Source organism: Synechococcus sp. BIOS-E4-1, assembly GCF_014279995.1.
In the GTDB taxonomy this organism is placed as follows: Bacteria; Cyanobacteriota; Cyanobacteriia; order PCC-6307; family Cyanobiaceae; genus Synechococcus_C.
This window is the reverse complement of sequence record NZ_CP047935.1, coordinates 1,595,774-1,814,287: the sequence shown is the minus strand read 5'-3', so window position 1 is coordinate 1,814,287 and position 218,514 is coordinate 1,595,774. Positions and strand designations below refer to the sequence as shown.

Sequence of the window (218,514 nt, the reverse complement as noted above, 5' to 3'; positions counted from 1 at the left end):
TGTAGCTTGTACGGCTGCTTGGCCATTAGGTGATGTTGTTGCCCACTGATAGGCAGGTTTACGGTCGGGATCTTCATTGACATATTGACCAGCCCAACCGTCTACTGTTTCTTGCGTAGCCATTCCGGTATTGACAATGCACTGTCCGGCTGCAAGAAAACCAATCATCTCTTGCTTGCGAGCAAGCTCTGATTCTGTTGCTTGTGCTGATAAACCAGTGCAGACGATCGTTGCTACTGCAGTAATGATTGAGAGCTTTGTCTTTATCAATGTTTTGAAAATTGTAGGGAAGTGATCAAGATAAATTGCTGAAGTCATCATGGCGTTAAGTAGTGGAAGTGTGGGGGTGCCGCCCTCTTGACTCCTTCAAGATCACAGCTCTACTGGTGAACCCCACTACACAGCTATGGTGCAGCACCCAAGAAGTTATGGTGAGCTTCTGGTGAATAGCTCAGACCCATTGCTTGACTAGGTTTAGCACTACAAACTAGCCACCGCAACGATGCGCAGCAGCGTATTTGGTTAATACTTAGTGTGCTCACTCGTGTTAGGTATTGAAGACTGATTCTTGAGTTTAGTCAGGCTATTCAACTAATAAAAACCACCTGTGATGGTAGGGGTTTTGATGAGATAACTTCAATCAAATACCTCATCCCAGAGTCTCAACACCTCTTACATGCGTCACATGACATTGTTGTTGGAAAGTTCCAGCCGCCTCCAGCCGTGGCTTCCAGTTCCTCATCTGAAAGTTCTGATTGAGCTTTCTTCAAGAAGTCAACAGAAATCATAAAACCTGCATGTTTCGCAATCGCAATAAAAGCATCAATATCATCAGCTGCTTTGATCTTCTCCTGAAGGCTTTGAGTCATTCATCTGACATGGGTAACGGGAGTCTTGAGCGGTTATAGCAATGGTTTGTATCACCACCTAGGCGGGTAACGCTTCCAGCCTTTCAGCGACGGGAACTTACCCTTAACTTACAATTACTGCGCTCAATCGTGCCAGGTATTGGAGGCAGGTTTACGCGAATGGACCGGCTATTAAAGAAATTAACCCCCTACCATTGCAAACAGTTTTTGTGCGTATGCTGTTCAAGCATTACCTACAACCGTGGCAATTCGTTGAACCTTACCATCGTGGTAATTAACCTTGGCAATTCTTATGCTGCGGTGACATCGAAAGGCGAACCCGTCATGGCCCCCAACCTGCTCTCCAGGAGCCCTCGCCACCACTCGTGCCTTCCAGTTCTTCATCAGTAATCTTCGATTGAGCGCTTTTCAAGTTATCATCAGAGATACTAAAACCTGCTTCTTTTGCAATGGCAGCTACAGCATTGGTATCAGCCGCTGCTTTGAGCTGCTCCTGAAGGTTTGTGTTGGCTTTGGCGTTAGCCAGAAAAGCTGTAAGTTGTTCTTGAGTCATGGTTCTAAGGAATGAATGTTTGGTGGCTTTGCCCCCTCGACTCCTTCAAGATCACAGCCCTTCTGGTGAACCCCACTACACAGCTCTGGTGTAGACCCTGCGAGTTTCTGGTGAGCCTCTGGTGAATAGCTCAGAACCAAGTCAACACATAGTTGGGCAACGGTTTACCTGCCTGATTACTGCTCAACTGAGCTCAACAGTAAAAAAAATTGGATCAATTACCGGCTCTGCTATCGCGCTGATATCTGCACTGTTTACGTGGATTTTGGTGCATCTGATATGGCAGGTGCCCTCAAATCGCCTGAGCGTTCTAGGCATGAAGCTTGCGCTTTTGCCCTGCGCCTACATGGTCTTGGGCGGCTCTCTGATGCGAAAACCCGGTTAAGAAAGATTCGCAGATGTCTCGATCTCGTCCACTCAGATTGCGATTAACTTGCGATCCGCTTTCTGTCGTGAGGGTGGTCTCTCACCGGCGTGGGAGACCATCCGCTCCGTGTTCCTGTGGGTCAGCATCAGTTCGAATGTGGAAGTTCCGGGAGTTCGATGCATAACTGCTCAACCTCATGTCGCAGTGCATTGATGCGGTCCAGGGGTGTGAGTACGCTACGACCTGGGGGCCAGAGTTGATCGCTGTCGAGGTCAGAGGCCAATGCCTCTTCCTCCATGGCTTCGATCAGTTCAGCGAGCTGGGCACGCGCTTCCAGCCATTTGGTGATGCTCAAGATGTTGAGGAGCCTGAGGCGATCGATGGAATTGAAACCTAGCCAGCTTCATGACGCTGGTCAGGTTTGAAACAAAGTGATGGAACAGATCGAATGAGGCTCATGTGCGCTTCTGCCTGAGTTGCTGTGCTCCTATGAGTTAAAGGTGAGAGGTCGACTCCAGGTGAACTCCCTGAACTTCATTTGTGTTCGTTCTCCAGTCGTATTTTCGTTCTATTATAGTTTGACTAGTCGTTTGTCGACTAAATAAGTAATAACAATTTGGAACAGATTGCTGAAACGGAGGGTTAAATGCAAAAAACGTGATTGAAAAGACTCGCTTGTTTGCTTTGTGTGCTGTCGACGTGGATTAACAGTGGTTGAATTGTGTTGCCTTTGAGGTGCTTGCCACTGTCTTCGGATCGATGGATTGGAAGGGTCCTTGCATCAGTTGTGCGCTGATGATCAGCTGCGTCTACCCGGCAAACTGTGAGTCTTCAACTGGTGTGTCTGGACCTTCAAGTGGATGTGCCAGGCAGCCGTGAAGCCATTGCTATGAACTGGTGGTGTACAGCTCCGTTGCCAAGGAGCGCTTGAGAGCCTGCGGTGTCTGATACTCCTCAACCGGATCTCTGGGCCGAAAAACCCTGGTGGTGTCAGCCGTGGACGATCATCCTTACCGGCGTTCTCGCCATCTCAGGTAGTTGGTTGGTGCTGCATCGGTTGTGGGTCACCATCCCAGTTTCGGCCATCATTCTGATCTGGTGGATCCTGTTTCTGGTGATCGCTCCTGCTGCCTACAACAATCAGTCGCGTTGAGCGCTTCTGAATCGTTGTTTCTCTTCCATCAGCTCAGCTTCGAGCTGTTCAATCAGTTTGGTCACCAGGGCCTGAAATTCAGGCTGGCAGCCGCGAAAGGCCGCCTTGTGCCGGATCGGCTCGTTGCGCATGCGCAGATCGGTCAGCATCAACTGAAGGGCGTCGATTCTGGCGTTGCTGTTCAAGGCTTCAGCCTGCAGGCGAGGCGAGGTTATGACATCGCCTCCCTCATCAACTAGAAGCGCAGAGTGGTTTTTACAAGAGCCCCTAGCTGGCTCAGTTGCTGGCCTTCGGGAGTGTCAGCCCCCAGAGGTCTGCTTAGAAAAAACACAGCCGGTGTGACCGTGATGGCATCAGTCACAGGCAGCATCGTCCACCACTCCATCGCATAGCCAGCATCGTCAGGGCTTGTTCCACCAACCAGGGCTGTGGCAATGATCGGCTGACCGACCGCTGCTCCCATCGCTGCCCCGGTGTCGAACAGATCGCTCCACTGAACCGCCACTGTCCATGACTGGGAAATGGCGACGAGACCATTGTGTTCAACTCCTTTGCGGTAGCGCGTGCTGTTCCATCCCCAGCCGAGACTCACAGAGGGAAACCAGCCATCGACAGGTGGTTGCCAATAACCGCTGAGCGCGGTGCTTGTGGTCATTCCAGGTTGTTCGTAGCTGCGAAGGGTGTATGGACTGGCGTAATCAATGATTCCGAAACCATTTTCGATCGCCACCAATGCCGCAGCGATACCCCAGTTCTGTTGTGCGTATCCGAGCTGTAATGTGCTGCTGCTCCCGGATTCCTCTCCAATCAGCCCGGAACCATCGGCGCCTTCGTGCCCCTTTGAGGCGATGTAATTCGCACTGATGCTGAGCGGACCTCTCTGCCAGATCACGCCGCCACCAGCTCCGAGATTGCTGCTGTACGCCCCAGAGGCACCGGACTGTGTGAACAGGTCCAGCACAGTGTCCTCGGGATAAACGCTTGGTCGTATCCCCAGCATGACGGTCTGATTCACCCTGCTGCCCAGCGTGAAGGTCCAGTCCTGGCTTAGTGGAAACTGGTACCAGGCACGGTTGATCCCGATCAGATCGGGAGTGCGACTCTGTTGAAAGGCCACTTCCAGTTCGGAGAGTTTGCTGGGTCCACCCCCTCCGAAACTGTCGCTGGTTGTATCGAGATTTCCACCCCGCAACCGGATATTGAGCAGGTCTTTTCCGGTAAAGCTGGTGCGCAGAGTCAATTTCTGGTCGTATCCGGATTCCAGAGCTCCATAGCCGCTGCGGGCAGAGTTCAGGAGATCTCCCTCTGTTCCAGAAAAGACGTTGCCTCCGAGGATGAAAGTGCTCACTCCACGCAAGTGCGTGGTTGGAGCAAAAGAGAGGTTCTCCAGCTCATTGGTTCGTTGCTCAACCCCCTCGAGCTGCAAGTTGAGCGTGGTTAGTTCAGCTTCAAGCTCGCTTAGAAGACGTCTCAGCGGATCGGAGATGCTGTTTGCCTTCTCCAGGCAATGCTGAAGAACAGCTGCGGCCTGGTAGCGATCTCGCAGAAGCTGCGCCGATTGGCAATCGGCTTTTCGAAACAGCTCCTGCAGCAGTGGGGTGACCGGTTTTGATGATTGCTCGATTTGTTGAGGCTGGGCAATACCTGAGAGAGCCTGAGTCGCAACCATCACCGCAAATGTTGCAGTGCGGATCCAGTGTTGTGATTTGAGACAGCTCACAGCTCAGGAGGTGACTGAGTCCAGCAGCCAAATGCAAAGCAGACCAATGAAAAAAGCCACATTGACGGGACCCGAATCATCCTCTCCGCCTGCATGGGCTTCCTTCATCACCTCTTCCACCACCAGGTAGATCAGAGCAGCGGTACCGAAAGCGAGTGTGCCGGTCAGGGCAGGTCCCTGCAACCCATTGGTGATCACCAGGCTGATGCTGAGACCCATCACATAGGTGAGAGCCATCAGGACACCTGAGACTCCGCTTCGCCAGCGACCTGCGCCACGTCCAAGCAGAGTCCCGAGTCCGAGAGTCGCCAATCCCATTTCGAGGGCAACGGCTACGGGAATCACCCACTGCTGCTCTGCCGCATTGCTGCTGATACCCACCACAAGCCCGTCGATCAGGCTGTCAACGAGAAAGGGCAACATCAGCAGCAGCATCGGCCGTGGTCGACTTTGTTCAGCGCTTTCATCGGGGTCCTCCAGGACCGCATTAATCACCAGCAACAGTGAGAAGCCGAGGCAGAAACCTATGGCCAGAGCCAATGGGTGACCGCTATCGCTGGCAGCCGGCATCAGATCCGCAGCTGCGATGCCAAGGACCAGACCGCCCACAAGATGGGCAACAACACCTCGAAAGCGTTTGCCAGGTCTGATGCGACTGCCGAGCAGACCGCCGAAGGCCATGCTGATGGCCGGGAGGATCAGAAGCACATCAGCCTCGAGAGCACAACATCGGACAGTGTCATCCTGGCAAGACCTGTCTGTACCCACCGGCCTGCACAACAGTCAATGGAGTGTCGAACAGTTTGGAAAGTCTGGGTCCGGTGAGTATGTCTTCGGCTGAGCCATCAAGGTTAACGAGACAGTCCTGCAGGCCCACAACTCTCTGAATCTCGGGAATGATGGCATCCACCTGGTGCGTCACCAGCACCAGAGTGGTTCCTTGCTGACACAAACCCCGCATGATTCTCAACAACTTGTGTCTTGCGCGCAGATCCAGAGCATTGGTTGGTTCATCCAGCACAAGCACTTCCGGTTCATGCACCAGTGCTCTGGCAATCAAAAGACGTCTCCTCTGGCCTTCAGACAGCTGCCCATAGTTCTCGTCAGCCAGACCGTCAAGATCCATGCTCTTGAGCAATGTTTCAGTGCGCGACCTCTGTTCAGCTGTGGGTGTTCTGTCCCTGCCAAGACCGATGGCACCGAAGAAAGCTGCCAGCAACAGCTCCCGGCCCGTGAGCGAAGCGGGGATGCGTTGTTCCACTTCGTTGCTGACGACCCCAAGTCGTTGGCGCAGTGTCCAGAGATTGACCGTCTCAGATCCGAACAAGCGCAGATGCGATCCCGGTTTGACCACCGGGTAAAGACTGCGGCTGATCAACTTCACCAGTGTGGTCTTGCCAGCACCGTTGGGACCGAGCACAGCCGTTGACTCTCCACTTCGGAGACGAAGCGTGAGGTCTTTGACAACCTGATGACCATTGATCCAGGCCTCAATGGCCTGACAATCCAGCCAGGCTGAACCTGTATCTTTTGCCTGATCAAGCTCCATCGGTTGATTCTTCCAGTGTCTATGGTTGGATAGGATTGAGACTCATTGCAGTGCAGGTGATTACAGTTTCAGTGAGCAAGTGGTCACTACGACGTAGCACCCAGGAAGTGACCGGTTGACGAGCGCCTAGACGCGGCCATAGTATTTTTGTACTACCGCCAAGTAGGCATGCAAGAGGGTTGGCTCATTGATAACAACAGCTACTGGAGCGTGCGCTTTCATCGCGACCAGAAGAGCTGGATTAGAGACCCATATGTCTTCGTCGATCACGGACGGAGGATGCCCAATGGAGAGCCAGCACTCCTGAAAAGCCGTAGATATTTGCGGCTTGATGAGGCCACATTGCTGTGGAAGGACCTTCGCTCCTACGGATGGCAAGTGACAGCACCTGTCTGGGGTGAAGACGTAGATGTTTAGGGAAAAATCCCACGACTCATTCTTTTGTAGAAAACTTCTGCCTAACAAGCAGGAAGACGGCACGTATCCGTTACTAATCCGTGTCTTATCCGAGTGCCTAGTTTCACTACCGTTTATTTGCAGTGCACTCAACAGCTGTACCCCAATGAGTCGCGCTTACTTGTTGGTGCTGACTGCTGCTTCCCTTATTGCTCAACGCTAGTTGCCTCTTTGGTTAATCCTTGTGAGGCACAAGTATTATCGATTGTTATTAGCGTCGACACACCGCTAATTGTTTGTCAATTGATATTAGTTTTCATTATCAATTATTACACAGCCACGGTATATTCGTTAAGAACGCAGTGGAATACACGAATGTAATACCTTGGCTCTTTAAGAACCTCAAATTATTTGAAGAATAATCTTTGAGTTCTTTTCATATATAGCTGACTGTATGTCTCCTTCGCTTATTGGTAGTACAAACTAACCATTAAGTCCAGAACTTGCTGGTATCAACCTTGTGTTTGCGACCTTGCGGTGCTGGCTGCCTCAGTCGTTTGCCGACGTGACCTAGTTGTTTCTTTGCTTCAGCTCGCTCTTCACAAGCACGGTCCATTAGTTTCTTCTCAAGCTCTGCTTCCATCGCTGCGTGGTCGATTGGCTCGGGCTTCTCGTCTGTTAATCCATAAGCATCAAACTTATTCTGCTTGATATCTCTGATTGACTTGGGCAGTCGTGCGTTCTTTCGCTTCGGCTTTAAGAATGCGTGTGCTTCTATCCAGTCCTTTCGGCTCATCTGTCCGTCAATGGACGGTGTGTCTAGGAACTCTTCATCCGACAGCTGCTCAGTCACAGGCTTGTATCTCTCCGTTTCATACTCTTCTGTGTAGCCCAGTAGTTCCCAAAGCTTTGTTGCTTCTTCTCTTAATGCAAGTACTTCATCTTGAGTGAGATTTTGAACCTTGCTGCTATCGCTCATCAGGCTTACGACCTTCTCAGCTTCTACGTAATTGATTGCGCCTTGCCTTCTCTGCTGACTTATCTTCATGAATTCCGTGCTTCTAGCCTGTAGTTCAGCGGCACTGAACACTTTCTGTTTCGGTGGTCTTCCTCTTTTTCTCTTGCTTGTATTGCTAGCAGTCATAAGTATTTGCCTTGCTATTACTAGTGTACTCTGTTTGTTAACTAATCAGTAATAGCAAAGCGTTAGAATAGGTAAATGATTAGCAGTTAGTTGTGATGTTTGATCTCTTTGATATCGGTAACATTGGCTTTGATGATGCAGCGCTGTTGATGGCTGCTCAAGAAGGTGTGCATCCCATGTATGACACGGGCTTGTATGCCGGTGACCCACTTGCTGCTGATGCTGTTGTTGATGTCGAATCTATTAACGAAACCATCAGCAAGGAGAACGCCAAGCGCAAGGAAGCTAAGGGCGGTGCCCTTGTCAGACAGGAAGGTAATTACAAGCGTATGGGTGGTGAAGCACGGCGTATGCGTAACGATGAACGTGTAGCTCATCAGCTCATTCAAGAGAAGCTGGGTCATATGGACCTGGGACGTTTCGGCAGGCGTGCTGCTATTGGTGCTGCTCTTGCTGGTACTGGTGGATTGGCTGTCAATTATCTACAGAGTGATGACCAAGGAGGATTAACTGATAATCCTTATTCTCAAGCAGCTCTCGGCACTGCAATGGGATTAGGTGCTGGCGGTTTGACAGGTTTCTACACAACACCTGCGCAGCAAACACTTTCGATTGGCAATCAACCTCAAGCAGTACGCGTACGACCTCTCGACCAGGTCGAACAGCTTGGTGCTGCCAGACGTAGGGGTTTAAGAGGTGCGGCTATTGGTGCAACTGGTGGTGCGTTGCTTGCTCTTGCAAACCAACTGCGTAACAACGACCCTGGGCAACAGAACACCTACGTCTGATTCTTAATCACTATGTAGTGTGATTTCTGTAGACGTTCTCAATAAGCACCGGTCTTCTCGGTGTTATCTGGGATCTGTTGGAGTCAACTTCCACAGAGCATCATTTAGGTGGTAGATGGAATTGGTAGTCGTCTCTAGCCTGTGAATATGAAATATCCCCTACTCCTTGGTGTTCTACTCCTCTCAGCAGCACCTGCCGTTGCTGACGACTTTATTTATTTGAAGTGTAATGTCGAAATGACTCGCACTTATGAGTTTCCATTTAGGGATCAAGTCGATGTGGAGGAGAATTCACTAGTTGAATACTATAAAGTTGATACAGCCAATAGCAGGATGATGATGGCAAATACGGCTGAATGGGCGGAAGCAAATATTGTCGATGGTGTTGTTATTCATAATTTCGATATTGTCGAAGATGGTTTTACTCTCAAAGGCTACTCATCCATGCAGATCTCTCCTCCTGGAGTAGTGGATATGGATACCACAACTTCCAATGATGAAGTATCAATGAGAGTGGTTGTAAAAGGTTCCTGCCAAAGCTCAGCTGCTTCAGCCTTTCAGAAGGCATTGGAAAACCCAAAGCCTTCAGTGTTTGAACAGCATTCAAGCGATGAATGATCCAACCCTCGTTGATTAGTCATCTTTTGCTTCGGCTAAGGCTCTAAACCATTCTCTGAGTTCTTTTGGGGTTCTGACTCCTATCCGTGTAAGACCTTTGACCAGTTGCTTGCATTCACGCGGAGAGAGGTAGATCTCGGTCTCTATCTGGACCAGTTCCTCATACAAGCTTCTTTGCTCGTCAGTGAGGTCTTTATACCAATGCCAGTCGGTAAGCACACCGATACCTCATATCGCTAACAGCATCGGATCTGGATTCAAATCTGTGATCCCCCATTCGGGCCATTTTGGGGATGCTCTAGTGACTTTTCTCACCGTTTCTCTTCACTCTTCTGATATTTCTATAGGTCATCAGGCGATAAGAGCTGGGTGTCAGTCGGTCACTTGAGTCCAATGGTGGAATGACCAAACCATTCAGTACCAATCCAAGATTGGCGGGCTGGGTTCCTTCTCCCCAACAGATCAAGACCATTGAGGAGGCACGGCACCTCCTCGGCCTGGTGCCTGAAGAAGATGGTGATGCCACTAACCGCCTGCGGGTCAACACCCTGAATGTTTATTCACGGCTCCATCCAGAGCTGACTGACTCCCAGCAATTGATCGAAGACGCTTTTGAATTTCTGGCGAAGCAAGTCGATCAGCGGCGCCGAAGTAAGACCAAAAGAAACCCCCGCCAAAGGCAGGGGTTTTGAAAACTCTGCGGGAGTGTGTCCTTGTTTCCACCCCGTGAGCTTTTCTCCTCACCTTTGGATTTCATTGACTAGCTACCGGTATGCAACCAGTTGTAACCAGTGAGGTGAACGGCACAAGCTTGGGCTATACCTGAGTCAGTTGGTTTTCTCCTCACCGAGATACCCAACTCCTCACACCCCCGAGACCCGACAGACGTCCGGGTCTTTTTTATGCGGCATTTGCATTGCCTTTGCAAAAGATAGTGGCAATTTTTATATTTTCGGAGTCACCTAAAGCGTGACACTGATGAGGTGCTGAGGAAGGGCGGAGCCTTCCTCTTTTTTATTGGGCTGACTTCTTCACTAACAACAAAGCCCCAGCACACGTATGTGTCGGGGCTCAGTCTGTATTTGAGAGCTGCATCTACTCTCTGCTTTCGAGATTACTTATTCTGCCCGTAGGCTATGTCAGTGGAAAGCTCATACAGCTGACAGGTTTATTCTACTAGATAGTCATCGGGACTTGCATTAATCAATAACGTCTGCAAGCCCCTTCGGCTGTGGTTACAAACTTTGGAAACACCGTGCTCTGCGTTCTCATAAAACCAAACTTCCCCCCTTCATTTCTGAATATCGTGAACTCTGTTTTTGTGTTCATTATATGCTCCCAAAGTTCAAGTCCCTCCCAACGTCCGGATGCATCCCGGTCAAAGATGGCAGGACGCCAAGGACCCCAAGGACCCCAATCATCTCCTTCGATAGGCTCGCGAAACTTCACATTCCCGTTTGGTTCATCGACTTCGACCATCAACCGGATCTCGGCCTTCTCTCGCGGGGGTTGATTGCCTGCCGCATAAGTAAATGTGGTGAAGCCTTTCGCTTCGCACCAGAAGAACTCACCCCCAGCCCTCTGAGCATTTGCATTTAATAGAGGATTCGCAAGAGCTATTGCCAGGAGAGAGACGCTAGATGTAATCGCTGAACGAAGCATTGTCTTTGCTCTCGCAGACAGGAGCTACAGTAGATTACTCCATCAGGTAATCATCATGATTTGTGTAATCAACGATCTGCTCATCTGGATTACAGTGAACTAGCTTTGCTGAACCTAGTGTTGATGCGTTGGTTAGTGCAGTTATGAAGACAGCACAAGCCATATCAATACTGGATCTGTCGGCATTCGTGTGTTGAGTAAGTAGAGCATCGAGTGCTCGCATTGAATCAACTGTTGCAGCAATCGCAAAGCTTGGATCTTTATTCAAGACATCAGACAGGTGTGTGACTAGTTCTTGAACTGCTTGTGAGCCAGTGCGCAGCTGTAGCTCTTTATAGAGGTGCTTGTCATTCATTTTTAATACTCCAGGTTCTCATTTACTTGTGGTTGATTCTGTGGTCTCTTAAACACTCGTGCTGACTTACTTCTTCCTGTCTCGTCTTTGATGCTGGTGACGGACTTGCTCCATCCCCTGGCACGCATCAGTTCAGAGACACGCCTGCTGTGGGTCAGCTCCTGCATATGTGGTGGGACCTGCAGCACACACCGAATGACCTCTCCAATCGAGACCTTGTTCCGTGTTGCCAAGAACTCATCAAGCAGGACTTCGATTGGGTCTTCAATCCGGTACTGCATTGTGTGCTCATGGACTTGCTCGTACTCAGCGCGGGTCCAGGTGCAGCTTGTGCCTTGCTCAATCTCTTCAAGAGCCTTGGCCCATAGACCATCACGGTTCGCTTGTACCCACAGGAAGTCGATGGTCTCTCCTTCAGGTACGGAGATCATGAAGGTGCGTCGGCTTTCAACATCAGTAATGAACTCAGTGCGGTTGGTGTTGCCGTAGAACACAAAGGCACGAGGCACACGCTCAGGGTGAGGTGCGTATGGCAGACGAGTGACGTCCTCCCTGATGCTGATCAGGTTCTTCATCTTCTCTCTGTCGCTCTTACGTCCGCAGGTCATCGAGTCCACCTCGGCTAGTTCATTGAGCCAGCTCATCTGCATGCGGCTGGGCTCTTTCACCAGAAGGTCAACGTCGCTGCTGAGTTCGCCGTACCAATCAGAGCTAGGGATGAGTGACCGACCGAACGCGCTCTTGCCAATCCCTTGAGCACCGCAGATGATCATCAGCCAATCCATCACGCACCCTGGTTGAAGAGGGCGTTTGGCAGCACCGACCATCCATTTGCGGAAGATCTCGACAGCGAGTGGTCCGTCAGTCTTGAAGACACGCTTGGTGATTTCTTTCCAGCTCATCGACAAGGCACGACCACGGCAGCTCTCCAGATACTCGACAACAGGATCGACTTGGTTGGCTGCGAGTAGGTACTCAACAGCAGAGCGAGCGTGCTCTCCCCGCATGCTTTCGCCAAGGACTTCACCAATTAAGTGATGAACGTTCTTGATCTGGGATGCAGACAGCACCTTCACTCCAAGCTTCTTCTTGTCTCTATAGATGCTTGCTTGCCTACGGATATCAAACCCAAGGCCAGGCAAAGCACGGAGAACCATTTCCCTGTGCTCCTTCTGCTGCTTGGCAATGATTGACGCATCATTCGTTGACCCAACAGGACGCCCTCTCTTGGCTTGCTTCCTTGTTTGCGTCTCTGCTTTCAAGTGTTCTTGAAACTCAAGCAAATCAAGATCATCATCCTCTGACTGATTGCTATATCCCATAACAGTTATCTTTCTGTGTGGTGTAAGTGTCATACTTTTCTCCTTCGTTATTCCAATCTAAACAACTTTGAGAAGCTGTTTAGTTCACCATCCCTGGTTGTCGTTTACTGGGATTGAAGCAATCCAATCCTGGATAAGCACCGTATTCGACCTCAAACAAATCCCTCCAATCAGGAACCTGCTTATCTACGGCACGTATGAACCAACCAACTGATGCGTTATCAAAGCTCTCTCCCTTGTAGAGAAAGTCGAGTGGGTCGTTGTTGACCTTTTCCATCCGGTACTCAGACAGAGACATCCAGTCGCAGAACTCCTGATCAAGCTGTGGTGACACCAGTCGTGCCAATGCTTTCGCTGGAGTAACCAAGCTGTTGTATGCCTCAGCATCAGGAGGCGGAAGGATGGTTCGAAAGATCCAACGCAGTATCCATACGGTTGCTGGAGAGACTGAGCCCTCAGCTACGGCTTCAGAGTTATCTCGTGGCTGGTACTGGTAGGGGTTCTTCTGGACTACCTCAACCTGTGCTCGCTCAATCAGCTCAGGGGTTTCGTAAGACACCAGCTCAGGTCTGACAAAGAGCAAATGCTCTGGTGACTTCAACCCGCCCCACCAACGAACCTTGTCGCATCCACACCGATCAGTGATGACGCAGCCTGTTGCTGTCTCGACGTCTTGGTGAAATAGCTCGGCAGCTGCTTTGAATTCGTAAGGGTCAGTGATTGGCTGGCTGATGGTCGCAATGATCCGCCCAACAAACACGTCCTTGCTGGGGTCGCAGCTTTGTGAGAGATAGGCAGCAGCAATGAAGGGGATCTTCTCGATGTCTTCAATGCGTGGGTTGCTGGCAATGGTTCTCTCCCAATCAATTGCATCTGAATCGGGATACTTGACGGTATCGAACTCACATACCAGCAGGCCACTAGCGAACCAGTGCTTGCCGTCTCTCTTTCCGTCTTGGAACACTGCACCAGACCAGCCATGCATTTGCTGGGCGTGCTCCATCACACCTGTCAGCGACTCAACGCTGTGTATCCAGCCCTCCCCATATGACCTTGTATTGAATGGCTTCTTCGGTGAGCCGTTCTTTCCAAAGCCTTCGTTGTAGGAGAACTGATACAGAGGCAGTTCAATAGTCATCGACCGCGACCTCTTGGGCCTTAGGCATCCGATTACGGAGTGCTGCAACAGCTGGATTGATTGATGCTTGTCCTACTTGAGGACGCTGCATCGTCTCCCGCTGCACACCACCTGAGTTGCTGAACGTTTTGGCATAGAAGAAACGGCTGACTGAGAAGCGGATTTTTAGCGTCCCGTCTTGACCGATGTATCCACCAAGGTTCCCAGCAAATGCACCTTGCACAGTGGTGTCTACCTGGAAGATCTCGAACTGACGCGCAATAGCTTTGGTGCAGGACACATTGAACCGTGGGTTCGTGGTGCCCTCTTCTCCAACAGAAGGGCCACGCGACTGCAGCTTGTACCAGTTGGTGTCTCCACCTTTGGACTCTTCGACAATGAGATAGCCGCAGTCAGTTGAGAAGTAGGACTGCAAGCTATCGGTAGTGGTGACCTCAAGCGTGTCTCCAAACAGCACGATGTCTGGGAACACAGCATCACCTGCATCACCAAGGGCTTCAGCAGGAATCATCGAGAACTCCATCGCTTCTTGGTAGGCCTCGTACTTGTCGTTGCCTTTGTTGTTCAGGCGATAGTGATCAGACACCCATCCAAGGCCACCGACATTCAGCACAGTGGTCTCTTGATCTACAGCTGGGAGTTCTTGATATGCCTTAAATACTTCATTGATGATCCGTGATTGATTGCTCTCAATAGGGCTGAGAACTGCTGCCATCAGAGGAACATCCTTATCTGCCAAAGGAACCGTTGCTGCTACAGCAACTTGATATGTATTCCCTTTGTAAAAAGCAGGTGCTTCAAGCACGGCAATAGGCCGCACGGAAGTAGTGATATTGAACATTGTTAATTCTCCTTATGAGGTAATTGTTCGTGTACGAGGAAAGGCTTACGCCATATAAACGTTAATTCGTTTATACACCTACATTAACAGGTTGAATTTAACTACGTGGGGTAATATCAAAAACTAGTGCAGATATTCTGACGCATTAAAAAAGACGCATAAGCAATTGCTCGTGCGTCCTTTCAGTGGGGCCAGCCACTGCCTAGATTACTTTTAACGCGTACAGAAGGTAAGTCGGAAAAACTTTTGACTTACTACCATTTTAGCAATGACCTCAGCTGCTCGTGGAGATTTTAAAGCAGCGAGTAAGTAGCGTGACATTGTCCTGCAACTCAATCTCTCGAAGGGCTTTGGCATCTTCATACCTAGCTTTACCTGCCTCAATATCAGCAGTCCTCTTGCCTGTGCACTTAATACACGCAGCCAAGAAACCATTGTCCAATGTGAGCAGTTCTACGATTCCTTTCTCTGCCATCTTGTGCAGTGCTTCCTCTGCAAACTCAATGAAGTCACGGCGAGGATGCTCAGCACCTTTGTACCTGACTGCCTTCTGCAGAAGTGAGGCAAACGTATAGACAGAGAACACGCGTTCTTCAGGCTCAAGCCCTGGCTTTAGATAATCAGAGAAGAAAAGCCAGCGATGAATCAGTCCAACAGTTTTATATGACTTATCCATCAGCCACAGCTGTCGGTTCTGCGCTGGGTACACCTTGATTTGACAGAGGTTTCCCTCCATTGCTTCGTCTAGCAACCTTTCCTGTGCATACAGATACTCTTCTTTGGTCATTGTATTTTTCGAGGACACAGAGTTACTCCTATCCGTCATCTCTATTTTATTGGATTTAGTCTAGCCAATGCAGATGTATAAAGAGGCGTCTCCACTTTTATTTATTTAGGCCGTTAGTATGGATATGCAGCATCAAATATTCGCAAAGTTTATACACCTGTATGGCTATCGTATTCATTGTTGCAACCTAGATCGTGCTCGCCAAGCACAACTTTTATTCAATACGCATGAACAGAAACTATGTCCATACAAAACAGCGACGACCATGAGGTCGATTTTGACTTTATAGATTTTCAAAACTCAGTAAGTGAAACGGCTTATGAAGAGCCACTTCCTAATCTTGAGCCACAGACAAGCAATCCCTTCAAAGGTAGGAAGACCTCGAAGTCAAGGCGTTCTCCTGAGCCCACAGTCGAAGGCTACAAAGCAGTACTGCTTGAACTTCAATCGAAGATCACTGAGATCTGCAGTGATGACCTACTGACGTCTGAGCAGAAGACTGACCTAATCAAGTTTGCTTCCAGGCAGTCAGGGCATCAGCTCACTGACAACCGTATTGTTCAGGTCTTGCTTGAGCATCACAGCCGAAACAAGTACGGCTCAGACCTAATCCTCATCAACTCTGAGCAAGGCTCCCAGTGGTTTGAGCACGGTGAGAGCCACATCATTGAAGACCTCATCACCAAGGGCGAACTCAACATCATTGGTGGCTTGTCTGGAGCAGCCAAGACGAACTTCACTGCGATGCTTCTCAGTGCTCTACTCAACCCAGAGCGAGAGCCCAGGTTCCTTGGCTACAGAGTGAACCGTGATCAAGTGAACCAAGTGTTCTTCATTGGCCTTGATGGAGGACGCAATGTCTATACCCCCATCTTCCGCAACACAGGACTGATCAACGAGAAGGGAGCTGTGCCCAATTTCAACTTCATCCCTAACGAGAGTGGGTGGAGCATCAGCAGTAGCAACCTCGACAAGCTGGAGACTCGACTGAAGGAGCATCCCAACTCAATAGTTGTTGTGGACTCACTGCTCGCTGCTATCTCCAGCAGCGGTGTGGATGAGAACTCACCGATGATGGCCGCCCGCATCATGGATCTAAAGCTGGTTTGCGAGAGGCATAACGCAACGCCGATTGTCCTGGCTCACCAAAAGAAAGAGAGCACACAAGAGTTCACTGGTGCTGACAGCCTCCGTGGTCACGGGTCTATCCCTGCCTTTGCTGGTCAGATCATCACGCTCAACTTCCTGGACCAGAAGTCCAAGGTCAACGGCAAGGCCATCCCTGATCGCAAGTCAGCCAAGCGCAGGATGGTAGCCGGTCACCGGGGCACTCCAATCGATCTGCTTGTGGAGCTGGACTTTGAGAATGGTTCAGTGAAGAGTCACGGAGACTTCTATGACGCACTCTTCGCTATCGAAGCTCAAGCAGATATAGACGATGTCTTCGATACGACGACCATTCACGCTGTTGTGGGCTGCTTAAGCGCAGGTAAGCGGGCCGTCTTTGATGCTCTCTACTCATATGAGGCACCAGTGTCACAAGCAACGTTGGTTGCAGACCACAGCCTCAACAAAGGAACTGTCAGCAAGAGCCTCAGTGCATTGAAGGAAGAGCGATTCCAAGGCACACCTTTGATTGCTGAGATTGAAGCGGACGGGAGCAAACACTATGAAGTCACCTACTTCATCAAGCAGAAGTTCAGCGAGGACTACTGACCCCCCACCCTTCTGAGATGATGGAAACTATGGAAACTTGGAAACTCCACTGGTATGACTAGGGTTTCAGAGTTTCCATTTGGAAACTACTTGGAAACTATGGAAACTAGATGTTGCCTAAGTACACAAAAGAGTGAGTAATTGCTTTTATCGCCGTCGTGAATTGAGAACAAATTCAGCAATCAAGGCGTCAACATCTTCGTAGTCTTCATCTATCTCTAGGCAAAGTACATGCGCTCTGAACCACTGCAGCGTATCGATATCAATATCTTTGTTGAATATATGCTCAGGGATGCTCTCAAGCATTCGTGTTCTCTTTGGTTTTGCAATCTAGATATTGAGCTTAAAGATGCAAGCAGGCTTCACATAGCTTTTTAATAGACTTGCTTTCTATATTCATAAATACTACTACTCCCCCTACTCTCTACTATATAAGATTTAAGTGTGACTTGGGGGCTCTAAGTGTAAACAGTCTAATTGCAATTGTGTAGGTTTCCATGGTTTCCAACGAGTTTCCATTAACCATTCTTTAAATCCCTTGCGGCGCAGGGGAGTTTCCAAGTTTCCATAGTTTCCACTCTCTCGGAAACCATACCCCTCCACCTCTATTCCCCACACATTCTTGTCAGCCTTTATACAATTAAATTAATAAGAGCTATAGTTATGTATGTTAGTGATGCCACAAAGATTATTGAACATATACTTCTCAAGGGTGGGACAGTAGCTAGTGCCTCAAGGGAGCTAGAGATTAAACTCACGCCTAAGATACGAGAGTATATCCTGCGCTTTCAGCCTGATATAGAGCGCTATCGATATGCGTTCAAGCGACACGGTAGTTGGTTTGTCTTGCCCTCTGACAAGGCTGAGTCAAGAGATGATCAAAAGGTAGATGCAGTCTGCCTTCTGTGTAATGAAATCTCTAAAGTCAGCCTAATAAATATTGAGGCTGGTCGTTCAACCCAATGTCTGAGCTGCGGCATGAGAAACCGATCTCAGCGGAAGATCATTTGTAAGGAGACTGGAGATAACTTCCCGTCTATACGGCAGCTTGCAGATCAGTTAGGTGAATTCAATAGCTATCAAAGCATTCGCCATAGCCTTAGGAAGACAGGCAGCTACCTACACGATGGCAAAGAATATACCTTTGCTTGACCCCACGTTTATACAGCTTTCGCGTTAGATTTAATAGGCACCAAGTATTGGTAGCAAGATGCTTTAACAAGCGTCAATTATATAAACGTCAAATTACAATCACACTAAATGACACTACAAATTATTCCCCCTGGACTTACAACTGATGAGTCCTCAAAGCCTGCTGCATCAGCTAAGAAGTTTGATCGGCAAGAGTTCTTCCCGTCCTCGCTGACCGATGGACAGTCGGAACAGTTCCGTCTGCTCGGTGCTTATGGCACTGGACATGCAGGCGTCCTCTGGCGTTATCCAATCGAACAAATGAAAGACGGAGAACTGAAGTTCGCTGGCTTCCGCTACACAACTGACTATCCAGGCGCTCAGCCTGAAGGCATTGCCCGTGCTGTGGATTGGTCCAACCCTGCTCGTCCCAAGCTCGACAACGAATTTGTCAAACCCAAGAAAGCACTCGTCTGGATTGCCTGGTCTGTTGAGCGCAAGCGTCCTGAGCTTCTGATCCTTGAGCAACGCGGTCTGCGTGAAGGCATCACCGAAGCACTGCAAGACGGCGACTACGGCTTCAACGATGACGCAGTAGCCGAGTTCGTTTTGAAGATCTCCCGTCGTGGCACTGGTCTCGACACCAGCTATTCAGTTCTGCCCAAGCCAATCAAGGTCACTAAGACAGAGACAGAAGCAATGGCAGAGGTTCGTGAGATGAACGTGGCCTCGCTAACTGAAGGCTCCCATCCGTTCATCAAACCTGCTGCTGAGTTCACCACTGACACTGCTGACTCAGAGTTCTGATCACTGGGCATTCATCGGCATAACATCAACACTTCTGCCGTCACTGATGTAAGTCCCAATACAGATATCGATTCACTACCCGCCCTTAGACACTGCGGGTTTTTTTATTGTCTTGAAGTTTGGGGTACACCTAGGTCGACAGCTGCTATGACTGCTGAACAGGCCTGAAACCCATGTCAGAAGAGCAACTCAAAGCCTTCCTAGAAAAGGTCAAAGGCGACACCACGCTTCAGGAGAAGCTCAAAGCTGCTTCGGATGCTGATGCAGTAGTTGCGATTGCAAAAGAAGCTGGATTTAGTATCTTCGCTGATGACTTGAAGAACGCTCGACGACTTGAAGAACAATCGCCAGAGATTTCAGACGAAGGACTGGAAGGCGTGGCGGGTGGTTTGTTAGTAAATACGGGTGGTAGATTTTGGACTTGTAGGTTTAGTGGGTGTCCGTGAGGCGGGAGGTAAGACCGTAACCGTTTCTAAGGTTGGCGACTCATCAATGTGAGCATACTCATCAAAGCCCCTGCAACCGCAGGGGCTTTTTACTTCTTCAACCTCGCCAATAAGCTCATAAATCAGCCTTCAATACCTGGCACGATTGAGCGCAGTAAATATTATCCAAAGTCTCTTCAGAAGACCGTTGCTATAACCGGTAAAGACCCCCGATACCTATGTCAGAAGATCAGCTCAAAGCCTTCCTGGAGAAGGTCGAAGCAGACACCAGCCTTCAGGAGAAGCTCAAGGCAGCAGCTGATGCCAATGCTGTTGCAGCGATTGCCAAGGAAGCAGGTTTCAGTATCTCTGCTGATGACCTAACTAAGGCTCAATCCGAACTTTCAGACCAAGAGCTAGAGGGCGCGGCTGGTGGCCTTTCCTTTCAGAACAGCTGTACGTGGAGGTGCCGCCTGTGGGACTGTTAACTCCGTCTACTACTAGCGTGGCGGTGTCACTTTCTACTGGTATCTTGGGCTATGCTTTCTATTTTGAATGGATTTAAGTTTACACACTCAAACCCCCTGCCGCCGTAGGGGTTTTTTATTGCTTCAATCACACCAAAAACCCCACAAATCAAGCCTTCAATAGGTGACGACTTCGTCGCCATACCTGGCACGATTGAGCCCAGGAGTATTAGCCAAAGACGCTGCAGCAGACCGTCGCTATGATTACTCAACAGACTTGACACCCATGTCGCTAGAACAACTCAAGGCATTCCTCGCCAAGGTCAAAGGTGATTCCAATCTTCAAGTGAAACTAAAAGCAGCTAAGTCACCTGACGATGTCGTAGGAATTGCAAAAGAACATGGTCATGAATTCACTGCTGATAAGATCGAAGAGCTCAGTCAAGAGGAGCTGGAAGGCGTTAGCGGAGGTGGAATATCACACGTAGGTGGTGATAATATGTGTACAGGATAAAACATTAGAAGCTTCACGCAAATAGAAGCTTCACGCCAACCCACAGGCTACACACACTCACAGCCCCTGCACCCACAGGGGCTTTTTACTTCTTCAACCTCGCCAATAAGCTCATAAATCAGCCTTCAATGCCTGGCACGATTGAGCGCAGTTGAGCAGTTATCAGGCAGATGAAAACATTTTTCAAAAGGTGGTGACTGAGTTCTGAGCGATTCACCAGAAGCGCACCAGAACCTCATGGGGTCTACACCAGAGCTGTGCAGTGGGGTTCACCAGTAGGGCTGTGATCTTGAAGGAGTCGAGGGGGCAACACCCCACACATCACTCACTCAACTCACTTCAAAACCATGACTAACAACAATCAATCTGCAGAACTGACCAACGACCAGCTCGAAGCAATCCAAGGCGGCAAAACTGTTGGCACTTGGGTCGATGTCGGAATGAACTTCATCCCTGTAATTGGTCAGATGAACACAATTGCTTCACTTTGGGGCGGAAGCACTGGCCAAAACATCGACAACATCAATAGCTACAAGTCCTAATCCCCACTTCCAGCTTCTTTCGCATTAAGACAATGACTCAAAATCAACTCAAGTCTCTCATTGAACAGGTCGCATCTGACCCGCATCTTCAGGAACAGCTCCGTACAGTCAAGACGACTGAAGCCATGGAGCAGCTGCTTTTGTCCAAAGAGGTTGCGAGCGGAAGTGTCTCAATGCAGGCACCCGACGAACGCGTTAAGTATCTCTTAGACGATGATCTTGAGCAGGCTGCTGGTGGTGCCTGGTGCAGCTATGGAGGATGTATTTTTACCGCCTTCATTACCACAGGTGTTCCCCTAAAATAACCTCCTGCTTTATGGTCAATCTTTTCTGTTTTGGCAATAAAAAGCCCCGCCACAAGCGGGGTTTTTTATTGTCTGCCTGCAGGAGGAGTGGACCCATAAACAAGGTTTTGCTTGGGTTCTGAGCTGATCACCAGAGCACCACCAGAACTTGCCTACATCCACACCACATCCATGTACTGGGGTTCACCAGAAAGGCTGTGATCTTGAAGGAGTCGAGGGGGCAGCGCCTCTAAGACACACTCAACTCACTCACTTCAAAACCATGACTACATTCAACACTCAAGATCAAATCATTGAACTGACTGACGATCAACTCGAAGCAGCCCAAGGAGGCAATTTCGGTCGGGATCTCGTTCGGGGCATGTATGAACATGTCCGGAATGGCTCCCCCACTCTTCGGATCTTTGAATGGTTAAACGGTGGACGTGGCCCCCTGGCATGACTCCTGAGTACCCAATCGCCTCATTCACAATCTGATCACCAGCCCCGTCAAGTGCGGGGTTTTTTATTGCCCTGGCTCCTTCGGAACGATGTGCGTCACCAGATCAGCGTTCACCCAGCGGACCACTCCTGAGTCCACATCGGCGATCTGGAACAGGTTGTGCATGGAGGGATCACGGGCAGCACCGCCGCAGTGGATGACCTGCCCCATCCACCAATCCTTGTCGGCTTTCTCTCCAGTCATGGGGTCATGCCGCACCACAACCGTCATCCCTGGAGCGACATCCAGGAAGACCGGCTGCTCTGAGGGGTCCTGTTGGTTGTAGATCCCGTGATCGACTGTCATTCTTATAAAACTGGGACACCAGTACTAGCCACCAATGAATACTGTTTTTCCATCTGCACTAATGCTGTGTGCTCCTTCAGTTGGCTGATACAGCTGAACAATTTTCTTTGCGTTAGGTCCCGACATTCTTCCCCTTCAAATACTCACTAATTGTAAGTAATTAGAGATTCCATTGCTTGACGATTGGGGTATATACAAAAGCCCTATGCGACCCTAAATAGTCAATAAAAAATTAGATGGCTATATACGTTTTGACTATTGGCAAGAACGGTCTATAGGAGGCTAAAAGTGATACAGAATTTTAGACACCTTAAATACCTTACGTACCGTGGATGGGTGTCAAACAAAAAATAAACTAGATATAGCAACGCTCGTCGTCAGTCATCAACAACAGCAAGAGACAACAGTAAGCACTTGAGTTGAGCAGTAGAAATAATTCTATGTGAGCTTGCGTTGTTCATCTGTTGTTGTCTTGTGTTGCTTAACTTGTGTGTGACTAGCAGGGAGCAGCATGCCTTGATGTAATTACTTTCTTTGATGTAGATGCCAGCCATCCCTACCACCTATCCCTCCCTATCTCTGTGTCTATGTACATGTTACTAAACTGTGACTGAGGACATAACCGTTTGTACTTACGGTGTTGACGTGTGGCTTTGTCCTGTGTCATTCTGACTTCAGATGAAACCGATGACGCAGAGGCAGGGGTGCCAACGCTAAGGTTACTGAGGCCGTGGGGTAGCGAGTGTCGCACTCGTCCTAAGCAAACAACCTGTAGCCAGCGGACCAAGTCTCAGGTCCTATGAGCACCTGGCTTTAGCGAAGAAGACATATACACACAGCTAACTATTCCAATGTCTGTACGTACTCGTACTTCTTGCCAGTCCTTTGGTGGTCGTTCTTCTATTGAACGTCGCTACACCGTTGGCTCATTGATGACAGCAACTGCTACAGCTGAAGTCCAACACTATGTCCGCAAGCGACGCAGCTCTTCCATCGGTGGAGCAGCCTGATGTTGTCCACCACTATTAGCTACGAACAATTCCGTGAGTTAACAGGCACGTTTGAAGACACCGTCGCTTACCTCTGTGATGACCACCTGCTGTCTGGAGAGGTTGCCTGGACTGTGCTTCTGTGCCTGGCTCAGGCCAAGGTTAATGAGTTCAACTAACGAGTAACAAACAGGGCTACCTTCTTCTTTGAAGGTGGCTTTATTATCTCGCTCCGTTCGTCGCCCGTGGTTTTATTGCGGTCACAATTAGTCTTACTTTGCTTCACTCTTGCTCTCTTTATAGGTACAATTAACCTCACATAGTTGATAATTTATGCTCTTATATAAGTATCGATAAAGAGCAGGCAAGGGTTCTGCTAAACATCCGGAACACCACCGAGAAACACTATGACTTTAAACGAAAAACTCTTTGACCTAGCCGAGATTGATGCTCTACCTAACTGTGAAGAGTTCGCTCTATACCTAGTAGATGATGCTGACGTCTGCTTTCAAGCAATCACACAGTATCTTCAGTTCAACCCTCACAAGTGGGAAGCGCTTGCTAATGCTAACGCTGACTTCTGATGAACCTGCTTGGTGACCTCGGCGGTGACTTCACCGAACTGGGTGGAACCATTACTCGTGATGACGACAGCAGGTTCCAGTTCAAAGGCACAGTCACTCGCGAACTGTGTAACTACGTCAGTTAATAACAGCCTTAATCCGCGACCTAACGGTCGCTTTGTTCCTTCGTGGTTCAAGGAGATAACAGCTGGAGCGTCACAGCGTACGAGGACGGCAACTCTTTGAACCCCATAAATACTTTCACTACTTAAACCTATGTCTATCCAAAGAAACTCCGATGGTAGTTACACCATCACTCCACGAAAGCCTGGTGTTGAGGCTGCGGCTTTCGGCGCTGGCTTTGCTCCTGACTTGGGAGACCCTGGCTCACTTAGCGGTATTGAAACCGCAGGTGAGGTCGCCACTGGTGGCTTCCTTTCCTACGCCATCTACTCCGCAGTAATGGCGGCACTTGAGACAACGCCCGCGAGACGAGCAGGTGAAATCACCGCAGCCGAACAGCGTGAGGTGATTATGAACCGTGCTTGGGAAGCAACCAAGACAAGCGTTCCCACCGTCCTCATACTTGCTGCCGTGCTGGGTATCTGTCCTTGGCTTGCTCCAGTGGCAGGTATCGGCGGCCTTGTAGGCGGAGGCGTAATGGCTGTGCGCTTAGTGCGTACTGGTTGGTCGGCTCTCTCCGAAGACCAGCGACAAGCCATCACCGTCAAAGCAACAGAGGTAGGCGTTGATTTGCCCGAAGAGTTCGGCGGTGCTCCTGCTCCTGCTGGTGCTTGATATCTACTGCCCGTCGTTATTGGCGGGCTACTAATTCCCTTTGCTTATTACTCCAATGACTAATTCACTTCTAACCGTGATGGCCTATGCCTTAGCTATCACCACGGTCTTCTTTGAGCGTGTCGTTCAGCCTGCTGCCTTGTTAATCATCGGCTACCTGGAGCAGACGCTTGCTCCTGCTGACGCTCAGCCTCAGCTCGTTCTTGTACCAGCCACACCAGTCACCGTGACTGAAGCGGTAACGCCTGTAAAACCCCGCGCCGCACGCCGTAGGCGGGCTACGAAAACCAAGCTTGCTGCTGAAGACTGATGCCTCTACAGATAATGCCGCCAGAGCTGAAGCCATATGACCGCAAGAGATACGTCAGAGACCTTGAATATCGCTTGATGATTGACTTGGAGAACGCAGCAGAACGCCATGAGCGCCTGCGTTTACTACTCACCAATAGCTAATAAGCTGGGCATCAGCCTTGTACCTACGTGGTAGTCAGTGCACTGCTGTGTAAGCCCCCTCTTTTCAAACTAAAAACCCCACCTCTTAAGAGGCAGGGCAGTAGGTGAGATCGATGTTGTCTCAGGGTCTCACTCTTCTGTTTCTTCCTCTGCTCCAACTGGAATCAAACGAACGCTCTTCTTGCTCAGCTTGATTTCGAACTCATCGCCTGGCTGTAGATCAAGCATCGCTGTGTAGGCCTTGCCGACCAGCAGATTGCCGTTGCCTTGCACTGTCGCTTTGTAGCTGAGCGTGCGTCCACCTTTGCCCATACTCGCAGAGCCGCCCAAGTCAATGCCTTTTGCATTGAGCAAGGCTTCGTAGAAAGCTGTGAAATTCACACGGTCACTGCCGTCTTTCTTTTTAGAGACGTAACCACAAGCTGTTGCAAGATCAGTCTTTGAGACATCACCAAGGTCTTTGACTTTGGTAAGCAGTTCAGATCCAGTGAGCACAATTTTTTCTCTGTTGCTTCATTTATGACTCAGAAATCGGGCGTCGTCAACTACTCAAACCGCCGCTTAACAGCGGCTTTGTTCTTGAGTGTTCTTCTTATGAACCCTCATGACCACAACCTCAACCCCAAGCAAGTTGCTAAAGCTTGGACGCTTCGTACTGACCCGAAGCGTTGCTGACTTCATCGATACAGGGGTTATGCCTTATGACGATGAGCCTCTACCCGGCACGCTCGGTTTGGATTGGAGACGTCACTGGCTCACTGTCTGTGTTGTCTCTCACGCCGAAGGCTCATGGGGAGACACCTGTCCTGAGGATGCAGCACTAAACGATGAGGTCTTCAACAACCCCGGTTGCGGCGGACGTCTGATGAGTGTGTGGCACAGGTCAGGCTTCCCCAAACTATGGATCATCACTGAAGATTTCGGCGGCCCTCACTGCAACACCTGTTGCTTGTGGCCTGACGAATACTGAAGACCCTCGCCTCCTAACGGAGGCTTTTTTCTTTCGTGTCCATTGTGATATTCAAATGACTGACACAACTCAGTTCCACACCGTTGATGTTGATGCCGATGGTTTCGACCAGCTGGCTCAGAACCTCACGGGCTTCAGTGATGAAGCGCAGGACCTGCTGAGAAAGCAGATGATGACAACGATCTTTATCTCTGGTGCTTCTGCTCAGAGTGAAGGACGTTGCAGCTACATGCTTGGTGAAGATGGCAGCCGCCTGTGGCTACCCAACACCTTGCGCTGCTGGATCACGGACTTGGCTGTGGTGACGCAGACATACGAAAGCTTTGACCCAGTGGAGAAGCTGCTTGTGTCTGTGACTGCAAGCGATGGATGTAACTACGTCTACCGCTGCGGGTTGAACAGCTGGACGGCTAGCTCGTTCTTGACTTGCCTCAAGGCAATGACCAGGGAGCAGCACGCTGAACAAGTACAAGTCACCTTGACCGGTAAGGGCAGGGCAACCTTCGTCAATCTCAGCACGATCCAGCCTGATCTCTCCACGTTTGAGCGTGTCTCCATTCCCAAGGCTGACCTCGGTCGCAAACTTGGGTATGACGAATGCCTCGACGTGATTACCTATGTCAACAGAACAGCTCAGGAAAATCCTGAGTCAGAGACTGTTGCTGAACAGGTAGACACTGAAGAGCTTCCCTTTGAAGTACCTGCTGAGGAGCTGGATAATTTGCTTGCAGAAATCCAGCAACCAAAGAAGCGCATCACCAAGAAGCGTTCGTCTTCAAAGGAGATTGCCTCCAAGTAACACCCCTTGCCCTCGCCTAACGGCGGGGGATTTCTATTTGCTCTCGTAAGCATTACCACCTACTTAAATCACCTGACCATCCGTAAAGCCAGTAGGTGACAGGCATTCTTCTATACCACGCACTGCCCGTTACATTCGTTAATATTGTTTTATCGCTTTCCGTCCTATGTCCGAAGCAACTAACAAGTTCACGCCTGACCCATACAAGTCTTTCAGTGAAAAGCTGAACGGACGAGCTGCAATGCTTGGCCTCGGTATTGGTTTGGCTGTCGAAGCCCTGACCGGCAAGGGCATTATCGAGCAAGTCAGCATCTTCAATCAAGCATCTACGATTGATTTATCTGGTGTTAACAAATTGCTGGGTGTGATGTTCAGCTGTGTTGGAATCTTCAGTTGATTCACTTGGCTCCATCAATTCAGCCAACTAACACCTCTTGCCCTTGCTAACGCGGGGGCTTTTTTATTTCCTCAAGGTTCGAGTGTGTCATTCGGTTTCTTCGCCTTGTGCCAATCACCCATCCGTCCTTTAATGGGTGCAGAAGGACCCGGAGGTAAGCGGATGGCTAATGTCAATTGGGCTGGTGTATGTGGACTGCTCTCGATAATCACATTGATAACGGTGATTGGATATCGAGAAGGTCATTCAATCCTGTAGCTCTTTGCCCTCGCTTAGTAGCGAGGGTTCTTTTTCTATCCTTCTAACCGCAACGTCTTGCGAAAGCGCTCTTCATCTGAGAACGGTTCACTGTTGCCATCAACATCTAGGTAGTGCACATTCCGTTGACGTCCGCAAAGCACAGCGTTGTAAGCACAATGCAGTGCAATCAATTCTTGTGTTGCCCCTTGAATTTCATTCGCCACATCGGAGATTGATTCAGCAATACGTGAGCCATACTGTGAGGCTTCACGCATCGTCTGCATCTCTGCACGTGCCATTGAATCAGCGCTTTGCTTCGTCATTGCTGCTGCTGCCATCAGGAAACCAAGCACTGGCTTTGTATCAGCAGTACCTGTTTCGTAGTTGTTGATGCCTATCTCGTGATCGAAGTAGTTGATACCTGCGAGTGACCATTCTTTGATCCTCTCGAACGTCTCAGCATTAACGAGTTCCCAGAGGATCTTGTCTTTATCTGCCTTGCTCATGCCTGCAATCTGTTGAGCCAGATCACGGACTTGCTCTTCATTGTCAGCGCTTTGTACGACGTCACTCATTAGTAGATCACCACGTTGCCACGGTCATCCACGGTTTGAGTACGTGGTTCTTCAACACGAGAATTGGGATTACTCATTGGCACCACTGGCACGTTCAGGTTCTGATAGAACCCAGGCACCCGTTGCTGTCCGTTGGTGTACGTCTGCTCTCCACGAGGTGAGCTTGCGTAAAAGTCCTGAAGCTTGCTGTAGGCAGACTCATAAGCAGCGGGTGCTTCTGGTTCGTTGCGCTGCATCGTTACGCCATCACGCTGAGTCATCTCAGGCTCACCACCCGTCAGTTGTTTGACGAGTGATTTGATCTGCTCAGCACTGGCCCCCTGCTGTTGCAGGTCTTGGATCAGTGTGACCAACTGGTCTTGTGTAAATGAATTGTTCATCGGTATTCCTCTAGTTAGTAGTGATTAGATAATTCCTTGTGCTCTCAGGTCGTTGTAGACCTGCTCTTGTGCGAAACGAATAGCACTGTCGTAACCCATAGGTGCGACTGAACCATCCGACTTCTGAATGGGTACTTGTTGCAGTTGCTGTGCTCGTGCGTCAACCATCTGCATGAACTGACCTTCGCTCAAGCCAGCTGGTCCAGTGCCAACTCCCTCTGCTTCCAGTGCTTGTGTTGCCTCATCCATTGCCAGCAATTCATCTGCGGCTACGGCTTCAAGCAGATTGGGTGAGCCAAGCACTGTGCCTGCTTCACGTACGTTGTTCCTTGCTTCAGCCAAGGGATCAAGCCCTACTCCACCGGCCAGTCCAGCCAGGGCGTTGTTCACTGCTCTGCCCGCCACGTTGTACCCATCATTCGGCAGACCTTCAGCGTTCTGCTGGTAGTAGGCATTCAGTCCAGCGATACCTGCTGCTGCACCACCGGCACCGAGTGCAATGGCTGCAGGTGTATTGATGTTGCGGACTGCTCCCCTTGCATCAACAACAGCATCACCAATGTCACGAGTGAATCCGTTGTTCATTCCTTGAGGCAATCCCGCCATCATGCGACGTCGCTCAGCAACCTTTTCGTTGAACGCTTCACGTTCGTTGCGCTTGAAAACTTTCTCTTGATATTGACTCACCTCCTCAGGATCGGGGCCACGGAACCATCCCCTGTTTTCTGGTGGCGATGGGTGTTGTCCTAAGTGCTTACGTGATCTTGCCATTTGTTTAATACTCCTATTGTTTGATTCTAAGGTTGATTGATTGTCAGTGTTGATTAATGATTAGAAGGGAATAGTCATAGGCTGCTCCTCTTCCTGCTTGCGGGCACGCCGCCGACCAATCTCTTCGTCGATAGCTTGTGACTTGCCAAGTGCCCACTGCTGTGTGCTCATTGCTTTGTCTGCTTGTTGCCTCAAGTCTTGGTCAACAATTTGATCAACCAACGTCTGCTGTTGTAGTGCCTTGGTGTTCAATGCTTGCTGCTGACTACGCTTTGAGAAACCTGTGCGTGACTTCTCTCTTTCCTCTGCAGCACTGGGATTAGCTTTCATCAGGTCGTACTTATCTTTCAGCAACTGCTTTGCATTTGCTCTGTATGTTTCATAGTCAATGCCAGGGTTGCGCTCTTCAAAGTTACGGCGACGTCGCTCGTCTTCGATTGCGTTGCCTGTGACTTCACCTGCAGTTAAGCCAAGCATTCCTCCACCAAACACCGTGCCCAACACACGTGCGTTGTGCTGCCAGCCATCGTCCTTATCGAACTCAGCTTGCATGTTGTTGATGAACTTGTTGTTGGGATGGGCTTGAATTCTGGTGCCATCACTTTGACGGGGCATCACCTCAGGAACAAAGGCACCCAACTTTCCGAGACCCTTGCGCCCTCGCATCCCACCTCTAAATCGAATTGATCCAAGGTTGGTAAGGGCTGCACCACCTGCAGCGCCAAGAATTGCGCCACCAGTTCCTAGCAGTGTGTCGTTGACAGGCAGCGTCTTGCCCATGAATGAGACCTCTGCACCTCTGATGCCATCTGGATTTGTCTTAAGGATTCCGCCTAGGTTGATCCTGCCGTCATCAAATGGATTCAAATCCACATCACGGTCTCTTAGATAGCCTTTGTACTTCTGGTATTCACCGTAAGAAACGTCGGGTCTTTCTAATAAGAAATCTTCAGCCTCAAGCAATCGACCCTCACGGCCTGTGAGGTAACGAGCTGCCACCTCAGCTACGACATTGTCAGTGCTGAACGGATCGTCCTCCTGTGGCACTGTCACTGCATAGCCTTCTTGTCTGCCGAGCAATCCAATCCCACTATTGATTGCAACCCCCGCTGGAATCAAGGTGGCAGCTGTCACCAGGTTTGGATTGAACCTCCGTTTGTAGATGCGGTTGCTTCTGATCTTTACGCCAGGACGTGTCCGCTTGTAATTGACAGGCTCTTTCTTGGCTTCTTCTAGTAGTTCCCTTCTTGCCTCTGTTTCTACGCCTTGATCAAAAGCATCTAATGCTTCTTCAATGTTGTCCATATCCAACTGGCTGTCTGCCATTGCGTTGAATACTTCTCCTGAGCGGGCATCTCGAATCTTTTTGACTCGCGCTTGGAATACTTCGGGATCAAGCTGAGGTTCAACATAAGCAACCCACCCTTTCTTCTGTGCTTCTTCAAGGGGTACAACCCTGTTAGCGAATAAGTCTGGATTGAGTGTTGCTCCAAGCTGTTCGTTGATGACGTTAGTCGTAGCTTGAGGTGCATTAAGCAACCACCAAATAGACCTGGCACCATCATTAACTATGTCCGATGCGACAGTACCTCCAAGGTATGCGGCCTTACGAGCAAAGCCTTGATTGTGCAGAGCCTCCTTGTATCGGGGGAGGTTTGTTTCAGTAACTTGCTCACCAATTAAATCCATTGGTGATGGCCCGAAGTTCAATCCAGCGTTCGCTCTTCTGATGAACGACTCATTATTGATTGCATCAACAGGCAGCCAGCCAAACTGCTGTGGGTCAACGGTCTTTGCTTGACGTGCAGCATCGAAGAGAGGCTGTGTGCCAAAGACCTGTGTTCCCCGTGGAGGTTCAGACTTTCCTTCAGCATCACGGATTTCCCACAGAAGATCACGCCGATCCTCTGGTGTCACCCTGAATCCTTCGGATAGTCCTCTCTTGATTTGACCCAAGATGCCTTGTTCTTTCGCTGCTCTCTGCTGTGGGTCCATCACTTCACACCTAATTCATTTGCTTTCTCTGCCAACAACTGACGCACCAATGCACCGTGTGAACTGAGGTTTAGACGTGACATCAATTGATCAGCACGCAGCCTGTCTTCGGTCGATGCTCTTGCTGCAATAAGTTGATCACGCTTGGTCAGTGGATTGACAACTTTCATCCCTATTCTTTCCCTATTAATATCTCTATTCTAGCTGAGATTTTTGTTAACTAATTAGAGTTAGCAATGCATCACGGCAGCCAACTTAGGTCTACTGTTTTTAGCTCTTCGAACAAAACATCAGGCATATTCTTCACGCCCTCACCATAGACTCTGTCTTGTACATCTTTTGCTGCGTGAGCAACCAAAGCTCTGCGCACCTCTGCTGATACGCCTTCTTCTCTCCACATATCTATTGCTGTGTTCCTCAATGAGTGCAGACCAGTGATGTGCTTCTCCCATATGCCCAACTTTTCTAGTACTCGCTCCTTGAACCACTTGCTCCATGCTGTTGTGTCCTTACTTAATTCAATTACGTATCCTTCGGGCTTTCGTTTTAGATAAGTCAGGTATCCCTGCTGAATTAGGAATGTATGGAGGGGTGTGCGTCGTTCGCTCGCCTGTGCTCCCTTCAGTGATGTCGGATACTGGGCTTGAGGCTCGTGCTTAAAGTCAAAGAACCAGACACTGCTGTCACTCTGTTTGATGTCGTCTGTTCTTAGCTTGACAATCTCATTAGCACGAGCACCAGTACAGATTAGGGCATCTATCACCCAGTTTCTGTCTGGATTCTCCTGTGATCGCACCTCTTTCCTGATGGCTTTCAGCTCATCTCTTGTAAAGCTGCGATAGGTATTTGTTTCTGCCCCTCTCGGTTTCATAATCTTGAATCCAAGGAAGGGATTCTCATCAACCAACGCTGATTGGATGCCAACATTGAATAAGTTTCTTAGTGAGTCCAGTCGTTTTAGTTGAGTGCTAATTGCTCTGTCGCTCGTTTGCAACTCATTGACAAACTTGCGGACATCGTCTCTTGTAATTTCAAGTGGAAAGAATTTTCCAGATGACAGACATATCTCTCGAATCGCTAGCTCGTATTGAGCGACACGAGTTTTGCTTACGCCAACACCGTCCTCTTCTGTAATTCCACCCGTTGATATCTTGTATTGCTCCATCATTTCGTCCCATGTCAGCTGTTTCGTGGGCAGTGGTGGAGCCTTCGCTGCCAATGACGGTGGACTGAAGTCTCCCTCTTGTAGTTTTGTTATGTCGGCTCTGGCATCTGGTGCATAGCGCAACATCTGTCTAACGATTGCCCGCATATCTGCAGCACTAGGAGATATGTCCAGTGATTTGAGGATTGGTTCGAGCGTCAGGGTTTCTATTGCAGTCACACGATCCAGTAACTGATCCATATCGATGACTTCCCCTCGCTTTATCTTCTCAAGCACCGATCTCAGCTCAAGGACTCTTTGAGCCAAGGTCTCAGGGATTTTTTCCACCATTGCTGCCTGGATATCCGTGCTGATCTGCCCAGATTCCATGGCGTTACGGATCTGAAGCCAAGGTTCAGCTGCAATTGCTGCCACATCTCGCGGGCGTAAGGCCGTCTCCTGCCCCTCTGAGGTCGATGCATGCTGTTGTGCGGCTCTTGCCTTGGCTAACTGCTCTTCCACCTCCGCATGTACCCCAGACCAGGCGCTGATGAGGTTTGGATCTTTGCAATCGGTGGCCCTAATGCCCAGCGATCGGCGTATCCACCGCTGCCCGTCCATGAATTCCTGCAATTCAGCGGGTATTCGCCTGACGTAGGTGACGTTTCGGCCAGCACTAGCCTGGAGGTACGGCAAAAGCTGCGTCTTGCGTGGCATTTCCGGGGTTGTAGTGACCGGTTAGTGACCACTCTAGCCATTCTCTGTTGCTGAAATCCACTGATACAGCTGAGATTTGTACTATGACTGCTGATTCAACGGTCACTACAGGCTGTATTCATCGGATGATTCTGGCCCTGTCGCGAGTTCCTGTTGATGTTTGATCGTCGTTGTGCCCGTTGTGGTTCCACCAGCTTCCGCGCTGATCGATCGCTTGGTGGCCGCCTGGTTTGTTCCCACTGTGGAGTTCCGGCGGATCAACAGGTGCGACGATCAAGCGGTGGAGGACGACCAATCCGAACGTCCGGAATCAGATCCGGTGGTTTCTGGTTCTGGATTCTGCTGGCTTTGGTCGCTTTGGGTCTCGTGCTGTTGTTTCAGTCCGCCTGAGTGATTTCATCGAGTTTGTTGACCAGCATGGACAGTGCTGATGCCAGAGGACGCTCCTGATTCAATTTTCTGCTCCAGAGCCGACCACAGCGAATCTGTTCGGGGCTGGCCAAAGTCATGTCCTGGCCTTCAAGCAGTTGAAGCTGTTGAAGTGGCACGTTGAGCTTGCCTGTGAACACGTGGACGATGCGCTGCTCATCCTGATGCCTGAACCAGAAGTTCAGTTGATCCGGACACCAACCGATCTCTTCGTCGAGTTCTCGTCGTATAGCGATGAGCGCGCTTTCTCCGGGCTCGAGATGTCCACCAAACAACCCCCAGCATCCAGGCGCAACGATCTTTGGGTCTTCATCACGCAATTGCAGTAGCCATCGGTCTTCCTTCTGAAGCATTGCCAGTGCGACTTCAACGGTCATCGCTTTCTTCAGTTGAGACCGAGACATTCGTTCTAGGTCTGGAGAGTGATGTGAAGGTGTCGAGATTCATCAGAGGTATAACAGCTTTCTTAAAAATGTCTGTCGGAGTCAAACCTACTGCGTTCCGTGCTGAATGCCAGCTCTGATCTGGCTTGGGATGACAAGTCATTTCAGCCATAGCATTGCGACAATCGGTTGGGTCCAGCCAATGACAAGTGACCACGGCTCAGCCACCATTCACAGCATGGAATTCGAACAATTCGTCGCCAAAATCAGGAGCCTCGCCTCGGACTCCAAAGAGCGCATCGCACTGGCTGAAAGATGTCCGGACCATGAAGCGCGAATTCAGGTCGGCTTGGGTCACGCCAAGAACATCCCTCTCAAGGGAAATCTGCTTGAGGCTGATTTTGCTGGCGATGGCAAGCAGTTCTCGCAGGATGAGTTGAGTTACATGAGCGATGACCAGGCATCGATGTTGGCCGGAATGGTGTTCATGAAGCTGTTTCCCAAGGCTGCTCGTATCTCTGAAGACGATATTCTTGAAGTCGAAGATGAAGATGAATCATGGTCTGGAACCGTTTACACGGGTGAAGGAAACGGTTGGGTGTTCGCATGGGTGATTGAAAAGAACGACAATGATGAATATCTGATCTCATTTAGTGATTATGAGGATGATGATGATGCGTAATGCTTGTTGCAAAAGCTCTTTTCTCTGGATACTGATTTTTGGCCAACAGTTGTTTTGATTTAAAGCTTTATCCTGGTCTGATCATGAAAGCATATCGGGCATTGATTGGGTCATGTAAAATCGAAATTGATTTTTGGCTTGGCAAAACCAAAAGAGAAGCAAACTGTATATGTCTTTTGTAAGGCCAGCGATGCTAACTCATGTGCTCATGAGCAAGCTGCCTGAAGTCGGTCAACGCAATGTTGAGCGACATTTTGAATCATGTTTGCTGAGAAAAATACCACTCTGGTTATGACCAGTGCATCTCAATCCGTTTTTTATTGGAATGATGAGCAGCTTTTTGGGTTTTGATGGGTGCCTCGCCATCCCCCGTGTCAAGGCATACCCACAAGAAAAGCCGCCCTCCGTGAGAGGAAGACGGCTTTTCTGAATGATGCTCAAACCCATTACTCAGACGGCTGAGTAGGGCGGGTCGAAGCGTCTGGCTGTATGGCTTGTCGGGCCAGTCAGGCAGCTTCTAATTGGTGCTCAGTTGGACCGTCGTTACTCATTGAACTCCTCCAAATCCCGTTGATCTGATCACTATCCAACAGCGATGGGGGCTTTGGCATCAGTCGAATCGCTCATTGCTTTTTTTGCGCATGAAGTCCCAATGTGGTGATGACCGTTTGCTTTCAGCCATAAGACGCGGTCGAATCACTGTTCATCACCAACGCCATCGAGTGCGTGCAGAACGTGGGTTACTGCAATCGCGTTGACCCAGTGCAAGGAGACACCGTCAACATTTGCCACTTGCAAGAGAGACTTGGCTCTGGGTTTAAGGGCTTCGCTCTCACATCAGATGATTGGTCCCATTCACCAGTCATCGTTGAAGAGCCCAGCACTGTGCTGAGAAGTTCCGACTACCACGAAGTTTCCTGGTCTGATCTGACTGCCAGCAAGTCAGGCGCGGGCCGTTGCAAGCCCTGAGAGTGTGTAGGTGTCACTTGTCTGCCACCCATGGCTTCACCCTCGGTACAAACGTTCTGGCAGTCGGCGGGTCGGCGGGCAAGTGAACCCACTGGAAAGCAACAGATTTGACCGCCGTCAGCCGCCTATCTTTCGTGCTTATGGGGAACTCCACGTGGTAGCCAAGCAATCCACCACACAGCCCAACTGTCGTTGTTGGGTCTGGTTTAGGGGAGGCTTAGGAGTTGAATCCGAGTGGATCAGTGGTTTTTATGGAGCTCCATCGACCCTTGGAGGCATCCGCATCGAGAGAGGTGACTACGTCGCCTCCCGTGTAGCTGATTGGCGGGTGGTGTTTGAAGAGCCCGCAGACATCAATGTTGGCCCCGAGATTCCTGAAGGGGCTGAATGGAAGCTTGTACCGACTGACCCAAGATGATGACGATGACCAGGAAAGAAACAGAGCATCATGTCTGAACAACGTAGTAAACTTCACTCCAAAATCCCAACTTATTTAGTGGCTGTTTGTTCAGCATTTCTTGTTGCTTTATTTCACTTGGAATATACTGGCCATTTTTTGGTCGGTTATTCTTTTTTGGTTGGCCTTATCGCAGGTGGATTTGGTTGGCTATTGGCATGGGGACTGTGGCGATTTTGGATTGTTTTTCCATACAAGCGAGTTTTTAAGCTTAGGGTGAAAGTATATTTAGAGGATTAATCTCGTTGGGCTGATGATGTTATGCCAATTCATTGGTCAGCAATAATCAAAGCTGGCTGATTATGTACCGATCAATATTAGTGAGTTACTACTGCCGGTATTCGTTGCTAGCCAGAGACATTCAACGCAAATCGGGTTAATACTGTTTTCGCTTGTACTTCGCGCTAAGACTGATCCATTACGTTTCTGCTAATGCTTCCTGAACAACTTACAGGCCTTATGAAGGCTGAACCTATTGTAGTTGCCCTAACGGCTTCAATTTTCACCACGTCAGTAGCAACTGCACAGGTTGTCCCCCCACTATCAAAAAGCTTTGTTGAAGATAGCGCTGACAGAATCAGCAGTTTTTCTTTGGGATATGGTGCGGGAGTGGCAAACTATATGTGTTATGAAGCGCTGAAAGGCAATCTCTCTAAAATTGATGGAGACGAAATCTTAGCCAAATATCAACTTTGGTTTGAAAATCAGAATCTATATCAATTTGATCAATTCATAAAAGGCTATAGATTGGAAATGGAAAATTTTAATAAGATTTTTTCAGGTAATCATTGCAAATTTACATTTTAAACGCTGGTTACTCCATGAAGAGAGTCTCGCAGCAAGGTTTTTTTGGAAGTTGGATGCGATGATAATTTGATAGTTGATTGAGAGCTGAATCACATGCTGAAATGGCATTGATATCAAATTCAGATGCTCAATACAGGCATTCGTGTGGATGAGTGGCCGCAGTCATAATTTAGTGACCTCTTCCGTACAGGCACCACCATTGCCTACACCAGCAACGATTTTCAGTTCCTCAGCGCCGAGTTCAGTGATTCCATCCACTGAAAGCTCATAGCTACTCATTCTGGCGCTATCTAAAAAAGGTTGTGCATTCCTCTCGCTGTTCAGTTCTTTTTGAAGATTTTTGTTGCCTTTGATATGGGCTAGGAATTTTTTAGTTGTTCTTCTTGCATTGGAACTCACCAGTCCGAAAATGAATGCTCCTGGCGAAGCAAATGACACGACCAATCGTTTGTGCCCAGGGGCCTCGTTGCCAACGCCGCTTCGATTTGATCTGAGGTTGCCCAGAGCTAACGATGAGGCCTTGTTGTCGACCCCAGTTGTTCGTACCGGTGGCGGGTCTGAGAATATGGTCTGCAGAGAAGCAAAAGTTCGCTGTTGGTCAAGTGAGCGCGCGCTTATTTACTTCATATGTTGATTGATTCTGCCCCAGCTGTCGCATTCGTTGCGGAGTTTCAACTTTGTCGATCCGCGTATGCCAAATGCAAACCATTGGGGCCATCTCTTTATTTTAATTTGATGCTGGTACCATTTGAGCTAGAGTTCTATTAGTCATATCAGCATTCATGAGAATGCTTAATCCAATCATTACTGTTATTTGATGGGAAACTAGATGTTTCCTGTCTTTGCTTTGATAAATATCAAAGTCGATGCGTATATTCTTCTATGATTAAAGCCAGCCTGGTTGAAAGCATGTCAACCTCATTCAGAAAGAATTCTTGAATGGCTCTGAGACTCTACAGACGTGGTATCAAGCAGGCAGAGGAAAAATCAGGTGGAACTCAATAAAATCCCTTATTTACATATGGGACTTAGAGAAATTCTTATATTATTTCCCACCTCAGATCAATCGATTGCGAACTTAGATTGCTTGCTCGAGCCACCGTCTCTTTCACTTTTAGTCAATACGAGGTAGGGACGGCTGGACCTGGTCCTGGCATGAACCGAAAGTCAAAACTTATACGACTCTGATTTGTAGTGTTGATCTTTGATCCATGGCCACGATTCACACCATCAAAGATTAAAGCCTGCCCCGGGCTCAATGTTAGTGGCTTGAAATCCTTGACATCAACGTCGCTTTCAACCCAGAGACTATTGCTTCCCCATACCTTTGTCAGAGGAACCCAAACGTTCATTCTTCCGTCTTCAACCCCAAAGTCTCGATCTTTATGAAAAACACTACTTCCTCTGCCGCAGTAGTGAAAGCGAAAGGATGGTGGACTCTGGTATGAGTCAATACTTCCTAGCTGCCCTATAATAATATCGGATACAAATAAACGATAATTCTCAACGATTTCATTGAAAGAATCAGTCAATTGATTTGATGTGGGGCTTTTGTTTAACAGTTTAACTCTGTTTGATGCATGTACATCTTCCAGGTTTGAAACGCCTAGAACTTTACATGCCCATTCCTGAAACTGGTATTTGCTCGTGTCGTAATTCAGAATTTGTTGTTCCATGAAATCAACTTTATGCACCAATTATCAATTGCTTGAGCGGAGTTTTTAGTTCTTAATAATGGTTTTAACAATGCAACAATTTTTATCGATGAATCCTACTGCGCTGGGTTTGTGCATATGCGCAAATTTAATTCTGTTGTTGCAAAGATATCTATTCAATGTTTCGGCTGCAATCATGCTTTTCACCTTGTTTCGTGATCTAGGGGAAATTGCTTGTTTGTCGGTATAAGTCGCTTAGTTACGAGCGGTTTCCAGCTGGAGAGAAGGACCTAGGTCATTATCCGATTTGCTGGAATATTTATCGGACTTGAGGATTCACTGATTAGCTGATGAACTGTGATCGATGATGGTGAAAGTTCAGACTGTCTCAAGATATTCCAGGATTATGGACTCAGTGACAAGTATTTTGATCCTTTTAATCGCAATCTGATGCTAATTCGTTCAATTTCCTTCGTTATTAGACCGAAGTACTCGAATGAGTCTGTAGAATCCGACTGTGCCTTTATGATTGATGGGCAGTCGAATACTCAGGCAGTAAAATAGAGTTCAATGCCGATACAGAAATTGGCGCAGTACCTCTATCAATTAGCGTATTTGATGTCGATCCAGCAGTATCCATCAGTGAAAAGTCTCTTATGGGTGATTGATTAGATGCAGCTTTGGTTGACGGGCTGACGAGGACTTTTGTTGCGTGAGCACCCCATTGTGGTCTCTATCAGAGGCTTGAGAACCAATTAGGTTAATGTTTGCTGAAGAGTCACATCAATCCCTCACTAGGCTGCGATTTTTGTTGCCATCAACTTGGCGTACACCTTGATCAGTTCGTTGCTAAGACTGTTGTAACGACTATCCCCTCATGTCTCTAGAACAACTCAAAGCTTTTTTAGCAAAAGTCAGTGTTGACAAGGGTCTTCAGGAGAAGCTTAAAGCGGCAGCTGATAGAAATGCGGTTGTTGCTCTTGCTGCACAAGCAGGTTTCAGCATTACTGCTGGTAATCTCGAAGAAGCAGAGTTAACGGAGCAAGAGCTGGAAGGCTTAGCTGGTGGTTTAGATCACACCAATACCATTGGCAAGCACTGTTGTTTAGAGACAGCTGGCCAACACTGCCCCAAAAAATAGTACATATAAATCCATTGATTGAGGCTCTACTAATCAATCTCGATTGATTCTTCTGGTTCTCAATTGATTATATAAACCTTGTCAGCCTGAAGATGGTTTGGCATTGTTTCATGCATTTTACTTTTGAATTAAGTTGGAGATTGACCGGAGGTGTGGAATCAAGTAAGTTGCTATATTTGCCTCAGAATATAGCTATAAATTTGTACATTTTATAGGTATGTCTCGGATTGTTCTCACTTTTCATCGTGATGGTTTCAGTGGCTCTTAAATTAGAGTGATTCAGAGCGCACTAGATAAGACTGTTTCATGATTCTTCGATTTATGATTTGTCAATTGACGGTTTAAATCTGAAACGCAGGATTCACAGGGGCATCCTTCAGACATGTCTTAAAGTTTTTTTGCCAGCTCTGTTATCGGCTTCCTGAGGTCATTCACTAAAGATGTAGGGTTTAATTTTTGGATTATTCTAGAAATTAACTGGTATCGATAGCGGCTCTGAGCTTTCATTGAAGGCTACTGTTATCTCAGGCGTTCCCAAGAAAGCTTTTAGTTGGTCCTTTGATTGGATATTGATTTTTATAGCAGTTTTAGCAGCGCCCCTCTTCCTGTTTGTCAGTGCTAATACATAGCTTGCGAAATTCCGTCCGAAATTGCATGTTGAAGAGGATGTAGCGGCTGAATTATGTACAATAAGACACTTGTCGTGGATTTATAATTATGTGCCTGTGACTTTTAAGGCTTATGTTTAACGATCTGATATTCATGCTTGATTTATATCTTTGATAGTCTGAACGCTGCATAGTCTGATAGTTTTTATCAGCCAATTATTCTGTGCACGCGAGTGTATTAGGTCCAATTGCGCAAGTTCCACCTGATCCGGAAAGACTTTCCAGCTGTTGTCCGCTGAGCATTTCGACTTGGTCATTTCCGATCTCGTGACCATATTCCCTTGCAATCGCTTTTATTTCATCAGAGGATTCAGCTGCTTTTAGCCTCTCCAGAAGACTTTTGTTTTCTTTGATCTTCTCTAGGAACGTTTTAAGTTGCTCTTCTGGCATGGAAAGTACATTTCTATATTATTTATAGCAATAGTCTTTTGCGATGTCTAGACCGGATGAGTTTTGCGCATAATTCTGATAGTGATTGATTCTAGATTTATGGTTGACTGGATGGTTTGTCGAGTTGACTTTTATATCTGCAGGTTGTGTTGATGATTATCGGCAAAAGTTTCTCACGAGTTCTTAGATTAAACAGCATCGATCTTAGTTGTTCATCTGCACCACCTCATCACAACACTCATATATACCACCCCTTCAACATTATTTTTCCATTCCAGGTTCTGTCATCTATGACTTCAGCAGTTCCCTCAAGCTCTTCGTCTGATGATTTTGATTGAGTAATTCTCAGATCGTTATCAGCCATTGTCAATCCACTTTCTTTCGCAATGGCCCTTACTGCATCAGCATCAGCTGCTGATTTGATCTTGTCTTGAAGATCCTTGTTTCGTTTCACTTTTTTCAATCAATGCATTTAGTTGTCAGTTTGGTAGGTTTGCCGCTTTTGTTATCTCTTCATAGTAACCGTTGTCTACTTTAGCTTTGAGAATGTTATTAACCTCTAATGCCCCAGGAATAACAAAATTTTATACTAGCTTTTGATCGCCAGTGATTCCACAATAAAAGGTTATTTGAGTCAATTTTCCCTTAGATTACTCTGTTGGGCTTTATCGTTATCGACTAAACCAAATCTCGGTTTTCTTGAAACATGCACATCCACCAGCCGCTCCTTCCAGTTCTTTATCTGAAACCTCCGATTGAATTTTCTTTAAATCATCCGCAGAAATTATAAATCCCTCTTCCTTGGCAATTGAGACAACGGTTTCGCTATTTTCAGCATCCTCGATCTGCTTTTGAAGAATTGCATTGTCTTTGACTTTTTCAAGGAAAGCTTTGAGTTGTTCTGCTGACATGAGTGGCAGGATTTTTCACTGTTATAGCAAAGGTTTGCTGAAATGTCTTTGGTTAACAATTAATGTGCTCATATATGCCAGGTCTTGGAGGCTGATTGACGGACTTATGGGTGTAACTGATGCAAGTAAAAATCCTCAAATAACAGTTTTTGCCGATAATGAGAGACTGACTCAACCTTGTCTACTCATCGTGTAAATCTCCCTGTCCCTCTAGGATTGTGCACAATATATTGCTACCAACTTATGCATAATGAGAATCGTAGACCACTGCTGATAATAGACAACACTGCTTGCCTCCAGCCAATCCTTCCAGCTCCTCTTCTGACATCTCGGTCTGAATGTCATCAGCAGAAATCATAAACCCAGCCTCTCTTGCAATCTCAAGAGCTGCATCAGAATCAGCAGCTGCTTTGAGCTTCTCCTGAAGGCTGGTGTCGCCTTTGACCTTATCTAGGAAAGCTTTGAGCTGTTCCTCGGACATAGCTACTAGATCATTTAGTCTTTATAGCAATGATGCTTTGAAGTGTCTTCAACTGAAGGCTATTGGACCAGTCGAGTCAATTGTTGAGGGAAAATTCATCGATCATCGAGAGTGTATTTAAAGCATGAAGAATGTTACTGTTTCATGGTTATGTCTTCTGATTTTTGATTAGATTATTTTATTGCACGTAAAAGTATGCCCAAATAGGATTTGTTTCAGATGTCTTGTCAAGGTATCGATGTGCATCCTGTTTGGTTGTAATCACTTGCAATTGTCAAGAAGAATACTCGTACAGGTCTTTTGTTGTGTAAACCCACTGCCAGCCACTTTTTCAAGTTCACCGTCTGAAAGTTCTGATTGAGTTTCGAAATCATCAGTAGAAATACTGAATCCCGCCTCTTTCGCAATCGCAACTACTGCATCAGCATCAGCAGCTGCTTTGAGCTTTTCCTGAAGGCTGGTGTCAGCTTTGACCTTTTCTAGAAAGGCTTTGAGTTGCTCTTCTGACATGGGTGGCAGGTCTGTTCAGCAGTCATAGCAGCGGTCGGCTGTTGGCAATTAAAAAACCCGCACTTGGCGGCGCGTACTTGGTCTCACTCAATGAGAGGCCTGCGTTCAGTTTTTACAACCATCTTTCCAGAGGTGAGAGACAGCGATCGAGCGGTCGATCCAGATTGCCGAGGTACCTTCCCCCAGCAGTAGCTTCCAACTCTTGATCAACGAGCGGTTGAGACTCGGCCGGGGTGTATGTTGGAACAGCTTCCTTGATGTGCAACGAAGCATTGAAGATTGAAGTAGTCATTGTTTTAAAACTGATAAGTGTTTGAATTGTTTTGGTGAGTTGCCCCTCGACTCCTTCATGATCACATCTCTTCTGGTGAAGCCCACTGTCCAGCTCTGGTTCAGAACCCAAGAGGTCGTGGTGAGCTTCTGGTGAATTGTTCAGATCTTTTCACTACATAGGTAAGTAGGGTGTCTATTCGCTTGATCTCTCTCCACCTGTGATCAATCGTGCCATGTATCGGGGGCTGATTTATGAGCTTATTGGCGAGATTGAAGAAGTAAAAACCTCAGCTGCGGCAGGGGCTCTTATGAGTAAACTTCTCTATAAAACAAGTCCCCTTCGTTCAGTTGAATGAGTTACTAGTCGTCCAACTCGATTGGTAAATGGGAAACACATATGTTCCCAGAATGAGTTACTCCACACCCCAACAGCCGCGCCATGTACATAAGTATGTGCTGTTACCTCCAGCCGCCCTTTCCAGCTCATCATCTAAAAGTGAATTCCGAACGTCATCAGCAGAAATTAAAAAACCAGACTCTTTCGCAATTGCAAGAGCTGCTTCAACATCAGCAGCTGCCTTGAGCTTCTCCTGAAGGGTGATGTCAGCTTTCACTTTTTCTAGGAAAGCTTTGAGTTGCTCTTCTGACATGTGTATGAGGTTGGTTCTGCATTCATAGCAAAGCTATTTCGCATTGTCTTCAGCTAATACGTACAGCGCTCAATCGTGTCAGGGATTAAAGGCCTATTTATGTGGTTAGTCAGGCTATTGAAGAAATCAAAAATCCCTATCGATGCAGGATCTTTGGGGGATAATGAGTACAACTCTTCTTACTGTGTCAAGCAGCAGCCCTTCTCAGTACAATCTATATACCCGCCTGCAGTATATCCGCCCCCAGCCATACCTTCCAGTTCCCCTTCTGTCATCGATTGAGTGCTCTTCAAATCGTCGGCAGAAATACTAAACCCAGCCTCTTTCGCAATTGCAAGAACTGCATCTGAATCAACGGCGGCTTTGAGCCTTTCCTGAAGACTGGTGTCGCCTTTGACTTTTTCAAGGAAGGCTTTGAGTTGCTCTTCTGACATGGCTGCTGGGAGTCTTTAATAGTTATAGCAAATATCTCGCAGTGTGTTTAACCAATAATTACTGCGATCAATGGTGCTAGTTATTGAGGTTAATTTGCGGGATTAGTCAGGATATTCAAGCAATGATCACCCGTGTTAATGCACGGGCTTTGCTGGATTGAAAGTACAACTATATCAGCATCCATAGCCAGATGTATCACAGCCAGGCTCCCGCGTATAACAGACAGTAGCAGCTTCCACCGTACAGTAATCCCCTCCAGCCGCACCTTCCAGTTCAGCGTCCGTCATGTCTCCATATGTCTGAATATCCTCTGCAGAAATAGAAAATCCTACATCTTTAGCAATGGTGATCGCCTCTTCTGGAGTGGTGGCAGCATTGAGTTTCTCCTGAAGCCTGGTATCTTCTTTGAGTTTTTCGAGAAACGCTTTGAGTTGTTCTTCTGACATGGGTAGCAGGTCTGTTCAGTAGTCATAGCAACGGTCTGCTGAAGAGGCTTTTGATAATATATACTGCACTTAATCGTGCCAGGTATCGGGGGCTGATTGTTGGTCTTTTTGGAGTGATTGAAGCATTAAAAAGCCCCTGCGTTTGCAGGGACTTTGATGAGTAGGCTTCAGGGCAGTAGAGGTAATCTTAGTCTCCAGGACTAATCCAGCCAGCCGAAACCAGTCCCACAATCTTTTAATACCGTGTTTGTATTTTTCCAGAAACTGTCTGCGCTACCACCAGAAACGCCTTTAAGCTTTTCTTCTTAAATCTCCGATTTAGTGTTATCCAAGTCGACGGCAGAAATCATAAATCCCGCCTCTTTGCAATCGCAAGAGCTGCTTAAACATCAGCAGCTGCTTTGAGCTTTTCCTGAAGGCTGGTGTCAGCTTTGACCTTTTCTAGAAAAGCTTTGAGTTGCTCTTCTGACTTGGGTGGCTGGCCAGTACAGAAGGCTTAGCCATGGCCAGCTGCAGCGTCACCCGAACTCCGGGCACCATCCGGCCTGGTCTTGCCAGGTGGGAGTCCAGTGGCGGCAACGCTTGATCAGGTGATCGCCCTGCTGGAGCTGCTGTTGCCTGAGATTGCAGGCCACCATCGTTCGGCAGTGGCCATCCACTCCATAGGCGAAGTGCTGGCAAGTCAGGCAAATCCGGGCTCCTTTCCAGTTCTGCAGCTCTTTCTCGTCCACAAAGTCCCACTCCTCCATCGCTCCTCTCTGCTGTAGTGCAGACGTACTAAGACAGGGTGAGAGGTGTGGTCAAGCGAGTTCAGAAAGGCTTTCGGAATCACCCGATCAGGTGATGTGGTCAAGGGGCTTTTGGGGGATCTTGAGGGAGCCCACCTCTAACAGGCAGCGCATGTTGCAGCGGTTCCTCACCACCGCTCCATGCACAACCTGTTCCAGATCGCTGATGTGGATTCTGGCGTGATCCGCTGGGTCAACGCTGATCTGGTGACTCACATCCTTCCTGCGATCTAAGGGCGGTGTGACCAACCTCACATCCCTCCTGGAGGCAGTTCTGTGAGGTTGGTCACGGGGCACTGAAGCCTCACCATATGGAACATGCCCCGTTCTCCAGTCCGTTCAATAGAGAACTCCAGGAGCTTCGTTGCTGAACTCCAGGCATGCAGAGATGAATTGACGGTTTCAGCGCTTTCGCCAGCATCCTCGTCGTCACGAACCATTCCTGATCAGCGACTTCTTGCAGCTTTCGGTGTGTCGTCAGGTGCATGTTGCCTGTCGTGTGTATAGCGGATGACAGTGCCGACAACAAATGAGCCAACTCCAGTCTTGGAGCTGGCTCAACTGTCGACCGTCTGATGGGTGTGATGCTATTCGCTCGGTGTAACAACTTTCATGTTTACACCTTTGTGTCTTTCATGGATTCCTTGCTTTTTTTTAGTGATAGATCAATATCTTTACTAGTTTAGTTATGAGAAAACGTCACCACTACGCGCAGCTTATGAAGACATAGTTGATGTTTAATTATTCCACAAGATACACTCCTTAAATTGACCTCAGTTATCTCTTGTTTTGCGCTGATCCTTTTCATTGGCTTTCTTCTTGTCTTGCTCTTCGGTCACCAACCTCTCCAGCATCTACCCAGTAGGAGAAGCTTCTCGTGTCAGTAGGTATCAGCTTCCACAGTGAAACGTCTTGCACCTTGGGTCCCGGAAGACATCCGGATCTTTTGTTGGGTACACATCACCTTCGGTCATTTTTTTAGTGGCACCGCATCGTCAAGATGCTCCTGCCTTAACCGTTCCAGTTGTCCTTTGCTTTCGGCTGGTCGATCGCTGTTTGGCTGTCTGCCTTGATCGACTCCCAACACAACAACAGTCACCAGGGCAAGCACTGCAAGCGTTCCTATTTGCAGAATCTTCACCATCCCGTCCATCCTTTTTTCGTGCCAGCAGGGACTAGTTTTGCCTATTTGGCATCGTCTGGCATGACTGGACTGATATCCATGTCTGCTGCAGCGGAGAAGACCACCTGGCACTCAGTAAGTCGGTCTGAAACCCAATTGCCTTCCTCAATCTGTCCCCTTCAAGCGTTGATGGAGTTTCATACCTTCCGCTCATCCAGCAAGGATCCTGGTTTCCCCTAGTCCTGCACTAATCCTAACAGTGACACTTCGGCTGGCTGATGGATTGCTTGGCTTCCACGCGAGTTCTCTATGGGCACTGACAGAAGAGTTGATCTGCATACACCTCTTAAAAAGTTTGATCAAAACCGAGCGTCCTTGCTGCATTTTCGGTTGCATGATCATCTGACATAAACACTCTGATGTTCTAGATGTTCTGGTCAGGCGATCTGTCGGTGACAACTGGTTGTTTGAGCTTGATTATAGAAATTTGTGGAACGTACTTCTGGAACATTCCATACAAAAAATCTCTCACTGCTGGTTTGTGGATGGATGAAAGAAGTCAGAGACTGACATGTCATGCCGTTTGAGAAGGGCGAATGTCGTTCCAGCATTGCCTCGGCAGATTCTTAGATCATTTGAAAGTGTCGTGATATCAAGCCATGCAGGAAACGATTGGTTTACGCTCTTGAGCAATTCGAGTCGTCGTCCACCTGGCAACCCAGGGCCTCTCCACCCACCTTTGCGAAATCTCACGCCGATTCGATTTGTTTTATCAGTAGTGAGCTCTGCTTCGACGGTTACTGCAGCTACCGCTCCCAACGGTCCGGCAAGACGCAGCAGATTCATGCCTCGAGCATTTGCTGGATCTAGAACCTGGATATTCTCAAGCCAGTTTGCTTGTTTCAGCCATGGTTGTTTTGCGCTGCTCCATCGAAGTTCCCAGACACCCATCAGCAGATTCTCAGTCTGGCTTAGATCAACGTTGGACCGTTTCTCTGCTGTCATAACGAGCTCGGGAATCCTGTCATTCCTCGGCTGTTCTCTTAACAGGCGAATCAATGTATCCATGCTTGAAAAGGGGTGTGTTGACCAGCAATTCTATCTATGCCAGGAATTGTTTGCTTTGTAACGTCGTTAAAACTGATAAACTTGAAGGCATTAATGGATTTGATTTTGCAATAAATTAGAGGTTTATTTGATCTCTATCTACAGCTTTAAGATTTGTCAGGAGTTTCTACTTCCTGCATATAGCTATTGATTTAAATATCTTCAGAGCTATAGACTTGAATTCACTTTCATTGGGTATCCATTGTTCAGAGTAATTATTCCCACACAAGAGTACAGCGATATTTATTGTCGCCACCTGAAGGTACGCCGACTGTTTCACAGTTTGTTTCTGTGATCTCCGAGCCTTGTGGCACATTCGTTTTGAGGTCATCAATGATTGCTGATTTGTCGAATCCTGTTCCTGTTACTGATCCGGCATTGCTGGAAGTGGCGATGCCAATAAGAACAAGACTCGCTAGTACTCCAAACACAATTTTCATGTTTAAAAAATATATCTTTTTTTAATATAGCAACGATTCAAGGGAGCGGCAGTTCTTTAATTTTTTCAGCTATTTTGACTTCCATGATTTTGCTGTCTAGCCTCTTTCCTTCAAGCACAAGAATTGCTTTTGCCCCCACTGATCTGTATTGACGATAAGACACATCTCCATAACTCAATTGAGCACTTGGCTCCATCCTTGACTTCTTAGAATATGGGATTAGTTCGCTCGATATGGGAATTCCTTCTATTGTTAATTGGCTTGGCGACGTTATTGATGAAGGCGATGCTCATGCAGCGTTATATGTTGCTGAAATCAACCAGCATCCTGAACTAATTACTATTAGTTATTGCCCTCTTGTTCAGGTTGAGCAGCTTCAATCGATTTCATATCTTGGCAGACTTAGGTATATTACTTGTGCTGATCCTGAAATTTGTGAAAAGCGCACCAGCCTTTCTTTAAAGGATTGTTGGCTCGGTGAGCAGTTTCTTCTCTACCAACTTTCTGATTATCGAGAAATCCTTCCTTACTTGCAGGAAGTGGAAACACAAAAGTACACTGAAATTTTTAAACTACCCGAATCTGGTGCATCGAGATTTATTGAGTGGATTGCTGAAACCTCGCAAAAAATTTTCTGTAACCCAAAATCCGGATATAAGCTTTGTCTTGACAGCTTGGTGACGACTTCCAGGCAACGGCTTTTGTACGAGCAATTAAAAATGCAATGGTCGAATGATTTATGAGATCTTTACTACAGGTGCCTTCCCGTGATCAATTCTGCTTAACTAATTAATTCTGTTGACTAGATCAGTTCTGGATGGCTAGGGTCTCCCTTGAATGGACCTTCAACTGCTGAGCTGATCCAGCCTCCGTAAAAACCTCCTGGTTGAGCAGTGACTTCTTCCCCATTCAGCCAACACCCATCCATTAATCCTGGATAAAGAGCAAACCAACCAGCAATTGCTTGAAAGGATTCTGTGGGAGATGGGTAGCGCCATACTGCGCGGTGTATGCGATGACCTCCAGCTATGACATCGAAATATTCAGCAACTCCCTTCCATTCGCAGAAGCTGCGACCAGCTGCGGGAATCAACAGATTCACGTTTGTGCTTGTTGGGGGAAGGTAGTAAGTGGGTGGATGAAAGGTTTCTAGCACACGCTGACAACCGCTGCCATCGAAGAGTATTTCTCCTCCTACCTTCACTAGTACATGGTCGGAACTAAGCTCAAGCTTTGGAGGTCGCGGATAGTCAGCAACTCTTTCTTTTGTCATGGCCATGTTCTCGATTACAGAGATGATGGCGTTGTTTGGGCCCGATCGGAGTTATGGATCCTGTTGACCCACTTCAGCCTGTTGTGATTCTCGGTGGTTTCCTGATCACTGAAGAGGCTTATAAGCCTATGGCCGAATGGCTGCGGCAACAGGGAGTGATCGACGTTCAGATTGTCCCAGTTAGCCGCTATGACTGGCTTCTCACGAGTTGGGGGTTTGGATGGCGCCGAGTTCTGGATCGTGTTGATGAGATGGTGAAGCGCCTCCAAGCCAAGTCATCGTCAGCTCATGTCACTTTGATCGGCCATAGCTCTGGGGGGGTGATGCTCCGGCCTTATCTCAGTCGTCAACTCTTTCAAGGACGCTCCTATGCAGGAGCTACCCGATGTGATCGGCTGATCACCTTGGGCAGTCCACACCAGGCTGTTCGTGCTACACCGCTTCGGGCCATGGTTGATCGATGTTTCCCTGGATGTCATGAGCCTAACGTTGATTATGTGGCCATTGCCGGCGATCTCGATTTGCAGAGTGAAATCGCCTCTCCTTTCAGTCGGCGCAGCGCCAAAGGCAGCTATCGCGGTATTGCTGGAGCCGTGGATGTTACGGGTGATGGTCTGGTGCCAGTGGATTCAGCCTTGCTTCGAGATGCTCGCCATCACATCCTTCATGACACAGCCCATGGGGGATTGTTTGGCTCCAAATGTTATTTCACTCCAGAAAGACTTGAAGTTTGGTGGCATTTTGTTATTACATGACTCTAGCAAATCACTTCTTTGTAGTTTGTATTGATTCCTGTCAGTTATCTAATTGCAACAAAAATATTTGAGAACTATTTAGATCATGCAATTGGTGCAATTGTGTTTTGTTGAATGGTCTCTTATTTATTCTGTTCGATGGGAGTGCTGGCTTTAAGCATTGAAATGATTCAATTCTAGATATTGGACAATGAGGCGACAGATTTTCGATTGGTCAAGTTATTGGGTGAGGCGTTTGAGCCTGATAATCAAGCAAGTTTAACGCCCTTAGACCAGAGACTCGTAGCTACAGATAGGGCTGAGCGGGAATCAGCTAGTGCATGATCGTATCCGGTGCAGTGTCTAGAATTTGAGCACTTGCAACTGTCATCGTGTCATCTCAAAAGGATAGGTGGTCTTTTGTTTCGTGGTTAGTGTTTCTTGTGTTGGCATTCATTTCCATGGTGAAGGAGGGCGTCATTGTGCCTAGTGCATACGGGGCGATCATCTTTGCCTTCTTCGTCGGTTGGGACGGTTCAAAATTATGGAAGAATAATAAATAAATTTTTAGTGAAAACTCACAATATTTCAATTCATCCAGATAGTTTGGCAACCCTTTTTATAATGTTTCTCTTGCATCTGCGTCTATATATGTTAATGGTTGCATATATGGTGAACGTGCGAATGGATTGAATTGATTCCTTACTCTACTTATTCTTCTTATCCTGGGATTAATATTTTGTCCAAACGAAACTTGATCGAGCGGTTTAAATTATTTCTTTACCATCTTCACGCATGAGGCAATATGAATTGGTTATTCAATTCTGCTCAACCTAACTTTGAACTTGCATTGCAGGCATGATGATCCTGCCGAACTGATTTAAACTATTTTGGTACTTCAGCGCTAACAATTAGCGGCGTGTTTTGCTAATGGTACTACTGTATTTATCTGATTGAATTCATGTTGATCACAATGGTTTAAGTCCAGGTCTGTGTTGCCAGGACATGAAAGGCTAATAAGTCGACTGAACATTACTTGACCAGGCTTGTTCATTTTACGGTACCAGCGTGATGTTTCATGGGGTTCTCCATTTTTCGGAATTTCGCGTTGCAAATAAGTGTATTGGTCATTTTCATTTTGCATAAGATTAACGAGAATGTTGTACACGATTGTTTTCCAATTTTTTGGAAATGCAGGTTTGATTTGGGTGAGAATGGCTTTAATGGCGTTTTTGATCTCCTGAGTCCAATTTTAAAAGTTCTCCAATATTACTGCTCTCTTTCTTCTACACTATTGGTTAAAAATGCGGGTGTGATTTTTATTGTCACAATTTTGTAGTTTCTGCTACTGACTTTCTACAAGTATGCCTCTATAAATAATGTCTCATCTAATATTAGTTCTCGTTCACTTGCTTTTCATGGATTTTCCTTCTCATGTCTTTATTAAACGACATGCAGGTCCCATTAGGGCTTGGTGGAAGAGTCGTATTTCTTTGTTGATTGATACCAGCAATAAAGAAGGTGCTCGAGCTTTGATTCAAGAGCTTTATTTGGGAGAATTTCCTCGTCTTCCCGAGCGTATTAATTGCTTTTCTGTTTTTTAGCATATATTTCTACAGATTTAATTTAGCTGTCAATTACTCGGAAGTTTGTTGTTTCTCATAGTGCTGCTAGGCTCTTTGCTGTTGGGCTGTTTTTTTGTAGATATTTTCCGAATTGAATTTTCATTCTTCTGCTGATTTTATTTGACTCTAAATTCTATTTTTTGCCTTGTTTTGTCTATATTATTTCGTACTATTGTTAACGTTCCTTCTCTACTCTGGAAAGCTATTCGTTTGCACTTAGTCCGTTTCCCTCACCCCTATCATCAGGACACTTGTTCGTTGAGATCATGGCCAGGACAAATGAACAGTTCTTAAAGCGATGATCTACTGAAGATCTATGTTCAGGTTAAATATGACTGAAATCACTCCGAGCCATGCTCTGATTTAGGTGAGCCAACTCCTTAGTTTCACTTGACTTTACATCTGCTCTTGATCATTGACTGATCAAAACCTCCGTTACTCAGGCCGGGGTTTCGGCACTCTTCCATCGATTCGCCAATATCCAAACCAATCTGGCTTTAGCTCCGTTTCAGGTATTCCTGGCTCAGCTTTTAGCAGGATTTGCCATCCTTCAAGCTGGAAGATGGGTAAACAGTCATCGACTGCACCCAGATTGTTGATGCTGTGTAAGTCATCCTTATGGACCTGCAAGGCTGTGTTTAGCCAACGCTGACGTGCCCGTGCCTTTGCAGCTTGTTTACTGGGAGCCACGACCAGGCCGAATTGATGCAATTCCTGTAACGAGTTTCTGTCGTAGCCTCCTAGGTTGATGAACCAAAGCTTTTCGTTCTTTGCGGTTAACGACGTCGTTTGTTTCGAGTTTTCTTCCTCGTGTCTCTCGAATAGCTCAATGGTGTAGCCATCAACATGCTGGATTACCTTGTAACTGTCGATATGCAGTCCGGTGGTTAATCCAAACCATTCTTGTCTCAGCTTCGGAATTGTCTCCTCAATGTTTGCTCCCACAACCCAACGAACATCGTGCAGTTCAATGTGACAATCGGCGCTTCTCCCTCCTAGAACAACCAGAAATAGCCTCGGATTTTTGTTCATTGCTCAAATTTTAGATTTGTAATGCAGCACAACGCTTCTGCATTCAGTCATTCGATCCTGATCCGTCATGCTGAGCGGGAACAACTGTTCGTGAGCGTTGCTCTGCCGCTTCTGCTCGAGTTGGTCAGTCCCTTGAACCAACCTTCACGGTCCACCGTTGACCTCAGGTTCAGGAACTACAGCATGACATGGTTTTGATAGGTGGTGTCCTTTCAAGCGTTGTCACGTTTCAGAGCTGGCCATCGTGTTGCTGGTCTCTTGCCTGGAATTGTTTTGCCTGTGACTGTTTTCAATGATCGCACTGCCCCTCCAGCAAAAACCGTTTGGTCCGTTTCATGTTTTTTGAATCACGCGGTGGGGGGCGATGCGCTCAATTTTTAGCTCATGGCTTTAGAGTCCATCGACTCATAAAGCGTTGATGGCCTGGGAATACACACAGCTGCGCTTCGTTCCCCGTGGCAAGAGCTGGACTGGCGAGATTGAGGAGCTCTGGCTGGACGACAAGCCCTTGATCTCAAGAAACCATCCGCAGCAGGTCAGCCTTGTTCAGCTGATGAATGAACTCGGTGCTCAAGGCTGGGAACTGGTCACCTACGCCCAGCCCTTCACCGGCTACCACGGAGGTTGCTATACCTTCAAGCGTCAGACCTGAATCCAGAAATTAGATTCATCTGAATTGAGAGTGCTTAGTGGTGCTTTTTATGCTGCATGATGGTCTTACCATTAGCTCCTGTTTGTAATGAATCTGATAGAATCTTCTCCTGAATTCATAGATTCCTTCATTGATGTTGTCTTCATCATGATGAAAATCGTCGTGGTCTTATCTCATTTTATCTCCGCTTAGAACAATTTAAGCATTATGGCTAACCCTTTAAGGGCATACTTTTTTTGCTGTGTCTCTCAGCGGCGCACATTTTATTACCAAAACTCGCTTGATTAAAACTACCCCTTTCAAAGCTTGTATTTTTTTATGTTCAATGCAAGGCATTAGATGGACGTAAGGATTTCGATCATGATTGCTTTGTCTTGGCTGGGAGTCTTTAGAATGGACTGTGGCTCCACAATGATTCGTCTGGCTTCATTTACGTTGATTTTGCTCATCATAAAAGTTTTTCGCATTTGTTCTCCATTGCATTCGCATTGATTCGATTGACGTCTGAAAAGTCTTCAGAGTATCTGTGAATCTTTGGATTAAATGAGCTCTTTCTCTAATTGTGATTGTGCTCTTGAGCATGTTCACATTCGACAGGTTATGATTTATGATCCATTCTTTTACATCAGCCGTCGTTTTAATTGAATATGACTTTATATCCAAACAATTCTGGTAATTCACACTTTCATGAGTTATAAGTTGTAAATTCGCCATCAGATCATCTCCTATTATGCCTCTCCGAGACTTCAATAAACAAGTTGCTCTTTTTGTCACAGAAAAAGTAGGTACAATGACTTGCGCCTATCTTTTTGCCTTCATAGCGCTGATCTCGTTGCCCGAAGCATTGTCATCAGAAGATCCTTTAGAAATTGTTTCCTGGATTGCTGAAACATTTCTCCAGCTGGTTTTGTTGTCAATCATTATTGTTGGTCAGAATATACAAAGTGAAATCGCTGAACAACAGGCCCAGACTGATCGAGAAACGCTAGCGGCTATCAAAAAACTGGCGGAGGAAATACATGTCGTTGCCACCCAATCGCAATCAAGCTGACTGTGCTTTTTGATTGTTAGATCAGTTTCATGTGAGTCCCATTCAGTTCTTTTGATGGTCAACTGCTAAATGTAATGTTCGACTGTTACTCCTATGTCTAGTGTACGAGAGAGATACTATTCGGACTAATGGCTACTGAATCATCAGCTTCTAACTCCAATACATCAGAGCACTGTGGCTCAAAACCTAAGAAAATTGCATTTGGCATTGCACCACTCGGAGTTGTAGCTATCGGTATTGTTCCTATGGGCGTAGTTTGTATTGGCATTGTGCCAATGGGTGTTGTTGGCATTGGACTTGTTTCCATGGGAGCTATTACTGCGTCTGTTGTCGGTATGGGATTACTTTCTGTTGGTTTAAACACTATGGCGGTCTGGACCGCTGGTCCGTTGAGCATGGGTTTCGTTAATTTAAGCGGATCTAAGCAACAAATGCCTCATATTCATCATTCACATCCCCATGCATTAAAGAAATCTCATCTTGAAAGTCAACTGATGTATTCAAACGAAAAACTCGCACGTCTTGCTGCTCAAAGAATGGGTTGTAATACTGTTTTCAAAGTTGGTAATTATTGGAAGCCATGTGATGAAAATAAAGTATCCGGGACCCATTAGGATATTATTTGCAATTGGTTATTTGTGCTAATTTCTTTTGCTCATTATTTACTGTTGACATTTTAATGTTTTAATACTTTAAACTATTGTTGGTTGATTTGGACGTCGTATCTCTTTAAATGTCTTGTTCTCGCAATGAGTCTAAAATTTTGCGTTCTAAGGCTATCGATTATTTCACTCGCACGATAGTTCAGCAGGTATATTTGTCGAGCATTTGTAATTGTCAGAAGTCTTCAGTCTAATTGGCATCTTTTGTCTAGCCGTCTATTCTTAGATCAATTCAATCACCTGTCGTCATCATTCTGAATCATTGAAAGTTAGGTTTTATCGAACATTTCCCATGTAGGTTATTTTATGCTTATGAATACTTCTCCCATCAGTCCTCCATAGTCCCTACTTTGTTAACTTTTCAGCATCAAATTGTTTTACTATGTTGTCTGTTTGATCCAGAACGCGCACTGATCGTTTGATCTGAGTGCATAGGTCTTGTGCCCAGTTAATTGCTTCCTGTTGGTCTACTGTTGATCCATGAAAATGCCATTCGTGGAAGGGGTTTAACTCTTCGATCCGGTATATATTTTTCATTATAACCATGGGATCTTTGTCTACTGTAGAGTTTGTATTTTACTTATATCTATTCTCTTTATATGCTCTGGTCAGTATCTAACCGTTTATTAATCTAACAAGCCGCTAGATGTTAATAGATGGACCTCCAGTGACCACCCAAACAAAAAAGATAGAATTACAGAAAAGACCAGGTAGAAATATTGGTTGCTTAGAGGAAAATAAGGTGCTTTGCGTTGACTCATACTGGTTTCACAAGATGCTTCAGGCTACGAACAATAGGCTTGAGATGTGTGCTTTGGTCTGTCTAAACTGCGCTATTGATGATTCTCATTTGTGACAAGTTGCTCAATTTTTATTGGCCTCTTAGGCTTACCGTGTCTTAAGTGTTTTTATTGATGGTTAAATTCACGTCAAGACAATTTTTTATTGCTAGGTAAGGCTCCTAGTCCTAGGCTATTAAAAGCAAATCTATTTTTGAATCGCATTGTACAAACAATCCATATAAATAATTTACAACGGATGATCGAACGGGTGTGGATGGTCCGGTAAGCTCACCTGATAAAGAGTGTCCACAGTTGGTTTCCACTGCACGAGGTGAAGAGGATTAATTTGATGCTTGTCTAGGCAATCCCAAATATCTTTTCCCGATAATGATGCTGTTGACCAGTGATCTCCCTGGCTGATCATTTGCTCTCTCACATAGTCTTTCCAATTTTTCCATTTTATTTCTGGATAGCTTTTGATGAACTCATCAAGAATTACAATATCAAAATTCATTGTTTCTAGTGGGGTCTTAGTCCATTATACGACTCATGGTGGTTTTATTCACAATTCGTGCGAATTATAAAATTATATTGGTTTACATTCCTTGCTGATTTATTGTATTATTATGATTCTTCTATTTTTGATGTCTAGGATTTATTTAATTAATCCAACTGATTTCTGTTTAGCATGTACTTAAATGCCGCTTTCTTCTACTAACATATATGCTTTTAAGTTATGACTCGCACACTAGTTGTTGCGAATCTTGCTGAATGAGTGAAGCTATCCTTGATTTAATTCAACAATAAAGTTGTTTATTATTCTGTTAAACTTTCTTTGGCTATGGTTGAGATTCAGTCTTATAACACGCTCTGATGTTGATATTAATTCTCTGAATAGGCAGTTATCACTGTACTTTCAATGATATGACCAGCTCCTCTAATCATCTCTTTGTTATCTTCGAACAGTTTTTGTGCTACACCAACTGGGGCTTGTTGAACGGCACAGACTTTAGATTCATCGTTTTTGCTGACTCCACGAAACAGCGTTTTGATCCCCACTGAAGAGTGCATCTTGGAGACATCTTCGCTGTCATATATTTTGACCCATTCTGTGAATGGAACGCTTAAGTTGAAAGTCCAGACAGTGGTTTCCATGGCTTGAATTGATGCCTCTTTATATTCTTACATCTGACCTCGCTTGATCAACTCGCTTTGTGACAGTCTTTTTTCATTGCTCAGTTTGATTGGGTGAATGCCATACCTCTTAAATCTGTTTTTTGCTACACCCAAGTAATAGTATTTATTTGATTATTATTAGAAAGGTCATGAGCCGCTTTCTGATATAGCAGAGGTACTAATGAATCAGCTTTAGCAATAGATCTGTTATTGTTTTATTTTTGATGTATTTTTTGTTTGTCTTACGAGTCAGCATCATCAGCAACCTCTAACCCTGACTGCTGTTTCTTGTGTGTCGTTGTTTCTGAGTTGATAGCTCATTGGCCTGATTTTATGTGCTGGTGATTGCTCCAACGCCAATAGTGATGGAGAGGGCGATGATTAAGATTGACCTAAAAGGCATAGTTGAGCATTGTTATTTCTGGGTAATACCCCCTTGTTCTTTCAGGATTGCAGCACTTTTGGTTAAACCCACTGCATAGCCTCGGCGCTAACGTTGAGAAGTTCTGGTTTGTTTCTGGTGATTGGTATAAAACCGCTTATCTAGTTTGGCTTATACGGATGCTTATAGCGCTGTATCTTTCAGCTCGTCAATGCATACCTCACCAAACCCTTTTTATTGTTTGTTGATTTTCTTATACTATCTTTTGCTTGGCTATGCTTCGTTGAGTAATTTATTTGATGTCTATTAAGGCTATCAGTTCTTATCTAGCTAATTAGCTCACTTACCATTCTTGGAGTGATTTTAGGTGTCATAGTTATTAGTCTGCATAGTGCCTTTTGCTTTTGCCATGTCTTTTAATTCTTGCTGCTTAATTTTTTTGCACCTTGTAAGCTAGAATAAATTGCATCAAATTTCTCGTTTTTGGTAACTGATCCTGTTTTAGGCATCTGATTTTTGGGCTTAAGTGTATTGTTGACGGAAATTGTCCGGGTTTTGGCCTTCAATCTTCGGCTTTATTCAACCATACTCCTAATCGCTTTTTTATGTAGTTATGCATCACTAGCGCCAGAACGATGTGGTCGTTGATCAACCAGTACTCCAGTGCACCACCAGCCAGTATGTAGCGGGCACCCAGTATTCAGGGGGCACTGTTCTCCACCAGCCACCTTTTCTAGTTCTTCATTTGCAAGTTCTGACTGGCCTTTCTTCAAGTCATCAGCAAAAATAGTTAAACCCACGTTTTTAGCTATTGCTACTACTGCATCAGCATCAGCAGCTTTCTTGAGCTTCTCCTGAAGGCTGGTGTCAGCTTTGACCTTTTTTAGGAAGGTTTCGAGTTGTCCTTGAGTCATCGGTGTCTCCGAAGGATGACCTTTTTGTTCTAGGCGGTTCGTACGGCAGGAAATAGAGGGACAGCCGACCTCAAAGGTACGGTTTCTGGACCTTTCCAGGCGGTTTGTACGGAAGCAGAATTCAGACTTTACGGGCTTACCGACAATTAACAGCTCCTCTCCATTCGAGGTTTTTGTGGGGGCGGCTTAATTAGATTATCTCAGTATGTCAGCACTCTCTGAAGCCAACTTCCTATATCCAAACTACATATTCGTACGCCCAGCACTTACCAATTGGTACCGAGTTATTACCACAACATTATGCGTTTTCCAGCTCTTCCTCCGAAGGGTTTGGATTGGCTTTCTTCAAATCCTCAGTAGAAACCCAAATCCAGTTTTCTGTCATCTCAACAACTTCACTAGGATTAGCTGGGGCTTTCTGCCTCACCTGAGGACAGGCGTCAGCTCAGACCTTCTCCTATGTCTTTGAGTTGTTTTCATGATACGAGTATCCTTACTGCGCAGAAGTCATTGCGACGGTCATCGTTGTTCTCCGTATCCGTAGAGCCTTCCATTAAATAACCTGATTTCGCGTCCGTCATGTTGTTCATTGTTTGACCTTGATTCACATGTCGTCATCGCTTGAGCATGCACAATGGTATCTATCGATCACGCCGATTCAGGAAGTCCTAGGTATGTACCCATGTCGACTCACCTCAATCATTAAAGCGAATGCCAGTATCATTAGCGTATGTTGTTTCCATTCCTCTAACTGCTCTAATTTACTCTCTATTTGTTTTAACAGTAAATACAGTAGGTATGTGATAGTTATTAGGAGAAGAAGGCTCATCATTGACTTGAGTATCCGAGGAGCAGAACCGAAGCTGTTCAGCTAATGAACTTATGATCTCTCTGATCTCCAGATCATTTGATGATGCGTGTCACATCCCTTAGTGATATCTGTCACAGGTGATGGCCGGCCATAAAAAAGGCCTGCATTTGGCGTGGTGTAATTGGTGTGACCTTGTTTTGTCGGGAGATCGATAGAGACACTACTTCCTTGCCATATTGCCAATGACAGTCTCATATTTTACTGTTACTTTTACTGTATGGAGGTTGGCTGAACTTGAATGAGACAAAACCTATTTTTGACGCCAATTTACGCGCTAGCTTTAATGGCTTGAGCTTTATGCCAAAGCTCTTTGCTTTGGGTAATAATTCTATAGCCCCAGCTCTGAGGCTATACGAAAATCATATCGAGTATCGTGGTGCTTTTGGTTTGAGTAGCTGTAACTATGAGGACATAAAAATGATTGACATCTTTTCGATGCTCTTCACTCAATCAGTTGTCTTATACTTTGAGCACACTTCAATTACTTTTTCGGCTAATTTTCGCGATGATCAAAGTAGAATAGCGTGCCTTAGGTCTTTTTTAAATAAGGGGTGTCTATTAACAGAAGCAGCGCTAACGGTTGCTGGCGTATTAAAGCAATAGAAAGATGCTGTTTGCTTGAGAATGTTCAGTCGGGAGATCGATAGCGTCACTCAACGCCCCCTGCTTTTCCCTTTTAGGTCTTGTATAGCTCTCAGCCTTGCTTCCATGGCTTCAGGCTTCCCGACTCAAAACATCAAATTTTAATGAGCGTTAGTAGTAAAACTAATGTTGTTTTCTGTAGTGTTTGTTGTGTAATGGTGGTGGTGAATATGCGTCACTTGTTGAGTATTCACTGTGTTGTCTTGACCGCTGACGGTAGTTCCGTTTCCTCCAGATGCACCGCTGAGACCGTTAGCGCGTGATCCATTAGTGCTGGATTGTTGCGGGGCCGCTACTGGCTGTGCGACTGAGGCTCCGACAGCCGCATTAATTAATTTTCCTAAGCCAAATGCCCTTGCCGGACTTACATTCAATGTTGCTCCGACAACAGTAATGGCAGCGATTGCAGGAAAGAGTCTCATTGTTTTGGGAGTGAAAGGAGGTCATCCCTCCTGGACCTCTTCACCATCTCTTGAATCAATCGGACTCACATCACCCGGAAGGGTGATCTTCCATGCGCCTAGCTCCCCCGTTTGGTGCATATTTCTGCAGTCGCCAGACTTGAAAAGCCCTAAATAACTTGTTGATGCAGCCCTTCTCAGAGGACACACGACGGTCATTTCCTCAACTGCTGTTAGTTACTGCAGGCCCTGCCTTGGTGTCGCTCGACGAGGAACTTCCCGTTGAGCACCAAATTGACCCTTGTATTGAAATCACAAAGGCTGAAGCCTCTGAAGGTGCTGCCTTGGTTGATGCTTGTGCCCCACATGTGAGAGCGATGCTGACCCAGGCGCAGAAACGTCTTGAGAACCTTCAGGCGTTGAAGGTTTTGCATGCAGTTTCGAGAGAGAGTTTCGGGTCGCTCTAGCGATTGGTCAGTGCGGCTTGAGCTGGAGTTTCCCTATCGCTGCTGTAAACAGCTGCTGGAGTGTATTAGTGCAGCAGTTAACTGTCGTTAGTCACCCCATTGCAGGTCTTCGTGGGCTTGATCCATTGCCTCACGGGCAATGGTCAAGGCTTGATTAAGTTTTTGATTCGAGTGCTGATTTCTGTCGAAGAGGTAGGCCGCTTCTTTGATGAAATCCATCACTTCATCTTTGAAGTCCTTGAGAATCGTAGCCTTGCGTTTGCGGCGTTGCTCGTTGGCTGCCAGAGCACCATCAGGATCAACACCGAGGACATATTGGTTATGGCGTGCAGGCGCTTTATGCTTGGCTCTTGAAATCGTTAGAATGTCATTGTGATCTGCAGTGGCTGCTTCATTGCTTCAGCAGCCTGATTAACGCCGTATTTCGTTAAGTCGGCTCCGAGCATGAACGGCCGCCACTGCTTGTTTATCTCTTAGATTGCTGTATCGAATAGCATCCCGTCTACCCAGCGTTTTTCGTGGGATCTTTTTTGGCGTTAATCCTTCTTCTCCTCCGCCTTGTTATGGGTGAATGGTTTACTGTCTAACTTTTGCTTGCGAACTCATTATACAGTTTTTTGCATCCTTCATCATCCTTGGATAAAGGATTTGCACGTCCTTACTTCTACAGGTGCATACGCTCTTACCTTTCATGTACTTCTTCGGTCAATTTTATTCGGCCTTAGCGTTGATTACGCAAATTTGAACTCTTAATTCCAGTCCTTCTGAGTAGCAAGTGATGCCCATTATATTGTTTCCATCAATTATAAAACAATTCTTTTGTTTGATCGCCATTTTGTACTTTTCACGTAAACTAAAAAAAGTATTGTTTTTTAACATGTCAGCCCAAGAAGATCTTTTGAATTTGCTTTCGACGAATTCCGAATTTAGGCAGTCAATTACCGCCGCCACTACCGCTGAAGAAGCCGTTAAGCTTGCTGCAGATTATGGTATTGAAATCAGTGCTGAGGATCTACGAACGGCATTCAAATCAAAAATGTCAGAGCTTTCAGAGGAGGAAATGGAGGCTGTTGCCGGTGGCAAGGGAGACGGCTGTAAACAGGGTCCAGGAAATACAGGCACTATAGTAATGACGGTTCTTGATGCATTGTAAGATTCACTTTTCGTGCTGCTCTTTTGAGACTATTTCGAATGTACATTCTATAAGTAGTGGATTTATTTTTAGTTCTTAAGATGAGCACTCTTTCAACGATAAACCTCTTCTAATTTTTTTGTTTTGTTATAATTGATCCTGTTTAATATATTTATATTAGCCTGTTGCGCTCCTCTGATTTAGTTTAAACCTTCCTTTGCCGTCTGTTTTGTATTTTGAATCGCGTTAATCGCTGATACGCAGTTTGCGACAAGCGATTTGACTCTTGGCTGTAATCGTTGTAACAGTTAATTGGCTTTGCTTATTGTTCATTTCGCAGTGCTTCATATTGCATGCGTTTGATGCGTTCCAGGACGGACTCGTTGCTCATACGGTTGTTGAGCCTTTCCACCAGTAATGGAAAAGCCAGTGGCGTTGGGCGTGGCGTAGGGCAGTGCAGTGTTTCTCCGCGTTGCATTCTTTTCAGTGCACTGCGTAGCCGCGGTAGTTCAAGCTGCTCTTGCAGCACTTCGTGTCGCGCTTGGCGAACAAGAAGATTGTTGGGTTCATGTTTGTTGAACACCTCCCACAGCAGTGAGCCGCTGATCTGCAACTGTCCAGCGCTTTTGCTCTTTCCAGGGAAGCCCTGAACAAGTAAACCTGCCACCTGGGCGATACCACGGAACCGGCGTCGACACAGCTCCGAAAGATTCAGTGCCTGTTCCAGATCTGTTTCCAGATCATTGTCGTCGAGCAGCTCCTCCAGATGCTCGTCCAGCAGGTCATCCATGGGATATCCCCTGGGCGCCAGCAGTTCGAAACCGTAGTCATTCACTGACACCGTGATCGTGCCGCGATGGCGTCTTGTCAGTCGTGTGGCCCATAAAAAACCAAGGCCCTCGTGCACAAATCGGCCTTCAAACGGATAGGCGTAAAGATGCATGCCTTCGCGTGTGCGGCAGGTTTCAATCAGCAACTGTTCACTCGATGGCAGGGCTGACAGATCCATCTGGCGTTCAAACAGTGGTTCAAGCGCATTGAGCTCCGGTGTATCCAGTTCGCCACGCCCGGCTCTTGCAACCTCTTCTCGCAGATGGTGGGTCAGCAGATCTGAGAGCGACATCTGCCCGCCGGCCCAGGCTGGAACAGCTGTGCTTTTTTTCGATGTGGTCTTCACGTAGGCCGTCATGTCGCGAAGTCTCACGAATTCCAGCTGACGTCCTGCGAAAAAGAACACATCCCTCGGCTTCAGCTGGCTTATGAATGTTTCCTCAACATGTCCCAATACTGATCCTCGCACGAACCGAACCCGGATTGCGGGTGCCGATGTGATTGTGCCGATGTTGAAGCGATGCAGTCTTGCGATGGCGTTATCGCGAATGACGAAACGGCCGTCATCCGTGCTGTGCAGTTTTTGGTAACGGGGGTAGGCACCGAGGCAATCACCTCCGTGTTCAAGAAAGCGCAGACACCACTCCCAGTCACTCTGCTCCAGTTTTTTGTAGGAGCTTGTGCTGCGAATGGCAGTAAGCGTTTCGTCAGGCCTGAAACCAGGTCCACATGCCAGCGTCGTCAGATGTTGCAGCAGAACATCCAGCGGTTGGTTGGGTGGGCGTCGCTCTTCCACCATGCCGTTGTCAAGCCCGCGGCGAACGGCACTCAGCTCCAGAAGTTCCAGGGCGTTGGTCGGCATGAACAACACCTTTGAGGTTCCACCCGGCAAGTGCGCTGAGCGTCCTGCACGCTGCAGCAGGCGTGCCAGATTTTTTGGTGATCCGATCTGAACAACTCGCTCCACGGGTTGAAAGTCCACTCCCAGATCGAGGGAGCTGGTGCAGACCACCCAGAGCATCGAACCCGCTTTGACAGCAGCTTCAATGGCCTCTCTTTCACTGCGATCCAGGGCGCTGTGATGGAGGGCCAGCAGTCCTTCCATTTCAGGACAGGCATAGCGCAGACACTGGAACCAGCGCTCAGCCTGGTTGCGGGTGTTGGTGAACAGCAGAGTGCTGGTGCAGGGTTCCATTTGCCCGATCAGATCTTCGTATCGCCTCAGTCCGAGGTGACCGCCCCAGGGAAATCCATCGATGCTGTCGGGAAGGATGCTTGTGACATCCAGCCCACGCTTGGGGGCTCCAGTGATCAGGCATGGCTCGCCATTCACGCCCAGGGCATGCCGGGCTGATTCCTCGAGATTTCCGATCGTTGCGCTGATGGCCCAGGTCTGCAGCCGAGGGCGTTGTTGTCGCAACCAGCTGAGAGCCAGTTCCGTTTGCACGCCACGCTTGCTTCCAATCAGCTCATGCCATTCGTCAAGGATCACGGTCTCAAGCGTGCTGAACAACGCCTCGCAATGGCGACCCGCCAGCAGTACGCAAAGTGATTCCGGGGTGGTGATCAGGATTTCAGGTGGGGTTCTGGTTTGGCGGTTCCTTTCAGCGGTAGCGGTATCTCCATTTCTGATCCCCACTCGCAAGGGCCAGCCCATGGTCTCGATCGGTTGCTTCAGTGCCACCGCAAGGTCACGGCTCAGTGCTCTCAGTGGCGTGAGGTAGAGCAATCGGACACCCGATTGTTCAGCCGGTGTCTCGAGCATGTGCGCGATTTGGCCCATCACGGCGGCATACGTTTTCCCTGAACCTGTTGGCACCTGGATCAGCCCGCTGAACCCCAGCAGGTGTGCTTCCCATGTGCGGGTCTGGAAGGGAAGTGGTTCCCACCCCTGATGTTCAAACCAGTCCAGGATCGGCGCGAGCATCCGCTGTTGATCAGGGTCGCGCTGCTTGCGATCGCACTGTTCTGGAGACGTCTGATTCACGTTGATCGCGTTCGCTGAACTAATTGATCGCAGAGTGTTTGAGCATCTTCGATGGTGTTGGCGCTGTCGGCCGTGCGGTCACTCCGCCATCGCAGGATCCTGGGAAAACGAACTGCCAGGCCACACTTGTGGCGCTTTGAGGCCTGAATGCCTTCAAATCCGATTTCGAACACCAGTTCAGGGTCCACCGAGCGGGTTGGACCGAAGCGTTCGCGCGTGTGACGGCGGATCCATCGATCCAGTTCGAGGATCTCGGCGTCGTTCAATCCGGAATAGGCCTTGGCGAACGTCACCAACTGACGGTTGCTGGTTAGCTCCGACTGTTGGTCCCAGAGTGCGAAGGTGTAATCCGTGAACAGGTTGGCGCGACGTCCGCGCCCTGCCTGTGCGTAGATCAGCACCGCATCCAGGGTCATTGGATCGCGTTTGTGTTTCCACCAGTGTCCGCGTTTGCGCCCACTCAGATAGGGCGATTGCAAGTGTTTGAGCATCACTCCTTCGGCACCCTGCTCCACGGCCTCTTGGCGCAGTCGATCGAGCTGATTCCAACGTTGCAGTCGTTGTCCACTGCTGAGTCGGCAACGCCACCCCTCCGAGCTGGTGTCCATGCGTTGTTGAAGATCGCCGAGTTGTTCCAGCCGCTCCTGCAGAGATGTCGAGCGCAGATCGTCTCCATTGCTTTCCAGCAGGTCATAGGCCACGAAACTCACAGGACACTCCAGCCTCAGTTTGCGGCCGACGTTTTTGCGGCCGAGCCGCCGCTGCAGATCACTGAAGGGTCTGGGTTGCTTCTCAAGCTCTGCCCAGCAGATGACTTCGCCATCAAGCACCGTGTCGGCGGGAATCGCTTCCGCCATGTCAATCAGTTCCGGGAACTGCTCGTTGATCAGTTCTTCGCCACGACTCCAGAGGTAGGTTCCGTTTTCGCGCTGAATCAGCTGTCCGCGGATGCCATCCCACTTGTGCTCCACCCACCACTCCGATGCCGAGGTGGCCTCGAGCGTGTCCTGTTTCAGCGGACTGGCCAGAAAAAACGGATAGGGCACCGGTCCTCTGTTGGAGCGTTCTCCGTCGGCGATCGCAGTCAGAGAGCGAAACCATTGCTCTGACGCCACTCCCGGTGTCATCAGTCGCTCCAGAACCAGAGCTTCCTCGAGCTGAAATCCAGTGGCGATCGCTTTCACGACCAATCCTCGGGCGACGCCGATGCGGAAGCCGCCTGTCAGCAGCTTGTTGAACAGAAACAGACGATCACAAGGCAGTGACTCCCAGATCGCCAGCACGATGTTGCTTTGTTGATCAGGTTCCATCGCTGCGACGGCAGGCAGCAGTTCCTCCATCCACCAGTACAGCGGTGGTGAGCTGCTGAGCTGATCAACCCAGGTCGTCACGGCAGGGTTGTGAATACGAGCCGGGATGTCGTTGCTCAGTTGTGGCCAGAGCAGCGAAAGGGTTTCCGCAGAATCGCCGACATGGCTCTGACAGTCATCGAACAACCAGTCAGGCATTGCGCTCGCCTGCTGAAGAATGTCGCGCAGCCGTCGACCGGTGATCAAACGTTTGCGCCGCTCACCCATCAGCAGCAACACCGACCAGGCTGCGTCATGAGCATCTGATCGCTGCAGATGTCCAGCGATCAGATCAATCTTGCGTTTCGTTCCAGTGATCTGATCCAGCTCCTCGATCAGAGCCGCGAAAGCATCCATGCCGAAAGGGCTCTCAGGCTCCTGCTCAGTAATTCCAGAGATTGTCCTCACTGGGACCCGTCACCTGGACGTTGCAGCCGTTGATCCCGGCTGAAGCGGCGTTGAAAGCCTTCACGTAACGCGTTGCTGATTCGGATTCGCCACTTTCACCCAGAGCACCCTGCAGACGGGCGAGAGCGCTTCCGACCTGATCGCGCGTGAGTGCTCCGTCGGCCAGACCTGTGCAGATTGCTTTCGCCGCTACAGCACCATCAGCGGGGAACACCACGGTGTTGATCTGCTCGATCGTGATCGTGGTTTGCTGGGCGAGCACGGGTGCTGCGGTCGTGGTGATCAAAACCATGAGGCCGGTCAAGGCAGAGTTGCGGGTCGTCATGGTGACGGGACGGTGCTTCAGGAATGGAGTTCGAGGTTAGTTCAGTTGAGCTGATCGAGTGGTTTGGCGTCGAGTCCATATCGTTCGCGTAGAAAGCGCGCCAGCACATCGCTCTGCCCATGGGTGACGTACACGGTCTGGGCACCGCTGTGCAGCACCGTTTGCACCAATCCCTGCCAGTCCGCATGGTCGCTGAGGACGAAACCTCGCTCATAGCCCCGCCGCCGTCGCGCACCCCGCACTGCCATCCATCCCGAGGCAAAGGCTGTCTGCGGTGACCTGAACCGCCGCATCCAGGCAGAACGATGGGCCGAGGGTGGTGCCAGGACCAGTCGACCCGCCAGAGAATCCTTGCGCGGCAGTTCGCTCACGGGTCTGCTCGCCGTCATGGCCACTCCTGCCTCGCGGTAATGGCGCGTGACAGTTTCAACGGCTCCGTGCAGCAGCACTTCCTCGTCAACACCGATGGCGTTGAGCTCTGCCAACAGACGCTGAGCCTTGCCGAACGAATAACAAAACAACAGCGAGGGGCGTTCGCGGTCTCCATGCCACCAGTCTCGGATCTGTGTTGCCACCTGCTTGCCCGACTCCCAGGCATAGATCGGCAATCCGAATGTGGCTTCGGTGATCAGCACGTCGCAGGGAACGACTTCAAAGGGTTCGCAGCTGGGGTCGGGGCAACGTTTGTAATCGCCGGTCACCACCCAGACCTGATCTTCGACCATCACACGAATCTGAGCGGACCCCAGCACATGACCAGCGCTGTGGAATGACAAACACGCCTGATTGAGCCAGAACTCCTGGCGATAAGGCATGCAGTGGAGATTGATGTCTTGGCCCAGGCGCTGTCGAAGCACTCCTTCGCTGACATCCACAGCCCAGTATTCGCCGCAACCAGATCTGGCGTGATCGGCATGGGCGTGTGTGATCAAGGCTCTCGATACGGGCCTTGAGGGATCGATCCAGGCATCCGCTGCTCTGCAATACAGACCGCTGTCGGTTCGCTCAAGAACGTTCATCAATCAACTCTGGCAAGCCTGATCTGCAGATGTGTCCCAGGCGCCTGAGAGCGTCACTTGCTCATTGCGAGCATGCGTCTGATCGGTGCTTCCGCTTTGGAACGAATCGATTCCTCCATGGTGATCTGCGGCGAGAGTTTCTCAAGACAGTCGCGCAGTTTTTCGAGGCTGTTCATGCGCATGTAGGGACAGGCATTGCAGCTGCAGCCATCGAGGCCGGGGACATCCAATAACGTCTTCTCTGGGACCCGCTGCTTCATCTGATGCAGGATCCCGGGTTCTGTGAGAACAATAAATGTGTTGGAGTCACTGGTTTCAGAGTGAACCAGAAGTTTGCTTGTGGATCCGATGAAATCGGCAAGATCCAGGAGGTTTTCCTGACATTCCGGATGGGCGATCACCTCTGCATCCGGATGTTCCAGTTTGAGTTTGAGCAGGGCTTCCTCACTGAAGGTTTCATGCACGAAACAGCGTCCGGGCCAGAGCGTGAGTTCGCGTCCGCTCTGGCGCTCCACCCAACGTCCGAGATTGCGGTCAGGGGCAAAGAGCACCGGTTGTTGTTCGGGCAGCTGCTTCACCAGATCCACGGCGTTGCTGCTGGTGCAGATCAGATCGCTCTGGGCCTTCACGGCCGCGGTGCAGTTGATGTAGCTCACCACCAGATGATCCGGATGGCGCTCGCGAAAGCTGGCGAATTCATCGGCTGGACAGTCGTCAGCCAGTGAGCAGCCCGCATCGATATCGGGGAGCACCACTGTTTTTTCAGGGCTGAGGATCTTGGCGGTTTCCGCCATGAAGTGGACGCCGCAGAACACGATCACGTCAGCATCAGCCAATGAAATAAATTGAGGGATGACAATTTAGCTTCCGAAAAAGTTCGATTGAATTTCAGACGTATCGAGTACACCCTTTGATTGCCGAGGTGATTGAACGCGAATATGCTTCTGGCATCGCTAATGCTTTCATTCCCTACTGAGAATTGTCATGGTTTCTCCGAAGTGAAATTCTCTGTATTCCCCAGCTCTGTTGACTGATTGTCAATGTTAAATGCAGCTTGCTCGCAAAGCTATAATTTTTTTTGTCCCATGTATATATGTACATCACGATTTGTCCCGAGCTCAATGAATTGATTATTGAATAAAATTGGCTCACATAATCTGGTTGCTTGTTTGATGGTGGTGGCGCAGTAAGTCTGTGATTAAAAATGACAAAATCATTGGAATCATAAAGATGATACATGAGATATCGAGAGAGTTTTGTTGTTTGCTTGAGGAAATAGAAGTCTCCGGGTGTTTTGTCCTCTGCAGGTATGATGCGATTAGTAATAAGGAGTTTGCTTTCAATTTCCGTAAACATTGAAAAAGGCTCAAGGGGTATGGCAATTGTTGACAATATTTTCTTTGCAAACACTGGCAGTTTTTGCCGAATATTTATAAATTCAGAATATACTGTAAAAATACAATACCCTGTCAGGTAAAATAGTCCCACGCCAGCCCCTTCGGTCGAGAAATTGCTTTCTGCCGGCAACACGTTGTTGATCTCGTAACAGTAAAAGAAGAGAATTGTTAGCCAAAGTTGAAAATGCGGAATCCAGCCCAGATCTGCTGAGATAAATAATGTTAGAGCAAATAATGCCTGAAACAAAAGACTGATCGCTAATATATTTGATGATTGGCTGCTGAAGAGTGAAGTCACAATAAAAATGCCAGACAGGAGTTGTGCCCAAGGTGTGATCACTTGAAGGCTTACAATAAAAAATCTAAAGAGAGATGTTTTGCTATACAGCTTGGAAATGTTGACGCTAATGTAATGTCGTAGTCTATTCCTGAGTTGCCAGGGCACCGTTAAAAAGCTTATAAGAGCTATCCCATTCGGTTTCCATGAAGTGCTTTTAATCTTTGCTAAGCCAGCGCTTATCGAGATGACAAAGAATGCTGTAGAAAATAATTCTGCGACTGCAAGGTTTTCAAATGCCAACGCAAGTATGCATAACATTGAAAGTCCTTCCAGCTCAGATTCTAGATTGTTGGGGAAATAGTAATAAAATCTTTTGATAAAACCTGCAATGCAGCTGCAAGTAATCAGCAGTAAAAGGGATTGGTCATAATATTCGAATGCGCCCGTAATTAGTGACATCAAACATAAAAGAGCACTAAAAGCTAGGGCAATTGGATGAATGATGTATAAACGCTCGACAAGCTTCGTGGAATGAAACGCAAATAGCTTTCTGCTTCTGTATCCGTCTAATGATTTTAAAAACAAAATCATCAGCCCACTTAGTTGAAGCAGGTGCATTGAGGGCTCATTGCTTAGCATTCATGAACAAAACATATTGTGTTAATTTAGCAATATTAAATGAGGCGTGATTGTGCTTTATGATTGTTTTGGCCTTCTTTTGGCAATCACTGATTAATGAATCAGTTCTTCGATGCCCGCTTGGATATTGGACTCGCATTCAATATCTTCATCGCATCAGCACCCATTACGAACAAGGCCATCATCTTGATAGATGCGTGCTCGCTTTATCCTGTCTCAGTGAACTGACCTGATTCATGTAGGAATAGAGCTCGGTGCGAAGATTCTTAATTACCTCATGCCTGGCTAGATCAATGTGCAGCTAAGTAGTGCCCTCCCCTCCGAGCGCCTGAGAGCGTCACTTGCTCATTGCGAGCATGCGTCTGATCGGTGCTTCCGCTTTGGAACGAATCGATTCCTCCATGGTGATCTGCGGCGAGAGTTTCTCAAGACAGTCGCGCAGTTTTTCGAGGCTGTTCATGCGCATGTAGGGACAGGCATTGCAGCTGCAGCCATCGAGGCCGGGGACATCCAATAACGTCTTCTCTGGGACCCGCTGCTTCATCTGATGCAGGATCCCGGGTTCTGTGAGAACAATAAATGTGTTGGAGTCACTGGTTTCAGAGTGAACCAGAAGTTTGCTTGTGGATCCGATGAAATCGGCAAGATCCAGGAGGTTTTCCTGACATTCCGGATGGGCGATCACCTCTGCATCCGGATGTTCCAGTTTGAGTTTGAGCAGGGCTTCCTCACTGAAGGTTTCATGCACGAAACAGCGTCCGGGCCAGAGCGTGAGTTCGCGTCCGCTCTGGCGCTCCACCCAACGTCCGAGATTGCGGTCAGGGGCAAAGAGCACCGGTTGTTGTTCGGGCAGCTGCTTCACCAGATCCACGGCGTTGCTGCTGGTGCAGATCAGATCGCTCTGGGCCTTCACGGCCGCGGTGCAGTTGATGTAGCTCACCACCAGATGATCCGGATGGCGCTCGCGAAAGCTGGCGAATTCATCGGCTGGACAGTCGTCAGCCAGTGAGCAGCCCGCATCGATATCGGGGAGCACCACTGTTTTTTCAGGGCTGAGGATCTTGGCGGTTTCCGCCATGAAGTGGACGCCGCAGAACACGATCACGTCAGCATCAGTATTGGCAGCTTTCCTCGACAGCTCAAGCGAGTCACCGATGAAATCGGCGATGTCCTGAATTTCGGGCTCCTGGTAATAGTGCGCCAGGATCACGGCATTGCGTTCCTGGCGGAGCTGGTTGATCGCCGCGACGAGTGCGGTGTCAGAGCTCATCGGGGCCTTCTGGGGCAGGATGGCACCAGCCTAGAAGTCGTTCTGACATCACTCCGTGTTGCCATTGCCGGAGACCTCCATGGTGACTGGGGGAAGGGAGATGTGGATCTGATTGAGCGACTGCAACCGGATGCACTCCTTTTTGTTGGAGATCTCAGTGATGGAGATCTGCGCCTGGTCAAGAGCATCACCCAACTGTCGCTGCCTGTGGCCGTCCTGCTTGGAAATCATGACCGTGGACGCGACAGAAGCGGTGGTCTGCTGCAACAGCAGATCACGATGCTGGGTGCTCGGCACTGTCCATGGACATTAAGGAAATGGAGCCAGCCCAGACTGGCTGTGGTTGGTGCCCGACCTTGCAGCGCAGGGGGTGGATTTCACCTCTCGCAGGCCGTGAAAGCGGTGTTCGGGCCAATCACAGAAACACAATCGGCCGATTGGATCGTTGATGCTGCCGGCAAGGCCCCCGCGGACTGGCCACTGGTGGTGCTGGCGCATTCGGGTCCCACGGGGCTGGGATCAGAGGCGAACAGCCTCTGTGGTCGCGACTGGAAGCAGCCTCATATCGACTGGGGTGATCGGGATCTGGCCTTGGCTCTGGATCGCATGCAGCAAACCCGTCCAGCAGACCTTGTGGTGTTTGGCCACATGCACCATCAGCTCAAGGGACGACGCGGAGAAAGGATTACTTTTCACCGGGACCGCAGAGGCACTTGCTTCGTGAATGCTGCATGCGTGCCAAGAGTTGGTTTGGATCAATCCGGGCAGCCGCTGCATCACCTCACCTGGGTCGAGTTCGCAGGGACTGAACCAGCGTTGATCAGTCACCGTTGGTACCGACCCAGTGGTGAACTGATCTATGAACAGACGCTGCTTCATGCTGCCATGACAGGGCAGGCGCCATGTTGATTTATGTCTGCGTCAGTACCCATGGCTACGGCCATGCCGCCCGTCAGGCTGCTGTTCTCATTCAGTTGCACCGACTCCAGCCCGACTGGCATCTGGTGATCAGTTCGAGCGTGGACGAAGCCTTTCTCGCTCTTGTACTGCGCGATGTTCCAGTCAGCAGACGATCGGTTCGCTGGGATGTGGGCATGCTGCAGGCCGATGCCCTGGGTATCGATCAGCAGGCCACACTGCAAGCTCTTCAGCAACTCGAGAACGACCTCCCCAAGCGGGTGCAACGCGAGGTTGACTGGATTCGCTCACAGGACAGCCAGTGTGTTGTTGTCGCTGATGTTCCCCCTGCTGCAGCTGAGCTTGCCCGCCAGCTGAGTGTCCCCCTGGTCTGGATGGGCAACTTTGGCTGGGATGAGATTTATGCACCCCTTGGTGGTGCCTTTCTTGCCTGGGCCGACAGAGCCACGTCGGCATACCAGTGCGGATCGCTTCTGCTGCGCTGTCCCTTGTCGTTAGCCATGAATTGGTCGCTGCCTGAACAGGCGCTGGGTCTTGTGTCAGCAGATCCAAGGTCGTTGCCATTGGATCTGGAGCGGCGTCTTCGCGCTGATGTTCGAAAGAAAGTGCTGGTGGGTTTTGGTGGTCTCGGCTTTTCCCTTCGACCTGACCTTTTCACGCGCTGGCCTGAACGTCTGTTCCTGTTGCCTGCACCCCAGGATTCCAGGTTGTTCGAGCAGCTTGCTCAGATCTCGAATGTTCTGCTCTTGCCTGAGACGCTCCGATTTCTGGATGTGATGCCGTTCTGTGATCGACTTCTCGGCAAGCCAGGATTCAGCAGTTTTTGTGAGGCGATGGCCTGTGGTCTCGGACTTCACGTGGTGGAACGTCAGGGATTTGCTGAAGCGTCAGCACTGATGAACGGTTTGCGAAGGCATGCGGCCCACAGGATCCTCACTCGGCAATCCCTGGAACAAGGTGATTGGAAGCTGGATCAGCCTCTGGAACCTGCTGCTGGTGAGCCTCTGAAAGCCGCCGGGGCCGTCCAAGCTGCCGAGGCGATTCACTTGGTCGCAGCCAACACTGTTAAGCAAGGCTGATTTTTTCAATTAAGTCAGCTTATCTGCGCTTCAAAGCATTTCTGTCCCTGGACTTTTGCGCCTGGTTTGCCACGCACAGACCCCCATGACGATCGTCCGCCTGTCACAGGGCCCCTGTGATCGATGGGATCGGTTCGACACAGTTTGCCCGTGTTTTGCAGCACTGGATTCATTGAATCCAACGAATCAGGCATTGAGCTCACTTCCCTTGTGATTTCGATGTTCGGTTTTGTTCCTTGATTGCTCCGTATGACTTCCCTTGCTCTCACCGCCTGTCGTTGTATTCCAGGCGCTGTTGCAAGTGTTGTTCCACTGCTCACCATTCTCCCTGCTCCAGAGTCACGTGCAGCTCTTCCTGCATTGGAAAGCTCCCGTTCCAGGCTGGTGATGCTTGAGGAAGATGCCAAGACCTCGGCTCTTCCTTACGTCATTACTCCTGAGCGTCGCGCAATGCTCAATACGATCCGCTTCGCGGAAGGCACCTGGAAGGGTGGTCATGATCTTGGCTATCGCGTCATGTTCGGCGGTGGTCTGATGCCATCCATGGATCGCCACCCCAACCGTGTGATCTATTCCTCCCGTTACGCAAGTGCTGCTGCTGGTGCATACCAGTTCATGCCATTCACTTGGGATATGGTCAAACGCCGTCTAGGCGTCAGAGGGTTTGGTCCCGAAGTTCAGGACCAGGGTGCACTTTTTCTGATTCAACGACGTAAAGCTCTGAAGCTGACTGACAGCGGTGTGATGAGTCCGCACCTTGCAGCGAAGTTGGCTCCCGAGTGGGCTTCCTTTCCCACATTGCGTGGAAGAAGTTATTACGGACAACCTGTGAAGCGATTTGCCAATCTGCAAGGATTTTTCAACGTGAATCTTGCCCAGTTGCGCAAGATTCGTGATGAGCGTCGCTCAGCTCTTTCGGCACAGAAATCCGGTCGAGCCAACCTAGATGCTGTTTCAGATTGCCTAGGTCCAGCCTTTTCGTGCAAGTAGCCCTGAGGCTTCCCGCCTGACTCAGCCATCCTGGTTGGATTCGTTCAGTTTGCGTCCAACCGTCGCTCCGGCGATCAGATAGGCACCGATTCCTCCAGCCATGAATCCCATGCCGTTGCGAATCAGCGGTAACAACTCACTGGTGCGCGTCACGACGGGGCCAACGCCGAACACTCCGAAAAGCATCACCCACAGCGGCGAGAGCAACAGGAGCCAGCCCCAGGCAATTCGCTCACCTTCTTTGCGTGGATAGGCCGCGAAGCCAGCAATCAGACCACCCAGGATTGAAGTGCTGAGCGTCCAGAGCCACTGTTCCGTCGGCAGGCCCGGTACAACCTGGCATCCGCCACGATCCAAGCAGAGTTCCACCGCATCCAGTGCCGCCAGGATGGCGCCGTCCTCTCCGTGATCCTTCACATAAAACTGATTGCCGTAGCGGGTCTGTAGTTCAACCCACCACGTGCGTGGCATCAGCGCAAACAGGGCATCGCCCACATTGAAGTTGAGCAGATTGCCCCCACGCGGATCCGCCACCAGCAGCAGGCTGCGTTCATCAAGCCCCCAGAAGTCCTTCACGGCTAGTCCCGGAGTTCGCTCGTATTGCGTCAGCACTCTCAGCTTCCAGCCGCTGCGTTGCTCAAAGGCGTCGAGAGAGGTTTCCAGTGACTGGCGCTGCGTCTGGCTCAAAGCCTTGGCAAGGTCAATCACCGGCGTCGGATGGTCCGGCAGCAGTTCTGGATTGTCGATTGCAGCGGCAGGCGCGGCGAACATCACCAGCAGGACCGACAGGCTCAACAGGGCCTTTAAGCCACGCATCATTGCTTGGACACCCATGATTCAGAGCGAATGCACGCCATTCTCACCACATGAAGGCCTTTGATGTGCCCTGCCCCGAATGGCTGCGGGAACGACTGCAACAACATGGCCTGCGGGTGCCCTTCTCCACCTTCATGGAATGGGCAATGCATGACCCGGATCACGGCGCCTACGGAAGTGGTCAACTGCATGTGGGCACGGCTGGAGATTTCGTCACGTCTCCATCTCTCGGTGACGATTTCGCCGGCCTTCTGATTCATCAGCTGACCGATTGGCTTGAGGATCTGGCGGCTCGCCATCCAGATTCCCTGCTGTCAATCGTGGATGTGGGGCCAGGTGAAGGTGATCTGATCGCTCAGTTGATCCCCCTTCTCCAGGCTTCAGAAGCTGAATGGCTGTCGCGCCTGGAGTGTGTGCTCATTGAAATCAACCCCGGGATGCAGCTCCGCCAAAGGGAGCGTCTCCAGTCAGTGGGCAATATTCCCTGCCGCTGGTCTTCCATGCAGGAACTTGTGGCTGAACCGGTCAACGGCATCATGCTGGCCCATGAGCTGCTTGATGCTCTGCCGGTTGAACGCCTCATCCTGAGAGGTGGATCGCTCCGGCGTCAGATGGTCACTCTCGAGACATCAGAAGCATCGGTCCCCCTTCTGAGGTGGGATGACGATCCATTGCCACCGCCACTGCAGGAGCAGATCAGGGAGTATGCGGATCGTGATGCTCTCAACCTGCCGCCAAGGGGAGCCATGGAGGGATGGACGACGGAATGGCATCATTCCGTTCAGCCCTGGATGAAGCAGGCCTTTGCAGCCATGAACGATGGCCTGTTGCTGGTGGTGGACTATGCCCTGGAGTCAAGCCGCTACTACAACCCTCGGCGTGCTGATGGAACGCTTGTGGCCTACAAATGCCAACAGGCATCATCTGATGTTCTGCGTGATGCGGGTTGTCAGGACATCACTGCTCACCTGTGCCTGGAATCCCTTGTTGGAGCTGCCTCAGAGGCTGGCTGGATTTTTGCCGGCCAGTGCCGTCAGGGTGAAGCCCTGCTTGCGTTGGGCCTGGCGGAGCGGCTGACAGCACTGCAGCAGCTGCCTGCTGATCAGCTGGCTGAAGCACTGCGTCGAAGAGAAGCCCTGCTGAGACTTGTCGACCCCAGTTGTCTTGGTGAGCTGCGTTGGTTCGCCTTTCTGCGCAACGCACCAACTGCAGCGGACAATGGACTCCTCGACAGTCGTTTCCTGCGGGAACCGAGCTGATCAGTTCAGGGATGCAAGGCAGCGACTGACATCCTCGGTGCTGATTTCGTCACTGATGATCACGTTGCCGATCCGGGTCGGCAGGACGAAACGCAGTCGCCCGTGCCGAACCTTCTTATCGCCTTGCAAGGTCCGCAGTGCGGCTTCCTGATCAAGGGGCGGCCAGGCCACGGGTAAACCGGCCTTCTCGATGAGTTTCAGCTGGCGCTGTTGATCAGCTTCACACCAGAGACCTTTCTGGACGGCGAGGCGCCCAACTGCTGCCATGCCGATCGCCACGGCTTCGCCATGCAGCCACGTTCCGTATCCGGTCAGGGTCTCAACCACATGTCCGAAGGTATGGCCGTAGTTAAGGATTGCGCGGCGGCCACCTTCCCTTTCATCGTCGGCGACCACCAATGCCTTGGCTTCCGCTGAGAGCACAAGGATGTCGTGGAGCAATGTCGGATCCATGGCTGCAGGATCGGAGAGGTCAGAGGCTTCTTCCAGACGCCTGAACAGGTCGGGGTCTCCGATCACTCCGTATTTGATCACTTCCGCCATTCCAGCCCGGAATTCCCTGACAGGAAGCGTGTTCAGTGTCAGAGGATCAATCACCACCAGGCGTGGCTGGTGGAAGGCTCCGATCAGATTCTTTCCCTTTGGATGGTTCACACCGGTCTTGCCACCGATGGAGGCATCCACCATCGACAGGAGAGTGGTCGGAACCTGAACGATGCCGATGCCGCGCAGCCAGCATGCGGCTGCGAAGCCAGTCATGTCACCGACAACGCCACCTCCTAATGCCAGCATCAGGGAGGTGCGCTCAAGACCCTCCTGCTGTGCCTTGTCGAGGATCAAGCTCAGTGTTTGCAGTGTTTTTTGTTCTTCGCCCGCTTCGATTTCCAGCAGCACAGGGTTGAAGCCTGCAGCTCTGAGTCCGTTCAGGCAGCTGTCGCCGTAGGGACCGGCGACATCAGGATTGCTGACCACAAGAATCTTGGTGCCGGATCGAATCGATAGGTCGTTGAGAGCGCTTCCGATCGCTCCCACCATCGAGCTGCCGATGATCACGTCATAGGGGTTGATCTCGAGGGCAACCGTGATCCTGGTGCGTTCCTGCAACTCAGCTGCCTGCGCTGTGCGCGTGCTCATGGGCCGATGCTGCGGTGGCAATCCGCAGGCGATTCGATCGACTGACCCTATCCTCAGCCCGATGCCTTTGAGTTGGATGAATTCTGTCTCCAGGCCAGATCGCCGGACAACACTGACAGCCTGGGCCTTTCTTGCGCCTGCGCTCACACTGCTGAGTCTTTCGGTGTTGATTCCGGCAGCCATGGCTCTGTTGATCAGCTTCACGCAGACAGGGCTTGATGTGTCAGAGCCGCTGCGATTCATCGGCCTGGCCAACCTGCGCAGACTTGCTGGTGATCCGATGTTTTATCGGGTGCTGGGCACCACCATCATCTACCTCGTGGGGGTGGTGCCGCCAATCGTTGTCGGTGCCCTGGCCTTGGCTGTACTGGTGAATCGGGTTCTGCCTGGCATTCATTGGCTCAGAGCTGCGTTCTACACACCCGTGCTGGTGTCGATCGTTGTCGCAGCCATCGCCTTCCGTTGGCTGTACGCAGAGAACGGCCTGATCAATGGCTGGCTCGAAGCACTGATCGGCTCAGGCTTCATTCCCATTGAGTTTCTGACCAACCCTCTGCTGGCACTCCCATCGGTGATGCTCGTGACCCTCTGGAAGGGTCTGGGGTATTACATGGTGATCTTTCTTGGAGGTCTTCAGGGAATTTCCAAGGAGCTCTACGAGGCCGCGGAATTGGATGGCAGTGAAGGGTGGAGGAAACATCTCGACATCACTCTTCCATTGCTGCGTCCGTACGTGACTCTGGTGGCAGTGATGTCAGCCATTGCTGCCACCAAGGTTTTTGAGGAGGTGTTTCTGATGACGCAGGGTGGACCTGCCGACTCAACCAGAACCCTTGTTTATTACGTGTATGACCAGGCTTTTGCAGAGCTTGAGATCAGCTATGCCTGCACTGTTGGTCTTGCCCTGTTCCTGATTGTCTTGCTGCTGACGGCCATCAGGTTTGCCTTCACTGAGGAACGGTCACTGATTTAGACGACTGCTCAGAGGGTCGGATGGCAAGCTTCAGAGGAGGAGATCAGTGGCCATGGCTAGCGCTGCCGGAACAATTGGCGTTGTTGGGGGTGGGCAGCTCGCACTGATGCTGTGTCAAGCAGCACAGTCGCGCAATATTGATGTGATCGTGCAAAGCGCATCCGGCCAGGATCCGGCGATGTCTGTCGCTCAGGGGCAAGTCCTGGGTGCAGCGACAGATGCTGCTGCAACTGCTGAATTGCTGAAGCGCTGCCAACACATCACGTTTGAAAATGAGTGGATACCCGTTGAAGCCCTGCGGGTACTGGACCGAGATGGAGTGCTGTTTTCCCCTTCTCTTGACAGTCTGCTGCCGTTGGTGAACAAGCTGTCTCAACGCCGAATGCTGGATGATCTGGCGATTCCAAGTCCGGCTTGGATAGCACTGGATGAGATCAACACCGACTCACCGACTCTGCCCTCTGGCTGGACGTTTCCGGTCATGGCGAAAGCAGCCCATGGCGGTTACGACGGCAAGGGAACCTGCGTGCTCGCAGATCTCAAGTCTCTTCAGGAACTGTTGAGCAGAGTTTCAGTTGAGGATTGGTTGCTGGAAGCCTGGGTCACTTATGAACGTGAACTGGCGCTGGTGGTCAGTCGTGACCAGCAGGGACGAATCCGTAGCCTGCCACTGGTGGAAACCCATCAGAAGAATCAGGTTTGTGACTGGGTTCTCGCTCCTGCAGAGTCGGAGCAATTGTTGGAAGCCACCGCATACAACATTGCTGCTTCACTGCTCACAAGCCTCAACTACGTGGGAGTGATGGCGCTTGAGTTCTTTTATGGTCCAGCAGGTCTGATGGTGAATGAGATCGCCCCACGCACACACAACTCCGGTCATTTCTCCATTGAGGCGTGCAGCAGCAGTCAGTTCGATCAGCAGCTCTGCATTACAGGAGAGTTGCCAGTGCCGGCATCGGATCTTGTGGTGCCAGGCGCTCTCATGGTGAATCTTCTTGGTCTGTCTTCTGAGGGCAGCGAACCGCTGAAGTCAAGGCTTTCTGCTCTGGAGGCCATCCCCAGGTGCCACCTGCATTGGTATGGGAAGGAGGAAATGCCTGGAAGGAAGGTTGGTCATGTGACAGTGCTGCTTGAACAAGCCGATTCCGAGGCTCGGGGCGAGGAAGCTCAAAGCCTTCTGAAGCAAATACGTGCGGTCTGGCCGAATCCCTTAAATTGATGTTGGACTGCCTGGTTGGTGACAGCCTTTCTCTAGTGCTCTGATCTGACTCTCTTTCGACTTGGGGTGACTGTCGTGAAGGTGCCGTAGACCGGCCTTGTAGCCGGAAACGAATCCTCGCTTTGTCGCCCCTTCTGGTAACTCCAGGTCGAAGCCGGAGGCTTGCACGGTCGGGCGGTCCACCCCAATTACAGCAAGGGTTTTCAGCGAAGTCCAAAACAGCAAACCACCCACAAAACCACCCACAACCTTCTTTCAGAGATTGGTTGAGGAATGTGTAAAAGGTTCACTCTGATACAAGAAAATAGAGGACAGGTGCGGGGTCATTCGGACTCAAAGGGGAATAGGTTCCCGTCTTGATCCAGCACCTCCACCACATCGACACGCTTGAGGTACTGGGTCTGATAGTTCTCCTCATCCACTTGAGCCAGCTCTAGGCGTTTGAGGTACTGAGAGCCGCTCATTGGCCAACAGGTGTGGAGTGGCTACGAATCGATGCACCGTTGACTGTGACGTTCAGATTGATGTTGAGGTCCACAGCGTTACCGGAGAGGCTCTGGGTCCTGTCACGCAACGCTTCTAGATCAGCATCTGCTGCGGGATCTTCTGTACTTCAGCCTGGATTAGGAGCATCTGGCTTTCATAGTTTGCTTTAGCAGCTTCTAGGTCATTGATTTGATCCTGAATACCGTCTACAATTTGGTTGTAATTAGACATTAATAAGCTTTGATTAGGTTATTCTTAGAGTTATCGATCTTGAGGAATGCCATCCACTGTTGAATTGACCTAGCAGTGATGTGTTTGACTTTAACTTCTGCTTGGCCAGTTAAATACTCACCGTAATTATCCTTGAGTAGATTGGCCATCTTGATCGATTCAGAGAGGTCTAGAAATAGAAACTCTTTAGCAATACCAGTTTCGCTTCTTAGTCCCTGAAGTGCATTGACGAATTTATCGTGGTACGCATCCGCTTGTGATGTAATAAAGGATCGATCTACGTTCATTCATTTCAATATAAAAAATAGGCTGAGACGGTAATGCTCCATCAAACACTCAGGTCCCGTCCACCCTTCGGTTCCATTGTGTTTCTAACTTCTAGTCAGCCTTTAAGTGAGACAGCATCGTTAGGTACTGTCTCAAAGTTGTTTTACGTGCTGTCTCTAGATAGAAATCAGCTCGACTGTTCACTATAAACAAACTTGCCTTGATCTAATTTTGTCTCCCACCAGAAGACCACGCATGAGGCGCTGCGCTTGAATCAATCAGAAGCGGGTGCAGAACGTTCTGACTGCTCATCCTTCAACAACTGTTCCAGAGTTTGGATAGCACCCTGTTGTACTAGGAGTTGTTGACCGAGCTTTTCGTAAGTTTCGGCATTCTTTTTAAATGCAGCCACTGCGTCATCAAGTTTTTCTTGGATGTTAGTCATGGGTAGTTAGGTTCTAAAAGAAATTGTCTGTTAGTTCGTCGTTATTGAGCATGGAAAGGAAGTGTTTCTCTTCACCTGTTAGACCTTCAATACCTGGCTGCTCGTGTTCTTCAAGCCAAGTTTCATAACCTTCAGATCCTTCCTCATAACCCTCAGTCAGGTTGTCAGGTTGTCCCTTACGTTTGCGCTTAACAGGCTTCTGATAATTCACCTGGAGCGCAGTCAGACCACCTTTAATACCTTCCCGTCTTGGACGTTGAATGGCAGTTTTAGCTTTCTTTGTTCCAGGTTCAACAGACAGCCTTTCAGAAAGTGGTGTCCGTTCAACAAACCCGCCGTAATCATTGCCCGTCATTGCCAATCAAAAAAATGTAATCACAGTACCCTTGAAAAGCTTTCATCACCTCTTCCTTGGTAAGTGCCTCAACTCCTAGTGCAGCTTGAAGAGAAAGGACAGTAACGATTTGAATGCTCTCCCTAGTATTAATCAAATCACGAATAGTGATATCAGAAAGAGCTAGATGCGAATTAATTTGATAAGCAGTACTTGTCTTGACTGTTGAACCACCAATGGCAGCTAGAGGTTCAGGTGTATTGGTGTTCCTAATCGTGTTATAAGCATCCTTCAGGAGCTTACGCTGATCATCCCGAAGTCTTACACGGGCTGAGCAAAGGATATCTAATTTACCCTTAGGTTTTTCTTTGGTGAAATTCATTGGTTTAATCATTTTGCTTTCTTAGTTGGTGTGATAGCTCGTTTCTTTATGTCTTTGTTGTTGGCATCTGTAATTGCTTGATCAGCAGCAGCAGCTTCTTTTGACAGCATCCTTGGATCATTACCGAGGAAAGGTACATCTGTTAGTGATTCTCTAATCTTGTTTTGCTGTTGGTTGAAGAGTGCTAGGTCACGTGGAGTAGCGCCAGAATGCTGGACCTTAAGACCACTAATACCTCTTGATTCATTAGCTTCTAATTCAGGTAACTCAATAATAAACAGGTCTCCTGCTTCATCAATACCAAGCTCACTGTTGCAGTGAGGACAACATAAGATAAGTTCTTCCTCTTCCATTAGCCAATCCTTCGGATGCGTGAAGTAGGACTGGGGCCTTTAATTTTGTCCAAGGGTTCAGCACCAATAGAGGGTGTCTGGATAGTGGGTGCTCCGATCTTGCCTTTAAGGATCTTTGATTCAATTTCCTTTTGCAGGTAGATCTTCCATTCCAGACCTTTTGAAGCAGCTTGTCGTTTAAGTGCTTCAATATTACTTTGAGCAAGTTTCATCGTGAATGAAGCAAGCTTTTGTTTTGCTTTAATTTTCTCTTCTATCTGTTGTGCCTCCTTTTTTGGAAAGCCGCCGACAACATCAGCATTAAGTAGCTTCTCAACAACAGCAGGATTGTTCAAATCAAGTTCCATTTTCGTGTTTTTAATCATTAGTTTCAGTTAGCGTTGTTATAGGTTTCTTCAAGCCATTGGATCATTTGAGTTTTATAGTCATGATCTGGTGAATCCATTGCGCGATCGTAAGCAGCAATATCAGCAGGAGATAAATTCTCACTAGCCCAAGACACCATCTCTTGATAACCCTCTTCAGAGAAATGTTCCATGACTGAAGTGTTGTACTCAATATCAGCTTGTTCCTGGTCAAAGTCCTGTTCCTGGTACTCTTCACTGTCATATGCATCTTCTGCTGTCCAGTTCTCTAAGTAGAGGTTGTACAGGACTTGGATAGCCTCCTCCATCTGTGGATAGTCGTTTGACAGCATAATGTTGTTAAACTGTTCGACGAACTCTGGATGGACATTGTTAGCTGCCCATTGTGTAAGAGCTCCGTATTGCTCAGAATCACCGACAATAGATTTGAGCTGATCAATGTCTTGGGGAGGTAACTCGCTTCCTCTAAGAAAGTCCTCACTGTGCGTGTTTTCGAACTCATGTTCTAGCTCTCCGTTAAATTCGTTGATACTTAGCAACTCGTCTTGGTGGCGGTCAAATTCAGTAAGGACAGCATCTCTGTGACCAGCCCAGGCAATATCAGCATTGTCATAATCGATGTACTCTTCACCAGTTGCTGGGTCATATCCAATATCAGGAGTAACTGTTGCACCCCTGTTAAAACTATCAGTCATATTCAATAAATAAATGTTCGTTCAAATCAATCAGAACAGTAATCTTCTGATTATGTATGTGTGGTCTATGTGGTAGAGACAGCAGGATGACCAAACCCTGCTGCCCATTGGTAACTAAAAAATCAAGAGAAGGCTTACAAACAAGCGATCGGCTCTGATTATTCAAGAAACCCACTATTGCTAGAATCTAAAAAATTGCTCTTAGAGTCAATCAGCTTTTATGTCGTCGTTCGGTTGATTTGGACGGCAGGCTAATGATTAAAAGATGTAGCAATTTGAAGCTCCGCTTCAATTTTAATGCTATAAGTTAGATATGTTTTTAATGTAGTCATGTCAGTTCAGGAAGATCTTTTGAATCTTATCGCGACGAATTCTGAATTTAAACAGTCTATTACCTCCGCCACTACCGCTGAAGAGGCTGTAAAGCTTGCCGCAGATCATGGTATTCAAATCAGTGTAGAGGATCTAACTACGGCATTCAAATCAAGAATGTCAGAACTTTCCGAGGAGGAATTGGAAGCTGTTGCCGGTGGCAAGAATGACGGTTGTGGTAAAGGGACGCCTGCGGCTGCAGGAACTCAGTACAATTGGCTCGAACTCTTGTGAGGGCGCTGACAGCTAGTGCTAAATCCACCGACCGTTTCAGTTCAGCCACAATTCCAGCTACAGCACGTGTCAGCGGCGTAATTGCCCTTATTTGAGCAGCTTTCAGCTTCTCTTGAAGTTTGGTGTCGCCTTTGATCTTCTTCAGGAACGCTTTGATTTGCTCTGCTGACATGTGTATGAAGTCTGTTCAGTATTTTTAGCAAAGATGTGCTGCAGTGTCTTTGGCGAATACTTACTTTGCTCAATCTTGCCGTGCATTCAAGTTTGCTTTGTGTCATTTGTGATTTATGAAATTGGGGAAATCCCAAGTGCAGAATGGATCCGCACCGCCCTGAGGATTGCAAGATCCGGCACCACCAAGGATAGCCTCTAGCTCTTTTTCAGAAGTGTTTTCTCGAAGTGCAATTATGTCGTCAGGTTTGATAGAAAACCCGGCAGCCTTAGTAATAGCTACAACATCAACACGCTCAGACTTGAGCTTCTCCTGAAGGCTGATGTCTGTCTTGACCTTCTCCAGGATTGCCTTGAGATGTTCTAGGGAGATAGGTATCGAGACAAAGCATTCATAGCAACTTTCTGCTCAAAAGTCTTTGAATAATACTTACTGCGCTGATTCGTGCTAAGTATTGCAGGGAGATCAATCGGCTTTTGGGTGTAATTGAAGCAATGAACCCTTTGTCAATGCCTAGACTTCAGTGTGGAGGCTGTTCTATATTAATCCACAGAACAATAAGCAACGACGTATTCAACTACCCAGTTTATAGTGCGGTACAGTAACACCAATTCTTGTATTTTAGTGTCACGCCACCAGCCACACTCTCTAGCTCCTCTTTACTGAGCTGGCTGAGGTGATCTGAATTGAATTCATGGCCATTCTCTTTAGCAATAGCTACAACATCTTCAGGTGACTTCGCTGCTTTTAGTTTCTCCTGAAGATTGGAATCACCTTTGACTTTTTCAAGGAAGGCTTTGAGTTGTTCTAGGGGCATGGGTATTGGAAGTCTTTAAAAAAACAGCAACGAGCCTTAATTGTGCAGATTCAATCACTCTTCGACCAAAACATACGCTCTTTTTGAAGCTTCACAATCAAAGATACAATCAATATCGATATGTGAGGTACCTTTCAGCGTGGGCAATTGCCTCCTGCGGTCTTTGGACACTCATCGATCGAACAGCAGTAGGACAGTCCAGTACCGGTCCTTGCTCCTCCCCCAGCAATGGCTTCCAATTCAACGTCCGTCATCGATGACTGAACGTCTTCTACTGAAAGAGAAAATCCGGTATCTTTAGCTAAAGCAATTGCCTCATCAAAACTAGTTGCTGCCTTAAGCTTATTTCGAAGACTGGTGTCTCTTTTAACCTTTTCCAGGAAAGCTTTGAGTTGATCTTCTGACATGAGTATGAGATCTTTTGAGCAAATATAGCAACGGTCTGCTGCGGTGTCTTTAGCTAATACTTACCGCGCTCAATTGCCCAGGTATTGAAGGCTAATTTATGGGATTAGCTAGGCTATTGAAGCAATAAGAAACGCCTGTGGTGGCAGGAGCTTTTGATGAGTAGAGCACGGAAACAGTATTGTCCATTTCATTACTAGATAGCAACTTCATCCCTGTGTTGGACCTCTGCATGTTTTAGCCATGCCAATCCACCCCCATATCCCGCAGCTGTCACACCTCCTACAACCAGCCGAGTCTTCTAGCTCCTCTTCAGAAATCTCTGATTGAGTTTTGTTGAGGTCATCTGCAGAGATACTAAATCCATGTTCTTTGGCAACCGTAAGAACAGCATCAGAATCAGCAGCTGCTTTGAGCTTTTCTTGAAGACTGGTGTCGCCTTTGACCTTTTCGAGGAAGGCTTTGAGTTGCTCTTCTGACATGAGTGGCAGGTTTTTGCAGCAGTCATAGCAATGGTCTGCCGCACTGTCTCTGACTAACAAATACTGTGCTCAATCGTGCCTAGTGTTGGAGGCTGATTTATGGGATTATTGGTATGATTTGAGAAATAAACAGCTTCTTTCAAAAAAAGAGCTTTGAGGTCGCAAGCTTCTGCTTTCAGGAATATCAACAACCACATGCAAGAGATGTGTTCGAATATTCAAGCTTTGGTTTTTTCCCACCAGCCGCCCCTTCTAGCTCTTCTTCAGAAAGCGTTAGTTGAGCCTGGTTTAGGTCATCAGCAGAAATACTAAAACCAGCCTCTTTTGCAATCAAACGAACTGTATCAGAATTAGTAGCTGCTTTGAGCTTCTCCTGAAGGCTGGCTTCGCCTTTGACTTTTTCCAGGAATGACTTGAGTTGCTCTTCTGACATGGGTATCAGGTCTGTTAAGTAGCTATAGCAACGGTCTGCTGCAGCAACTTTGGTTAATGCTTACTGCGCTCAATCATGCCAATTATTTGAGGCTGCTTTATGGGAATAGTCAGGCTATTGAAAAACTCCTCAGCAGGGGCTGGGATTGTCCGGTCCAGCTTGTCGGTCAGTAAAAGCGTAAAAGTAACCACCACTAACGCCCTCTAGCTCCTCTTCAGAAAGCTCTGAGGCCTTATTAAGCTCATCCGCAGAAATGCTAAATCCTGCTTCTTTGGCAATCGCTACCACTGCATCGGAATCGGCTGCAGCTTTGAGCATATCCTGAAGCTTGGTGTTGCTTTTGGCGCAAGCCAAGAAAGCGTTGAGTTGTTCTTGTGTCATGGCTATCAGGAGTCTTAAATGGTTATAGCAACGACATCTTGAAGTGTTTCTAACTAACAATTAATGCGCTCAAGTGTGCCAGGTATTGGCGGGTAATTTGTGGGCTTCTTTGGGGTGAGTGAGTCAATAGAAAAATCTACTGATGCAATATCTTATTGATGAGGAGCATCGGCCATAAGTTAATTAGTTAGTCCAATAAAGAATCGTTCATGGGCGTGATTCTATTTCGCACGATTCAGATACTAAAGCACACGTTTGAGTCCATACATTCACAGCCAGTACAAGCACCTACGAAGGAAGACTCCCCGCCAGCCGCGCTCTCTAACTCCCATTCGCTGACTTGGCTGACCTTATCAGCAGTAAATTGATAACCCTGGTCTTTGGCAATTGCTACGACTGCATCGGAATCGGCTGCAGCTTTGAGCTTCTCCTGAAGACTGGTGTCAGCTTTGACTTTTTCGAGAAAGGCTTTGAGTTGCTCTTCTGACATGAGTAGCAGGTCTTTTCAGCAGTCATAGCAACGGTCTGCTGCAGAGGCTTTGAGTGTGTAAGTTTTGAAGCCGAGGGGAAAAAGTTATGGACAGCAAGCCCTACTTGAAGCTGATGCTCATAATTGAGCCCCTTGACAGTTTTTCGGAGGAGTATGCCCCCAGTATCTTTCAGTGCAGGTGTTCCCCCCGTTAGAAAATATGCCCCCAGATACGCCTTCCAGCTCATCACCACTGAGCTGGTTGATCTTATCAGCAGTAAATTCATGTCCGTGCTCTTTAGCGATGCCCACAACATCTTCAGGTGACTTAGCTGCTTTTAGTTTTTCCTGAATTGTCTGGTCGTCCTTCGCTTTTGCTAGGAACGCTTTAAGTTGTTCTTCTGACAATGGTATCAGGTCTGTTGAGTAGTTATAGCAACGCTCTGCAGCAAAGTCTTTGGTGAACAATTACTGCGCTCAATCATGCCAGGTATTGAAGGCTGATTTGTGGGCTGTTTGGGGTGATTGAAGAAATAAAAAGCCCCTGCAGTTGTAGGGGCTTTGATGAGTAGGCTCACATCGCTCGAGGCTTTCACTTCTAAATTGTATGAAGGCTGGTGTCGCTTCCCGGCCGGCATGCGCAACATCCGCTCCCAGCCGCTCCTTCCAGTTCCTCATCTGAAAGTTCTGATTGATCGTTCTTCAAGCCATCAGCAGAAATCATAAATCTCGCCTCTTTCGCAATCGCAAGAGCTGCGTCTGAATCAGCAGCTGCTTTGAGCTTTTCCTGAAGGCTGGTTTCTGCTATGACCTTTTCTAGAAACGCCTTGAGTTGTTCTTCTGATATTAGGCATGTTTTAGATTTTCTATAATATCGAAACCCTTTAAAATGTACTGTTAACGGATCCAAAAGACATCAAATGCCTAGAGCTCAATGCATACCTAATAGATGCTTAAGACGTTTCAGAGTCTTCTTTAGAGGTTCATCAGAAGGTATTAGGACTAATCTAATTAGCTTCCATATCCTATGGAAATAATGTCGTAATTTTTCGTTTATGTTATTTGCATCAATGGCCCAATCTCGTCACACTATTTATCCCTGAGGGAGATATATGACCCGTTTAAAATGTTTAAGTTTGATGTGTTAATTAGATATAGCCGCGCCGACTTTTTCTGTTATCCTAAAATATGATTTATTGGATGACATAGTTATGAGTCGCTTAGCATCGCTTCTGCTAATACTTGTTTTGGTTGGATGCAAATATAAAACCAAGCAAGAAGCTAATGAAGCTTATTATAAATGGGCTGAGACTGCTAGGTTGTTTAAACCCCAGGCAAAAGAAATCAACGACAAGTATTATGCTCTTGAAGAAAAATATTTTAAAGCAAGAAAAGATGGTAAAGTTATAGTTGCTGCTGAGCTAAGAGATGGTTTGTAAATAAAAGACTTTGAAAAAGAAGTAAAGGAGCTAGAAGCTAAAAGGGATAAAGAAGACAAAGGTAAGTTAATGCTATTTGCAGAATGCAGTCCAGACGAGGATAAAAAGGAGTATATTGGTTACACAGAGGAGATAAGGCAGAAAGGAATAATGGGTAATGGAGAGTTAGTAAAGTCTAATCCAAAGGTTGTCAAACACTTTCGCTACAAAAAAGATTATTAATGGCTGAAACCAAGAATGCAGGATAAGATACTCTTATGAAAAAGTTATTCCATCTTCTTAGTCTCTTCATTGCGGGCCCAGCAACTGCTTGCAGTGAAGTGGAGATACAAAGTCAAAGGACAGCTGCTGTAGCAGACAGTATCTGTTAACTCGGAAATGAAGGGGTAACAGAGAAACGTATTGCCAAAGAATTATATAATAATATGCTGAAAAAGCTATCTAGGGACTACGAAAATAATAAACCCTTAGCAGGAGAACGTTTAACAAGAGTATTTATGCTTTTGGATTTGAACTGTGAATTGTGAATAGAACTGCAGATGCAAAAAACCTTAAGCAATTATCTACCTGTAATTGTTTAAGAATTGAACATGATATGCATCAGATACGGAGCATCACTTATTCACATTGGCCCGAAATACTCAGCCGACTAGTCTGTGATTTTCAAAACTCAAATACCCACCTCCAGCCCCGCCTTCCAGCTCATCATCTGAAACTGACGACCGAACGTCATCAGCAGAAATCATAAACCCAGCCTCTTTCGCAATTGCAAGAGCTGCGTCAACATCACCTGCTACTTTGATCTTCTCCTGCAGACTGGTGTCGCCTTTGACCTTTTCGATCAAAGCTTTGAGTTGTTCCTCGGAGATGGGTTTTGCGAGTCTTTAATGGTTCTAGCAACAAACGTTTAAAGCTTCCACAACAGGTTTAACTCGCTTAATCACTCCGATATGTCAAAAGAGATTTGAAGACTCCTTTGATGCGCTTATTCGTCAAACATGATATGTAAAACTAAGCTTTGAGTAAGACTATTCTCTCCTCCCCCTAACAGCAGCAACACATAATCAATATTTAAGGCGATCTGGCTTTTTCTTTCTATGATTCTAAATCATCCGATGTTCAGCCAACTTAATTTCTTTTTTAGTTATTGCTGTTGGTTTATTGATTTCTCCTATGCCAACAGCGGTTAACTTGTCGTCAATACTTAGAAAGGTAACTTGATCGGATTGCCTAATGTTTTCCCTCTGTCGCCAAGATATGATTTACAGGCAAGCATTTTGACAATTTTTCAATACTCGTTCATGTTTCAACTAGCAAATATTCCCTGATGAAAAAACTGTTTCTTCTCGCTTCATTACTTGCTGCGGTTCCAGCACATGCTGCTAGATATGATTTTGGACAGGGGGCTGCAGCGGTTGCGTGTGTAATGCTGCAGTCAGGCTATACCCAGAGACAAGTATATGATGTATTGGATAATTTAGATACTCAAATTAGAAATAGCCCAACGCCATATCGACAGGAGGCCCAAATGGTGGAAGGATTTAATTTTGAGGCTCGTAATAATCATTACAACTGCCCATTGAGGATTAGTTTCTGACTTGGGAGAAAGTGATATTAATTCTATAATGGAGTAACCTAAGAGTCTTATGCCTTCTGTTGAGGCTTAGCTCTTTTCAATGCCACGAAAGCAGCAGTCCCTACAAACAAAGCAATTATCAGGAGAGGAACTGCTACGAACAGACCTAGTATCAATATGTAATCAGCTAGAGTTATAGGCTGCAGAGCAATAACACCATCACGTGTCCATCTCAAAAGTACGAGAGTCCATAACGATATAACCGCAATAAAAGCCACCAAGAATGAGACTGTCTGGGTTGTTGTCAAAAGCTTTGGCTTACTGGACATCAAATGAGCGCCTAACAAGCCCAATGTAGAACTTGCTCAGTCATCAGCCTCTAGCAATGCTTCACACCATTCCATTAGATGCTGGCGTGCCTGAACTCCCCTGCGAGACAACCCTTTTATCAGTTGTTTGCAGTCCCGCGGCGTTAGGTAAAATAGCATCGCTGTCCGTCAGCTCCTGATACAGGCATTGCTGCTCTTTAGTCAGTATCAACCACCTTGCCGTGTCAGAGGTGCACCTCAGTGTGGTCGGAATGGTTCAGACTGTCATCCCCTGGACGAGCTAAAGACATCATGGAGAGTACACCTTGCTGCCCTTAGCTAACTACAAAAACAAGAAATCAAGACGTGTGTAATTTTATTTATGAGTACCCTCTACAAAAATCTATGACTTTCTAATAACTTAGAGATCATTCATTTTTTGGCGACATGAGGCTATTGCCCGTTAGATGCAATAAAGTGTAGATCTAGCTTTTTAAATCCTCTTTGATGCCATTGTAGAGTCTAATTAGATTTTAATTCTTTATGTTAGCCCAGAAGATCTTTTCAATCTTGTCTCGACGAATCCTGAAGTCAGAGATTCCATCACAACCGCCACAACTCCAGAAGATGCTGTGTAGCTTTCCGTAGACGCTGGTATTCAGATCAGTACTGAGTGTTTGCGAACGGCATCCGATCCAGTTTGTCCGAGCTCTCAGCAGCGGAATTAGAAGCAGTGGCTGGCTGCAAAAATCATATGGACATCGTTCTATCCAGTGTTCATGCCAATGTTCTGATGCTTTGGCTTACGACTACGGTGCAGAATCAATAAAGCATGAATACTTTGATAATTAGAGTTTTTTGTAAACGAAAAACTATTCTTGGGACTTTGTTATGTCAGTATTGAAAGCCTATCTCTCTCGGTCATTCTTTTTCCAGGTTTTTACCGAAACAAGCGCAAATAGCCTAATTCCCAAAGCAATAATCGCTATAGTAATCAGGTAATGAAGGAATGGGTTGGAGATGCCTAAAGAATTGAATATAAGGTTTATGAGAAGGTAGCAGCCGATAAAAAATGCAGTCCCAAGAAGAATATAATATCCAAATCTAGCTTTTGCTCCAAATTTAGTCATATCAATTCCTGATAATGACAAAGATGGTTTTTATTCCAATGGTGCATTTATTCAGTGGCATCGCTTGCTCATTTGAGTTTACCATGAACATTTGAATTCTATTTGAATTTGCTAGGCTGACTTTCAATTTTCAATTATTCTAGGTTTATCGTTGATATTTTATTTGCCTGCACAGTTATCTTTCTAATCATTAATTGATTGGCCATGACGTTCTCCATCAACACCTCTTAATGTATCTTTATCGTTCAACTCTTATAATGTTGATACGTCCTCGCAATCCCTAGCACCCCCATTCACTTCTCTGAGCTCCTTTTTAGTCAAAGAATAAGAGGGACAAGGAACCTCGCCAACGTCGTAACCACCTGCAACCTCCTTTAACTCTTCCTCAATCAACCCGTTCTTGTTTGTTGTTTTCTTCATTGGCTGCTCTTCCGTCATTGAGTTGTCTTGAGACTTTTAATTAATGATAGCAACGCCACTACTTCATAAGGAGATTTGTCACAACTTCTACTTAGACCCACTGGATCATGACTGACTCAATATCAGTGATTTGAACGAGTTTGTGCGTTGACCGCCCTACCGCTGCTTCACCACCGAGAATCAATTTTCCCATACAGTAATTTTGCTCTTTCCCATTTGTCAGGCCATCATGTCTGACGATTGTCGTCCTTTAATCCTTTCAGTAAAAGTGAACCCTTATCGAGCTGCTCGTTGCTCCCCTTGTCAGAACACAAAGCTGGGCTAAGGTTACAAGTCTCTCAAGCATCAGTCGTATGAAGAGCTTCGAGCCAATACCTTAACTGCAGTGGTGTCTGTTTTCCCATTCGAGTAAGTCCTTTCGCCAGTTGTTTACAATCCCGAGGTGACACATAAAAAAGATCAGTCTCTATGTTCATCAGTTCCCGATAAAGGCATTGCTGGTCTGTGGTAAGTCTCATCGTTCTGGCCCTGTCAGAGGTGAAACCTGAGTATTGGCTATTTGGGATCGTTCGTAATCCCCCATTCAGGCCATTGAGACTGCACTTTTTTGGTGCTTATTGGTGTTTTGATTTCGGTCTAGAACGCCCAGGATCATGGAGTTACTGGAGTCGCCTTGAAATTACAGCTAGCAGAATAGCTTTATTAGAGAGTTTTGGCTCATAACTCCTACAGGGATCAGAGTCAGTTTCTGTAGGGTCCAGATACTGAGCACTTCCTTCGAGTCATCTATCCGATTCTCAATATATAGCTCAGGGCATGAACTGCTATTTGTGTTTGCGAGGGAAAATGTTTTACTAATTGAACTCAAGCTGTTGATCTACAGACGTGTTGGCTGATTGTGACAACAGGATTAGGACTGCTGAATTACTTTGTGAATAGTGTCATGGAAATGGTGGCCAATTACCTTGTAATCACTGGAGTACAAGGTAATTGACAAAGGCAGAGCAAGGTAACCACATAGACAGTAGTGTCTGACATGTCAAATCTTTTTAAGTACAGCCACTGATATTCTGTTAATGTTCATTGGCATACTAATGGTGGGTTAATTCGTGCATTGAGTTTTTCGGCTTTGATGTTATTGATTGTGTTTCTGGCGGTTGTATTAAATTAAGTTTACGTCATCATTAGTGGGTAAAATGTTGACTCGTAAAAGTAATGTACTTGGTTTTTGGCTGCCGGTGGTGCAGTATCCAAGTCACAATTTCAATGATTGATTCCGATCTGAAGTGAGTCAGTCCATCTATTCAAATACCTGATAGGTTTTTCAAGACTTGGTTTGTCATCAGTGGACTCTTTAACTAGTTCCCAGTTGCATTAGTTTCTGTTGCCAGCATTATTAGAAGGTGGTCGTATAGTTCTAAGGAATTAGTACTGTGCGCTCGAACTCATGCTGGCGTTCAGGCCAATCTTCACTGAGTTGTTTGATCCACTTAACATAAAATTCATAACTTTGTCTTAGGTGATTGCCCTTATCTAGTCTCACCAGATTGTGTTCCCTTCGATTTCGTTTGATGCTGACACTTCCCTTTTTTGCCAAGAACTTTTCCTTTCCGGGTATAGCTTTGACATCTTTACTTCATTTGGAGCCCCGTTCTTGAAATTGTGCTATTGATTATTATTTCCACTTGCATATACTTTTTTGATGCTTGCAGCTAGTTGAAGAATGAACGGTTAAATTTAACTTATCTATCCCAGTCACTTTGCTTCCAAGTCTTTTTAGTTATAAAAATGAAGAACCTAACCGCTACGGTTACAATTAATATGCAGATGATAAGTTGAATGAGTGAATTGGTGATGCTTAAGGTCGCAAAAATAAAAGTTACTAGAAAATAACTGCCGATTAACAGCAAAGTCCCAAGCAGTATGTACAGAGACATATGCGCTGGTACACCAAACCATGTCATAATCAAGTTTGCAATCTCTATAACGATATCCCTTATACGGAAAGTGAGATGTTAATGTGTAATGTGATTGTGTATCATCAATGCTTCTTGAATTAGATCTAGATGTAGACAGCATTAAGTTCATTTTTGACTTGACATTCCTTTTAGTAGACTTTAGGGGCAGTATGTACCTATATTGTTTGTTTCAATAGGATGTGCTTCACTTACTCTTGCTAACTTATATTTGTCATCGATTGTTTTATACTATCGCAATGTCATAGATGATATCGCAGGTCTAATTTGATAGGCAATTCTCTTTGTCGCTACTTTAGTCAACTCTCTTCATTTGTTGCTCTGAGTTCTATCGTTGTTTGCTACAACGAATCCAAGCTATTTTGTATTCTTTGAGTTTTAGTGGTTATCTTTCCTGCTCATTGGTTTTGTAGCAGCTCAGCTTGCACAGTATTGATCATTCAGAAGTAATTGTTGATTGTCAAATTTTGTGCTCGCTGTCGCTAATGTTCAGTTGTCCACTGGTTGTATATCACATATTCTTTGATTCTCGTTGCGTAGCGTATTCAGTGATTAAAGATTTTGGTGGTGAATATATTTATTTTTTGTACGTGGGTAAAGTGATCTTTTGATCAACGATTTCATGTCATATCAGATCTTGTAAAGGGAAATGAAGAATCCCTTTTAATATGGTAAACCTGATATGGCTTACATACGAATCTTGCCAGCATGAGGTTGGGAATGGGAAGAACCGAAGATTATTAATGCTGAAGTTCTTGTTAAAAAGGAAGTGGCAGAGCATGGAGTTACTTCGTTCTGAAGAGCCTTCGTGTCGATAGATACACTTGGCTGAATTGTTATGGATGCTCTATTCCGTATTGATGACCTATCGCATTCAGTCAAGGCAACTGGCATGTGCAAAGCAGTTGATACATCAGTGCCTTAACAAGCTTTGAGCAGGACTCTGAGCTGAACTTTCTGTTTTTTGTCTTTTATTCCCCTAAATGAGCTAGACAACACTCACAGAATTAGTCCCAATGGGGGATGTCATTTTGGTTTTGCACTGCGATTCTTAAGCAGCACTGAAGATTTGAGGATTAACGTGAAACCACAAGAAATCGATTCGATGTATTGGAAGTACCTGCAAGGGATCAGTTACCACCACTTCAAGGGTTATCTAAAACAGTTAGATGCAGAGGAGTATTTTGCTGAGCTTTATCCTGGAGTTTTAAAGAAGCTCCAGGCTTGTGCTGCCATTTGCGTTTGTGAGGAGGAGTGATGAAAAGCTTATTGGCTTTCATGATTTTATTGTCACCTGTTCTCTCGGCTCGTGCCGGCGAGTGGACGACATATGATCACGTAACTGAGACTGCATACTATCAAGTAAGACATGGTAAAAGATCTGACAACTTTTTATATATAGAAACTAGGTTGATCGCTAGTGGTCATCATATTTTTGCAGCCGACAGCGATTATCAGGTTAATTGTAAAGAACTTGTTATGGTTGATGAGACCGGAAAGAAGCAAAAGATTGTTGACGGTGTATGGATATCCACTGAATCGGGTAGGCCCTCTTCAATCCTCATTCAAAAACTCTTTGATTTTGCCTGTCAATGAATGGTCTCAAAGCAGTTCTTCCTCGTTCGGGATTTGCTTTATTACTTTGAGAGGCCATAGATTCGTTTGTCTATGGTTTGTCCTACATAATCTAATTGATTATGTTATGACTGCAGAATCTACAATGCCTTCTGTCCGGCTCTGCGCAGCTGCACCTTTCAAGTTTGGGAAGCATCGTCTGAATGGTGAGTGTTGTTGTTGGTCGTTGTCTGTTTTAAGGATGTAAAGCTCTATGTCCCTTACTGGTTTATTTGGTTTCACCGTGTGAGCTTGCGAACTCTTCGATCTTTGTATTCGTTCAGTGCCCATCTTAGACAGTTATGCTGTTGTTTATTTTGCTTGCTTGGGATTGTCTAGTCCTTTTTCTTTTTGATTTGATTAAATCTACTCTTGCGACGATCGCCCGTTCTTCACTTTCAATGAGTGCCAGTTAGTTGAGTAGTTTCTGTACTTCTGACTCGAAGGTGACAACACCGCGACAGACTTCATCTTCTCCAGAAATCAGAGCCACGCACCCGATCGCTTTCGGAAACGCTTCACGTGTTTTCACAACAAAGTGACTCAGGTCATTGGTAGACCACAAACATTCCACCCCCTCGCGTCGCTCGGTCTGTAGGAGGCCATATCCCTCGGCGAAGCGACACCCAGCGTCTTCTCCTCGACGACTCAGCATCTCAGAAAAAGCGTCCTCGTGTCCGTTCTTACGTACCAGCTGAACCCATTCTTTGATCTCTGGTATATCGATTGCTGCTGAAGCTGGTACTAACGTGCTGAGAGTTCCCACTGTGCAGACTTGGGCTGTGCCTGGTAAATTGCGAGCATCAATAACAACTACTGGGCAATCAATCGGCGACCATGTTTGCCTCTCCGTCAGGCGTTTAGCGCATTCAATGAATACGGAACGGTGATCTACCAGTAAGGCTTCAACTTGTTTCTGCACATTCACTGGAGACCCGCTTTTCGGTACAGACTATGGCAATGCATTGATTTTTGTTGATCTTAATGAATTGACAATGATCTGTTCGATACTAAGCCAGCGTCTGATCATGGCTCAGTGATCTATAGCCCTTGATTCAGATCAAGGGGCAAGCCTTCCTCTTGATGATGTGTTATCGCTCTGAAGCCACGAGGGTGCAGTTTGATGATTCACCGCCTTCAGAAATCAGGCCAACACTGGTTTTGGTTGTTGATGGTCCCGTGCAGGTGTCGATGACAGCTGGGCCTGATTCGTTGCTGACTCAGCCCTGTGCGTCAGCGACCAACCTCTTGTTGCAAAAATCTGTTGTCTTAAGCCAACCTTAAGGAGTCGCTTTTGTCTTTTGCTGGGTTTCGGGCCCCTGACGCCATGGCCGCAATCATCCGCTTTACCTTCGGTCCAGAACCGGTTTGGCGCCGTTGTCTTGAGCGCTGCTGGTCAATGGAATGCGACATTGACCCTCTGATCCTTCAGGCTCGCAGGCTTCATCACCAAGGTCTGCATCAAAATGCAAGCGCTGTGGAAGAAGAGTTGCACCCAGTTTTCTGAGTTTCGCTTGTTATCCATGATTCGGTCTGTTTCCGACACTTCAGAGATTTTGAGCCGACTGGCCGCAGTGGTTTGACTGTTATTGAATTGCCTGTATGGGTGACATTTCAAACATTGTTACGTATGCCATCAGAATGTGTACATTGCTATAAGTAATTCTGGCTTCCAGGTGACATTGCCTTGAGCAATTGATGAAGTTTGGCTTTAACCACGAATGAAAAGAAGATTTGCAAGCCATTGCTTTAACTCGATCATTATTGAACGTTGATTCCTGCGCTTTTGTTGATATTGGAGTTTTTTGGCTTTGTGAATCAAGGGATTCAGGTCTCAATCTTTGTTGCTTATGATCGAGACTGGTGAATGGCTGCAGGTTTGCTTACTATCACCTTTGCTACGTCCTTCTATGTAATCTGCCTTATTTCATCCAGACGACGATTTCCGACAGCTTATGAGCTGGTTGATTGTCGCTATGCTTGCAAAACATCTGTTATGCACTTGTGGAACGTTATCTCTTAGTCATGGCAGCATTTGTTGTGCTCGTTTCTGTTCCTGCATGTTCGATGGGTTACCCATCCAGGTCTGAGGCGGAGAGTGCCTGCAGCGCATGGGAAAGTCAGGAAGATAAGGTTGATTACCAACGTGAATTGCTTGGTTTTGAAAAAAGAACAAAATTTGAGCAAGAGAAGCCAAGGCCTGATGCTGCTTTCTGGGATCATGAAATCATGGAATGGGAAAAGCAAAAATTAGCCTATGCGTCTAAGATGATTACTGAAACTGTTGCTGTTAGCCCTCGTTCCTGTCAGGAAGAACAGGCAACATCCCAGTTTCTTGGTTACGAGAATAACGCTATTAAAAATGGGACTTACCAGGATGAATTAGGGAAAAAAGGTGAGTGGATCGTTGTCAAGCATTTCCGTTATTGAACTTCTCGAGTCTCTTGCGTCACATCCTTGAGTTCAGAAGTGATTGCTGGATGTTCTCTTCCCTGGTTTTGCTCGAGCTCTTGGTGTCTTGTTCCATGTGAACGCTTGCTGTGTTTGACGGCTTTGTTCCCTGACGTCATGACCACGTCTTTCGTGCTTCTAAGCTGAAACGTGTAATGAAGTTATAGGCATTGCAGTGATGAGTATTTTTTTCAAAAAAAATCGACACTTTTCCGTCAATAAAAAAGCCTTATTGTACAATGTTGGATCCGTACTTGACTACATTGCACTTTATTTCTTGATTTCAACCGCTATAGAAAAAGCGTTGCACCGACAGGTGCCAACACTCAATGAATATGGGTTTATTTTTGTAACATTATTGTCCTGGCTTTTGGGTCTTCCCTATGAGTGGAAATTGCGCTGGGCAAGGTATGAGGGAATTATTTATGTTCTTGCAATGACATTGATTCTTTGCATTTACGCTTCGATCGGAATACCCAGCTGAATAGACAAATTGATCAGAGTCAGCTCTTTCAGGTCTGTTCTTCTGTTGTATGTTTTTTGCTTAGGGGCTGCAGGTCTTGATTCGCCGCAGTAGTTCGTCCTTGGCGAGCTGGGTGACCACAAACACTTCCTGAGCACTGGTGCCTTTGCGTGCAAGCATCTTGAAGCCGCCTGTTACCGGTATCGAAACACGCAATTGAAGGCCTGAGCTGTGGCCACGAACCCTGGAGATCACGCCTGGAGTGATCGTCTGGATCTCAGGATCCCTGGCAAGCACCTTCAGCCAGGGGATCAACCCCTCCACATAGGTGCTGTGCGTGATGACCAGGCGCCCCACAGAGAATTGCTGCCTGCTGAAACGTGAGCTGGTCGAAGCTAATGGATTTGGCTACAGAGAAGAGAGAGTTCTGCCTGCCATGCTCCGATCTGTCGACAGGCTGCTTCGTGAGGTGACTGGCCCTTTGCAGGATCGTTGCGGCCCCCAGGCCAGGGTTCTGACGGCGGAGGTTCACGGTGATGAAGTCCGTGGCCTGGCATTTTGTCCTGGCAAGGTCCTCCGATACGTCTTGGCAGCCCGTAATCGACGCATCAAGACAACGGAAATGCTTCGCTTGGCTCGCAGCAGCAGGCCTGCTGCTTGATCAACCTCCGGAACAGCCATGTCGTTCAGTCAAGCTCACATGCCAGCACTGAGCTGAGAGCCTTCTCGACCTTCGATTGAAACAGCTTTGTGTCCACGCGCAGAAGCAGCAGGCCTGCTGCCAGTAGAGCGAAGGCCTGGACGACAAACACCCCGGCGTAGGCCCCAAAGGTGTTCTGAGATCCTGTGATTTCGCCGAAGACGCTCAGCAAGGCTCCGCCGCTGATCGTGGCGAGCCCTCGTGCGTAGGCCTGCGCCAATCCCCAGACCCCGATGAACGTCCCTGCCATCAGCGGCGATGTCAAGCCAAGCATCAGTGTCAGGCTTGCATTGGTGCTGATTCCTGCTCCAACGCCAAAAAGAAACAGTGCCGTTCGGAACAGCGATGTTGAAGCCAGAGATCCTGCGAAAACCATCATCAGCACGAAAAGGGCTGAGAGCACGCCACCTGTCAAAGCTGTCCGTTGGGCGCCAAGGCGTGGTGTGATCACAAACCCTGTTGCCGCAATACCCAGCAATGTTCCAATTCCCCACACGGCATTCAGCCGCGTGCTCGTGCAGAGGTCCATGGCGAACACCGCGCCTCCATAGGGCTCCAGGACTGCCTCCTGAAGAAATAACGCGAAGGTGAACAGAGACAGAACACCAAAGAAATACCCCACCTGAGGCGATTGCTTCAGCACCGTCCATGCGCCTTTGAGAGAAATTTCCTGATTGGTTGCGAGTCGTGACTGATTGTTGGAATTGCCTGGTTTCAGACGTGGTTCCACCCCTGCGATCGATGCCACGACAAGCGTGAAGATCACAAGGGGGGCCACCGTGATCAGCCTTTCCACTCCTGAGATCAGATTGCCCAGCTCAGCTGTATCGCAAGAGGAGCCAAGAAATGAACTGAGCAGAATCGCTCCAGCGACGATTCCAACCATCAGCATCGACCACACAATGGAGACCAGGGCAGGTCGCTGTTTGTCCGTGCTCACATCAACCAGCAGTGCTGCAAATGGTGTGGAACTGGCTGCAATGGCCAGTCCGTAGAACACAAACACCAGCGCGAGGATCAGACCTCTCCAGATCACATCAGCCTGACTGCCTGTTTGGGATGCTTCCGCCAGCCAGAGAACGCTGCGCCCTGCAATCCACGTCAATGTGCAGAACGCCGCTGCGCCGCCAACAATGAAGGGTGTCCGCCGCAGTTGATTCCAGCGGCAGCGATCCGATTGCTGTCCAAACCAGATTCTGGAGAAGGCAACCAGTTGCTGGCTGCCGAGAGCCAGTGCGGTAAGCGCGGCTGGGACTTCAAATTCATCGATCAGCAGTCTGTTGAAGATGCCAAGGGTGAGAACTGAGAGAGCACCGAGACAGGCCTGATACAGGCCAAGACGCAATGCAAGGACGATGAACCGTGCTGATCCCACGGGCTGCAGAAGCGATTCGCTGACCTTAGGTGGGGTCTCAGCAGCGCTCGATAGGAGCCATCGTCAATCCTTCCGAAGCCAGTTGCTGGTGGTAGAGCTCAGCCTGTTCCAGCGGACCACACCAGACCTCGGCACGTCCTTCTCCGTCGATGCGCCGGGCCAGAGTCCATGCACGATCTGAATTCATGCCCGGAATGATCTTGCAGAGGCACTCCACCACATGCTCAAACGTGTTCACGTCATCGTCCAGCACGATCACACGGGCTTGCGGATAGCGCTGAGTTGTCCCCTGGCGTTCAAGAACCGTTGCCGCACCGGGTGATGACGAAGTCATGATGTCTCGTGAACAGACGGGATGAATCCGCAGGGAAGCTTAGTTACACTGCCGTCAATCAAGAGATCCACAATGCTTTTCACCCTGGGCTGGGCTTCTCTCGCAGCTGTATTCAGCTTTTCGATCGCCATGGTGGTGTGGGGTCGCAATGGTGACGGCTCCATTAATTTCTGACGTGTATGAGACGCTCCAGTCTCCTCTGGTCAATCAGGCACTCGCTGTTACAGCTGTAGCACTGCTGGTGTTTGTAAGTGGTGCTGTGATTTATCTGTCCACGATTGAGTGGAGGGATCGGCGGCGGCGGCGGTGACAGTGTGTTCCAAACTGTATTTGTGAGTCTGAGCTGGCAGCGTTTGCGCAACCAGCTGGTGCGTTCGACAGCCACGATTGTCGGTATTTCGCTGCTCGTGGCATCCGGTTTGATCGGATTGCGATCAACGAATCGTCGGCTGCTCTGGGCTGATGACAGTCCAGCTTCGTCTCTGGCTCAATTATCCGGATCGCTGATTCTTGTCCAGAGTTTCCGCGGCGATCCGAACCGGGCTGTTCCGTCGCTCTGGACAGATCGTTTGGGTGTTCAGCCCGCCTCCGATCTTTGGAAGCGCTATGGCCGTTCGATCTGGTGGCAGGGATGGTCACTGGACGGTGATGCCTATCTGATTCTGTCGTCCTCAAGCTTTCCTGTTGAGATTCAAGGGTTGCAACGTCAGCGTGTGGGATCAATGGAGGTTCTGGCTTCCGATGCGCTGCACCTCCAGCAGCTGCTTCAACGGCTGAAAACCAATCAGGTCTCAACAACCACCCTGCAATCCGACAGTCTGCTTGGAGCGTGTCTTCAGTCCTTGTCGGAGAGACCGGGGGTCATCTGGAATGCCGATGCGCTTGCAACACTCAGCGGAACGCTTGCGCCCTTGCTTCAGCAGGGTCGAGAGGGTTGTGTTCAGCTTCGGCTTCAGGCCGGTCAACTTCTCTGGGATGGCGTCATCGGGCCTCGACCCTTGAGTTCCCTGACCCAACGGATCTCCGTGTTGGCCCCGGGCCCTTTCGAAGCCAGTTCGAATCAGACAGCCACTGATCTGAAATCCACCAACTCAACACCCACCAACGCAACATCCAGCGATCTCACGTTGCTTCAGGTTGATGGACAGCGTGTGGATCTGATTCTGGGAACACTGCTGTCTCGTCAGATTATTCAGGCTCCACTCGAGGAGCATTACGGAATCAACGGTGCCATGCGAGGCAAGATCGCAGATCTCCCGTTTTCCATGCGGCTGCAGAGCCGCCCCAGCGGTGCCTACAAAGCTGGCTTGCAGATTCAACTGCCATTGACCGGGAGTCGTGAGCAATGGACATCAATACTGGAAGCGGTATCGGATCGCCTCGATTCCAGGGGGTACCAGAAGCTGCAGGAGGATCAGGCGTCACCCGAGCCAGAGGCTCCCAGCCTCTGGCTGCGGCGTGATGATCCCGATCAGACCACTGTTGGTGGCTGGGTGATCGTCAAGGATCAGAAGGCGTCCGTTCTGAGCATCGGATTGGGCATCAAACCTGCTGATCAGTCGTTCTTTGCGCCTCTCGTGAACAAGCGCTCCTACTCGCTCAGGATCACAGGGGACCCGAGGCGTCTGAAGCAACTCGGTTTGCTTGGAGGGCTCTGGCCAAAGCCCGTTCAGAGCGCATCGACCCTGAACATTGAGATCAAGCCTCTCAATCCGGCAGCAGCCAGCCAGTCAGCCAGACAGTCATGGTGGAGAGTCAGCGGCAGCCTGAAGCTGACTCCTGACTCCTAATCCTTGGAAGCTTTTTCAGCTTTCTGTCGCTCGCGTTTGCGTCGTTCGGCCGCGAGGGTTTCCTCCATGAGTTCAACGGCCTGAACCATTTTTTCGAGGTTGCTGCGATAGAGACTCAGATCCTTCTCGAGACGAGGACGAGACAATCCGATCTGTTCACCGATGGCATGCACCGTTTTGCTCAGCTCTTCGGGATCATCACTCTCATTGCCCTGAGCTTCGGAGAGCAGGCTGAACAATCCAACGGCCACGAGACGGGAATAGTGGAAATCATCCTCTGTCACGGCTGAAAGGCCTGTTGCCAGTGGCTCTGGAGCGCCTTTCCCCTTCGACTTCAACCAGGTCTGGACGTCGTCAACAGTGTGGCCCTGAACGGCCTTGGTGCTCCCTTGCGCAAGAGCCTTGATTTCATCACCGTCAAAGCCATTGCAACTGCAGAGAGCGGAGAACAACGGGTCAAGTTGTTGCTCCGGGCGATACCCCTTCGTGAAGGCATGGAAGACCTGACACAGCCCCACTGCGAATAACGCATTGATCCTGAAATGAGTTTGATGACTCAGCAGGTGCAGTTCCACCAGCAGTTCATCTGCTGTGCGTCGATACAGCGAAGGAATGACGTAAGGGAAAGCTGTGTGAAAGGCTTTCTTGCTGTCAGCGATCGTCTGGGACCCAGTCAAGCTTTTCTAAGGCTGTCTTTAAGGCAAGACCATAGCGCTGCTGTTGCCGCCGTTAAGATTCAGCCAGTCAGCAGGTCCACCATGATCCCCATCGTCATTGAGGAATCCGGACGCGGGGAAAGGGCGTTTGATATTTATTCGCGCTTGCTGCGCGAGCGCATCATCTTTCTTGGTGAAGCTGTCACCAGTGAGTCAGCCAACAGGATTGTTGCTCAGCTGCTGTTTCTTGAAGCAGAGGATCCAGAAAAGGACATCTACCTCTACATCAATTCACCGGGGGGATCGGTCTACGACGGTCTCGGCATCTTCGACACCATGCAGCACATTAAGCCCGATGTACACACCGTCTGCGTGGGCCTGGCAGCCAGCATGGGTGCGTTTCTTCTGTGTGCGGGCACCAAAGGGAAGCGTAGCAGTCTTCAACACTCGCGCATCATGATCCACCAACCTCTTGGCGGTGCAAGGGGACAGGCCAGTGATATTCGTATTCAAGCTGACGAAATTCTTTTTCTGAAGGATCGTCTGAACAGGGAACTTGCTGATAGAACCAGTCAGCCTTTAGACAAAATCCAGGCTGACACTGATCGCGATTTCTTCATGTCTCCGTCTGAAGCCAAGGATTATGGATTGATTGATAGCGTCATTGATAAACGTCCTGTCCATTCAGTCTGACCATTGTTGGTTCATAAAAAACCTCCCAGTGGGAGGTTTTTTAATGTCTTACATTGCCTTTTGAACCATTGGATCAGATCAATAAAAAATTCCAGGTTCAATATTGAACCTGGATCATGAGAAGATCAATGATCTAGATTAGTTTAATACTGGGGAGAATCGATCTTTTTCAGGAATTGTGGTGTAATTGGAAAGAACTTTGCGGAATTCATCACCGTCCATTGTCTCTTTTTCAATCAATAGTTCTACAAGACGGTCCATAGCTTCTCGTTGGCCCTGGACAAGGCTCAAGGTCTCTTCGTAGCACTGCATCACGATGCCGCGAACCTGCTCATCGATTTGCTTGGAAGTGCCTTCAGAGGTGTCACTGCGCGTCATCAGATCTCTGCCGATAAACACCTCCTGGCTTCCACCTTCGGTTGACATCTGGCCAAGACCGCTCATTCCGTAGCGTGTCACCATCTGCCGAGCGATTGAAGCAACCATCTGGATGTCTCCCCCAGCTCCGGTGGTGACTTCCGCGTATCCAAAAACCACGTCCTCAGCTGCACGTCCACCAAGGGCCCCCATGATCCTTGCTTTCAGCTGCGAGCGGGAGACGAGCATCTGTTCTTCATCGGGCGAGAACCAGGTCAGACCCTGTGCTTGTCCTCGCGGAATCAGAGTGACTTTCTGGACAGGATCGTGATCCTTCACCAGGCTGCCGACCAGAGCATGACCCACCTCGTGGTAGGCGATCAAGCGTTTACTGCGTCCATCGGTCAGAGGATGACCCTCCAATCCCGCGATGATGCGGTCAACAGCATCGTCAATTTCAGCCAGGCTGATGGTTTCTTTACGGCGACGGGCTGTGAGAATCGCCGCTTCATTGAGAAGATTGGCCAGATCTGCACCCGTGAAGCCAGGTGTTCTGCGGGCGATACTTTCAAGAGAAAGATCGGAGGCGAGCTTTTTATTGCGTGAGTGAACTTTGAGGATGGACAAACGACCCTTAATATCTGGGGCGTCGACGGTCACCTGGCGGTCGAAACGACCAGGGCGCATCAAGGCTGAATCGAGTACATCCGGGCGGTTGGTCGCCGCAATGATGATGATTCCACTGTTGCCTTCGAAGCCATCCATCTCAGTGAGCAGTTGATTCAACGTTTGCTCACGTTCATCGTTGCCACCACCGATACCAGCTCCGCGCTGACGACCAACAGCATCAATCTCGTCGATGAAGATCAGGCAGGGGCTGTTTTCCTTGGCGCGTTTGAACAGGTCCCTGACTCTGCTGGCACCAACACCAACAAACATCTCAACGAATTCGGAACCCGACAGTGAAAAGAAGGGAACTCCAGCTTCTCCAGCAATGGCCTTGGCAAGAAGAGTCTTGCCGGTACCCGGAGGCCCAACAAGCAGAACACCCTTGGGAATCTGAGCTCCGACAGAGGTGAATTTTTCAGGCTGCTTGAGAAACGTCACAACCTCTTCGAGATCTTGCTTGGCTTCGTTCACTCCAGCGACGTCATCGAACATCACACCTGTTTCAGCCTCCATCGCAAAGCGGGCCTTGGTCTTGCCGAACTGCATGGCCTGACCAGGACCGCCTGGCATGTTGTTGCCACGACGTGCCAGAAAAATCAGAGAACCAATCAGCAGCAGAGGGAACAGCAAGTTTCCGAGGATGCCAAGGGCAGGGGGCGCCGTCTTGGGCGGATGGACATCAAAGCTGATGCCTTCAGTCTTAAGAGTGTTGATCAGTTCAGGTGCCAATCCAGGCAGGTCAACCCTCAGGCGTTGGACTCGATTGTCGAGGTCGGGATCAACCGCTTCAACCACCGCATCACGGCCGCCGTCGTAGATGTCAACGGATGTCACTCGGCCGGCTTCGACATAGTCAAGGAAGCGGCCGTAACTCATCCTCGCTACAGCCGTGTTGCGTGGAGCAACTGTGGGACCACCTGGCTTCAGGTTGCTCAGGGCTCCGCTGCCGAAGAATTGCAATGCCAACAGCAGAGCAACAGTGATGGGAAGTCCCCAGAGAAGGATCTGCCGCCAGCGCTGATTCATGGCATTGATGAAGATTCGATGATCGTAAGAGCTTTGGGTTACAAACTGTGCAGTTGTTCTACCTAAAGACTGCGCAAAGCCGTAATCGGATCCAGTCGTGCAGCACGCCTTGCAGGAACAACGCCGAAGAACAGTCCGATTGAACCTGAAAGACCAACTGTCAGAAGCACTGTTGGCACCCCGATGGCTGCTGGGAGTGGTGTGAGCAGGGCCACCGCCGCGATGGCTCCATAGCCCGCTGCCGTTCCAATGACCCCTCCAAGGCTGGAGAGAACCAGAGATTCGACCAGAAACTGACGCAGCACATCTGAACTGCGTGCGCCCAGTGCTTTGCGGAGTCCGATTTCCTCGGTTCGCTCACTCACGGACACCAGCATGATGTTCATGATGCCGATACCGCCGACGAGCAGGGAAACACCTCCAATGGCACCCAGCATCAAGGTCAGCCCACCGGTGATGGTGCCAACGATGGTCAGGGCGTCCTGCTGGGAGCGAACAGCGAAGTCGTCATCACGAAGGATGCGATGGCGTTGACGCAGAAGATTGGAGATCTGGAATTTCGCTGCACTTGTGCTGTTCTCATCTCTGGCTTCTGCACTGATGAAACTGAGGCTGACTCCATAGGTCGGGTCGCGCCCTGTTAGGCGGCTGACCATGGTGCTCAGAGGGATGTAGGCGTTTTCGTCTTGATTGGACCCGAAGACCGCTCCTTTAGGGGCCATCACACCGATCACACTGAAGCTCTGGTCACGGATGCGCAGGGAACTACCAATGGCTCCGCCGCCTGGAAACAGTTTGTCGCGCAGATCAGGACCAATCACCACGACGGTTCGTGCGGCCTGGACGTCCTGTTCGCTGATGAAACGTCCCCGGCCCACTTCAAAACTTCTGACAGGAAGAAACTCCGGTGTCACCCCAAAGATGGCTGCGGTGCTGCTTCTCGCCCCTGACTGCACCACCTCGTTGGCGTTGATCTGAGGAGCCACCCGCTTGACGCTGGGGACCTGTTGAGCAATCGCCTCAGCGTCCTCCAGTACGAGAGTGCGCGGAAAAGCCACCCCCTGGCGCCTTGTGTCATTACTGCCTGGCACGACGAACAGCACATTGGCTCCCAGGTTGCTCAACTGACTTTCGGCAAGATTCTGGGCACCACGTCCGACCCCAACCAGCGTGATCACAGATGCATTGCCGATCACAATGCCGAGCATGGTCAACAGGCTGCGCAACCTGTTGGCCTTCAGGGTGTTGAGGGCCATGCCGACTGTTTCGGCGATGGGCAGATTGCTGGCCATGGATGAATGCTCAGGCTCAGAGCATCGTGTCGAGTTTCACGGCCATGTTGCTGCCCGTTCCTCGATGAACGGCTCCTTCCTTGACCAGGAGGGTCACCACCTCGCCCTCCAAAAGATCACGCGTGGCATTGGCGACGCCTGCTATCACAGGGATGCCGAGACGCTGGGCAATCACCGCTGCATGGGAGCTCTCAGCGGGTGTTTCCGTGATCACCGCTGCAGCGTCTCTGATTGCGTCGAGATAGTCAGCATCGGTGTCGTTTGCCACGAGAACCTCACCTGGTTCGAGCTTGGCGCAGTCACTTGCGCATGTTGCGATGCGCACCTTTCCGCTGATTGAACCGCTGCCGAAGCCTGTTCCACGGCCAAGCACAGCGCTCACGATGCCCACCTTGATCAGATCAGTGGAGCCGCTGACGCCAGCAAGGGTGCCAGCTGTCTGAACACAAAGGTCACCGTCCTTGAGTACGCCCAGTTCCTGCGCTACTCCCATAGCGAGAGTGAAGGTTGCTGTGGTGCTCTGCTGGGTTTCGATCAGCAGTGGGGTCACACCCCAGACAAGCTGTAGTTTTCTGGCAACTGAAACCTCTGATGTGACGGCGAGGATCGGGGTGGACGGTCGAAATTTACTGACGTTGTGTGCGGTGGAACCGCTTTTCGTGAGCGGCAGAATTGCAGCAGCATTGAGCTGACGGGCAATGCTGCTGACCGCGCCACTGATGGCATTGGGAATGGTGCTGGGAAGATGCGTGTCGATCGGGCGTTGCGGGTAGTCCCGTTCAATGCGCCGGGCGATCGTGGCCATCGTCTCCACGGCTTCGACGGGAAAATCTCCCACTGCAGTCTCATTGGAGAGCATCACTGCATCGGTGCCATCAAGAATGGCGTTTGCCACATCGCTGACCTCAGCTCGTGTTGGACGGGGACTTGAGGCCATCGAATCCAGCATCTGGGTAGCTGTGATGATCGGTATTCCGAGGCTGTTGGCCTTGTGGATCAGATCCTTCTGCAGCAGAGGAACCTCTTCAGCAGGCATTTCAACGCCGAGATCACCACGGGCCACCATCACGCCGTCACACAGAGGGAGGATGGCGTCGATCTGATCAATCGCTTCAAATTTTTCGATCTTGGCGACCACCGGGGTCGAGAAGCCGTGCTTCCTGATCAGCTCGCGAATTTCCTGCATGTCCGAGGGATTACGGACGAAACTCAACGCGACCCAGTCCACTCCCTGCTGCAGGCCGAATGCCAGATCCTGTCGGTCCTTGGTGGTGAGTGCTCTCACCGACAGCTGAACATCAGGGAAATTGACTCCCTTGTTGTTGGACAGCACGCCGCCAACGCTCACAACACAGTGAAGGGTCTGGTCAACCTCATCCACGCGGTCCACTTTCATCTCGACCCTGCCGTCGTCGAGAAGGATGCGACTCCCTGCTGTGACCTCCTCCGCAAGCCTGTCGTAGGTGACCGTGGCAACGGTCTGATTGCAACGAACCTGTTTAGAGGTGAGTGCGAAGTGATCGCCCTTTCCCAGAGTGATCGGCCCTTCCTCGAAGCGACCCAGTCGAATCTTCGGTCCCTGAAGATCCTGCAGGATTCCGATGTGAACACCGAGCTCATGGGCCACCTGGCGGATGGTGGCGATCCGGGTGGCGTGCTCGGAGTGGTCTCCGTGCGAGAAGTTGAGTCGAAATGTTGTCGCGCCTGCTTGAACCAGTTCCCGAATGCGTTCGGGACTCTCGGTGGCTGGGCCGATCGTGGCAACGATCTTGGTTCTTCGGGTCAGATCGAGCTCGGCCATCCTTGCCGTCGGAAACCAGCGGAATCTACCGTCATGCCCTCAACCCTCCGCTGACCTTCCTTGCTCTTCAACGACTACCAACTTGAATCACGCAACACGGCTCGCTATCCCGATGCCGGCAACAATCTGATCTATCCAACCTTGGGTCTGACAGGCGAAGCAGGTGAGGTCGCCGACAAAGTCAAGAAACTGATCCGTGATCGTGGAGGCGTTGTGGATGAGCGTTTCACCGAGGACGTGGCTCTGGAGCTGGGAGATGTGCTCTGGTACGTGGCGCAACTGGCCACAGAACTCGGTCTCAGCCTTGAGCAAGTGGCATCAGCCAATCTCAGCAAACTCAAAAGCCGGTCCCAGCGAGGCACCCTCCAGGGGGAAGGTGATCACCGTTGAACATCCATTGATCTGTGGTCAGCCGTACATGCCGAAACCGCCGGCGAAGGCGAAACTTGCAGACATCAGCAACTGCTGCATCAGGCTCAGGGCAATGAAGGCCAGAATCGCCGAAAGATCCAGGCCACCCAAAGGCGGGATCAAACCACGAAAGGCATTCAAATAGGGATCGGTTATCGAACTCACAGTGCTGAGCACTGGATTACCCCAGTCGAGATTGGGGAACCAGCTCAGTAGTACTCGCACGATCAAGACCAACGAATAAATCTGGAGTGTCTGGGCGAGCACCTGTAGGACTGTTGACACAAGCTCGATGGCCATGGAAAACGCGGAATTAATAGAACTCTATGCAGCCTGGGGTGGTTCGGAGCCACCTCCCAGGTCAGGAAGGACCGAAAACGTTCTGTGAAACTTCTCGGAGAGTGTGATCCAGTATGAGCGCCCCTCGCTCTGACGCTTGCGTTCGATGAAGTTCTGGTTCACCAGTTCCTTGATGTGGTCGTAGGCACCCGACCCTCTGAGATCAACCAGATCAGACTGGAGAATCCTTTTTTTCAGCGCCACTGTGGCCAGAGTCCGAAGCGTGGCTGTTGAGAGATTCACAGGCAGCAGATCGCGCACAAGTTCACCCAGACCAGGACGCAACTGCAGGCTGTAACGACCGTTGCTCTGGTTGATCTCCAGAGAGGTGTCGCGCTGGGCGTAGCCAGCGATCAGGATCAGCATTCCTTGCTCGGTCTCCGATTCGGACAGACCGACGAGGGAGGCCAGCTCCTGCAAAGACACAGGCCGACCTTTGAGGTACAAGATCGCCTCGAGACGAGCGGGGAGTGACACCAGGGACCCAACGTCCTGAGGGCTTTGACTGCCTGGTTGGTCGCTTCCCTGGTTCAAGTCAGCATCCTTTGATCCGACAAGCCAAGGTAACGCTCATCCCAGTGAGCGCCATCAGGGACCCAGAAAAATCCGGTAAGCGGGGTTTGAGGTCTCTTCCCAGCTCGGATAGCCCAGGTCTCTCAGGACGGCCTGCCATGACTCGAGATCGTCTGGACTGACAAGCACACCAACAACGATCCGACCCACATCGGCACCGTGGTTTCGATAGTGAAAGATGCTGATGCTCCAGTTTGAGTGAAGCGCATTCACAAACCGCATCAGCGCGCCGGGTCGTTCGGGAAACTCAAATCGGTACAACAGCTCCTCACTTGGCTCGTCTGATTTCTGGGGCAAACGCCCCCCCACCATGTGACGCAGATGGACCTTGGCCAGTTCGTCGTCACTGAGATCCAGGCATTCGTACCCATTGCTGCTCAGTGAGGCCAGTAGATCTCGTCGGTCCTGGACATCCCTGACCTGCACACCCATGAAGATGTGGGCCTGATCACCGGCGCCCATCCGATAACTGAATTCGGTGAGGCTGCGCTTTTGCAGGAGCTCGGAGAGTTTGCGCAAGCTGCCGGGCTGTTCCGGTATCTCCACGGCGAGCATGGCCTCGCGCTCCTCACCGAGCTCCGCCCGTTCCGCAACAAAGCGCAGACGGTTGAAATTCATATTGGCGCCGCAAGCAATTGCCACTAGCTGCTTGTTTTGAAGTTGCCGTCTTGAGACATCGGCCTTCAGGCCCGCAACAGCCAGAGCCCCAGCCGGTTCCAGAATGGATCGGGTGTCTTCAAAAACATCTTTTATTGATGCGCAGATCTCATCGGTGCTCACTGTGACGATGGAATCCACGTACTTCTGAGCCAGTCGAAAGGTGTGTTCACCCACCTCTCGAACAGCAACTCCATCTGCGAACAACCCCACCTGTGGAAGCCGAATTCTTTCTCCGGCCTCCAGAGAAAGAGTCATTGCTGCGGCGTCATGCGGTTCGACGCCAATCACTTCAACATCAGGCCAGAGGCTCTTGACGTAAGCAGCCACCCCTCCGATCAGCCCGCCACCACCAATGGCCACATAAATCGCGTCTGGAGGTTGTTGGCTTTGGCGCAGGATCTCCATCCCAACGGTTCCCTGACCAGCAATCACCTCGGGATCGTCAAAAGGATGAATGAAACAGAGACCATCCAGTTCGCTGCGTCTTCGTGCCTCCGCGTAGGCCTCGTCGTAGGTCTCTCCGTGAAGGATCACCTCGCCGCCGAGTTGGCGAACCGCCTCCACCTTCACGCTGGGAGTGGTGATCGGCATCACGATCACGGCTCTGCACTGCAGATGGGCCGCGCTCAGTGCAACACCCTGGGCATGGTTGCCTGCGCTTGAGGCGATCACACCGCGTGAGCGTTCGTCGTCGGACAGTTGAGCCATGCGGTTGTAGGCACCGCGCAGCTTGAAGGAAAAGACGGGTTGCAGATCCTCACGTTTGAGCCAAACATGATTGTTCAGACGACGGCTGAGATTGGTCGCTGACTCGAGCGGGCTTTCACGGGCAACGTCGTAAACCCTCGCGCGCAAGATCCTCTGCAGGTAATCATCCATCGGATCAGTCTGACAACCTGAGGCTTTCACGGGCGGCAGGCACGCCTCGTAGATTGACTCAATCTGCCGGGAGGCTCATGCACCTGAGCGATCTATCGCATCCCAATCAGCTGCATGGTCTATCCGTGGCCGAGCTTGAAGATGTTGCGGCCCAAATCCGTCAGCGGCACCTGGAAGTTGTGTCCAATAGCGGTGGTCACCTCGGTCCCGGTCTTGGGGTTGTTGAACTCACTCTCGCCCTGTATCAAACCCTGGATCTGGACCGTGATCGCGTGGTCTGGGACGTTGGCCACCAGGCCTATCCCCACAAACTGATCACAGGTCGCTACGCCGATTTCGATTCGCTCAGACAAAAGGGTGGCGTGGCGGGATATCTCAAACGCTCAGAGAGCACATTCGACCATTTCGGCGCAGGTCACGCCAGCACCTCCATCTCAGCTGCACTGGGAATGGCCATGGCCCGGGACAGGCTTGGCCAGGATCACAAATGCGTTGCAGTGATCGGGGACGGAGCACTCACCGGTGGAATGGCCCTTGAGGCCATCAATCATGCCGGTCATATGCCCAACACCCCATTGTTGGTGGTGCTCAACGACAATGACATGTCCATTTCCCCGCCGGTCGGTGCGCTCTCAAGTCATCTGAATCGGATGAGGCTCAGCCCTCCAATGCAGTTTCTGTCGGGGAGCGTTGAAGAAAGCATGCGTCATCTCCCGTTCATGGGCGGTGATCTCCCGGCTGAACTCAACCGACTCAAGGGCAGCATGCGTCGTCTGGCGGTGCCCAAGCTCGGTGCCGTCTTCGAAGAACTTGGCTTCACCTATATGGGGCCAGTCGATGGTCACGACATCGCAGAGATGATGAGAACGTTCCAGGAAGCTCACCGTGTTGGTGGTCCAGTTCTGGTGCATGTGCTCACCACCAAAGGCAAGGGCTACCCCTACGCGGAGGCCGATCAGGTGGGTTATCACGCTCAGTCGGCTTTTGACCTGAACACCGGCAAGGCCCGACCGAGCAAAACTCCAAAACCTCCCAGCTACAGCAAGGTTTTCGGACAGACCCTGGTCAAAATCTGCGAGCAGAACCCCCGAGTTGTCGGAATTACAGCGGCAATGGCCACCGGCACGGGTCTGGACTTGCTGCAGAAAGCTTTGCCGGATCAATACATTGACGTCGGCATCGCTGAGCAACATGCGGTGACCCTGTCAGCTGGAATGGCTTCCGATGGTCTTCGCCCTGTTGTGGCCATTTACAGCACCTTCCTGCAAAGGGCCTACGACCAGTTGATCCACGATGTGGGGATTCAGAAACTGCCGGTCACATTCGTGCTGGACCGTGCAGGCGTCGTCGGTGCCGATGGCCCAACCCACCAGGGCCAGTACGACATCAGCTACATGCGCTCCATCCCCAACTTCACGGTGATGGCTCCAAGGGATGAGGCTGAACTCCAACGCATGCTGGTCAGCTCACTCAAGCACGACGGACCCTGTGCAATCCGGATTCCGAGGGGCCCTGGCGAAGGCGTTCCTCTCATGGAGGAGGGTTGGGAACCGCTTCCGATCGGTTGTGGCGAAGTCCTGCGCACCGGTGATGATCTGGTGATCGTGGCCTATGGCGCCATGAATGCCAAAGCGATGGCGACAGCTGAACTCCTTGCCGCTCAGGGGATCCAGGCCACGGTCGTCAATGCTCGATTCCTCAGACCTCTCGATACAGAATTGCTGCACCCACTGGCCAAGCGCATCGGTCGACTGGTCACCATGGAGGAAGGGTCACTGGAAGGCGGCTTTGGTTCCGCTGTGATTGAGTCCCTTCAGGAATCAGAACTCCATCTGCCTGTGATGAGGCTGGGAATTCCAGATGTTCTGGTGGACCATGCCACGCCACAGCAGAGTTTCGAAACGCTTGGCCTGCTGCCTGATCAGATGGCCGAGAGAATCCGAGAACGCTTCAACTTCATCAGCACTCAGATTCAGAACAGTTCAGAAACTGGCGTTGAAATCCCATCAGTGCGCAGCTGACCACAAAAAAGGGTGGCCATGCCACCCCGAGATTCCGATTGTTCAGTTCAGGGTTAATTCAAAGAACCCCTCTTGTCGCCAGTCCGAGAATGGCGCCCATTCCAATCACATGCCCAAGGCTTGTCGTGGCCAGCAGAGAAGCGTGGCTCATGCCACCGAAGAATGATGGGTTGGGCAATTGGGCTCCTTCATTCGGAAATTTGATCGCAGCTTTGCCGATCACAATGGCGATGACGTTGCAGACAATCATCACAAGCCCCACCTTTGGAGACCAGGTAAGCGTGGCGGGAGCAATGGCCAGAAGTGGAGCGAGCATGAAGAACAGAGGCAACGACTTATCTTCCAGCCTTTAGGCATTCACGCACAACACTTGTAAAAGTTGTTCATCGGAGTGCTTTTTGATACCCGATCAGTCCTGCGACGATCACGGCATTGCTGAGCGTCAGGAAAGCCTCGGCGCCGCCATGCAGGGGATCAACCGCCACCAGCTCAGCTCCAAATTTCAGCTCAGCGATCAAAGCTGCTCCAATCGTGATTCCGACAAACAACAGTGTGAGTTGAAAGCCACGACGGCTCAATGTGGGAAGCAACCGACGTTGACCCAGGTAATAAAGAAAAATCAGATAGGGAAAGAGGGAGAGCGCGAACAACGGTGATGGATCGAAGTCAGGCATCAGATCTGATCCTCCACGTTTGTCGGCGCTTCGATTGACCATGCGGCCCAGGCCAGCATGATGTTGCCGATCAGGGTGAATGATGCCTGTAGCGTGACCAGCCAGCGCAACTCTTCAGCGTTGTCGTAGAGATGCCATGTGCAAGCCGCCATTGCACTGACCAGAGCTGGAAGCATCGCCCAGGCGATTCGCTGCGACGTGGCGTCCTGTCCATCAGGTTTGTATTGATGAATCAGCACGATGGCCATCAGCCATTCAGCCACGGAGGCCCAATGAATCCACCATGTCCCCAGCGATAGCGCGTGCATGTCAGTTCAATGGCGTAGTTCACCGTAACGGTTGAAGACTTGGATAATGGTCCGATCAATTGATGATTGCTGGTGAAGGCGCTTCGCAGTGGGCGGAAGTTGAGCGTCCTGCTCTGTGGTTATTACGGCGAGCACAATCTCGGTGACGATGCGCTGCTTCAAGTGCTGGTGTCGCAGATTCCTTGCGATTGGGACCTTGTGGTGACAGCTAGGGACCCAGACGCCGTACAAGATCTGGTTGCCGGGGTGTCGACCGTGAATCGTCGCTCACTATCGGACACCATTCAGGCCCTGAACCATGTTGATGCTCTGGTCCTTGGCGGCGGTAGTTTGCTTCAGGACGGAACCAGTTTTAAAAGCCTTCTTTACTATCTCGTTCTTCTCTGGAGTGCCCGCTTCAAGCGCATTCCAATCCTGCTCTGGGGCCAGGGACTTGGCCCTCTGCATCATCGATTCAGCCAAGTCCTGGTGAAGCACACTCTCTCTGGTGTCAGGGCTGTGTCCTGGCGTGACCCTGGCTCCATGGGGCTTGCGCAGCGCTGGGGACTCAACGTTCCGATGGTGATGGGACCCGATCCCGTCTGGCGTCATCCCTCGCCAGTTTGGAAGGGTGGCGACAGGCTGATCCTCTGCTGGAGACCCACTCTTCTGTTGGATAGCAGGGGCTGGAGTGTTCTTCTTGAGGCGGTTGATCGTTTGAGTTCCAGTGGTTGTTCTGAGGTGATCTGGCTGGCCTTCCACGCAGACCAGGATGCATCGCTGTGGAATGAACTTCGCAGTCGTGATCTGATTCCTGATGGATTGTGTCGCCGTTCCGTTCAGATGCAGGCAGACAGCCTTGAACAGGTTCAGACGATGTTCAGTGAAGCTTCACTGGTCATCGCAATGCGTCTGCATGCCTTGATTCTTGCTGCAATGGCAGGTTGCCCGACCGCGGCGCTGAGTTATGACCCGAAAGTGAAGGCAGCGGCGCAACTCGCAGCCTTGCCCTGGGTGGATCTGAATAATCCGCTCAATGCCGATCAGTTGAACCACCAATGGCAGTCAGCCGTGACAGCTCAACGTGATGGCTCGCAAATTCAGCAATTGAAGCGTGATGCACAGCTTCACCAGATCATGCTTGTTGAGGAACTCGAAAAATTATCGGCTTAAACGAAGACCTGTTTCAGCGTTGAAGAGGATTTCGTCTTCAGCTCGCCAGCTCAATCTGATTTGTTCTGGAATGGGTTGCTCTGGAGGTGTCATCACTCGAATCAATCCATGTTGCGTTTCCAGGAACAGCAACTGGGAATTCCCCAGCCATTCTCTCGATTGGAGTTTTGCAGATAATCCTGAATCAGAAAAATGAATGGATTCAGGTCTCACAGCACAAACACGATCTGAATCGTCTTTCAGACAATTGATTTGTGGTCGGCCGATGAATCGAGCAACAAAAAGACTGCGAGGGATGTGATAGAGATTGTATGGGGTGTCAATCTGCTCAATAGTCCCTTCATGAATGACAGCGATCCGTTGTGCCATCGCCATGGCTTCATGTTGGTCATGAGTGACATAGATGGTCGGTTTCCGTTGCTCCAGCACAAGCCTTCGAAGTTCAGGACGTATATCCTCTCTTAATTGTGCATCCAGATTACTCATCGGTTCATCGAGAAGATAAACGTCAGGTTCTCTGAGCAGTGCCCGGGCTAAAGCAACTCTTTGACGTTGACCACCCGAAAGCTCAGCAGGGCGGTTTCCGGCTCGGTTCCACAGTTGAACAAGCTCGAGAATTTGTCTGATTTTTGTTGTTCTCTCTCGCTTTGATATGCCACGGATTCGCAAACCGAGTTCGAGGTTTTCAAATACAGTCAGGTGAGGTAGTAGTGCATAGCTTTGAAACACCATTCCAACATTTCTTTCAGCAGGTGACAGGCTTGTGATCTCACGTCCACTGATGTGAATAGATCCGGCGCTAACAGGATCAAGTCCTGCAATCAAGCGTAGTGTTGTGCTTTTGCCGCAACCACTGGGACCAACGAGAGCGAGACATTCATTGTCTGCGACATTCATGGTCAGGTTTTTAACAATCCACTGGTTGTTGATGCTTCGTCCGACCTGTCGGAGTTCAAGTGTCATCCCTTAACAGCTCCTGTGGTTAAGCCTGAAACAATGGGTTTCTGGAAAACCATGACCAACAGGATGAGGGGAATTGATCCAATAACTGTAGCTGCTGCGTAAGGACCGTAAGGAACTGAATGAATCGATGATCCAGCAATTCTTGCCATCGCAACAGGAAGTGTCAACTTTTCAGAGTCGCTGATCCATGTGAGTGCAATTGGGTATTCATTCCATGAGAACAGAAAAACAAGAATCGCTGTGCTGGCAATCGCTGGAGAAATGAGTGGAAGTAAGATCCACCGAAATCGTTGTAAAACGCTTAATCCTTCGACCCTGCCAGCATCTTCGAGTTCCGGAGGAAGATCGGAAAATGCATTTGTGAGCAGGAGAACGGCCAGAGGTTGCGATAGTGCTGCATAGGGAATAGCAAGTGCCAGCAGACTGTTTCCAAGTTGAAGATATCGGGCGATTTCCAGCAATGCCAGAAAGAGCAAAACATAGGGGAATAGCGCGCAACCAATCAACAGACATTTGATGATCAGTGCACTTCGTTGTCCAAGCTTGCTTAGGCTATAACCTGCAGGGATTGCCAATAACAGCGTGAGGACTGTGGAGATCCCTCCTGCGAACAAGCTATTGAGAAGATAGCGAATGAAAGGCGGATTACTTTGCAGAACACTTTGATAATGAGCGAGTGTCCAACGCTGATCCATTGATGCAAATGGTGTGACTAGTGCTTGATCAGTGCAGAAGGAGGTGTAAAGCTGCCAAGCCAATGGACCGAGTGACCAGATCAACAAAGCAATAATCACGAAACGTGCTGCTTTCATTTGGCGAAGGCTCCTGCAGATCTGCTCCTCACTGCTGTGATCACGAGCCATGCAATGACAATCAGTGAACTGAGAATCACGAAGCTGCCAATCATGATGGTGGCGCTGTACCCAAAATCGAGAAACCGCAAAGCATTCCAATAGGCATAGAGAGCAATGCTCTCCGTACTGCTCGCCGGACCACCCCCAGTCATCACCTGCACGAGATCAAAGACTCCGAAGGCTTGCGCAAGACGGAACATCAGTGCAAGACCCAGGTAAGGAAGCAGAAGAGGGATTGTGATGCGCCGCAGGCAAATCCAGGGACCTGCTCCTTCCAGTTTTGCTGCTTCGTAGAGATCTGAAGGAATGGTCTGCAGGCCAGCAAGCAGAATCAGCGCCACGAATGGAGTTGTTTTCCAGATATCGGCGTAGACGGTGGTGATCCATGCAATGGATGGTTCCCCCAGAGCATTGAGGGATCGTCCCAATCCTGATTGCATCAGTCGGTCAATGGGTCCGTAGGGAGTGTTGAAGATCCATCTCCAGCCAAGAGCCATCACTGTTGTGGGCAGGGCCCATGGAATCAATGAGGATGATCTGATCAGTGCTCGCTTTCGTAACGGCTGATTGAGGATCAAGGCAATGATCAAGCCGAGCACGACTTCAGCCGTCACTGAGACAAAGGAAAAGCGAAGGGTCTGCAGCAGGTCCTGCCAGTAACGGGCGTCCTGAATGAACCGCTGCCAGTTGGCTCCCTGATTCGGGAGGGCCACCAGACCTGTCATCACCGAATCTGCATGGAAGCTGAGCCAGACATAGCGAAATAGCGGTAACGCAAACACCGCAAGCAGAAAGATCAGAGACGGAATCAGCAGGATCAGCAATGGCATTAGGGAGCTGCTCCTGCTGCTTCAAGCACCTGACTTGTGGATCGCTCTGCTTGTTGCATTCCTGCTGGAGGCTCTGTCATTCCCGTGAGCGTGCCACTTAGTTTTCTCTGCAAAACATCGCTGATCTGTGCATAGAGGGGAGTTTCTGGTCTGGAGCGGGCATACGACAATGCTTCACCGATGGATTGCAATGAAGGATTGTTTTTCAGCAGGTTCTGATCATTGAAGACGGCTCTTTGTGTTGGTGTATATCCGTATTTGGTATATAAATAATATTGGGATTCTTCACTGGTGAGAAATTTAAAAGCTTCAACGGTTGATTCAGGATTTGCTGATCCCTTCAAAAGGCTTAATCCCCAGCTTCCCAATGTTGCTGCAGGTTGATGACCTGTTTGTGCCACCATGGTGGTAATTCCTACTTTATTTCTCACCAGACTGTCGTTCTTTTGTAATTCAGCCCAGGCATAAGGCCAGTTGCGCATGAATGCTGCCTGGCCAGATTTGAAGCTCTGCAAAGCCTCAGTTTCCATATAGTTGGTGACGGCTCGTGGACTGATCCCTTGTTGAATCAGCTCATCGAGCCATTGTGCAGCAGCAACTCCTGGTGGTTTATCCAAGCCAATCCTTCCGGTTTCGGGTGAAAACCATTCACCACCGAAGCCATCAATGATTTCAAGAAAAACACAGCTGAGTCCCTCGTATTGTTTGCCCTGCCACACATAGCCATAGGGGATTCTGCCGCTTGACTGAAGTGACTTACTGATGTTTTCCAGGTCCTGGGGAGTCTGAGGAGGCTGATCCATCAGGTCAGTGCGCCAATAAAGAAGGCCGATGTCAGCAGTCAGCGGCCAACGCAGCAGTGATCCCTGGTAATGGTTCCCTTCACTGGCACCTGTGGCAAGAGCGTTCACCTCCTCATTGGTGAAATAGCTGTCAAGGGATTCAAGCCAGCCCGCCTTTGCATATTTCGGTACCCAGGTCACGTCCATCAGCAGTCCGTCAAAAGGCGTATCCCCCAATAAAAGACTGCTGATTGCCAGGTCTGAGATTGCCTCGGTTTCTAGAGGTCCCCTGATCACATTCAGATGAATTCGGCCCTGGTGTTGTTGATTAAAGCTTTTGACCAGCTCAGCAGTTGAATCAGCAAATGGAGCCGGCATCAGGATGGAGACGTGGTCTGGTTGCCTTGCGGCAACAGAAATCCCCAAAAGACCACTGGCAATTACGATGACGGAAATCATCAACAGTTTGAACGATCGCTGCCTAATCCAGAGCACTGTTTTACTCCTTGATCTCGAGTGCACCCATTTGTTCATCAGCCCAGTCCGAAACTGTGTATGTTTCAACAGCAGAACTCATTTTCTCCATCCTCTCTATTTGTTCTGATGTGGGCATATCAATAGCTGAATCAATCGCAGTATCCATTTGCTTGTGCGAATAGGGATTGGTCAAAACTGCGCCATCAAGAATCACAGAAGCTCCTGTGAATTCAGAAAGCACGAGAACTCCAGCCTGCCCTTTCCTGGCAGCGGCATATTCCTTGGCTACGAGATTGAGTCCGTCACGCAGTGGGGTGATCCAACAGATATCTGCTTGTGAAAACCACGCCACCATTTCTTCGTAAGGAATTCTGCGTGTTGAAAATCGAATTGGAACCCAGTCAATTTTGCTGAAGCGTCCGTTGATACGACCAGCTGTTTCTTCAATCAGTCGCTGCGTATCTTCATAGATGCGCATGCCTGAAGCGGCGGCGACGCAAGCCAGCATCAGAACAACTTTCCCGTGAAGATCAGGCCGACGTTCAAGAAGTCGCTCGAAGGCTAACAATAACTCCTCATTTCCTTTTGTGTAATCGACTCTGCTTGCAGAAAGGATGAGCTTTCTTCCTTTTTTTGTGTCTTCGTCAATTCGCTCTGATAAATGCTGAACATGTGAATCTTTTGTCAGTGCTTGAATGACGTCGGGAGATGTTCCGACCGGAGATGACAAAAGACGGACTTTTCGTCCTCGATAGTTCAGCCAGGGTGTTTCAGATGGTTCCGTCAGTGCGGAGCCGCAACCAAGAAATCGAAGCGGAACGCTTTTTTTTTCTCCTTTTTCCACACCTAAAAGACAATTTGCGGCCCTTGCGAAATTCTCTGTGTAGCGTGGAATGTGAAAGCCAACCACGTCACAACTGAGTAGGCTTTCCAGGATTTGCTTCCGCCATGGAAGAATTGAGAAAACATCACTACTGGGAAATGGCGTGTGATGAAAAAAAGCAATTTTTAGGTCTTGACGTTTGCTACGAATGTACCCCGGAACAAGCCATAGGTTGTAATCGTGGACCCAAACTGTGGCACCGGGAGCTGCTTCTGAGCAGGCTGCGTTGGCAAACCGTTGATTAACCTCTTCGAAAATACTCCAATCTGTATTGTTGACATTAAAGAAGTTTGGGAATGTGTGTAGAATTGGCCAGAAAGATTCTTTTGAAGTGACGTGGTAAAAGCTTGAGATCTGTGCCTGTTCTAAAGGTATTCGTCTCAACGTGAATGAAGCTGGTTCATCCATCGCGATTCTTTCGTCTTCAGCATTGCTCAGGTCATCCACCTGACGCCATGCAATCCAGGTTCCGTTGTCTCGGTCCCTAAAGAGGTTTCTCAGAGTAGGAATAATTCCATTCGGACTTTTCTGGTCGCGCCAGATTCTTTTCCCTGCTTCGTCTTTTGCTTCATCGAATGGCGTCCGATGATAAAGAATAATGAAATTACTGCTGCCTATGCTCAAATTCATTTGGATCAACTCCCAGATGATTTTGGTTTAACTCCAATATTCGGCTCATCAGAGTTTCTGTTAAGCAATGGAATGACTCTGTTCAGACACCAAAGTATTTAGCACGTCCTGTGCATGGCCAACTGGTCTAACACCAGTCCAGCGAGCACGTAAAACACCTTTGGGATCGATCAAAAACGTATGTCGAAGTGAGTAAGGAGCCATCCACGAGCCGTATTGGCGACTCACCTTGCCTTCGGGGTCGGATAATAAGGTGAAGTCAAGTCCTTCGCTGCTGCAGAATGATTCGTGATCATCAACGCTGTCAGCTGAAACAGCTGCGATGTCGCACTGATGCTCGTTGAATTCTTTCAGGGATTCCTGGAATCCGTGAGCTTCAATTGTGCAACCGGATGTGAAATCTCTTGGATAAAAATAAAGAACCAACCAGCGGCCGGACCAGTTTTCCAGACTCCAATCTTTTGAGGGACCTCCACCCAGGGTGCCTGGTAGATCAAAATCGGGTGCTTGGTCACCTATTTCAGGAAGTTTGCCGCCAAGTGCTCTGGCCTTAAACGGTTTGCATAGCAGAGCCGCTGCCCCAGTTACTGTGATGCCGAGAAAGTCTCGACGCTTCAGTCCAAACTGAGGCATGTCGGTAATGATTCAGACTTTGGCCAGGTCGATGCCAAGAGACTTGGCGTAAGCACCAAGGCCTTTCTTCTGGATGGTCTTGAGAGCACGGGTCGTGATCCGAAGGTTCACCCAGCGGTTTCCCTCAGCCCACCAGAGACGGCGCTGCTGAAGATTGGCCTGTTGCAGCTTTTTCGTTCTGATATGGGAGTGGCTCACTGCCATTCCGTTGTTGGCACGCGTACCAGTGAGCTGACACACCCGGGACATGATGACGATCCTTTGATTCAGAGGCCAATGGCCAAGAAGACAACTTAGCAAACAGACCTGGTCAGGTCCCTTTACTCACAAGCTCTGACATCAGCTTGGCGCTGCGTGACTGGAAGCCTGCCAGTTCATTGGGTTCCAGTCCACCCACGCCTAGACGTGCCATGTCGTAGAGATGCAAAGCGAGCTCCGAAGCCAGTCGTTTGCTCGGAGAGGACTGTTCGGTTCCGACAAGAACACCACCCGCAGACAGTCTCAGCAGTCCTTCGACAAGTGGATGCCGACGGTTGATCAGCAGCACGTGATGGTCAGGCAAGCCTGGCAGGCGTTGTTCCATCAGAGCTCCCATGTCATTCATGCGTCGCATCTGCTCCGGAAGCAGGATCATTGCTGGTGGAGCGTCTTCACCTCCTTTCAACGCCTGCACCTGAATTGTGACTTTGTCATTGTTGAGTGCTTCTTTGATCAGGCTTCGAATTGATTCACTCTGCGTTTCACCATCCTGGTCACTGATTTCAGGTTTCTCATCGCGAAGACTCTCGTCCAGCTCCGCATCCACTCTTTGGAATTTGAACTGATCATTCGTTGCCTCCAGCCAGGGCAGAAACTGACTATCGATGACCGTTTCGGCGAAAATCACCTCAGCACCCTGGCTTTTCCAAAGCGACAAGGCACCCGCCTGGGCGACTTCATCAGTGCAATACAGAATTCTTTTGGATTGCGTGTCTGAAAGTCTGCCCTGATAGGACGTCAGTGTTGTGTAATTTTTTTCTGCTGCCTTGATGGGATCTGCCTCTCCTTCCGATGCTTCTGCAGTGGTTGTGAACAAGATCAACTCGGATACTTGCTCAGCGAACTTATCGTCTTCCATCGCACCAATTTTTACAAATGGTGCCAGAGAGTCCCAGGCTTCAGCGTATTGTTCAGGTTGATCTTTTTTCAGATTTTTTAAACGGTCAGCTACTTTCTTGGCAACAAAATTGCCAATCGATCTGACTTTTCGATCAGTTTGAAGTGCGCTTCTGCTGACATTCAAAGGAATGTCAGGGGAGTCAATGACTCCTCTCAAAGGCAGGAGATAACGCGGAACAATTTCTTTGATTGAATCGCTGACATAAACCTGATTGCAGTACAAGCGAATATCACCTTTTTCCCAGTCTGCTCGTCCTACGGATTGAGGGAAGAACAGGATCCCCTGCAGTGTATAGGGATAGTCAGTATTTAAGTGAACCCAGAGCAGTGGGTCTCCCTGGAAAGGATAGAGATAGTGGTAAAGGTCGATATAATCCTGGTCGGACATCTCTCTGGGATTTCTTCTCCAGGCTGGATTCCTTTTGTTGACACTTTCGCCCTCGAGTTGGACATCGATGGGCATGAAGTCGCAGTACTGAGTGATCAGTGTGCGTAACCTTGCAGGCTCCAGATACTCAAGTTCATCCTCCATTAAGTGGAGGATGACGTCTGTACCAGGCTCAGTTCTTTCGTGACTCTCCAGTTTGAAAGCGGGAGATCCGTCGCAGATCCAGCGAACTGCTTCACTGTCTGGGCGCGCTGAGCGGGTGATCAACTCCACCTCTTTGGCAACCATGAAGCTGGAGTAAAATCCAAGACCGAAATGGCCAATAATGGCGTCTGATTCCTGTTTGTATTTCTCCAGGAAATCCTCCGCACTGGAAAATGCCACCTGGTTGATGTACTTTTTCACTTCATCGGCAGTCATCCCGATTCCGTTGTCGCTGATTCTGACTGTCTTTGCTTCTCGATCAACAGTGATATTGATCAGACCCTCATCTCCTTCAGAACAGTCGCCTGCCATCGCTGCCATGCGGCGTTTGCTGATGGCATCAGTCCCATTGCTGACCAGTTCTCTTAGAAATACTTCGTGGCCTGAATAAACGGCCTTCTTGATGATTGGAAAAATGTTTTCGGTATGGATCTGAATCTGACCCTGTTCAAGCACCGACATCAGCACGCATGAGCTTGCTGAAAATTAGTCATGATGGGTGCTGCTGATCAAGCGGTTGCTTGGTGAGTTTCCCGAACGTCAGCGGTGCGTGGGGCGTTGGAGCTCAGATCGTTCCTCTGGCAGGATCGCGCCTTCAATCGGGCAGATCTGGAGGCAGACGCTGCAGTTAATGCAGGTCTCGAAATCAATCCAGTAATACTCAGTTCCTTTTGTGTTTTTACCGTTTCCAGGCGTAATGCATGCCACTGGGCAGGCGTCAACGCAATCGGCCGCCCCTTCGCAGACATCGGTCACGATCGTGTGCGCCATGCATCCATACAGCGCCGATCGATCTTAGTGATCGATCCATTCGAGGCAGTCACAGCCCGATTGATTCAAACGATCGAGCGCTTCAGCATGACTGCCACAGGCACGATGATCAATCACACTGATCCTCCCCTGTTGGTGGAGTGCCATCTGGCGTTGCAATGCTGATTCCAGAGTTTCAGTGGGCCCGTAACAGATCAGTGCAGCGCTCTGATCATGGGTGGTGGTGATGGCGTCTCCCGGAAGATCCCTGATGTCATCGACGCAGTAGCTGAATCCCAGGCCTGTTGCCTCAGCGCCTTCACCACCAAGTTTCCTGACCAGTGAGTCGTATCGTCCGCCGCGGGCTATCACCACAGGAGCAGAGGTTCCCTGGCAGACCAGTTGCAGCACGATGCCGTCATAAAGCTCGTAGTGAGGCTGGAATGTGGGGTCAAGTTGCAGTTGCAGTCCCGACTGCTCAGCAAGGGGATGCAGATGGGTGATCAGCCTCTGCAGCTGCCTGAGCACCTCTTGATTCGGATACTGCGCATACAGTGAGTTGAGAATGTCCTGGGGGGTGCCGCGACGATCGAGCCACAAGGCCAGGTTCTCTTGGGCACGATTCTCCAACCCCAGCTCCTGCAGGCCCAGGCGGTCGTACTGACTCAGACAGGCACGGATCCTGTTTCTCTGTCTTGCTTCGAATGGTTCCAGCAACAAGTCCATCAGATTGGTGTGCCCGATCAACAGCCTCGGTTGATGGGACTTGTCCAGGTTCAGGCTTTTCAGCGATGCCAACAAAAGACTGAACAATTCAAGCTCCGACTCAACACCCAGGCCTCCGAACAGCTCAACACCGCAGTGCAGGTTCTCCTCAATGCACTGACCGCCTTCATCGGCTGTTCTTGACTCGAAGACTGTTCCGCAGCTCCACAGTCTCAGCGGTCGCTGACGCTCCATGAGCCTTGTGCAAGCTGCTCGGGCGATGGAGGCTGTCAGTTCCGGTCTCAACCCCAGGGGTTCATCCGAGACAAGTCGCACAATGTCGCGGCTGTCGATGGCTCCTCCCGCTTTGAGCGTGTCCATCCGTTCAATCCTGGGGGGCGTGACTTCCTCGTATCCCCAAAGGCGAAACACTTCAGCCAGGGTTTCCCTGAGTTCCTGATTGCGTTGAACCTGCTGAGGATTGAGATCTCTCACGCCTGAGGCGGGTTGCAGGGCCATCGCGCCTGTCGCTGCTTCGATCAGGATCCCATGGCCTGGGTTTCAGTCTGAGTAGAGCTGTTCTGCGAAAGGTTCGACCCCCTCGAGTTCTCTCTGAAGTGCGCTGTACAGCCCAGGTCCAGTGGCCAGAATTCGACCGGATGACACGTCGTAACTCTGGGCTCGGTAATCACTGACCTCACCACCTGCGATCACCACCAAAGCTGCGCCAGCTGTGAGATCCCAGGGAGATAAACCTCGCTCCCAGTAACCGTCGAGTCGTCCTGCAGCCACATAGGCCAAATCAACTGCTGCGGCACCACCGCGGCGTACACCCCTTGTTTTGTGGGTCAACCGGCAGAACTCCGCGTAGTTGTTGTCCACGCGTTCCCTGCGGTCATAGGCGAATCCCGTCACTAGCAGGCTGTCTTCCAGTGACGAGCAGCCACTCACCTCGATGCGATGGTCATGGAGGAACGCTCCTGTGCCTGGACAACACCAGAACACCTCCTCCAAAAACGGCACAGCCACTGCTCCAAGGATCGGAAGACCTCTCCAGAGCAGTCCGATCGACGTGGCGAAGAACGGGTACCCGTGGGCAAAATTCGTTGTGCCATCGAGAGGGTCAACACACCAGCACAGATCGGAGACATCACCCAGCGCCCCGGATTCCTCCGCGAGAACAGGAATTTCAGGGGTGGCCTCGGTGAGGCTGGCAAGCACGGCCTTCTCGGCCGCCAGATCGGCATTGGTGACCAGATCTCCTGCTCTGGCTTTCTGCTCAATGGACACAAGGCGACCGTAGTGCTGCATCAACACCGAACCGCCCAGTTCGGCTGCAATTCTTGCGACCTGGCTGAGTTGCTCAAGCCTTGAGGTTGTCAGGCGGGCATCAGCGGCGGCGGCATTGCAATCCAGATGCCCTGTTGTCATTCCTTCCAGGTTTCGAGTTCCTCGAGAGGAATATCACGAGTGATCTTGCCTCGCCCGAAGTGTCTTCCGAACTGCAGGTCATAGACCTCGTCCTCATCCTGGGTTTCAGCCACGAGCGGACCAACGGCTCTCGCCACACAGAGAAGCCCATAGCCCTTGGCCCTCAGCTCCCTGGACAGTCCCATGGCTTCCTGCTGATCCAGTTCGCCCTGCTGGATACGAACGGCGCAACTGGTGCAGCACCCGTTCCGACAGGAAAAAGGCAGCGGATCTCCCTGCTTCTCAAAGCTCTGCAGGATGTACTCACCCTCAGGCACCTCATGGGAGATGACCCGTCCCTTCTGCCTCCAGTGGATGGTGACCCGATGCGTCCGCACCTCAGCACTCTGACTCTCTGCTGTCACCGCCCCCGCCTGGAGTACGCCGTCATCCTGCAGAGGTGCGGTCTCCTCACAAAGCGGCCCGTCGAGAGATCGGAGCATTCCAAACGCACCTCTGAATTCTCTTTAGCCAAATCTACCGACCGGGACCAGATCAACTTCAACAAGCAGCCTCTTCGTTGGCTATCCAGGTCGTCAGGCTCTGCACCAATCAGGGGTTGATCGGTCCAGCAGAAACCGCCCTGCTACATTTTGACGTGCCAGACGAGCCCCTGGAGAGGTGGCCGAGTGGTCGAAGGCGCAGCACTGGAAATGCTGTATAGGGGCAACTCTATCGAGGGTTCGAATCCCTCCCTCTCCGTTTTCAGCCGGTCCTAAGGGACCGGTTTTTTATTGCAATGTTCGCAGTGATCGGTCTCCAGTGATCAATCTCCAATACTCGATGACTCCAATCGATCCAACAAACGCTTGTTCAGCCGAATCGACCTGAAACGTAATCCTGTGTGGCTTGTTGAGATGGTGAATTGAAGATCATTTCTGTTTCGTTGAACTCCACGAGATAGCCGACTTTTCCAGATCCTCCTTCGACCGCTTCAGCATTAAAGAAAGCGGTCATATCACTCACTCTCAAGGCCTGCTGCATGTTGTGCGTGACAATCACGATCGTGAAACTCTTCTTCAATTCATGCATCGTTTCCTCGATTTTCAATGTCGAGATTGGATCTAGAGCTGAGCAGGGCTCATCCATCAGGATCACTTCCGGTTGAATCGCGATCGTGCGTGCAATGCAGAGGCGTTGTTGTTGACCACCAGACAGGGAGTACCCACTCTCATTGAGTTTGTCTTTGCACTCATCCCAAACGGCAGCTTGGCGTAGTGAACGTTCAACCAATTCATCCATATCTCCTGTGTAGCCGTTGATTCGAGCACCGAAAGCAATATTTTCATAAATACTTTTTGGGAACGGATTCGGTTGCTGGAACACCATGCCTATTCGGCGCCTCACTTCCACCGGATCGACTGACGGACCATAAAGATCAGCTCCGTCGAAAAGCACTCGTCCTTTCAGGCTGCAGCCCTCAATCAGATCATTCATCCGATTCAGTGCTCTCAGAACCGTTGATTTTCCGCAACCTGATGGGCCGATGAATGCGGTGACTTTGCCTCGAGGAATATCGCAGTAAACGCTCTTGACGGCCTCGTAGCTGCCGTAGCTGATTGTGGTGTTCTGAATGGAGAGGCAGATGTCTTTTTTGAAGGCGCTGCTTGACTGGCTGGTGGAAGTCATTTGGTTAAAGATTGGTGCTTCAATTGGAGGCAAAACGTCTTAGCCATCGAGCAAACAGATTGATCAGCAGGATAAATAGAACAAGCACGAACGATGCTGCCCATGCGAGTTCGTTCTGAGATTCATAGGGCAGTGTCGCAAAGTTGTAGATCAGTACTGAAAGTGTTGCAATTGGGTGAAAAACTGTATCGAATCCTTCAGGCCAGAAGGGTGAAAACAGAGCTGTGAAAATCAATGGCGCTGTCTCTCCTGCTGCTCTCGCAATCGATAACACCACACCTGTGGCGATGGGGGTGAAGGCAGAAGGAAGGGTGATTCGCAGAATCGTGACGAACTTGGATGCGCCCACACCCAATGCGGCGCGTCGGAGGTCGTCGGGAACCAACTTGAGGCCTTCGTCAGTGGTCTTGATGACCGTCGGTAACATCAAAATCGATAATGCAACGCCACCTGCAATTGCACTGTAGGAGTTGCCAAAAATAATCTTTGTTTTGACGATCACGGCATAAACAAAGACACCAGCAATAATGGATGGGACGCCCGCCATCACGTTGGTCCCGAAGCGAATAAAATTCGCAAAGACTCCACCTACTGAATACTCAGCAAGAAAAATCCCACCTCCTACCCCGACTGGAATGGCGATTAGAGCCGATAGAAAGGTGACGATGATTGTGCCGATCACCGCATTGCCAATGCCGCCACCTTCAAGTCCTGTGGATGCTGCAGTGAACAGAGTCAGGTTGAGTACACCTCCACCTTTGATCAGCACATAAGCCAGTACGGCGACTAACGGTAGAACAGCAACTGCTGAAAATAATCCGACCAAAAATGTGAGAATTTTATTGAGTAAATTGCGCCTCAAGCCCTGCTTATACGACAGGTCAGGAATGTCTCGTCTCAGGCTTGCTGTTGGTGAAATTGCCATGGTTCAGTATTTGAGACTCAGACGTTTGACCAACCATTGGGCCAGTAGGTTCACCGCCAGGGTGAGAATCATCAAGATAAATGCTGCATACATCAGCGACGAAACTTGGCTTCCGTCGGCTTCTCCAAACTGATTGGCAAGCATTGCTGAAATGGTGTTCCCCGGTGCCAGCAATGACCAGCTGAAGGTGTTCGAATTGCCAATGATCATGGTGACGGCCATTGTTTCACCCATGGCACGTCCCAGGGCCAGCATGACGCCACCCACAATTCCTGAAATCGCTGCGGGGAGCATCACGTTGAGAATCGCCCCCCAGCGCGTCGTGCCAACGCCGTAGGCGGCTTGACGCAGCTTCATCGGTACCTGGTTGAGTGAGTCCCTCGAGATCGCCGTGATGATCGGCAGAATCATCACAACGAGAATCAAAACCGCAGGTGCGATTCCAGGCCCCATGGGATCTGTTGAAAAGAAAGGCAGCCAGCCCAGGGTCTTGTGCAGGACTTCAAGGAATGGACGGATGAACGGTTCCATCACGAAGATGGCCCAAAGGCCTAATACCACTGAGGGAATCGCCGCCAGCAACTCCACCATCAATCCGATCAGCGTTCGGATTTTCAGGGGAATGATGTTTTCGGTGATGAAGATCGCTGTTCCCACGCCGAGAGGCACCGCAATCAGCAATGCCAGAAGCGATGTCAGCAGGGTTCCGTAAATGGCTGTGAAGGCGCCGTATTCATCTTTGACGGGATTCCAATTGGATGTCACGAGAAATGACCAGCCATATCGGCCCATCGAATCCAGCGATCCCCAGAACACCACGATCAGGATGGCCAGCAGCACCATTGCCACCACCGAGGCCAGCAGGATCGCCAGGATCCTGAAGCCGCCATCCACCGATTTCTCCATCGGCGGACGTCGCCGTAAGCGATAAAGCTCCAACGACCTGGGCATTCTGTTCTGAACAGACCCCTGAAACGTACCGGTCCAACGGTGCCAAAATCACTAAGGGCTCGTTAACTCACCCTGTGGGATTGCATGTGCGGGGGCTGGGTGAGAGCTGTTTGGGCCGTTACCGTGAGACTTCACAAAGGCATTTATGGGCCGGATCGTCGGAATCGACCTGGGTACCACCAATTCCGTCGTGGCTGTTCTTGAGGCCGGGCGGCCCGTGGTGATTGCCAATGCGGAGGGCACCAGGACGACCCCCTCCGTGCTGGGTTACACCAAAGACAACGAACTTCTGGTGGGTCAACCGGCTCGACGCCAGCTGGTTCTCAATCCGCGCAACACCTTCTCCAATCTCAAGCGTTTTGTCGGTCGGGCCTGGGATGAGCTCGACGACGGATCACTCACTGTTCCTTACACGGTCCGCTCCAACAGTCAGGGCAATGTCCGCGTGGCTTGTCCTCAGACCGAGCGGGAGTATGCACCAGAGGAACTCGTGGCCAGCATCCTGCGCAAGCTTGTGGATGATGCCTCCACCTATCTCGGCGAAGAGGTGGAATCCGCGGTGATCACCGTTCCCGCCTACTTCAATGATGCACAGCGTCAGGCCACCCGAGATGCCGGTCGACTGGCTGGAATCAATGTTGAGCGGATTCTCAATGAACCCACCGCAGCTGCCCTCGCCTACGGCTTTGATCGCAGTGCGGTCCGACGTGCCCTCGTTTTTGATCTCGGAGGCGGAACCTTCGACGTGTCGCTGCTGAGGATCGCCAACGGTGTTTTTGATGTCAAAGCCACCAACGGTGACACCCAGCTGGGCGGTAATGACTTCGATCAACGCATTGTTGACTGGCTGGCGGAAGCTTTTCTCAAGGAGCACGAAGTCGACCTGAGGCGTGATCGTCAGGCGCTGCAGCGACTCACCGAAGCTGCCGAAAAGGCCAAGCAGGAGCTTTCCGGCGTCACCTCCACACCTGTCTCCCTGCCCTTCATCGCCACGGGTGCAGACGGTCCTCTCCACATCGAAACAACACTGGACCGGGAAACCTTCGAGGGTTTGTGTCCTGATCTTCTCGACCGTTTGCTGGTTCCGGTGCAGACAGCTCTCAGAGATTCCGGTTGGGCCGCTGAGGATATTGATGATGTGGTGCTTGTTGGCGGCAGCACTCGCATGCCGATGGTGCAGCAACTGGTCAGAACACTGATCCCCAATGACCCTTGCCAATCGGTCAACCCTGATGAAGTGGTGGCAGTGGGTGCAGCGGTTCAGGCAGGGATCATCACTGGCGAGTTGCGCGATCTGCTGCTCAATGACGTCACACCGCTTTCGTTGGGACTGGAAACCATCGGTGGTCTGATGAAGGTTCTGATTCCGCGTAATACCCAGATCCCTGTTCGTCAGTCCGACGTGTTCAGCACATCGGAGCCAAACCAGTCATCGGTCGAAATTCATGTCTGGCAGGGCGAGCGCCAGATGGCGACCGACAACAAATCACTGGGACGTTTTCGACTTTCGGGAATTCCTCCGGCGCCTCGTGGTGTGCCTCAGATCCAGGTTGCCTTCGATATCGATGCCAACGGAATTCTTCAGGTGAGTGCAACGGATCGGACGACGGGCCGTAAGCAGTCGGTGACCATCCAGGGCGGGTCAACGCTCAGTGAGGATGAAATTCAGGGTCTCCTCGCTGAAGCCGAGGCACGCGCTGATGAAGACCGTCGCAAGCGCTCCACGATCGAGCGACGCAACTCGGCGATGACCTTGGTGGCACAGGCAGAGCGACGACTCCGCGACGCCGCTCTGGAGCTTGGCCCCTACGGAGCTGAACGTCAGCAAAGAGCGGTTGAGATGTCGGTTCGTGATGTCCAGGATCTCCTGCAACAGGATGATCTTCAGGAGCTTGAGATGGCTGTGAGCGGTCTTCAGGAGGCGCTGTTCGGTCTGAATCGCCGTCTCACAGCTGAGCGTCAGACCGACGCCGGACCTCTGCAGGGGCTGAAAAGCACCCTCGGCACTCTCAAGGACGAGCTGTTTGCAGAAGACGACTGGGATGACGATCCCTGGGCATCGCCACAGTCCCGTTATGACGGACGCATGAGAGGTGGCCGAAGAGGGATTGACCCCTGGGATGATGACAACTTCCGCTGAACCGGACTACTGGTCGTTGCTTGGTCTGGAGCCTGGTGCAGCTCCTGACGTGCTCAAGCGGGCATTTCGGCGTGAAGCCAGACGCTGGCATCCCGATCTGAACGGCAATGATCGTCACGCCGAAGAACGCTTCAAGCTGGTCAATGAGGCCTACGCGGTTCTCAGCAACCCTGACCGGCGCAAGGAATGGCAGTCGCGTCAACGTGGAGGCGTTGCAAGCACGGACCCGTTCAGCACTGGATTTCCCGATTTTGAGGACTACCTCGCCGTTGTTCTTGGCCTCGAGCGTGAGCCTGTGCGCAGAGAGCAGGGCTCAAGGGAGCAACACGGCCGAGAGCCGTCGTCCAATCACAGCGAAGAATCTGATTCGACCTTTGCAGCTCACTGGCCGGAGGCCTCACCACAGCCACCTCCACCGGTCCGCAGTGAGGATGATCTGGAAACGGTTGTTGATCTCACACCGGATCAGGCCCTGCACGGCACCACCGTGGAGCTCGAGCTGGGGGACGGCACTCTGGTGGAAGTTGGTACCCCGCCTCGGGCGGGAGACGGTTGGCGGTTACGTCTTGAGGGCGTAGCCCTGGGAGGACGCGATCATTTCCTGCACCTGCGGGTGATCACAGATGACGGGCTGCGAATTGATGGCCTGCGGGTGCATTACCGACTTGAGTTGCTGCCACCGGATGCCGCGCTTGGATGCGCGGTGGATGTGCCAACTCTGTCCGGCCCGGTGACACTTCAGGTTCCTCCCGGTTCATCCAGCGGACGATTGTTGAGATTGCGAGGTCGGGGTCTTCGGCTCGCAGACGATTGCGGGGATCAGCTTGTGGAGATTGTGATCGTGATCCCAGCGGCGCTGGATGATGATGAACGGGCGCTTTATCAACGCCTGCAGGAACTCAGTCTTGAGCGAGCCAACGATTTCTAAGCCGCTGTTCCGATGAGAGACTGCTGCTGACGATTGATCAGCATGTTGGTTCACGTGCTCCTGTACGACGCAGGACAGGACAGCGAAGGCATTCACTCCCTCGAACTCTCAGGTCAGACGGTGGTGCTGATGTTTGAGAACCGCGACGATGCCGATCGCTATGCCGGACTTCTGGAAGCTCAGGACTTTCCGACTCCCAGCGTTGAAGCTCTCGATCGTGAAGAGATCGAGTTGTTCTGCCGTGAAGCGGGTTATGAGGCCCGATTCGTTTCCGATGGTTTTGTTCCGAAGTCGGACGATGAACGCCTGATGCTCGCCCCACCGAGTGCCAATCGTGATGTGGCCAATTGGCAGGAGCAGGATTCGGAACAGGATGCAGCCCAGGCGCAGGGACGCGCATCCCAGGACGAATCCTCCGTACCGGATCTTGATGATGTGCGTCGTCGTCTGGAGGGCCTTCTTTAGACATGTCGGAATCTCCTTCCAGCGCTGCCGTGTCGAGCTCCTCCTTGGCGTCTCCTTCGGAAGACCGTGGCTATCTGCTCACCGAACAGGTGAATCCTGCCAGTGATCAACTCGATCAGCTGTCAACCGATGCACTGGTCGACCTGTTCATCGATGAGGACCTCAAGCCCCAGCAGGCCGTGTTTGGCGCAAGAAGATCTCTGAGCCTGGCGATCGACGCCATTGCTGAGCGACTGCAGCGGAGCGGCCGTTTGTTTTATCTGGGTGCTGGAACTTCAGGGCGACTTGGAGTTCTGGATGCTGCCGAATGTCCACCCACCTTCTGCAGCCCTCCAGAGCTTGTTCAGGGAATCCTTGCCGGAGGTGCTCCGGCGCTGTTGCGAAGTTCCGAGGGTCTTGAAGATCTTGAATCTGCTGCGGTGAGTGATCTTCAGGAACGTGGTTTTGGCTCGGAGGATTGTCTGGTCGGCATCGCCGCTGGAGGAACGACGCCCTATGTCCGAGGTGGACTCAGCTACGCCAAAGAGCTCGGCGCGCTCACAATTGCCATGGCCTGTGTTCCCTCGGAACAGGCCCCTTTGCCTTGCGCGATTGACGTCCGACTGCTGACAGGCCCCGAGCTGTTGACAGGGTCAACACGTCTGAAAGCCGGAACAGCGACAAAAATGGCCCTCAATATCCTCTCAACAGGAGTCATGGTGCGGCTTGGCAAGGTCTATGGCAACAGGATGGTCGACGTTGCCGCCAGCAACAGCAAACTTGTTGACCGCTCCATGCGGATTCTCAGGGATCTTCTTGGCGTGAAACGCGAGGTGGCTCTCGGCTTGCTGGAACGCGCCCAGGGATCCGTGAAACGCGCACTGCTGATGGGAAGCTGCAATTTAGGGGCCGGCGAAGCTGATGCTCTGCTTGAAGCTCATGGAGCTGATCTGAGGGCAGCGATAGTCAGTCAGGGACAGTCGCTCCCGGTTCAGGGCTCAACACTTCCCCAGTAGGGACTGGTGAATAGGTCGAGGCGCTGACGCGTCGCTGCAGGCACGGCATCCGGAGCCGTCATCAGAGCATGTTCAAGGGCTCGGTGCGCTGCGGATTCGGGCCGTTGTTTGCTGAAGCTGTCCATCAAACGTTCCAGGATTGGCCCTGTTGCCGTTGCATTGGCTTTGAGGTTGTCCACCACCATGTCCACGGTGACGGCGTCATGGTCATCGTGCCAGCAGTCGAAGTCAGTCACCATGCTGAGTGAGGCATAGGCGATCTCGGCCTCTCTCGCCAGTCGCGCTTCCGTGTGGTTGGTCATGCCAATCACATCGCAACCCCAGCTTCGGTAGAGCTCGCTTTCAGAACGGGTTGAGAAAGCCGGACCTTCCATGCAGAGATACGTTCCACCGCGATGCAGATGGTGGCCCACGGGCATGGCGGTGGATGCCGACGTCGCCAGCCACTCACTGAGAATGGGACAGAACGGATCAGCCAGGCTGACGTGTGCGACGCATCCGTCGCCGAAGAATGTCTGGGGGCGTTGCCTGGTCCGGTCGATGAACTGATGAGGCACCACCATGTCGCGTGGCCTCAGGTGCTCTCTCAGCGAACCCACGGCGGACACTGAAATCAGCCAGCGCACGCCAAGGCTTCGCATGGCCCAGATGTTGGCTTGATAGGGCACTTCGCTGGGAAGCAGATGGTGCTGCCGTCCATGGCGAGCCAAAAAAACCACCTCAACACCATGGAGTGATCCGACCCTCAACGCATCCGATGGCTTGCCGTAGGGAGTGTCGGTATGCACCTCCTCGACAGATTCCAGGTTGTTGATGGAATACAGACCGCTGCCACCGATCACACCCACCCGGGCGGAATCCAGCTCTGGACCTGAGGCTGTTTGACTCATGGTGTGGTTGAGGTCGGCCTGCACAATCACCTGCCTAGCATGGTGTTTTCGGATTGACGCCTTGACGACCGTTCTCATGTCCACGGACGCCGGCGATATCAAGCTGGAGATGTTCGACCAGGACGCTCCCAACACCGTTGCCAATTTTGTCAAGCTGGCGCGCGATGGCTTTTATGACGGGCTGGCCTTTCACCGGGTGATCGACGGTTTCATGGCTCAGGGTGGATGCCCCAACAGCCGCGAGGGTTCACGAGGAACCCCCGGCACCGGCGGTCCCGGATACATGATCGATTGTGAAATCAACAGCAATAAGCATGTTCCCGGCGCGTTGTCGATGGCTCATGCCGGTCGCAACACAGGCGGCAGCCAGTTCTTCATCGTCCATGACGCTCAGCCTCACCTGGATGGTGTGCACACTGTCTTCGGCCTGACCGGTGATATGGACGTGGTCATGGCCATCAAGAACGGCACAAGGATTCAGAAGGTCACCGTTCAGGACCAGTGAATCAATGCGGCCTGGTTTCCTTCGGGGAACCAGGCGGTTTCCTGCTTCGCATCGACGAGTGAGCTGCGTTTCAGTTCCTTGCGCTCCAAGGTCTGCGGTGGGTGAGTGATCTGCTGTTCGTTCACCGTGTGCAGGAGACCTAGCCGTGATGTTTCCGGCCAGCCCGCCATGGTCACCAGCATCGCCTTGATTGAGGCTGAGTCAGGATCTGATCCCTGCAACGACCACACGAAGCGTGGGCGCTCCCACAATGCCAGGAGGCGGGGACCCTGTTCAGCCTGCAGCTGAAGGCCGCTTGTCTCGCTGAGCTGTTCCACACGGTGCAGCAGCTCAGAGAGAACGCCGTCATCGGTTGAGCTGCTGTCGAGACAGAGGACCCAGTGAGAGCCGAATTCGATCGGATCCAGCAGATGCCCAAGCTTCTCTTTTTTGGTGGCCAGATATCTGGCATTGAAGTCACCGACAGGTGCTTTCATCGGCACACGATTCACCACCTCAAGCCCATAGCCACCCAGGCCTGCGATTTTTCTGGGGTTGTTGGTGAGCAAATTGAGCCGGTGAATTCCCAGGTCACTGAGAATCTGTGCGCCGACTCCGTAGTTGCGCAGGTCAGGGGCAAAACCCAGCTTTTCGTTGGCTTCAACCGTGTCCAAGCCGCCTTCCTGCAGGCTGTAGGCCTTGAACTTGTTGATCAGACCGATGCCCCGTCCCTCCTGACGCAGATAGACCACAACTCCTTCGCCTTCCTTTTCGATGTGCTTCATTGCCATATGCAGCTGAGCACGGCAGTCACAACGCATTGATCCGAAGGCATCACCGGTGAGGCATTCGGAATGCATCCGCACCAGCACGGGTTCGCTCAGGTTGTTGGGATCGCCCTTGACCAGTGCGACATGTTCACTGCCATCAAGCTGATTGGAGTAACCGATGGCGAGGAACGAACCAAATTCCGTGGGCAGTGAGCACTGAGCCGATCGCACCACAAAGCGTTCGTTTTCGAGCCGGTAGCGAATCAGGTCTTCAATGCTGATCAGCTTCAGACCGCGTTCGCGTGCATAGATCTTCAGTTCCGGAAGCCGTGCCATCGAGCCGTCCGGGTTTTGAATCTCACAGATGACACCGGATGGATAGAGGCCCGACATCTGGGCAAGATCCACTGCGGCTTCGGTGTGTCCTGCACGCTTGAGAACACCTCCTGGGCGAGCTCTGAGCGGGAAGATGTGACCGGGCCTGCGCAGATCCGATGGTTTGGAACCCGGTTGGATTGCCACCTGGATCGTGCGCGAACGATCGTCGGCGGAGATCCCTGTGGAGACTCCATTTTCGGGGCCCGCATCGATGCTCACGGTGAAGGCCGTCTGATTGGAATCGGTATTGCGATCCACCATCAGCGGCAGATCAAGCGCGTCCAGGCGCTCTCCCTCCATGGCTAAACAGATCAGCCCACGCGCGTCCGTGGCCATGAAATTGATCTGTTCAGGGGTGGCGAACTGGGCTGCACAGATCAGATCCCCCTCGTTTTCCCGACGTTCATCGTCCACGACAACAATGCACTCTCCATTGCGGATGGCGGCGAGTGCATCGGGAATCGAATCAAACATGGGAGTCGCTACCTCGGTATGAGCTACGGAATCGGCCACCGTTCCGGGCGTCCTTGAAGCTTTAGCCATTATCGACGTCGGTACGATCGATCCATGTGCCGTCGCCGCAATGGGGATTCAACGGGTTGCTGTGGTGGGTGCCTCCGGGTACGGAGGTCTGCAGACCCTTCGCCTCCTGAGCGCCCATGCAGCCTTTGATATCACCTACCTGGGAGGCGAGCGATCAGCAGGTCGCTGCTGGAGCGAGATCTGTCCGTTCCTGCCGCTTGCTGACGACCTCACCGTGGACAGCCCTGATCCGGATCGCATTGCTGCTGCCGCTGATTTTGCGGTGCTGAGTCTTCCCAACGGTCTTGCGAGCGAGCTGGTGCCACCTCTGCTTGAGAAGGGCGTCAGGGTGGTGGATCTCTCCGCTGATTACCGCTATCGCAGCCTGGAACAGTGGGCTGCTGTTTATGTGCATGAGGCAAGAACCCACCAGCGCAAAGATGCTGATCTCTGTAAAGAGGCGGTTTATGGCCTGCCGGAATGGCATGGAGCTGAGATTGCCGAAGCCAGGCTGGTTGCGGCTCCTGGTTGTTTCCCTACCACCAGCCTTCTGCCTTTGCTGCCATTCCTCAAGCAGGGCTTGATTGACACCGAAGGTTTGATCATTGATGCCAAAACAGGCACCTCCGGTGGAGGTCGGGCTGCCAAGGAGCATCTGCTGCTGGCCGAAGCATCAGAGTCGATCAGTCCCTACGGCGTCGTGGGTCATCGCCACACGTCGGAAATCGAACAGCTCGCCAGCAGCGTGGCGGGATGCCCCATTCAGATTCAGTTCACCCCCCATCTCGTGCCAATGGTCAGGGGTCTTCTTTCAACGGTGTACGCACGATTGAGGGATCCCGGGCTCACCGCTGAAGACTGCACAACCGTCCTCAAAGCGGTTTATCGCCATCACCCCTGCGTCCGCGTGTTGCCTGTTGGCACCTATCCAGCCACCAAATGGGCCAAGCACACCAACCAGGCTCTTCTTTCCGTTCAGGTGGATGGCCGCACCGGACGTCTCGTGTTGATGAGTGCTGTTGACAACTTGATGAAAGGGCAGGCTGGCCAAGGGGTGCAGTGTCTGAATCTGATGGCGGGACTCACGGTCAGTGATGGACTTCCACTGGCACCCTTCTATCCCTGAGTGTTCCTCGCTGATCTCCAGCGTTGCCCAGCCATGGCCGTCGCCCAGGGAAGCAGTCGGTGTTCCTGCCTCTGAATGCGGCGCTTGAGTGTCTCCCTGTCGTCACCGGGAAGGACTGGAACGGCAGCCTGAGCCAGGATTGGCCCCGCATCCACATCGTTCAGCACCTCGTGCACCGTGCAACCGGCAACGGTCACACCTGACGTCAGACACTGACCGATCGCATCCATGCCTCTAAAGGATGGGAGAAGGGATGGATGGATGTTGATCAATCGGCCCGGGTACGCATCGATCAGCACAGGAGTGACGATGCGCATCCAACCGGCCATCACAACGGCCTCAATGTTCTCGGATTGGAACGTGCGCACCAGCTCCTGATCCATGGCTTCTCTGCTGGCGAATAGGCGGTGGTCTCGGAGCTCACAGCGGATACCCAGGCGGCTGGCTCTCTCGCTTGCCCCACAGCCGGGATTGTTCACCACCAGAAGACGGATTTGGGCATCGAGGCCGCCGCAGGCGATGGCGTCATGAAGTGCCTCGAAATTTGTTCCTGTGCCTGAGGCCATCACCCCCAGTCGCAAGGGTGAATCAAACCTGGGCCATGTCCCGATGGTCGGAACGATCAACGCGGGGTAACACTCGCTGTCCGTCTGGCTAGGGTCAGATTGCGCGGGCATTCCGATTACATGTCCCATCTGTCCATCCTGCCCACATTGGTGACCGATCTCGATCTGCTTGAGATCGCTCTCACCAGCGAAGGATTCAATGTCCTTCGCAGAGGTGTCGTGAGTTCCTTCGACAGTCATCAGTCAGTGGATCTCGCCGCGGTGCATCCATCCGGTCTGCAGCTGGGCTGGAGACAAAGTGACAATGCCCCCCATTTCGATCTAGTGGCGGACCTCGCCGCACCTGAGGGTTCGGGAATGACCGAATCCGTTCTGCGACGTGTTCTGCGTCGCTACGCCATGACCCAAGCCATGCGGCAGGCGGAGATTTTTGAAGCCGAGACGGTTACCGCCGGCATCTGATGGCCGACGTTCACGTTGCGCTCGATCTCCGTTCTCCCGCTTCACAGCTTCTCTGGGTCGAGCTCCAGTGGAGTCCTGCTCAACCTCGGCAGACCTGGACTCTGCCGGTGTGGACCCCCGGTTCCTACACCGTCAGGGACCCCTCCCAGCATCTTCACAGCCTCTCCGTTGAGCAGGCCGGTCAGCCCCTGGTTTCCCGTCGCCGATCACCGGAGACATGGGAGCTGCAATGCCGTGTTTCAGAACCGATCACCTTGCGTTACGCGCTGGAAGCGAGGCAGCTGACCGTCCGCACCAATCACCTCGATCCGGTGTTCGCATCACTCTGCCTTTCCGCAGTGGTGATGTTGGTGGAGGGTCAACGCTGGAATCGACACCTGTTGCAGGTGTTGCTCCCTCCTTCCTGGTCTGTGGTTTGTCCGTTGCCGCAGGACAACGGCACCTTTGTGGCCGAGGACTTCGACCATCTGGTCGACGCACCTGTCCATGCCGGCGAGCTTCATGTCGAGACGCTGAACGTGAGGGAGGTTTCTCATCAACTGGTGTTGATCGGCACTCCACCTGCTGGCTGGTCGAGCACGCTGCCAGCGGAGATCGAAGCCATCTGCTCGTCGGTCTGCACTCTGATGGACTCGGACCCGCCTTCCCGAGAGCCTTATCAGCTTGTGCTGCAACTGCTGGATCAGGGTTACGGAGGCCTGGAGCACGACAACTCCTCAGTCATGCAGTTCCCTTGGACACGCTTACTCGAAGAGGGAGGGACCCGCAGTTTGTTGCAGCTGATCGGCCACGAATATCTTCATCAGTGGAACGTTCGACGACTCCGGCCGAGCGAATACGTTCCCTATCGCTACGACAAGCCCGTCATCAGTGAGGGCCTCTGGTTTGCTGAAGGCATCACCAGCTACTTCGACCTGGCTCTGACTCTGCTCTCAGGTTTTTCCAGCCGTCTGGATCTGCTCGAGGATCTGGCCGCGGATCTCTCTCACGTGCTTCTCAATCCAGGGACAGGCATCCAGTCTCTCGCCGACAGCTCACGGGAGGCCTGGGTACGCCTCTACAAGCAGTCCCCTGCGAATGCCCGCAGTCAGATCAGTTATTACAAACTGGGAACCGCACTCGCCTTCTGTCTTGATGTGCGCCTGCGCCAGGCGGGTGGATCCCTGGCTCGGAGCCTGCGTCTGCTGTGGTCACGGCTGGGTCTTCATGGTCGGGGGTACACGCGCCGGGATCTGATGGATGTCATCGGTTCCACCTCGCCTGAACTGGCTTCCCAACTCCCCACCTGGCTGGATAACTGCGGCTCGATACCGATCGAGTCGTGTCTGAAGGAACTGGGTCTCGAGCTCCAGCCTGTGATGGCAGCTCATCCCGATGCGGGATGGACCCTGCATGAAAACGACGGAAGTGTCTGGATTGTTCGCACGGTCTCGTCTGGGGCAGCTGAATCTGCTGGCCTGGTCGCCGGCGATGAACTGCTGGCCATCCGAAACTGGCGTTGCCAAAACCTGCAACGCAGCCAGCAGCTGCTGCATGGTGCTGATCAATGTCAGGTGTTCTATAGCCGTCGTGGCCGGATCGCCAGCACGGAGCTATCCCTGAAGAAGGCCGGAGTGGAACGACACCGCCTGGCCTGGGACCCTGGTGCGACCAGGGAGGCTCGTTTGCTCCGCGATCAATGGTTCCAGATCATCTGAATCATGCGTGGCAGAAGGCAATCGGCCTGCTGCGCCATCCAGGAGCCGGAATTCTGCTGGCGACAACATCCACCCTGGTGCTGGTGCTGTCGCTGGTGGGATTCACCGCGGAAAAGTCCACCGAACGCACCGCTCGCAAGCCTTCCCTGTTGGATCTCCTTGATGAAGTCGCTCGCGACTCTGATCCGAAAAAGGTCCTGCCCGGACAGCAACCCGATGCTCCGCAAGCTGAGTCCTGGACATCTCCTCTGGCCCAACAGTGTTCGGGCATTGATCAGTCGATGCGCAGTCGACTGTTAGCCAAGCGCCGCAAACTCCCTCAGCTGCGCCAATCGATTCCCGCCGACCCAACCAACTACGGAGACCGCTTCCGCAGCAATCCCTGGGGCCAGGCCATCAACCCTGCTCCAAGGGTCGTGGTTCTGCATGAAACGGTCTATTCCCTCAGTTCGGCGGTGAACACATTCCTCACCCCCCATCCCCGTGATGAGGATCAGGTCAGCTACCACACGTTGGTTGGCCTCGATGGATCGATCGTGGATGTGGTGGATCCACTCAAGCGGGCTTATGGCGCTGGATACTCAGCATTCCTCGGCGAGTGGGCCGTCACCAATGCCGAGTTTGATGGCTCTGTCAACAACTTTGCCCTGCATCTGAGTCTTGAAACACCGGATGACGGGCATGGCACCCATGGCGACCACAGCGGTTACACGACCGCTCAGTACGACGCCCTTGCCCTCGTACTGGACGGCTGGCTGGAACGCTTTGAGATCGATCCTGCAGCGATCACAACCCACCGACATGTTGACCTGGGTGGAGCCAGGGCGGATCCCCGCAGCTTTTCTTGGTCCGATCTCCAGAATCGCCTTGCAGCTCTGGGAAGGCTCTGCCAGTCGTAGCCCAAGGCTGCTGCTGTTCAGATCACAGGAAGCGGTGCAGGACGGAACGTGGAATAGATCAGTCCATGCAAAGCAGGGTCCTGCATGTAGCGGAGCACCCTGGCGGGATAATCAAGTTTGCCGTTATGCAAGTAAGCCAGGGTGGCGATGGCCTTGGCATCGACATAGGAACGGCTGGCAATCAGGATTGATTCACGCTCCAGGCCGAGCTCCCCTTTCAGCCTTGCGAGTTTCGCTGCCAGCAGCTCCACGTTGGCATCCGGTTCCATCAGCAGGTCACGGGCAGCCGCGATCTGCTGGGGAGTGGGATCGGCAGGAAGCCGACCTTGGTGAATCAGCTCACTGATTCCGAGTTGCGCAGGGCCATGGGTCTCCACAAGACCTGAGTGCACGACGAAGGGCAGATCCTCTCCTGGTTTGGAGTGCTGAATTTCATCAAACAGAATGGCCGTGATCAACATCGGATTGATCCGATGGCGATCGGATTCTCGCTGGATCACCGGTTTCAGCCTGTTCAGTCTCGACAGAGTGTTGGCTCGCAGTGGCTGCAGCTGATCCACTCCGCGTGTGAACAACTGAGCCAGTTGAGTCTGAGGCCCGTGAACGCCGAATCGGCGTTGCAGATGTTCAAGCTCTTCGGCACTGAAATCAGTCGGGTCGGGGTCTCTGTCCTGAGACAGGGGAGAGGTCGACCTCTCCAGCTCGCTGTGGTCATTGACGCCAGGCAGAGGTGGCCAAAACGCCAGTGAGGCGGCAAGAGCCGTGATGGCCAAAGTTGCAAGGCTTGTGATCGCTCTCGGGACCATTGCGGAGCAGAGACAGAGCCTGTCAGGAAGTATTGACGGAGATTAGTCGTGGTGTCTCATTTCATGGGCATTCCGCTGGATCGTGGATACCTTCGACACAGAGAGTTCTCTCCATTAGATGAGTTTTCCGGATTTCAGTGCCACGGATACCCAGATTCAATGGCAGAGATTCTGTGATCTTCTCTGGCATCACGAGGACCTCGGAATGTGGCTGGATATCAGTCGCATGCACCTCAACAACGCCCAGCTCGAAGAGCTCACGCCCAGGCTGGAGAAGGCTTTTGAGGCCATGAAAGCCCTTGAGAACGGTGCCATCGCCAATGCCGACGAAAATCGCCAGGTGGGTCATTACTGGCTGCGGCATCCTCAACTGGCTCCTGATCCGGACGTTGGTCAGCACATCGCTTCCGAAATTGATGAGATCGAGCAGTTCGGAAAGGCGGTGATCAGCGGGGCGATCAAGTCTCCGACTGGTCAACCCTTCACGGATGTTCTCTGGATCGGTATCGGTGGCAGTGGACTCGGACCCTTGCTGATGATCCGTGCCCTTCAGGACAAAGATGCAGGACTTCCCTTCCACTTCTTCGACAATGTGGATCCCAACGGCATGAGTCGGACTCTTGCTGACCTTGGTGATGCTCTGCGCACCACCCTGGTGATAACGGTGAGCAAATCCGGAGGTACCCCGGAGCCCCATCTCGGCATGGAGCAGGCACGCCATCGCCTTGAAGCGGTTGGAGGCAACTGGTCGGCTCAGGCTGTGGCGATCACCATGGCTGGCAGCAAGCTCGACAAACAGGCTGTTGATGAACAGTGGCTTCAGCGCTTTGACATGTTCGACTGGGTCGGAGGCCGTACAAGCATCACCAGTGCTGTTGGCCTGGTTCCAGGCGCCCTGATCGGATCGGATATCCGCAGTTTCCTGGCAGGTGCTTCTCAGATGGATGAAGCCACGCGCGAGAGTGATGTGCGCCGCAACCCCGCTGCACTGATGGCAGCAGCCTGGTACACGGCGGGAGAAGGCAAGGGCAAGCGCGACATGGTGGTGCTTCCTTATCGCGACCGTCTGGAGGTGTTCAGTCGCTACCTGCAGCAGCTGGTGATGGAGTCTCTCGGCAAGCGCCTCGATCGCAATGGCGATGTGGCCCATCAGGGCATCGCCGTTTATGGCAATAAGGGGTCAACCGATCAACACGCCTACGTTCAACAACTACGAGATGGTGTCGACAATTTCTTTGTGACCTTCATCGAAGTTCTTCGGGATGTTGAGGATATCCCCGAGATCAACGGTGAGCGGCCTGGGGACTTCCTGGATGGCTTCGTTCAGGGAACCCGGTCGGCACTGACCGAAGGAGGACGTCAGAGTCTGAGCATCAGCATGCGTCAGTTCGATGCCCGTCGCCTCGGCGCTCTGATTGCACTTTTTGAGCGTGCCGTGGGCTTCTATGGAGAACTGGTCAACATCAACGCCTATCACCAGCCTGGAGTTGAGGCCGGTAAGAAGGCCGCAGCTGCGATCCTCAAACTGCAGCGGCAGGTGGAGGAGGTGCTCAGCGATGGAGTGTCGCGCTCAGTCGTGGAGATCCATCAGGCGATTGGAGAGGGACCAGTAGAAGCCGTCTTCTGGATTGTGCGTCATCTCACCGGTAACAATCGCGGCTATCAGGCACAAGGTGACTGGAACAAACCAGCCACTCTGCGTTTCAGCAAATCCTGATCGGCAGTCAGGAAGGCACCAGATTCACCAGCTTCCCCGGCACCACAATCACCCGCTCGGGGGGCTTGCCGTCCAGCCAGCGCTCAGCCACGTCGCTGGCCAGCGCCAGGGCCTCCAGTGTCTCTTTGTCGCATTCAGCAGGAACCTGAATGGTTCCTCTGACCTTTCCCTTGATCTGAATCACCAGATCAACGGTGTCCTGCACGAGTGCTTCAGGGTCATACAAAGGCCAGGCCTGGAGATGAACACTGCCCTGTCCACCGAGTCGGAACCAGAATTCTTCCGCAAGGTGTGGAGCAAACGGTGCAAGCAACCTGATCAGCGCCCCCATCGCCTCCACCTGCACCGGTCGTGATGCCTCAAGCACCGCTCCAGAAAGACTGTTCGACAGTTTCATCAACTCCGATATCGCGGTGTTGAACTGGAACTCGCCGCTGAGATCCTCACCCACCGCCTGAATGGCCAGATGAACAGCACGTCGAATCGCTGTTTCCGATTCGGACAGCTCTGCGGGAATACCTGATGCGTCTTCGCGCAGCAGTTGATCCGGAGCTGTCACTTTGCTGACGCTGTCCACCAGCCGCCAGAGACGTTGAAGGAAGCGGAACTGACCTTCCACATCGGCGTCATCCCACTCAAGATCTTTCTCGGGCGGAGCTTTGAACAGGATGAACATCCGAGCCGTGTCCGCTCCATACCGGTCAATGACCAGTGCTGGATCGACTCCGTTGTGCTTCGACTTGGACATTTTTTCGAACAGCACCTCAAGCTCTCCGCCGTCGTCGGGGTCGGTCGGAGCACCCTGATCGGCCACCTGAGCGGGGGCGACATATCTCCCCGTCCTTGGATTGCGGTAGGTCACCCCCTGCACCATTCCTTGAGTCAACAACCGCTCGAACGGCTCATTGATCGAGATCAGACCGCGATCCCTCAGTGCCCTGGTGAAAAATCGCGAGTAAAGCAAATGCAGGATGGCGTGCTCAATGCCTCCCACGTACTGCTGAACGGGCAGCCATCGCTTGACGGCTGCGCTGTCGAATGGCCGATCGGAGTTGTGAGGATCAGCGAAGCGCAGGAAATACCAGGAGGAACACATGAAGGTGTCCATGGTGTCCGTCTCGCGTCGTGCCGGTGTTCCACAGATTGGACAGGGGACATTCACCCAGTCATCCAATGCGGCAAGAGGTGATCCACCCTTGCCCGCCAGATTGACGTTTTTGGGCAGGGCCACCGGTAGCTGATCTGCTGGAACAGGCTGTGCGCCGCAGTCCGGACAATGAATGATTGGAATCGGACAACCCCAGTAGCGCTGTCGCGAGATCAGCCAGTCTCGAAGCCTGTATTGACGCTTGGCTCGCGCCCATCCTTGGGTTGTGCCGTGTTCGGTGATGGCCTGCTTGGCCTGGTCATTGCTTTGACCATCGAAGTCTCCGCTGTTGACCAGGGTTCCAGGTCCTGTCCAGGCCTCACCATCGTTGAGGTGCTCATCAGCGCCATCCACCAGGATCACGCGCTGCACGGGTAACTCATATTTTCGTGCGAATAGGAAATCGCGCTCGTCATGGGCGGGAACTCCCATCACTGCTCCGGTTCCATAGCCCGCCAGGACGTAGTCAGCAACCCAGATCGGAATCCTCTGACCGTTGGCCGGGTTCACCGCTTCGGCACCGGTGGCGACACCACGTTTGGGACGATCATCCGCCGTGCGCTCATCATTCGAAAGATCGCTGACCAAATCTCGGAATGCTTCGACGGATTCTTTTTGATCCGCAGTGGTGAGAGCATCGACTAACGGATGTTCAGGCGCCAGAACGACATAGCTGACACCAAATAGGGTGTCTGCTCTGGTTGTGAACACGGTGATCGTGGCGTCGTGGTGACCCACCACCTGAAAGTCGATTTCTGCCCCGATGGAGCGTCCGATCCAGTTGGCCTGCATGGTGCGCACCCGTTCAGGCCAACCCTGCAGCTGATTCAGGTCCTCGAGCAGTGCATCCGCGTACTGGGTGATTTTCAGAAACCACTGTTTCAGGTTTTTCTGCTCGACCAGCGCGCCGGATCGCCAGGAACGACCCTCGGAATCAACCTGCTCGTTGGCCAGCACCGTCTGGTCGACAGGGTCCCAGTTGACGGTTGCTTCCTTCTGGTAGGCCAGACCTGCTGAGTGCAACTCAAGAAAGAGCCACTGCGTCCAGCGGTAATAGTCCTCATGGCATGTGGCCTGCTCTCGAGACCAGTCGATCGATAGCCCCAGGCGACCGAGTTGATTTCGCATCTGATCGATATTTCTGTCTGTCCAGACGCCGGGGTCCACGTTGCGTTCGATCGCTGCGTTTTCAGCAGGAAGCCCGAAGGCATCCCAACCCATCGGATGCAGCACAGCATCACCACGCATGCGCTGGGCTCTTGCAATCACATCGGTGATCACATAGTTCCGAACATGCCCCATATGAAGGCTTCCTGAGGGGTACGGAAACATTGAAAGCGCATAAAACGCTTTCTGCTCAGGCCTGGGATCCTGGGTTTGATAGAGAGCCTCTCGGTCCCACTTGCATTGCCACTGTTTTTCGAGGAGGGAGGGGTCGTAGCGATCGGACAGACCCGGGGTGGAGTCGGGCATGGATGAGGACTGCGGGCCTGTCACATCAGGAGAACACCTGCGTGAGATCGTGACACAGCCTGAGGCCTTCCTCTGGCAGCAGCCCCGATGTCGCTCAGACAAGCGGACGAATGGTGAGCACCGCCAGGCGATTGATCAAGACGGGGTCGTTGCCGTCGTCCCGTTGGAGTGCGAAGTACTGAGGATCCTGCCAAGCGATTCGGCCATCCAACCTGCGGCCATCATTCAGCTCGATTCCGAGCACTCGCTGCTCGCGAATCCATGACTGGATCAATCGGATACCGGGCAAGCTGGGATCAAAGCCCGTTGAATCCATGGTGTGGAAATGAAAAAGGCATATCTACCGCACTTCAGCAAAGACGCTTGACGACGTCAATCAGGCTGTGGGATGCATGGTTCAGGGATTGATTGATCCTGCAGAGCGAAGAGGAGTTTGTCTGGCAACAACAACTCACTTCTTAGAACATCCTCGAAGTACTGATGAAGGACTTTTTTGGACTTAAAACCTGAGACAAGAGAACAATTACTCGTCGCGCTCACGAATCAGTGGGCATCCATGTTGGATCAATTGGATGAGGGTGATTTCACCCCTGAAGATTTTTATGAGATTCGCAAACAGGATTCAGATGATGAGCTGGTCAGGGAAAGCGGCTGTCAAACGGATGAGGAGCTCAACAAATTTATCAACGATTGGTTTTACAGTGGGTTCTGGACTTCACCTTGATCTGAATAATGTGCGAGTCACGACGTTTTAAGTGAGTGCCGTGGTTTGTATGCTCCAGGATTGATTGAAAGGATTTAAAGGAGTATGAATGATGGCATCGTGGAGTTGTAAGTTGATGACTGCTTGAGTGATTTTTTCCGGATTGGTCCTGCTCGGAGTCGTTCATGGCAATGATGAAAATTTGGGTTAAGATGCTTTATTGTTTTTCTGCATAGCAATGATTTCACCGGCCAGGCTCCTGGGTTTTGCGGTCTTGATTGTCTGCGCAGGTGGTTGTCAATATTTCATGTCGCCCAAGACAATGCTGGAGAGCACTAAGGCTGATGAACTCTGCTATCAGTGGAAGGAGGAGTCGAGAAGGGAAGTTATCAAATCCGGCATGTCCTACACGTTATTCAACAGGGGTTGTAAATTGAATACTGATCGGACGATGTATCTTGGTTACGAGGGCGACTATTTGACCGGCAATCAAGAGCAGGATGAGCAAATCATGGCGAGTTGGACTGTTGTGAAAACTTTCAGATTAAAGAGTTGATATAAACCGCTCAGCTTTCCAGTCGATGGATTTTGTGCCACGGGTACCATTCAATGTCGCATGTTGAACAGTGGTTTTGTAGACATGTTTTGTTGAGCGTTCTGCCTCTTTTGGTATGGCCTCTGGTGGCAATGCCTGGAGGCTGGGCTGTTTAGTCATCAGCAAGCTGAATCGCGATCCAAGAGGTTGAGATGTGAAGTGAAGATCAGCGCCGATTGAGAGCTTGTGTTGTGTTGAGCTTTGGGCTGTTTAAGTTTTCTCTTGCGCACATGCTTCTGGTTTTTTCATCACCATTGCTCCGGAACGCAACTCACAGGAGCACAGCGCCTTTGACACGCGAATATCAGTGTTCGAAATCCTGTAACGTGTTGCTATAACAGGGTTGTTCTGAATGCTGACTTTCAGCAAATATCAAGGGCTGGGCAACGACTTCATTTTGATGGAGGGCCGTTCCGGGCAATTGTCGGCTGAGATTCACAGCCCCGATCCAGGCTGGGTCCAACGCCTTTGCGATCGACGCTTCGGCATTGGAGCAGATGGATTGATTCTGGCTCTACCTGCAGAGGGAGATGCCGAGCTGCGCATGCGCATCTTCAATGCCGACGGCTCGGAAGCAGAGATGTGTGGTAACGGAATTCGCTGTCTTGCGCGCTTCCTCGCTGACAGCGACGGGGATGGTCCCGGTCGTCAATGGGCGATCGAAACTCCTGTTGGTCTGATCATTCCGGAACTTCAGAACGATGGTCAGATTCGCGTGGATATGGGAGCTCCGTTCCTTGATTCTGCCTCGGTGCCCACCACTCTCACCGCTGATGCATCCGGACTTCCGGTGGGTGAACTGAACCTTGGTGGAGACACTCTTGCCCTGGCGGCAGTTGGCATGGGAAATCCCCACGCAATCGTGCCCGTCGGCGATCTCGACTCCATACCGTTTGAAAGCTGGGGTGCGGCATTGGAATGCCACGAGGTTTTTCCGGCCAAGACCAATGTGCATTTTCTGAAGGTGCACGGACGTTCTCAGCTCGAAATCAGAGTCTGGGAACGAGGTGCTGGTCCCACCCTTGCCTGTGGGACCGGCGCTTGCGCCACGCTTGTCGCGGCTGTTCTGCTCGGACTCAGCGATCGGGAGGCCACTGTTGAGCTGCCCGGTGGTCCTCTTCAGATCAGCTGGGAGAAGACTGGCGCATCGGTGTTCATGACTGGTCCTGCTGTTGCTGTGTTCGATGGCGTTCTCAATCCTGAACTCATCCCTTCTCAGATCCCAGCAACAGATGCAGCATCGGTCGCGATCGTCGAACCAGCGGCGTCTCTCGAGACAGCCAACGGAGAGTCCGAGAAGCGCCAACCTGATGATGCGTGTTCCGAAGAGGAAGCCCAGTCAAGAGTTCAGGAATTCCTTGCCTCCAATTCTCTGGATTCGATGATCAACATCGCCACTGAATCCCTGGAACAACGAACTCTTTCGCGTCTTCAACGCGACAGCCAACCCTGAAAGACGTGTGATCTATCTCGATGCCTGCGCCACCGCGCCCCTCAGGCCGGGAGTACTTCAACGCATGATCGAGACCCAGGATCAGGCCTGGGCCAATCCTTCCAGTCTTCATGGATTCGGGCTGAAAGCCTCTGAGGCTCTGGAGAGGGCCCGCTCTGAGATTGCCTCAAATCTCTGTGCGGATCACCGAGATGTGGTGTTCACATCCGGTGCCACCGAATCCATCCATCTCGCGCTTCATGGGCTCGCCGCCTCCCGTTCGCCAGGCCGGCTTGTGATCTCTTCGGTCGAACACCCTGCCGTCTCCGGGGCTGCGCGTCTGCTGGCCATGAGCGGCTGGGAGGTGACCGAATGGCCTGTTGATCAGCTGGGCAGGATCAGGCTGGAACTTCTCGAACAACTGCTGGCTCCACCAACTCAGATTGTTTCGTTGGTATGGGGTCAGGGTGAAGTCGGCACGATTCAACCCTTGCTCGCCGTTGCAGAAGCTTGCAGAACGAGGGGGATCGTCATCCATACCGATGCCACCCAGGTTCTGAGCCAGGCACTTCCCAGCTGGAAGCATTTACCTGTCGATCTGCTCAGCTCCTCGGCTCACAAATGCGGGGGACCCAGAGGGATCGGCCTGCTGATGACACGCGAGTCGCTTCGCTCCGGGCTGAAACCGCTCCTCGCAGGTGGCGGTCAGGAGGGAGGCCTGAGAAGTGGCACTGAATCCGTTGTTCTGGCAATCGGCATGGCCGCTGCGCTGGATCAGATCGAGTGCTGTCCTCCAGCTGATCTCGCTCGATCAGGACACGGCATCGCTGATCTCCGTGATGCTTTACGCGACAGCCTCCTCAGGGATCAACGTCTGATCGTCTGCGGCGATCCAGAGGATCGGCTTCCTCACCATCTTTCACTGCTGGTGAACGATCACAACGGCCAACCCGTTTCAGGTCGTCGACTCGTTCGCAGTCTGGATGCATGCGGACTGGCTGTCAGCAGCGGCAGTGCTTGTTCATCCGGCAAGGACAGCGACAGCCCTGTTTTGGCTGCCATGGGGCTTCCCAACACGATGCGTCGATCCAGCATCAGAATCAGCCTCGGGCCCTGGATTGAACGCAAGGACCTTGATGGGATCGTTCAGCGCTTTCATCAAGGACTCGAGCAAGCACTCTGCAGTTGATAACGCAGCGGCTGTACGCTCCGCCCCAGCGACCTAACAGAGCCTGGTGAGCGCCGTTCTTCCCGCTGATCTCTCTGAAACTGAACAGCGCACATTTGTTGCTCTGAGTGAGGTTCTTAGCTCCAAGCGTCGTGGGCGCTGGCAAATCACCTGGAAGTTCGAGGGTCTTCGGCTGCTCGGACCCTCAATCCGTCTGTCTCAGGCACTGAAGGACAGCGGCATCGGTCTGCTGCTGGCCTGGCCCGATGCAGGTGCGGCAGCCCTGGCCAAGCGTGATGGACCTGAACTGGCCGAGTGCTGCGTTGATCTGAATCAGCTGCAACGTGACCCTGCCTGGGCCGGACGTGGTGATCTTTTGCTGATCGTCGGTGCTCAACCCAGCGATTACGAGACAGTTGAGGCGATCTGTAGTCAGTGGTTTGAACCGGTTGTACTGCTGAACAGCCGTCTGGAAGACGCTGCTGTCGGTATCGGCAGTGTGGCTCGTCAGCGACGCAAGGGATTCATGTCCGTCTGGCAATCGGCCTTTCATTTGGAACCCTTTCTTCAAGGTGCTCTGATGCAGGAACGTCAGCAGCAATGGGAACTGTTCCGCATGGATCCGGATGGATATCGATGGGTCAAGCAATTCGCTGCCCGTCCTGATCAGGAACAGATTGACGAAGCTCTTGCCAGTGCGGGGGATGGTTTAAGGCAGACCCTTGGGGCGATGGATCGGTTCATTGATGATCTGCGTGGTTGATACCCAGGCCCATCACTTTTAGTGTTGCCATCCCGAGCTCACTCCCATGGCCATCTCTGATCGTGTTCGATCAATGTCCGTCATTGACGTCGCCGCCGCGGTTGTTGCCTTGGTGGCTATAGGGGGTGTGTTGTGGAGTCCGAAGCTCAGCAACACGGTCGCCAGGGCTACCGGGGCGGTCAAACCAGTGGAAGTCACTGTGGATGTTCGCAACACCAGTGCTGCCGACCCGGATCAACTGATCGCGGAAGCTCTCAAATCCGGTCGAACCTCCCTCGTGATCCGCAACCAGCCCGCTGGGAGTGTGCAACTGATCAGGGTCGACGACATCAGGCGCCAGCTCGCTTCCGTTCTTCCTGATGGCAGCGTTGTGATGGCCGATGACCCGAACAGGACGATCCAGGGCATGCTCGATGCCCGCTTTGTTCTTCAGGGTGACGCCACAGTCACCTCGTCTGGTGTTGTGATGGCAGGCACCAAGCTAAAAGTTGGAATTCCTGTAGAACTTGAAGGCCGTTTCTATCGGGTGAACGGAATTGTCAGTGGAGTTTCCGTGCAATGAGAACAATGCTCCTGACCTCTGGACTTCTCCTGACACCCCTGGCCATGCCGGTGGCCGCCAATCAGGCTGTTCCACTGATCATCCCGCCGCCGCCGACCGAGCAGCCACTGCCGCAGCTGCAGCCGTCTCGTTCGTGTCCGGAACTTGAAAAGGCACTCAGAATCAATGTCGGCAGCGAAGCGAGAGTGTGGTCTGTCACCGTTCTCAACAGTGATGGAGATGTTCTGGGCAACGTGAACGGTGCCGTCCCAAGGATTCCTGCATCCAATCAAAAGCTGATTAGCACCGCCTACGCCCTCGATCGCCTCGGCCCGGATTTTCGTTTGAAAACCCGTCTGATCCAGAGGCCAGATGGCTCATTGGAATTGAACGGTCAGGGAGATCCTGATCTCGGGATTGCAGGTCTTCAGCGATTCGTTCTTGCCGCGCTTCGTCAAGGCGGTGCCAGAGGCAATGCCGTCTCGGATGTGAAGCTGATGGTGCGGGAAGAACCTCGCAGCAACTGGTGGCCCAGCGATTGGCACCCTGCTGATCGTGGTTATGCCTATGGGGCGCCGATCACGCGTTTGGCGCTCACCAGCAATGCCGTTGGCGGTGCTGTGAGTGATCCGTACTCGCGACTGCAAAGACTGTTTCAACAGGAAGCGATTCGTCGCGGTGGAACGGTGCAGATCCAGAGGGGCCAACCGCTTGCTGAAAACATTTCAGCTGTGCAGCAGGACACGGTGGTGTTGCACGAGGAGAACTCCGCTCCCATGCACGCGTTGCTCAGCCTTGCCAACACGGAGAGCCACAATTTCACCGCAGAGGTTCTGATGCGACAGGCTTCAGGCCTCTGGGACGTCAGGGCGGCCTCCCGTGCAACAGAGCGCTGGATGTATGAGCAGGGTCTGCCAATTCAGGGGTTGCGCGTGGCTGATGGCAGTGGACTCTCGCGAAACAATCGCGTCACGAGCAACACAATCGCCGCTCTGCTGATGCGCATGGATCAGCATCCATTCTCGGCGTACTACCAGTCCTCCATGGCCATTGCAGGCCGCAGAGGCACTCTGCGCAATCTTTATCGCGGAACAACTCTTGACGGACGTTTTCGAGGCAAGACAGGAACCATCAGCGGTGTGCGCAGCATTTCCGGTTATCTGCAGACCGTTGATGGTCCCAGGTACGTGAGCATGATTTCCAATGGATCTGGACGCCCCAACACGGTGATGGGGCAAATCCTGAGATCTGTTCAGAGATTCAGCCCATGCCCCTCATCTGTCGCACCCGCGAGGCAGCCCGACGTGCTCGGCTAATCGGGACGGTCTTGCCATCCTTCGCCTCAACCTCGGGTGATTCCTGCCGTCCTGTCTGGATCTTCACCAGTTCCTGACGTCCGGCCAGGACAACCTGCGCCATCTCCTTGAGTCTCTGTTCGAGTTCACCGAGCGTTTGTTCGGCATATCGGTTTGCCCCGTCCTGAACATTCGCTGCTTCCTGACGGCTGCGCTGAATCAACGATTCACACTGCTGCTGAGTCTGCTGCCTGAACTGCAACGCATCCTGATGCAGTCGCTCTGCTTCAGTCTGAGCTTCCTTCTGCAGTCGCAGTCCTTCAACCCGAATCTGCTCGAGTTCCTGGAGTGACTGCTGCCGGTTGCGCTCATGCTGTTCGGAGAGCTGCCGCTTGAGTTCGTTGGCCTCCTGATCGAGCTGTTGGCGACGTTGCAGCGACTCCTGCTCAAGCTGCTGGCGACGGGAGGCAAACTGCTGCTCGAGCTGCGCGTGCTTTGACTGCATGTCCTGCTCCATCTGGGCGGACTGCTGGCGAACACCCTGAAGCATCTGCTCGCACTGCTGACGAACCTGTTCACGCATCTCGCTGACCTGACGCTCCGCTTCCTGACGGATGGATGCCTGGGCAAGAAGCTGTTCGCGCTGTTGCTGGGCTTTGCTGACGATGTCGTCGGCCTGAGTGCGCGCTGTGGAGATGAACTCATCACGTTTCTGGAGCAGCTGATCGGCCTGCTCGACCTGGGCGGGCATGGCTTCGCGGACTGCGTCTAGCAGCTCAACAGCATCCTGCTCATTGACGAGCCTTCCGCCACTGAAGGGAATGCGACTTCCCTCCAGCACGATCTCCTCGAGCTGGTCGAGCTGGTCGAGTACGGAGAACCGGATCTCGCTCATCGCTGAGGTTGGTGGAAAGCCGAATTAAAGAACCTCATGAGGTCCTCCGCCACCACCGGAGGGACCATATGGTCAACAGATCCGCCAAAACGGGCGACTTCCTTCACCACCGAACTGCTGAGAAAGCTGTAGTGAGCAGACGTGCTGAGGAAAACCGTCTCAAAATCCGGATCCAGTGACCGATTTGTGTGGGCGATTTGCAGCTCGTATTCGAAGTCGCTCATCGCACGCAGACCACGCAGGATCAGTCGTGTGTTGTTGGATCTGGCGCATTCAACGGTGAGACCATCAAAACTGATCACACTCACATTGCTGAGATGACCTGTCGAAAGACGGATCTGATGAAGTCGCTCATCCAGCGAGAAGGCGGGAGACTTTCCTGGGTTTTGAAGCACCGCAACAATCAGTTCCTCCACCAACGATGATCCGCGTTCGATCAGGTCAAGATGCCCGAGGGTCAGAGGGTCGAAGCTGCCTGGATAAAGCGCCTTCATCGCGACAACCTCCGCGGGTGCTGGCCGGATCCTATGCACAACTGCATCCCTAGATTCTCGGCATGCCCACCTTGCTCGAGCAACCGGATCGCCTGGAACGTCGGCTGAAGGAAATCCCGACCGAACCCGGTTGTTACCTGATGCGAGACGCGGAGGATCGTCTGCTTTATGTGGGCAAGTCCAAGAGTCTGCGCAGTCGGGTACGCAGCTATTTCCGCAGCCGTCACGATCTGAGCCCGCGCATCCGCTTGATGGTGCGTCAGATCTGTGAGATTGAGTTCATCGTGACCGACAGCGAGGCGGAGGCCCTCGCGCTCGAATCCAATCTGATCAAGAACCAGCAGCCGCACTTCAATGTGCTGCTCAAGGATGACAAGAAATATCCCTACCTCTGCATCACATGGAGTGAGGCCTACCCGAGAATTTTCATCACCAGGCGTCGCCGCTTTCGCAGTCCTTTGGATCGCTTCTACGGTCCATATGTCGATGTGGGTCTGTTGAGAAGGACGCTGTTCCTTGTGAAGCGGATGTTCCCACTCAGGCAACGTTCCAGGCCACTGCATCAGGACCGCACCTGTCTGAACTACAACATCGGACGTTGTCCTGGGGTCTGCCAGGAGCAGATCAGTTCAGAGGATTACCACCGCACGCTGCGCAAAGTGGCGATGGTGTTTCAGGGGCGAAGTGATGAGCTTCAGAAACTCCTCCATCAACAGATGGAACGTTACGCCGAACGTCTTGACTTCGAAGCAGCTGCGAAAGTGCGTGATCAGCTCAAAGGACTCGATCAGCTCACTGCAGATCAGAAGATGAGCTTGCCCGATGCCTCCGTCAGCCGTGATGTGATTGCCATGGCTGCCGATGAACGGCTGGCCGCTGTTCAGCTGTTTCAAATGCGGGCTGGCAAGCTCGTCGGTCGACTTGGATATATGGCTGACGCCTCCAATCAGAATCCCGGTCAGATCCTTCAGCGGGTGATTGAGGAGCATTACAGCCAGGTGGATGCAGTTGAGATTCCACCTGAGTTGCTGGTTCAGCATCCACTTCTCCAACAGCCTCTGCTTGAGGAGTGGCTGACGGAACAGCGCGAACGCAAGGTTCAGATTCACTGCCCGAAGCAGCGTCAGAAAGCAGATTTGATCGAACTGGTTCAGCGCAATGCCGACTATGAGCTCCAACGGGCGAAACAGGGTCAGGAGCAGCAGGCTCTCGCCACCGAGGATCTGGCTCAGCTTCTGGAGCTGCCCTCGCCGCCTCGACGGATCGAGGGTTATGACATCAGTCACATTCAGGGCAGTGATGCGGTTGCATCCCAGGTGGTCTTCATTGATGGCTTACCCGCCAAGCAGCACTATCGCAAGTACAAGATTCGCAGCAGCAGCATCAGGTCCGGGCACAGCGATGACTTCATGGCCATGGCTGAAATCATGCGGCGCCGCTTCCGCCGCTGGGCTCGTGCCAAGGCTGAAGGCGTTGATGTTGGAGCTCTACGTCACAGGGGGGGGAGTGCACTGCAAACCGATGGTCTCAACGACTGGCCAGATGTGGTGATGATTGATGGTGGCAAAGGTCAGCTTTCTGCAGTGATGGAAGCTCTCAGAGAGCTGGACCTCCAAGAGGATCTCAACGTCTGCTCACTGGCCAAACAGAGAGAAGAAATCTTTCTGCCGGGTGAAAGTCATCCGCTCGAGAGTGAACCGGATCAGCTCGGAGTAGCTCTGTTGCGTCGCCTTCGCGATGAAGCTCACCGCTTCGCCGTGAGCTTTCATCGCCAGCAACGGGGTGAGCGGATGAAACGCTCCCGTCTGTCTGATATCCCCGGCGTGGGTCCAAAACGGGTGAAGGATCTGCTGGCCCATTTCCATTCCATTGACGCCATCCAGCTGGCATCGGTGCAGACCCTCGCTCAGGCGCCAGGTGTCGGTCTGGCACTGGCCCGAGATATCCATCGCTTTTTCCACCCTGATCAGGATGCAGAGCAGGATGGGCAGATTCAAGACCCGGGATCCTCGACGCCATGATCCGTGCTTTCACACTGGCCGCGCTGGGGATGTTTCTTATGATCGGTCTGATCTGTCCTCTTGCGGTCATTGCCTCACCGGGACTCTGTACGGGGCCGGTCTGCGCGGATGACATCACACGCAGTGCCAAGAATCACTGGCAGCTCGTGCTCAAACTCAATGACCAGCTGGGTCACAGAGAAAAGGTCGTGATGAACTGCAGGGCAGGCCAGCTCAGTCCCATATCAGGTCCGGTGGACAGGGCCTATGCCACATCCATCGGACGACGTGCATGTCGTCTGGCCGGGGAGGGTTGAGGTTGGATCTCACCGTCATTTATCCGCATCAACTGTTTGCCGACCATCCCAGCCTGCAGCCAGGCAGGCCGGTGGCTCTGATTGAGGATCCGCTCTTCTTCGGCACGGATCCGCGCTGGCCGATGCAGGTGCATCGTCAGCGGCTGCTGCTGCACCGATGTTCCCTATCCGTCTACGCGGAAGGACTGCGGGGACGCGGCTTCACAGTTCTGGAACGACGCCATCACCAGGCGCCAGACACGCATGGACATCTCCAGGCTCTGTTCGCCATCGGTTACAGGCACTTCCATCTGGCGGATCCTGTTGACGATGTGCTGAGCAAACGACTGCGTCGATTTGCAGAGCTGAACGGCTGCAACATCGAGATCAGCTCAACTCCGATGTTGCTGACGCCGGATGCGGTGATCAACGAGCACTTCGCCGCCGGACGCAAGCCGCTCATGGCCAAGTTCTATGAGATGCAGCGCAAACGTCTGAATGTTCTTCTCGAGATCGACGGCGGTCCCGTCGGTGGTCGTTGGAGTTTTGATGCCGACAACCGCAAAAAGCTGCCGAAAGGAATCGCTGTTCCTCATGAACCGAAAGCCAGCTCCGCTGCTGTCGTGGATCGGTCGCGTCAGCAGCTGGAACAGGAAAATCTGCCGCTGATCGGCCAGTGGGATTTGTTCGCTTATCCGCTGGACCATCAGTCCGCGGATGCCTGGCTGCAGGACTTTCTCAGCCAGCGATTACGAGATTTCGGCGCCTATGAGGATGCCATCAGCACTCAGCATCGGGTGATGTGGCACAGCGTGCTAACTCCAATGCTCAACATCGGTTTGCTGACACCGCAGCAGGTTCTTGATCGCACCCTTGAAAGGGCCGCCGAGGGTGATGTGCCGCTGAATTCCCTAGAAGGTTTCATCCGCCAGATCATCGGCTGGCGTGAGTTCATGGCGGCGATGTACAAGCGCCACGGGGTTGAGATGCGCACCGGCAACTTCTGGGCGTTCGTTGACAGGCCCATCCCAGAAGCCTTCTATCTGGGCACGACCGGTCTGCCTCCTATCGATGACGCCATTCAGCATGCTCTGGAAACCGGTTATTGCCATCACATCGAGCGACTGATGCTTCTGGGTAATGTGATGCTGCTTTGCGGTTTTCATCCCAATCGTGTTTACCGATGGTTCATGGAGCTGTTTGTGGACGCCTATGACTGGGTGATGGTCCCGAATGTGTATGGCATGAGTCAGTTTGCTGACGGAGGGCTGTTCTCGACCAAGCCCTATCTCTCCGGCTCGAATTACGTGCGCAAGATGTCGGATTACCGCAAAGGAGAGTGGTGCGAGATCTGGGATGGACTTTTCTGGAGTTTCATCAAGACACACGAGGACTTCTTCCGTGGTCAGTTCCGGCTGGCGATGATGGCTCGCAACCTGGACCGTATGGATCCGGAGGTTTTGGTGTCTCATCAACGCCGGGCTGAGGCATTCCTTGACTCGATGACCTGAACCCTGCCTATGGTCAATTCATACCGTTCCTTGTGATGTCGCTTCCTCCTGAGGCCTATCTCTGGTTCAAAACACTGCACATCGTTGGTGTGGTTGTTTGGTTTGCAGGCCTCTTCTATTTGGTGAGGTTGTTCATCTATCACGTGGAAGCTGAAGAGCTGGAGCCCGAACTGCGCGTGCCGTTCCAGCAGCAATACAGCTTGATGGAGAAGCGCCTCGCCAACATCATCACGACACCGGGGATGGTGGTCGCGGTCTCGATGGCGATCTGTTTGTTGATTGCCCAGCCTGCTTGGCTTCAGCAGGGCTGGATGCACGCCAAGCTGGCCTTTGTGGCTGCTCTGCTGGCTTATCACGCCTTTTGCTACCGAGTGATGGCTCAGTTGCAGGCCGGAACCTTCACCTGGAATGGCAAACAGTTGAGGGCTCTGAATGAGCTGCCGACGCTGCTGCTGGTGATCGTGGTGATGCTGGTGGTGTTCAAGACCCAGTTCCCCACCAGTGCAGCCACCTGGTTCATCGTTGCGCTGGTGGTGTTCATGGCGGGCTCGATTCAGTTTTATGCCCGCTGGCGCCGGCTTCGTGCAGAGGCCGCTGCTAGCGATGCTGCTGCCCATGAGGCTGCTGCGCATGAAGCTGCAGCGCATGAAGCTGCAGCGATCAATGCCGCTGGCAGTGCTGCTGGAAACGAAGCAGCCTCCACAAAGGCATCCCATGCCGGCTGATCACCATCCTCTGAGGGCCGTGCTGGAGACAGTTGGACCCGACAGCTGTCCAGGTCAGTTCAATTTTCACTGCCATACCCTCTGCAGTGACGGGAGTCTCGAACCTCTTGCTCTGATCCGGCAGGCGTCCGCCAAGGGACTGACCCAACTGTCTGTTACGGATCACCATTCCAGTGCGTCCTTCCAACCGATGCAGGACTGGCTCAAGCAGCAGCGTGATCTCGGAGAGACGGTCCCCACTCTCTGGAGTGGCATGGAAATCAGTGCAATCCTGCGTGGTTGCCTTGTCCACGTGCTTGCCCTCGGTTTCGAACCCGCCCACAGGGCACTCGCTGTTTACAACCACGGTGATGCCGCAGTGGGTGAAGCTCTCAGAGCTGAGAGCGTCTGTGAGGCGATTCATGAGGCAGGAGGGCTGGCGATTCTTGCTCATCCAGGCCGTTACAGAGTCGGCTTCGCTGATTTGATTGATGCCGCTGCAGAACTTGGATTTGATGGAGGTGAAGCCTGGTACGACTACGACATGCAACCGCGTTGGAGCTGGTCTCCCGTGGTCTGCGAAGCCATTGATCGCCGCTTGAAGAACCTTGGCCTTTTGCGTACGTGTGGAACAGACAGTCACGGCTTGGACCTAGAAGGTCGCTAAGTTCGACAAACTTCGCTGTCTGCGGGTATGGGCCTTTTCGATCGTCTGCTTAATTCCGGCTCGGATCAAAACGAGCCTCCAAAGGGTCCCAAGGCCAAGAAGCCGAAACAGGAGGCTTTTTTCCTTGACAGCGACAGCGCCTCATCGTTTGGCGATCGCGACTACATGCGCGAGTCCAAGACCATCCGCCACACGTTTCCAGGAACCCTTGACAGTCCTGGCATGAAAGAGATGGTCACTGAGGTGGACGCCACGGATCTGAAAGTCGATCGGCGCAGTGAGGGTCTTGGTGATCAGGTCGTCAAAAAGGAAACGGTCAGCGTCAATACGGGTGTCCCCAAGGCGGTGAAGAAAACCTTTGCCGAAACGATGTCGCAATCGGAACTCGACGATCGGCTCAAGGGGAACGCCTTGAAGCAGGCAGGGGTGAACGCTCTCGCTGCTCCAGATGCTGCTCCCCTCGCCCGCAAACAGGAGCTCAAACCCAAGGAAGAACCGAAGCCTTCCTCTTCCTCTTCAGGTGCTCAGAAGAGCAACAAACCCGGTTCAATCGATCCATTTCTGTCAATGGTGCGCGATCTCAACAAATGAATCGTCGTCTCAGGCGCAGAAGTTACCTGCTTCAACCGCTCGCTCAGAGTCGAGCAACACGCGTCTGATGGCTTCGAGCAGCGCGGGATCGGCGTCTTTCCACAGACCCCTTGTCGCTGCCTCCAAGCAACGTTCGGCCATGTCTCTCATGACCCATGGATTTCGTTTCAGCAGGAAGTCTCTGACATCCGGATCAAGCAGCCAGCTTTCAGCGATTCGGCTGTAACACCAATCGGGCACAGCACCGGTGGTGGCGTCATAGGCAAACAGGTAATCGAGGCTTGCACCCATCTCGAAGGCGCCCTTGTATCCGTGCTGCATCATTCCTTCAATCCAGCGAGGGTTGAGCAGTCGGCTGCGGACCACCTTGTCGATCTCCCGATCCAGACGATGAATCCTCAGCCGTTCGCTTCGGGAGTGATCAGCAAAGAACAGTTTCGGATCTTTGCCGCTGACCCGGTTCACTGCAGCGGCCAGGCCTCCCTGGAACTGGTAGTAGTCATCGGAATCGAGCAGGTCGTGTTCTCTGTTGTCCTGGTTGTGCAGCACAACCTGAACGTTCCGGAGAGCCTGTTCCAGCCCTTCCCGGTCTAGATGGGCTGTCGCTTCAGCGTCATAGCGCCAGGAACTCCATGCCAGGTACGCCTCTCCGAGCTGATCACGCCGTTCCCACTGACCTGAGTCCATCAAGGCCTGAAGTCCAGCACCGTAGGAGCCCGGAGCGGATCCGAACAGACGGGCCTGAGGCCCCTGGCGGCGTGTCAATGCTGCCAGGGGATTGTCGGTGTCGGTTTCCTCCAGACCAGCCACCATCGACAGCGCACGATCGGCCCAGGCAAGCAGTTGGGGAAAAGCATCCCGGAACAATCCCGACATGCGCAGAGTGACATCCACACGCGGTCGCTCCAGCACAGTCAAGGGGATGAGCTCGAGGTCCACCATGCGCCGTGTCGGGCCATCCCAGACGGGCCGCACGCCGAGCAGGGCAAACATCTGCGCGATGTCTTCGCCTCCATTACGCATGGTGGCTGTCCCCCAGACAGATAAGGCCAGGTTTCGCAGGGGTTCCCCTTCCTCGAGTTCGTAGAGATCCAGAAGCTGTTCCGCGCTGCGGCGTCCCAGATCCCAGGCCGCTTCTGTCGGCAGACCACGAAGATCCACGGAATAGAAGTTGCGTCCCGTCGGCAGAACGTCATCCCGTCCACGGGTTGGTGCACCGGAGGGTCCGCTGGCAATGCGACGGCCGCCAGCGGCCGCCAGCACGGCCTGATGTTCATGACTGGCCGATTGCTGCAACCTGGGCCAGAGATCAGTCTTGATGAACTGGAGTGGACCAGGCAAGGTTTCTGAGTTCAGCAGTTGCTGAAAGCATTTGTTCAGTGGTTTCGCCTGCTCATGCTGATCTGATTCTTCGACGTCGATCAGCTGCAGCAGAAGCTGTTCGGCCTGAGTCTCGATCCACTCCACCGCATCACTGAGTCGCCGAGGCTGATGGCAGCCATGGCGTTCCAGGATCTGCCGATCCTGATCGGACAGCAAAGCTCCGTCCTCGTCCTTCCAGGGATCGCATTCCAGGCCGACACTGCGGCTCATCCACTGGGTGAGTCCAGGACGATCGGACGCTGGGGAGCGGGCGATCGCCAGCAACAACTCAGCCAGTTGAATTGGTTGTGGATGCTCCCCCAGGCGATGCAGGCCTGTTCTGATCTGCGCTTCCTTGAGTTCACACAGGTAGGTCTCAACCTGCTCGAGCAGGTCACCGATCTCTGCTGATGAGCTCTGGTTCGCCAGGATTCTTTCAACCGAAGGCCAGTTCAGATCGATCAGCAGCTGGATCAGCTGTTGTTGGATTTGATCGCATCGGGAGGCGCCGAGTTGCCTCGCTTCGATGTATTCATCCAGAAGTGATTCCAGGGACAGCATCGGTCCATGCAGACCAGCCCTGCCGAGGGGAGGGGTGAGGTGGTCCAGGATCACCGCATGACCACGACGCTTGGCCTGCGACCCCTCGCCTGGATCGTTGACGATGAAGGGATAGAGATGGGGGATGGCACCGAGCGCGAGCGCAGGCGCACAGCTCGGACTGAGGCCCACTGACTTCCCCGGCAGCCATTCCGCACTGCCGTGCTTGCCCACATGCAGCATCAGTTGACAGTGGTGGATTTCCCGCAGCCAGAGGTACTGCGCCAGATAGCGATGGGGAGGGGGAAGATCCGGAGAATGCAGATCACTGAGCTGATCGGCGTCATAGCCACGACTGGGCTGCACCAGAACAACCACACGTCCGAATCGCAGTCCGTGGATTGCGAAGCCGTGAGGCTCAAGATCGACCGCTGTCTCAGGTTCACCCCAGCGTTGCAGGATCGGCGACCTGGCGGCTTCAGGCAGCGATGTCCACCAGCGCTGGTAGTGAGAAAGCGGCAGGTAGGTGAGAGGTGGCCTGGTGTGACTTTCCGGATCGTTGGTTCGACCGTTGAGAACCTGTTGGATCAGCAAATCAGGATCCTCAGGCAGAAGCTGCTCACCCAGGTCGAATCCGTCCTTGCGAAGCCAGTGCAGGATGTTGAGACAGCTGGCAGGCGTGTCGAGACCGACGCCATTGGCCAGGCGGCCGTTCCTCAGGGGGTAATTCGCCAAGACCAATGCAATTGAACGCTGTTCGGCTTCAGTGGAACGCAAGTCAACCCAGGCCCTGGCGTGCTCAGCAATCCAGCTCAGCCCGGCGATATCAGGCTCCAGGCGTTTGACCGCTGTGCACAAGCGCTCATCTGCGTGGTCCACTTCGCGGAAGGCGCCAATGCGCGTTGTGATTCGACCATCCAGTTCAGGCAGAACAACCTGAAGTGATAGATCAATCGGATCAAGACCCTGAAAGGACTTCTGCCAACGGTCACGGGAACGTCCGGAGCTCAGCATCTGCAGAACAGGACGATCCAGTTCATCCCAGAGAGGTGCACCAAGACCTGCTTCCGAGAACTGAACAGACGCAAATGATGTGGAGGTGATCACCAACTCCACCGACTGCTGCCGGTACAGGTCCTTCACAGCCCTCTGAACGGCCGGATCACGCAGGCTGCTCACCCAGAGTGCTTTAGGGGCCAGTCCTCGTGCTCGAAGGGCTTTGAGCAGAACATCGCACCAGTGAACATCCGCTGATTGGCGATGGGCGCGATAGAGAAGCACGCCGACTGTCGGCCCCTCTTCATGCTGCCAGTCGTAGGGGTCGGGATCGGGGCTGGCCGTCAGCGTCAGTGAGGGTGGATCCGTGGCAGATGCCGCGCCTGCTGCCCTGGCGAGAATCCATTGCAGTCCGTCGAGCCAACGCTGCAGGTTGTCTGCTCCTCCTTCTCGCAACAGCAGCGCCATGGCATCACAGAAGGGCTCAGGCTGGCTGCTGAGTGGATGCAGTTCACGGTCCTGTTCGGGAGTTCCGGCCAAAACAAGCAGCTGCCGCCCCGGCTGTTGTGAACCCCATGAGCAGCACTGCTCAAGGCCGTAGGACCAGTGACCGCGACCACCGAGCAATCTGATCACGATCAGCTGTGTCTCGCCCGTGCAGACGGCCAGGTAATGATCGATCTGGGCTGGATGGTCGAGGGCATCGAGCGGCAGTGCACGGATCTTGTTCTGCCAGAACACTTGCTTCGGCCTGTCCAGAACTCTTGCCAGGGCGGAAATGTCCGAGCTGGCGCTGGTGAGAAACATCACCGGCGCAGAGGGTTGCTCCACGTAGGAGATCGGCCCATCGATGTCGGCCCCTGGCAGGCTGCTTAGGCGGTGCATCTCCCCATTCTCCAGAGGACAAGACGATCTGGAACTGACGGGTGAGAAGATCTGGTCAACGGACCCTCAGCGATGCATCAGTTCCTTCCCTACGCCTGGTTCCAGGGACGCTGCGTTCCTTTCGAGGAAGCCAAGGTGTCGGTGGCGACGCATGCATTGCATTACGGCACTGGAGCCTTCGGTGGGATGCGGGCCATTCCTGATCCCGTCAAACCGGGAGGAATGCTCCTTTTCCGTGCCGACCGTCACGCCCGTCGGCTGTCTCAGAGCGCCCATCTGTTGATGGCTGAGCTCGCTGAAGAGACCGTGATGGAAGCTCTCACAGCCATACTTCATGCCAATAAGCCCACCACACCGATTTATCTGAGGCCATTCGTGTACACGAGTGATCTCGGCATCGCGCCAAGACTGCACAACATCGAGACCGATTTTCTGATCTATGGCCTGGAGCTGGGTGACTATCTCTCTCCGGATGGAGTGAGTTGTCGCATCAGCAGCTGGACCCGTCAGGAGGATCGCTCCTTACCATTGCGAGGCAAAATCAGCGGCGCTTACATCACCAGCTCGCTGGCGAAGTCGGAGGCTGTCGCCAGCGGTTTTGATGAAGCCCTGCTGATGAACACCCGCGGCAAGGTGAGTGAAGCCAGCGGCATGAATCTGTTCATCGTCCGCGACGGCCAGCTGATCACCCCGGGTGTCGATCAGGACATCCTCGAGGGGATCACGCGGGCCAGTGTGATCGAACTGGCCAAGGGCATGGGCATCGAGGTGATCGAGCGGCCGGTCGACAAGACCGAGCTGTTCATCGCTGATGAAGTGTTCCTGACCGGAACAGCGGCCAAGATCAGTCCAATCCGCCAGCTGGAATCAACGATTCTCTCGCACCACAGACCGTTGATGGAAGCGCTCCGTTCCAAGCTTGTGGCGATCACCGAGGGGCGTGATGAGCAGTACGCCCACTGGGTCACCCGCATCGAAATGGAGAGCTAAGCAAGCAGCGTCCCATTTCAGGCCATCAGCAGCGGGGCTCTGATCCCAGCATTTCTTAGGATGACCTGACCGAATCAGTGGTGATGCAGGCAGTTCAGACCAAATCCATCACTGAATCATCACGCTTCCTGAAGCGACTGCACGATCCCAGTCGTCCTGTTCTGGTGTTTGACGGTGCCACCGGCACTTCCTTGCAGCAGATGGATCTGTCTGCTGCTGATTTCGGCGGTGAAGTTCTCGAGGGCTGCAACGAAAACCTGGTGATCACCCGTCCCGACGCGGTTCAGGCCGTGCATCGCCAGTTTTTGGAGGCAGGTTGTGATGTGATCGAGACGGACACGTTCGGTGCGGCGTCCGTGGTGCTGGCGGAATACGACCTCGAGGATCAGGCTTTTGTTCTCAACAAGCGTGCCGCGCAACTGGCACGTGAGATGGCTGATGAATACAGCACCGCAGAGAAGCCGCGCTTTGTGGCTGGTTCGATGGGGCCCACCACGAAGCTCCCGACCCTTGGCCACATTGATTTCGACACGCTGCGCGCCTCCTTCCGCGATCAGGCGGCAGGTCTGATTGCCGGTGATGTGGATCTGTTCATCATCGAGACCTGTCAGGACGTGCTCCAGATCAAGGCAGCGCTGCAGGGCGTTGAGGATGCCTTCGCCGCTAGTGGGCAACGACGGCCACTGATGGTGTCCGTAACGATGGAAACCACGGGGACCATGTTGGTTGGCTCGGATATCGCAGCAGTGGTCTCGATTCTCGAACCGTTTCCGATCGATGTGCTCGGTTTGAACTGTGCCACCGGTCCTGAGCAGATGAAGGAGCACATCAAGTATCTGGCCGAGTACTCGCCGTTTGTGGTGAGCTGCATCCCCAATGCCGGACTTCCGGAGAACATCGGCGGCGTTGCCCATTACCGACTTACCCCCATTGAGCTGAAAATGCAGCTCATGCACTTCGTTGAGGATCTTGGCGTTCAGGTCATCGGTGGCTGTTGCGGCACAACACCGGCCCACATCAAAGCGCTTTCTGAAATCTCCGACGAACTGAAACCGGCCAACAGGAAGGTGAGGACGCATCACCTTGAACGACAGCAGCTGGGTTACGAACCGGCCGCAGCTTCGCTGTATGGAGCTACGCCGTATTTCCAGGACAACTCCTTCCTGATCATCGGCGAGCGACTGAATGCAAGCGGATCAAGAAAGGTGCGTGATTTGCTGAATGAAGAAGATTGGGATGGTCTTGTCGGTCTTGCACGGGGGCAGGTGAAGGAGAACGCCCATGTGCTCGATGTCAATGTCGATTATGTGGGACGCGACGGTGAGAAAGATATGCATGAGCTGGTGACTCGTGTGGTCACCAATGTGAATCTGCCATTGATGCTCGATTCAACTGAGTGGCAGAAAATGGAGGCCGGACTGAAAGTTGCCGGCGGTAAATGCATCCTCAATTCCACCAACTATGAGGATGGCGATGAGCGTTTTTTCAAGGTGCTTGAACTGGCTCGCCGTTACGGCGCAGCTGTGGTAGTCGGCACCATTGATGAGGAAGGCATGGCGCGAACGGCTGAGAAAAAAGTCGCCATTGCAAAACGTGCTTACAGAGATGCCGTTGAGTTTGGTATTCCAGCTCGAGAAATATTTTACGACCCACTCGCACTGCCCATTTCTACAGGTATCGAAGAGGATCGGCGCAATGCCATTGAAACCATCGAAGCGATTCGTCGAATTCGTAGTGAACTGCCTGGTGTTCACGTCTTGCTCGGTGTCTCGAACGTCAGCTTCGGTCTTTCACCAGCGGCCAGGATTACGCTCAATTCCGTTTTCCTTCACGACTGCTGTGAGGCGGGAATGGATGCCGCAATCGTTTCTCCGGCGAAGATTCTGCCTCTGATCAAGATTGAGGAGGATCATCAGCAGGTTTGTCGCGATCTGATCAACGATTCCCGACGATTTGACGGGGATGTCTGCATCTATGACCCACTCACAGAGCTCACCACGCTTTTTGAGGGTGTCAGCACCAAGGATGCCCGCTCCTCAGGCCCATCTTTGGCTGATCTTCCCGTTGAGGAGCGGCTCAAGCAGCACATCATTGACGGTGAACGGATCGGTCTGGAGGAAGCGTTGAATGAGGGTCTTGAGAACTACAAACCTCTTGAGATCGTAAATACCTTTCTTCTTGATGGAATGAAGGTTGTGGGTGAACTGTTCGGCTCTGGACAGATGCAGCTTCCCTTCGTCTTGCAATCCGCTGAAACCATGAAATCAGCGGTTGCTTTCCTCGAACCCCATATGGAGAAAAGTGATGGCGAACGGTCGGCTAAGGCAAAATTCCTGATTGCCACAGTGAAGGGAGATGTTCATGACATCGGCAAGAATCTTGTTGACATCATTCTCACTAATAATGGTTATGAGGTGATCAATCTGGGTATTAAGCAAGACGTTGGTGCCATTATTGCTGCCCAAGAAAAACATCAGGCTGACTGCATAGCGATGAGTGGACTTCTCGTGAAATCCACTGCATTCATGAAAGACAATCTTTCAGCATTCAATGAAGCTGGAATCAACGTTCCTGTTGTCCTCGGGGGTGCTGCTCTGACTCCCAGGTTTGTCAACAAGGACTGCAGTGAGGTGTACAACGGCAAGGTTCTCTATGGCAGGGACGCATTTACCGATCTGCGTTTCATGGATGCTTTCGTTGATGCTCGTCAATCCGATTCCTGGGACAACGAAAAGGGATTCCTCAACGGCACCCCCGAGGGCCTGTCGCTTGGGGGTGAATCGGGTTCCAGCTCGGAGCCAGGAACAACCGATGATTCGACGCCAAGCGAAACGCTGAAGCAGGCCAAGGTCGACCCGGTGCCTGTCAGTTTCGATCGATCGGAAACGGTGCCTGAGGAAGCAGCTGTTCAGCCTTCGTTCCTGGGTCCGAAGGTGTTGCAGGGAGACGCTGAAATACCTCTGCCGGAGGTGATGGCCTATCTCGATCGACAGGCTCTGTTCGCCGGTCAGTGGCAGATGCGCAAGGTCAAAGGTCAGTCACGGGAGGACTATGAGGCTGATCTGCAAGCCAAGGCAGAACCCGTTCTGCAGGCCTGGCTTGAACGCGCAATCGATGAAAGCCTTCTGCACCCTGCAGTTGCCTATGGCTATTTCCCCTGCGGGCGTGAGGGCAATGATGTCGTGGTCTTTGACCAGGATGGATCACGTCAGCTTGGCCGCTTTTCACTGCCACGCCAGCGTGGCGGCAACCGCTACTGCATCGCCGACTTCTACAGGGACCTCGTTGACGGAGGTCCCAGCGATGTTCTGCCCATGCAGGCGGTCACCATGGGAGAACAGGCGTCAGTCTTTGCTCAACAGCTGTTCGAGACTGACTCCTACAGCGATTACCTGTTCTTCCATGGACTGGCCGTCCAGATGGCCGAAGCCCTGGCCGAATGGACCCATGCCCGTGTGAGACGTGAATGCGGATTTGCGGATCCCGAGGATATGAAGCTCAGGGATGTGTTGGCTCAGCGCTACAGGGGCAGTCGTTACTCCTTCGGCTACCCGGCTTGTCCCAACGTGGCGGATTCACGGCAACAGCTGCTGTGGCTGGGCGCTGAACGAGTCGGCCTGAGCATGGATGAAGGTGACCAGCTGCACCCGGAACAGAGCACCACGGCACTGGTGGCGTTGCACAGCAAAGCCCGCTACTTCAGTGCCTGAGCCAAATCACTGTTGCAGACTGCAGCTGTCATTCACCGCATCACCATGGATCTCAGTGGGCCCGGCGCCATCGACGAGGCGATCAATGCAGGGATCGATCTGGATGGATCTCCTCTGCCTGCTCAGATGCTGACGCTTTACAGGGAAGTGATGACGCTTGAGGGCCAGCGCAAGCGCAGTGGAGTCCGAAAATCGATGCGCAACAGGGTGGTCAGAACTGGCGCTAAACATTTCGACCAGGCAACGCTCAATCAGCGCCTGATCGATGCTGGATGGGAAGGTCTGAAGGCTAAGGAGATCAGCTTCTTCTACGGCTGACCCAAGCCGCTGATGGAGCTCTGCGGATTATTCCTGGCAGAGCTTCTCCATCGTGTCGATCACTTCCTGTTGAAATTCCTCGAGGGCACTGGATTCGCTGAGGTCGATCCCCTCCCCCGCAGCATTCTGAGACAGGTCCTGAAAGTGGAATGCCCCTTCACCATTGGCGAGGAACTCAATCGCCGAGGATTCCCCGCTCTCGCGGAAGGCGTCGCAGAGGGCGAGGAACGCTGCGTCTTCAGTGAACTCCCAATCCATCGAGGAGGCATAACTGATTGACCTTTAACGCCTCGCCCCCTGGATCCGTCAACCATCTTGTCGCGCAATGTGCCACTCCTTCGGCAGACTCCTCGTGGATTGCATGGCGTAATGAGCTCTGAAACATCGCCCCAAAACGAAGTCCAGGCCATTGATCTGAACGTTCTAGGTAAGCCTCTGGAGGTCTGCAGCTGTCAACCAATGACCGGATGGTTCAGAGATGGACACTGTCGAACAGATGTGGGGGATCTCGGACGTCACAGCGTCTGCTGCGTGATGACGGAAAGCTTTCTCAGCTACAGCAGGGCCCAAGGCAATGATCTGAGCACTCCGATGCCCGAGTTTGGTTTCCCTGGTCTTCAGCCTGGAGATCACTGGTGTGTGTGTGCCCCTCGCTGGAAGGAAGCCCATGAGGATGGGATGGCTCCGCCTGTTCTCCTGGACTCCACCGAATCCAGCACCGTTGAGATCATTCCCCTGGAGATCCTGAAAAAGCATGCTCACCAGGGAATGGCCTGACCATCCCAGGCGAGAAATCGACCGGTGTCGGATGGTGTCTGCTGCATCAGGACATCCAGAAGATGCCTTGCTGCCCTTTCAGGGCTGAACAGCTTCTCTTTGGGTACAAAGCTCTGAAAGGGCTTCGAAAGGGCTGTGTCTGTCGTTCCAGGGTGCAGAAGAGTCACCGTCGCCAGCGGCAGACGTCGCGCCCACTCGAGACTCAGACAGCGCAGCATCATGTTCTGTGCTGCCTTGGCGCCGCGATAGGCGTACCAGCCGCCGCTGCGGTTATCGCCGATGCTGCCGACCCTGGCACTCAGGCTGGCGAAATGAAAGGGCGTGTCTCTGTTCAGAACAGGCTCGACTGACTTGGCAAGCAGCAGAGGTCCGGCTGCGTTGATGGCGAAAGAATCCAGCAGAGCTGATTGTTCGGCATGTTGCAGCCGTTTTTCAGGTTGATAGGAGGGACTGTGGAGACGCCCTGTCGCATTGATCACGACCCTCAGAGGATGGGAGTCATCACTGAGTTGTTCGGTCAGTTGGCTGAGACTGTCCGGGGATTGCAGGTCAACGCTCCACTCCCGATCTGACAAGGGTTGGCGGGTCGCCAGCGTCACCAGCAGTGACGGCTGGCGGCGTGCCAGTTCCGAACTCAATGCCCGCCCGATTCCGCCGCCTCCAACCACCAAAGCTCGTCCCTGCCAGCTTTCGGAGCAGATTTCAGGCATGATTCCATCTCCGTCTCAGCGGGTATGCGTCTCGTTCGACCACTGTTGCTGACTTTGACGGCGAGTGCGGGTCTGGCCGCATTGATTGCCTGGTCCACCAGTGCCGGGCGGTTCAACACAGCGAGCCAAGACACAGAGGCTCTTCTCAGCGCACTGTTTGATGATCAGGCTCAACTCGACAGCGAGAAGCAGCCGCTCCAAGCGGCCCAGCGAGCTGAGAAGCAAGGATTGGATCCTTCAGCCGGATCTGTCCCTGCTGTGCCAGCGCCGAGTGAGAGCGTTGATCCCCAGGTGCGCATTGCCCTGTTGAGTCAGCGCCCGTTAAGGAAGGTCAGTACCCAGGATGGAGCGGATTGCAGAACGCAGGGTGGGACTCCCATTCAGCCAGGTGTTCTCAATGGGATGCTCACCCAGGCCACCACAGGTCTTTTCAGCTGCGGAAGTACCGGCGGATCGGTGCTGGTGAATGGTCGTGCCTATGAAGGAACGATTCACCTGCTCAACAGGGGAAAGGGATGGCTCGCGATCAACCAGATCAACCTCGAACGCTATGTGGCCTCCGTTGTGGGAGCTGAAATGCCAAGCCACTGGAATGGGGAAGCGCTCAAGGCCCAGGCCGTAGCCGCACGCTCCTACGGCCTCGTACACATGCTCCGACCCGCCAGCAACGACTGGAACCTCGGAGACACGACTCGCTGGCAGGCTTACGCAGGAAGAACCAGCAGCAGCTCGTCAACGATCCAGGCCACTGAAGCGACACGGGGACTGGTGTTGAGTTTCAAGGGTGGACTGGTTGAGTCGTTGTATGCCTCCACACAGGAGATCTCCGATGAAGCGCATGGACATCTCGGTGCAAGCATGAGTCAGCATGGTGCTCAGGAGCTGGCTCAGCAGGGGCTTCGATTCAACGAGATCCTCGGCAGGTACTACTCCGGGGCCTCCCTGGCGAGGATCAAATCCGATGGGTGAGAAGCATTTCTGGTCGAAGGCGCTGAAGCGCTCCGAACAGGCCAGGAACTGCGGAGCCCTGATCCCCCTCGGTACTTCCACGATTGAGCTCTCAGGACCCAGGGCGGAACAGTTCGAACTGCGTCAGCTGAATGCGGCTCTTCCCAAGCACCACAGACCTGAGGGGCCCAAGCCAAATCCCTTTCTCCCATGGGATTCACAACTCGAGGTGGAGCAGATTCACAACAATCACGTTCTGATTCTCAACAAGTACCCCGTTGAGCGAGGGCACATGTTGCTGATCACTCAGGACTGGGCTTCTCAAATTCACTGGCTTCAACCTGATGACTGGCGTGCCCTGGTGCAGGTCGATAACGACAGCACCGGTCTCTGGTTTTTCAACAGCGGTCCCAGAGCGGGAGCTAGTCAGCCCCATCGTCATCTTCAGCTCTTGCCCCGTGCTCCCGGAGAGCGCATCTGTCCGCGACTGCCCTGGTTCACGGAACGTCTGCTGATGCCAGCAGTATCGACAGGTGACGGGCAGATCTCCGATCCGCTGGTCGACAGCTGTGTCATCGCTGAACGTCCAGTTTCGAGCAATCCAGACGACCAGGGGATCATCCTTCATGAGCTTTATCGCTCCCTTGCCTGGCAATTGGGGCTCGGTGATCGTTCCACGCAACAGCCTCCCGCTGTTCCCTACAACCTGTTGCTGACGCAGTCATGGATGGCGCTGATCAAGCGCAGTCAAGACCAGGTCAGGGGATTCAGTGTCAATGCACTGGGATTTGCTGGTTACCTGTTGGCGACACAACGATCCGACCTGGCCTGGCTTCAGAGCCATGGCGGTGAGCAGTTGCTCAGGCAGGTTGTTCCCGGTTTCAGTGGTTCCGCGGATGCAGTGAGCTGATCAGCGGTGTCTGTCTGAAGGAGTCGATCAGCTCCTCTTCAGGCAACCAATGAACAGACAGCAGTCAAGACGCAATGCAAGGGTCGCGCAGCACATGCGGCTTGTAGAACCGTTGGCCAGGCGTTATGCAGCCAAAAGTGGTCAGGATCCTGACGATCTCCAACAAGTTGGATTACTGGGTTTACTCAGGGCAGCTGAACGCTTTGAAGGCCAGAGAGACATTCCGTTCTCGGCATTCGCTCGTCCTCATATCAGGGGGGCGATCCTGCACTACCTACGCGACAAAGCGGCAATCATTCGACTTCCCCGAGCGGAACAGGACAGTGATCGGGACATCGGCGCAGGTTTCAATGCGGCAACGCAACGACGGCGGTTTCTGCCCTTGGAGGATGACCTGATCAGTCAGGAGCCTGATCACTGCAATGTCATGGAGCGAACGGAAAATCGCCAACAGCTTGCCCTCGCGCTCCAAGATTTACCCAGAAAGGAACAAACCGCAGTTGTTGAGGTGATCCTCAAAGGGCAGAGTCTCAGAGATGTGGCCAGCAGAACCGGCGTCAGTGCCATGACCGTGCAGCGTCGCGTCAAGCGCGGACTGGCCCAGCTGCGCCAACAGCTGTCAGTTCAGCTGGAGCTGGCCTGATCCCGTTCGATCTGCTGCTCAAGAGTGCTGATGGCTGCCGTCACAGCAGCGATCTGACGCTCGAGACCGTCACGCCAGAAGCGCATCATGCGCAGTTTTCGCTCCTGATGATGACGCTGCCAGTCGCCATCTGCGCAGGGTGAGCAGCCAAAAGGTGGAAACATCCGAGGGTTGTTAGCTCCCACCATCCTGGCGAGAACGGCCCGTTCATCGCGTCTGCGCGAACGCTTGGCGGTTTTTCCTCTGGCGATTAAGTTTGGAACTTGAGCCTGTTCATGGCCGCCAGTCACCAGTCGCGAGTGTCTCACCGAATCCCACTGCTGGTCCTGATTGGCGTCTCGGCTGGGACGCTCTCGACTGAGTTTGTGAGGCCCGTGCAGGCCTACGTCCCTTTGATGGCCGGTCAGCGAGCAAGGCCTCTGAACGGCAGCTTCAATAACGTTCCCGTTCTGCACTCCAATCAACCTGAGATTGTTAAAGGCCCGGGCATCCTGGTGGATACCTCACCGGGCAGTTCAATCGCTGCCGAAACCAATCGACCACTCAAGAACTCCACATTCACTTTCAATGGTGAATTTGGTGTTCATATGCACCATAAATACTATCCCCAGGATTCCAGCAAGCTAGGGGGCCGCAGAGCTCGAGGACTGCTGACTGTTGCTGCCATTGCGATCAATCCCGGTTCGTCCCCTGTCACGTTGCGATTCAAAAGAGGTTCAGTAAAAAACAGTTTTGAGGCTCCTTATCATCCCAATAAGCTGATGGGGGTGAAGCCGCTGGGCCCCAGACCCTGGAACACAGGCCCTGGTGATGCGACGGCAGTCCAGATTCTTCGTGGCGAATTGGACCGCAAGCTTTCAAGAGAAGTCGTTATTCCTCCGAACAGTCGCAAAGTGATTGTGAGCAGTGTTTTGCCTGCGCGTGGAATCATGAATGGCCTACTGCGTGGTAGCAGTGATGGGCCTTTTCAGATGGCTGTGATTGCAGCAGAAGAAACTCAGGACGAACGTGCACTGATTGCTGTGCTTGATCGTGGACGACTTGCGCCTGGAAGAATTTATCTCAATCGCATTCGTGAGATTCAGTCAGGCCAGGTGTTCTCCCGCGTTGCAGGAGTCGCGCTTGGTGATGAGTACAAAGCCTCAATTCAGCATGATCTGTCTCAGGGTTCATTGCATGTGCCTTTGACCAGCACGCGAAAGCATCATTTCGGCACTCGTGACATTCAGGTCAATCAACTCAGCACACGAATGGTTGATTCAGCAGTCAATAACGTTGGTACATATGGAGTACGTTTTGATGTTGACCTGAATCTTGCTGGTGAGGGTGCACATGAGCTGGTTCTCAGTCATCCTGTTGCCTCAGGTCGCTCACCATTCACGGCCTTCCGTGGGTCAATCGGCATTAAAACTGATCAGGGTTATCAAGAAGTTCATGTCGGCATGCGCTCCGGGCAGAGCCTTTCGATCGCGGATCTTGATCTCAAGCGTGGAGCAAACAACCCTGTCACTGTGAGTGTTGTTTATCCAGCCGATGCCACGCCGGGTCATCTGCTCAGCGTGGTCCCAGTCACTCAGCTGGCCATGCTGCGTCAGCGAGAACAGATGCTGGAAGCTGCAAGAAAGGCGCAAGCTGAAGCGAAGACCCGCAAGGTCAAGCCAGAGGTGGCCCCGCCGGCTGTTAACACTCAACCTGCTCCGGACGCGAAGCCTGTTGCACCTGTTGCCAGGCCTGTTCTGCAGCCTGTGAGAAGAACCACACCTCCACCGCCTCCGCTGCTTGTGGCTCCGAGAGGTGGATCCAATGCCATGCCTCCTGCCATGATCATGCCGTCAAGAGTGAACAGCAGCCTCGAGCAGCGTTACCGTGAGGCGATCCGTGCTCAACAGGAATGGTTGCGTCGCCTGCAGGGTCGATGATCACACCTGCTTGACGGTCAGAACGACACAGCCCTATGAGCGGCAAGCGCATCAGCCTGGAATTACCCGAGGAGCTCGTCGACCAGATTGATCAGCTTCGCAAGGACTGGAAGACCCGTTCCAGGGGGGAATGTCTCCGTCGACTGCTTGAGGAAATCTTTCATCCCGATCTTGATCAGGATGATGCCCCTGGCGCAGAGTTGGATCCGCTGGCTGACCAGTCTCCCGAGGATTCAGCGGACCCAACGGCTTCTGAAGCAGAGGAGAGATCAAAGGCTTCTCTTGTCACAGAACCGATCCAGCAACCTCAATACGACGAGGATCGAGCCATCGTTCTGGTTGGCTCAGCCGGTGGGCTGGATACGACCAACAATGAGCAGGATCGCCCCGTCTCTCCCCAACCACCGACACGCAATGCAGCAACCGTTGGCGGCGGTATTGATCTGCCCGGATTTGTTCGCAAGCGCAGCAACGCGATTCGCGAAAGCCTTACGCCAAGCAGGCAACCGAGCACGGAAATCCCGCTTGTGCCGGTGATCAGTGATGAACAGATCAAGGATTGGTCTGAAGTTGCCCTGAACCATTGGCTTACTCTTTATGGCTCCAATCCAGGTCCAACCGTCATGGAGGCTGTGATGTTGTGGATGGCCCGTGACATCTGGCCCCATATCGATGGATCCGAGGGGCGCACATTCACCTGGAGTCAGGTCAATCACTCCATGACTGAATTCTGCAAAAGCTGGATGGTTCCTTCCCCTCGCTTCGAGCAGGTGATTGTTGCTGCCGCGGTGTTGGAGGATCCGTTTGCGAGTGCTTCAGTTCCAGATCGGATCCCAACGTTGATTCGTCGCTTTGTCAGTCGTTTCAAGCGCAGCCGTAAGGTCACCTCCTTCCAAACACTCGAGTCCACGATGACGCTGCATGGTGCACTCAAACAACTGGAATTGCCCACGCAGGCTGGCCAGTCCCTGACATTGCGTTCGATTCGCGACGCCTACAAACGCAAGGCTGTTGAAGTACATCCTGATTCGGGAGGTTCAACCGATGCCATGCGCCGCCTCAACGAGGCCTATCAGATGCTGAAAGAGCTGTATCGCCAGAAAGAAATGTCTCAATAGTCTCGGATAAGAATTGCTACTGGACTCATGAATGATCTCAACTGAGATTATTAATACGTATTGATTGCGATTTCTTTGATGCCAGGTTTCAGCAGGAAACTGATCAGCAGTTTCTATCAAGATCAATTTTTCCCATCGTTTTATTTGCACTCCTGCTGTGTTTCCTGGTTGGATCCGATGCGTCGAAGTTTTGATGATCTCCGCCAAATCAGCAGAGTTTGAATGAATGCAGTGATGTCCAGTGCGCCGTTAAGCCTGTCCAGAGAATGATCTGGTGACGCTTAAGGCCAGTCAGGGCTACGTTTTCGGTGCTTGCGTCTCTGCTGTTGACACAGTGACGCAATGATTTTTGGACACGGCCAGGATGCCTTGGTCTCGCTTCATGCGACCGGACATGCTCGACGGGCAAGCTCAACCAGCCGGCTCCTGCCATCAAACGCTCAGCAGTCTCACTTGCCTTGAATGAAACCAGTTCAAGACTCGTTTTTAGTCCTATGTGCGACAAGTAAATCTTGGGAAAAACCTGATGAGAGGCCGGCGCAAACAGCCACATAGCAAAGTTGCGAGTCTCAATTAAGAGACGACATGAGTCCAGGCATGCATCTTATGTGAGACAAATGTCTGGACAGCTGAGGGGTCGGCAGGTTTGGGTAGGCAATGGTCCAGACCGCGAATCAATCAGGTGCTGGTCTGCATTCCTTTGATCAGATAATCGAAGTATGGACCTGCAATTTTCTGTTGTTCTTCCGAGAGAAGAACCAGCGAGGCCTCTCTCATGCAACGCATGGCATCCACCATTCCAGGCATGGGAACACCGAGGCTGTTGTACATCTCGCGGGCACCGATCAGGCCGATCTGTTCGATCATTTCGGTGCTGCCTGCAAGAACCCCATAGGTGACCAGCCTCAGATACCAGCTGTAGTCACGCAGGCACTGAGCCCGTTGCTTCTGCCCATAGGCATTTCCACCAGGGGCGACATATTCAGGTCGAAGGCCGAACAGCTGCCGAGCCGATTCATCAACAATCTTTTTTTCGCTGTCCGTGAGGATCCGGACTACCGCAAGACGTACGGCACCCTGACTGAGGTACTCGACCATCGAGCGGAGTTCACCACTGCTCGGGTAACGCAGATCGTCATCCGCCTGGAGGATCAGATCCCTTACAACGCTCATGACGGCTGGCATGCTGGAAACAGTTTAAGGGGCATGAACCCCAGCCATGGGTTGGAACTGAGGGGTGTTACGCCATTGCAATGACAGCGATGAATGAAACACTGCATCCGGGACAGACCATTGATGTTGTTGGAGAGGATCTTGATCAGCAGGGGCGTGGCCTGGCCCGCTGGAATGGCTGGGTGATCGCTGTCCCCGAGCTGCTGCCAGGAGAAGAGGCCAAGGTCAAAGTCCAGCAACGTCAGAGGCGGATGTGGCTGGCCCGAAGAGTGGAAATCATCTCCTCATCTCCCCATGCTCGTCGACCTCCGTGCATTCTTGCCCGAGACTGCGGTGGTTGTTCCCTGCAGCATCTTTCGGTCGAGGCACAGAACACCTGGAAGCAGGAGCGACTGACCAACACGCTGACTCGCATCGGCCAGCTGGATCCTGATGTCAACGCCCTGGTGAGTCCCGATCGGGAATCACTGGGGTACAGAAACCGGGCATTGATTCCAGTCCGTCGTGATGGGCTGAAGGTGCGTCTTGGTTACTACAAGCGTGGCAGTCATCGCATCGTCAATCTCAACCACTGCCCAGTTCTGGATCCTCGACTGGATGCCTTGATTGCTCCGATCAAAAAGGATCTGGAATCAACCCGCTGGCCGATGGATTCAGATCTCCAGGGTGAGCCTGGTCTTCGCCACCTGGGATTGCGAATCGGCGTGCGAACCGGTGAAGTGCTGATCACTTTGATTTCCGCCACCCGGTCGCTGGAAGGCGTTGAGGCGTTGAGCGCAGTGTGGATGCGTCGCTGGCCCCAGCTGAAGGGTGTGACGCTCAATCTGCAACCGAAACGCAGCAATGCTGTGTTCGGGGAGCAGACCATTTGCCTTCAAGGTCAGGATGCGATCGAGGAGCGATTTTGTGCTCTGTCTCTTGAGCTGGGAACCACCACCTTTTTTCAGGTCAACACACCTCGTGCAGAACGGGTGGTGGAGCAGATCCGCGACTGGCTCAGCCGCGCGCAGGCGCATCAACGCGTGATTGATGCCTACTGCGGCATCGGCACGATTGCTTTACCGCTTGCGGCTGCTGGCCACAGTGTCACCGGACTGGAAATCAGCTCTGCATCCGTGCGCCATGCCGGGCGCAATGCAGCACGCAACAGGCTCAACACGACACAATTTCTGGATGGCGATGTGGCTCGGCATCTGCACGCTCTTTTGCCGATGCACGATGCTCTGGTGGTTGATCCACCTCGCAAGGGTCTGGAGCCCACCGTCCTGGCCATGATCGTCAACCATCCACCACAGCGACTTGTGTATCTGAGTTGTGATCCTGCAACTCTGGCGAGAGATCTCAAACATCTGGCGGGAGAGTCAGGTCCTTATCGGATTGAGCGCGTTCAGCCGATGGATTTCTTTCCTCAGACCTCCCACCTGGAATGTCTTGTGTTGATGTCGAGATTCAACTGCGCAACTGCACCTGAAACTGCTCGACCAGTGCCTTGCGCACCTTCTCATGCACAGGCTGAATCATGTCGTCGGTGAGTGTGCTGTCTTTGCCGCGATAGCGCAGGCGGAACGCCTGACTGCACTGATCGGAGTCGAGCTGTCCGCCTTCAAAACGATCGATCAATTCGACCGACTCCAACAGTGGTTTGCCGGCTTTGCGGATGGCCTGCAAAAGATCACCTGCCGCCAGGCTGCGCGGAACAACCATGGCCAGATCTCTTTCCGACGAAGGCAGGGTGGAATAGGCCTTGAACTGCGGACTCCAGCGAGTGCTGCGGGTGGCTGCCTCCAGAAGGCGTGTCAGTTCAAGATCAAAGAGATAGGTCTCAGCTGGTAGCTCATGGCTTTCACACAGAGCAGGGTGCAACTGGCCGAAGCTGCCAAGAGGGCGACCCTCAACCAGCACAGATGCGGCCCGGCCTGGATGAAGACGTTCATCATCGCTGAGCCGACGATCCTGGGACTCGATTCCGAATGCATTCAGAACCGTGGTGAGTAAACCCCTGGCTTCGTAGTAGCTGAGAGGTTGTGGCTTGCCGCTGGTCTGCCATCGCGAAAGGCGACGTTCCCCACAGATCACCCCCGAAAGCCGAGCTTCTTGATCGATCGTTGCGCCATCTGAACTGAACACATGCCCGATCTCGAACACCCAGCAACCGGGCTGTGAGGCCTGAAGGTTGCGCTGACAAACCTGAAGATGCTCCTTCCAGAGAGCGGTCCTCAGATGACTGGTCTCCGTCAACAGAGGGTTGCTGATAGCAATGCGCGTGGGATCGGCTTCATCCGCCCCGGTAAGAGACAACGTGGTGATTTCCTGAAGTCCTGAGGCGCTCAGACGCTGACGCAAGCGTCGTTCCGCCTGCTGGATGAGCGTCAGCTGACCGGGCTGGAGCGGGTTTGGGAGATGGGACTGGAAGCGATCAAATCCCACCAGTCGTGCCACCTCCTCGATCAGGTCAACCTCACGCAACAGGTCCATTCGCCTCGATGGGGGAACGACCACCTTCCATCCTTCGGCACAGCGAGAGAGATCGCAACCGAGAGCTGCGAGACAGGCCTCGACCTGAGCATCAGCAAGCGACTCAGGCAGAGCACTGCTGTCCGTGGAGTCGAGTGGTCCAAGCAGTCGATGAAGTGCATGGCGACGCAGGGTTACGACCGGATCTTCTGCCTGTTCTGATGAACAAACCCAGGTTTCGCCGACCTCAGCATCAAGCATTTCCCTGAAGAGAGACAGAGCGCGGCCTGCTGCGATCAGGGTGATTTCCCTGGGTAAACCTTTCTCGTAACGACTGCTGGCATCGGTGCGCTGTCCTGTGGCTCGACTGCCGTTGCGTACGGAGGCTGGAGTGAACAGGGCTGATTCCAGCCAGATTGTGCGAGTGCTATCGGTGACGCCGCTTTCGGTACTGCCGATCACACCGGCCACGGCGACGGCACGATCCCGGCAGGTCACCACTTGAACACGGGGATCGAGCTCGATCTCGCGTCCGTCCAGCCCAGTGAACGACTCCCGTTCACGTGCCTGCCGCAGACCAAAATCCGCTGCATTGATCGCTGTTCCGCAGAGTGACTCCAGTGCATCTGCATCGAAGGCATGCAGAGGTTGGCCCTGTTCAAGCATTACAAGATTGGTGATGTCGACCACGGCGTTCACAGGATTCACTCCGGCACGGGTCAGCCGTTGCTGCAACCATTGCGGTGAGCGTGATGAGCCATCGATGCCCCTGACTTCAGTCAGGCCGTAAAGGCCACCGGCCTGCATGGCAGCTGAAGATTGCTGATCGGTTGCCAACGTTTGGGTCTCTGATGGAGCGGCTGCCTCGGGCAGAGAAAGCGCTGCTCCTGTGAGCGCAGCCACTTCCCTGGCAATGCCTGTCATCGAAAGACCATCAGGACGGTTGGCTGTGATGGCGAGTTCGAGAACGCTGTCGTTGAGACCCAGGGATGGCGCCACGGGTTCTCCCGGAGATGGCAAGCCAGGGAGAAGATCCTCAAGGATGGCGATCCCATCCACATCGCTGCTTTGGCCCAGTTCTGACAGCGAGCAGATCATTCCCTCGCTGCTCACACCACGCAGTTCTCCTGCTTTGATCGTGAGGTTCACGGCAGGAAGAACGGCCCCGACCATGGCAACGGGAACATGAATGCCTGCACGCACATTCTTGGCTCCGCAGACGATCTGCAGGGTCTGGTCAGCACCCACATTCACCTTGCAGACACTGAGCTTGTCGGCATTGGGATGCTTATCGCAGGCCACGACTTCACCAACAACGACACCCTGGGCAAGCAGTGAGAGATCCTCCAGCTCCTCCACTTCAAAACCAGCCATCGACAATCGTTCACCCAGTTGATCTGCGGGCTCATTCACCTGCACCAGATCCTGCAGCCAGGACAGAGAAACCCGCATCGGGAGCTTGAAGTCAGCGCGTGATCCTACGAACTCGCAATCGCAGCCGGACGCTTGGAGTGGGATGAGGTTGACCTGTAAAGTGATTGTTCGTCATTTCGCTTCGCAACTGCGGCGCTACGTCCTTTATGGCCAAGAACAAGGGCGTCCGGATCGTTGTCACCATTGAGTGCACCGAATGCCGGTCCGTTCCCGCTTCCGAAAAGCGTTCTCCCGGTGTGTCTCGCTACACGACCGAGAAAAATCGTCGGAATACCACTGAAAGGCTGGAACTGATGAAGTTCTGCCCGCAACTCAACAAGATGACTCTCCACAAAGAGATCAAGTGAGTCTGCTGTTCATCCAGTTTTCCAATCGTTTCTGATTCATGTCCAGCTCCTTCTTCAAGAAGCGCCTTTCTCCAATCAAGCCCGGCGATCCCATCGATTACAAGGATGTGGATCTGCTGAAGAAATTCATCACAGAGCGCGGCAAGATCCTGCCTCGCCGTCTCACTGGCCTCACCGCAAAGCAGCAACGTGATCTCACGAATGCTGTCAAGCGCGCAAGGATCGTGGCTTTACTGCCTTTCGTGAACCCCGAGGGTTGATTCCTGGCCACTGTTGATTGCAAACCGGGAGATCTGGTCGGCATCAGCGACCTCAAATCATCCCAACTTGCGGTGGTACTTGCCGTTCAGGGAAGTAAACGTCGTTTAAGTGTTGGTTATCGAGGCAAGGAACAGGTTGTTCCAGCTCGGACCATCGATTTGATTCACCCCCTGCCTGGCGACGTTGATCCGTCAGCTCGGCTGGGGGCTTTTCCATGGACATTCAGCCAGCAGGATCTTGATCAATCCAGTCCCAGCTGTCGCGATTGGGGCGAAGCATGGGTCCTGATCCTGGAGTCAGGCGAGACGGTTGATCTTGCTGGATTTGCCGAGTTGGCCTGCGGTATCGATGCTGCCGTGAACAAAGCTGCCTGTTGGCTGGCTTTGCATGCAGACCAGGATTTTTTCCGCTGGAAGCAGGGTGCTGTACAAGCAAGGCCCGCTTCCGAGATCCGCAGCCGACGCGCTGAACGCCGGGTGCAGGCCAAAGCTGAGCGGCGAAGCAAGCAATGGCTGCAACTCTTGAAAGCGCCTCAACCATTGGTGCTCGACACGCTTGATTGTGTGCACCAGCAGTGGATCAAGTCTCTGCAACAGCTGGTCGGTGAAGGTGCTGAAGCGATCCAGCTCGACGCTCAGCTGTTGCAGTCACTCCAAACCGCTCGAATTGAAGCCAATCCCAGGGAGCTCCGGCATCTGCTGATTCAGCTCGGACAGTGGGACGAACATCAATTGGCATCGATCGCTGGCACACCCTGGAGCGACGGATTCAGTGAGCTTCTGCTGCTTGAAGCCAGGCAGCTTGTCGAGAACAGTGATGCGCAGCTTCCGGGAGACGAGAACAGACTTGACCTCACAGCTCAGGCCTGCGTCACCATTGATGATGTTGAGACGAGAGACATTGACGATGCCATCGCTCTGGAGCGTCGTCGAGACGGATCCGAACGTCTCTGGATCCATATCGCCGATCCAGGTCGATTGATCCCCGAGGGTTCACCCTTGGATCTTGAGGCTCGACGCCGTGGCAGCAGTCTTTATCTGTCGAGGGGGAATCTTCCAATGTTCCCGGCCGAGCTCTCTACCGGGCCCTTCAGTCTCAGAACAGGTCGACGCAACGCTGCCTGGAGCACCTGGGTGGATCTCGATCAGAACGGTGAGATCAGCGATTTCGGGATCCTGCGCAGCTGGGTCACCCCCAGATACCGCCTGACCTATGACGATGCCGATGAGCTGATTGATTTTGCTCCACCTGAAGAGGCGGATCTAGCTGATCTTCACAAGCTGCTGGAGCGGCGACGTCGTTGGCGGACCAATCAGGGCGCGCTGCAGATGGACTTGCCGGAAGGTCGTATCCGTTGTCGTGATGGTGAGCTGTCCGTGCAGGTCACGGAGCCGGGTGCCTCCAGGACGATGGTGGCTGAAGCCATGATCCTCGCTGGTGCCGTTGCAGCCCGATTCGGATCGACTCACAATCTGGCTTTGCCCTATCGCAGTCAGCTTCCCGCCGAGCTTCCCTCGGCAACTGAGCTTGAGCGGCTACCAGATGGTGCCGTTCGATTTGCTGCCATCAAGCGTTGCCTGAGCCGAGGTCTGATGGGAACTCAACCCTCAGCTCATTTCAGCCTTGGCCTCAATGCCTATGCCCAGGCCACCTCGCCGATCCGGCGCTACGGCGATCTTGTTGTGCAACGCCAGATTGCTGCTGTGATCAACGCTGAAAGCCCACTGAGCGAGGAGTTGATGCAGGACCTGATCAACACTTTGATTCAGCTGTGCGTGAAGGTCTGACGATCGCCAGGGAAGATCAGCGTCATTGGCAACAGGTCTGGTTCGAGCGTCATCAGAGCCATCAATGGCCTGTGGATTTCCTGCGCTGGCTGAGACCTCAGGACCGGCTGGGATTGGTTCGTCTTGATGAACTGGCCATGGATGTTGCCGCTGAGTGCCCTGCGGGATCGCTGCCTGGAGACGCTCTTTTGCTGAGAGTCGATCAAGTCGATTCACAGTGTGATCAACTCAGACTGCTTGCCTTGGCTCGTTGATCAGCGCATTGAGGAGGTCCTAAACCATCCTCCCCAGGGGTTGTGGCTGCCTTGAACCATGACGCTTGTCGGCTTTTCGAGCATCTGAAGCCTTGCGTTGACGGCGGGTTCCAGCGTGATCAACTGGCAGGACTCAGCGTCCTGGAGTTGGATTCTGTAGGCACCCTCACCGTCTGGACTGACCATGGCGTGCACTGATCTGCCTGAGTCCAATGTCTCGGGAAGGGCTGCTGCCAAAGGCCTGCGATCGAGGGCTGCTCTCTGCCGCTCCAACCATTGGCTGTGATGCCAGGGTGTATCCCAGAGTGGTGCGACTGCGGCTGGTGCCCTGTCGTCTCCGATCAGTCGATTCTGCAGGCTGCGCACCGGCAGTTCAGAAGGTTGCAGGTTTGATTCCAAGGCGAGAGCGGAAGCGGCTCCTGCAGCCTGACCAATGTTCATGATCAACGGTTGCAACCTGGTGGCGCCATTGGCCATGTGACTTGTGCTGAAAGCCTTATCCGCCATCAGCAGATTGTCGATTGCATCACTCAGCAGGGCTCCGAAAGGGATGCAGAAGGGTGTCCCTGTCCAGCGACCGCCCCAACGGCAACTTTTGGGAGCCAATGGCCAGTCATCGCCTGGGTAGTGATGGTCATTGGCATAATTGCCCACCGCAATTGACTGCAAAATTCCACTGTCATTGAGAGGTGGACCAGGCCAGCAAACGCCCTCAGTCAAGGGGAGCAGATCCTGCTCAATCACGGTGGTGCGACCAACCACCCGCCGGCCCTCGCGCCAGTAAGGCATGGCAGCAATCCAGGGCGCAGGGCTTGCAGCACTGCTGGGAAAGGCCTGGCCAAGCTGCAGCCATCCATCAGTGGCTTTGCGCAACTCATCAGCGAAGCAGAGACTATGGTTCTGCATCTCGCTGAACAGTGCAGCCTCCTGGTCTGGATCAGCAAGAAATGCTCGCTCCAGTCCTCGGTGCCAGTCATTGCCGTGCAATGGCCAATTGAGCATCACCAGTCCTGATGGCAAGCGGCCGTAGGTGATGGTTTTTTCCAGTCCGAATGTGTCAGAGGCCCCGCGAAAAGGATCGGGTAGTTGTGATCCAATCGGTTGATCACCTTGAAGTCGCGGATCGTGAAGCTGATCGCTCTGCAGCTGTCCCATCACCACCCAGGTGGGTGACTGCACGGGTTGATCTCTGAAAAAGGGATCTGTGCTCAGGCGTTGCCGAGATGGTGCACTGGGTTCCTGCCAGTGTTCCTTGGCTTCCCAGCCGAAACGGAACGGTGCATTCGCCAAAGGCAGCAAATCTCCTCGATCGCTGCCATCGATGGCAACGCGGCACGTCACCCCGCGGATTTCTCCATCCACCTCAATGCGCAAGCCGGTGATCAGAGAGCCTGCACGCTCAACGCTCAGGAGCTGGCAATCAGGCCACCAAAGCAATCTGGACTCCTGATGCAGCCAGTTCTGAAGGATCGACTCCGCCGTCAGTGGTCGGTAGCCGAAACAGCTCACCCAGTTGTGGTCCAGTCCTTCCGGTTCACTTTGTTCCAGTTCACGCAGAAAAGCTCCCCAAAGCCCTGTCTGCCATTGGCTCAGTTCGTTGCCATCAGGACAGCACACACCCGCTGCACTGACCATTCCGCCCAGCCATACCCCCGGGGTGAGCAGAAGTGTGGAGGCACCGCCACGGGCTGCCTGAATCGCTGCTGCCGTGCCGCCAGTTCCCCCTCCCCAGACCAACACATCCACCGAATCAATGCTGACGGTCATGGTCCTTTCCGTTCCCGTATGAGGAAGGTGCCCTCAGTCTGCAGATTGTTTGATTGAGAAGCATGCAGCTCGATCAGATCTCATCCAGTCGCATGCGCCAGGCAGCGGGATCGCTCGATCAGGGACCTGGAAAGAGGGTCGTTAAGATCCAGCCCCAGAGCCAGGGGCCAAAGGAGAGCGCCGAAGCGATGACTTACAGCCTCACAACCCCGCTCTACTACGTCAATGCCAAGCCCCATCTCGGCAGTACCTACACGACCATTGCCTGTGACGCCTTGGCTCGTTTCCAGCGCCTTGAGGGACAACAGGTTCTGTTTGTCACCGGGGTGGATGAGCATGGTCAGAAGATCCAGCGCACGGCTGAGGCGCGCAAGATCAGCCCTCAGGACCACTGTGATCTGATCAGCCAGGAATACATCGATCTCTGGTCACGGTGGGAGATCAGCAATGACCGTTTTGTGCGAACCACAAGCGAGCGTCACCTGCCCTTAGTTCAGGAGTTTTTCAATCGCTGTGAAGCCTCAGGTCACATCCGTAGCGGCCATCAGGAGGGTTGGTACTGCGTCGACTGCGAGGAATTCAAGGACGACCCTGCTGATGCTGACTCTCCATGTTGTCCGACTCACCGCAAGCCTCTTGAATGGCGCGACGAAGAGAACCTCTTCTTCTGTCTCTCAAAGTTTCAAAAGCCAATCGAGTCACTGATCTCAACGCCCGGATTCATTGCTCCGGCAAGTCGCCGGAAAGAGGTTGAAAATTTTGTGGCCGGTGGCCTGCGTGATTTCTCAATCTCACGGGTGAATGTCTCCCATGGGCTGCCGGTCCCTGGTCACTCCGGTCATACCTTTTACGTCTGGTTTGACGCGCTGCTCGGCTATCTGACAGCTCTGCTGGATGATGGAGGTCCAGTGGATCTGGATCGTCTCAGCAGTGCCGGCTGGCCGGTGAGCGTTCACGTGATCGGCAAGGACATCCTGCGTTTTCATGCCGTGTACTGGCCAGCGATGCTGATGTCGGCAGGTTTGCCCTTGCCCAAGAGCGTTTTCGGCCATGGATTCCTGACTCGCGAAGGTCAGAAAATGGGCAAATCCCTTGGCAATGTGCTGGACCCTGAACTGTTGCTTCAGCGCTGCGGTACTGATGCAGTGCGTTGGTATCTCCTTCGCGACATCCAGTTCGGTGATGACGGTGATTTCCAGCAGCAACGGTTTGTGGATCTGGTCAACAACGATCTCGCCAACACGATCGGGAATCTGCTCAACCGCACCTCATCGATGTCCAGGAAGTGGTTTGAGAATGCTTTGCCTCCTGTGGATATGAGTATTCGCGAAGACCATGCTCTTCGCGGCAAAGCAGAGCTGACGATTCAGCAGGTTCGGATGTCGATGCTGGAGCTCAACTTCCAAAAAGCTGCTGAAGCGGTGCTTCAGTTGGCAATCGAAACCAATGGCTTCCTCAACGAACAGGCTCCCTGGAGTCAGATGAAGCAACCAGGTCAGGAGGTGCAGGTTGGTGAAGATCTTTATGCCGTTCTGGAATGTTCCCGGATTGTGGGCATTCTTCTGCAGCCGATCGTGCCTGATCTCAGTGAACGTATCCTCGCCCAGCTGGGTCTCTGCCCGATTTCTGGATCGTGGAAGGAGCATCTGAACTGGGGGAGTCTGGTTCCCGGCTCGCCATTGCCTCAACCGGAACCTGTGATGCAGAGGCTCGAGCTCGAATCACCACTCTGATGACCTTGACCAAAGCCTTCGGTCACCTGAGGGGTGGTCTGCTGATCACCCTGTTGCTCCTGACAGGTTGTGTCAGTGAGAAACCCACATCAACGGTTCAGTCGCCACCCTTCGTGTTTCGATCGCTGAAACTCGAACAGAAGACCAAGCAAGGGTTGATGGACTGGAGTCTGAACAGTCCTGAAGCTCGTTATGAGCTCAATCGTCGTCTCGTTCGGGCCCGCCAGCCTGTTGGTGTTCTCTACAGGAAGGGAAAACCATCATTCAGGGTGCAGTCGGATCTGGCCCTCGTCGTCAACGATGGCGAACAGATCCTGCTTGAAGGTGATGTCAGGCTGCAGCAACTCAACGGTTCCAATCTTCTGATTCAGGGAGACCGTCTGCGTTGGCGTCCGCAGCAGGGGATCCTGCTCATCGAGCAGCGTCCGAGAGCGACGGACAAGCAGTCCCGGATCAGTGCCAGTGAAGCGCAGCTTCTCCAGACCACCAACGACCTGACTCTCAAGGGTGTCGTCAGGCTTGAGCGTTGGTCCGAAGACTCCGATCCATCCAAGCCGGATACAACACTCAGAACCGGCCTCGCTCAGTGGAATCTTGATTCCGGCCTGTTGAATGCCGAAGGCCCTGTTCTGGCACAGCGTCGTGACCAGGAAGGAACGGTGCTTGAGCAGCTTCAGGGCATGAGTCTTCAGGGCAACACGCAAGTTGGTGATCTGATGGTGATGGCTCCAGTCATTGTTCAGATGCCTCGCCAGAAAGGGATTCTCAAGGCTCAGGACACCACCTGGAATTTCCGAACTCAGATTGTGCGCAGCGATCAACCCTTCGAAGCGGAACTGGATCGCACCAGGATCTTTGGCAAAGCGTTTCAGGCTGAGTTGAATGACAACACGGTTCTGATCAATGGTGATTGCAGGATTGAACAGCCCGGAGAAGCGCTCGATGCGACCACCTGTCGCTGGAACTGGGGGACTGAGGAGGTCCTTGCGGAAGGGAATGTGCTGTTAAAACGTGACGCCAATGACCAGCTGACCCGCGCCAGCAAGCTGGCGGGTCAGGTTGGTGAAAAAGGCAGGATCACCTTTACCGCTCCAGGAGGAAAGGTGGAATCCCAGGTCAGATTCCCTTCAGATCAGTCTGAGGATGAGAGTCCCCGTCCACGGAAATCAGCTCCAGTTGAGTTCTGAGTCGTTCTGCCCAACCCGCCAGCCATCGTTCATCGGAGCGGGTGAAGCATCGCTCTGACCAGCCACCGAGCACAATCCAGCCACGCTGTCCAAGTGGTTGAACCATCACCGCCGGCAGACCTGGCAGAACAGCATCAAATTCCTGACGACCAGGGTATAGCGCGGTTCTGACCAGGGACACCAGGGCCTGTCGCTCAGTACTGCGTCGACAGATTTCACCTGGAGAAAATGGATCCTTGGTGATCAGACCTCGTCTGAGCAGGACCGTCTCGTCCCAGTTCACCAGGATCGTGGCGGCCGAAGTTGCCGTCAGAAACTGGTGGCTCCCCCAGGCCAGTTCAGTGCGCAGGCTTTCGGGGAGTCCTGCGGTGATTTCCAGACCCTGTTCGCCTTCAAGGTTGACTGCCTTGGGATTGCGTGGGACAGCCCTAGTCCAGAGCACCGCAACAAGCATCAAACCAACCGCCGCCATCCCGGACAGCACTTCTGCTCGCTGCAAGGCGGGCGTGAACGTCCCTGCAGTTACAGCGTTGAAGATGGCAAGACCCAGCACCAGCAGTCCGGAGATCAGGCAGAGTCGCGCGGAGCCTGGCATGGTCTCGAGAGTCCTGCGGTCAGAAGAGCTCACTCTTGCTCAAATGGGGCAGCACTGACCAGTGGTGATGACGGACGCAGAAGCTTTTGCCTCAATCGCACTCGCTGCGGTGGCATGCGACGGCACCCTGGGTCGTGAGGAAGCCCATGCGCTGCGACGATCACTGGAGTACCGCACTCCCTACAAAGATCGAACGGAACAGGAGATGGGTGCCCTGTTCGATCGACTCCTGGTCACACTCCGCGAACAGGGGGTGAACCAGCTGGTGACTGAGGCACTGCCAGCACTGACTCCTATCCAGCAGGAGACGGCATTGGCTGTGGCGGTACAGCTCACGCATGCCGATAGGGATGTTTCTCCTGCAGAACAGTTGTTCCTCAACCAACTCTGTGAGCGTCTGTCGCTTCCTGACGGCCGTGCTGTTGCCGTGATGGAGGCCATCACGGCCTTACATCGAGACAGCCTTTCCACCTGAAGGCAGACTGGCAGCCTCAATGCCCATGACTATGAAGCGTCTGAACCACCTCGTCGGAGGGATTCTGTCTGCTCTGTTCTGTCTTTTGCTTGCGGTCCCAGCGGCGCTGGCAGTGTCTGCTCAGGATTTTCCGCCGGCTCTGCCCGATGAAGTTGTGTTGGATTCAGCGGATGTGCTGAGCAGAGCCACCAGGAATGAGATCAGCACGCGTTTGCAGGACTTGAATCAGTTCCACGTCGATGCCCGTTTGGTGACATTGCGACGACTCGACTATGGACTCAGTCTTTCCGGTTTTGGAGACGAACTTCTTGATCGCTGGGGGGAGGAGTCCAACCTGACTGACCGCCCATTGCTGTTCTTCCTCGAGGAAACTCAGAGCAAGCAGGCGACAGTGGTTGCGGCCAAGGAGTTGCTTGAACAATTACCAGAGTCCCTGTTGCGCAGTACAGGGCGGACCACCATGAGTCAGCCCCTACGCGATGGGGATCGCTTTCGACAGGCAACCCTTGACGGGATCAGCCGAATCGAAGTTGTCCTCAACGGGGGAGAGGACCCTGGTCCACCAGTGCAGCTTGAACGCGTCGCCAACCCTACGAATATCCCAACCGCTGAGGAGACTGAAAGCAGCAACGCCTTCACATGGGTTGTCGTTCTTCTTGTCGTCGGCACCATAGTACCAATGGCGACCTGGTGGATTTTCTCCAGCTAACGACACGATGGCAGGACGTAACTGGCTTGGGACCTTCGGCGGAACCAAATCTTTCAATGTGAACTCAGAACTGGATCGTGGTTACGAAGCCGCGCTTCTGATTCAAAGTCTCGAACTTGAATACTACGGCGACCGCCCAATTCGTCCAGATCTTGAGCTCTCCGTTCCAGCAACTGTTCAGGCCACGATCCTTCGTAAGTTCAGGGCCGCCATTAACGTCTGTCGCTCATCACTCGATAAACTTGAGTATCAACGATCACAGTTTGATACTCAAGAGCTTCGTCAGCTTCAACTTATTGAAAGCGTTGTCAACCGCTACAACCCCAGACGTTCAGCGTCAGCGCCAACGATCAGTCGAGCCCCTGATCCTCTGCCACGCTCCCTGCTAGGCATCTTTGACACATTGCGTCGTCAGCTCAATCCTGCAGCGGAAGCAACGCTGGTGGCAGGTTTCCGACGTCGCAGGGATTCAACTCTGATTTCCCTGAAGGTGTTGCTCCTGCTGATTCTTGTGCCGTTGTTGGTCCAACAGGTCAGCCGCACTTACATCATCAGTCCAGCTGTTGATCACTTCGCCCCAGATCTTCCTTTCCTGAGCTATCCAAAGCCTCAACTCGAGGAACAGGCCGTTGAAAAACTGAGGGTTTTCAAGGCTGAGATTGAATTTGATGCACTTCTGCGCGGTGATTCCATTCCCACTCAGGAGGAACTTCAGCAGAAACTCTCTGCTAAAGCCGAGGAATTAAAAGAAGAGGCTGACTCGGAAAGCACCCATGCAGTGAAAAACGTCTTGGCGGATCTTGCTGCAACGGTGGCATTCGTTGTGGTGTGTCTGTTCAGTCGCGAAGAACTGAGAGTGCTGCGTGGATTCTTTGATGAAGCTGTCTACGGACTCAGTGATTCAGCCAAGGCTTTCGCCATCATTCTGTTCACCGATATTTTTGTCGGCTTCCACAGTCCTGAGGGATGGACCGTTCTCTTGGATGGAATCGCCAATCACTTCGGCTTCCCAGCAAGAGAGAACTTCATCCTTCTCTTCATTGCCACGTTCCCAGTGATTCTTGCCACCATTTTCAAGTATTGGATCTTCCGTTATCTCAATCGTGTCAGCCCGTCCTCTGTGGCCACCTTGCGCGGTATGAACGGCGGTGGTTAAGCCTTTAGATGGACTAGTCCTTGTCTGCGGTCCCAGCCGAGGTGGCAAGAGTCGCTGGGCCGAACATCTGGTTGCTCAATACAGTCCTGTCAGCTACATCGCGACATCCGATTCACGTCCTGATGACAGTGGATGGCAGCAACGAATACGGCTGCATCGTGATCGGCGTCCCCCGCACTGGGAGGTGATTGAAAGTGGAGCCGATCTGTCGTTGGCTCTGGACACGATTCCAACCAATCACACCGTCTTGGTCGATGCTCTGGGAGCTTTTACGGCGTGGCATCTTGAAGCGTCTCCCAATGACTGGGCGCAACTTGAAGCCGATCTGATCAAAAGCCTTCAGCAGCGACAAAGACCCGTGGTTCTGGTGATTGAGGAGACAGGCTGGGGAGTGGTGCCAGCAACGGCCATCGGTGGACGATTTCGTGATCGTCAAGGTCAACTCGCTCAACAGCTGGACACCATTGCCTCAGCAAGTTGGCTCGTTGTCCAGGGAAGGGCTCTTGACCTTCATGCACTTGGATGTCCGCTGCCCCAGGAATGATTTTGGCTCCCACACCATTGAGGGTTGCTCTGTTTGAACCCAGGATTCCACCCAACACTGGCAGCATCGCGCGGACTTGTGCAGCATTCGGCTTACCTCTTGCCCTGATCGAGCCACTCGGATTTTCGATTGATGACCGTCATCTCAAGCGAGCTGGGCTGGACTACTGGCCCTTTGTTGATCTCTCCGTCCATCAGGATTTCGATCAGTTTCTGAGCAGTCTTCCTAAGCCTTCACGCTTGATTGGTTGCAGCCGTCGCGGTGGGCAGACCCTTCAGACCATGCGTTTTCAGCAGGGTGATGTTCTGTTGTTCGGACGCGAAGACATCGGACTGCCTGATCCGATCAGGACGCAGTGCGATCAAATTCTCACCATTCCGATGCCATGCAGCGCGGCTGATGATGGTCGCGGAGGTGTTCGCAGTCTGAACCTGTCCGTCGCCTGCGGAATCGTCAGTTATCACGCCGGATGGCAGCTTCAGTTGTGGTAATTGGAGATCTGCCACGAAAGCCCTTGCGGGGACGTGTTCCGCTCGCTACTTTCAGCCGAATCCCGGGCTGTGGCGGCTCCATCGGGAATCATCCTCAAGCATGCCTGAATGAAGCCCCTTTTCTTAGCTGTTACCGCGATTACTTCCAGCAGTGCGCTGTTCGCGGTTTCACAGCTTTCAGGGTATGCCGATTCCGACCACTACACCCCGCAGCAGCTCCTCTCTGCATTGCCCAATGTCACCTCTCTGATCTGGGTCGAGCTTGCAGCAGACAGCGATCTCAGTGTGATTTCCAGAGAGCTTGATCTCTCTTTGAAAGAGCTATCAGAACTGAATGAACAGTCAGCCGGGGCCATCCTCAAGGAAGGCAGCTGGCTGGTTCTACCTGAAGCCAGTCGTGGTGATGTCGCTGATTCATCCCGATTTGTTCCTGGTTCACTGCGCACCACCGCTCCTTTGAGTTCTCCACCAACTCCGAAAGATGTGGTTGAGATCAAGTCAGATCAGTCCTTGTCTTCGTTTGTCAGGGACCATGGCATCACTCTTCAGCAATTGAAGGATCTCAACCCTGGTGTTCAGCTTTCCAGGATGTTGGTCACCGGAAGCAAGGTCAGGGTTGCCAAAGCACGTCCTTTGCTGGGAATACGTCCTTTGAGATCAGGCGGTGCGAGCTGGCCCGATCTTCCTGGCTTCTCAGGATCGGATGACTTTCACGCTTCTCAGTCCTTCATCTGGCCGACAAAAGGTGTTTTCACCTCCGGTTACGGATGGCGATGGGGTCGGATGCACAAGGGCATCGACATCGCCAACAATGTCGGCACTCCGATTCTGGCGGCCAAGGACGGTGTGATTGCGTATGCAGGTTGGAGCAGTGGTTATGGCTATCTCGTTGAGATGTCCCACGCAGACGGTTCCTCCACACGCTACGCCCACAACAGTCGTCTACTGGTCAGAAAAGGTCAGATGGTCCCCCAGGGCTCCCGTATTTCCTTGATGGGAAGCACTGGTCGTAGTACAGGCCCTCATCTTCATTTCGAGATTCGTCGTCCAGGTGGTGCCGCCCTTGATCCAATGGCCATGCTTCCTGCACGCCGTGTCTGATTGCACTGACACATCTGGTTAGTTCAAAGGGTCAGCTTCTAAGACATATATATTGAAAATAAATATTATTATCTAGACAATAATTAATTGCTTTATATATTGTTTTTGGAAATAAATGTCAGAGGAGAGACTTGAACTCTCGACCTCAGGGTTATGAATCCTGTGCTCTAACCAGCTGAGCTACTCTGACGAAAGGCCATCAGGCCACTGACCATCATACATCTTGGGATGTCCTGAAGAGCTAGCGCATCTCGATGGCGTTGAGACGTTCTCTGAAGGATTTGGGAGATGACTGCGCTGTTGCCACATCATCAGTCAAAGCGACATGGCCCTCGGGAATCGCATTAGGACGCCGTTGTTGTCTCACTGGTTGGCCACGGTGCGGTCGAGCTTTGAGCAGCAGTGCCCTTGTGTTCGGATCACGTTCGAGCGGTTGGCTGCTCAGCTCACTTCGTACCTGATTCAGCAGTCGGAAATGACCGGTGCTGCTGAATTTTCGGAGAAGCGCTGGATCCCAGCTCATGGAGGAGTGAATCATCCGTCGATAATAAGAGTGGGACATGCTCAGACAGAAGCCCTGTTGTCCCGCAGTCTTCAGGTCAGCCGTGATAACTTGTCGCGAGCAATTGGAAGTCGGAACGACTACGACCTAGGCCTGTTCACTTCCTTGCCAAACCTCGCATCACCAACATGTCTTCGCTGCGCGTGGGCCAAAAGGCTCCCGATTTCACTGCTACAGCAGTGGTTGACCAGGAGTTCAAGGAAATTAGCCTCGAGCAGTATCGCGGTAAATACGTCGTGCTGTTCTTTTATCCGCTGGATTTCACCTTTGTTTGTCCCACTGAAATTACCGCATTCAGTGATCGCTACTCAGATTTCTCCTCCAAAAACACCGAAGTTCTGGGTGTTTCTGTAGACAGTCAGTTCAGCCATCTGGCATGGATCCAGAGCCCACGAAACCAGGGTGGTCTTGGTGATATCAACTATCCCCTTGTGGCCGATCTTAAGAAAGAGATTGCCACTTCCTACAACGTGCTCGATGAAGAGGAAGGTGTTGCACTGCGTGGATTATTCATCATTGATCCCGAGGGTGTGATCATGCACTCAACCATTAATAATCTTCCTGTTGGGCGAAACGTCGATGAAACCCTGCGCGTTCTGCAGGCCTTCCAGTACGTGCAGTCAAATCCAGATGAGGTTTGCCCTGCAAACTGGACTCCAGGTGAAAAGACCATGAAGCCTGACCCCGTTGGCAGCAAAGAGTTTTTCGCTGCGATCAACTGAGTCGCCCAACCTCCTTGGCTGTCTTCTAGGTCCGCTTCGCCTGCAGCGGACCTTTTTTTATGGCGTTTCCTTTGTTTCCTGTCTTCGTTTGTTGAGGAGTGTCGTCAAACCATTGTCCAGATCAGCTGCCATTGCGACGCGACGTCCATCGCTGACCACGATTCTTGTCAATGTCGGCAGCCCCCCCTGCCGAGCTCGAAGATAAATCGGTTCCACATACAAAAGCGAATCACCCACAGGTACGACAAGTAAATTTCCTTGCACAACCTGTGAGCCTGCCCGATCCCAGAGAGCGAACTGCTGACTGATTTCAGGATTTTGATTGATCAGTGCTTGGACCTGTTCAGGGCCAAAAATTGGAACATCGCTGGGGAATCGCAGCAGAACAAGCTCTCCATAATGCTCACCATCATTACGTGCCGCCAACCAGGCTGAAAGATTGGGACGTGCGAGTGGAGTGAGCGGTTGAAGTAAAAGAAACTCTGAACTTGGACTTTGTTTGATCTGTGCGGTGATGCGGTAGGGAGCTACGGGAACCTGATTCTTTCCGTACAACTCCATCGGTACTTGCCAGACATCATCCCCGCTGTAAAAAATTCGAGGATTAGTAACGTGGTAACGCAGCAGTTGCTGAACTTGCAATTCAAACTGTGCCTTAGGGACCATCAAGTGTCGTTTCAGGTTGGCAGGCATCTCTTGCAAGGATTCAAATAGTGATGGGAAAACGTTGCCCCAAGCTTGAATGATCGGATCATTCGGTTCATTGATGTAAAGATGAACTGTGCCGTTATAGGCATCAACAACCGCCTTCACAGAATTGCGGAGATACCGCAAAGGTCGACCGTCAGGAAGCTTTGCTGCATAGGGAACTGTTCTTGATGATGTAAATCCATCAACAATCCAGTATTGGTGCTGACTTTGCTGATAGCCACTGGGAGCATCATCGATGGGAACGGATACAAGATAAGGATCTCCCATCAGATCAAGAAATGGTGCAAGCGTTCTGACTCTTTCTTTGACATCGCGCCTCAGAAGCAATCGAGACTCAGTGGTCAGAGCTCCTGTGTTTAGAAAGCGGGGATCACCAAGGTAAGTCGCGGCGGTAATCCTCTGCCACTGATGTTCAAGCGAGACACCAGCTGACCCTGAGTAATGGTTGTAGGTGTTGTCATCACCCTCGGGGTAATCAAATTCCTCGATGAGTGTGGGTGCTACTGCGTAGGGGGAATGCAGGGCTCCAAAGTAAAGAGCGGCTCGGCCTATCGGTACTTCACGCTCAACATCTTCCTTGCTAATACCCAGCGACTCATTTCCTTGAATTTGTGTGGATTGTCCCAGGTCGCTGATGAAGTAAGCGGGGAGACCATCAGGTTCACGTGTATTGACAGGATTCAGTGTGAAGCCAAAACCATGAGTGAAAACAAAATGACGGTTCTGCCAGGTTCGCGAACGCTTTGGAAGTGCAGCCTGATCCAATTCGCGCGCTGAAATGATCACCTGTTGGTTTTCATTGATTTCTTCATGGAGCGGATATCGATCAACGGATGCATTCGCGAATTGGTAGTAAACCCTCAGTTGTTGCAGCTGACGATTGGTGTCCAGCATCGGTTGGCTGTCCCAGAGCCTGATGTTTTGCAGCGTGCTTGCTCCTTTGACCAGATCCTGCTCACTGATCTCCTGAGTTGGCGTGCTGCCCCGGGCTTTGATGGAATCCAGTTGATAGGCCTGACGTGTGGCTGAAATTGAGCGACTGATGTAGGGAGTTTCGAGTTGCAGTTCTTTAGGGCGGACCACGATCCACTGAACAATCGGCGAAAGCAGCAGTTCCGCGAGGACGGCGATCAAAGCAAGAGTGAACAGTGCTGTTCTCAGCCGTCGTCGAGGGAATTGTCTTTCTCCCGGCCATGGCACAAAGGTCCCGGCCATCAGCACCAGCAGAAGTGCAACACACTGCCGCAGAGGCAGCCTCAAATGGATATCAAGCCAGCCAGCACCGGCAACCAATCCGCTCTGGGTCCAGAGCAGTTGATGACGCACAAGCCATGTGAGTGCAGCTAGCACCAGCAGCAGCAGTGCCAGTACAGGACGCAGCAATGCACGTTCCTGGGTGTTCCAGCCTGGAAAGCCCCAGTCACTCAGGCAGGGGGGCCGGGTCAGGCGACTCCAGGCCGACGTGCTCAACGTCAGCAGGATCTGCAGCAACAACAGCTCAAGGACCAGCGCGATTGCTGAAAAGCGACCTAATCCGAAACTGAGATCTGCGCCCAGCAGTGGATCCGTCGAGCCTGCATCAGGAATCGTGATAGCCAGTGCCCAGAGGCCCCAGCTCCGACCTGCCACAACACAGATGCAGAGGCTTCCATAAAGGAAGGCAAGGTTGATTCGTCGCCTGCGTCCAAGGCCAATCGTGATCAGCAGGATCAGCAGAATGCTGATGATGAGAACGGTCCATTCCGGCTGAAATGGAACACTCCACCAGTGGGCCAGCAGAAAAGGTTGCTTCCATGCCAGCCAAGCCAGCCGTGTCGTGATGGCAAGAACGCTGAGAAGGATTGAGAGGCAGGCGAGCAATGAAAGGGAATAGACGCCCCCTCGCAGCGCTGGGATCTCTCCACGTGGTGTGGGGACATAGGCCCGCATCCATCGGTGTCGCCACCAGGCGGTGAGCAGCACCAGCAACAGTGCTAACCCAGCACCAAGAACCTGAAAGCCCAGTCGCTGGAGGTAGATCCCTTCATGCCCGAACTGGGAGAACCACGACCACTCAACCTGAAGTCTGGCGAACAGCCAGAAAGCGGGAAACGCCAGCAGCAGCCATACCCCTGATCGACGCAATAGGAAGGGAAGGCCCCGTTTGAGCAGGCTCAAGCCCCAGCCGGCAACTGATCCAGGCTAGAGCTCCTGCTGGGTACGTCGATACCTGCCAGAACGTGAAAACGATCGGAATGCAGGGTCTCCTCCTCAATCAGTGCCTCAACAAGACGATCCATCAGCTGCCGCCTCGACTGGAGCAGATCAATGGCCTGATGCAGTGCTTCTTGTGCCAGCGCACGCACTCGGCGATCAATTTCCCGACCGGTGCTTTCGGCATAGGACTGCCTGGTGTTGACCAGGTCCCGTCCAAGGAAGACTTCCTGGTCCTGACCTTCAAGAGCAACGGGGCCCAGATCAGAGAATCCGAAACGCGTCACCATCTCCCTCGCAAGCTGGGACACCATCTGGAGATCGCCGCTGGCGCCCTGTGTCACCTCAGAGTCTCCGAAAACGACAATCTCCGCTGCACGACCCCCCAGGGCCATCACCAGTCGTGCTCTCAGATAGGCGCGGGTCACGAGACCGGAGTCAATGATTTCCTCGTCAGGGAAGAAACGGGTGAACCCTCCAACACCCCCACTGCGGGGCAAGAGAGTGACTTTGTCGACCGGGTCGGCATAGGGAGTCAGCGCAGCCACCAGGGCATGGCCGATTTCGTGATAAGCAATCAAACGCTTCTTTGCTCCGTCCTGGAGTGGGGCGGCAGTCAGGCCCATGGTGATGCGCTCCAGTGCCTCCTCAAGTTCTCTGTTACCGAGGAAGGACGCCTGATGACGAGCCGTGAGAATGGCTGCCTCGTTGAGAAGATTCGCCAGATCGGCGCCTGAAAAACCAGGGGTTCTGCAAGCCCAGTCAGCGAGCGAAACCTCGTCTGACAACGGACGTGTTCTTGCATGCACAGCGAGTATCGATTCCCGACCGCGGCGATCGGGAAGGCCTACCTGAATCCGTCGGTCGAACCGTCCTGGCCGCATGAGTGCTGTGTCCAGAACATCAGGACGGTTTGTCGCTGCAAGAAGGATGACCCCGGAGTTGTCGGCGAATCCATCCATTTCGGTCAGCAACTGATTCAGGGTTTGTTCGCGTTCATCGTTTCCGCCGCCAATCCCAGCTCCTCTCTGGCGACCGACAGCGTCAATTTCATCGATGAACACGATGCAAGGAGCTTTCTCCTTGGCTTTTCGGAACAGGTCCCTCACCCTGCTGGCCCCGACCCCTACGAACAATTCAACGAATTCAGAGGCTGCAATGGAGAAAAATGGAACACCTGCTTCACCCGCGATCGCCTTGGCAAGAAGAGTCTTGCCGGTGCCGGGTGGACCGATCAACAGCACACCGCGAGGTATCCGGGCTCCAAGCTTGATAAAGGTCTCCGGCTGTTTCAAGAAAGTGACGACCTCCTGCAGCTCTTCCTTGGCCTCACCGATCCCGGCGACATCTTCAAAGCGAACTGTGATTTCGTCCTGAGGGCTGGTTCTTGCCTGGCTACGTCCGAACCCCATCGCCTTGTTGGCAGCCTGGGCAGAACGTCGCAACAGCAATGACAGCCCGACAACGATCAGAACGATTAGGGCGAGATTGCCAGCGAGTCCGGCCAGTGCCTGTTCCTGACGGACATCCTTGACATTCAGTGGTGTACCCGATGCTTCGGCGACTCTGAGGATCTGCTGATCATTCGCCAGTACCGGAACTGTGATTTGCTTGCCATCGGGATAGGTGACGATCACCTGACGGCGACCAGGTACCAGGACCAGTTCCTTGATGGAGCCGGAGGAAATTTCTTTCAGCAGGGTGCTGTAGCTCACCTCCGGTTGCCTTTGAAAAAGGGCGAACGGATTCTTCTGTTGCTCCTCAGGCTTGGACTTGGGCGCTGGAGTTCCCTGTTCTGACTGGGTCGGCTGCTCTGAACTCACACCGCTGATGCGTTGCACAAAGACTAGCGATTTGACGAGTGGCCTCTTCGAAGTGGATCATGGCTGTTTGGCAGTGAACCGCCCGCGATGGCCGTCCCGAAGAAGAAAACCTCAAAAAGCAAGCGCAACCAGCGTCATGCTGTCTGGAAGGCCAAGGCTGCCACTGCGGCTCAGCGTGCTCTCTCCATTGGCAAGTCTGTGCTGAGTGGCCGTGCTCAGGGCTTCGTCTATCCCGTTGCTGAAGAGGACGAGGCTGAAAGCTGAGTGTTCAGCACATGGATCTCACGCACGTCGCGTGATTCCGTGAGATCCATCACAGCACTGCTCAGGCGAAGGTTGCGTAACCAACTCGGTGGCAATACGGCAAGCACCATGCGGTTGAAGTCTGATAGGTCGCTCGTGCGGTAGCCCACACCGCTTTGCTGCTCCAGAGTGACCAGTTGCTGCTGCTTCCAGCGAGAGGACAGGTCGCTACGAACAGCTCGCAAATGCCAGAGGTCATCAAGGAACGCCCAGATCTCCTGATAGTCAGCGAGTAAGGAAACGGCTCTGGACCGCCAAGAAAGCTCCTGTTCTGATAATGCTTCAAGGATTTCGGTTTCAATCGAGGGGAGCGGGGAGACCCCCAGAAACCAACCTTCCATCAGCACCACTTGTGGTCGTGAACTGCTGCTTCCGTATCGATCTCCCCGGCCATTGCGAAGTGATTTGTCAAAGCGTGGAGCGGTGATCTGCCCGTTTGTTTTCCACTCATCAAGCGATTGCAGCAGACCATCAATGTCGTGACTGCCCGGAAGAGCTCTCGGCACAGACCAGGGATTGCCTTGCATCCTTTTGTCCAGCAGCTCCGCGGGCCAGTAGAAATCATCAAGTGAAAGATGTTCCACCGGCCAACCCAGTTGTTGAGACGCTGATTTAACCCAGCTGCACAGGGTTGACTTGCCGCAACCAGGCAGGGCGCTGACACCAAGGATCACACGCTCTCCACAATTCACAGCCGACTCAACTCGGCTCAGCAATGGAAGACCAACGAAGGCAACCCAGCCATCAACAACTGGCACCGACCATTGATCTCTGGCCAGGTTGAGGCCGCCGACGCGCTCCCATCGATCCCACCAGTCCTCAACATTGAACCAATCGAGGTTTGCAAGCAAAGGCAGCAGACCGTCAGGGACCCGCTGGGGCATGGAATCGCTTTGGCGATCAGGATCCAAGTTTGTAAGCCTCAAGCACAACGGCATAGACCGTGCCGATGCGCAAATTGTCGAGGGCTAGCCAGGGGAGTGGCCACGGTCCGGGACGCACTTTGCTGCGCAGGCGCACGATCAGTTCAATGATGAGCACCATCGCCAGCACCGCTACAGGACGGTTCTGACCGGACCTCTGAAACCAGATCATCGTCACGTTGCTGCCGATGATGAAGCCGAACAGCAAAGCGAGAACCCCGACACTGCGCCGTCTCCACGGGCCAATCAGGGTCTGGTTCAATAGCCTGCCGGTGCGCCGCTGCAACTGCTCGTAGCGAGTGGCCTGAAGGGTCATCGCGAGGTGGCCGAAAGCAGCAACTCCAGATACTCCAGCGTGATCAGACCTTCTGCACAAGGGGGTCCACTGAAGATTCTTGCCTTTTGCTCATCCTCTCCGAGCTGATCGATCACGGCTGAAGCATGCTGCTGGCTGTTTTCAAGCTCTCTGTCCCATGGGGATGGGGTCAGGACACAGCACAGACCGGCTGCACGGGCTGACTGCAGTCCAGGGGTTGAATCCTCAAAAACCACAACAGAGGCACGATCTGATCCACTGAGATCAAGCGCCAGTTGATATGGGTCAGGATGCGGTTTGTGCCTGTCCACGTCATCGGCAGTGACCGTTCCCTCAAACATTCCGGTGAGCTCACCTGAAAAAGACTCGAGTAATGCAAGAACCGATGCTTCTCCACTGCTGGTCACAATCCACTGCTGTACATCGGCTCGGTTGAGTTCATGCAGAAGTCGACTGACACCTGGTCGCAGAGTGATGGCTCCGGAAGAAACGACCTTGAGATAGTGCTGTTGTTTTGATCGACGTAATCGTTCCAGTAATTCAGCATCAAGCGTGTCTCCCAATCGCTGCGCGTAGGACTGCATCCGCTGTCGTCCTCCAGGAATGCTCAGCAATTCGGAATAGAGCTGCTCATTCCAGTTCCAGCTGAGGCCACAGTCTGCAAAAGCCTGATTGAACGCCTGGCGATGGCCATTCAGCTCGGTGTCAGCAAGTGTTCCATCCACATCCCAGAAAACAGCCTGCAAACGGGTCATGTCGGTGATCCGATCGTGCACCAGCTTGACCGATCGCTTTTGAGGCGACGAAGACCCACAATGCAGCCAATTATTTCCTTCGGCATGGTGGCGGGCGCCCGGGATCAGCAGTGGCGACTCCCACAACCGATCGAGGGGGACCCACTGCCCTCAGTGAATCTTCCATTGGCTCTGAAAGCAGTCCTCTTCAGACGAGGACTCCAGAGTCCTGAGCAGGTGATGTTGCTTCTCAGCGATCAACCGTTGCCCGCAGCAGATGATCATTTCCCTGAGCTGTGCCCGGCACTCAAACGGCTTAAAACGGCATGCCTCAACAACGAGGCAGTGGCCATCTGTGGCGATTACGACGCCGATGGCATGACCAGCACTGCTCTCTTGATGCGTGCTTTTGAGGCCATGGGCGCCACTCCACAAGCGGCGATTCCAAGCCGAATGGCCGATGGATATGGTCTGAACAGCGGCATGGTTGAGCAGCTTCATGCAGAGGGCGTCCGTTTGCTGGTGACGGTCGACAACGGTGTTGCTGCTCATGAAGCTCTGCAGAAGGCTTCAGAACTGGGCGTCGAAGTGATCCTCACTGATCACCACACCCTTCCTGCCAATCGTCCGACAGCACTGGCTCTGATTCATCCTGCAACCACTCCGAAGGACTCTCCTTATGGGGGTCTGGCAGGGGTGGGACTGGCCTATGTGTTGGCCAGAGCTTTGGCGCAGGAGTTGAAGAAACCTGATGCGATCACCACAGCAAGGGATCTGTTCTGCATTGGAACGGTGGCCGATATGGCACCACTCACCGGAGCTAATCGAACCCTGCTGCGGGAAGGGCTGAGTCATCTACATCGAAGCAGCTGCCCCGGAGTTCAGGCTCTGCAGCAACTGGCCGGGCTTGGAGATCGTCCTTTGCGTGCTGACGACATCGGTTTCCAGCTGGCACCGAGAATCAATGCGGTTGGCCGCATCGGTGAACCATCCCTGGTGGTTGACCTGCTCACAGCTGATGATCCCAATCGCGCCTTCGAGCTCGGCCGTCAGTGCGACGCACTCAATCGTCAGCGACGCGAGCTCTGTGATGCGATCGAAGCGGAGGCTGTTGCATTGCTTGAAAGTGATCCATCACCTTTACCTCCCTTTCTGTTGCTTGCGCAGGGGCATTGGCATCACGGGGTGATTGGCATCGTTGCCGCACGTCTAGTTGAGCGATATCAAAGACCCGCAGCGCTTCTTGCCAGTGACGGCGAAGGAAGCATGCGCGCTTCGGTGCGTGCACCCGACGGTTTTGCTGTCGATCGTGCGTTGCAGCAATGCAGTGATCTTCTCGAACGGCATGGAGGCCATCCAGCCGCAGGTGGATTCACCGTTCAGGTCACTGCTGTCACTGCACTTCATCAGGCCCTCAACGCTCTAGCGACGCAATGGTTGCAGGGCAGAGGTGAGGATCTGCTGGTGGAACCCGAAGCGTTGTTGGAGCTCGATCAAATTGATCATTCTTTCTGGCAAGCCCTGCAAAGGCTGGAACCTTTCGGGGCTGGTCATCCAAAACCTCTTTTCTGGTCACGCGGTTGCCGAATCACTGACCAACAGTCCCTGCGCGGAGGTCACTTACGGCTGAAACTTGAACAGAACGGAGTGGAGCGTGAGGCGATTGTCTGGCGCTGGCCTGAAACGGCTGTGCTCAGTCAGATCATCGATGCGATGTACACCGTCACTCAGAATCACTGGCGTGGTGAGACCCGTTTTCAGCTGGAGATTCAGGCTCTTCGTCCCCATCTGGAAGTGATGGAACTGCGTCGTTCGCGCGGCAGTTACCGCGTCCAGCGCATCGACAGCACAAGCCTTGAGTTGATCAATCCAGAGGGCAAGTCACTGGTGAGCCGGGTCAATCGCGAGGGTGTGCTGGAAAGCGACGACAGTCGCGCCTCACACCCTTACGTTGCAGCTTTACTTCAGGAGGCTTGTATCGGCCTCGGTTTACGCCCATGAGTCCGGATAGTCGTCACGAACCAGTCCTGATTCCGGGAACACTGCCGTCACAGAGCCGGCTCAAAGGCGTTGTGCGGCATTTCATCGGTCTCGTTCTGGTCGGAGTGTTGATCGGACTGGCATGTCTGCCTCTGAATCTTGTTGATGGTGTTCAGGATCATCTGTATGCCTTGATGCCGACCTCCGCCGATGAAAGTTGGAGCTGGAGGGGGGTGGTTATTGCCTTCTTGCCCCTCGTGGTGATGCCGATTCTGCTGCTGCTTCAGCGTGGTCCCTGGCAAGCCGGTGCAGGCTCAGGCATTCCATCCACCATGAATGGATTAGAGGACCCTTCCCAACTGCCGAAAGCGATGGCAGCACCAGGAACAGTGCAGCGCGGGGTTCTTTGGTCCATAGCCACCATCGCCATGTTTCCGCTTGGAAGGGAGGGTCCGGTTGTTCAATTCGGTGCTGCAGTTTCGAGGGCCTGCCACCGACGCTTCCGCAACTGGCTGCCTTCTCTGAGTGAACGGCAGATTGTGGCGATCGGTGGGGGGGCGGGTCTTGCCGGTGGTTTCAACACGCCTCTGCTGGGAGCCGTGTTCATGCTCGAAGAACTCACCGCTGATTATTCGATCGTGACGATCTGGCCAGCGTTGGTGATCAGCGTGGCCGCCGCAGGGTTCTCCAACATCGGAGGAGAACCAATGTTTGGACTCGGCGTTCTCAACGTCGCCCTACCGGAAGTGGAGCAACTGATGCTTGCTTTTCCGATCGGAATCGTCTGCGGACTCGTTGGTGGATTCTTCAACAAGGGCCTGGTCTGGCTGACCGGACGTCTTGCCCCTGTGATCAAAAGAAAACCTCTGCGGACAGGTCTTTATCTTGGTGGGGGATTGACCGTTCTTGCACTGTTGAGCTGGGGAACCTCCACCTCAGATGGCGAAGCGCTCGTGCGGCAGCTCATCGAACAGGGCATGCCCAATGCCATGGGTAATGATCAGGTTTACATCAGTGGGCTCACCAGTATCTGGATCACACTGGTCAGGGTGATTGGACCGATGCTCGCGTTAAGCCCTGGAGTGCCTGGCGGCTTGATTGATCCTTCTCTGACCTTCGGTGCCGTTCTCGGCTACACGATCTGTGCAGTGGCAGGAATCAGCTCACAGGTCGGCATCGGTTTGGGTCTTGCTGCAGGGCTGTCTGGAGCCACCCAACTACCCCTTGTTTCAATCGTATTCGCCTGGAGACTGGCCGGAGATCAACAGCTGTTTGCTGGTGTGGTTCTCGCTTCAGTGCTGGCTGCCTACACCGGACGCCTGGTCTGCAGAGATCCGGTGTATCACGGACTCAGCAAACTTCAGAGAGCACCACGGCGGTAGAAGAGAATAAAGATCACTGCGGGGCCGGCCAAGGTAATCAAGGCCAGTGCCGCGAAATTGGCGATCAGGTGGAAATCGAGTCCCATGAAACGGAAGCAAATAAGGGGCATGTTGCCTTATGCAGGCTACGAGGAAGGCACCCCTCCCGTACAGCTCGAACTCAACCTCTGTGATGGCTTGTCACAGCCTCAATCCACTGAACATGGTTGCGAGGAGGTCTCATGACACGGCCTGAACAGCAGTGGTCCTGCATGGACCAGTGCGGTGCCTGTTGCCGACTGGCACCTGAGGAACGCCCAGAAGCAGTGGAGGCTCTTGATCCTCTTCAGCAGAAGCAATACCTGTCGATGGTGGGTGACGATGGCTGGTGCATTCATTTCGACAGTGGATCCAGACGTTGTCGGATCTATGAGACCCGTCCGGATTTCTGCCGCGTCAGCAGTCTCTGCGACTTGTTCGGTATTGCCGCTGATCACGCGGACTCATTTACGGTCGCCTGCTGCCGACAACAGATCCGTTCAGTTCATGGCGGCCGCAGCAGGGAACTGCGTAAGTTCGAACGTCTCATCCGCTCAACGGAACCTTTGTGATGACTGATTCCGGCACCACACAACGTCCTGGATTCACGACTGTCCTCCTGACAACCTTCACAACGGTTTTCCTTGCTGAGCTTGGCGATAAAACCCAGCTCGCCACACTCCTGCTTTCCGCACAATCGGGTCAGCCCTGGCTTGTGTTCGGTGGTGCTGCTCTGGCGTTGATCTGCTCCAGCCTGGTTGGCGTTCTGGTGGGACGTTGGCTGTCAACCGTGATGCAACCGGAACGGCTCGAGCAGATGGCCGGACTGTTGATGTTGGGACTTGGGTTGTGGCTTGGTTCCCAGGCACTGCAGTCGTTGATCGCTGCCAACCCTGTTTAGAGGTCTTCCCTTGATCCATTTGCCTTTGAACGTTGTCTTGACATGAATCTGACCCTGCTTCTTTCCACGTTCGCCACGGTTTTCCTGGCGGAGCTCGGGGATAAGACCCAACTCGCCACAGTGGCGATCAGCGGTACGTCCAACCGCCCCTTCGCCGTGTTCCTCGGCTCATCATCAGCGCTCGTCTTGGCAAGTCTGATCGGTGCCATAGCAGGTGGATCACTCTCTGGCGTTGTTCCCGCCGACTGGTTACAGCTCATGGCATCGCTCGGATTTCTGGCGATTGGTCTGAAACTGCTCTGGCCACTTCTCAGTGGTGCGGAATCAACAGCGACCGCCGACGACTGAATCTGGGGGGCACTAGGGGCCCTTAGGATTGAACAATCAAGGGAAAGCGCGGTCTTTCGCTGCACGCGCACCCGAGATGCCCCCTCCCGGTCCTGAAGGCCGGTTCCCATTAACCGTTCCGATGAAATTCACGGTCGCTGACCTGCTCGATCAGGTTCCCGATGAGGGCAACTTGGAGATTGCCAAGTTTGAAAAAATCCTCCGGCTCACCAATCGCGCCGAGAAACATTCGCTCGGTCTCGCTGTTCAAGGTCTATCAAGGCTGGGAATCCTTGCTCTCGACAGCGATGGAGGCATCAGCAAGGGTGCCGCTGACGATCTGGTCGAAGCGCGCCTTCGCTGCAGCAGCAAGGGGTTCTGTTTCGCGATTCGCGATGACGGTGGAGACGATATCTATATCCGTGATCACCAGCTCAATCACGCTTGGAACGGCGATCGGGTGCTTGTGAGGCTGACCCGTGAGGGAGGCAGGCGTCGTTCTCCTGAAGGGGGCGTGCAATGCATTCTTGAGCGAGCCACCACAAGCTTGCTTGCATCGGTGGAGCAACAGGATGAACGGGTCATCGCCGTTCCTCTCGACGACCGTTTGTTGGCATCGATTGAATTGACTCAAGAGGACGCCACCCATGCAGAAAAACCCATCGGCATGGCTGTTGCCGAGGTGGTGCTGGATCGCTATCCGATCGCACAGTTTCCGGCACGTGGACACGTTGCACGATCGCTTCCCCTCGATGGCGGTTCCTGTGCAGACCGCGAGCTGATGCTCACGAAGGCCAATCTTCATCAGCGACCGGCTCCACCTCGTGCCAGTTTCAAGGCACCCTCAGCCAAGAAACGTGAAGACCTGAGTGACGAGCCCGCCCTGATCATCAGCGGCTGGGCTGCTGATGGTGCTCCAGCTCTTCCAGCTGTGCATGTCATCCCTCACGACGGTGGTACTCGTCTTTGGATTCATGCCCCCGCTGTTGCTGAACGTCTAAGCCCGGGGAATAGTTACGACCAGTGGCTTCTCAATCAATCGGAAAGCCTCTGTCTGGGTGGGCACTGGATGCCATTGCTGAGCCCTGCTCTTGCTAAAGCCTGTTGCTTCTCAGTCGGGGAGGTTCAAGACGCAGTGTCACTGCGTTTGGACATGGGTCCCGACGGTGAGTGGCGCAACTGGGAGTTTTGTCTGAGTCGGATTCGCCCTGTTGCTGAAGTGAATGCTGGGGCCCTCCATGCTCTGGAATCTCGAAAACCGAAGTCCAGAGCAGTTCCTGTCGCTCTGAAGTCGATCAAAGACCAGATTGGTCAGCTGGAAACTCTCATTTTCTGTGCAACAAAGTTGCAAGAAGCTGAACGAAGAGAGGGTCGAATCGAACTGGATCTGAAGCGTGCTCAAGCTGATGATCTGGGAGATCTCAACAGCGTGTCGCCCGATGGTGATGGTCAGAGCTGGTCGACGCCACTCAACCCCAGTTGCCCTAATTCAATCCTGTCCGTGCTCATCAGGAATGCCGATCGTGTCTGGGAAGAGCACAGTCGCCAACTGGGTTTGCCAGCGATTCTTCTTGATGCTCCAGCGCCGGATGACGCTGCTCTCAATGACGTAGCCAAGGCTGCTGTCGCCCTGGACGTTCCCCTTGAATTGGACGAAGACGGAGCACCCTCTCCTTCCGAATTGGCCATGGCTCTGGCGAGCAGTGATTCGAGCCATGTGCTCAATCTTCAACTCAAGCAGGCTTTACCAGAGAGTTTTTATCGGGTTTCAGCGAACAGAAAGGAATCCAGTTCTGCAAAATCTGGAGAGGCATCCGGCGAGTCCGTTGCAGATCAGTCGCCCAATCAAGGTGCTGGTAACAGCGAGGATGATGGATCGGACAAGCATCATCTCAATCCTTTTGCACCATGGTGTTGCCCAACGCTGCATCAGGCCGATCTGATGAACCAGCAGGTGCTTTGTTCCCTGCTCAATGACGGGAAAGATCGCCCAACTGTGCGTCAGAAAAACAAAGTCAAACTGGGTGAAAAAGGTGTTGAAGCCTCAGTGAGCTGGCCTTTGTTTACGGCTTCTCAAGAGCAGAAAATCATTGACATGATACGAGAGCGCACCGTGCAGAGGTTGAATGTTCGGCGTCGCCAGGTTGAAGAGCTGAAAAGGGATCTTCTTGCAATGGCAAAGGCGCGCAGCGCCGAGCCGATGCTCAATCAGCATCAGACTGGTGTGATCAGTGGAGTTCAGAGCTACGGATTTTTTGTTGAAATTGCTCCTTCCATGGTGGAAGGTCTTGTTCATGTCAGTTCATTGAATGATGACTGGTATGAATATCGATCAAGGCAAAATCGTCTTGTTGGCCGAAGAAGCAGGCGTGTCTATCAGTTGGGCGACACCGTCGAGGTAAAAGTTCTCAAGGTTGATGTTCTTAGAAATCAGATTGATCTCGAAGTGGTTCCTGCCACGACCCCTGTTGCTGACGATCCCATGCCGGTGGCTGTGAGCGAGGAATGATTCCCTATGTGATCGGCATCAGCGGGGCCTCCGCTCAACAGCTGGCTGAACGCACATTGCAGTCGATGTTGCGCCGTGATCTGAGTGTGCATGTGATTGTCAGTCGTGGCGCCCATGGAGTCTGGCGAGCGGAACGATCCATCTCTGTTCCTGTGGATCCCAGACTTCAGGAACGCTTCTGGCGTGATCGACTTGGGGTCAAGGAAGGTCAACTCATCTGTCATCGCTGGGACGATCAGTCAGCTGTTGTCGCCAGTGGCAGCGTTCCCACCAAAGGCATGCTTGTTGTGCCCTGTTCCATGGGAACAGTTGGTCGTCTGGCGGCTGGACTCGGAGGTGACCTGCTCGAGCGCTGTGCTGATGTCCATCTCAAGGAAGGGCGTCCTCTGGTGATTGCACCGAGGGAAATGCCCTGGAACCTGCTGCATCTGCGTAACCTCACCACCCTTGCGGAAGCAGGAGCAAAAATTGCTCCGCCGATACCGGCCTGGTACACCCAGCCTGAAAGCATCGACGACATGCTCGATTTTCTGGTGATGAGGCTCCTTGACGCGTTAGGGGAAACGCTTACGGATCAGAAGCGTTGGCAGGGACCCCAGTCATGACCCCTCTACAACGCCTGTTACTGATCCCTTCTCTTTTACCGCTACTGCTCACCTTGCTTGTCGGCGGTCTCAACCTCGGAAAGACAGGCAGTCTTCGCATCCTCACCTGGGAACTACCCAGACTTCCCCTTGGCGTATGGATGGCTGTGGCCGCCACATCTGGAGCCGTCCTCGGATCTGGTGCTGTCCTGGCGGCCGGATCGTCAACTCAACAAACACTTCAACGGGAGGTTCGACGACCATATTCATGGCAGGAAGAATCCCCAGAGCTTGACAGTGAGCGTGCTGGCGCTGCAGCAGCAACGATGCCCTGGCCAGAGAGAGACCTGCGAGAACCTGCGCCCACCGTCTCTGTTCCCTTCAGGGTGATTCGGACGGGCCGAACGACGAAGGACAGCGTTGCTCAGTCGGATCTGAAGGAGCGGGCTGTCTCCGATCCTGCTCAGACCTCAACAACAGTCGCTGATGATTGGGATCAGCCGCTTCCGGCAGATTGGTGAAGCTGGTGAGAAGTGCCCTGGGCTGTCTACAGTCCCGCGAACGATTGATGTCCGTTGAGCGAAACCCCCGTCACTCCTGCCAAGCCCGAAACGCCTGAAGTGCCGGCATCGGCTGCAGGTGCTGAAGGTTCAGCGCAAGCCGACGCGACTGTCTCCTCAGACAAGACCGAACCTGCGGCAGCATCGGACAAGCCCGCCAAGAGCGAAAAAGCGGCGAAAGCAGAAACAGCAGAGAACGTTGAGCCCGTGACAGAAGCGGACAAGTCCGACAAGACCGACGCAGGGGAAAAATCAGAAACGGCGAAGAAAATCGAGCCTGCGGCAGCAACGGACAAGCCCGTCAAGAACGAAGCAGCGGCGAAAGCAGAAACAGCAGAGAACGTCGAGCCTGTGACAGAAGCGGTCAAGTTCGACAAGACCGACGCAGGGGAAAAATCAGAAACGGCGAAGAAAATCGAGCCTGCGGCTGCAACCGACAAGCTCCTCAAAAGCGAAGCGGCATCCAAACCAGAAAAGGCGGAGAACATCGAGCCTGCGGCAGCAGCAGCTAAGCCCGTCAAGAGCGAAGCAGCATCCAAGTCAGAAACGGCGGAGAACGTCGAAGCAGCTGCAGCACCAGCCGATAAGCCCGCCAAGACTGAAACAGCTTCCAAACCGGATAGAGCAGAGAAGTCAGACCCAGTGCAGCAGAAGACTGCCGCCGTCAAAGCTGACAAGGCCAGTCCTGATGCAGCTGCCGACAAGGCCACGAAGGCTGATGCAACTGACAAAACAGCCAAACCTTCCAAACCAGACAGTGCGGACAAACCGGTCAAACCCGCAAAACCTGCTCCAAAGCCCAAACCAGAGGACAAGCCCTTTGCCAGCTTCATTCAAGAGGATCTGCTGCCATCACTGACCAAATCCTTGACAGAACGCGAGCAAGCGCCGATCAGTCTCCTGCTGGTTGAGGGAGAACGACCGGTTGTGGGTGGTCTTTGTTGGATGGTTCAAGCTGAATTGCCCGCAGGGCGACGGTTCTGGCTCTGCTTCGAATCCGATTCGATCACGTCTGGCAAAACGATTGCCCTTGCTGAATCCGGTTCAGATCCAAGCCTGCTGGAATCATTCCTGATTGATGAGAAACGCATCAACCAGGCCCTGCTTGAATCCCGATTGCTTCAACGTCTCAATGGCCAGAAGTGGTTCGGGGGCAACTGAACCAATGGGTTACACCTAGCCCCAGCTGAGTCTGGACTGCATTTACGATGCAGGAAACACACGTTGGATCTGATGGTGCCTCCCACCGCTGTGAATGACGCAAAATCCGGGGGCTCCGGAGTCTCTGTAAAAGATCCGGTCAAGGACACAATCCTCACTCCGCGCTTCTACACAACGGACTTTGAAGCCATGGCGGAGATGGATCTCAGGCCCAATGAGGCTGAGCTCGAAGCAATCTGCGAAGAATTTCGCAAGGATTACAACCGTCACCACTTTGTTCGCAACGAGGAATTCGACGGTGCAGCAGACAAACTCGACCCGGAGACGCGTCGCGTGTTCATCGAGTTCCTTGAACAGAGTTGTACTTCTGAATTTTCAGGTTTTCTTCTTTACAAGGAGCTGAGCCGTCGTATCAAGGCAAAGAATCCCCTGCTTGCTGAATGCTTTGCGCATATGGCCAGGGATGAAGCCAGACATGCTGGCTTCCTCAACAAATCCATGAGTGATTTTGGACTCCAATTGGATCTGGGGTTCCTTACTGCAAATAAGAAATACACCTTCTTCAAGCCAAAATTCATTTTCTACGCGACTTATCTCTCTGAAAAAATTGGTTATTGGCGCTACATTGCTATTTTCAGGCATCTTGAAAAAAATCCTGAGAGCAAAATATTCCCTATTTTCAACTTTTTTGAAAACTGGTGTCAAGATGAAAACCGCCATGGCGATTTCTTTGATGCCCTCATGAAATCGCAACCGGAAACCGTCCGTGGTCTTCGCGCTCGACTGTGGTGTCGCTTTTTTCTACTGGCCGTCTTTGCCACGATGTATGTCAGAGATGTGGCTCGTAAGGAGTTTTATGAGGCCCTTGGTCTAGATGCACGTGAATATGACCGAATGGTCATTGACAAAACCAACGAAACATCCGCTCGGGTGTTCCCGGTGGTTCTTGATGTGAAGAATCCCCGTTTCTACGAACGCCTGGAAAAAATTATCGTCAACAACGAGTCTTTGGAATCTGTCGATCAGAGTTCGGCTTCAAAACCTCTTAAGTTTGTGCGTAAACTTCCACACTGGATCGCTAACGGTGCACAGATGGCATCTCTCTTCTTGATGTCACCTATTCGCAGCGAAAACTATCAGCCCAGTGTTCGCTGATGCAGTCAACTCTTCAAAAGTCTCTGGCTGGGTTCAATGATCTGGACCCAGGCCACCATCCATGGCGTCAGCGCCTCGATTCTTTGCTGAATATCGGTGTCAGTGCCGGAGCAGATCTGGTTGAAGTGTTTCTTGAACGTACGGATCATCTCGGTGTCTTAGCCGAACAGGACAAGATCACAAGCGTGAGTCCGTCATTCGGCATGGGAGCTGGAATCCGCGTGTTTCGGTCCGGTAGAGACGGTTTCGTGAGTACGAATGATCTCAGTGATCAAGGGCTGGAAGACGCTCTTCAGCAGGCTCTGGCCATGCTCCAGCTCGATACTTCCACGCTTGCGAGCTCTGGCGGATTTGACGGGCTCGGTCCACTTCGTGACTACGGGTCCTCAAAAAACAATTGGCTGGGCAGAACTCCTGACCTGCTCACGATCACTCAGCGACTGCTGGAGGGCACCGATTGTCTGGAGAAGCGTGGGCAGCATCTCGACGTGCGTCGGGGCAGCTTCGCTCGCGACTGGCAGGAGGTTCTTGTGGCAGCCAGCGATGGAACGTTTGCCCGTGACATCAGGCTGCATCAGTCCAGTGGCCTGAGTGTGCTGGCTGCCGATGGTGAACATCGCTCCAGCATTGCCCGTCGTTATGGAAGCACCGATCGTCCTGATGATTTGTGCAACTGGAACGTTGATGCCTCGGCTCAGGAGGTTTGCGACAGTGCAGTCAAGATGCTTCGGGCTGATTACGTCGACGGTGGCCAGATGCCCGTGGTGTTGGCCAACCGCTTCGGTGGTGTGATCTTCCATGAAGCTTGCGGTCACCTGCTTGAAACCACTCAGGTGGAACGTGGCTCTACACCTTTTGCTAACAGCATCGGTGAAAGCATTGCCCATTCAGCCGTCACCGCAATCGATGAAGGCATGAGTGGTGGTGCTTTTGGATCCATCTCCATGGATGACGAAGGCATGGAGCCGCAGAAAACCGTCCTGATTGAGAACGGAATCCTGCAATGTTTCCTCAGTGATCGAGCCGGTGAAATGCGTACAGGGCATGCCCGTACTGGCAGCGGTCGTCGACAGAGTCATGGTTTTGCTGCTGCAAGCCGCATGCGCAACACCTACATCGCCGCAGGCCCTCACAGTATTGATGATCTGATCAGTTCCGTTGACCATGGCCTGTACTGCAAGTCCATGGGGGCGGGCAGCGTAGGTGCGACCGGTCAGTTCAATTTCTCTGTGGAAGAGGGATACCTGATCAAAAACGGTGAGCTTGGCCAACCGGTCAAAGGCGCCACGCTGATCGGCGATGCCAAGGAAGTCATGCCCAGAATCTCGATGTGTGCTGATGACCTTGAGCTGGCGGCCGGGTACTGCGGATCGGTCAGTGGCAGCGTGTTTGTGACTGTGGGTCAGCCCCACGTGAAAGTGGATTCAATCACCGTGGGAGGTCGTTGATCATGGCCAATGCACCACTCAACGTCAGGTCACTTCAGGATCAACTCCAATCGCTGGCCAGCCGTGAAGGAATTGCGAGATGGGACCTGGGCGCCAGTCGCAGCAGCAGCGCCTCTGTACAGGTTGACCGTGGTGAGGCCAAGCAGCTGAAAGCTTCACAACGCAGTTCGATCACCATTCGAGTGTGGAATCAACAGGGGTTGGTTGGCATCACAAGTACCTCTGATCTTTCCGATTCGGGGCTGGAAAAAGCGCTGATGGGTGCTTACCAGGCAAGTGGTTTTGGGAATCCAGATGATGTTCCTGGGTTTTCCCCTCTCGCCACTGCACCTGAGCCGGATCTGCACCGCCCGCTTCAGGATGCTCAGGGTATTCAGAGTCTTCTGATTCAACTTCTGGATGCTGAAAAACAACTGCTGGATCGTCATCCGGCGATCGGCACGCTCCCCTACAACGCCATGAACGAGGGCAGTAGTGAACGCATTTACCTGAACAGTGAAGGTGCCTTGCGACAGGCTCAGCGCACTCAGGCGAGCATTTTCCTGATGGCTCGCGCTGAGGAAAGCGGTCGCAAACCACGCAGCGGTGGAGCAGTCCGAATAGCCCTTGGCAGCCGCGATCTTGATCTGGAGGGGTGCATCAATGAAGCGGCAGAACGCACCATCAGCCATCTCAACTATCAGCCGATCGACACCGGTCGTTACCTCGTGTGTTTCACGCCTGAGGCCTTTCTTGATCTGATTGGTTCATTCAGCAGCATGCTCAACGCCCGTGCCGTTCTCGATGGTGTGAGTCTCAGCAAAGCCGACTCGATAGGTGATCAACTAGCTGTTCCTTTCTTCAATCTCACCGATAACGGTCTGCATCCTGCCCATGTCGGAGCGATGCCCTTCGATGGAGAAGGAACGCCAACTCGAGCCCTTCCCTTGATTCGCGAGGGATGCCTGGAAAACTTTCTACATTCGGAAGCCACTGCACGGCATTTCGGAGTGAAGCCAACAGGTCATGCGGGGATGGGTGCCAAGGTGTCTGTCGGTCCCGACTGGTTTGAAGTCAGTCGCACTCCGTCGATGAGCACAGGAGCCGACCATCTTGACCACACCACCACTCCTGACAGCTTCGTATTGATTGAAAGTCTCAGTGCCCTTCATGCCGGTGTGAAAGCCAGTCAAGGAGCGTTCTCCCTGCCATTCGACGGTTGGCTTGTCAAAGGTGGCGAGCGCATTTCCGTTGAAGCAGCAACTGTGGCTGGAGACATCCGCGAACTCTTACGTTCGATCGTGCATCTTGAACCTGAATCCGTTATCACCCATGAAGGTGTCAGTCCCTACGTATGGGTTGATGGTTTGGCGATCACCGGTGAAGCCTGACCAGTCACGGCTGATTCATTGGTCGTGAAAATCCTGTTCTGGGGAACTCCCCTTTATGCTGTCCCCACACTGGATGCACTGGACAAGGCAGGCCATCAGATTGTCGGAGTTGTCACTCAGCCTGATCGTCGTCGAGGGCGCGGTAAACAACTGATGGCATCAGCTGTGAAAGCACGGGCTCTGGAACTCGGGCTGAAGGTTTACACCCCGGAAAAAATTCGCCGTGATCATGCCTGTCAACAAGAGCTTGCTGATCTCGGAGCTGATCTTTCTGTCGTGGTGGCGTTCGGACAGATACTGCCCACCGAAGTGTTGACTCAGCCACCTCTCGGCTGCTGGAACGGCCATGGCTCACTGCTGCCCAGGTGGAGGGGAGCTGGCCCAATTCAATGGTCCATCCTTGAGGGTGATGTTCAGACCGGAGTAGGTGTGATGGCGATGGAGGAAGGACTGGACACCGGTCCAGTCCTCATGGAACGAAAGCTCGATATCGGATTGCTTGAGAACGCGCATCAACTCGGAGCACGACTGAGCCAACTCACAGCTCAGCTGATGGTGGAGGCGATCCCACGGATTGAGGCCGCAGGACCCGGGACGGAACAGGAGCGACATCGCAGGTTGGGCCTGCGCTGCCAGACACCTGACGTCAGCTACGCGCGGATGCTCGTCAAGAGTGACTACCAGGTCGACTGGTCCGCTTCAGCATTGGCAATCCATCGCAAAGTGATGGGCCTGTATCCAGGTGCAATGACCTTCTGGAAGGGAAAGAGACTGAAACTGCTGGCCTCTGAACCGCTGATCGAAAGGCTTCGAGACGAGCTCAGCCCCGGCGCACAACAGTTGCTTGGCCGCTGGCCCACCGGTCAACATCAGGCTGGAACTGTTCTGGACAGCAATGAGCAGGGTTTGGTGGTCAGCAGTTCGGGTTGTCCGCTGCTGATTCGTGAAGCACAACTGGAAGGGAAGAGTCGGAGCAATGGTCGGGCTCTCGTTCAGCAATTGCAGGCCATTGCGGGCGACACGCTCGTCTGACGATCGATCGCTCCCATGGCACTGTTCAGCGTCTGCGCTGGCGTGATTCGGGAGTTGTGCTGTGACGAGTGCGCTGATTGCTGCGTTGATGACTGCGCCGTTTACCACCGCCAAGGTCCAGGGGTGGTGCCGTCAAAATCGTTGGCTCGAATCCCTTCACCTGTTCCTTGCGCAACGCTTCGCCTGTGAGTCGCTCAATTGCCTTCAGGAGGAGGGATTCCTCAGCGGCAACAAGCGAAATGGCATGACCGGTTTCACCGGCGCGCCCGGTGCGACCAATGCGATGGACATAATCCTCCGCCACGTTGGGAAGATCAAGGTTGACCACGTGCGGCAACTGCTGGATATCAATTCCCCGTGCAGCAATGTCGGTCGCCACAAGCACCCGCACACTGCCCTGCTTGAAGCCCTGAAGGGCACGGGTACGAGCCCCCTGGCTCTTGTTGCCATGGATCGCGGCCGCTTCCAGTCCTTCCTTGCTGAGTTTCTCCGCGACCCGATTGGCTCCATGCTTGGTCCGCGAAAACACCAAAACCTGACGCCAATTCCCGCTTCTGATCAGATGACTCAGAAGCTCCGATTTCCGTTTCATGTCACAGGGGTGAACGACCTGCTCAACGGAACGTGCGGTCTGATTTTCCGGTGTGACCTGAATCTGCAGGGGTTGAAGCAGCAATCCGGTTGCCAACTTTCGGATCGGTGGGCTGAACGTGGCGGAGAAGAGCAGGGTCTGTCGATGCTCGGGCATCAGCCGAATCAATCTGCGGATGTCATGGATGAAGCCCATATCAAGCATTCGATCCGCTTCATCCAGCACGAGACATTCCAACTGATCAAAACGCACAACACTCTGCTGATGGAGATCAAGCAGTCGGCCCGGTGTCGCCACCAGCAGATCCACACCGCCCTGCAGTCGCTCGATCTGCGGATTGATCTTGACTCCGCCAAACACCACATCACTGCGCAAGGGAAGGTGATGCCCGTAAGCACGCACGTTCTCATGGACCTGAGCAGCCAGTTCACGGGTCGGTGTCAAGACCAGCGACCTCACCTGACCACGACCAGAGCGCCTGCCATGTCGAAGTCGCTCAAGCATCGGCAAGGTGAATCCAGCTGTTTTGCCAGTACCAGTCTGTGCCGCCGCCATCACGTCGCGACCACGGATCACCGCTGGAATGGCCTGTTCCTGAATCGGCGACGGGTGGATGTACCCCTTTTCCCTCAGCGCCTTGAGCAGGGGTTCTCCAAGTCCCAGGTCTTCGAAACCGACCTGTGAATTGACCGTGACAGAGGACTCGACGATCGTGATGAAGCCGAATCTTTCACCCTAGGAGGCGGCCAAAACCCGCTCTTTGACTGTTGCAAAGGCTTGAGCAGAACACATTCAGGTGATCTTCCAGACGGCATTCTCAGGAATCTCTGGAGCAGCATGTGGATCGGAGGGTTCTTGTTGCGTCACCCGCCAAGCGGGAACCCTGGTATCGCGGTAGTTGCCATATTGGATCAAAACACCCTCCTGTTCATCTGTGGTGGCATAAAAGCCGCCTTGCCAATGGGACTTCT

234 protein-coding genes, 2 tRNA genes, 1 other RNA gene and 6 pseudogenes (2 of these 243 only partly in view) are annotated in these 218,514 nt (G+C 52.2%); 115 read left to right on the top strand and 128 right to left on the bottom strand.

What is annotated here, in order from left to right:
- The 4 genes from SynBIOSE41_RS09770 to SynBIOSE41_RS09755 form a co-directional block, all read right to left on the bottom strand.
- A protein-coding gene (locus SynBIOSE41_RS09770; protein ID WP_186537677.1) for a hypothetical protein crosses the window boundary here: on the bottom strand, window positions 1–321 show its 5' portion. Its footprint begins 84 nt before the window's first position; the window shows 321 of its 405 coding nt (coding positions 1–321); it begins with the start codon at window positions 319–321; its stop codon lies beyond the left edge, outside the window.
- Between the two features lie 341 nt (window positions 322–662).
- Window positions 663–869: a Nif11-like leader peptide family natural product precursor gene (locus SynBIOSE41_RS09765; protein ID WP_186537676.1), complete on the bottom strand. Its 207-nt coding sequence runs from the start codon at window positions 867–869 to the stop codon at window positions 663–665.
- A gap of 322 nt (window positions 870–1,191) precedes the next feature.
- Window positions 1,192–1,422, bottom strand: coding sequence for a Nif11-like leader peptide family natural product precursor (locus SynBIOSE41_RS09760; protein ID WP_186537675.1), 231 nt, complete (start codon window positions 1,420–1,422; stop codon window positions 1,192–1,194).
- 512 nt (window positions 1,423–1,934) lie between these two features.
- Complete coding sequence (locus SynBIOSE41_RS09755; protein WP_186537674.1) at window positions 1,935–2,144, bottom strand: hypothetical protein; 210 nt, start codon at window positions 2,142–2,144, stop codon at window positions 1,935–1,937.
- A 585-nt stretch (window positions 2,145–2,729) separates the two neighbouring features.
- Between SynBIOSE41_RS09755 and SynBIOSE41_RS09750 the strand changes: the two genes are divergently transcribed.
- Window positions 2,730–2,942, top strand: a complete 213-nt coding sequence (locus SynBIOSE41_RS09750) for a DUF6737 family protein (RefSeq protein WP_186537673.1) — start codon at window positions 2,730–2,732, stop codon at window positions 2,940–2,942.
- Here the strand turns inward: SynBIOSE41_RS09750 and SynBIOSE41_RS09745 are convergent.
- Genes SynBIOSE41_RS09745 through SynBIOSE41_RS09730 form a run of 4 tightly spaced genes read right to left on the bottom strand, consistent with a single transcriptional unit; the run spans window position 2,930 to window position 6,211 of the window.
- Complete coding sequence (locus SynBIOSE41_RS09745) at window positions 2,930–3,127, bottom strand: hypothetical protein (protein WP_067325407.1); 198 nt, start codon at window positions 3,125–3,127, stop codon at window positions 2,930–2,932. The two genes, SynBIOSE41_RS09750 and SynBIOSE41_RS09745, sit on opposite strands and share 13 nt — an antisense overlap.
- Before the next feature lie 50 nt (window positions 3,128–3,177).
- A complete protein-coding gene (locus SynBIOSE41_RS09740) occupies window positions 3,178–4,611 on the bottom strand; it encodes an iron uptake porin (protein ID WP_186537672.1) in 1,434 nt (477 codons plus the stop codon).
- A 54-nt stretch (window positions 4,612–4,665) separates the two neighbouring features.
- Window positions 4,666–5,370: a hypothetical protein gene (locus SynBIOSE41_RS09735; protein ID WP_255475697.1), complete on the bottom strand. Its 705-nt coding sequence runs from the start codon at window positions 5,368–5,370 to the stop codon at window positions 4,666–4,668.
- 31 nt (window positions 5,371–5,401) lie between these two features.
- A complete protein-coding gene (locus tag SynBIOSE41_RS09730; protein ID WP_186537671.1) occupies window positions 5,402–6,211 on the bottom strand; it encodes an ABC transporter ATP-binding protein in 810 nt (269 codons plus the stop codon).
- 168 nt (window positions 6,212–6,379) lie between these two features.
- Here SynBIOSE41_RS09730 and SynBIOSE41_RS09725 point away from each other — a divergent pair, with 168 nt between their 5' ends.
- Window positions 6,380–6,628 (top strand): DUF1651 domain-containing protein, encoded by a 249-nt coding sequence (locus SynBIOSE41_RS09725; protein WP_186537670.1) that lies wholly within the window; start codon window positions 6,380–6,382, stop codon window positions 6,626–6,628.
- Between the two features lie 469 nt (window positions 6,629–7,097).
- Here SynBIOSE41_RS09725 and SynBIOSE41_RS09720 read toward each other — a convergent pair whose 3' ends face one another.
- Window positions 7,098–7,751 (bottom strand): hypothetical protein, encoded by a 654-nt coding sequence (locus SynBIOSE41_RS09720; protein WP_186537669.1) that lies wholly within the window; start codon window positions 7,749–7,751, stop codon window positions 7,098–7,100.
- A 95-nt stretch (window positions 7,752–7,846) separates the two neighbouring features.
- On the opposite strand from SynBIOSE41_RS09720, the gene SynBIOSE41_RS09715 reads away from it, so the two are divergent.
- The 3 genes from SynBIOSE41_RS09715 (at window position 7,847) to SynBIOSE41_RS09705 (ending at window position 9,849) form a co-directional block, all read left to right on the top strand.
- On the top strand, window positions 7,847–8,539 hold the full coding sequence (locus tag SynBIOSE41_RS09715; RefSeq protein ID WP_186537668.1) for a hypothetical protein: 693 nt from the start codon (window positions 7,847–7,849) through the stop codon (window positions 8,537–8,539).
- 237 nt (window positions 8,540–8,776) lie between these two features.
- Window positions 8,777–9,157, top strand: coding sequence for a hypothetical protein (locus SynBIOSE41_RS09710; RefSeq protein ID WP_186537667.1), 381 nt, complete (start codon window positions 8,777–8,779; stop codon window positions 9,155–9,157).
- Window positions 9,158–9,558: 401 nt separating this feature from the next.
- Entirely contained in the window at window positions 9,559–9,849 is a 291-nt protein-coding gene (locus tag SynBIOSE41_RS09705) for a hypothetical protein (protein ID WP_186537666.1), read from the top strand.
- Window positions 9,850–10,853: 1,004 nt separating this feature from the next.
- On the opposite strand, the gene SynBIOSE41_RS09700 is transcribed toward SynBIOSE41_RS09705, so the two are convergent.
- The 5 genes from SynBIOSE41_RS09700 to SynBIOSE41_RS09680 form a co-directional block, all read right to left on the bottom strand.
- Window positions 10,854–11,174: a hypothetical protein gene (locus SynBIOSE41_RS09700; RefSeq protein WP_186537665.1), complete on the bottom strand. Its 321-nt coding sequence runs from the start codon at window positions 11,172–11,174 to the stop codon at window positions 10,854–10,856.
- Window positions 11,175–11,176: 2 nt separating this feature from the next.
- The gene (locus SynBIOSE41_RS09695; RefSeq protein ID WP_186537664.1) at window positions 11,177–12,331 is read right to left on the bottom strand and encodes a VapE domain-containing protein; all 1,155 of its coding nucleotides are present in this window, start codon (window positions 12,329–12,331) and stop codon (window positions 11,177–11,179) included.
- A 244-nt stretch (window positions 12,332–12,575) separates the two neighbouring features.
- A complete protein-coding gene (locus SynBIOSE41_RS09690; RefSeq protein ID WP_186537663.1) occupies window positions 12,576–13,634 on the bottom strand; it encodes a hypothetical protein in 1,059 nt (352 codons plus the stop codon).
- Window positions 13,624–14,475: a hypothetical protein gene (locus tag SynBIOSE41_RS09685; protein ID WP_222930531.1), complete on the bottom strand. Its 852-nt coding sequence runs from the start codon at window positions 14,473–14,475 to the stop codon at window positions 13,624–13,626. The genes SynBIOSE41_RS09690 and SynBIOSE41_RS09685 overlap by 11 nt, the downstream gene beginning before the upstream one ends.
- Before the next feature lie 274 nt (window positions 14,476–14,749).
- Window positions 14,750–15,262 carry a hypothetical protein gene (locus SynBIOSE41_RS09680; RefSeq protein ID WP_186537661.1) on the bottom strand — a complete coding sequence of 171 codons (513 nt, stop codon included), beginning with the start codon at window positions 15,260–15,262 and terminating at the stop codon, window positions 14,750–14,752.
- A gap of 567 nt (window positions 15,263–15,829) precedes the next feature.
- Between SynBIOSE41_RS09680 and SynBIOSE41_RS09675 the strand changes: the two genes are divergently transcribed.
- From SynBIOSE41_RS09675 to SynBIOSE41_RS09645, 8 genes and pseudogenes are all read left to right on the top strand, one after another.
- A complete protein-coding gene (locus tag SynBIOSE41_RS09675) occupies window positions 15,830–16,978 on the top strand; it encodes an AAA family ATPase (protein ID WP_186537660.1) in 1,149 nt (382 codons plus the stop codon).
- Window positions 16,979–18,238: 1,260 nt separating this feature from the next.
- On the top strand, window positions 18,239–18,916 hold the full coding sequence (locus SynBIOSE41_RS09670) for a hypothetical protein (RefSeq protein ID WP_186537659.1): 678 nt from the start codon (window positions 18,239–18,241) through the stop codon (window positions 18,914–18,916).
- 173 nt (window positions 18,917–19,089) lie between these two features.
- Window positions 19,090–19,362: a Nif11-like leader peptide family natural product precursor gene (locus tag SynBIOSE41_RS09665; RefSeq protein ID WP_186537658.1), complete on the top strand. Its 273-nt coding sequence runs from the start codon at window positions 19,090–19,092 to the stop codon at window positions 19,360–19,362.
- A gap of 218 nt (window positions 19,363–19,580) precedes the next feature.
- Entirely contained in the window at window positions 19,581–19,829 is a 249-nt protein-coding gene (locus SynBIOSE41_RS09660) for a Nif11-like leader peptide family natural product precursor (RefSeq protein ID WP_186537657.1), read from the top strand.
- 265 nt (window positions 19,830–20,094) lie between these two features.
- Window positions 20,095–20,322: a Nif11-like leader peptide family natural product precursor gene (locus tag SynBIOSE41_RS09655; RefSeq protein ID WP_186537656.1), complete on the top strand. Its 228-nt coding sequence runs from the start codon at window positions 20,095–20,097 to the stop codon at window positions 20,320–20,322.
- Between the two features lie 347 nt (window positions 20,323–20,669).
- Window positions 20,670–20,864 (top strand): hypothetical protein, encoded by a 195-nt coding sequence (locus SynBIOSE41_RS09650; protein ID WP_007098706.1) that lies wholly within the window; start codon window positions 20,670–20,672, stop codon window positions 20,862–20,864.
- A gap of 32 nt (window positions 20,865–20,896) precedes the next feature.
- Window positions 20,897–20,989 (top strand): annotated as a pseudogene (locus tag SynBIOSE41_RS18075) (Nif11 family protein); the annotation flags it as partial.
- Window positions 20,990–21,169 (top strand): hypothetical protein, encoded by a 180-nt coding sequence (locus tag SynBIOSE41_RS09645; protein WP_255476082.1) that lies wholly within the window; start codon window positions 20,990–20,992, stop codon window positions 21,167–21,169. It abuts the pseudogene before it with no gap.
- A gap of 505 nt (window positions 21,170–21,674) precedes the next feature.
- On the opposite strand, the gene SynBIOSE41_RS09640 is transcribed toward SynBIOSE41_RS09645, so the two are convergent.
- Window positions 21,675–21,956 carry a DUF3104 domain-containing protein gene (locus SynBIOSE41_RS09640; RefSeq protein WP_186537654.1) on the bottom strand — a complete coding sequence of 94 codons (282 nt, stop codon included), beginning with the start codon at window positions 21,954–21,956 and terminating at the stop codon, window positions 21,675–21,677.
- Between the two features lie 1,009 nt (window positions 21,957–22,965).
- Between SynBIOSE41_RS09640 and SynBIOSE41_RS09635 the strand changes: the two genes are divergently transcribed.
- From SynBIOSE41_RS09635 to SynBIOSE41_RS09625, 3 genes are all read left to right on the top strand, one after another.
- Window positions 22,966–23,124 (top strand): hypothetical protein, encoded by a 159-nt coding sequence (locus tag SynBIOSE41_RS09635; protein ID WP_186541426.1) that lies wholly within the window; start codon window positions 22,966–22,968, stop codon window positions 23,122–23,124.
- Window positions 23,125–23,784: 660 nt separating this feature from the next.
- A complete protein-coding gene (locus SynBIOSE41_RS09630; protein ID WP_186537653.1) occupies window positions 23,785–24,306 on the top strand; it encodes a hypothetical protein in 522 nt (173 codons plus the stop codon).
- Window positions 24,307–24,361: 55 nt separating this feature from the next.
- Window positions 24,362–24,616 carry a hypothetical protein gene (locus SynBIOSE41_RS09625; RefSeq protein ID WP_186537652.1) on the top strand — a complete coding sequence of 85 codons (255 nt, stop codon included), beginning with the start codon at window positions 24,362–24,364 and terminating at the stop codon, window positions 24,614–24,616.
- Window positions 24,617–24,888: 272 nt separating this feature from the next.
- On the opposite strand, the gene SynBIOSE41_RS09620 is transcribed toward SynBIOSE41_RS09625, so the two are convergent.
- Window positions 24,889–25,254, bottom strand: a complete 366-nt coding sequence (locus SynBIOSE41_RS09620) for an AbrB family transcriptional regulator (protein ID WP_186537651.1) — start codon at window positions 25,252–25,254, stop codon at window positions 24,889–24,891.
- Between the two features lie 109 nt (window positions 25,255–25,363).
- Here SynBIOSE41_RS09620 and SynBIOSE41_RS09615 point away from each other — a divergent pair, with 109 nt between their 5' ends.
- The 3 genes from SynBIOSE41_RS09615 to SynBIOSE41_RS18070 all read left to right on the top strand — a co-directional run bounded on the left by SynBIOSE41_RS09615 (window position 25,364) and on the right by SynBIOSE41_RS18070 (window position 26,925).
- Window positions 25,364–25,729, top strand: a complete 366-nt coding sequence (locus SynBIOSE41_RS09615) for a hypothetical protein (protein ID WP_186537650.1) — start codon at window positions 25,364–25,366, stop codon at window positions 25,727–25,729.
- A gap of 55 nt (window positions 25,730–25,784) precedes the next feature.
- Complete coding sequence (locus SynBIOSE41_RS09610; RefSeq protein ID WP_186537649.1) at window positions 25,785–26,528, top strand: hypothetical protein; 744 nt, start codon at window positions 25,785–25,787, stop codon at window positions 26,526–26,528.
- Window positions 26,529–26,694: 166 nt separating this feature from the next.
- Window positions 26,695–26,925 (top strand): hypothetical protein, encoded by a 231-nt coding sequence (locus SynBIOSE41_RS18070; RefSeq protein ID WP_255475696.1) that lies wholly within the window; start codon window positions 26,695–26,697, stop codon window positions 26,923–26,925.
- A gap of 293 nt (window positions 26,926–27,218) precedes the next feature.
- Here the strand turns inward: SynBIOSE41_RS18070 and SynBIOSE41_RS09600 are convergent, their stop codons facing one another.
- From SynBIOSE41_RS09600 to SynBIOSE41_RS09575, 6 genes are all read right to left on the bottom strand, one after another.
- Window positions 27,219–27,740: a hypothetical protein gene (locus tag SynBIOSE41_RS09600; RefSeq protein ID WP_186537648.1), complete on the bottom strand. Its 522-nt coding sequence runs from the start codon at window positions 27,738–27,740 to the stop codon at window positions 27,219–27,221.
- Window positions 27,740–28,120: a hypothetical protein gene (locus SynBIOSE41_RS09595; RefSeq protein ID WP_186537647.1), complete on the bottom strand. Its 381-nt coding sequence runs from the start codon at window positions 28,118–28,120 to the stop codon at window positions 27,740–27,742. The genes SynBIOSE41_RS09600 and SynBIOSE41_RS09595 overlap by 1 nt, the downstream gene beginning before the upstream one ends.
- Before the next feature lie 24 nt (window positions 28,121–28,144).
- A complete protein-coding gene (locus tag SynBIOSE41_RS09590) occupies window positions 28,145–28,807 on the bottom strand; it encodes a hypothetical protein (protein WP_222930530.1) in 663 nt (220 codons plus the stop codon).
- A gap of 144 nt (window positions 28,808–28,951) precedes the next feature.
- Entirely contained in the window at window positions 28,952–30,886 is a 1,935-nt protein-coding gene (locus tag SynBIOSE41_RS09585) for a hypothetical protein (protein ID WP_186537645.1), read from the bottom strand.
- The gene (locus SynBIOSE41_RS09580; protein WP_186537644.1) at window positions 30,886–31,056 is read right to left on the bottom strand and encodes a hypothetical protein; all 171 of its coding nucleotides are present in this window, start codon (window positions 31,054–31,056) and stop codon (window positions 30,886–30,888) included. Before SynBIOSE41_RS09580 ends, SynBIOSE41_RS09585 begins: the two co-directional genes overlap by 1 nt.
- A 71-nt stretch (window positions 31,057–31,127) precedes the next feature.
- Window positions 31,128–32,747, bottom strand: a complete 1,620-nt coding sequence (locus SynBIOSE41_RS09575) for a hypothetical protein (protein WP_186537643.1) — start codon at window positions 32,745–32,747, stop codon at window positions 31,128–31,130.
- 156 nt (window positions 32,748–32,903) lie between these two features.
- On the opposite strand from SynBIOSE41_RS09575, the gene SynBIOSE41_RS09570 reads away from it, so the two are divergent.
- Complete coding sequence (locus SynBIOSE41_RS09570; protein ID WP_186537642.1) at window positions 32,904–33,137, top strand: transcriptional regulator; 234 nt, start codon at window positions 32,904–32,906, stop codon at window positions 33,135–33,137.
- Here SynBIOSE41_RS09570 and SynBIOSE41_RS09565 read toward each other — a convergent pair.
- Window positions 33,125–33,580, bottom strand: coding sequence for an NUDIX domain-containing protein (locus SynBIOSE41_RS09565; RefSeq protein ID WP_255475695.1), 456 nt, complete (start codon window positions 33,578–33,580; stop codon window positions 33,125–33,127). The genes SynBIOSE41_RS09570 and SynBIOSE41_RS09565 overlap by 13 nt on opposite strands.
- Before the next feature lie 217 nt (window positions 33,581–33,797).
- On the opposite strand from SynBIOSE41_RS09565, the gene SynBIOSE41_RS09560 reads away from it, so the two are divergent.
- On the top strand, window positions 33,798–34,241 hold the full coding sequence (locus tag SynBIOSE41_RS09560; protein ID WP_066905538.1) for a hypothetical protein: 444 nt from the start codon (window positions 33,798–33,800) through the stop codon (window positions 34,239–34,241).
- Window positions 34,242–34,937: 696 nt separating this feature from the next.
- Here the strand turns inward: SynBIOSE41_RS09560 and SynBIOSE41_RS18365 are convergent.
- Window positions 34,938–35,066 (bottom strand): annotated as a pseudogene (locus SynBIOSE41_RS18365) (hypothetical protein); the annotation flags it as partial.
- Between the two features lie 298 nt (window positions 35,067–35,364).
- Between SynBIOSE41_RS18365 and SynBIOSE41_RS09550 the strand changes: the two are divergent.
- The 3 genes from SynBIOSE41_RS09550 (at window position 35,365) to SynBIOSE41_RS09540 (ending at window position 36,474) form a co-directional block, all read left to right on the top strand.
- The gene (locus tag SynBIOSE41_RS09550) at window positions 35,365–35,628 is read left to right on the top strand and encodes a hypothetical protein (RefSeq protein ID WP_186537640.1); all 264 of its coding nucleotides are present in this window, start codon (window positions 35,365–35,367) and stop codon (window positions 35,626–35,628) included.
- Between the two features lie 30 nt (window positions 35,629–35,658).
- Window positions 35,659–35,907, top strand: coding sequence for a hypothetical protein (locus SynBIOSE41_RS09545; RefSeq protein ID WP_186537639.1), 249 nt, complete (start codon window positions 35,659–35,661; stop codon window positions 35,905–35,907).
- A gap of 192 nt (window positions 35,908–36,099) precedes the next feature.
- Complete coding sequence (locus tag SynBIOSE41_RS09540) at window positions 36,100–36,474, top strand: hypothetical protein (protein WP_186537638.1); 375 nt, start codon at window positions 36,100–36,102, stop codon at window positions 36,472–36,474.
- Between the two features lie 162 nt (window positions 36,475–36,636).
- Here SynBIOSE41_RS09540 and SynBIOSE41_RS09535 read toward each other — a convergent pair whose 3' ends face one another.
- Together SynBIOSE41_RS09535 and SynBIOSE41_RS09530 are read right to left on the bottom strand one after the other, a co-directional pair.
- Window positions 36,637–36,912, bottom strand: coding sequence for a Nif11-like leader peptide family natural product precursor (locus tag SynBIOSE41_RS09535; protein ID WP_186537637.1), 276 nt, complete (start codon window positions 36,910–36,912; stop codon window positions 36,637–36,639).
- A gap of 680 nt (window positions 36,913–37,592) precedes the next feature.
- Complete coding sequence (locus tag SynBIOSE41_RS09530; RefSeq protein ID WP_186537636.1) at window positions 37,593–38,150, bottom strand: hypothetical protein; 558 nt, start codon at window positions 38,148–38,150, stop codon at window positions 37,593–37,595.
- 856 nt (window positions 38,151–39,006) lie between these two features.
- Here SynBIOSE41_RS09530 and SynBIOSE41_RS09525 point away from each other — a divergent pair.
- Window positions 39,007–39,270 (top strand): Nif11-like leader peptide family natural product precursor, encoded by a 264-nt coding sequence (locus SynBIOSE41_RS09525; RefSeq protein WP_186537635.1) that lies wholly within the window; start codon window positions 39,007–39,009, stop codon window positions 39,268–39,270.
- An 824-nt stretch (window positions 39,271–40,094) separates the two neighbouring features.
- On the opposite strand, the gene SynBIOSE41_RS09520 is transcribed toward SynBIOSE41_RS09525, so the two are convergent.
- The 5 genes from SynBIOSE41_RS09520 to SynBIOSE41_RS09500 all read right to left on the bottom strand — a co-directional run bounded on the left by SynBIOSE41_RS09520 (window position 40,095) and on the right by SynBIOSE41_RS09500 (window position 42,230).
- On the bottom strand, window positions 40,095–40,328 hold the full coding sequence (locus SynBIOSE41_RS09520; protein WP_186537634.1) for a Nif11-like leader peptide family RiPP precursor: 234 nt from the start codon (window positions 40,326–40,328) through the stop codon (window positions 40,095–40,097).
- A 238-nt stretch (window positions 40,329–40,566) separates the two neighbouring features.
- A complete protein-coding gene (locus SynBIOSE41_RS09515) occupies window positions 40,567–40,782 on the bottom strand; it encodes a Nif11-like leader peptide family RiPP precursor (protein WP_255475694.1) in 216 nt (71 codons plus the stop codon).
- Between the two features lie 217 nt (window positions 40,783–40,999).
- A complete protein-coding gene (locus SynBIOSE41_RS09510; protein WP_186537632.1) occupies window positions 41,000–41,239 on the bottom strand; it encodes a Nif11-like leader peptide family natural product precursor in 240 nt (79 codons plus the stop codon).
- 241 nt (window positions 41,240–41,480) lie between these two features.
- Window positions 41,481–41,720 carry a Nif11-like leader peptide family natural product precursor gene (locus SynBIOSE41_RS09505; RefSeq protein ID WP_186537631.1) on the bottom strand — a complete coding sequence of 80 codons (240 nt, stop codon included), beginning with the start codon at window positions 41,718–41,720 and terminating at the stop codon, window positions 41,481–41,483.
- 261 nt (window positions 41,721–41,981) lie between these two features.
- Entirely contained in the window at window positions 41,982–42,230 is a 249-nt protein-coding gene (locus SynBIOSE41_RS09500) for a Nif11-like leader peptide family natural product precursor (protein WP_186537630.1), read from the bottom strand.
- Between the two features lie 491 nt (window positions 42,231–42,721).
- On the opposite strand from SynBIOSE41_RS09500, the gene SynBIOSE41_RS17830 reads away from it, so the two are divergent.
- The gene (locus SynBIOSE41_RS17830) at window positions 42,722–42,859 is read left to right on the top strand and encodes a hypothetical protein (RefSeq protein ID WP_222930529.1); all 138 of its coding nucleotides are present in this window, start codon (window positions 42,722–42,724) and stop codon (window positions 42,857–42,859) included.
- A gap of 57 nt (window positions 42,860–42,916) precedes the next feature.
- Here SynBIOSE41_RS17830 and SynBIOSE41_RS09495 read toward each other — a convergent pair whose 3' ends face one another.
- From SynBIOSE41_RS09495 to SynBIOSE41_RS09475, 5 genes and pseudogenes are all read right to left on the bottom strand, one after another.
- Window positions 42,917–43,153, bottom strand: a complete 237-nt coding sequence (locus tag SynBIOSE41_RS09495; protein WP_186537629.1) for a Nif11-like leader peptide family natural product precursor — start codon at window positions 43,151–43,153, stop codon at window positions 42,917–42,919.
- Between the two features lie 179 nt (window positions 43,154–43,332).
- Complete coding sequence (locus tag SynBIOSE41_RS09490) at window positions 43,333–43,587, bottom strand: Nif11-like leader peptide family natural product precursor (RefSeq protein ID WP_186537628.1); 255 nt, start codon at window positions 43,585–43,587, stop codon at window positions 43,333–43,335.
- Window positions 43,588–43,761: 174 nt separating this feature from the next.
- Window positions 43,762–44,034, bottom strand: coding sequence for a Nif11-like leader peptide family natural product precursor (locus tag SynBIOSE41_RS09485; RefSeq protein ID WP_186537627.1), 273 nt, complete (start codon window positions 44,032–44,034; stop codon window positions 43,762–43,764).
- 382 nt (window positions 44,035–44,416) lie between these two features.
- A pseudogene (locus tag SynBIOSE41_RS18360) lies at window positions 44,417–44,467 on the bottom strand (hypothetical protein); the annotation flags it as partial.
- Between the two features lie 85 nt (window positions 44,468–44,552).
- Complete coding sequence (locus tag SynBIOSE41_RS09475; protein ID WP_186537626.1) at window positions 44,553–44,783, bottom strand: hypothetical protein; 231 nt, start codon at window positions 44,781–44,783, stop codon at window positions 44,553–44,555.
- A gap of 177 nt (window positions 44,784–44,960) precedes the next feature.
- On the opposite strand from SynBIOSE41_RS09475, the pseudogene SynBIOSE41_RS09470 reads away from it, so the two are divergent.
- Window positions 44,961–45,056: pseudogene (locus SynBIOSE41_RS09470) on the top strand (DUF3104 domain-containing protein); the annotation flags it as partial.
- Between the two features lie 17 nt (window positions 45,057–45,073).
- Here the strand turns inward: SynBIOSE41_RS09470 and SynBIOSE41_RS09465 are convergent.
- The 3 genes from SynBIOSE41_RS09465 to SynBIOSE41_RS09450 form a co-directional block, all read right to left on the bottom strand.
- On the bottom strand, window positions 45,074–45,262 hold the full coding sequence (locus tag SynBIOSE41_RS09465) for a hypothetical protein (RefSeq protein WP_186537625.1): 189 nt from the start codon (window positions 45,260–45,262) through the stop codon (window positions 45,074–45,076).
- Between the two features lie 1,211 nt (window positions 45,263–46,473).
- On the bottom strand, window positions 46,474–47,013 hold the full coding sequence (locus SynBIOSE41_RS09455) for a PAP/fibrillin family protein (RefSeq protein WP_186537623.1): 540 nt from the start codon (window positions 47,011–47,013) through the stop codon (window positions 46,474–46,476).
- A gap of 516 nt (window positions 47,014–47,529) precedes the next feature.
- The gene (locus SynBIOSE41_RS09450) at window positions 47,530–47,688 is read right to left on the bottom strand and encodes a hypothetical protein (protein WP_186537622.1); all 159 of its coding nucleotides are present in this window, start codon (window positions 47,686–47,688) and stop codon (window positions 47,530–47,532) included.
- Window positions 47,689–47,725: 37 nt separating this feature from the next.
- Here SynBIOSE41_RS09450 and SynBIOSE41_RS09445 point away from each other — a divergent pair, with 37 nt between their 5' ends.
- Entirely contained in the window at window positions 47,726–48,235 is a 510-nt protein-coding gene (locus tag SynBIOSE41_RS09445) for a hypothetical protein (protein ID WP_186537621.1), read from the top strand.
- Between the two features lie 59 nt (window positions 48,236–48,294).
- Here the strand turns inward: SynBIOSE41_RS09445 and SynBIOSE41_RS09440 are convergent, their stop codons facing one another.
- Window positions 48,295–48,765 (bottom strand): DUF427 domain-containing protein, encoded by a 471-nt coding sequence (locus tag SynBIOSE41_RS09440; RefSeq protein ID WP_186537620.1) that lies wholly within the window; start codon window positions 48,763–48,765, stop codon window positions 48,295–48,297.
- A gap of 53 nt (window positions 48,766–48,818) precedes the next feature.
- On the opposite strand from SynBIOSE41_RS09440, the gene SynBIOSE41_RS09435 reads away from it, so the two are divergent.
- Entirely contained in the window at window positions 48,819–49,520 is a 702-nt protein-coding gene (locus SynBIOSE41_RS09435) for a triacylglycerol lipase (RefSeq protein ID WP_186537619.1), read from the top strand.
- A gap of 1,397 nt (window positions 49,521–50,917) precedes the next feature.
- Window positions 50,918–51,103 (top strand): hypothetical protein, encoded by a 186-nt coding sequence (locus SynBIOSE41_RS17825; protein WP_222930528.1) that lies wholly within the window; start codon window positions 50,918–50,920, stop codon window positions 51,101–51,103.
- 456 nt (window positions 51,104–51,559) lie between these two features.
- Here SynBIOSE41_RS17825 and SynBIOSE41_RS09430 read toward each other — a convergent pair whose 3' ends face one another.
- Window positions 51,560–52,156 (bottom strand): DUF1543 domain-containing protein, encoded by a 597-nt coding sequence (locus SynBIOSE41_RS09430; RefSeq protein WP_186537618.1) that lies wholly within the window; start codon window positions 52,154–52,156, stop codon window positions 51,560–51,562.
- 418 nt (window positions 52,157–52,574) lie between these two features.
- Here SynBIOSE41_RS09430 and SynBIOSE41_RS09425 point away from each other — a divergent pair, with 418 nt between their 5' ends.
- From SynBIOSE41_RS09425 to SynBIOSE41_RS09415, 3 genes are all read left to right on the top strand, one after another.
- A complete protein-coding gene (locus SynBIOSE41_RS09425) occupies window positions 52,575–52,808 on the top strand; it encodes a hypothetical protein (protein WP_066905554.1) in 234 nt (77 codons plus the stop codon).
- A gap of 730 nt (window positions 52,809–53,538) precedes the next feature.
- The gene (locus SynBIOSE41_RS09420) at window positions 53,539–53,859 is read left to right on the top strand and encodes a hypothetical protein (RefSeq protein WP_066905556.1); all 321 of its coding nucleotides are present in this window, start codon (window positions 53,539–53,541) and stop codon (window positions 53,857–53,859) included.
- A 128-nt stretch (window positions 53,860–53,987) separates the two neighbouring features.
- Window positions 53,988–54,473 (top strand): hypothetical protein, encoded by a 486-nt coding sequence (locus SynBIOSE41_RS09415; RefSeq protein ID WP_186537617.1) that lies wholly within the window; start codon window positions 53,988–53,990, stop codon window positions 54,471–54,473.
- A 1,077-nt stretch (window positions 54,474–55,550) separates the two neighbouring features.
- Here SynBIOSE41_RS09415 and SynBIOSE41_RS17820 read toward each other — a convergent pair.
- The 3 genes from SynBIOSE41_RS17820 to SynBIOSE41_RS09405 all read right to left on the bottom strand — a co-directional run bounded on the left by SynBIOSE41_RS17820 (window position 55,551) and on the right by SynBIOSE41_RS09405 (window position 57,775).
- On the bottom strand, window positions 55,551–55,817 hold the full coding sequence (locus tag SynBIOSE41_RS17820; RefSeq protein ID WP_222930527.1) for a hypothetical protein: 267 nt from the start codon (window positions 55,815–55,817) through the stop codon (window positions 55,551–55,553).
- Between the two features lie 368 nt (window positions 55,818–56,185).
- Complete coding sequence (locus tag SynBIOSE41_RS09410; RefSeq protein WP_186537616.1) at window positions 56,186–56,458, bottom strand: DUF3764 family protein; 273 nt, start codon at window positions 56,456–56,458, stop codon at window positions 56,186–56,188.
- A gap of 1,014 nt (window positions 56,459–57,472) precedes the next feature.
- On the bottom strand, window positions 57,473–57,775 hold the full coding sequence (locus SynBIOSE41_RS09405; protein ID WP_186537615.1) for a Nif11-like leader peptide family RiPP precursor: 303 nt from the start codon (window positions 57,773–57,775) through the stop codon (window positions 57,473–57,475).
- 2,480 nt (window positions 57,776–60,255) lie between these two features.
- Between SynBIOSE41_RS09405 and SynBIOSE41_RS09400 the strand changes: the two genes are divergently transcribed.
- Together SynBIOSE41_RS09400 and SynBIOSE41_RS09395 are read left to right on the top strand one after the other, a co-directional pair.
- Complete coding sequence (locus SynBIOSE41_RS09400; RefSeq protein WP_186537614.1) at window positions 60,256–60,510, top strand: hypothetical protein; 255 nt, start codon at window positions 60,256–60,258, stop codon at window positions 60,508–60,510.
- Window positions 60,511–60,934: 424 nt separating this feature from the next.
- Complete coding sequence (locus tag SynBIOSE41_RS09395) at window positions 60,935–61,309, top strand: Nif11-like leader peptide family natural product precursor (protein ID WP_222930526.1); 375 nt, start codon at window positions 60,935–60,937, stop codon at window positions 61,307–61,309.
- A 301-nt stretch (window positions 61,310–61,610) separates the two neighbouring features.
- On the opposite strand, the gene SynBIOSE41_RS09390 is transcribed toward SynBIOSE41_RS09395, so the two are convergent.
- The 7 genes from SynBIOSE41_RS09390 to nadA (SynBIOSE41_RS09360) form a co-directional block, all read right to left on the bottom strand.
- Window positions 61,611–64,046, bottom strand: a complete 2,436-nt coding sequence (locus tag SynBIOSE41_RS09390) for a ligase-associated DNA damage response DEXH box helicase (protein ID WP_186541060.1) — start codon at window positions 64,044–64,046, stop codon at window positions 61,611–61,613.
- 56 nt (window positions 64,047–64,102) lie between these two features.
- On the bottom strand, window positions 64,103–65,812 hold the full coding sequence (locus SynBIOSE41_RS09385) for an ATP-dependent DNA ligase (protein ID WP_186537612.1): 1,710 nt from the start codon (window positions 65,810–65,812) through the stop codon (window positions 64,103–64,105).
- Between the two features lie 25 nt (window positions 65,813–65,837).
- A complete protein-coding gene (locus SynBIOSE41_RS09380; RefSeq protein WP_255475693.1) occupies window positions 65,838–66,188 on the bottom strand; it encodes a DNA ligase in 351 nt (116 codons plus the stop codon).
- 41 nt (window positions 66,189–66,229) lie between these two features.
- On the bottom strand, window positions 66,230–67,207 hold the full coding sequence (locus tag SynBIOSE41_RS09375; protein WP_186537611.1) for a ligase-associated DNA damage response exonuclease: 978 nt from the start codon (window positions 67,205–67,207) through the stop codon (window positions 66,230–66,232).
- A gap of 53 nt (window positions 67,208–67,260) precedes the next feature.
- The gene (gene nadA / locus SynBIOSE41_RS09370; protein ID WP_370594118.1) at window positions 67,261–68,043 is read right to left on the bottom strand and encodes a quinolinate synthase NadA; all 783 of its coding nucleotides are present in this window, start codon (window positions 68,041–68,043) and stop codon (window positions 67,261–67,263) included.
- Between the two features lie 133 nt (window positions 68,044–68,176).
- Window positions 68,177–69,502 carry a hypothetical protein gene (locus SynBIOSE41_RS09365; RefSeq protein WP_186537610.1) on the bottom strand — a complete coding sequence of 442 codons (1,326 nt, stop codon included), beginning with the start codon at window positions 69,500–69,502 and terminating at the stop codon, window positions 68,177–68,179.
- A gap of 358 nt (window positions 69,503–69,860) precedes the next feature.
- On the bottom strand, window positions 69,861–70,793 hold the full coding sequence (gene nadA / locus SynBIOSE41_RS09360) for a quinolinate synthase NadA (protein WP_186537609.1): 933 nt from the start codon (window positions 70,791–70,793) through the stop codon (window positions 69,861–69,863).
- A 63-nt stretch (window positions 70,794–70,856) separates the two neighbouring features.
- Here nadA (SynBIOSE41_RS09360) and SynBIOSE41_RS09355 point away from each other — a divergent pair, with 63 nt between their 5' ends.
- The 3 genes from SynBIOSE41_RS09355 (at window position 70,857) to SynBIOSE41_RS09345 (ending at window position 73,780) form a co-directional block, all read left to right on the top strand.
- Window positions 70,857–71,702: a TIGR04168 family protein gene (locus SynBIOSE41_RS09355; RefSeq protein ID WP_370594234.1), complete on the top strand. Its 846-nt coding sequence runs from the start codon at window positions 70,857–70,859 to the stop codon at window positions 71,700–71,702.
- A complete protein-coding gene (locus SynBIOSE41_RS09350) occupies window positions 71,696–72,790 on the top strand; it encodes a hypothetical protein (RefSeq protein ID WP_186537608.1) in 1,095 nt (364 codons plus the stop codon). Before SynBIOSE41_RS09355 ends, SynBIOSE41_RS09350 begins: the two co-directional genes overlap by 7 nt.
- 249 nt (window positions 72,791–73,039) lie before the next feature.
- Window positions 73,040–73,780 carry a glycoside hydrolase family 104 protein gene (locus SynBIOSE41_RS09345; RefSeq protein ID WP_186537607.1) on the top strand — a complete coding sequence of 247 codons (741 nt, stop codon included), beginning with the start codon at window positions 73,040–73,042 and terminating at the stop codon, window positions 73,778–73,780.
- A 21-nt stretch (window positions 73,781–73,801) separates the two neighbouring features.
- Here the strand turns inward: SynBIOSE41_RS09345 and SynBIOSE41_RS09340 are convergent, their stop codons facing one another.
- Window positions 73,802–74,596 (bottom strand): TPM domain-containing protein, encoded by a 795-nt coding sequence (locus SynBIOSE41_RS09340; protein WP_370594233.1) that lies wholly within the window; start codon window positions 74,594–74,596, stop codon window positions 73,802–73,804.
- A gap of 50 nt (window positions 74,597–74,646) precedes the next feature.
- Between SynBIOSE41_RS09340 and SynBIOSE41_RS09335 the strand changes: the two genes are divergently transcribed.
- Window positions 74,647–75,855 (top strand): class I SAM-dependent methyltransferase, encoded by a 1,209-nt coding sequence (locus tag SynBIOSE41_RS09335; RefSeq protein ID WP_255475692.1) that lies wholly within the window; start codon window positions 74,647–74,649, stop codon window positions 75,853–75,855.
- Here SynBIOSE41_RS09335 and aroB read toward each other — a convergent pair whose 3' ends face one another.
- Window positions 75,856–76,989 (bottom strand): 3-dehydroquinate synthase, encoded by a 1,134-nt coding sequence (gene aroB, locus SynBIOSE41_RS09330; RefSeq protein ID WP_186537605.1) that lies wholly within the window; start codon window positions 76,987–76,989, stop codon window positions 75,856–75,858.
- 76 nt (window positions 76,990–77,065) lie between these two features.
- Between aroB and SynBIOSE41_RS09325 the strand changes: the two genes are divergently transcribed.
- The 3 genes from SynBIOSE41_RS09325 to ssrS all read left to right on the top strand — a co-directional run bounded on the left by SynBIOSE41_RS09325 (window position 77,066) and on the right by ssrS (window position 79,366).
- Window positions 77,066–77,962, top strand: coding sequence for a carbohydrate ABC transporter permease (locus SynBIOSE41_RS09325; protein WP_186537604.1), 897 nt, complete (start codon window positions 77,066–77,068; stop codon window positions 77,960–77,962).
- A gap of 52 nt (window positions 77,963–78,014) precedes the next feature.
- A complete protein-coding gene (locus tag SynBIOSE41_RS09320; protein WP_186537603.1) occupies window positions 78,015–79,181 on the top strand; it encodes a 5-(carboxyamino)imidazole ribonucleotide synthase in 1,167 nt (388 codons plus the stop codon).
- A 1-nt stretch (window position 79,182) separates the two neighbouring features.
- A non-coding RNA gene (gene ssrS, locus SynBIOSE41_RS09315) (6S RNA) lies at window positions 79,183–79,366 on the top strand.
- A gap of 138 nt (window positions 79,367–79,504) precedes the next feature.
- On the opposite strand, the gene SynBIOSE41_RS09310 is transcribed toward ssrS, so the two are convergent.
- From SynBIOSE41_RS09310 to SynBIOSE41_RS09280, 8 genes are all read right to left on the bottom strand, one after another.
- Complete coding sequence (locus tag SynBIOSE41_RS09310) at window positions 79,505–79,645, bottom strand: hypothetical protein (RefSeq protein ID WP_186537602.1); 141 nt, start codon at window positions 79,643–79,645, stop codon at window positions 79,505–79,507.
- A gap of 252 nt (window positions 79,646–79,897) precedes the next feature.
- The gene (locus SynBIOSE41_RS17815; RefSeq protein WP_222930525.1) at window positions 79,898–80,185 is read right to left on the bottom strand and encodes a hypothetical protein; all 288 of its coding nucleotides are present in this window, start codon (window positions 80,183–80,185) and stop codon (window positions 79,898–79,900) included.
- 254 nt (window positions 80,186–80,439) lie between these two features.
- Window positions 80,440–80,610, bottom strand: a complete 171-nt coding sequence (locus tag SynBIOSE41_RS09305) for a hypothetical protein (protein ID WP_186537601.1) — start codon at window positions 80,608–80,610, stop codon at window positions 80,440–80,442.
- A 13-nt stretch (window positions 80,611–80,623) separates the two neighbouring features.
- Window positions 80,624–80,965 (bottom strand): hypothetical protein, encoded by a 342-nt coding sequence (locus SynBIOSE41_RS09300; RefSeq protein WP_186537600.1) that lies wholly within the window; start codon window positions 80,963–80,965, stop codon window positions 80,624–80,626.
- Window positions 80,952–81,326, bottom strand: a complete 375-nt coding sequence (locus SynBIOSE41_RS09295; protein ID WP_186537599.1) for a hypothetical protein — start codon at window positions 81,324–81,326, stop codon at window positions 80,952–80,954. Before SynBIOSE41_RS09295 ends, SynBIOSE41_RS09300 begins: the two co-directional genes overlap by 14 nt.
- Window positions 81,327–81,334: 8 nt before the next feature.
- Window positions 81,335–81,679, bottom strand: coding sequence for a hypothetical protein (locus tag SynBIOSE41_RS09290; RefSeq protein WP_186537598.1), 345 nt, complete (start codon window positions 81,677–81,679; stop codon window positions 81,335–81,337).
- A complete protein-coding gene (locus SynBIOSE41_RS09285; protein ID WP_222930524.1) occupies window positions 81,679–82,044 on the bottom strand; it encodes a hypothetical protein in 366 nt (121 codons plus the stop codon). The genes SynBIOSE41_RS09290 and SynBIOSE41_RS09285 overlap by 1 nt, the downstream gene beginning before the upstream one ends.
- Before the next feature lie 5 nt (window positions 82,045–82,049).
- The gene (locus SynBIOSE41_RS09280) at window positions 82,050–82,739 is read right to left on the bottom strand and encodes a hypothetical protein (protein WP_186537596.1); all 690 of its coding nucleotides are present in this window, start codon (window positions 82,737–82,739) and stop codon (window positions 82,050–82,052) included.
- 330 nt (window positions 82,740–83,069) lie between these two features.
- Between SynBIOSE41_RS09280 and SynBIOSE41_RS09275 the strand changes: the two genes are divergently transcribed.
- Window positions 83,070–83,345 carry a Nif11-like leader peptide family natural product precursor gene (locus SynBIOSE41_RS09275; protein WP_186537595.1) on the top strand — a complete coding sequence of 92 codons (276 nt, stop codon included), beginning with the start codon at window positions 83,070–83,072 and terminating at the stop codon, window positions 83,343–83,345.
- A 103-nt stretch (window positions 83,346–83,448) separates the two neighbouring features.
- On the opposite strand, the pseudogene SynBIOSE41_RS09270 reads toward SynBIOSE41_RS09275, so the two are convergent.
- The 10 genes and pseudogenes from SynBIOSE41_RS09270 to SynBIOSE41_RS09225 all read right to left on the bottom strand — a co-directional run.
- Window positions 83,449–83,517: pseudogene (locus SynBIOSE41_RS09270) on the bottom strand (Nif11 family protein); the annotation flags it as partial.
- Between the two features lie 102 nt (window positions 83,518–83,619).
- Complete coding sequence (locus tag SynBIOSE41_RS09265; protein WP_186541047.1) at window positions 83,620–83,889, bottom strand: Nif11-like leader peptide family natural product precursor; 270 nt, start codon at window positions 83,887–83,889, stop codon at window positions 83,620–83,622.
- Between the two features lie 214 nt (window positions 83,890–84,103).
- The gene (locus SynBIOSE41_RS09260) at window positions 84,104–84,334 is read right to left on the bottom strand and encodes a Nif11-like leader peptide family natural product precursor (RefSeq protein ID WP_186537594.1); all 231 of its coding nucleotides are present in this window, start codon (window positions 84,332–84,334) and stop codon (window positions 84,104–84,106) included.
- Window positions 84,335–84,468: 134 nt separating this feature from the next.
- Window positions 84,469–84,741 carry a Nif11-like leader peptide family natural product precursor gene (locus tag SynBIOSE41_RS09255; RefSeq protein WP_186537593.1) on the bottom strand — a complete coding sequence of 91 codons (273 nt, stop codon included), beginning with the start codon at window positions 84,739–84,741 and terminating at the stop codon, window positions 84,469–84,471.
- A gap of 207 nt (window positions 84,742–84,948) precedes the next feature.
- Window positions 84,949–85,221, bottom strand: coding sequence for a Nif11-like leader peptide family natural product precursor (locus tag SynBIOSE41_RS09250; protein ID WP_186537592.1), 273 nt, complete (start codon window positions 85,219–85,221; stop codon window positions 84,949–84,951).
- 184 nt (window positions 85,222–85,405) lie between these two features.
- Window positions 85,406–85,654, bottom strand: a complete 249-nt coding sequence (locus tag SynBIOSE41_RS09245; protein WP_186537591.1) for a Nif11-like leader peptide family natural product precursor — start codon at window positions 85,652–85,654, stop codon at window positions 85,406–85,408.
- Window positions 85,655–85,783: 129 nt separating this feature from the next.
- Window positions 85,784–86,035 (bottom strand): Nif11-like leader peptide family RiPP precursor, encoded by a 252-nt coding sequence (locus tag SynBIOSE41_RS09240; protein ID WP_186537590.1) that lies wholly within the window; start codon window positions 86,033–86,035, stop codon window positions 85,784–85,786.
- A 235-nt stretch (window positions 86,036–86,270) separates the two neighbouring features.
- A complete protein-coding gene (locus SynBIOSE41_RS09235) occupies window positions 86,271–86,525 on the bottom strand; it encodes a Nif11-like leader peptide family natural product precursor (protein ID WP_186537589.1) in 255 nt (84 codons plus the stop codon).
- Between the two features lie 117 nt (window positions 86,526–86,642).
- Complete coding sequence (locus SynBIOSE41_RS09230; RefSeq protein ID WP_186537588.1) at window positions 86,643–86,912, bottom strand: Nif11-like leader peptide family natural product precursor; 270 nt, start codon at window positions 86,910–86,912, stop codon at window positions 86,643–86,645.
- Between the two features lie 190 nt (window positions 86,913–87,102).
- Window positions 87,103–87,351: a Nif11-like leader peptide family natural product precursor gene (locus SynBIOSE41_RS09225; RefSeq protein WP_186541042.1), complete on the bottom strand. Its 249-nt coding sequence runs from the start codon at window positions 87,349–87,351 to the stop codon at window positions 87,103–87,105.
- Between the two features lie 349 nt (window positions 87,352–87,700).
- On the opposite strand from SynBIOSE41_RS09225, the gene SynBIOSE41_RS09220 reads away from it, so the two are divergent.
- Complete coding sequence (locus SynBIOSE41_RS09220) at window positions 87,701–87,943, top strand: hypothetical protein (RefSeq protein WP_186537587.1); 243 nt, start codon at window positions 87,701–87,703, stop codon at window positions 87,941–87,943.
- 641 nt (window positions 87,944–88,584) lie between these two features.
- On the opposite strand, the gene SynBIOSE41_RS09215 is transcribed toward SynBIOSE41_RS09220, so the two are convergent.
- Window positions 88,585–88,812: a Nif11-like leader peptide family natural product precursor gene (locus tag SynBIOSE41_RS09215; protein WP_186541038.1), complete on the bottom strand. Its 228-nt coding sequence runs from the start codon at window positions 88,810–88,812 to the stop codon at window positions 88,585–88,587.
- Window positions 88,813–89,270: 458 nt separating this feature from the next.
- Between SynBIOSE41_RS09215 and SynBIOSE41_RS09210 the strand changes: the two genes are divergently transcribed.
- Window positions 89,271–89,540: a hypothetical protein gene (locus SynBIOSE41_RS09210; RefSeq protein ID WP_186537586.1), complete on the top strand. Its 270-nt coding sequence runs from the start codon at window positions 89,271–89,273 to the stop codon at window positions 89,538–89,540.
- A 1,669-nt stretch (window positions 89,541–91,209) separates the two neighbouring features.
- On the opposite strand, the gene SynBIOSE41_RS09205 is transcribed toward SynBIOSE41_RS09210, so the two are convergent.
- On the bottom strand, window positions 91,210–91,395 hold the full coding sequence (locus SynBIOSE41_RS09205) for a hypothetical protein (RefSeq protein WP_186537585.1): 186 nt from the start codon (window positions 91,393–91,395) through the stop codon (window positions 91,210–91,212).
- Window positions 91,396–94,610: 3,215 nt separating this feature from the next.
- Here SynBIOSE41_RS09205 and SynBIOSE41_RS09200 point away from each other — a divergent pair.
- Window positions 94,611–94,949 carry a hypothetical protein gene (locus SynBIOSE41_RS09200; RefSeq protein ID WP_186537584.1) on the top strand — a complete coding sequence of 113 codons (339 nt, stop codon included), beginning with the start codon at window positions 94,611–94,613 and terminating at the stop codon, window positions 94,947–94,949.
- Between the two features lie 430 nt (window positions 94,950–95,379).
- Here the strand turns inward: SynBIOSE41_RS09200 and SynBIOSE41_RS09195 are convergent, their stop codons facing one another.
- On the bottom strand, window positions 95,380–95,622 hold the full coding sequence (locus SynBIOSE41_RS09195; protein ID WP_186537583.1) for a hypothetical protein: 243 nt from the start codon (window positions 95,620–95,622) through the stop codon (window positions 95,380–95,382).
- A gap of 672 nt (window positions 95,623–96,294) precedes the next feature.
- On the opposite strand from SynBIOSE41_RS09195, the gene SynBIOSE41_RS09190 reads away from it, so the two are divergent.
- Both SynBIOSE41_RS09190 and SynBIOSE41_RS09185 read left to right on the top strand, forming a co-directional pair.
- A complete protein-coding gene (locus tag SynBIOSE41_RS09190; protein WP_186537582.1) occupies window positions 96,295–96,474 on the top strand; it encodes a hypothetical protein in 180 nt (59 codons plus the stop codon).
- Between the two features lie 497 nt (window positions 96,475–96,971).
- Window positions 96,972–97,397 carry a hypothetical protein gene (locus tag SynBIOSE41_RS09185; RefSeq protein ID WP_222930523.1) on the top strand — a complete coding sequence of 142 codons (426 nt, stop codon included), beginning with the start codon at window positions 96,972–96,974 and terminating at the stop codon, window positions 97,395–97,397.
- Between the two features lie 565 nt (window positions 97,398–97,962).
- On the opposite strand, the gene SynBIOSE41_RS09180 is transcribed toward SynBIOSE41_RS09185, so the two are convergent.
- Window positions 97,963–98,238, bottom strand: a complete 276-nt coding sequence (locus tag SynBIOSE41_RS09180; RefSeq protein ID WP_067325460.1) for a DUF2103 domain-containing protein — start codon at window positions 98,236–98,238, stop codon at window positions 97,963–97,965.
- 79 nt (window positions 98,239–98,317) lie between these two features.
- Between SynBIOSE41_RS09180 and SynBIOSE41_RS09175 the strand changes: the two genes are divergently transcribed.
- A complete protein-coding gene (locus tag SynBIOSE41_RS09175) occupies window positions 98,318–98,542 on the top strand; it encodes a hypothetical protein (RefSeq protein ID WP_067325572.1) in 225 nt (74 codons plus the stop codon).
- A 25-nt stretch (window positions 98,543–98,567) separates the two neighbouring features.
- Here SynBIOSE41_RS09175 and SynBIOSE41_RS09170 read toward each other — a convergent pair whose 3' ends face one another.
- On the bottom strand, window positions 98,568–99,956 hold the full coding sequence (locus SynBIOSE41_RS09170; RefSeq protein WP_186537580.1) for a BCD family MFS transporter: 1,389 nt from the start codon (window positions 99,954–99,956) through the stop codon (window positions 98,568–98,570).
- Between the two features lie 37 nt (window positions 99,957–99,993).
- The gene (gene clpS, locus SynBIOSE41_RS09165; RefSeq protein ID WP_066907633.1) at window positions 99,994–100,290 is read right to left on the bottom strand and encodes an ATP-dependent Clp protease adapter ClpS; all 297 of its coding nucleotides are present in this window, start codon (window positions 100,288–100,290) and stop codon (window positions 99,994–99,996) included.
- 72 nt (window positions 100,291–100,362) lie between these two features.
- Between clpS and petN the strand changes: the two genes are divergently transcribed.
- Both petN and SynBIOSE41_RS09155 read left to right on the top strand, forming a co-directional pair.
- Window positions 100,363–100,464: a cytochrome b6-f complex subunit PetN gene (gene petN, locus SynBIOSE41_RS09160; protein ID WP_066907630.1), complete on the top strand. Its 102-nt coding sequence runs from the start codon at window positions 100,363–100,365 to the stop codon at window positions 100,462–100,464.
- Between the two features lie 104 nt (window positions 100,465–100,568).
- Window positions 100,569–102,080: a hypothetical protein gene (locus SynBIOSE41_RS09155; protein ID WP_186537579.1), complete on the top strand. Its 1,512-nt coding sequence runs from the start codon at window positions 100,569–100,571 to the stop codon at window positions 102,078–102,080.
- Here the strand turns inward: SynBIOSE41_RS09155 and psb29 are convergent.
- Window positions 102,077–102,757 (bottom strand): photosystem II biogenesis protein Psp29, encoded by a 681-nt coding sequence (psb29, locus tag SynBIOSE41_RS09150; RefSeq protein WP_066907627.1) that lies wholly within the window; start codon window positions 102,755–102,757, stop codon window positions 102,077–102,079. The two genes, SynBIOSE41_RS09155 and psb29, sit on opposite strands and share 4 nt — an antisense overlap.
- An 81-nt stretch (window positions 102,758–102,838) precedes the next feature.
- Between psb29 and clpP the strand changes: the two genes are divergently transcribed.
- The gene (gene clpP, locus SynBIOSE41_RS09145) at window positions 102,839–103,429 is read left to right on the top strand and encodes an ATP-dependent Clp endopeptidase proteolytic subunit ClpP (protein WP_066907623.1); all 591 of its coding nucleotides are present in this window, start codon (window positions 102,839–102,841) and stop codon (window positions 103,427–103,429) included.
- A 138-nt stretch (window positions 103,430–103,567) separates the two neighbouring features.
- On the opposite strand, the gene ftsH (SynBIOSE41_RS09140) is transcribed toward clpP, so the two are convergent.
- The 3 genes from ftsH (SynBIOSE41_RS09140) to pyk form a co-directional block, all read right to left on the bottom strand.
- The gene (gene ftsH, locus SynBIOSE41_RS09140; protein ID WP_186537578.1) at window positions 103,568–105,481 is read right to left on the bottom strand and encodes an ATP-dependent zinc metalloprotease FtsH; all 1,914 of its coding nucleotides are present in this window, start codon (window positions 105,479–105,481) and stop codon (window positions 103,568–103,570) included.
- A gap of 62 nt (window positions 105,482–105,543) precedes the next feature.
- Window positions 105,544–106,773: an ABC transporter permease gene (locus tag SynBIOSE41_RS09135; protein WP_066907617.1), complete on the bottom strand. Its 1,230-nt coding sequence runs from the start codon at window positions 106,771–106,773 to the stop codon at window positions 105,544–105,546.
- A 16-nt stretch (window positions 106,774–106,789) separates the two neighbouring features.
- Window positions 106,790–108,574 (bottom strand): pyruvate kinase, encoded by a 1,785-nt coding sequence (gene pyk / locus SynBIOSE41_RS09130; protein ID WP_066907614.1) that lies wholly within the window; start codon window positions 108,572–108,574, stop codon window positions 106,790–106,792.
- A 60-nt stretch (window positions 108,575–108,634) separates the two neighbouring features.
- On the opposite strand from pyk, the gene SynBIOSE41_RS09125 reads away from it, so the two are divergent.
- The gene (locus SynBIOSE41_RS09125; protein WP_186537577.1) at window positions 108,635–108,964 is read left to right on the top strand and encodes a nucleoside triphosphate pyrophosphohydrolase family protein; all 330 of its coding nucleotides are present in this window, start codon (window positions 108,635–108,637) and stop codon (window positions 108,962–108,964) included.
- Window positions 108,965–108,982: 18 nt separating this feature from the next.
- On the opposite strand, the gene SynBIOSE41_RS09120 is transcribed toward SynBIOSE41_RS09125, so the two are convergent.
- From SynBIOSE41_RS09120 to ilvA, 3 genes are all read right to left on the bottom strand, one after another.
- Complete coding sequence (locus SynBIOSE41_RS09120; protein WP_170953574.1) at window positions 108,983–109,285, bottom strand: YggT family protein; 303 nt, start codon at window positions 109,283–109,285, stop codon at window positions 108,983–108,985.
- A 24-nt stretch (window positions 109,286–109,309) separates the two neighbouring features.
- Window positions 109,310–109,801, bottom strand: coding sequence for an SMC-Scp complex subunit ScpB (gene scpB / locus SynBIOSE41_RS09115; protein ID WP_255475691.1), 492 nt, complete (start codon window positions 109,799–109,801; stop codon window positions 109,310–109,312).
- Between the two features lie 111 nt (window positions 109,802–109,912).
- Entirely contained in the window at window positions 109,913–111,436 is a 1,524-nt protein-coding gene (gene ilvA / locus SynBIOSE41_RS09110) for a threonine ammonia-lyase, biosynthetic (protein WP_186537576.1), read from the bottom strand.
- Window positions 111,437–111,513: 77 nt separating this feature from the next.
- Here ilvA and dxs point away from each other — a divergent pair, with 77 nt between their 5' ends.
- Window positions 111,514–113,457, top strand: a complete 1,944-nt coding sequence (gene dxs / locus SynBIOSE41_RS09105; protein WP_186537575.1) for a 1-deoxy-D-xylulose-5-phosphate synthase — start codon at window positions 111,514–111,516, stop codon at window positions 113,455–113,457.
- A gap of 58 nt (window positions 113,458–113,515) precedes the next feature.
- On the opposite strand, the gene psaK is transcribed toward dxs, so the two are convergent.
- The 3 genes from psaK to SynBIOSE41_RS09090 all read right to left on the bottom strand — a co-directional run bounded on the left by psaK (window position 113,516) and on the right by SynBIOSE41_RS09090 (window position 114,439).
- Window positions 113,516–113,773: a photosystem I reaction center subunit PsaK gene (gene psaK, locus SynBIOSE41_RS09100; RefSeq protein ID WP_186537574.1), complete on the bottom strand. Its 258-nt coding sequence runs from the start codon at window positions 113,771–113,773 to the stop codon at window positions 113,516–113,518.
- A gap of 67 nt (window positions 113,774–113,840) precedes the next feature.
- On the bottom strand, window positions 113,841–114,131 hold the full coding sequence (locus tag SynBIOSE41_RS09095; RefSeq protein WP_186537573.1) for a DUF3593 domain-containing protein: 291 nt from the start codon (window positions 114,129–114,131) through the stop codon (window positions 113,841–113,843).
- A complete protein-coding gene (locus SynBIOSE41_RS09090; protein WP_186537572.1) occupies window positions 114,131–114,439 on the bottom strand; it encodes a DUF2499 domain-containing protein in 309 nt (102 codons plus the stop codon). Before SynBIOSE41_RS09090 ends, SynBIOSE41_RS09095 begins: the two co-directional genes overlap by 1 nt.
- A 72-nt stretch (window positions 114,440–114,511) precedes the next feature.
- Between SynBIOSE41_RS09090 and csaB the strand changes: the two genes are divergently transcribed.
- Entirely contained in the window at window positions 114,512–115,591 is a 1,080-nt protein-coding gene (csaB, locus tag SynBIOSE41_RS09085; protein WP_255475689.1) for a polysaccharide pyruvyl transferase CsaB, read from the top strand.
- On the opposite strand, the gene SynBIOSE41_RS09080 is transcribed toward csaB, so the two are convergent.
- From SynBIOSE41_RS09080 to SynBIOSE41_RS09025, 12 genes are all read right to left on the bottom strand, one after another.
- The gene (locus SynBIOSE41_RS09080) at window positions 115,580–116,554 is read right to left on the bottom strand and encodes an ABC transporter ATP-binding protein (RefSeq protein ID WP_186537570.1); all 975 of its coding nucleotides are present in this window, start codon (window positions 116,552–116,554) and stop codon (window positions 115,580–115,582) included. The genes csaB and SynBIOSE41_RS09080 overlap by 12 nt on opposite strands.
- Complete coding sequence (locus tag SynBIOSE41_RS09075) at window positions 116,551–117,366, bottom strand: carbohydrate ABC transporter permease (protein WP_066907793.1); 816 nt, start codon at window positions 117,364–117,366, stop codon at window positions 116,551–116,553. The genes SynBIOSE41_RS09080 and SynBIOSE41_RS09075 overlap by 4 nt, the downstream gene beginning before the upstream one ends.
- Window positions 117,363–118,238, bottom strand: a complete 876-nt coding sequence (locus SynBIOSE41_RS09070) for a carbohydrate ABC transporter permease (protein ID WP_186537569.1) — start codon at window positions 118,236–118,238, stop codon at window positions 117,363–117,365. Before SynBIOSE41_RS09070 ends, SynBIOSE41_RS09075 begins: the two co-directional genes overlap by 4 nt.
- Entirely contained in the window at window positions 118,238–119,398 is a 1,161-nt protein-coding gene (locus tag SynBIOSE41_RS09065) for an ABC transporter substrate-binding protein (RefSeq protein WP_370594232.1), read from the bottom strand. The genes SynBIOSE41_RS09070 and SynBIOSE41_RS09065 overlap by 1 nt, the downstream gene beginning before the upstream one ends.
- 121 nt (window positions 119,399–119,519) lie before the next feature.
- The gene (ggpS, locus tag SynBIOSE41_RS09060; protein WP_186537567.1) at window positions 119,520–121,010 is read right to left on the bottom strand and encodes a glucosylglycerol-phosphate synthase; all 1,491 of its coding nucleotides are present in this window, start codon (window positions 121,008–121,010) and stop codon (window positions 119,520–119,522) included.
- Between the two features lie 60 nt (window positions 121,011–121,070).
- Window positions 121,071–121,628 carry a peroxiredoxin gene (locus SynBIOSE41_RS09055; RefSeq protein WP_370594231.1) on the bottom strand — a complete coding sequence of 186 codons (558 nt, stop codon included), beginning with the start codon at window positions 121,626–121,628 and terminating at the stop codon, window positions 121,071–121,073.
- Window positions 121,629–121,655: 27 nt separating this feature from the next.
- The gene (gene rpmB, locus SynBIOSE41_RS09050) at window positions 121,656–121,892 is read right to left on the bottom strand and encodes a 50S ribosomal protein L28 (protein WP_066907589.1); all 237 of its coding nucleotides are present in this window, start codon (window positions 121,890–121,892) and stop codon (window positions 121,656–121,658) included.
- Window positions 121,893–121,953: 61 nt separating this feature from the next.
- Window positions 121,954–123,855: a molecular chaperone HtpG gene (htpG, locus tag SynBIOSE41_RS09045; protein WP_186537565.1), complete on the bottom strand. Its 1,902-nt coding sequence runs from the start codon at window positions 123,853–123,855 to the stop codon at window positions 121,954–121,956.
- Between the two features lie 78 nt (window positions 123,856–123,933).
- A complete protein-coding gene (locus SynBIOSE41_RS09040; RefSeq protein ID WP_186537564.1) occupies window positions 123,934–124,164 on the bottom strand; it encodes a ferredoxin family protein in 231 nt (76 codons plus the stop codon).
- A 24-nt stretch (window positions 124,165–124,188) separates the two neighbouring features.
- Window positions 124,189–125,367: an ATP phosphoribosyltransferase regulatory subunit gene (locus SynBIOSE41_RS09035; RefSeq protein WP_186537563.1), complete on the bottom strand. Its 1,179-nt coding sequence runs from the start codon at window positions 125,365–125,367 to the stop codon at window positions 124,189–124,191.
- A gap of 42 nt (window positions 125,368–125,409) precedes the next feature.
- Complete coding sequence (locus SynBIOSE41_RS09030; RefSeq protein ID WP_186537562.1) at window positions 125,410–126,279, bottom strand: inositol monophosphatase family protein; 870 nt, start codon at window positions 126,277–126,279, stop codon at window positions 125,410–125,412.
- A complete protein-coding gene (locus SynBIOSE41_RS09025) occupies window positions 126,276–126,656 on the bottom strand; it encodes a 2Fe-2S iron-sulfur cluster-binding protein (protein WP_186541028.1) in 381 nt (126 codons plus the stop codon). The genes SynBIOSE41_RS09030 and SynBIOSE41_RS09025 overlap by 4 nt, the downstream gene beginning before the upstream one ends.
- 277 nt (window positions 126,657–126,933) lie before the next feature.
- On the opposite strand from SynBIOSE41_RS09025, the gene SynBIOSE41_RS09020 reads away from it, so the two are divergent.
- Window positions 126,934–127,020: transfer RNA gene (locus SynBIOSE41_RS09020), tRNA-Ser, on the top strand.
- 111 nt (window positions 127,021–127,131) lie between these two features.
- Here SynBIOSE41_RS09020 and pstB read toward each other — a convergent pair.
- From pstB to pstC, 3 genes are read right to left on the bottom strand one after another with little or no spacing between them, the layout of a single operon-like run.
- Entirely contained in the window at window positions 127,132–127,947 is an 816-nt protein-coding gene (gene pstB / locus SynBIOSE41_RS09015; RefSeq protein ID WP_186537561.1) for a phosphate ABC transporter ATP-binding protein PstB, read from the bottom strand.
- 19 nt (window positions 127,948–127,966) lie between these two features.
- Window positions 127,967–128,872 (bottom strand): phosphate ABC transporter permease PstA, encoded by a 906-nt coding sequence (pstA, locus tag SynBIOSE41_RS09010; RefSeq protein WP_186537560.1) that lies wholly within the window; start codon window positions 128,870–128,872, stop codon window positions 127,967–127,969.
- A gap of 3 nt (window positions 128,873–128,875) precedes the next feature.
- Window positions 128,876–129,823: a phosphate ABC transporter permease subunit PstC gene (gene pstC, locus SynBIOSE41_RS09005; protein ID WP_186537559.1), complete on the bottom strand. Its 948-nt coding sequence runs from the start codon at window positions 129,821–129,823 to the stop codon at window positions 128,876–128,878.
- A gap of 145 nt (window positions 129,824–129,968) precedes the next feature.
- Here pstC and dnaK point away from each other — a divergent pair, with 145 nt between their 5' ends.
- From dnaK to murQ, 4 genes are read left to right on the top strand one after another with little or no spacing between them, the layout of a single operon-like run.
- A complete protein-coding gene (gene dnaK, locus SynBIOSE41_RS09000) occupies window positions 129,969–131,963 on the top strand; it encodes a molecular chaperone DnaK (protein ID WP_186537558.1) in 1,995 nt (664 codons plus the stop codon).
- Window positions 131,947–132,891, top strand: coding sequence for a DnaJ C-terminal domain-containing protein (locus tag SynBIOSE41_RS08995; RefSeq protein WP_186537557.1), 945 nt, complete (start codon window positions 131,947–131,949; stop codon window positions 132,889–132,891). The genes dnaK and SynBIOSE41_RS08995 overlap by 17 nt, the downstream gene beginning before the upstream one ends.
- Window positions 132,892–132,933: 42 nt before the next feature.
- On the top strand, window positions 132,934–133,356 hold the full coding sequence (locus SynBIOSE41_RS08990; protein WP_066907561.1) for a DUF3110 domain-containing protein: 423 nt from the start codon (window positions 132,934–132,936) through the stop codon (window positions 133,354–133,356).
- Window positions 133,357–133,400: 44 nt separating this feature from the next.
- On the top strand, window positions 133,401–134,351 hold the full coding sequence (gene murQ / locus SynBIOSE41_RS08985; protein WP_370594230.1) for an N-acetylmuramic acid 6-phosphate etherase: 951 nt from the start codon (window positions 133,401–133,403) through the stop codon (window positions 134,349–134,351).
- Here the strand turns inward: murQ and mtnP are convergent.
- Entirely contained in the window at window positions 134,327–135,241 is a 915-nt protein-coding gene (gene mtnP, locus SynBIOSE41_RS08980; RefSeq protein ID WP_186537555.1) for an S-methyl-5'-thioadenosine phosphorylase, read from the bottom strand. The two genes, murQ and mtnP, sit on opposite strands and share 25 nt — an antisense overlap.
- A 76-nt stretch (window positions 135,242–135,317) precedes the next feature.
- On the opposite strand from mtnP, the gene SynBIOSE41_RS08975 reads away from it, so the two are divergent.
- Window positions 135,318–135,746 carry a peptidylprolyl isomerase gene (locus SynBIOSE41_RS08975; protein WP_370594229.1) on the top strand — a complete coding sequence of 143 codons (429 nt, stop codon included), beginning with the start codon at window positions 135,318–135,320 and terminating at the stop codon, window positions 135,744–135,746.
- Here SynBIOSE41_RS08975 and ribBA read toward each other — a convergent pair.
- Complete coding sequence (gene ribBA, locus SynBIOSE41_RS08970; protein ID WP_370594228.1) at window positions 135,734–137,347, bottom strand: bifunctional 3,4-dihydroxy-2-butanone-4-phosphate synthase/GTP cyclohydrolase II; 1,614 nt, start codon at window positions 137,345–137,347, stop codon at window positions 135,734–135,736. The two genes, SynBIOSE41_RS08975 and ribBA, sit on opposite strands and share 13 nt — an antisense overlap.
- A gap of 109 nt (window positions 137,348–137,456) precedes the next feature.
- Here ribBA and argC point away from each other — a divergent pair, with 109 nt between their 5' ends.
- Complete coding sequence (argC, locus tag SynBIOSE41_RS08965; protein ID WP_186537552.1) at window positions 137,457–138,521, top strand: N-acetyl-gamma-glutamyl-phosphate reductase; 1,065 nt, start codon at window positions 137,457–137,459, stop codon at window positions 138,519–138,521.
- Here the strand turns inward: argC and purN are convergent.
- Entirely contained in the window at window positions 138,512–139,198 is a 687-nt protein-coding gene (gene purN, locus SynBIOSE41_RS08960; protein WP_186537551.1) for a phosphoribosylglycinamide formyltransferase, read from the bottom strand. The genes argC and purN overlap by 10 nt on opposite strands.
- Before the next feature lie 9 nt (window positions 139,199–139,207).
- On the opposite strand from purN, the gene SynBIOSE41_RS08955 reads away from it, so the two are divergent.
- From SynBIOSE41_RS08955 to SynBIOSE41_RS08945, 3 genes are read left to right on the top strand one after another with little or no spacing between them, the layout of a single operon-like run.
- A complete protein-coding gene (locus SynBIOSE41_RS08955) occupies window positions 139,208–139,549 on the top strand; it encodes a DUF1257 domain-containing protein (RefSeq protein ID WP_186537550.1) in 342 nt (113 codons plus the stop codon).
- Complete coding sequence (locus tag SynBIOSE41_RS08950; RefSeq protein ID WP_186537549.1) at window positions 139,549–141,246, top strand: M61 family metallopeptidase; 1,698 nt, start codon at window positions 139,549–139,551, stop codon at window positions 141,244–141,246. Before SynBIOSE41_RS08955 ends, SynBIOSE41_RS08950 begins: the two co-directional genes overlap by 1 nt.
- Window positions 141,228–142,145: an N-acetylmuramoyl-L-alanine amidase gene (locus tag SynBIOSE41_RS08945; protein WP_186537548.1), complete on the top strand. Its 918-nt coding sequence runs from the start codon at window positions 141,228–141,230 to the stop codon at window positions 142,143–142,145. Before SynBIOSE41_RS08950 ends, SynBIOSE41_RS08945 begins: the two co-directional genes overlap by 19 nt.
- Window positions 142,146–142,162: 17 nt before the next feature.
- Here the strand turns inward: SynBIOSE41_RS08945 and SynBIOSE41_RS08940 are convergent, their stop codons facing one another.
- A complete protein-coding gene (locus SynBIOSE41_RS08940; RefSeq protein ID WP_255475687.1) occupies window positions 142,163–142,951 on the bottom strand; it encodes a helicase DnaB in 789 nt (262 codons plus the stop codon).
- A 118-nt stretch (window positions 142,952–143,069) separates the two neighbouring features.
- Between SynBIOSE41_RS08940 and SynBIOSE41_RS08935 the strand changes: the two genes are divergently transcribed.
- Window positions 143,070–144,668, top strand: a complete 1,599-nt coding sequence (locus tag SynBIOSE41_RS08935) for a glucose-6-phosphate isomerase (protein ID WP_067325490.1) — start codon at window positions 143,070–143,072, stop codon at window positions 144,666–144,668.
- 7 nt (window positions 144,669–144,675) lie between these two features.
- Here the strand turns inward: SynBIOSE41_RS08935 and leuS are convergent, their stop codons facing one another.
- Both leuS and SynBIOSE41_RS08925 read right to left on the bottom strand, forming a co-directional pair.
- Window positions 144,676–147,312, bottom strand: coding sequence for a leucine--tRNA ligase (gene leuS / locus SynBIOSE41_RS08930; protein ID WP_370594117.1), 2,637 nt, complete (start codon window positions 147,310–147,312; stop codon window positions 144,676–144,678).
- A gap of 70 nt (window positions 147,313–147,382) precedes the next feature.
- Complete coding sequence (locus tag SynBIOSE41_RS08925) at window positions 147,383–147,604, bottom strand: hypothetical protein (RefSeq protein WP_066907536.1); 222 nt, start codon at window positions 147,602–147,604, stop codon at window positions 147,383–147,385.
- A gap of 240 nt (window positions 147,605–147,844) precedes the next feature.
- Between SynBIOSE41_RS08925 and SynBIOSE41_RS08920 the strand changes: the two genes are divergently transcribed.
- The 6 genes from SynBIOSE41_RS08920 (at window position 147,845) to dacB (ending at window position 153,806) form a co-directional block, all read left to right on the top strand.
- On the top strand, window positions 147,845–148,012 hold the full coding sequence (locus tag SynBIOSE41_RS08920; RefSeq protein WP_186537546.1) for a hypothetical protein: 168 nt from the start codon (window positions 147,845–147,847) through the stop codon (window positions 148,010–148,012).
- A gap of 926 nt (window positions 148,013–148,938) precedes the next feature.
- Complete coding sequence (gene dapF, locus SynBIOSE41_RS08910; protein ID WP_186537545.1) at window positions 148,939–150,039, top strand: diaminopimelate epimerase; 1,101 nt, start codon at window positions 148,939–148,941, stop codon at window positions 150,037–150,039.
- Window positions 150,040–150,046: 7 nt separating this feature from the next.
- Window positions 150,047–151,207: a cysteine desulfurase family protein gene (locus tag SynBIOSE41_RS08905; RefSeq protein ID WP_186537544.1), complete on the top strand. Its 1,161-nt coding sequence runs from the start codon at window positions 150,047–150,049 to the stop codon at window positions 151,205–151,207.
- 46 nt (window positions 151,208–151,253) lie between these two features.
- On the top strand, window positions 151,254–151,949 hold the full coding sequence (locus tag SynBIOSE41_RS08900; protein WP_186537543.1) for a DUF1995 family protein: 696 nt from the start codon (window positions 151,254–151,256) through the stop codon (window positions 151,947–151,949).
- A gap of 46 nt (window positions 151,950–151,995) precedes the next feature.
- Window positions 151,996–152,511 carry a DUF4330 domain-containing protein gene (locus tag SynBIOSE41_RS08895; protein ID WP_186537542.1) on the top strand — a complete coding sequence of 172 codons (516 nt, stop codon included), beginning with the start codon at window positions 151,996–151,998 and terminating at the stop codon, window positions 152,509–152,511.
- Window positions 152,508–153,806: a D-alanyl-D-alanine carboxypeptidase/D-alanyl-D-alanine-endopeptidase gene (gene dacB, locus SynBIOSE41_RS08890; RefSeq protein ID WP_186537541.1), complete on the top strand. Its 1,299-nt coding sequence runs from the start codon at window positions 152,508–152,510 to the stop codon at window positions 153,804–153,806. The genes SynBIOSE41_RS08895 and dacB overlap by 4 nt, the downstream gene beginning before the upstream one ends.
- Here dacB and SynBIOSE41_RS08885 read toward each other — a convergent pair.
- Together SynBIOSE41_RS08885 and coaD are read right to left on the bottom strand one after the other, a co-directional pair.
- Window positions 153,751–154,680 carry a hypothetical protein gene (locus SynBIOSE41_RS08885; protein WP_186537540.1) on the bottom strand — a complete coding sequence of 310 codons (930 nt, stop codon included), beginning with the start codon at window positions 154,678–154,680 and terminating at the stop codon, window positions 153,751–153,753. The two genes, dacB and SynBIOSE41_RS08885, sit on opposite strands and share 56 nt — an antisense overlap.
- A complete protein-coding gene (gene coaD, locus SynBIOSE41_RS08880; protein WP_186537539.1) occupies window positions 154,677–155,174 on the bottom strand; it encodes a pantetheine-phosphate adenylyltransferase in 498 nt (165 codons plus the stop codon). Before coaD ends, SynBIOSE41_RS08885 begins: the two co-directional genes overlap by 4 nt.
- A gap of 62 nt (window positions 155,175–155,236) precedes the next feature.
- On the opposite strand from coaD, the gene uvrC reads away from it, so the two are divergent.
- The 6 genes and pseudogenes from uvrC (at window position 155,237) to SynBIOSE41_RS08850 (ending at window position 160,943) form a co-directional block, all read left to right on the top strand.
- Entirely contained in the window at window positions 155,237–157,195 is a 1,959-nt protein-coding gene (uvrC, locus tag SynBIOSE41_RS08875; protein WP_186540611.1) for an excinuclease ABC subunit UvrC, read from the top strand.
- Between the two features lie 29 nt (window positions 157,196–157,224).
- On the top strand, window positions 157,225–157,491 hold the full coding sequence (locus SynBIOSE41_RS08870; protein ID WP_370594227.1) for a hypothetical protein: 267 nt from the start codon (window positions 157,225–157,227) through the stop codon (window positions 157,489–157,491).
- Window positions 157,467–158,981, top strand: a complete 1,515-nt coding sequence (locus tag SynBIOSE41_RS08865) for a cryptochrome/photolyase family protein (protein WP_370594218.1) — start codon at window positions 157,467–157,469, stop codon at window positions 158,979–158,981. Before SynBIOSE41_RS08870 ends, SynBIOSE41_RS08865 begins: the two co-directional genes overlap by 25 nt.
- A gap of 35 nt (window positions 158,982–159,016) precedes the next feature.
- Window positions 159,017–159,580: pseudogene (hemJ, locus tag SynBIOSE41_RS08860) on the top strand (protoporphyrinogen oxidase HemJ); the annotation flags it as partial.
- 115 nt (window positions 159,581–159,695) lie between these two features.
- Entirely contained in the window at window positions 159,696–160,352 is a 657-nt protein-coding gene (locus SynBIOSE41_RS08855; protein ID WP_186541023.1) for a PHP domain-containing protein, read from the top strand.
- 27 nt (window positions 160,353–160,379) lie between these two features.
- Window positions 160,380–160,943 carry a hypothetical protein gene (locus SynBIOSE41_RS08850; RefSeq protein WP_186540608.1) on the top strand — a complete coding sequence of 188 codons (564 nt, stop codon included), beginning with the start codon at window positions 160,380–160,382 and terminating at the stop codon, window positions 160,941–160,943.
- A gap of 9 nt (window positions 160,944–160,952) precedes the next feature.
- Here SynBIOSE41_RS08850 and cobN read toward each other — a convergent pair whose 3' ends face one another.
- Window positions 160,953–164,726 (bottom strand): cobaltochelatase subunit CobN, encoded by a 3,774-nt coding sequence (cobN, locus tag SynBIOSE41_RS08845; RefSeq protein ID WP_186540607.1) that lies wholly within the window; start codon window positions 164,724–164,726, stop codon window positions 160,953–160,955.
- 72 nt (window positions 164,727–164,798) lie between these two features.
- On the opposite strand from cobN, the gene SynBIOSE41_RS08840 reads away from it, so the two are divergent.
- The 3 genes from SynBIOSE41_RS08840 to SynBIOSE41_RS08830 all read left to right on the top strand — a co-directional run bounded on the left by SynBIOSE41_RS08840 (window position 164,799) and on the right by SynBIOSE41_RS08830 (window position 169,744).
- Complete coding sequence (locus tag SynBIOSE41_RS08840; RefSeq protein WP_186540606.1) at window positions 164,799–165,716, top strand: branched-chain amino acid transaminase; 918 nt, start codon at window positions 164,799–164,801, stop codon at window positions 165,714–165,716.
- Between the two features lie 83 nt (window positions 165,717–165,799).
- On the top strand, window positions 165,800–169,426 hold the full coding sequence (gene metH / locus SynBIOSE41_RS08835; RefSeq protein ID WP_186540605.1) for a methionine synthase: 3,627 nt from the start codon (window positions 165,800–165,802) through the stop codon (window positions 169,424–169,426).
- Window positions 169,427–169,471: 45 nt separating this feature from the next.
- The gene (locus SynBIOSE41_RS08830; protein ID WP_066907766.1) at window positions 169,472–169,744 is read left to right on the top strand and encodes a DUF4090 family protein; all 273 of its coding nucleotides are present in this window, start codon (window positions 169,472–169,474) and stop codon (window positions 169,742–169,744) included.
- A 27-nt stretch (window positions 169,745–169,771) separates the two neighbouring features.
- On the opposite strand, the gene SynBIOSE41_RS08825 is transcribed toward SynBIOSE41_RS08830, so the two are convergent.
- Window positions 169,772–170,002, bottom strand: a complete 231-nt coding sequence (locus tag SynBIOSE41_RS08825) for a hypothetical protein (RefSeq protein ID WP_066907493.1) — start codon at window positions 170,000–170,002, stop codon at window positions 169,772–169,774.
- Window positions 170,003–170,113: 111 nt separating this feature from the next.
- On the opposite strand from SynBIOSE41_RS08825, the gene SynBIOSE41_RS08820 reads away from it, so the two are divergent.
- Window positions 170,114–170,521, top strand: a complete 408-nt coding sequence (locus SynBIOSE41_RS08820; RefSeq protein ID WP_186540604.1) for a DUF2237 family protein — start codon at window positions 170,114–170,116, stop codon at window positions 170,519–170,521.
- Here the strand turns inward: SynBIOSE41_RS08820 and SynBIOSE41_RS08815 are convergent.
- The gene (locus SynBIOSE41_RS08815; RefSeq protein WP_186540603.1) at window positions 170,503–171,231 is read right to left on the bottom strand and encodes an SDR family NAD(P)-dependent oxidoreductase; all 729 of its coding nucleotides are present in this window, start codon (window positions 171,229–171,231) and stop codon (window positions 170,503–170,505) included. The genes SynBIOSE41_RS08820 and SynBIOSE41_RS08815 overlap by 19 nt on opposite strands.
- A gap of 24 nt (window positions 171,232–171,255) precedes the next feature.
- Here SynBIOSE41_RS08815 and SynBIOSE41_RS08810 point away from each other — a divergent pair, with 24 nt between their 5' ends.
- The 3 genes from SynBIOSE41_RS08810 to SynBIOSE41_RS08800 are packed head-to-tail and all read left to right on the top strand — an operon-like array spanning window position 171,256 to window position 173,732.
- Window positions 171,256–172,200, top strand: a complete 945-nt coding sequence (locus SynBIOSE41_RS08810; RefSeq protein ID WP_186540602.1) for a SpoIID/LytB domain-containing protein — start codon at window positions 171,256–171,258, stop codon at window positions 172,198–172,200.
- Complete coding sequence (locus SynBIOSE41_RS08805) at window positions 172,193–173,089, top strand: ATP adenylyltransferase (RefSeq protein ID WP_186540601.1); 897 nt, start codon at window positions 172,193–172,195, stop codon at window positions 173,087–173,089. Before SynBIOSE41_RS08810 ends, SynBIOSE41_RS08805 begins: the two co-directional genes overlap by 8 nt.
- A gap of 49 nt (window positions 173,090–173,138) precedes the next feature.
- On the top strand, window positions 173,139–173,732 hold the full coding sequence (locus tag SynBIOSE41_RS08800; protein WP_186540600.1) for a sigma-70 family RNA polymerase sigma factor: 594 nt from the start codon (window positions 173,139–173,141) through the stop codon (window positions 173,730–173,732).
- Here SynBIOSE41_RS08800 and SynBIOSE41_RS18355 read toward each other — a convergent pair.
- On the bottom strand, window positions 173,714–174,040 hold the full coding sequence (locus tag SynBIOSE41_RS18355) for a hypothetical protein (RefSeq protein WP_370594217.1): 327 nt from the start codon (window positions 174,038–174,040) through the stop codon (window positions 173,714–173,716). The two genes, SynBIOSE41_RS08800 and SynBIOSE41_RS18355, sit on opposite strands and share 19 nt — an antisense overlap.
- A gap of 87 nt (window positions 174,041–174,127) precedes the next feature.
- Here SynBIOSE41_RS18355 and SynBIOSE41_RS08790 point away from each other — a divergent pair, with 87 nt between their 5' ends.
- Window positions 174,128–175,651, top strand: a complete 1,524-nt coding sequence (locus SynBIOSE41_RS08790; RefSeq protein WP_255476040.1) for a DUF3370 family protein — start codon at window positions 174,128–174,130, stop codon at window positions 175,649–175,651.
- Window positions 175,652–175,686: 35 nt separating this feature from the next.
- Window positions 175,687–176,769 carry a ribbon-helix-helix protein, CopG family gene (locus SynBIOSE41_RS08785; protein ID WP_186540598.1) on the top strand — a complete coding sequence of 361 codons (1,083 nt, stop codon included), beginning with the start codon at window positions 175,687–175,689 and terminating at the stop codon, window positions 176,767–176,769.
- 678 nt (window positions 176,770–177,447) lie between these two features.
- Here SynBIOSE41_RS08785 and SynBIOSE41_RS08780 read toward each other — a convergent pair.
- Window positions 177,448–177,942, bottom strand: coding sequence for an allophycocyanin subunit alpha-B (locus SynBIOSE41_RS08780; RefSeq protein ID WP_066907466.1), 495 nt, complete (start codon window positions 177,940–177,942; stop codon window positions 177,448–177,450).
- A gap of 80 nt (window positions 177,943–178,022) precedes the next feature.
- Here SynBIOSE41_RS08780 and rlmD point away from each other — a divergent pair, with 80 nt between their 5' ends.
- Window positions 178,023–179,474 carry a 23S rRNA (uracil(1939)-C(5))-methyltransferase RlmD gene (gene rlmD / locus SynBIOSE41_RS08775; RefSeq protein ID WP_186540597.1) on the top strand — a complete coding sequence of 484 codons (1,452 nt, stop codon included), beginning with the start codon at window positions 178,023–178,025 and terminating at the stop codon, window positions 179,472–179,474.
- Here the strand turns inward: rlmD and pheT are convergent.
- Entirely contained in the window at window positions 179,392–181,848 is a 2,457-nt protein-coding gene (pheT, locus tag SynBIOSE41_RS08770) for a phenylalanine--tRNA ligase subunit beta (RefSeq protein WP_186540596.1), read from the bottom strand. The genes rlmD and pheT overlap by 83 nt on opposite strands.
- 128 nt (window positions 181,849–181,976) lie before the next feature.
- On the opposite strand from pheT, the gene rpmG reads away from it, so the two are divergent.
- The 4 genes from rpmG (at window position 181,977) to SynBIOSE41_RS18350 (ending at window position 184,479) form a co-directional block, all read left to right on the top strand.
- Window positions 181,977–182,177 carry a 50S ribosomal protein L33 gene (rpmG, locus tag SynBIOSE41_RS08765; RefSeq protein ID WP_066907761.1) on the top strand — a complete coding sequence of 67 codons (201 nt, stop codon included), beginning with the start codon at window positions 181,977–181,979 and terminating at the stop codon, window positions 182,175–182,177.
- 38 nt (window positions 182,178–182,215) lie between these two features.
- The gene (gene rpsR, locus SynBIOSE41_RS08760; protein ID WP_006041316.1) at window positions 182,216–182,437 is read left to right on the top strand and encodes a 30S ribosomal protein S18; all 222 of its coding nucleotides are present in this window, start codon (window positions 182,216–182,218) and stop codon (window positions 182,435–182,437) included.
- 72 nt (window positions 182,438–182,509) lie between these two features.
- Window positions 182,510–184,225, top strand: a complete 1,716-nt coding sequence (locus SynBIOSE41_RS08755) for a ribonuclease catalytic domain-containing protein (protein WP_370594215.1) — start codon at window positions 182,510–182,512, stop codon at window positions 184,223–184,225.
- Window positions 184,210–184,479, top strand: coding sequence for a hypothetical protein (locus SynBIOSE41_RS18350; RefSeq protein WP_370594214.1), 270 nt, complete (start codon window positions 184,210–184,212; stop codon window positions 184,477–184,479). The genes SynBIOSE41_RS08755 and SynBIOSE41_RS18350 overlap by 16 nt, the downstream gene beginning before the upstream one ends.
- Here SynBIOSE41_RS18350 and SynBIOSE41_RS08750 read toward each other — a convergent pair whose 3' ends face one another.
- Window positions 184,480–186,246 (bottom strand): FAD-dependent oxidoreductase, encoded by a 1,767-nt coding sequence (locus SynBIOSE41_RS08750; RefSeq protein ID WP_186540595.1) that lies wholly within the window; start codon window positions 186,244–186,246, stop codon window positions 184,480–184,482.
- A gap of 188 nt (window positions 186,247–186,434) precedes the next feature.
- Here SynBIOSE41_RS08750 and metG point away from each other — a divergent pair, with 188 nt between their 5' ends.
- Both metG and lptC read left to right on the top strand, forming a co-directional pair.
- Window positions 186,435–187,979, top strand: a complete 1,545-nt coding sequence (gene metG / locus SynBIOSE41_RS08745; protein WP_186541022.1) for a methionine--tRNA ligase — start codon at window positions 186,435–186,437, stop codon at window positions 187,977–187,979.
- Window positions 187,979–189,166 carry an LPS export ABC transporter periplasmic protein LptC gene (gene lptC / locus SynBIOSE41_RS08740; protein ID WP_186540594.1) on the top strand — a complete coding sequence of 396 codons (1,188 nt, stop codon included), beginning with the start codon at window positions 187,979–187,981 and terminating at the stop codon, window positions 189,164–189,166. The genes metG and lptC overlap by 1 nt, the downstream gene beginning before the upstream one ends.
- Here lptC and SynBIOSE41_RS08735 read toward each other — a convergent pair.
- The gene (locus SynBIOSE41_RS08735) at window positions 189,096–189,761 is read right to left on the bottom strand and encodes a cofactor assembly of complex C subunit B (protein ID WP_186541021.1); all 666 of its coding nucleotides are present in this window, start codon (window positions 189,759–189,761) and stop codon (window positions 189,096–189,098) included. The two genes, lptC and SynBIOSE41_RS08735, sit on opposite strands and share 71 nt — an antisense overlap.
- Window positions 189,762–189,828: 67 nt before the next feature.
- On the opposite strand from SynBIOSE41_RS08735, the gene SynBIOSE41_RS08730 reads away from it, so the two are divergent.
- The 6 genes from SynBIOSE41_RS08730 to SynBIOSE41_RS08705 all read left to right on the top strand — a co-directional run bounded on the left by SynBIOSE41_RS08730 (window position 189,829) and on the right by SynBIOSE41_RS08705 (window position 194,237).
- Window positions 189,829–190,236: a tellurite resistance TerB family protein gene (locus tag SynBIOSE41_RS08730; protein WP_066907755.1), complete on the top strand. Its 408-nt coding sequence runs from the start codon at window positions 189,829–189,831 to the stop codon at window positions 190,234–190,236.
- A 19-nt stretch (window positions 190,237–190,255) separates the two neighbouring features.
- Entirely contained in the window at window positions 190,256–190,945 is a 690-nt protein-coding gene (gene psb32, locus SynBIOSE41_RS08725; RefSeq protein ID WP_370594213.1) for a photosystem II repair protein Psb32, read from the top strand.
- 7 nt (window positions 190,946–190,952) lie between these two features.
- Window positions 190,953–192,101, top strand: a complete 1,149-nt coding sequence (pxcA, locus tag SynBIOSE41_RS08720) for a proton extrusion protein PcxA (RefSeq protein WP_186540593.1) — start codon at window positions 190,953–190,955, stop codon at window positions 192,099–192,101.
- Window positions 192,094–192,645 (top strand): bifunctional adenosylcobinamide kinase/adenosylcobinamide-phosphate guanylyltransferase, encoded by a 552-nt coding sequence (gene cobU, locus SynBIOSE41_RS08715; RefSeq protein WP_186540592.1) that lies wholly within the window; start codon window positions 192,094–192,096, stop codon window positions 192,643–192,645. The genes pxcA and cobU overlap by 8 nt, the downstream gene beginning before the upstream one ends.
- Window positions 192,624–193,136, top strand: a complete 513-nt coding sequence (locus SynBIOSE41_RS08710; RefSeq protein ID WP_255476014.1) for a tRNA (cytidine(34)-2'-O)-methyltransferase — start codon at window positions 192,624–192,626, stop codon at window positions 193,134–193,136. Before cobU ends, SynBIOSE41_RS08710 begins: the two co-directional genes overlap by 22 nt.
- Window positions 193,137–193,244: 108 nt before the next feature.
- Window positions 193,245–194,237, top strand: a complete 993-nt coding sequence (locus tag SynBIOSE41_RS08705; protein WP_186540591.1) for a M23 family metallopeptidase — start codon at window positions 193,245–193,247, stop codon at window positions 194,235–194,237.
- A 116-nt stretch (window positions 194,238–194,353) separates the two neighbouring features.
- Here the strand turns inward: SynBIOSE41_RS08705 and SynBIOSE41_RS08700 are convergent.
- Together SynBIOSE41_RS08700 and SynBIOSE41_RS08695 are read right to left on the bottom strand one after the other, a co-directional pair.
- A tRNA-Met gene (locus SynBIOSE41_RS08700) sits at window positions 194,354–194,427 on the bottom strand.
- Window positions 194,428–194,478: 51 nt separating this feature from the next.
- Window positions 194,479–194,775 (bottom strand): hypothetical protein, encoded by a 297-nt coding sequence (locus SynBIOSE41_RS08695; RefSeq protein WP_066907430.1) that lies wholly within the window; start codon window positions 194,773–194,775, stop codon window positions 194,479–194,481.
- A 152-nt stretch (window positions 194,776–194,927) separates the two neighbouring features.
- On the opposite strand from SynBIOSE41_RS08695, the gene SynBIOSE41_RS08690 reads away from it, so the two are divergent.
- A complete protein-coding gene (locus tag SynBIOSE41_RS08690) occupies window positions 194,928–195,521 on the top strand; it encodes a peroxiredoxin (protein ID WP_186540590.1) in 594 nt (197 codons plus the stop codon).
- A gap of 57 nt (window positions 195,522–195,578) precedes the next feature.
- On the opposite strand, the gene SynBIOSE41_RS08685 is transcribed toward SynBIOSE41_RS08690, so the two are convergent.
- Window positions 195,579–198,389 carry a UPF0182 family protein gene (locus tag SynBIOSE41_RS08685; protein WP_255476013.1) on the bottom strand — a complete coding sequence of 937 codons (2,811 nt, stop codon included), beginning with the start codon at window positions 198,387–198,389 and terminating at the stop codon, window positions 195,579–195,581.
- Window positions 198,386–200,248, bottom strand: coding sequence for an ATP-dependent zinc metalloprotease FtsH (gene ftsH / locus SynBIOSE41_RS08680; RefSeq protein WP_186540589.1), 1,863 nt, complete (start codon window positions 200,246–200,248; stop codon window positions 198,386–198,388). The genes SynBIOSE41_RS08685 and ftsH (SynBIOSE41_RS08680) overlap by 4 nt, the downstream gene beginning before the upstream one ends.
- A gap of 87 nt (window positions 200,249–200,335) precedes the next feature.
- On the opposite strand from ftsH (SynBIOSE41_RS08680), the gene rpmF reads away from it, so the two are divergent.
- Window positions 200,336–200,512 (top strand): 50S ribosomal protein L32, encoded by a 177-nt coding sequence (gene rpmF / locus SynBIOSE41_RS08675; protein WP_066907424.1) that lies wholly within the window; start codon window positions 200,336–200,338, stop codon window positions 200,510–200,512.
- Here rpmF and SynBIOSE41_RS08670 read toward each other — a convergent pair.
- Genes SynBIOSE41_RS08670 through SynBIOSE41_RS08660 form a run of 3 tightly spaced genes read right to left on the bottom strand, consistent with a single transcriptional unit; the run spans window position 200,476 to window position 202,566 of the window.
- Entirely contained in the window at window positions 200,476–201,435 is a 960-nt protein-coding gene (locus SynBIOSE41_RS08670) for a kinase (protein ID WP_186540587.1), read from the bottom strand. The two genes, rpmF and SynBIOSE41_RS08670, sit on opposite strands and share 37 nt — an antisense overlap.
- 16 nt (window positions 201,436–201,451) lie before the next feature.
- Window positions 201,452–201,790 carry a DUF565 domain-containing protein gene (locus tag SynBIOSE41_RS08665; RefSeq protein ID WP_186540585.1) on the bottom strand — a complete coding sequence of 113 codons (339 nt, stop codon included), beginning with the start codon at window positions 201,788–201,790 and terminating at the stop codon, window positions 201,452–201,454.
- A complete protein-coding gene (locus SynBIOSE41_RS08660) occupies window positions 201,787–202,566 on the bottom strand; it encodes an HAD-IA family hydrolase (protein ID WP_370594210.1) in 780 nt (259 codons plus the stop codon). Before SynBIOSE41_RS08660 ends, SynBIOSE41_RS08665 begins: the two co-directional genes overlap by 4 nt.
- Before the next feature lie 63 nt (window positions 202,567–202,629).
- Between SynBIOSE41_RS08660 and recJ the strand changes: the two genes are divergently transcribed.
- Together recJ and SynBIOSE41_RS08650 are read left to right on the top strand one after the other, a co-directional pair.
- Window positions 202,630–204,525 (top strand): single-stranded-DNA-specific exonuclease RecJ, encoded by a 1,896-nt coding sequence (gene recJ / locus SynBIOSE41_RS08655; protein ID WP_186541010.1) that lies wholly within the window; start codon window positions 202,630–202,632, stop codon window positions 204,523–204,525.
- Window positions 204,522–205,886 carry a chloride channel protein gene (locus SynBIOSE41_RS08650; protein WP_186540583.1) on the top strand — a complete coding sequence of 455 codons (1,365 nt, stop codon included), beginning with the start codon at window positions 204,522–204,524 and terminating at the stop codon, window positions 205,884–205,886. Before recJ ends, SynBIOSE41_RS08650 begins: the two co-directional genes overlap by 4 nt.
- On the opposite strand, the gene psb30 is transcribed toward SynBIOSE41_RS08650, so the two are convergent.
- Window positions 205,865–205,972: a photosystem II reaction center protein Ycf12/Psb30 gene (gene psb30, locus SynBIOSE41_RS08645; protein WP_074159310.1), complete on the bottom strand. Its 108-nt coding sequence runs from the start codon at window positions 205,970–205,972 to the stop codon at window positions 205,865–205,867. The two genes, SynBIOSE41_RS08650 and psb30, sit on opposite strands and share 22 nt — an antisense overlap.
- A gap of 135 nt (window positions 205,973–206,107) precedes the next feature.
- Here psb30 and SynBIOSE41_RS08640 point away from each other — a divergent pair, with 135 nt between their 5' ends.
- From SynBIOSE41_RS08640 to fmt, 11 genes are all read left to right on the top strand, one after another.
- Complete coding sequence (locus SynBIOSE41_RS08640) at window positions 206,108–206,476, top strand: YkgJ family cysteine cluster protein (protein ID WP_186540581.1); 369 nt, start codon at window positions 206,108–206,110, stop codon at window positions 206,474–206,476.
- The gene (locus tag SynBIOSE41_RS08635; RefSeq protein WP_186540579.1) at window positions 206,476–206,805 is read left to right on the top strand and encodes a TMEM165/GDT1 family protein; all 330 of its coding nucleotides are present in this window, start codon (window positions 206,476–206,478) and stop codon (window positions 206,803–206,805) included. The genes SynBIOSE41_RS08640 and SynBIOSE41_RS08635 overlap by 1 nt, the downstream gene beginning before the upstream one ends.
- A 42-nt stretch (window positions 206,806–206,847) precedes the next feature.
- Window positions 206,848–207,153 carry a TMEM165/GDT1 family protein gene (locus tag SynBIOSE41_RS08630; RefSeq protein ID WP_066907409.1) on the top strand — a complete coding sequence of 102 codons (306 nt, stop codon included), beginning with the start codon at window positions 206,848–206,850 and terminating at the stop codon, window positions 207,151–207,153.
- Window positions 207,154–207,274: 121 nt separating this feature from the next.
- On the top strand, window positions 207,275–209,641 hold the full coding sequence (locus tag SynBIOSE41_RS08625) for an RNB domain-containing ribonuclease (protein ID WP_186541008.1): 2,367 nt from the start codon (window positions 207,275–207,277) through the stop codon (window positions 209,639–209,641).
- On the top strand, window positions 209,638–210,246 hold the full coding sequence (locus SynBIOSE41_RS08620) for a flavin prenyltransferase UbiX (RefSeq protein WP_066907403.1): 609 nt from the start codon (window positions 209,638–209,640) through the stop codon (window positions 210,244–210,246). The genes SynBIOSE41_RS08625 and SynBIOSE41_RS08620 overlap by 4 nt, the downstream gene beginning before the upstream one ends.
- Window positions 210,243–210,746 (top strand): hypothetical protein, encoded by a 504-nt coding sequence (locus SynBIOSE41_RS08615; protein WP_186540577.1) that lies wholly within the window; start codon window positions 210,243–210,245, stop codon window positions 210,744–210,746. The genes SynBIOSE41_RS08620 and SynBIOSE41_RS08615 overlap by 4 nt, the downstream gene beginning before the upstream one ends.
- 681 nt (window positions 210,747–211,427) lie before the next feature.
- A complete protein-coding gene (locus tag SynBIOSE41_RS08610) occupies window positions 211,428–211,946 on the top strand; it encodes a DUF2996 domain-containing protein (protein ID WP_186541006.1) in 519 nt (172 codons plus the stop codon).
- 72 nt (window positions 211,947–212,018) lie between these two features.
- Window positions 212,019–213,101 (top strand): magnesium-protoporphyrin IX monomethyl ester (oxidative) cyclase, encoded by a 1,083-nt coding sequence (gene acsF / locus SynBIOSE41_RS08605; protein ID WP_186540575.1) that lies wholly within the window; start codon window positions 212,019–212,021, stop codon window positions 213,099–213,101.
- Window positions 213,101–214,549, top strand: coding sequence for a TldD/PmbA family protein (locus SynBIOSE41_RS08600; RefSeq protein WP_186540573.1), 1,449 nt, complete (start codon window positions 213,101–213,103; stop codon window positions 214,547–214,549). Before acsF ends, SynBIOSE41_RS08600 begins: the two co-directional genes overlap by 1 nt.
- A gap of 2 nt (window positions 214,550–214,551) precedes the next feature.
- A complete protein-coding gene (locus SynBIOSE41_RS08595; protein WP_186540571.1) occupies window positions 214,552–215,919 on the top strand; it encodes a TldD/PmbA family protein in 1,368 nt (455 codons plus the stop codon).
- Window positions 215,920–215,943: 24 nt separating this feature from the next.
- Complete coding sequence (gene fmt / locus SynBIOSE41_RS08590; RefSeq protein WP_186540569.1) at window positions 215,944–216,951, top strand: methionyl-tRNA formyltransferase; 1,008 nt, start codon at window positions 215,944–215,946, stop codon at window positions 216,949–216,951.
- Between the two features lie 25 nt (window positions 216,952–216,976).
- On the opposite strand, the gene SynBIOSE41_RS08585 is transcribed toward fmt, so the two are convergent.
- Window positions 216,977–218,119 carry a DEAD/DEAH box helicase gene (locus tag SynBIOSE41_RS08585; RefSeq protein WP_370594209.1) on the bottom strand — a complete coding sequence of 381 codons (1,143 nt, stop codon included), beginning with the start codon at window positions 218,117–218,119 and terminating at the stop codon, window positions 216,977–216,979.
- Between the two features lie 216 nt (window positions 218,120–218,335).
- Window positions 218,336–218,514, bottom strand: partial view of a hypothetical protein gene (locus tag SynBIOSE41_RS08580; RefSeq protein WP_370594208.1) — the 3' portion only. The gene runs 55 nt beyond the window's last position; only the last 179 of its 234 coding nucleotides appear in the window; its start codon lies off the right edge, out of view; it ends in the stop codon at window positions 218,336–218,338.

What these genes read in the sequence shown, in the direction of transcription:
- SynBIOSE41_RS09765 (WP_186537676.1), bottom strand. Translation starts at nt 869, where the DNA reads ATGACTCAAAGCCTTCAGGAGAAGATCAAAGCAGCTGATGATATTGAT.
- SynBIOSE41_RS09760 (WP_186537675.1), bottom strand. Translation starts at nt 1,422, where the DNA reads ATGACTCAAGAACAACTTACAGCTTTTCTGGCTAACGCCAAAGCCAAC.
- SynBIOSE41_RS09740 (WP_186537672.1), bottom strand. Translation starts at nt 4,611, where the DNA reads ATGGTTGCGACTCAGGCTCTCTCAGGTATTGCCCAGCCTCAACAAATC.
- SynBIOSE41_RS09730 (WP_186537671.1), bottom strand. Translation starts at nt 6,211, where the DNA reads ATGGAGCTTGATCAGGCAAAAGATACAGGTTCAGCCTGGCTGGATTGT.
- SynBIOSE41_RS09725 (WP_186537670.1), top strand. Translation starts at nt 6,380, where the DNA reads ATGCAAGAGGGTTGGCTCATTGATAACAACAGCTACTGGAGCGTGCGC.
- SynBIOSE41_RS09720 (WP_186537669.1), bottom strand. Translation starts at nt 7,751, where the DNA reads ATGACTGCTAGCAATACAAGCAAGAGAAAAAGAGGAAGACCACCGAAA.
- SynBIOSE41_RS09715 (WP_186537668.1), top strand. Translation starts at nt 7,847, where the DNA reads ATGTTTGATCTCTTTGATATCGGTAACATTGGCTTTGATGATGCAGCG.
- SynBIOSE41_RS09710 (WP_186537667.1), top strand. Translation starts at nt 8,777, where the DNA reads ATGACTCGCACTTATGAGTTTCCATTTAGGGATCAAGTCGATGTGGAG.
- SynBIOSE41_RS09705 (WP_186537666.1), top strand. Translation starts at nt 9,559, where the DNA reads ATGACCAAACCATTCAGTACCAATCCAAGATTGGCGGGCTGGGTTCCT.
- SynBIOSE41_RS09700 (WP_186537665.1), bottom strand. Translation starts at nt 11,174, where the DNA reads ATGAATGACAAGCACCTCTATAAAGAGCTACAGCTGCGCACTGGCTCA.
- SynBIOSE41_RS09695 (WP_186537664.1), bottom strand. Translation starts at nt 12,331, where the DNA reads ATGGTTCTCCGTGCTTTGCCTGGCCTTGGGTTTGATATCCGTAGGCAA.
- SynBIOSE41_RS09690 (WP_186537663.1), bottom strand. Translation starts at nt 13,634, where the DNA reads ATGACTATTGAACTGCCTCTGTATCAGTTCTCCTACAACGAAGGCTTT.
- SynBIOSE41_RS09685 (WP_222930531.1), bottom strand. Translation starts at nt 14,475, where the DNA reads ATGTTCAATATCACTACTTCCGTGCGGCCTATTGCCGTGCTTGAAGCA.
- SynBIOSE41_RS09680 (WP_186537661.1), bottom strand. Translation starts at nt 15,262, where the DNA reads ATGACCAAAGAAGAGTATCTGTATGCACAGGAAAGGTTGCTAGACGAA.
- SynBIOSE41_RS09670 (WP_186537659.1), top strand. Translation starts at nt 18,239, where the DNA reads ATGACACTACAAATTATTCCCCCTGGACTTACAACTGATGAGTCCTCA.
- SynBIOSE41_RS09665 (WP_186537658.1), top strand. Translation starts at nt 19,090, where the DNA reads ATGTCAGAAGAGCAACTCAAAGCCTTCCTAGAAAAGGTCAAAGGCGAC.
- SynBIOSE41_RS09660 (WP_186537657.1), top strand. Translation starts at nt 19,581, where the DNA reads ATGTCAGAAGATCAGCTCAAAGCCTTCCTGGAGAAGGTCGAAGCAGAC.
- SynBIOSE41_RS09655 (WP_186537656.1), top strand. Translation starts at nt 20,095, where the DNA reads ATGTCGCTAGAACAACTCAAGGCATTCCTCGCCAAGGTCAAAGGTGAT.
- SynBIOSE41_RS09650 (WP_007098706.1), top strand. Translation starts at nt 20,670, where the DNA reads ATGACTAACAACAATCAATCTGCAGAACTGACCAACGACCAGCTCGAA.
- SynBIOSE41_RS09645 (WP_255476082.1), top strand. Translation starts at nt 20,990, where the DNA reads ATGGAGCAGCTGCTTTTGTCCAAAGAGGTTGCGAGCGGAAGTGTCTCA.
- SynBIOSE41_RS09640 (WP_186537654.1), bottom strand. Translation starts at nt 21,956, where the DNA reads ATGACAGTCGATCACGGGATCTACAACCAACAGGACCCCTCAGAGCAG.
- SynBIOSE41_RS09635 (WP_186541426.1), top strand. Translation starts at nt 22,966, where the DNA reads ATGTTGTCCACCACTATTAGCTACGAACAATTCCGTGAGTTAACAGGC.
- SynBIOSE41_RS09630 (WP_186537653.1), top strand. Translation starts at nt 23,785, where the DNA reads ATGTCTATCCAAAGAAACTCCGATGGTAGTTACACCATCACTCCACGA.
- SynBIOSE41_RS09625 (WP_186537652.1), top strand. Translation starts at nt 24,362, where the DNA reads ATGACTAATTCACTTCTAACCGTGATGGCCTATGCCTTAGCTATCACC.
- SynBIOSE41_RS09615 (WP_186537650.1), top strand. Translation starts at nt 25,364, where the DNA reads ATGACCACAACCTCAACCCCAAGCAAGTTGCTAAAGCTTGGACGCTTC.
- SynBIOSE41_RS09610 (WP_186537649.1), top strand. Translation starts at nt 25,785, where the DNA reads ATGACTGACACAACTCAGTTCCACACCGTTGATGTTGATGCCGATGGT.
- SynBIOSE41_RS18070 (WP_255475696.1), top strand. Translation starts at nt 26,695, where the DNA reads ATGTCCGAAGCAACTAACAAGTTCACGCCTGACCCATACAAGTCTTTC.
- SynBIOSE41_RS09600 (WP_186537648.1), bottom strand. Translation starts at nt 27,740, where the DNA reads ATGAGTGACGTCGTACAAAGCGCTGACAATGAAGAGCAAGTCCGTGAT.
- SynBIOSE41_RS09595 (WP_186537647.1), bottom strand. Translation starts at nt 28,120, where the DNA reads ATGAACAATTCATTTACACAAGACCAGTTGGTCACACTGATCCAAGAC.
- SynBIOSE41_RS09585 (WP_186537645.1), bottom strand. Translation starts at nt 30,886, where the DNA reads ATGGACCCACAGCAGAGAGCAGCGAAAGAACAAGGCATCTTGGGTCAA.
- SynBIOSE41_RS09580 (WP_186537644.1), bottom strand. Translation starts at nt 31,056, where the DNA reads ATGAAAGTTGTCAATCCACTGACCAAGCGTGATCAACTTATTGCAGCA.
- SynBIOSE41_RS09575 (WP_186537643.1), bottom strand. Translation starts at nt 32,747, where the DNA reads ATGCCACGCAAGACGCAGCTTTTGCCGTACCTCCAGGCTAGTGCTGGC.
- SynBIOSE41_RS09570 (WP_186537642.1), top strand. Translation starts at nt 32,904, where the DNA reads ATGTTTGATCGTCGTTGTGCCCGTTGTGGTTCCACCAGCTTCCGCGCT.
- SynBIOSE41_RS09565 (WP_255475695.1), bottom strand. Translation starts at nt 33,580, where the DNA reads ATGTCTCGGTCTCAACTGAAGAAAGCGATGACCGTTGAAGTCGCACTG.
- SynBIOSE41_RS09560 (WP_066905538.1), top strand. Translation starts at nt 33,798, where the DNA reads ATGGAATTCGAACAATTCGTCGCCAAAATCAGGAGCCTCGCCTCGGAC.
- SynBIOSE41_RS09545 (WP_186537639.1), top strand. Translation starts at nt 35,659, where the DNA reads ATGTCTGAACAACGTAGTAAACTTCACTCCAAAATCCCAACTTATTTA.
- SynBIOSE41_RS09540 (WP_186537638.1), top strand. Translation starts at nt 36,100, where the DNA reads ATGCTTCCTGAACAACTTACAGGCCTTATGAAGGCTGAACCTATTGTA.
- SynBIOSE41_RS09530 (WP_186537636.1), bottom strand. Translation starts at nt 38,150, where the DNA reads ATGGAACAACAAATTCTGAATTACGACACGAGCAAATACCAGTTTCAG.
- SynBIOSE41_RS09525 (WP_186537635.1), top strand. Translation starts at nt 39,007, where the DNA reads ATGTCTCTAGAACAACTCAAAGCTTTTTTAGCAAAAGTCAGTGTTGAC.
- SynBIOSE41_RS09520 (WP_186537634.1), bottom strand. Translation starts at nt 40,328, where the DNA reads ATGCCAGAAGAGCAACTTAAAACGTTCCTAGAGAAGATCAAAGAAAAC.
- SynBIOSE41_RS09510 (WP_186537632.1), bottom strand. Translation starts at nt 41,239, where the DNA reads ATGTCAGCAGAACAACTCAAAGCTTTCCTTGAAAAAGTCAAAGACAAT.
- SynBIOSE41_RS09505 (WP_186537631.1), bottom strand. Translation starts at nt 41,720, where the DNA reads ATGTCCGAGGAACAGCTCAAAGCTTTCCTAGATAAGGTCAAAGGCGAC.
- SynBIOSE41_RS09500 (WP_186537630.1), bottom strand. Translation starts at nt 42,230, where the DNA reads ATGTCAGAAGAGCAACTCAAAGCCTTTCTAGAAAAGGTCAAAGCTGAC.
- SynBIOSE41_RS09495 (WP_186537629.1), bottom strand. Translation starts at nt 43,153, where the DNA reads ATGTCAGAAGAGCAACTCAAAGCTTTCCTAGAAAAAGTGAAAGCTGAC.
- SynBIOSE41_RS09490 (WP_186537628.1), bottom strand. Translation starts at nt 43,587, where the DNA reads ATGTCAGAAGAGCAACTCAAAGCCTTCCTTGAAAAAGTCAAAGGCGAC.
- SynBIOSE41_RS09485 (WP_186537627.1), bottom strand. Translation starts at nt 44,034, where the DNA reads ATGTCAGAAGAACAACTCAAAGCGTTTCTCGAAAAACTCAAAGAAGAT.
- SynBIOSE41_RS09475 (WP_186537626.1), bottom strand. Translation starts at nt 44,783, where the DNA reads ATGGAGGAGTGGGACTTTGTGGACGAGAAAGAGCTGCAGAACTGGAAA.
- SynBIOSE41_RS09465 (WP_186537625.1), bottom strand. Translation starts at nt 45,262, where the DNA reads ATGGTTCGTGACGACGAGGATGCTGGCGAAAGCGCTGAAACCGTCAAT.
- SynBIOSE41_RS09455 (WP_186537623.1), bottom strand. Translation starts at nt 47,013, where the DNA reads ATGGATACATTGATTCGCCTGTTAAGAGAACAGCCGAGGAATGACAGG.
- SynBIOSE41_RS09450 (WP_186537622.1), bottom strand. Translation starts at nt 47,688, where the DNA reads ATGGAGCCAAGTGCTCAATTGAGTTATGGAGATGTGTCTTATCGTCAA.
- SynBIOSE41_RS09445 (WP_186537621.1), top strand. Translation starts at nt 47,726, where the DNA reads ATGGGAATTCCTTCTATTGTTAATTGGCTTGGCGACGTTATTGATGAA.
- SynBIOSE41_RS09440 (WP_186537620.1), bottom strand. Translation starts at nt 48,765, where the DNA reads ATGACAAAAGAAAGAGTTGCTGACTATCCGCGACCTCCAAAGCTTGAG.
- SynBIOSE41_RS09435 (WP_186537619.1), top strand. Translation starts at nt 48,819, where the DNA reads ATGGATCCTGTTGACCCACTTCAGCCTGTTGTGATTCTCGGTGGTTTC.
- SynBIOSE41_RS17825 (WP_222930528.1), top strand. Translation starts at nt 50,918, where the DNA reads ATGGATTTTCCTTCTCATGTCTTTATTAAACGACATGCAGGTCCCATT.
- SynBIOSE41_RS09430 (WP_186537618.1), bottom strand. Translation starts at nt 52,156, where the DNA reads ATGAACAAAAATCCGAGGCTATTTCTGGTTGTTCTAGGAGGGAGAAGC.
- SynBIOSE41_RS09425 (WP_066905554.1), top strand. Translation starts at nt 52,575, where the DNA reads ATGGCCTGGGAATACACACAGCTGCGCTTCGTTCCCCGTGGCAAGAGC.
- SynBIOSE41_RS09420 (WP_066905556.1), top strand. Translation starts at nt 53,539, where the DNA reads ATGCCTCTCCGAGACTTCAATAAACAAGTTGCTCTTTTTGTCACAGAA.
- SynBIOSE41_RS09415 (WP_186537617.1), top strand. Translation starts at nt 53,988, where the DNA reads ATGGCTACTGAATCATCAGCTTCTAACTCCAATACATCAGAGCACTGT.
- SynBIOSE41_RS17820 (WP_222930527.1), bottom strand. Translation starts at nt 55,817, where the DNA reads ATGAATTTTGATATTGTAATTCTTGATGAGTTCATCAAAAGCTATCCA.
- SynBIOSE41_RS09410 (WP_186537616.1), bottom strand. Translation starts at nt 56,458, where the DNA reads ATGGAAACCACTGTCTGGACTTTCAACTTAAGCGTTCCATTCACAGAA.
- SynBIOSE41_RS09405 (WP_186537615.1), bottom strand. Translation starts at nt 57,775, where the DNA reads ATGACTCAAGGACAACTCGAAACCTTCCTAAAAAAGGTCAAAGCTGAC.
- SynBIOSE41_RS09395 (WP_222930526.1), top strand. Translation starts at nt 60,935, where the DNA reads ATGCCCATTATATTGTTTCCATCAATTATAAAACAATTCTTTTGTTTG.
- SynBIOSE41_RS09390 (WP_186541060.1), bottom strand. Translation starts at nt 64,046, where the DNA reads ATGCTCGCGCCGATCCTGGACTGGTTTGAACATCAGGGGTGGGAACCA.
- SynBIOSE41_RS09385 (WP_186537612.1), bottom strand. Translation starts at nt 65,812, where the DNA reads ATGGATGCTTTCGCGGCTCTGATCGAGGAGCTGGATCAGATCACTGGA.
- SynBIOSE41_RS09380 (WP_255475693.1), bottom strand. Translation starts at nt 66,188, where the DNA reads ATGACGACCCGCAACTCTGCCTTGACCGGCCTCATGGTTTTGATCACC.
- SynBIOSE41_RS09375 (WP_186537611.1), bottom strand. Translation starts at nt 67,207, where the DNA reads ATGAACGTTCTTGAGCGAACCGACAGCGGTCTGTATTGCAGAGCAGCG.
- SynBIOSE41_RS09365 (WP_186537610.1), bottom strand. Translation starts at nt 69,502, where the DNA reads ATGCACCTGCTTCAACTAAGTGGGCTGATGATTTTGTTTTTAAAATCA.
- nadA (WP_186537609.1), bottom strand. Translation starts at nt 70,793, where the DNA reads ATGAGCTCTGACACCGCACTCGTCGCGGCGATCAACCAGCTCCGCCAG.
- SynBIOSE41_RS09350 (WP_186537608.1), top strand. Translation starts at nt 71,696, where the DNA reads ATGTTGATTTATGTCTGCGTCAGTACCCATGGCTACGGCCATGCCGCC.
- SynBIOSE41_RS09345 (WP_186537607.1), top strand. Translation starts at nt 73,040, where the DNA reads ATGACTTCCCTTGCTCTCACCGCCTGTCGTTGTATTCCAGGCGCTGTT.
- SynBIOSE41_RS09340 (WP_370594233.1), bottom strand. Translation starts at nt 74,596, where the DNA reads ATGCGTGGCTTAAAGGCCCTGTTGAGCCTGTCGGTCCTGCTGGTGATG.
- SynBIOSE41_RS09335 (WP_255475692.1), top strand. Translation starts at nt 74,647, where the DNA reads ATGAAGGCCTTTGATGTGCCCTGCCCCGAATGGCTGCGGGAACGACTG.
- aroB (WP_186537605.1), bottom strand. Translation starts at nt 76,989, where the DNA reads ATGAGCACGCGCACAGCGCAGGCAGCTGAGTTGCAGGAACGCACCAGG.
- SynBIOSE41_RS09325 (WP_186537604.1), top strand. Translation starts at nt 77,066, where the DNA reads ATGAATTCTGTCTCCAGGCCAGATCGCCGGACAACACTGACAGCCTGG.
- SynBIOSE41_RS09320 (WP_186537603.1), top strand. Translation starts at nt 78,015, where the DNA reads ATGGCTAGCGCTGCCGGAACAATTGGCGTTGTTGGGGGTGGGCAGCTC.
- SynBIOSE41_RS09310 (WP_186537602.1), bottom strand. Translation starts at nt 79,645, where the DNA reads ATGAGCGGCTCTCAGTACCTCAAACGCCTAGAGCTGGCTCAAGTGGAT.
- SynBIOSE41_RS17815 (WP_222930525.1), bottom strand. Translation starts at nt 80,185, where the DNA reads ATGAACGTAGATCGATCCTTTATTACATCACAAGCGGATGCGTACCAC.
- SynBIOSE41_RS09305 (WP_186537601.1), bottom strand. Translation starts at nt 80,610, where the DNA reads ATGACTAACATCCAAGAAAAACTTGATGACGCAGTGGCTGCATTTAAA.
- SynBIOSE41_RS09300 (WP_186537600.1), bottom strand. Translation starts at nt 80,965, where the DNA reads ATGACGGGCAATGATTACGGCGGGTTTGTTGAACGGACACCACTTTCT.
- SynBIOSE41_RS09295 (WP_186537599.1), bottom strand. Translation starts at nt 81,326, where the DNA reads ATGAATTTCACCAAAGAAAAACCTAAGGGTAAATTAGATATCCTTTGC.
- SynBIOSE41_RS09290 (WP_186537598.1), bottom strand. Translation starts at nt 81,679, where the DNA reads ATGGAAGAGGAAGAACTTATCTTATGTTGTCCTCACTGCAACAGTGAG.
- SynBIOSE41_RS09285 (WP_222930524.1), bottom strand. Translation starts at nt 82,044, where the DNA reads ATGATTAAAAACACGAAAATGGAACTTGATTTGAACAATCCTGCTGTT.
- SynBIOSE41_RS09280 (WP_186537596.1), bottom strand. Translation starts at nt 82,739, where the DNA reads ATGACTGATAGTTTTAACAGGGGTGCAACAGTTACTCCTGATATTGGA.
- SynBIOSE41_RS09275 (WP_186537595.1), top strand. Translation starts at nt 83,070, where the DNA reads ATGTCAGTTCAGGAAGATCTTTTGAATCTTATCGCGACGAATTCTGAA.
- SynBIOSE41_RS09260 (WP_186537594.1), bottom strand. Translation starts at nt 84,334, where the DNA reads ATGCCCCTAGAACAACTCAAAGCCTTCCTTGAAAAAGTCAAAGGTGAT.
- SynBIOSE41_RS09255 (WP_186537593.1), bottom strand. Translation starts at nt 84,741, where the DNA reads ATGTCAGAAGATCAACTCAAAGCTTTCCTGGAAAAGGTTAAAAGAGAC.
- SynBIOSE41_RS09250 (WP_186537592.1), bottom strand. Translation starts at nt 85,221, where the DNA reads ATGTCAGAAGAGCAACTCAAAGCCTTCCTCGAAAAGGTCAAAGGCGAC.
- SynBIOSE41_RS09245 (WP_186537591.1), bottom strand. Translation starts at nt 85,654, where the DNA reads ATGTCAGAAGAGCAACTCAAGTCATTCCTGGAAAAAGTCAAAGGCGAA.
- SynBIOSE41_RS09240 (WP_186537590.1), bottom strand. Translation starts at nt 86,035, where the DNA reads ATGACACAAGAACAACTCAACGCTTTCTTGGCTTGCGCCAAAAGCAAC.
- SynBIOSE41_RS09235 (WP_186537589.1), bottom strand. Translation starts at nt 86,525, where the DNA reads ATGTCAGAAGAGCAACTCAAAGCCTTTCTCGAAAAAGTCAAAGCTGAC.
- SynBIOSE41_RS09210 (WP_186537586.1), top strand. Translation starts at nt 89,271, where the DNA reads ATGAAAAAACTGTTTCTTCTCGCTTCATTACTTGCTGCGGTTCCAGCA.
- SynBIOSE41_RS09205 (WP_186537585.1), bottom strand. Translation starts at nt 91,395, where the DNA reads ATGACGGAAGAGCAGCCAATGAAGAAAACAACAAACAAGAACGGGTTG.
- SynBIOSE41_RS09200 (WP_186537584.1), top strand. Translation starts at nt 94,611, where the DNA reads ATGAAAAGCTTATTGGCTTTCATGATTTTATTGTCACCTGTTCTCTCG.
- SynBIOSE41_RS09195 (WP_186537583.1), bottom strand. Translation starts at nt 95,622, where the DNA reads ATGCTGAGTCGTCGAGGAGAAGACGCTGGGTGTCGCTTCGCCGAGGGA.
- SynBIOSE41_RS09190 (WP_186537582.1), top strand. Translation starts at nt 96,295, where the DNA reads ATGGCCGCAATCATCCGCTTTACCTTCGGTCCAGAACCGGTTTGGCGC.
- SynBIOSE41_RS09175 (WP_067325572.1), top strand. Translation starts at nt 98,318, where the DNA reads ATGCTCCGATCTGTCGACAGGCTGCTTCGTGAGGTGACTGGCCCTTTG.
- clpS (WP_066907633.1), bottom strand. Translation starts at nt 100,290, where the DNA reads ATGACTTCGTCATCACCCGGTGCGGCAACGGTTCTTGAACGCCAGGGG.
- petN (WP_066907630.1), top strand. Translation starts at nt 100,363, where the DNA reads ATGCTTTTCACCCTGGGCTGGGCTTCTCTCGCAGCTGTATTCAGCTTT.
- clpP (WP_066907623.1), top strand. Translation starts at nt 102,839, where the DNA reads ATGATCCCCATCGTCATTGAGGAATCCGGACGCGGGGAAAGGGCGTTT.
- ftsH (WP_186537578.1), bottom strand. Translation starts at nt 105,481, where the DNA reads ATGAATCAGCGCTGGCGGCAGATCCTTCTCTGGGGACTTCCCATCACT.
- SynBIOSE41_RS09135 (WP_066907617.1), bottom strand. Translation starts at nt 106,773, where the DNA reads ATGGCCAGCAATCTGCCCATCGCCGAAACAGTCGGCATGGCCCTCAAC.
- pyk (WP_066907614.1), bottom strand. Translation starts at nt 108,574, where the DNA reads ATGGCCGAGCTCGATCTGACCCGAAGAACCAAGATCGTTGCCACGATC.
- SynBIOSE41_RS09120 (WP_170953574.1), bottom strand. Translation starts at nt 109,285, where the DNA reads ATGGCCATCGAGCTTGTGTCAACAGTCCTACAGGTGCTCGCCCAGACA.
- ilvA (WP_186537576.1), bottom strand. Translation starts at nt 111,436, where the DNA reads ATGGATGATTACCTGCAGAGGATCTTGCGCGCGAGGGTTTACGACGTT.
- dxs (WP_186537575.1), top strand. Translation starts at nt 111,514, where the DNA reads ATGCACCTGAGCGATCTATCGCATCCCAATCAGCTGCATGGTCTATCC.
- psaK (WP_186537574.1), bottom strand. Translation starts at nt 113,773, where the DNA reads ATGCTCGCTCCACTTCTGGCCATTGCTCCCGCCACGCTTACCTGGTCT.
- SynBIOSE41_RS09095 (WP_186537573.1), bottom strand. Translation starts at nt 114,131, where the DNA reads ATGCCTGACTTCGATCCATCACCGTTGTTCGCGCTCTCCCTCTTTCCC.
- SynBIOSE41_RS09090 (WP_186537572.1), bottom strand. Translation starts at nt 114,439, where the DNA reads ATGCACGCGCTATCGCTGGGGACATGGTGGATTCATTGGGCCTCCGTG.
- SynBIOSE41_RS09080 (WP_186537570.1), bottom strand. Translation starts at nt 116,554, where the DNA reads ATGACACTTGAACTCCGACAGGTCGGACGAAGCATCAACAACCAGTGG.
- SynBIOSE41_RS09075 (WP_066907793.1), bottom strand. Translation starts at nt 117,366, where the DNA reads ATGAAAGCAGCACGTTTCGTGATTATTGCTTTGTTGATCTGGTCACTC.
- SynBIOSE41_RS09070 (WP_186537569.1), bottom strand. Translation starts at nt 118,238, where the DNA reads ATGCCATTGCTGATCCTGCTGATTCCGTCTCTGATCTTTCTGCTTGCG.
- SynBIOSE41_RS09065 (WP_370594232.1), bottom strand. Translation starts at nt 119,398, where the DNA reads ATGCCGGCTCCATTTGCTGATTCAACTGCTGAGCTGGTCAAAAGCTTT.
- ggpS (WP_186537567.1), bottom strand. Translation starts at nt 121,010, where the DNA reads ATGAATTTGAGCATAGGCAGCAGTAATTTCATTATTCTTTATCATCGG.
- rpmB (WP_066907589.1), bottom strand. Translation starts at nt 121,892, where the DNA reads ATGTCCCGGGTGTGTCAGCTCACTGGTACGCGTGCCAACAACGGAATG.
- htpG (WP_186537565.1), bottom strand. Translation starts at nt 123,855, where the DNA reads ATGTCGGTGCTTGAACAGGGTCAGATTCAGATCCATACCGAAAACATT.
- SynBIOSE41_RS09040 (WP_186537564.1), bottom strand. Translation starts at nt 124,164, where the DNA reads ATGGCGCACACGATCGTGACCGATGTCTGCGAAGGGGCGGCCGATTGC.
- SynBIOSE41_RS09035 (WP_186537563.1), bottom strand. Translation starts at nt 125,367, where the DNA reads ATGGCCCTGCAACCCGCCTCAGGCGTGAGAGATCTCAATCCTCAGCAG.
- SynBIOSE41_RS09030 (WP_186537562.1), bottom strand. Translation starts at nt 126,279, where the DNA reads ATGACAACAGGGCATCTGGATTGCAATGCCGCCGCCGCTGATGCCCGC.
- pstB (WP_186537561.1), bottom strand. Translation starts at nt 127,947, where the DNA reads ATGACTTCCACCAGCCAGTCAAGCAGCGCCTTCAAAAAAGACATCTGC.
- pstA (WP_186537560.1), bottom strand. Translation starts at nt 128,872, where the DNA reads ATGGCAATTTCACCAACAGCAAGCCTGAGACGAGACATTCCTGACCTG.
- pstC (WP_186537559.1), bottom strand. Translation starts at nt 129,823, where the DNA reads ATGCCCAGGTCGTTGGAGCTTTATCGCTTACGGCGACGTCCGCCGATG.
- dnaK (WP_186537558.1), top strand. Translation starts at nt 129,969, where the DNA reads ATGGGCCGGATCGTCGGAATCGACCTGGGTACCACCAATTCCGTCGTG.
- SynBIOSE41_RS08995 (WP_186537557.1), top strand. Translation starts at nt 131,947, where the DNA reads ATGACAACTTCCGCTGAACCGGACTACTGGTCGTTGCTTGGTCTGGAG.
- SynBIOSE41_RS08990 (WP_066907561.1), top strand. Translation starts at nt 132,934, where the DNA reads ATGTTGGTTCACGTGCTCCTGTACGACGCAGGACAGGACAGCGAAGGC.
- mtnP (WP_186537555.1), bottom strand. Translation starts at nt 135,241, where the DNA reads ATGAGTCAAACAGCCTCAGGTCCAGAGCTGGATTCCGCCCGGGTGGGT.
- SynBIOSE41_RS08975 (WP_370594229.1), top strand. Translation starts at nt 135,318, where the DNA reads ATGTCCACGGACGCCGGCGATATCAAGCTGGAGATGTTCGACCAGGAC.
- ribBA (WP_370594228.1), bottom strand. Translation starts at nt 137,347, where the DNA reads ATGTTTGATTCGATTCCCGATGCACTCGCCGCCATCCGCAATGGAGAG.
- argC (WP_186537552.1), top strand. Translation starts at nt 137,457, where the DNA reads ATGGGGATTCAACGGGTTGCTGTGGTGGGTGCCTCCGGGTACGGAGGT.
- purN (WP_186537551.1), bottom strand. Translation starts at nt 139,198, where the DNA reads ATGCCCGCGCAATCTGACCCTAGCCAGACGGACAGCGAGTGTTACCCC.
- SynBIOSE41_RS08955 (WP_186537550.1), top strand. Translation starts at nt 139,208, where the DNA reads ATGTCCCATCTGTCCATCCTGCCCACATTGGTGACCGATCTCGATCTG.
- SynBIOSE41_RS08950 (WP_186537549.1), top strand. Translation starts at nt 139,549, where the DNA reads ATGGCCGACGTTCACGTTGCGCTCGATCTCCGTTCTCCCGCTTCACAG.
- SynBIOSE41_RS08945 (WP_186537548.1), top strand. Translation starts at nt 141,228, where the DNA reads ATGGTTCCAGATCATCTGAATCATGCGTGGCAGAAGGCAATCGGCCTG.
- SynBIOSE41_RS08940 (WP_255475687.1), bottom strand. Translation starts at nt 142,951, where the DNA reads ATGGTCCCGAGAGCGATCACAAGCCTTGCAACTTTGGCCATCACGGCT.
- SynBIOSE41_RS08935 (WP_067325490.1), top strand. Translation starts at nt 143,070, where the DNA reads ATGAGTTTTCCGGATTTCAGTGCCACGGATACCCAGATTCAATGGCAG.
- SynBIOSE41_RS08925 (WP_066907536.1), bottom strand. Translation starts at nt 147,604, where the DNA reads ATGGATTCAACGGGCTTTGATCCCAGCTTGCCCGGTATCCGATTGATC.
- SynBIOSE41_RS08920 (WP_186537546.1), top strand. Translation starts at nt 147,845, where the DNA reads ATGTTGGATCAATTGGATGAGGGTGATTTCACCCCTGAAGATTTTTAT.
- dapF (WP_186537545.1), top strand. Translation starts at nt 148,939, where the DNA reads ATGCTGACTTTCAGCAAATATCAAGGGCTGGGCAACGACTTCATTTTG.
- SynBIOSE41_RS08895 (WP_186537542.1), top strand. Translation starts at nt 151,996, where the DNA reads ATGGCCATCTCTGATCGTGTTCGATCAATGTCCGTCATTGACGTCGCC.
- dacB (WP_186537541.1), top strand. Translation starts at nt 152,508, where the DNA reads ATGAGAACAATGCTCCTGACCTCTGGACTTCTCCTGACACCCCTGGCC.
- SynBIOSE41_RS08885 (WP_186537540.1), bottom strand. Translation starts at nt 154,680, where the DNA reads ATGAGCGAGATCCGGTTCTCCGTACTCGACCAGCTCGACCAGCTCGAG.
- coaD (WP_186537539.1), bottom strand. Translation starts at nt 155,174, where the DNA reads ATGAAGGCGCTTTATCCAGGCAGCTTCGACCCTCTGACCCTCGGGCAT.
- uvrC (WP_186540611.1), top strand. Translation starts at nt 155,237, where the DNA reads ATGCCCACCTTGCTCGAGCAACCGGATCGCCTGGAACGTCGGCTGAAG.
- SynBIOSE41_RS08870 (WP_370594227.1), top strand. Translation starts at nt 157,225, where the DNA reads ATGTTTCTTATGATCGGTCTGATCTGTCCTCTTGCGGTCATTGCCTCA.
- SynBIOSE41_RS08865 (WP_370594218.1), top strand. Translation starts at nt 157,467, where the DNA reads ATGTCGTCTGGCCGGGGAGGGTTGAGGTTGGATCTCACCGTCATTTAT.
- SynBIOSE41_RS08855 (WP_186541023.1), top strand. Translation starts at nt 159,696, where the DNA reads ATGCCGGCTGATCACCATCCTCTGAGGGCCGTGCTGGAGACAGTTGGA.
- SynBIOSE41_RS08850 (WP_186540608.1), top strand. Translation starts at nt 160,380, where the DNA reads ATGGGCCTTTTCGATCGTCTGCTTAATTCCGGCTCGGATCAAAACGAG.
- cobN (WP_186540607.1), bottom strand. Translation starts at nt 164,726, where the DNA reads ATGCACCGCCTAAGCAGCCTGCCAGGGGCCGACATCGATGGGCCGATC.
- SynBIOSE41_RS08840 (WP_186540606.1), top strand. Translation starts at nt 164,799, where the DNA reads ATGCATCAGTTCCTTCCCTACGCCTGGTTCCAGGGACGCTGCGTTCCT.
- metH (WP_186540605.1), top strand. Translation starts at nt 165,800, where the DNA reads ATGCAGGCAGTTCAGACCAAATCCATCACTGAATCATCACGCTTCCTG.
- SynBIOSE41_RS08830 (WP_066907766.1), top strand. Translation starts at nt 169,472, where the DNA reads ATGGATCTCAGTGGGCCCGGCGCCATCGACGAGGCGATCAATGCAGGG.
- SynBIOSE41_RS08825 (WP_066907493.1), bottom strand. Translation starts at nt 170,002, where the DNA reads ATGGATTGGGAGTTCACTGAAGACGCAGCGTTCCTCGCCCTCTGCGAC.
- SynBIOSE41_RS08820 (WP_186540604.1), top strand. Translation starts at nt 170,114, where the DNA reads ATGAGCTCTGAAACATCGCCCCAAAACGAAGTCCAGGCCATTGATCTG.
- SynBIOSE41_RS08815 (WP_186540603.1), bottom strand. Translation starts at nt 171,231, where the DNA reads ATGCCTGAAATCTGCTCCGAAAGCTGGCAGGGACGAGCTTTGGTGGTT.
- SynBIOSE41_RS08810 (WP_186540602.1), top strand. Translation starts at nt 171,256, where the DNA reads ATGCGTCTCGTTCGACCACTGTTGCTGACTTTGACGGCGAGTGCGGGT.
- SynBIOSE41_RS08805 (WP_186540601.1), top strand. Translation starts at nt 172,193, where the DNA reads ATGGGTGAGAAGCATTTCTGGTCGAAGGCGCTGAAGCGCTCCGAACAG.
- SynBIOSE41_RS08800 (WP_186540600.1), top strand. Translation starts at nt 173,139, where the DNA reads ATGAACAGACAGCAGTCAAGACGCAATGCAAGGGTCGCGCAGCACATG.
- SynBIOSE41_RS08790 (WP_255476040.1), top strand. Translation starts at nt 174,128, where the DNA reads ATGGCCGGTCAGCGAGCAAGGCCTCTGAACGGCAGCTTCAATAACGTT.
- SynBIOSE41_RS08785 (WP_186540598.1), top strand. Translation starts at nt 175,687, where the DNA reads ATGAGCGGCAAGCGCATCAGCCTGGAATTACCCGAGGAGCTCGTCGAC.
- SynBIOSE41_RS08780 (WP_066907466.1), bottom strand. Translation starts at nt 177,942, where the DNA reads ATGAGCGTTGTAAGGGATCTGATCCTCCAGGCGGATGACGATCTGCGT.
- rlmD (WP_186540597.1), top strand. Translation starts at nt 178,023, where the DNA reads ATGACAGCGATGAATGAAACACTGCATCCGGGACAGACCATTGATGTT.
- pheT (WP_186540596.1), bottom strand. Translation starts at nt 181,848, where the DNA reads ATGCGGGTTTCTCTGTCCTGGCTGCAGGATCTGGTGCAGGTGAATGAG.
- rpmG (WP_066907761.1), top strand. Translation starts at nt 181,977, where the DNA reads ATGGCCAAGAACAAGGGCGTCCGGATCGTTGTCACCATTGAGTGCACC.
- rpsR (WP_006041316.1), top strand. Translation starts at nt 182,216, where the DNA reads ATGTCCAGCTCCTTCTTCAAGAAGCGCCTTTCTCCAATCAAGCCCGGC.
- SynBIOSE41_RS08750 (WP_186540595.1), bottom strand. Translation starts at nt 186,246, where the DNA reads ATGACCGTCAGCATTGATTCGGTGGATGTGTTGGTCTGGGGAGGGGGA.
- metG (WP_186541022.1), top strand. Translation starts at nt 186,435, where the DNA reads ATGACTTACAGCCTCACAACCCCGCTCTACTACGTCAATGCCAAGCCC.
- lptC (WP_186540594.1), top strand. Translation starts at nt 187,979, where the DNA reads ATGACCTTGACCAAAGCCTTCGGTCACCTGAGGGGTGGTCTGCTGATC.
- SynBIOSE41_RS08735 (WP_186541021.1), bottom strand. Translation starts at nt 189,761, where the DNA reads ATGCCAGGCTCCGCGCGACTCTGCCTGATCTCCGGACTGCTGGTGCTG.
- SynBIOSE41_RS08730 (WP_066907755.1), top strand. Translation starts at nt 189,829, where the DNA reads ATGACGGACGCAGAAGCTTTTGCCTCAATCGCACTCGCTGCGGTGGCA.
- psb32 (WP_370594213.1), top strand. Translation starts at nt 190,256, where the DNA reads ATGCCCATGACTATGAAGCGTCTGAACCACCTCGTCGGAGGGATTCTG.
- pxcA (WP_186540593.1), top strand. Translation starts at nt 190,953, where the DNA reads ATGGCAGGACGTAACTGGCTTGGGACCTTCGGCGGAACCAAATCTTTC.
- SynBIOSE41_RS08710 (WP_255476014.1), top strand. Translation starts at nt 192,624, where the DNA reads ATGTCCGCTGCCCCAGGAATGATTTTGGCTCCCACACCATTGAGGGTT.
- SynBIOSE41_RS08705 (WP_186540591.1), top strand. Translation starts at nt 193,245, where the DNA reads ATGAAGCCCCTTTTCTTAGCTGTTACCGCGATTACTTCCAGCAGTGCG.
- SynBIOSE41_RS08695 (WP_066907430.1), bottom strand. Translation starts at nt 194,775, where the DNA reads ATGATTCACTCCTCCATGAGCTGGGATCCAGCGCTTCTCCGAAAATTC.
- SynBIOSE41_RS08690 (WP_186540590.1), top strand. Translation starts at nt 194,928, where the DNA reads ATGTCTTCGCTGCGCGTGGGCCAAAAGGCTCCCGATTTCACTGCTACA.
- rpmF (WP_066907424.1), top strand. Translation starts at nt 200,336, where the DNA reads ATGGCCGTCCCGAAGAAGAAAACCTCAAAAAGCAAGCGCAACCAGCGT.
- SynBIOSE41_RS08670 (WP_186540587.1), bottom strand. Translation starts at nt 201,435, where the DNA reads ATGCCCCAGCGGGTCCCTGACGGTCTGCTGCCTTTGCTTGCAAACCTC.
- SynBIOSE41_RS08665 (WP_186540585.1), bottom strand. Translation starts at nt 201,790, where the DNA reads ATGACCCTTCAGGCCACTCGCTACGAGCAGTTGCAGCGGCGCACCGGC.
- recJ (WP_186541010.1), top strand. Translation starts at nt 202,630, where the DNA reads ATGGTGGCGGGCGCCCGGGATCAGCAGTGGCGACTCCCACAACCGATC.
- SynBIOSE41_RS08650 (WP_186540583.1), top strand. Translation starts at nt 204,522, where the DNA reads ATGAGTCCGGATAGTCGTCACGAACCAGTCCTGATTCCGGGAACACTG.
- psb30 (WP_074159310.1), bottom strand. Translation starts at nt 205,972, where the DNA reads ATGGGACTCGATTTCCACCTGATCGCCAATTTCGCGGCACTGGCCTTG.
- SynBIOSE41_RS08640 (WP_186540581.1), top strand. Translation starts at nt 206,108, where the DNA reads ATGACACGGCCTGAACAGCAGTGGTCCTGCATGGACCAGTGCGGTGCC.
- SynBIOSE41_RS08635 (WP_186540579.1), top strand. Translation starts at nt 206,476, where the DNA reads ATGACTGATTCCGGCACCACACAACGTCCTGGATTCACGACTGTCCTC.
- SynBIOSE41_RS08630 (WP_066907409.1), top strand. Translation starts at nt 206,848, where the DNA reads ATGAATCTGACCCTGCTTCTTTCCACGTTCGCCACGGTTTTCCTGGCG.
- SynBIOSE41_RS08625 (WP_186541008.1), top strand. Translation starts at nt 207,275, where the DNA reads ATGAAATTCACGGTCGCTGACCTGCTCGATCAGGTTCCCGATGAGGGC.
- SynBIOSE41_RS08620 (WP_066907403.1), top strand. Translation starts at nt 209,638, where the DNA reads ATGATTCCCTATGTGATCGGCATCAGCGGGGCCTCCGCTCAACAGCTG.
- SynBIOSE41_RS08615 (WP_186540577.1), top strand. Translation starts at nt 210,243, where the DNA reads ATGACCCCTCTACAACGCCTGTTACTGATCCCTTCTCTTTTACCGCTA.
- acsF (WP_186540575.1), top strand. Translation starts at nt 212,019, where the DNA reads ATGGTGCCTCCCACCGCTGTGAATGACGCAAAATCCGGGGGCTCCGGA.
- SynBIOSE41_RS08600 (WP_186540573.1), top strand. Translation starts at nt 213,101, where the DNA reads ATGCAGTCAACTCTTCAAAAGTCTCTGGCTGGGTTCAATGATCTGGAC.
- SynBIOSE41_RS08595 (WP_186540571.1), top strand. Translation starts at nt 214,552, where the DNA reads ATGGCCAATGCACCACTCAACGTCAGGTCACTTCAGGATCAACTCCAA.